Origin of the sequence: Croceibacter atlanticus HTCC2559, from assembly GCF_000196315.1 — a bacterium.
GTDB lineage: Bacteria > Bacteroidota > Bacteroidia > Flavobacteriales > Flavobacteriaceae > Croceibacter > Croceibacter atlanticus.
The window spans coordinates 922,743-1,153,428 of record NC_014230.1 but is presented as its reverse complement, the minus strand read 5'-3'; the positions used below and the strand labels follow the sequence as shown (position 1 = coordinate 1,153,428).

Here is a 230,686-nt window from a genome sequence, read left to right as displayed (position 1 = left end):
AATGATCTTCGAAGAAATAAAACCCTTGTAACACATCTGCTTGCTTAATGTAACACGATCTTAAAATACGATCCCAACTCCATTTTTGATTAATTGGCCGTTGTGTTTTATCAAGCTCTGAAACCGGTATTAACTCTTTATCTAAGAAATTATCTTGCTGCAAATACACATCATACTTACCTGAATAAGGTAAATACACATTGTTTACCAATTCTTGCCATTTGTCTAGCTCCGAGTCATTAAGTTTAGTATGACCTACAATGCGATTATAATCGTCACTATATCCATCCTTAACCTTATCTAAGCATAACATAGTGTACTCTATACACCATTTTGCAAAGTAGTTGGTATACCAATTATTATTTACATTGTTTTCGTACTCATTAGGACCAGTTACGCCTAACATTACGTATTTGTTTTTCTCTTGGCTATAGTTAAAGCGCTGATACCAGAATCTTGATATTGCTATCATAACTTCTAGTCCCATTTCTGGAATATAGCTAAAGTCTCCTGTGTATCTTACATAATTGTAAATGGCATAAACCATAGCACCATTTCTATGTATTTCTTCGAAGGTTATTTCCCATTCGTTATGGCTTTCCTCACCATTCATAGTAACCATTGGGTATAATGCTGCACCGTTAGTAAAGCCTAATTTCTCAGCATTTTCAATAGCTTTATCTAGGTGATTGTAACGGTAAGCCAATAAGCTTCTTGCTACATTTTGGTCTTTGGTTGCCATATAAAATGGTATGCAATACGCTTCTGTATCCCAATATGTGCTACCACCATATTTTTCACCTGTAAAACCTTTAGGCCCAATGTTTAAACGTTCATCTTTTCCTAAATAGGTTTGGTTAAGCTGAAAGATATTGAATCTTATACCTTGTTGTGCTTTTACATCACCATCAATAGTAATGTCTGCCATATCCCAAATTGAAGCCCAAGCATCTTTTTGCTGTTTTAACAACGTTTCATATCCTAAATTGATGCTTTCCTTAAGAACTGTCTTTGCTGCATCAATTAATTGAGATGTTTTGTGATTCATATCTGTCACATATCCCGCAAATTTTTGAATACTAGCTTCTTCGCCTTTATTTACATTTAATGTGTATTTATAATATAATTCTGAATCTGATTGGGTGACAGATGGTTTTAAATTCTGCTTTTGACCATCGACAAAGACTAGAGATTGCATGTAAGTTCCTACATGGAATTCTGTTTTCATAGTTTTAGAGCTAATGAATCCTTGTTGGTCTGCTTCTGTAACAGATAGTATATCCCAAAATTTATCATCCCAATTAGTATCTTCATTAGTAATACCTGCATCTATATAGGGCGAAAATTCAATAACGGCCTTTGTATTAACTGGAGTTACCTTATAGTTAATAACTCCAAGCTCATCATGTGTTAGCGACAAGAAGCGTTTTGCACTTACGTTTACCTCAACATCATTTGGCAAGATTGCAGTAAAAGAACGCTCATACCAACCTTCTTTCATATTAAGTTCACGCTTATAATTAGTAATGCTTTTACAGGTATTTAAATCTAAAGCAACACCATTAACTGTAACATTGATCCCAATCCAGTTTGGAGCATTTAGTACTTTGGCAAAATATTCTGGATATCCGTTTTTCCACCAACCTACACGTGTTTTATCTGGATAATAAACACCAGCAATATAACTACCTTGAAAGGTGTCTCCTGTATAAGTTTCCTCAAAATTAGCACGTTGTCCCATAGCACCGTTTCCTAAACTAAAAAGGCTCTCTGAGGATTTTACGCGGCCTTTGTCAAAATCATCTTCTATAATTGACCAAGCGTTGGCTGTGATATATTCTTGATTCATTGCTTTAAATTTTCAATAGTCATAAACACTACTCTTAGTTTTGTTTTAGAGTTGCGTTTTCATTTTCAATTAATTTATTTATAAATGCTTCAGAAATCTCTGTGAAATCTTTGAATACATAATCTGCTTCGTGAAGCACCTTTGAGTCTCCTATACCAATACTAATCATGTTAGCTTTGTTTGCAGCTTGTATGCCTGAGATTGAATCTTCAAAAACTATACATGCTTCTGGGTTTAAGTCTAAACCTTTTGCTCCTTTTAAAAAGACTTCTGGATTAGGCTTACCTTTAGTAACTGCATTACCATCTACTATAACCTTAAATGTATCTAACAAACCAACGCGTTCTAGAATTGGAGATGCGTTTTTACTTGCAGACCCTAAGGCTATTTTTTGTTGTTTATTTTTTAAGTACTCTAATGTTTTCTCAACATCTGGCAGTATTTCAGAGGCATTCATATCACTTATATGCGCTAAATACTCTTCATTTTTTAATGCCATTTGCTTATTAAACTCTTCTTCAGGCAAAGTGATGTTTCCCCATTCTAGGATCATCTCAAGCGATTTTACTCTACTTATGCCTTTTAGCTTTTCGTTATCGTTTTCAGTAAAGTCGAAACCTAACTGGTTCGCTAAACTGCGCCAAGCCAAGAAATGGTATTTGGCGGTATCGACAATTACACCATCTAAATCGAATATGAATCCTTTAGTTTGTTGCATCACTAATGTTTAATTTTTTATTGGTTTTAACCCTTAATGTTAATAGTCCAGAAAGGATCATCGCAAAACCACCTATGATTAGAGCATAAATTGGTTCGCTATTAAAATATTCTTTAACTAAAAAGCCTAAGATTGTAGCAGCTACTATTTGAGGTATTACTATAAAAAAGTTGAATACACCCATATAATATCCCATTTTAGCTGAAGGCAATGAGCCAGAAAGCAACGCGTAAGGAATTGACAATATACTTGCCCAAGCCACACCAACACCTACCATTGCCAACAATAATCCTACTTTAGTAGTTACAAAGTAGATAGATATTAAACCTAAGCCTCCCATTACTAAAGCTAGCATATGTGTAAATTTGTTGCTTGTACGTTTAGCAAGTACTGGCAGTAAAAATGCAACTGCTGCTGCGACACCATTATAAACTGTAAACATAACAGTAACCCAATCTGCAGAGTCATTATATAATACAGTTGTAGTATCTGTAGTACCAAATACGTGTCCAGTTACTGATGCTGTGGTGTAAATCCACATTGAGAATAATGCAAACCAAGAAAAGAATTGTACCCAAGCCAATTGTTTCATGGTTTCGGGCATATTCAACATATCTGTCATAATAATGGTAAATCCATTTCTTATGTTTTGTTTTCTAAGTTGAGCTACTATAATAAATAAGGTGCCTAATACAATTAAACCGACAAACAAGATATATAGTTCTTTAGTGAGTGAATTTGCGTAGATATAGTAGCTTATAATTGCTCCAATTGCAGTCATCACCAAACCAATAGTTTGCTGGTTTTTAATGTTTTTCTCTCTGTTTTCTATTTTAGGCTGTAAAGATGCTTTAGCGTTAGAAGCGGCTTCAAAAGCCTCTAATTCTTTAGGAGAATATTCTTTAGATTTAAAAACGGTCCACAAGACTGCCAATAAAAACACCACGCCACCTACATAAAAAGACCACTTTACAGATGGTGGTATAACACCTTCTGCCGCTGTATTTTCTAAACCAATCCAATTGGTGAAAATATATGGTAGTAAAGATCCGACAACAGCACCTATACCAATAAAGAAACTTTGCATAGCAAAGCCTAAAGTACGTTGTCTATCTGGAAGGTTATCTCCTACAAAAGCTCTAAAAGGCTCCATTGAAATATTTATGGAGGCATCCATAATCCAAAGTGTACCTGCCGCAATCCATAATGATGGAGAGTTAGGCATCATAAATAAAGCTATAGATGATAAGATTGCGCCAATTAGGAAATAAGGGCGACGCCTACCTAATTTTGTCCAGGTTCTGTCTGAAAAATAACCAATTATAGGTTGTACAACTAATCCTGTAACAGGAGCAGCTATCCAAAGTATAGGAATATCTTCTACTTGAGCACCTAAGGTTTCAAATATTCTTGAGGTGTTTGCGTTTTGCAGAGCAAAACCAAACTGAATACCAAGAAACCCGAAACTCATGTTCCAGATTTCCCAAAAACTTAACTTGGGTTTTTGCATATCGTTTGTATTAATTAAACAAGACGATAAGCCTTAACAAAGAATAATTATCAAGACTTAACAGCGAAAAGTGAATCATTAAGTTTGATAATCGGGTCAAATATAAACTAATTTTTAGAAATGTCTAAAAAAGCAATGTTATCTTATTTTGTAGATTCTCTTTCAATAAGTGATGTTTCGAGTATAACGGTTTGGTAGAGCTCTTTTTCATCTTCTGGACGCTCAAGCTTATCAATAAGTAGTTTTGCTGCAGTTGCACCCATTTCTAAGCCTTTTTGATTAATTGTAGTAAGACTTGGTATGAAATGTTTAGACAATTCGCCATCTGTAAATGCAATTACAGAGACATCTTCTGGTACAGACTTTCCTTGTGTCCTTAAGGCTCTAATAGCCTCTACAGCAAAATGTTCATTAACTGCAAAAATGCTATCACAAGAGGTTTGCTTCAAAAATTCTTCGATTTTTTCAGCATAATGGTCCATATCTTCTATTTTGAGAATTAAGGATTCATCAATAGGTAAATCATTACTTTCTAAGCATTCTAAATATCCTGTAGTTCTTAATTTTCCTACGCTCACATAATCTACTGTAGTTAATAGCGCAACCTTTTTTGCTCCTTTATCAATTAGAAACTGAACCGCTTGCCGTGCGCCTTTCTTATCATCTATAATAACTTTATCGCAGTTAATTTCTGGAATCATCCTATCAAACATAACAACTGGCATACCTTGGTTTATGGTTTCAACCAAATGATGATAATCTTTCTTTTGTTGTGTTTCTTTAGCGACAGACATTATAAAACCATCTGTACTGCCATTAGCAAGTATCTCCATGTTTATAACTTCCTTATCAAATGAGTTATTAGAAAGACATACAATCACATTATAGCCTTCATCATTAGCAACTTGCTCTATACCTTTAATTACGGTAGTAAAAAAATGGTGTACTATTTCTGGAATGATAATGCCCAAAGTTTTAGTTTTTCTGTTCTTTAAACTTAGAGCAATATTATTTGGTTTGTAATTATAAAATTTTGCAAATGCTTTAATTTTCTGCTTTGTATCCTTACTAATTTCTGGACTGTCTTTTAACGCTTTTGAAACTGTTGAAATTGATACATCTAACTCCTTGGCAATTGACTTTAATGTGACTTTTTTATTCATGGGATATTGTATTCGCAATAAAGGTAATGCATAATTATTAACCTTTTATCTCAAACGGATGTTAATGAAATATTGTCATAAATAGAAAGTTGTCAACACGAAAACGTTTTCGCTGAGGATAATTTTTTATTTCTTAAAGTTTACTTAATGATTTATATATTTTTAACAACGAAAAGTGAATCTATTAAGTACAATCATTTACTAACTCATTACTATTTTATATGAAATTACTTACTAAATGTTTATGGCTGTTTGTGCTATTTCCGCTCTCTTTATTTGCGCAGGATATTGTGACAGGAACAGTAACTGAAGCTGCCTCTGGATTACCAATACCTGGAGCAAATATTTTAATTAAGGGTACCGCAAATGGAACCTCCACCGATTTTGATGGAAATTTCTCAATTTCTCTAAATTCTGGTGATGTTGTTGTAGTAACCTATGTTGGGTTTCAAAAACAAGAAATTACCTATACTGGCCAATCTAACCTATCATTTGTAATGAAGGAAGATGCCGCAAAATTAAATGAAGTAATTATTGTGGGATATGGTACTACAACCATGAAAAGCTCCACAGGTGCATTAACTGCGGTTACAGAAAAAGATTTTAATCAAGGTAACATTGCGACTCCAGAAAACTTATTAAGCGGTCGTGTTGCTGGTTTATCTATTAATACTAGTGGTGCACCAGGTTCAGGATCAGACATAAGAATTCGTGGTGGCGCTTCTCTAAGTGCCTCTAACCAACCTCTGATAGTTATAGATGGTTTACCTATAGATAATGATGCCGTAGGCGGTGCAAGATCTATATTATCTACTATAAACCCTTCAGACATTGAGTCTTTTACTGTTCTTAAAGATGCTGCATCTACAGCAGTGTATGGTAGTAGAGCCTCAAATGGTGTAATTATTATCACAACTAAAAAAGGTGGTAAGAAGTTTAAGGCAGAGTTTAATACACAAGTAGGTTATAACACACTTGCTAAAACTATAGATGTTTTTTCTGCAGATGAGTTTAGAGCACTGGTAGCCGAGCAACGTCCTCAAGATGTAGGATTGTTAGGTGATGCAAATACAGATTGGCAAGATGAGATTTATGAAAATCAAGTAACTTTTGATAGTAACCTGTCTTTAAATGGTTCTTTGTTTAAAAACACATTACCAGTAAGGTTTTCTGCGCGTTTTACAGATAGACCTGGATTAAGAAAAACATCGGAGTTTCAAAGTAATGCCTACTCTTTACGTGTTAACCCTAGTTTATTTGATGACCACTTAAAAGTAAGCCTTAATGCTAACCTTACTCTAGAGGATAACAGGTTTAGTCCTGGTGTTGAAGGTGGTGCTTTGCGTTTTGACCCAACACAACCTATTTACCAAGAAGGGTCTGCTTATGGTGGTTTCTTTGAATTTACTGATGCAAATGGAGATCCATTAGCCAATGTTGCTAGGAACCCAGTAGCAGAGCTTATGCAAACTAGAAATGTTAGTGAAGTAACACGTTATTTTGGTAATGTTGTTTTAGATTATAAGTTTCACTTTGCTCCAGAATTTAGTGCATTATTAAACTTAGGATATGATAAGAGTACTGGTAAAGGTACTTTTATGAGACCTGAAGAAAGTGCCTTGGGTGTAAGAATAGTAAACGACGAAGGTGAAACTGTTTTACTAGGAAACAGCAGTGCTTATGAAAACGAAAGAACTAACCAGCAGTTTAACTTTCAATTACGTTACGACAAAACTATAAACGACTTTACTTTAGGGGTACAAGGTGTATATAACTACCAAAAATTTGAATCACAAAGTTTTTCTACTGGAGAACAAAATGACCCAAACACCCTTATAGTTCCTACTACTAATATAGACCCAGAAGTAGTTTTATTAACCTACATAGGTAAAGGTGAGGTGTCTTATAAAGATAAGTACTTCTTATCTGCATCTGTAACAAGAGATGGTACATCTAGATTTAGCCCAGATGAGCGTTTTGGTACATTCCCAAGTGTTTCTGCAGGTTGGACAATTAGTGACGATTTCTTTGCAGAGTCTGAAAAGTTTAACTTCTTAAAATTAAGAGCAAGTTATGGTGTAACTGGGCAACAAAATATTGGTCAGTCTTTATTGTTTACAAGTCGTTTTGCTTTAGGAGAACCTAACTCTCAATATCAATTTGGAGACGGCTCTATTCCTATTGCACAGCCACAATTTAGAAATGAGTTGCTTAAGTGGGAAGAGACTAAACAAACTAACATTGGTTTAGATTACGGTTTCTTTAATAATCGCATTTCTGGTTCTGTTGAAGTTTATAAAAATATTTCAGAAGACTTATTATCTTTTGTACCAATTGCAGATGGTTCTAACTTTAGTAACCAAGGCTTTTTAAATATTGGTAGTTTTAGCTCTAAAGGTTTAGAGTTTACTATAAATTCTGATATCATTCAGCAAGAAGACTTAAACTGGAACGTGAACTTTAATGCTGCTTTCTTAGATAGAGAAATTGAAGATCTTGCTTTTGGTTTAGATATTGAAACTACAGGAATTGCTGGTGGTACTGGTGGTAATATTGGTTTACAGAGAGAAGGCTTTGCTCCAGGTTCTTTTTATGTTTATAAGCAAGTTTATGATGCAAGCGGAAACCCTATTGAAGGTGCATTCGTAGATCTTAATGGTGATGGATTAATAGACAACAATGACCGATTTATTTCTAAAAATCCAGATCCAGACGTGTTATTAGGGTTTTCTTCTACAGTAAACTATAAAGGGTTTGACCTTTCTGTATTTTTAAGAGCTAGCTTAGGAAATTACGTTTATAACAATGTAAGCTCTAACAATGCATACTATAACAATTTAAACAGTAACGGTTTCTTAGCTAACATACCTACATCTGTATTAGAAACTAACTTTACTCAAAGTACAGACGAAATTATAAGATCAGACATTTATCTTGAAGATGCATCATTCTTAAGAATGGATAATGCTACTTTAGGATACACTATCCAATTAGATGATACTAAATGGGGAGATAGTTTAAGAATCTGGACAGGTGTACAAAATGCATTTGTTATTACAGACTATAGTGGCTTAGATCCAGAAGTAGGTGCATCTGGTGTAGATAACACCATTTTCCCTAGAGCTAGAGTGTACCAATTTGGAGCTAATTACAAATTTTAATAACATCTATAAATTAAAGATATAATGAAAATTCAAATCAATATACTATTACTGTTATTAGCAGTCTTCACATTGACCACGTCTTGTGAAGGAGACCTAGATGTAACACCTAACGATCCAGAATTGCTTTTGGAAGACGAGTTTTTTGCAGACTCTAACAGCTATACTAGTTTATTAGCTGGTGTTTATGCTAACCTTTCGCTTTCTGGCTTAAGCGGCGCAGGCAGCTCAAATATTGGAGGCTTAGATGCTGGTACTGGACAATACATTAGAGGGTTATATAACTTACAAAACCTTTCAACAGACGAATCTATTTTCACATTCGAAAATGATCCAGGAATTAGAGGTATACAACGTGGTACTTGGGATGCAGAAAACCCTTTAATATTAGGAGTATTTGCAAGAGCGTCTTTTTCAGTTACATTAGCAAATGAATTCTTAAGACAAACCACAGACGAGCTATTAGACTCAAGAGGTGTTTCTGATGACTTAAGACAAGACATCACTCAATTTAGAGCAGAAGCTAGAGTATTACGAGCATTATCATATTACCATTTATTAGATATGTTTGGAAAAGCTGCTTTTGTTACAGAGAATGATGTTATTGGTTCTGCTACACCTCCACAAGAAATTGTAGGCGAAGAGTTATTTAACTTTATTGAAACGGAGCTGCTAGAAGCACAAACAGACTTAGCACCAGCATTACAAAATGAATATGGTCGTGCAGACCAAGGTGTTGCTAAGATGATTTTAGCTAAACTTTACCTTAATGCAGAAGTGTATACAGGAACTAATCGTTATACAGACTGTTTAAATATTTGTGAAGAGCTTATTGGTAGTGGTTATACACTTACTCCAAACTATTTAGATAATTTCTTGGCAGATAACAATACAAATGGTGCGCAGAATGAGATTATGTTACCATCAGTAAACGATGGTTTATTTGCTCAAAACTTTGGTGGTACTACAATTTTAGTACAAGGTCAAGTTGGTAAAATGGAGCAAAATGGAGAGTCTTTAGGTGTTAGTGCTGGAGGATTTGGAGGTTTGTTTAGACTACGTAGAGAGTTTTCTCAACTATTTGAAGACGGTCTTTACAACAATGACCAAAGAAATTCATTAATTACTAGCGGCAGACCAATAAGCGTACAGCCAGTTTCTGAAGGAAATAATGGTTATATTCTTACAAAATACTCTAACAGAACATCAACAGGAGAACAAGGATCTGACCTAACATTCTCAGATGCTGATTTCCCTATTTTTAGATTTGCAGATGTTTATTTAATGTACGCCGAAGCTCACTTAAGAGGTGGCGGCGGAAGCTTAGATCTAGCTGTTGGTTATATTAATGAATTAAGAGAGCGTGCTTTTGGTAGTACGCAAGGTAACATTACAAATAGCCAATTAACACTAGATTTTATTATTGACGAACGCGCAAGAGAATTACATTGGGAAGGCCACAGAAGACAAGACCTTATTCGTTTTGGCTTATTTACAGGCAACCAGTACGTTTGGGAGTACAAAGGAGACAGCCCAGATGGAGCATCTATCGAAGCTACAAGAACACTTTACCCAATTCCTAGTTCGAGTATAGCAACAAACCCGAACTTAATACAGAATCCAGGTTATTAATTCAATACAATTAAAACAATAATTATGATAAAGAACCTTAAAATTGCGTCGCTTTTCCTACTAGGCCTTTTAGTTAGTGCCTGTAGTGAAGACGATTCAACAGATTTTCAAGCAGAGCTTACTGCACAGCCAGTGGCTTTAGAACTTGACATTACGAGCATCTTATTAGATGCTAGCAATGTAGACAATCCTGCAGTTACCATATCTTGGGAAGAAGCAGATTATAACGTACCTACAGAGATTAAGTATGACGTACAAATGGCTACAAATGCAGAGTTCACAGATGCCTTATCATTAGGTACTGTAACTAAAGGAAGGCCAAATGCAATCACGCTAACTGTTAACGACTTAAATAAAAAAGCAAGCCAAATAGGGTTAGCTCCTTTTAACTGGTCAGATGTTTATGTGAGAGTTAATTCTTCAATAGGAACTACAAATAGCTTAGCAGCAACATCAAACACTGTTGTTTTCGAAATCTATCCATTCTTTACCTATCCTTTTAAAGATTTGTATTTAGTTGGTAACGCAACAGAAGCAGATTGGAATAACAACAACGAAAATCCACTACTTTACAGAGATTCTCAAAACGATAACCTATACACCTATACAGGTCGTTTCTTAAGTGGAGATATGGCATTTAAACTTCTTGAAGTAAGAGGACAATGGCAACCACAATGGGGAACAAACGGTGGTTCTGAAGTAAATGTAAATGATGGTTCTGGAGATGATCCAGGCGTTTTTAGTGTCCCTTCAGAAGGGTATTACTCATTTACAATAGATCTTGCAGAACGTACATTTAGCATAGATCCTTTTGATGAAACTAGCGCAACAGATTACACACAAGTAACAATTACAGGCTCTTCAACTACAGAAGATGTTGCTATGACACAATCTACTTTTGATCCTCATATCTGGTCTGTTCTTTCAACAGATTTAAATACTGGTGGTATTCAATTTAGTTTAGATGGAACTCTTTGGGGTGGCACTAGTGAGTTTTCTGGACAAGCCTCTACAGATGCAGGAGAAATTCCAATTCCAGTAGCAGATGCTTACGAGATTTGGTTTAATGACCTATCTGGAAAATACGGTATGATTCCTATTAACTTATCAAACTAAACATTATGAAATTTATATACAAACTTAGTTTTTTAGCAGCATTCTTTATGTTGTTTACAGCTTGTGAAGATGATGAGTCTTTAGTGGTACAAGATCAAGAATCTGTATTTACAGCAAATAATGGAGATGTCTCTAACTTAAGCCTTAACTTTTCTTACCCAGAAAACCCAGCAACTACAGTAACTTTTACTGGAGATGAAGAAGGCCCTTTTACTATTGTACTTTCTGCAGATCCTGAGTTTACATCTACGGTAACTTTAGGAACAACACAAACCAGTAGCTTTACTGTAAGTGTTGCTAACTTAAATACAACGCTTTTAGAAATAGGCGCAGAACCATTTAAGGAGTTTACATTTTACTTAAGAGGAGAAAGTGCTTCAGGAAACACAGAAGCTTTAATATATACAGCAACAACTTATGTTGAAGCAGATCCAGAATTAAATGCTCCTGTGGAAGGCTCAAGCATAGTTTTAGATAACTCTACATTGGAAGATACAGCTGCAACTATTGCATTTGAAGATTTTGATACAGAAGGCGCAACAGTCTCTGTAAACTATACATTACAAGCTACTTTAGGTGGCACTGAGTTTACAGCACCTCAAGAAATAACAGCAAATTCTAATGACGATAACTTCACGACGTCTTTTGCTTTAACACACCAATCATTAAATACTATTGCTAATTTAAGTGGTATAGAAGCAGGAGAAACAGGAGATTTAGATTTTAGACTATTGGCAACAATCACTACAGAAACTGGTGTGTTAGAAAGAACCTCTAACCTACAAACAGTATCTGTTACCACATATGTTCCATTAAACGGACCTCGATTGGCAGTTCCAGGACCTCACCAAGATGGTGGAGACCCTAGTTTTGGACAGTGGAATCCTGACGAAAATGAAAACGTGGCGTTTGTACCTTATTTAGAAGCTAGTGCAACTGGAGAAACCGATTATGAAGGCTTTGTGTACTTAACTACAGAATACAAATTTGTAACACCAGATGCAGATGGAAATTTTGCGTGGGGAAATGTAGATTATGGTGATGCTTCAGGAAGTTTAGCTTACACACAACAACTTACTGCAGATGGCGAAGGTAATTGTGCCACACCAGATGGAGAAGGCTACTACCTAGTAAATGCTAATACTACAGATCTTACTTACTCTGCACAAAAAACAGATTGGGGTATTATAGGATTTGCTACAACTGGAGATGATTCTGGCTGGAGCCAAGATATGGATCTAACTTTTGACAGAGCTTCAAGAACTTGGTCTATTACGTTAGATTTATCTGTAGGTGAATTTAAGTTTAGAGCTAATGACGATTGGGGCACTAACTTTGGTTTAGCGTCAGACGGTACGTTAGAGTTTAACAGCTCTACCAATATGTCTGTTAGCGAGGCAGGAACCTATGAAGTTATATTAGACTTAAGTAATCCTAGAAATTATCAGTTTTCTTTGAATTTGTTATAATCTGAAACTAATTTTTAAAGGCTGTGGTAATTCACAGCCTTTTTTATCTTAAAACATTTCTATGAAATCAATCTTTACATTTTTAGCAGTTTTAATGGTGATGACGCTTTCAGCACAAAACATCACAATTACACCTGCATCTTTTAACCAAACAGATGAAATTACAATCACATTATCAGGTATAGATGTACAACAACAATGGGGAACCTCAGATGTGTATTTATGGGCTTGGTTTTATGAGCCAAACAGTGATGCTGCAACCAACTCACCAGTAACTGGTAGTGGTGGTTTTGGTAATTCACCAGCTGAAGCACAATTTACAAACAATGGTGATGGTACATATTCTTATGTAATTTCAGACCCTACGCAGTTTTATAATTCTACCAATATAGATCGAATCGGCGTGCTTGCTAAAAGCCAAAATGGAGCTAGCCAAACAGGAGATTTTATATTTAATGTTGGTGTATTTGGATTAAACCTTAACAATCCTACAGAAGCAGTTTCATTTATAGATGCCGGAAACACATTAAGTATTCAAGCTGAAACTGGTGTTACTGCAAATTACGAGCTCTTTGTTAATGGTACTAGTACAGATACTCAAAATGGACTATCTACATATACATATGATGTAGTTATTTCAGAAGATTCAAATTTTGAATTGGTTGCAACAAATCCAGATACTAATGAAACACTTAGTGAAACATTTCAAGTTTTATTAACACCCAACCCTACGTTAGCTGCCGTACCTGCAGGAATGAAAGATGGTATAAATATTTCAGAAGATAACACATCAGTTACATTAGTACTTTATGCACCTAACAAGGACTATGTTCATCTTATTGGTAATTTTAATGGTACAGATTGGGCACTAAGCAATGACTATTTATTAAATTTTGATGAAGCTCAAGACAAACATTGGATTACATTAAACAACCAAACGCCTGGAGAAAATCTTTTGTTTCAATATCTAATTGATACTGAAATTACGATAGCAGACCCTTACTCTACCCTAGTACTTACACCAAACAACGATGTGTTTATTCCAGAAAGCACGTTTCCTAACATTCCTGATTATCCATCAGAAAAAACACAAGATGCAATTAGCTGGGTGATTCCTGGAGCACCAGAATACACGTGGCAAATTGACAATTTCGAAAAGCCTGCAAAAGAAGATTTAGTAGTTTATGAGCTACTTGTAAGAGATTTTGATGACAATAAAAACTTTCAGGATGTTATAGATCGTCTAGATTATCTAGAAACATTAGGGATAAACGCCATTGAATTAATGCCAGTTTCTGAGTTTGATGGAAACATAAGTTGGGGTTACAATCCACAATTTCATATGGCACTAGACAAGGCGTATGGAACACCAGATAAATTTAAAGAACTGGTAGATGAGGCACACGCTAGAGGAATGGCAATTATTCTTGATGTAGTTTACAACCAAGCAACAGGGCAAAACCCATTATACAGAATGTATAACAATTGCAATGGTTGTTATGGTGGTCAAGCAACTGCAGAAAGTCCATATTTTAACCAAGTTGCACAGCACTCTTACAATGTATTTAATGATTTTGACCATAGCAGCAATGCTACAAGACAATATGTAATGCAAACCGCTCAATATTGGATAGAAGAATACAAGATAGATGGTATGCGTTGGGACTTAACTAAAGGGTTTACACAAAATTGCGAAGGTGATGAAGGCTGTACAAACAGCTATAACCAAGACCGCGTAGATGTTTTAAAACTATATGCAGATGCACAATGGGATGTAGATGAAGATTTTCTTATCATTTTTGAACATTTAGGAAATGGAGGTTCAAGACAAGAAGAAATAGAATGGGGTAACTATCGCTTAGATGAAGGAAAAGGTATTATGACGTGGAATAAATTGACAAATCCTTATAACCAAAGTACAATGGGTTATAATACAGAGAATAATATTAGTGGTGTATCTTATATAAATAACAATTTTACCGCACCAACTCAAGTAAGTTATATGGAAAGTCATGACGAAGAACGTCTTAACTATAAAAATTTAGCTTTCGGAAACTCTAATGCGAGTTATGATGCAACAGACTTACCAACGGCATTAGACCGTTTAGAAGCTGCAGGAGCGTTCTTCTTTACGGTTCCAGGTCCTAAGATGATATGGCAATTTGGAGAGCTTGGTTATGAAACAAGTATTTTTACGTGCTCTAACGGTACGTTGCCTACACCTTATGGTAATGACCAATGTAAGCTAGACGAAAAGCCAGACGGTTGGGACTTTCTAAATGATCAAAATAGAGTAGATCTTTATAACACATGGTCTCAATTAATAGCGTTAAAATTAGCAGAGCCAATTTTTAAAACTACAACCTTTACATTAGATGTTGGTAACGCAAATGGTTTAAAGAAAATACAGCTAGAAGATACTAATGCTACAGGAAACTCTATAAGGTATGTCACTGTTTTAGGAAACTTCGGTATTACCACACAAAGTATAAACCCAACATTTCAAGAAACAGGAACTTGGTATAATATGCTAACTAATGAAACTATAGAGGTAACAAACACAGCTAATGAGATAAGTTTAGAACCAGGTCAATTTTACGTGTATGCTAATGAAGCTAATAGCTTGAGTACTCAAGACGTGTCACAACCTTCTTTACTTTCTGTTTACCCTAATCCTGCAACACAAGGATTTAGCGTAACACAGGCATTAGATACTTTAGAGGTTTATGACATGAACGGAAGGTTAATTCTTAAGCAGTCAAACATTTCTACTCAAGACACTATCCAAACAGGTAATTTATCTGAAGGGCTTTATATTGTTAAGGCAACTGCAAAAGGAAATTCTTTTGTAACTAAACTTCAGATTAAAAAATAATCCCAATTCTATTTATTTAAATAGCCTTAAAGCGTTCTTACAATTTGTAGGAACGCTTTTCTATTTTAAAAAACTATAATGCCAAGTTCCTCGTAAGTATCTATAGTTAATAACGATTAATACTTATATTTAGGCAAAAATATAGATCATGAACAAAACATATTACGACCCAGCAGACCTAAGAAAATTTGGAAAAATTACAGAATGGAGCGAAGAGCTAGGTACAAAATTTTTTGATTATTACGGTAAAGTATTTGAGGAAGGCGCATTATCTGCAAGAGAAAAATCTTTAATTGCATTAGCTGTTTCACATGTTGTTAAGTGCCCTTATTGTATAGATGCATATACTAAAGATGGCTTACAGCGTGGTATTACCAAAGAAGAAATGATGGAGTCTGTTCATGTTGGTGCTGCTATTGAGAGTGGCGCGACACTAGTTCATGGTGTACAGATGATGAACAAATATGAGAAACTTTCTCACTAAGATTTTTAATTCTAAAATCTTTTAAAACTGAATTTTTAAATAGCTCTGTGAGTTTAAAACACTAAACTCTCATCTTAAATATTATATTGAATGGCGACTAAGTCTCTAAAGAAACAAGACAGCGAATTAGCAAATGCAAACAGACAGTTAGAAATACTTTCAAACGGAATTTTTCAAAGTGGTGAATTGCCAACTTTTAAAGAAAAAATTTCTGAAATAAACCAATTCCCTTTACGCCCAAAAACCCTTGAGATTTTACAGATGAATTTAGGGTATATGTGTAATCAGGTTTGTGAACACTGTCACGTAGATGCTGGACCAGACCGTAAGGAAATTATGACGGTCGAGACTATGAAACAATGTCTTGAAATTATTAAAACTACAGGAGCACATACGTTAGACCTAACTGGTGGCGCCCCAGAAATGAACCCAAATTTTCGTTGGTTTGTTGAAGAGGCTTCAAAAGCTGGTATTAAAGATTTTATTGTACGTAGTAACCTTACCATTATTCGTGCAAACAAAAAATATTATGACCTTCCAGACTTTTTTAAAGCACACAATGTTCACGTAATATCCTCTATGCCACACTGGACTCGTGGTAAGACAGACAAACAACGTGGTGATGGTGTTTTCGATAAATCTATTAAAGCACTGCAGGAACTAAATGAGCGTGGCTATGGTATGCCAGGAAGCGATTTACGATTAGACCTTGTTTATAACCCTAGTGGAGCCTTTTTACCAGGCGATCAAGCTGCTATGGAGAAAGATTTTAAAAAGGCGTTGCTTGAAGATTTCAACATACAGTTTCACAATCTTTTTGCTATCACTAACTTACCTATTGCGCGTTTCTTAGACTATCTAATAGCTTCAGAAAATTATGAAGATTACATGTATCAATTAGTTGATGCCTATAATCCTGCAGCAGTTGAAAATGTGATGTGTACTAATACAATTTCAATTAGTTGGGATGGTTGGTTGTATGATTGTGATTTTAACCAAATGCTTGGCTTAAAGGTTGCAAGTAAAGTTAAACACGTTTCAGAGTATAATGAAGATTTACTTAATGACAGAAACATAATTATCTCACAACATTGCTATGGCTGTACTGCTGGTGCTGGTAGTAGTTGTCAAGGTACTGTAGCATAAAGGCATTATTTAACTTAGTCGAAAAGCTTTTTTAGGTTAGTCTGGTATTTTCTAAAATTATGAAAACTCTTATTCTGGTTTCGCTATTATTTTTTTCTGCTGGCTCAATGTTGGCCCAAAAAAATATAGATGCACTTTTGGAGCAATATAATACACGTAGTATTCCATACATTTCTGTGCAAGAACTTAAAATGGATGAGGATACTTATACCATTCTCGATACAAGAAAAAAACAGGAGTTTTTAGTTAGCCATTTACCAAATGCCGTTTGGGTTGGTGAACAGCCAAACGACTCTATCTTAAATACATTATCTATTTCAAAATCTAAACCTATTGTAGTGTATTGCTCTGTTGGTATTAGGAGTGAGACTTTTGGCGAAAAGCTAAGCAATAAAGGCTATACCAATATACAGAATTTATATGGTAGTATTTTTGCCTGGAAAGATGCTGGCTTTGCAGTAGTTGATAGTTTAAACAAGAAAACAAATAAGGTTCATGTATTTTCTAAAGTATGGGGAAAGTATTTAAGAACTGGAGATAAAGTATATTAAACATAAACAAGTTATTTTTATAAATAGCGCTCACAAGATTACACACTAATGACCAATACTAAATCTGAAAACCTTCTCTTAATATTTACTAGAAATCCTGAGTTGGGCAAATGTAAAACCCGTTTAGCCAAAACTGTTGGAGATGAGTCTGCCCTCAAAATTTACAAATTCTTATTAGACCATACAGTTTCAATAACTAAACAGTTAGATGTAGATAAAGCTGTATACTATTCTGTAAAAGTGAGAGAAAATGATATTTGGGATGAAACTATATACACCAAATACCAACAGGAAGGTGAAGACCTAGGTATACGTATGCAACATGCATTTGAACAAGGTTTTAAAGATGGCTATAAAAACATTATCATTATAGGAAGTGATATGTATGATATGAGTCAAGAAGATTTAGAAGAGGCGTTTTCTGCATTAAAAAACCATGATGCGGTTGTAGGACCTGCAGAAGATGGCGGATATTATTTATTAGGAATGCGTAGCTTGCAAACTAAAGTCTTCACTAACAAAACTTGGGGTACAGATACTGTACTTGCAAACACTTTAAAAGATTTAGAAGACACCAATGTAAAAGTATTAGCAGAACGAAATGATGTAGATTACTTTAGTGACATTAAACATGTAGACGCGTTTCAGCAATTTTTACCAAATTATTTAGACAAAGATTTTCAATAGATTATGAAAGCATATATAGAAGAAACTTCAGAATATTTAAAAAGTAAAGGATTTACAGCTCCAGATGTGGGTATCATTCTAGGAACTGGTTTAAGTAAAATATTAGAACATATAGACATACAGCACGAAGTTAGTTATAACCACATTCCTAACTTTCCCACTGCTACAGTTGAGTTTCATAAAGGCAAACTTATTTACGGCACTTTAGAAGGTAAGAATGTAATTGTAATGCAAGGTCGTTTTCATTTATATGAAGGTTACACATTAACAGATGTAACCTATCCTGTTCGTGTCATGCACGAGTTGGGCATTAAACACCTTTTGGTAAGTAATGCCTCAGGCGCTATAAACACCAGTTTTAAGAAAGGTGAGATGATGTTGATAGATGATCATATAAACCTACAAGGTGGCTCTCCGCTTGCTTTTAAAGGTGTAGAAAAAATGGGAGAACGTTTTGTAGATATGAGCGCTCCTTATGATAAAGCCATGAGTGCAACAATCGAGAAAATTGCGGCATCTAAAGATATTAATCTACATAAAGGTGTTTACGCTTCTGTATTCGGACCTCAGCTAGAAACTAGAGCAGAATACCGTTACTTAAAGATTATCGGTGCAGATGCAGTAGGAATGAGCACTGTTCCAGAAATTATAGTGGCAAACCACCTAAACTTACCGGTAGCAGCCGTTTCTGTATTAACAGACGAGTGTGACCCAGACAATTTAAAACCTGTAGATATTTCAGAAATCATAGCGATGGCAGAAAAAGCAGAACCACATATGATCACATTATTTACAGAATTAATTAAGACATTATAAGCGTATGGCGTGCCCTAAAGGTCAGGCTTTCGGCAGTCGCTTTTTGCAAAAAAGCAAAAGAGCTTCAACAAAGCCTCAATCCTTCACGCATTAGTCAAACTACAATTTAAAACAAGGTTACAACTATGAGTTATTTAGACACCACACATGATGTTTACAAGGAAGCAGCAATAACACCAGATGTAGGATTATGTTGCACTACAAATCCTATTTGGGAATTACCAGGTTTAAAAATTCCAAAAATCATGCAGGAGATGAACTACGGCTGCGGAAGCACTGTTCACGCTCGCGATTTGTCTAATAACCCTAAAATGCTTTACGTAGGTGTTGGTGGCGGTATGGAGTTATTACAGTTCTCATATTTTAACCGTCAAAAAAATGGTGTCGTTGGTATTGATGTTGTTGATGAAATGCTTGAAGCTTCTCGCAAAAACTTTAAGATTGCCGAAGAACAGAACGATTGGTTTAAAAGTGAGTTTGTAGACCTTAAAAAAGGAGATGCGCTAAACTTACCAGTTGAGGACAACAGTATAGATGTTGCTGCACAAAATTGCTTATTCAATATTTTTAAGGCCGAAGATTTAACACGTGCCATTAAAGAAATGTACCGTGTATTAAAACCACATGGCAAACTTGTAATGAGTGATCCTACTTGCGAGCAAGACATGAATGAAACTCTACGTAATGACGAACGTCTTAGAGCTTTATGCCTTAGTGGTAGTTTACCAATAAAAGAATACGTAAAAGCTTTAACAGATGTAGGTTTTGGCACAATCGAAATTAGAGCAAGAAAACCATACCGCATCTTAAATCCTGGCACATACCCTACAGACGAGTTAATTTACATAGAGTCTATTGAGGTTGCAGCAATTAAAGACCCAATGCCAGAAGATGGCCCTTGTGTATTTACAGGGAAAGCAGCCATTTACTACGGTAAAGACGATTATTTTGATGACAAAAAAGGCCATATTTTATTAAAAAATCAGCCATTGGCAATTTGCGACAAAACAGCTGCTGCATTAAAAGCATTAGGCAGAGATGACATTTACTTTAGCGAGTCTACCTATCATTATGATGGTGGCGGTTGTTGCTAAGTTTTTAATTTTTAAAAAAAGAGTCTCTGTAATGAGGCTCTTTTTAGTTTCCAAAAGATTTAAATACAGCAAATTTATCTATTAGATAAAATTTAATTCCAGAGTCGTTTTCTTCAGAAATTAAGTTTCTCAAATATTGTTCTTCTGCCACATATACAAAGAATGAGGTTGCCTTTGCTTTATCAATTTTAAATTTAGACATCATAAAGAATGAATACTTTTTCTCAAGGTATTCTACATCGGCAGCAACTCTCTCAAAAGCTACCAATTTCTTTAATTTTTTAGTTTTTCCATTTATAGCATTTAGTATAGGGTCTATTTGCAAAGAGCCGCCTAGTAAGCCTAAAAGATGTATTGGTTTAAAATCGCCTGCAGTTAACAACCGTCTTTCAAAAACTGTAGGTTGCATAATACCTGGTTTACTAATTCCTAAAGAGACTGCATTTAAATCTGTCCTATGCGCTAAAACAACCTCATCTAACATATTTATACCTTGTGAAATGTTAATCTCTAACCATTCTTTTTCTATAACCTCTTTTGTTATAATCTGTGTCTTTACAAGTTCATTGGAGTATATGTATTGTAAAGTGTCATTAAGCGCTACAGAAATCTCAAAGAAACCATTGGTGTCAGAATAAACTGTAGTAAAGTTTGCTGTACTGTTTATAATTTTACAGTTAGCAAGTGGTTCGTTATTATGATAAATCAACCCCTTTTTGGAAATTTGGTTTTGTCCAACTATGGTCGTTGTGAGAAATAAAAAGAATAGTATAAAAAGTTTCAATACAAATGTGGTTGTTATTTAAATACGATATTAAAACCATAGCGTTTCAATATCTAACTATTAATAAATCGTATTTACAATTGAAATGATTTAGGTAAGATTTCGACTACTTTTGCAAGGCTTATGAATGATATTTTACAGACCATACAAGACTCCTATTCGGGATATTGGAACTATCTCCTCTCAGAAATCACGAGTTACAACAAATGGGATAACTATTTTTATGGATTAATAATAGTCTCTTTAGTGGTTTGGGGTTTAGAAGTTTTATTTCCTTGGCGTAAGAACCAAAAAATTTTCAGAAAAGACTTCTGGCTAGATACATTTTATATGTTCTTTAATTTCTTTTTATTGAATTTAATTGTGTTCATCGCACTTTCCAACACTGTAGCGTTACTTTTTGATAATTTCTTAAGTCTCTTTGGAGTTAGTTTGGAAAGCGTACAGTTATTTGATGTGGATGCGCTTCCTTATGGCGTAGGATTACTTATTTTCTTTTTAATTTCAGATTTCACACAATGGAATGTGCACCGCCTTTTACACCGAGTTCCTTTTCTATGGAATTTTCATAAACTACACCATTCTGTAAAAGAAATGGGCTTTGCCGCTCATTTACGCTACCATTGGATGGAACCTGTAGTTTATAAATCTGCACTGTATATTCCTATTGCTTTAATTGGTGGTTTTGATGCTGCAGATGTTGCCATTGTGCACTTCTTTGCACTTTCAGTTGGCCATTTAAATCACGCAAATCTTGGTTGGGACTATGGCCCTTTTAAATATATTTTTAATAATCCTAAGATGCACATATGGCATCATGCTAAAGTTTTGCCAAAACATGTAAAGTATGGTGTTAATTACGGACTTACTCTTAGTATATGGGATTACCTTTTTGGTACCAACCATATTCCAGAAGACGGTCGTGATATTGAATTAGGTTTTGATGGTGATGAGCGTTTTCCTAAAGATTTTATTAAACAGGAATTTTATCCTTTAACCAAAACACAAACCAAATGAAGTTAATACTCAAATTCTTAATAATAACCATAACAGTATCTGGATTGCAAAGTTGCGCACTAATTGGTGCTGCAGGTTTAACAAGCCAAGGACAACCAACTAAGAAGGTAGATGGAGATTTAATGTCTACCACTGCAAATTCTCAAGTAAATGTAGACCACAGCGAATGGGATGCCCTTTTAAAGAAACACGTAAACAAAGCAGGTTTTGTAGACTATAAAGGTTTTAAAAACGACAGAGCTGCCTTAGACAGTTATTTAAATACACTGCAATCTTACAAACCTAACAGCAACTGGTCTGTACAAGAACTACTTGCCTATTACATAAATACTTATAATGCCTATACGGTTGATTTAATTTTGAGAAATTATCCAACAAATAGTATACAAGATATAAATGGTGCTTTTACCAATGCATTTATTCCAATTGATGGGAGTATGCTATCCTTGGGATCTCTTGAAAACGGTGTGTTAAGAAAAATGAATGAGCCTAGAATTCATTTTGCTATTAACTGTGCATCATATTCTTGCCCAAAACTTTTAGATGAAGCATATACTGCTGGAAAAATAAACGAACAGTTAGACTTGGTAACTAATGAATTTATAAATTCAGATAAAAATGAGATTTCAGAGAATGCTCCAAAGCTATCTAAGATTTTCAGCTTTTACACCAAAGATTTCGAACCAAACTTGGCAGAATATATTAATAAGTATAGTGATACCAAGATAAATCCTAATGCAGAGATTACGTTTAAGGAATACAATTGGGATCTTAACGAGCAATAAGCACCTTATTTTAAAATAATTGCAAGCCCACTTGGAAACAAGTGGGTTTTTTTAGGTTTTAAAAAACTTTCAAGGTATACTTTCCGTAAGTTTGGTATATGCTTAGTATTATTATTCCAGCGTTAAACGAGGCTGATAACATCACAAATTTACTTCAACATTTAGTTGATAGCTCTACCGCAACTAATATCACAGATATTTCTGTAATAGATGGTGGCAGTACAGATGGCACCCAAGAAGCTGTTTCTAATTTTTTTGCTGATGGCTATAAGATTCAACTTATACCATCTGAAAAAGGGAGAGCTAAACAAATGAATACAGGCGCTAAAAACTCAAAAGGAGACGTGCTTTATTTCTTACACGCAGACTCATTTCCTCCTAAGCATTTTGACACTTACATAATAGAGGAAATACAGAAAGACAATCTTGCTGGTTGTTTTAGAATGCAGTTTGATAACAACCATTGGTGGTTACGTTTAGCAAGTTGGCTAACGCAATTTAGCTGGCGTGCGTGTCGTGGCGGAGATCAAAGTCAATTTATTACAAGAGCTTTATTTAATGAAATTGGAGGTTTTGATGAATCTTTTATCATTTATGAAGACAATATTTTAATTAATGAATTATATGAGCGCAAAGAGTTTGTTGTCATTAATAAAAAGTTAGAATCGTCTGCCAGGTTATATGAAGAACGTGGTGTTTGGTATGTACAATATCACTTCTGGACTATATATGTAAAAAAATGGCTAGGAGCAGATGCTAATGAGCTGTTTGCATATTATTGTAAACATATACGCAGGAAAAATCAAACCGCAATAGCAAAACCACCTGTTAAATGTCCAAAGATTACAGAACCTATAAAGGTATATTCTGATAAATAATTTTAGAGCTGTTAGACTATAGTTCTCTAAAATTAAATCTCTCTTGAATTTTATATCGTTTCGAAATCACATTGATTAATGAGGTTGGGTTACCTTTGCACCATAAATAAACAAAAAATGAGTGTAGAAAGAGTATTACAGCAGCGCAGCAATAACCAATGTGAACTTTGTGGTTCTTCAGAAAAGTTAGGCGTTTACAATGTACCGTCATCTCCTAAAGATGGTGATGAGGCTGCTATTTTGGTTTGTAATACCTGTAACTCTCAAATAAAAAACCCAGACCAAAGAGATCCTAACCATTGGCGCTGTCTTAACGACTCTATGTGGAGTACCGTTCCTGCAGTACAAGTTATGGCCTACAGAATGTTACAACGACTTAAGGCTGAAGGTTGGCCACAAGATTTAATAGATATGATGTATATGGAGGAAGATCAATTAGCTTGGGCAAAAGCTGAAGGTGATGGTGTAGACACTAGCAATCAACTTGTGCATAGGGATAGTAATGGTGTAGTATTGCAAGCAGGCGATAGTGTTGTGCTTATTAAAGATTTAAAGGTAAAAGGAAGTAGTCTTGTAGCCAAGCAAGGTGCTGCAGTAAGGCGAATTTCTTTAGACCACGAAAATGAAAAGTATATTGAAGGCAAGGTTGATGGCCAACAGATAGTAATTATCACAGATTATGTAAAGAAGATTTAACAACCGTATTAGTTTCAGACAACCTGATTAAATACGCTTTTAAAACTTCTGGTTTTTGAGTTCCTATTACAAACTGTTTCTTGTTAATCAAAGTAACTTGTAGCCCTTTTGATCCCTTAATATTATAAACTGTTCCATATTTTGTGGCTAGTCTTATGCCCCAACCTCCTACAAAGCCATAATCTATAACTTTAATAGTTTTAATTTCACTCCAAGTGTACTTACGAGATACCAAAGGTTTGAAGCTAAATGAAATCTCTTCAGAATTTATCTTTGTTTTTAAAGTAAATACTTTTAAAAGCAAACCTAAGCCTCCAAATAAAACTACGATTAAGATTAACACCCAAGTAGGTGCTGGCTTATCTCCAAAAGGCGTTTCAAAAACTTCTTGTTGAATTATAGCATAGCCAAAAACAACAGAAATAACTAATAGTATAGCCCAAAGCCACCATTGGTTAAAATTTTGATGTTCGTTAAAAACCATAATAAAATAAAAAACCGCTTAATCTCTTAAGCGGTTTAAGTTATATAAATTTTAAATTAATTTACAAACGTAGCTCTAGGACCACCACTAGCAAATAATGCTCTCATACGTTCTTTTTGACCTTGTGAAAACATATACATACAATCATCATTAACATAATCCATATAGTTCATAGTCATGTCATTAGACCTACAGTTAACTGTAGGGTATGAAGGGCAACCATAGTTAGGTGCATCAGACGATGGTGTATCTGCAACAAAATCATCTTGTCTACATCTACCATCTCCCCAAATGTGTCTTAAGTTTAACCAATGACCAACTTCATGAGTAGCTGTTCTACCACCATCAAATGGAGAAGAAACAAAACCTGTAGTACCAAAATACTGTGGTGAAACTACAACACCATCTGTATTAGAGTTTCCTCCTGGAAATTGAGCATAACCTAATATTCCTCCACCTATATTACAAACCCAAATATTTAAAGCAGCATTTGGTGTAACAGCATCTGATCCTCCATTAGAAGCATATTTCATAGCATCATTAGTTCCCCAAGATGTTCTTGTGGATGCTACACGTATAACTTGACTTAATGAAAAGTTGATGTTTGAATCTGCCACTAAACCAGCAAATTCTGAAGGCACTTGACTTACGTCTCCATTTGTTGCTCTAAAGTCTTCATTTAAAACAGCAATTTGAGAGTCTATTTGCTGTGCGCTTATATTTTCATTAGCATTATTATAAATAACGTGAACTATAACAGGAATATTTAGTGTCCCTAAGTTATCTTCAGTTGGAGTAGAACCTCCACCATCAGTTCCGCCATTACCGTTTCCGTTTCCATTACCATTTCCTCCACCTGGTTTCTTAGCATTTCTAAGTCTTGTAAACTGCTCTATGGCAAGCATTTTATTATAAAGCGAAGGATTTTCTTTTATTTGTCTTTCTAATACTTCCATCGACTTACATTTTCTAGAGTTCTCTGGTGCATCATAAGCTAAACTTTTATCGCTAGAAGTTGAAAAATCTGAAAGGTCTATAGTTTCAGAAGCAATATTTACTTCATCAGATTGCTGCTCGATAGTATCATTTTCACAGGACACTAAAGCTACACCTAAAGCTAATAGGCAAAATAATTTTTTCATAATAATAAAGGGTTTATTGGTTTGAAAAACGAATGTATTATAAAATACAGTGCAAAAACAATAATCCCGCAAAAATTTACTTTTTTTGCGGGATTATTATCAATTATTAGGTGTTTAGTGTGATATATTGCTATTTCTTTATTTTAGTAAAGAAGTGGTAAAACCAAGGAATAGTTTCAATACCTTTAAAATAATTCCAAACACCAAAATGTTCATTTGGAGAGTGTATGGCATCACTATCTAAACCAAAGCCCATTAAAATTGTCTTACTTTTTAATTCTCTTTCAAAAAGTGATACAATAGGAATACTACCACCACTACGTTGAGGTATAGGCGTTTTCCCGAATGTCTTTTCATAAGCTTTACTTGCAGCTTTATACCCATCACTATCTATTGGCGTAACATATGCTTGACCGCCATGATGAGGCTTAACCTCTACTCTTACACCTTTAGGCGCAAGCTTTTCGAAATGTAGTTTAAACAATGCTGTAATTTCCTGCCAATCTTGATCTGGTACTAAACGCATTGATATTTTCGCAAAAGCTTTACTAGGTATAACCGTTTTTGCTCCTTCTCCTATATAACCACCCCAAATCCCATTAACATCTAGCGTTGGTCGTATAGAATTACGCTCATTAGTGGAGAATCCTTTTTCACCATATACAGCATCTATATCTAAAGCGCTTTTATAGTTTTCTAATGAAAATGGAGCTTCAGCCATTTTTTCACGCTCTTCTACACTTAATTCTTCTACTTTATCATAAAAACCTTCAACAGTAATATGGTTATCATCATCATGTAACGAAGCTATCATCTTCGTTAAGATATTTATAGGATTTGCTACTGCACCGCCATATAAACCACTATGTAAATCTCTATTTGGTCCTGTAACCTCTACCTCAACATAACTTAAACCTCTTAATCCTGTAGTAATGCTTGGCACGTCTTTAGCAATCATTCCCGTATCACTAATTAAAATAACATCATTAGCAAGTTTTTCGCGATTACGCTCTAAAAACCACCCTAAGCTTTCACTACCAACTTCCTCTTCACCTTCAATCATAAACTTAACGTTACACGGCAGCTCATCATTTTTAGTCATGTACTCTAAAGCTTTCACGTGCATATACATTTGGCCTTTATCATCACAAGATCCTCTTGCATAAATAGCACCATCTGGATGCAACTCTGTTTTTTTAATAACAGGCTCAAACGGCGGACTGTCCCATAAATTTACAGGATCTGGCGGTTGCACATCGTAATGACCGTACACAAGTACTGTTGGCAACGATTTATCTTTAATTTTTTCTCCATATACAATAGGATAACCTGGCGTTTCACAAATTTCGACGACATCACATCCTGCTTCTTCTAACCGTTGTTTTACAACATCTGCAGTTTTTATAACATCTGCCTTATATGCTTTATCTGCGCTTATAGATGGAATTTTAAGTAAGTCTACAAGCTCTTGTAGCATACGATCCTTATGTTCTTCTAGGTATTTTTGTATTGTTGCCATAGCATTTTTTTGATGTCTTGTAAAAATACGAAAATCAGTCTCAAATTTCTTATAAAAATTAGGTTTCAATTATAAGAAAATATTTATCTTTGCATTCCTTTTTAGAGGAAGCCTCAATTTATCGAGGAAGTTTTCTAAATAAAATCGCTCGCGGGCGTGGTGGAATTGGTAGACACGCCAGACTTAGGATCTGGTGCCGCAAGGTGTGGAGGTTCGAGTCCTCTCGCCCGCACAAAGAGCTTTAAAATTTATTTTAAAGCTCTTTTTTTTATTAATTATTGAAGCACGTCTTTATTAGACGCCTTAGTAAAACACTGAAAGCTTCAGAATGTATCGAAATAGGTTTTCGGTAGATTCTGAAGCTTTTTTTATATAATTTTAAGTGATGACAACAAACGCCCATAAATTAGAACTTACCAAAGAAGAAATGAGAACACTTGGCTATAAAGCTATAGATGAACTCGTGGAACATTTTGATACTCAAAACTCTAAATTACCAGTAGCCGAAGGCTCAAGAGAAGATATGGACAAGTTGTTTCTTGAAGATGCTCCAGAAGAACCAACAGATGCTATGAGCGTCCTTAATTTTGTGGTAGACAAGGTGATGTCTAACAGTAATATTGTTTCGCATCCAAAATCATACTCTTTTGTTCCAGGACCAAGTAACTATGTAAGCACAATAGCAGATACTTTAGCAACAGGATTTAATGTGTTTTCTGGTGGTTGGGTAGCTTCTCCTGCCGCAGCAGAGTTAGAGATTGTAACAATTAACTGGCTCTTAAAACTGTTTGGTTTTCCCTCTAAACGTGGTGGCGGTATCTTTACTAGTGGCGGCTCTATGGCAAACCTAACAGCAATTGTTACAGCAAGACGTATTAAATGTGGTGAAGACTTTAGTAAAGCTGTTCTTTACCTTAGCGATCAAGCACACTCCTCAAACATTAAAGCTATTACCATTTTAGGGTTTAGAAGAGATCAAATTAGGATCATCCCAACAGATTTAGAGTTTAAAATGTCTCTTAACAAGTTACAGAATGCTATAGCAAAAGATCGTTTACAAGGCTTACAGCCGTTTTGTATTGTAGCGTCTTCTGGAACAACCAATACAGGAACTGTAGATCCATTATTAGAACTTTCTAAAATCTGCAAGAAAGAAAAACTCTGGTTTCATATTGATGGTGCCTATGGCGGTGCAGCAATTTTAGCTAAAAATGGAAAGCAATTGTTAAAAGGAATTGATAAAGCCGATTCCCTAACTGTTGATCCTCACAAATGGTTTTACCAACCTTATGAAATGGGCTGCCTATTAGTAAGAAACAGCAAGTGGTTAAAACATACATTTACAGAAAAACCTGAATATTTAAAAGATGTTGAAGGCAATGATAGTGAGATAAATTTTTACGATCATGGCGTACAACTTACAAGAAGGTTTAGAGCATTAAAATTATATATGTCTGTTAAGACATTTGGGCTAAAAGCTTTTAGAAAAGCAATAGATTATAACTTAAAACTTGCAGAGCAAACAGAGGCTATTTTACGCAAGAGTTCTAAATGGGAAGTAGTATCACCCGCTACACTAGCTGTAATTAATTTTAGATACAACTCAATTAAACTAAACCTTAATGAGGAAGAATTAGATGAGTTGAACCAAAAAATTAGTGAAAAGATAATGGCTTCAAGAGAGGCGCTTCTTGTAACGACAATTCTTCAAAATCAAATTGTGTTGCGCATGTGCTTAATAAACCCGAGAACAACTCTAGAAGATGTAAAAGGGACAATAAATCTGTGTGAGAAATTTGCAGAAGATATACTCAAAAATGCATAAGCCTCTTTGCATAGGGCATCGTGGCGCTAAAAGTCATATTTACGAAAACACACTGCCTTCTATCCAGAAAGCTTTTCAACTTGGCGCAAACGGTGTAGAAATAGATGTACATTGTTGCAAAACTGGAGAAGTTATAGTGTTTCATGACTTAGATTTAAAGCGTTGTTTTAAAGACTCTAGGCTTATAGAAAGTCTCACTTATAATGAATTAAGGACTTTAAGACTAGAAGGTGAATTTATAATTCCTACACTTAACGAAGTACTTGAGATTATCCCTAAAAACGCATATCTAAACATTGAGTTGAAAGGCAGGAACACAGCATTACCGGTTTTTGAACTTCTAAAAACACATACCGCCTTAAACACTAACATTATAATTTCAAGTTTTTACAAACAAGAATTAAAATCATATAGAACATTAGATGCCAATGCAAAACTTGGTGTACTTACTAATTTTAATTTTCAAGAAGCCTTATATTTTTCAGAAACAATAAATGCCTATTCATTTCATCCACATTATAGTTTGTTAAATGAAGATTCTGTTCAATTAATAAAACAAAGAGGCTTAAAAATTTTCACTTGGACGGTAAATACTAATTCTCTTATAAAAACACTTAGCCATCTTCAGGTAGACGCCATCATAACAGATGATCCCTTACTATTTAATTAAGGCTTGCCAACATACATTTACAACTCCTTAATCACTATTTTTACCCTATGAACGTTTATGATGTATTAATAATTGGTGGTGGCGCAGCTGGATTTTTTACCGCTGTAAATACTGCTGAAAAATTACCAAATGCTAAAATTGCAATACTTGAACGCGGTAAAGAAGTTTTAACCAAGGTGAAAATTTCTGGTGGTGGTCGTTGTAACGTAACCCACGCAGAATTTATCCCTAAAGAACTGTCTAAAAACTACCCAAGAGGCGAAAAGGAATTGCTTGGCCCTTTTCATAGATTTATGACAGGAGACACAATGGCGTGGTTTGAAGAACGTGGTGTTGAATTAAAAATTGAAGACGACGGCAGAATTTTTCCTGTTAGCAATGATTCTCAAACAATAATAAATTGCTTCTTAGATCAAGCTGAAGAATTGGGTATTGATATAAAATTAAAAGAATCTGTTACAGATATTTCACCTCATAACGAAAGCTGGATTGTTAATACTACAAATAATAACTATACAACAAAGCATTTAGTAGTTTCGACAGGCAGTAATCCAAAAATGTGGAAGACACTCACTAAATTAAATTACACAGTTAAAGCTGCCGTACCATCATTATTTACATTCAACATAAAAGATTACAGGATAAAAGATTTAATGGGCTTAGCTACAGAGGCATCTGTAAAAGTTTTAGACACTAATAACCTTGAAGCTTCTGGCCCGTTATTAATAACGCATTGGGGTATGAGTGGTCCAGCGATTCTTAAATTATCTGCTTGGGGAGCAAGGATCCTTAACGATAAGAATTATCAATTTAAAATAGCTGTAAACTGGCGTACACATTATTCCACAGAAGAAACATTTCAAGAATTAAATGTATTAAAACAAAATAATTCAAAAAAGTCTCCATACACTCACGCTCAGTTTGAGTTACCAAAACGTTTATGGCACAAACTCTTAGAAGCCTCAAATATATCTGAAAACCAAAACTGGGCAGATCTAAATAACTTACAGCTTCAAAACTTAGCCGAGGAACTAACAAATGGCGTTTATAAAGTTAACGGAAAGAGCACTTTTAAAGAAGAGTTTGTCACTGCTGGCGGTATTAATTTAAAAGATATTAACTTTAAGACTTTTGAAAGTAAGCTTCACAAGAATCTATATTTTTCAGGTGAAGTTTTAAACATTGACGCCATTACAGGAGGTTTTAATTTTCAAAATGCGTGGACTGGCGGTTATTTAATTGCAGAAGATATTTTCAAGAAATCATGAATACATATATAGCACTCTTAAGAGGTATTAATGTAGGCGGACACAAAAAAATACTCATGGCAGATTTAAGGCTGCTATTTGAAAGTTTAGAATTTAAAAACGTAAAAACATACATTCAAAGCGGCAATATTCTTTTTAAAGCACCTATTGAGAATAATGGCCTTCAGGAACTCATAAAGCAAGCTATAAAAAATAAATACGGTTGGGACATACCAGTAATTATATTAACTCCCAATAAACTTGACAAGCTAGTTAAAAGCTCTCCGTTTACGAATGATCAGTTAGAGAAAAGTTATTTTTGTTTTTATCAGAGTAAGCCTAAAAGTGAGAATGTCACTTCCTTAAATAAGCAACAATTTATCGATGAACATTTTGTAGCAACCTCAACTTGTGTTTATATAGTTTACGAAAAAGGAGCAGGACGCGCAAAACTTACAACTAACAAAATGGAGAGTACTCTAAATGTAAGTATTACAGCAAGAAATTATAAAACAGTTTCAAAATTAATCACATTGAGTAAAACATTATAAGCCAGACGTATTGCTCCATAACTAAAACTGATTTTTACACTGTAAGCTTTGGGAAAATATTTGACTACTTTTGTATAACAATTAAAACAAAAAATTATGGCACTCGAAATAACAGATGCAAACTTTGAAGACACAGTATTAAAAAGTGACAAGCCAGTAATGGTAGACTTTTGGGCTGCTTGGTGTGGACCATGTCGTATGGTAGGACCAATTATAGATGATATTAGTAAAGACTACGAAGGTAAAGCTGTAGTAGGAAAATTAGATGTAGATGCAAATCAAGAATTTGCTGCTAAATATGGAGTTCGTAATATTCCAACTGTATTGGTTTTCCAAAATGGTGAAGTAGTAGGTCGTCAAGTTGGTGTAGCTCCAAAAAACACTTATGCTGAAGCATTAGATGCATTATTATAATCTAATCTTCATATTTTAAAAAAAAGGTTTAGCGTTTGCTAAACCTTTTTTTTGTTTCTATATCTAAATACTAAATTGATATCACAGGTTCTTTACTCACCTTCCAAATGTGTATCTTTAATTCTTAATAGCATTTATTTTGTTTTCAAAAAAACATTAAAACTATTGCTAGACTTGACTTTTACAGAAAATAAACAAACTTCTTAATGGCTCACGCGTGAGCTTTAATTTAAAATTTGAATGAATCTTCAAGACCAAGTAAATAAAACAAGTGGTTTTACAAATTTAGAACTCTTAGCAAAGCAGGTTGTCGAAGGCTTTATTAGTGGTATGCATAAAAGTCCGTTTCACGGTTTTTCTGCAGAATTTGCTGAACATAAAGTGTATAATAATGGTGAAAGTACAAAACATATAGACTGGAAATTATTTGCCAAAACAGACAAGCTTTATACAAAGCGGTATGAAGAGGAAACTAACCTTCGTTGTCATATAATTTTAGACAATTCTGCATCTATGCATTATCCAAAAGTCAAAACTCAGACTTTAGACAGCTTGAATAAAATTGGATTTTCGGTATTGGCAAGTGCTTGTTTAATGACAATTTTCAAAAAACAAAGAGACGCAGTAGGATTAAGTATTTATAGTAACACATATGAATATTATGCTCCAGAAAAAGGAAGTGATCGTCACCAAGCAATGTTGCTAGATCAGCTAGAAAAAACAGTGATAACTAATCCACAAGAAGAGGATACTGAGACATACAAATATTTGCATCAAATTGCAGAAAATATTCATCGTCGCTCTATGATTTTCTTATTTACAGATATGTTTCAAAGCAATGAGGATGAAGAAAAGTTATTTGATGCATTACGACATTTAAAGCATAACAAACACGAAGTCATCTTATTTCATACATATGATTCTGAAAAAGAATTCAACTTTAATTTTGACAATCGTCCAAAACGCTATGTAGATGTTGAAACAGGAGAGCATATTAATTTATATGCTGATAGTATTAAAGACAATTACAATGAAGCAATTTCTAAATATTTCAAAAACTTAAGGTTAAAGTGTATTCAATATCAGATTAAATATGTAACCGCAGACACGACTAAAGACTTTAATCGAATCTTAACCACCTATCTTGTAGAACGCCAAAAGTTTATTTAATCAAAAAAAGCCCATCCTAAAGGATAAGCTTCTCATTGGCTCTACTACAAGCCTAGCTGAACACGTTCAGCTCACAACACTGTAAATATATAAAAAAAGCTTCAACAAATGTTGAAGCTTTTTGCTAATTTGCGGTCTGGACGAGACTCGAACTCGCGACCCCCTGCGTGACAGGCAGGTATTCTAACCAACTGAACTACCAGACCGTTTGCTTGTTAGCGAGGGCAAATATACATGTCTTTTTCTTTCCCACAAACATTATTTTTAAATTTTTTGTTTTTTTTCAAGTTATTAAAATTCTGAAAATAGAAAATAGACTTTAAACACTTGATAATTAACCTCTGAAATCACTCATTTGAATCTAAACAAAATTTCAATATTTTTTGTTCAAGCATATTTTAAATTAATACCTTTAAAATAAAAAATGCTTTTCAATATCATTAAAAATAGACGTTCTGTATTTCCCCAACAATATAACACCAAGCCAATTGCTAGAGACACTATACTTCAGGTTTTAGAAGCAGCAAACTGGGCTCCTACTCACAAGAAAACTGAGCCTTGGCGTTTTAAAATTTTTCAAGATGATGCAAAATTAAGATTAGGGGATTTTCTAGCTAGTACCTATTTGAAAGAAATAGAAAAACCTTCTGAGTTCAAAGCAAAGAAAATTTCTCAAAAATTTAAATCCTCTCATACAGTGATTGCAATTTGCATGCAGAGAGATCTGAACGAACGTGTTCCTGAATGGGAAGAGGTTGCCGCTACGGCTATGGCAGTTCAAAACATGTGGTTAATGTGCACAGAGCTTGGAATAGGTTGTTATTGGAGCTCTCCTAGCTTAATTAAGTACACTAATGATTTCTTAAACTTAGAAAAAGGAGAAGCTTGTTTAGGTTTTCTATATATGGGGTATTATGATGAGCCTATTGAAAAAGGCTACAGAGAACCTATTGAAAACAAAGTAAAATGGTTTTCAAAATAAAATATATACACTAAAATCTAAGCGGTGTATTAATTATATGATTCTAAGTGCCTTATTAATACTTTATCAATTTGTATTTTTGAAGCCATGAGAGTCTCGTCGTTATTTTTTCTACTTATAATTTGCTTTGGATGCAATGGCTTTGAGCTAAATAAAATTTCATCAAAAGATGTTGTTGAGGAGGAAATTCATCAAATAAATTGGTCTAAAGTAGATAGCTACCCAACATTTGATCTCTGTGAAAGTTTATCTGAAAGAGAAAAAATAAAAGCATGTTTTGAAAAAACCATAGCTCTTCATTTTTATGAGCAGTTGTCTACCTTCCACCCGTTAGAAAGTAATACAAATAATGATACAATAACATTAAGTCTGAAAATTAACGATAAAGGATTAGTTAAACTACAAAAAATTTGTGGTTATAACCTCTTAAACAAAGACATTCTAGAAATCTGGTGCACTAATGCTATTAATACACTGCCTAAAATTTATCCTGCACAAAAAAGAGGAGTTCCTGTTGGTGTAACTTTTGACCTTCCTATTATAATAGTCTCTAATTAAATTATTTTTCAAAGGCTCTATCTTTCCAAGAAAAACCTCCGAACATTGAGCGTATAGCTATATACACATTTGCAAAAGGATATGCCAAACTCTGTTTTAAGACATTGAAATAATTAAGCTTGTAAATAAAAAATTTGGCTCCAAAAGCCATAATCATAAGATCAATTAAAAATTTCGAGCTAATAGCTATTAATAAAGGGGTGCTCAATTTTAATATAAGAATACTGTGACCTAAAAGTACAAGCAAAAGTAAATTCATACTAAAAATTAGAACTCCACTAATCTTTAACAAAACATTCTTAGATGCACTTGTTTTAGATGCCCAGCGTATTCGTTGCGAGATTAAGTTGTTAAGGTTTATTTGAGGCTTAGTTAATACAATTGCACTATTAGATTTAAGATATTGAACACTCAAGTTATATTTAATAAATTTTTCAAATAAAAACATATCGTCTCCACTGGCAATTTGTTCATTACCTATAAATCCTTTTACATGAAAAAAATCAGATTTTTGGTAAGCCAAATTAGCGCCATTATTCATAATAGGTTTACCAACACCAAATGATCCCATTGTAACAGTCTGCAAGCACAAGGTTTCAAGACATTCTAAAGTTTTTTTATGTCCATTTGTTATAAAGACTGGCATAACTACCATATTAGGCGTTTTGGTTATGATAAAAGCATTTAGTGTCTTTAGCCATAACCTTGGTACTGCACAATCTGCATCTGTGGTTACTATCCAATTATTATTCGATTTGTTTATTCCTTTTAAAAGTGCTTCTTTCTTAGGTGATTTTGTGATTCCATAAGAGTGCATCAACTTAATTTCTAAATTAGTTGTGTAAGTAAACGACTTAACTAAAGAGACAGAGCCATCTTCAGATGAATCATTGATAAGTATGATTTCAAAGTGTGACCTTGGATAATCTAGATTTTCAAATGAGGTTAGCAATTCATTTAAATGCTCGACTTCATTTCTAAAAGGAACTATTATAGAAAATTTAGTAAAATGAGAAGCGTTTGTGGCTTTAAACTCAGGTAACCTTAAGGCACCAACAAGAAAAAGACCAAGCAGCAATACATAGCAACAAGTAACTATTAGTACAATGCTAAACATCCTGCACTAGTTTTGTGGTTAACCTATCATGAGTCTTTAATTTCAGAAAATATATACTTCCTACACCTGCTGGAAACACAAAATTTAGCATCCACATTAACAATGTTGCACAAAATATAGGCATAGCACTTACACCAAATAACGAAAATAATGTTATGGCAATACTCCCTTTTAATGCTGCATCAAAGAGATTAAGAATTGGTATTACTGAAGCAATTAAATACGTTGCAGAAATTACCGACATCCCTAAAACATACCCTATTTGAATATTAAAAATTAGCAATATGAAATAAAATTGATGTGCAAATACAAGATACCTAAGTATAGATAATTTAAGAACTTGAGTAATCAAAATAACATCTAGTTTAAATCGATTAATTAGCTTTCTCACTATTAAAATTATAGATGCTATTAATAGCGTTACACCAAAGATTATGAGAATTGCTTTATCAGGATATTGCGACAAAGCAATACTAATACACCCAATTACACCAAAAAAACCAGTAACTGCCAATTGCATAAAATGCCCTAAGCCGTTTTGTTTAATTATGGCACCTCTCATAAATTTTGGAAAATACACGGCTTTTACACCGTATTCTCCAGTCCTAAAAGGTGTGATTATAGCCAATACGTGAGCAGATAAGCATTGTTTAAATGCATCTTTGAGAGTTATTTTAGAAAATGGATAAACTAATCTTTTCCATTTTTTTAATTCAAGAAACCAATTTAATAGTGTGAAACTCACCAAAACAATCATCACTTTAAGCGTGAAGATTTTACTGTTTATAAGAAACTGCAGCCAATTTTCAATTTTAAACTCCGTTTCATCTAGTAATCGCTTGTAAATAAATATGCACACGCAAATCACCACAGCTACTTTAAAGAAAGCAGTTAAGAATTGTGTAAGTTTGTGAGGCAACTTCGGCATATCCAAAAGTAACGTTTTACACTAAAGTTTTGAGCAAAGAACGCATCATATTAGGCATAGATCCAGGTACCACAATTATGGGTTTTGGAGTAATTAAAGTGGTAAATAAAAAAATGGAGTGTCTTCAGTTAAATGAACTTCAGCTTAAAAAATATACCGATCCTTATATTAAACTTAAACTAATTTTTGAACGTACAATTGAGTTGATAGACACGTTTAATCCAGATGAAATAGCTATTGAAGCGCCTTTTTTTGGAAAGAATGTACAGAGTATGCTTAAACTTGGTCGTGCCCAAGGCGTAGCTATGGCTGCAGGATTAAGCAGAGAAGTTCCTGTAACAGAGTATTTGCCAAAAAAAATAAAGATGGCAATAACAGGAAACGGAAATGCTAGTAAAGAACAGGTTGCCAAAATGCTACAAAGTGTTTTAAAACTTAAGACCTTACCTAAAAACCTAGACAGTACAGATGGCCTTGCAGCAGCAGTTTGCCATTTTTATAACACTGGCCGTATTGAAGTTGGTAAAAGTTACTCTGGCTGGGATGCCTTTGTAAAACAGAATGAAAAGCGAATTGTAAAATAACATCTGAGTTTACATAAAATAGCTAACTAATAACATTAATTACTTTCATTGTCTAGCATATATATACATATTCCATTCTGCAAACAAGCCTGTCATTACTGCGACTTTCATTTTTCTACCTCATTAAAGAAAAAAGATGAGCTTGTAAATACTCTTAAAACAGAATTATCACTTCGTAAAGTTGAGCTTACCAATACTGTGGAGTGCATATATTTTGGCGGCGGCACACCTTCTCTACTTTCTGCTGAAGAGTTAAATAGCCTTATTGAAACTGTTTATACTAATTACAACGTTTCTGAAACTCCTGAAATTACGCTTGAAGCAAATCCAGATGATTTAACCAAAGACAAAATTACAGAGTTAGGAAAATCTAAAATTAATAGGCTTAGTATTGGCATTCAATCTTTTTTTGAAGACGATTTAAAACTGATGAATCGTGCTCATAATGCTAAAGAAGCCTTACAATGTATTGAATTTTCAAAAACTGAATTTGATAACATCTCAATAGATCTCATTTATGGGGTTCCAGGAATGACAACCCAAAAATGGAAAGAGAATCTCAACATTGCTCTACAACTTGATATACCACATATTTCTAGTTATGCGCTTACTGTTGAGCCCAATACTGCACTTAAACGCTTTATAGAAAAAGGTGTTGTGCCTCCAGTTGATGATGATTTAGCAAAACAACATTTTGATATTCTTGTTGAAACACTGCAACAAGCAGGCTATAGTAATTATGAGTTTTCAAACTTTGGAAAACAAGGATATCACTCTAACAACAATACGGCATACTGGACAGGTAAATCTTATCTTGGCATAGGTCCTTCTGCACATAGCTATAATGGCAAACAACGAAGTTGGAATATAAATAACAATCCAAAATACATTAAAAGTATACAACAAGGAATTATCCCTAATGAGGTTGAAACGTTATCTGTTACAGACAGGTACAATGAATATGTCATGACAGGCTTACGCACCATTTGGGGAATTTCACTTAGTAAAATTGAAAAGGAATTTGGCCTAAATTTTAAAACTTACGTCTTACAACAGGCCAAATATTTTATAGAAGATCATCTTTTATTTTTAGACGGAGATACCATTATTGTAACAAAAAAAGGTAAATTTTTAAGTGACGGAATTGCTTCAGAATTATTTATGCTGAATTTAAAATAGCACTTATTAATTCTGCAATCTTAACAATACCTCTTCTTTATAGCTTCTACTTATAGGAATCGCTTTATTTGGCACCTCAACATACTCATTTGTAAAAGACACTATATTTGAGATTGAAACAATAAAAGACCTATGTGTTCTTATAAACTGAAGCTTAGGCAACTTGGCTTCAAAGTTTGAAATTGTCTCTCTAGTAACTACTGTATCTGTATTAGTATGTATTTTTATATAGTCACTCAAACTTTCTACATAGCTAATATCATCAAAATTTACTTTAACCATTTTTCGATCGGCTCTTACAAAAGTAAAATCTGAAGGTGTATCTGTTTTAACCCTAATTTCTTGTTCTGTTTCTTGTACAAACCCTGTTAATTTATCTGTAGCTTTTTTTAAGCGCTCAAAGGAAATTGGTTTTAAAAGGTAATCTACAGCCTGAAGCTCAAAGCCTTCAACAGCATATTCTCTATGTGCCGTTGTAAAAATTATTTTCACATCTTTATTTATGAGTTTCCCAAAAGATAAACCAGACACTTCGGGCATATTAATATCTAAAAAAACAACATCAATATGTTCTGCTTTTAAGACTGCCAAAGCATCGATAGCATTTTTACATTCTGCCATAACTAGTAGTTGTGGTAGCTTTTCTAAATGCGTTCGTATAATGTCTCTAGCAATAGGCTCATCATCTACTATTATAGCATTAAATGTTTTAGACATTGGTGTTTAATTTTAAGTTAACAGTATACCAGTTATTCACTAAGCTAGAGTTTAACTCATAATTATCTTGGTATAACAAGTCTAATCGCTTTCTAATGGTTGGTAATCCTAAGCCATTACCGTTAGCTGGTGTTTTAGATTTTACTGTATTTTTTATCTCAAACTCAATGCTAGCTGTCTGCACATTTACTGTCATCTCTATCTGTAAGAAACCATTGAGGATTGCGCCATGCTTAAATGCATTTTCAACAAATGGTAAAAACAGCATAGGTGGTATTTCAAGATTAGGATTAAAGGTGTTGTAGTTTACCTTAGTTTTTAAGGTATCCTGAAAACGAATTTGCTCAAGACTAATATAATCTTCAATATGTATAATCTCTTGTTTTAAAGCTACCTTAGGTTGTTGTACTTGGTATAAAATATAATCTAGCAAATTAGATAGCTTCAGTATAACATCTGGAGTTTGTTCAGATTTCTTCAGTGAAAATCCATAAATGGTATTTAAAGAATTAAACAGAAAGTGAGGATGAATTTGCTTCTTTAAATAATGTAATTCTTGGTCTTTAATTTTTAGCTGTGCATCTAATATCTTATTCTCTAAGGCTTTATTTTTTGATAGCGTCTTAAAATTATAATTAAGTATGCTTACAAAGCTTACAAGACCTACTATGAGGTATACTAAAATAAGTATAAACACAAAGTTTCTACTCATAGGCGGCATATCCACTACATTAAAATTAGACAAAAGCATAAAGCTGCCAAACATTGTAAGGATAACTATATAAGATGTAAAGATTAATGTGTAGGTAGAGTATAGTACAAATAACCCATAATTTCTAGTTAATAGATATTTAGGAATAAGGTAGTAAACAGTAGTATAGGTTGTTGCCATTGTTAAGGGTAACAAAATACTAGAAAACCAAGTAACGTAAAGTGAGTTTGAAGAGTTGTAACTAAAGAAATACACAAAAAAGAACCAAACACCTACCCATAAAAGAATATGAGATGCTAAAAATTTAGTTTGATTGAATTTTAATATATCCACACTGCAAGATGCTAAAAATTGAGCAATACTTATAACTTTTGAGACGAATGACTGGTTTAACAAGGTTTTCAGTCATAACAAGTTTATTAATAATTAATTTATACAAGATGCTGTAAAAACCACTCATAAATTGGTTGTTGGTCGCAAATAAAAATAATGTAGCTTTATAGTGCCTAGTTTAGACACCTATTAATCATTAAAACACAGTATTATGCTTTTAGATCGTATTAACGAAGGTGGTCCTTTCTTCATGTGGCCAATAGTATTCATTTTCATAATTCTTGTTGCTCTATTTGTTAGGCAACTTGTTACAAAAGCAAATAAGGATCATACTATCACATTGCTTAGTAATATCTCATTATTTATTCTAGCTTGGGGAATTTTAGGTAGTGTTATTGGCCTTATACAAGCTTTTGATGCTATAGAAGGTGCTGGCAGTGTATCGCAAGGCGTAATGGCAGGCGGCTTAAAAATTGCTTTTCTTACAACCGTTTTCGGATTGTTTACTTTTATATTTGGAAGATTGTTTATCATTATACTAAACCTTAAGAAATAAGGTTAGGGTTAAAAATTTAATAAAGCTCGCTATTTCACATAGCGAGCTTATTTTATTTCATGTAACTTTAGCTGAACTCTAAAAAATATACTCGCTGTGCGCGCCACCATAAAACATAAAGAATCACTTTACACTGTCGATTTTAATGCACCTATAGATATTTCTTTACCTCTTAAAGATGGTAATAACAATCCAGAAGCTTGGTATTTAAAAGCCCCAAAAATAGAGCCTGTTTCAGATAAAAAATGGGTTGGTAAAGTTTCTGAGGGCGCAGATGTAAACTTTAACAACATTTGGTTTAATCCTCACGCGCACGGAACACATACAGAATGTGTTGGCCATATTACAGAACAGTTTCATAGCATTAACAACAGCTTAAAAACATATATGTTTAAAGCTAAAGTAATTTCTATAGTTCCAGAACAACGTAACGAAGACTTTGTGTTGTCTAAGAAACAGATAAAAACATTTTTTAAACCACATCAAGCCGAAGCACTTATTATAAGAACGCTGCCCAATACCTCTAAAAAGAAAACACGCCAATACTCCAATACCAATTGGCCGTATCTCACAGAAAAAGCAGCAGCATATATTAGGCGTTGTGGTGTACAGCACTTGCTTATAGATTTACCAAGTGTGGATAAAGAAAAAGATGGTGGAGAGTTATTGGCACATCATGCATTCTGGAATTATCCTAATGACACAAGGTTTAATGCCACTATCACAGAACTAATCTATGTACCAAATGCTGTAAAAGATGGAGACTATATTCTCAATTTACAAATTGCCTCTTTTGAGAATGATGCCTCACCAAGCAAACCTGTTCTTTATAGAATTTTATAAAACAGACTATACCACAAACTCATCCATTTAAATTTTTAGAGATAAGAAGTTATTTTTGCATCTCGTACTTGTTGAAGCTTATAGATACTGCCATGATATTTAAAAAACTACTAACTTTGTAGTCTATGGAGTTACTTTTCCTCGGTTTAGCTGGTGGCGCAATTGTCGCCTATTTTATTTTTAATGCATTTTCTAAACGCAATTCTCGTAAACGTACAGACACACAAAGCGTTGTACTTTTAGAGAAGATGAAGCGTGTTTGTAAATTGGTAACTGTAGAAGGTGATTTTGCCGAAATTTACCATTACAAAAGCCTAAAAGACAAATGGGTAGATTACTTTATTGGCAGAAAAAAAGCAATTATACTTATTAATGCAAAGGCACACGTTGGGTTCGATTTAAATAAGATTGAACTTACAAGCGATCCAGAACAAAAACTGGTTAAAATTTCAAACTTTCCACAACCTGAAATTTTAACTATAGATAGTGATGTGAAATTTTACGACAAGCGTGAAGGTTGGGCAAACCCTTTTACAAGCCACGATCTCACAGAAATGAACCGCGAGGCCAAACAACATATAATTGATAAAGTTCCAGAAAGTGGATTGTTAGAGCAAGCCAAGAAAGAAGCCTTAAATAGCATCTTATTAATGGAAAGCTTAGCTGAAACTATAGGTTGGAAATTAGATTACTCTGCATTAGCTATAGATGGCGAAAAAGGAGACATTAAAAAACTACATTAATGAGCACCATTACACTTACTAAAGCAGAACGTATTTCAATTTATAGAAACAACTATTATAAAGTAGGCAAGCCATACCTTAAGATTATGAGACGTTTTGGTGGTCTCTTTATTATAGCGCTAAGTTTGTACAATTACTATTTTGTAGAGTCTAGCTTCATACAATCGTTATCTGGTTTCACTTTAGTTTTCGGTATTTATTATACCTTAAAACCTATTATAATTCCGTTTTTAAAACCACGTTTGTTTGAAGGGTATACCTTTCAATTTCAAATAACACCAGACAAAATTATTTTACAAGAAGATGATGCTGTTTCAGAATTAGAACACCAATTTTTTAAAAGTGTTCAGCAAAATGAAACACACTATGCATTAAGAACTTCTAAAAATGAAGTCTTGCATTTACCCAAAGCGCAAATTACATCACAAGAAGCCTCTCAATTAAATAACTTAATTACAACCTATTAGTTATGAATATTGAAGCGCTACAAAACTATTGTCTATCTAAAAAAGGAACCACCGCAGAGTTTCCTTTTGATGAGCATACGCTTGTATTTAAAGTGATGAATAAAATGTTTGCGTTAGTAGGTTTAGAAAAATGGGAGTCTGGAAATCAATTTATAAATTTAAAGTGCGAACCAGATAAAGCTTTAGAGTTGAGAGATGAGTTTCCTGATGATATTTACGGAGCTTACCATATGAGCAAAAAGCACTGGAACAGTGTAAATGTTAATAGCAATGTCCCTGCAAAACGTCTCATTACTCTAATAGATTACAGTTACGATTTAGTTGTAGCCAACCTCACAAAAAAACAAAAAGAATCGCTTAACAATCTAGATTCTTAAAACCCTATTCAGCAGATTTAATTAGGTGAGTTTTGAGCTTTCAATTCCTTACTTTTGCAGCTATGCAAGAAGCTAAAAAATTTTACAAAGGTCAATTAGAGACCCATAACTCAGCCTTATCTCAATTAAAGACCAAGCTTTTATGGTCTAGTATGTTAAGACTCGCTGTATTTATAGTTGGCGCCTATGTAGTATATGCGTCTTACCCAAACACTCAAGCTATTTTATTAAGCATTTTTGTGATTATAGCTGTGTTTTTATTTTTGGTGTCGCGTCACTCAAATTTACAGGCAAAACGCGACAAGCTAAGACAATTAGTGGCTTTAAATGAAATTGAATTAGAAGTACTTAACCGTAATTACTCTAAGCTTCCAAACGGTTCAGAATATATAGATCCTGCTCACCATTATAGTCACGATATAGATTTATTTGGACCACAATCGTTTTTTCAATATTTAAACAGAGCTGCGTTAACAGAAGGAGCACGCAAGTTAGCAGAGTATCTTAAAGCTAACGAGACACATAGAATCTCAATAAAACAAGAAGCTATAAAAGAACTTGCTGAAAAACCAGAATGGCGCCAAAACTTTTCTGCAACCGCAAGCTTGGTAAAGACTGAAATTACCACACAAACTGTAAAGACATGGCTTGCAAACTACAAACCCGCAATCCCAAAATTGTTTACTTGGCTACCATTTGTTTTTAGCGGAATCTCAATTACTTTAATTGCGCTTTATTTTTTTGATATTGTTTCAGTTTATCTTGTAGGCTTTTGGTTCTTTGTTGGTTTAGCAATAACAGGATTATTTGTAAAGAAAGTAAACCTGCTTTCTTCTCACACTTCTAAGATACAAGGCTTATTTGAGCAATACTATCAACTTATTCAGCAAATTGAAGCTACAGAATTTTCTTCTGAATTTTTAAAAGAACAAAAAGCTAAAATAGTAACCGAGAAAGAGCAAGCATCACTAGTATTATCTCGTTTCTCAAAACTATTAAGTGCTTTAGACCAACGTAACAATATGCTTTTTGGCATTTTTGGCAACGGCTTTTTACAATGGGATAATTTTCAATCTTACAAAATTGAGCAATGGATAAAAGCCCACAAACACCAAGTTTCAGATTGGTTTGAGGTTGTTGCTGTGTTTGATGCTTACAACAGCCTAGGTAATTTTAGCTTTAACCATAAAGAGTTTACTTTCCCAAAAATAACAGAGCAACCTTCTGTATTTAATGTAGAAGATGCTGCGCACCCATTAATGGCTAGTGAGGTGGCTGTAAAGAATTCGTTTCATATAGAAAACGGTCATTTCTTTATCATTACAGGTGCAAATATGGCCGGAAAAAGTACATTTTTAAGAACCGTATCTCTTATGGTTGTTATGGCTAACTGTGGTTTACCTGTTTGTGCAAAAACCTGCACCTACAATCCTATTAAGCTTATTACGAGTATGAGAACTACAGACTCACTTAGTGATGATGCCTCATACTTCTTTTCAGAATTAAAACGTCTTAAGTTTATTGTAGATGAAATTGCTAAGGATGATTATTTCATAATTTTAGATGAAATCTTAAAAGGAACAAACTCAACAGACAAAGCCATAGGTTCTAAAAAGTTTATTGAAAAATTAAATGGCACAAACTCCACAGGTATAATTGCTACACACGACTTAAGTCTATGTGAGGTTGCCAATAACTTACCCGAAGTACATAATTACTATTTCGACGCAGAAATTAAAGATAACGAGTTGCATTTTGATTACACCTTAAAAAACGGAATTTGTCAAAACATGAATGCCTCGTTCTTATTAAAGAAAATGCAGATTATAGACTCATAAATGGATAGTTTAACCCAAATTGTTTTAGGTGCCGCTGTAGGCGAAGCTGTTCTTGGTAAGAAAGTAGGAAACAAAGCTATGCTTTGGGGTGCTATTGCAGGTACAATTCCAGATTTAGATACATTAGCAGGTAACTTTTTAGATCCTATTACTGCAATTGAAATACATCGTGGTATAAGTCACTCCATATTATTTAGTATTGGTATGGCTCCTTTATTGGGTTGGTTAATTTCAAAACTCTATTACAAAACCAAAGAGGCAACTTGGCAACAATGGTCTTGGTTATTTTTTTGGGGATTAGTTACACACCCACTTTTAGATGCACATACAACTTGGGGAACACAATTATTTTGGCCTTTCGATTTAAGGTTAGCTTATCAGAATATATTTGTGATAGACCCTTTATACACTTTACCCTTTTTAGTCTGTGTAATTTTAGCAATGCGACTGCCAAGAACCTCAGAAAAACGAAAGCGTGTTAACACACTCGGTTTAATATTAAGCTCTAGCTATCTAGTAATTACATTACTTTTAAAAGGTGTTACTTACTTTAAGTTCACCACTGCACTTGACAATCAAAATATTAACTACACTAAGATAGACACTAGGCCAGCACCGTTTAATAGTTTGTTATGGTCTGCTAATATAGATGCCAGCAACCATTATCTATTAGCAGATTATTCAATCTTTGACACTCAGTCTATTTCTTTTATTAAAGTCCCTAAACAGCATCAACTATTAGATAAAGTTGAAGACAAAAAAGCACTGAGTCGTTTAATAACTATTTCTGAAGGTTGGTATGCTGTTTCTAAAAAAGGAGAACAACTCTACTTTAACGATTTGCGTTTTGGTGCTTATGATATTTATGCAGACACTCTTAATTTTGCGTTTTCTTACAAACTCGTAGAAACTAAAAATGGATTAACCATTGAAGAGCCACAACGAAACTCTGAAGAAATGAAGACTGTTTTAGGCAATCTTTGGAATCGAATTTGGGGAAATTAATATAATTAAACCGCACTTTGAGTAGTACTCAAAATCTCACGTAAAACTCTTAAATAATCTGCTCTGTTATTTACAAAGTCAAGCTCTGATATGTCAATTACCTTAACATTCATTTGAGGTTGGCTTTTAATAAAGTTTAAGTAACTCTTATTTATGTTTAATAGATAATTAGCGTCTATACTTTGTTCATACTCACGACCACGTTCCTTTATATTTGCTAATAAACGATCTGTATTTTGGTAAAGGTATATGTAAGCATCTGGCTTTGCCAATTCCTTATACATCATATAAAACAGCTTACTGTATAATTTATACTCATCTTCCTGTAAAGTTACTTGAGCAAAAATTAAAGATTTAAAAACATCATAATCGCTAACTATAAAATCTGTAAACAAATCATATTGAGCAATATCATCTGCTAATTGCTGATATCTATCTGCCAAAAAACTCATCTCTAAAGGAAATGCATAACGTGTTTTATCTTCATAAAACTTTGGTAGAAAAGGGTTGTCCTTAAAGCGTTCTAAAATAAGTTTAGCATTAAAGTCTTCTGAAATTTTTGTTGCTAAACTTGTCTTTCCAGCACCAATATTACCTTCGATAGCAAGATAATTAAATGCCTTGAAGTTAAATTGTAAACTAGGGTTTTTCAACCATTTTGGTTGCTTGTCTAAAACAGAGTCGTCATTACATTCTTGAAACAGTGTAGTAACTGTTTTATTAAGTTTAGGATGTACTTTTTCTGCACCTATATCTAGTAATGGCTGTAACACAAATTTACGATTGGCCATATGAGGATGTGGCACTGTGAGCAATTCTGTTTCTATTACCAAATCTTCGTAAAAGAGGATATCAATATCTATTGGTCTAGATGCAAAACCTTTAGTTTTGGTTCTTATGCGCCCTAAATGTGTTTCAATAGAGAGTATTTCAGCCATTAAATCTTTAGGAGACAATATAGTTTGCAAAGACACCGCAATATTTAAAAAGGCATCTCCTTTAAAACCAAAAGCTGGTGTTTCATATACCGACGAGACTTTTAAAACGTGACCAACAGTTTCAAAAAGAGCATCTAATGCGTATTGCATGTGCTCAAATCTATTGCCCAAATTACTGCCCAAAGACAAGTATACAAGATGTTGTTCTGGTAATGCCATGAAATTGCGAAGATACCAATTACAACCAATGCAAGTTTAGAGAACAAACCTAAAATTACCAGATTTTTTATAACAGTTGCCCTCCATTATTCACACAATTTTAATATAACCTTGAGGTTTTGAAATTTACCTTTGTGGTAATGACAGAATTATCTTTATCACAACGCTTATTAGCTCAGAGAATATATTTTATATTGGCAGCATTATTTATCACTTCTTTGGTGGTTTCTAATCTAATATTTCAGAAGTTTTTCTCTTGGGACTTTTTTGGCATTTATACCTTTAAGATTTCAGTAGGTATATTACCCTATCCTATTACATTTCTTATAACAGATATTGTATCAGAAATTTATGGAAAAAAGCGGGCTAACCAAGTAGTGACCACTGGCATATTTGCTTCTGTATTTTCATTACTCATTATTTGGGTGGCAGCCAGTGTACCAGCACTGACAGATTCGCCTATAAATGATAAATTATTCTTAAAAGTATTCGGAAACTCTGCAATAGCTGTTTTTGCCTCGATGATGGCATACTTATTGGCGCAATATATTGATATACAGATCTTCCATTTTTGGAAGCGCCTTACTAAAGGAAAACACCTTTGGTTGCGAAATAACTTTTCAACGTTCTTATCTCAATTTGTAGATACGTTTAGTGTGCTATTCTTGTTATGTTCTTTCGAGATTTTGCCTTGGGATATTTTCACAGAATTACTAATTAGCGGATTTTTATTTAAAGTATTAATTGCTGCTTTAGATACACCTTTGCTTTATGCAGCCGTCTTTGCAATGCGTAAGTACTTTAACTTAACACCTACAAAAGAGTTAGAAATTTAATTAAAAAAAGCAGTCTAAAATATTAGACCATTTATATGAAAAAAATACTTAAAATATTCGGGATTTTTGTTCTAATCCTAGTCATAGGATTAATTGCAGCACCTTTTCTTTTTAAAGGCACTATAGAAAAACTTATCAAGAAGACTATAAATAATAACGTAAATGCTCAAGTGGAGTGGCGCGACCTAGATTTAACTTTGTTTAGCTCTTTTCCAGATGCTACCGTTGTTATTAAAGACTTTAGCGTAGTAAATAACGATCCTTTTAAAGGCGACACCTTAGCAAGTGGTGAGCGCTTAGAGTTACAAATGGGTATAAAGCAACTTTTAAAAAAGGAGAATGAACAAATTAAAGTAGATGAGCTTAATCTGGAGAAAGCATACATTAATATTAAAGTAGATTCTTTAGGTAATGCCAACTATGATATAGCAAAAGAGCAACCCCAAACTATTGAAACGCCTACAGATACAACAAGTTCAGGTTTTACTTTTGATTTATCTCATTATGAGATAAAAGATTCTCGAATTAATTATTTAGATGAATCTACCAAAACATTTTTCAAGCTAAAAGATGTAAATCACGTAGGTAACGGAGATTTATCTGTGTCTAAATCTACTTTAGAAACACAGACTAATGCTTTGGTCTCTTTAGATTTAGATGGCGTAAACTATCTAGAAGACCATACCATTACATTAGATGCTAATTTTGAGCTAGACCTAGACAAACAGAAGTATACGTTTTTAGAAAATGAAGCAAAAATTAATGAACTCCCATTAACATTTAATGGGTTTGTACAGGTAAATGAAGATAACAATGATATTGACATTACCTTTAAAACACCATCTTCAGACTTTAAAAACTTCTTAGCTATTATACCCAAAACCTATTCTAAAAACTTAGATGGTGTAGATACAACTGGAGATTTTATAGTAGATGGAAAAATTAAAGGTATTGTAGACGATACACACATTCCTACATTAGACATAAAGATACGCTCAAGCAATGCCTCATTTAAATATGCAGAGCTACCTAAACGTGTAAACAACATTACAATAAATGCAGATATTAAAAATGAAACTGGTATTGTTGAAGACACTTATATAAACATAGGTAACCTAACATTTAAGATAGATCAAGATGTGTTTGCCGCAAAAGGAAGCTTTAGAAATTTAACTGAGAATATGTTGGTTAACCTATCGCTTAAAGGTTCTCTAGATTTAGCAAATATTGAGAAAGTTTATCCTCTTAATCTTGAACAAGATTTAAATGGAAGGTTTACTACAGACTTAACCACAATCTTTGATATGAATTCTGTAGAGCGTGAGCAATATCAGAACATTAAAAGTAATGGTACAGCAAGCTTAAAAAACTTCAGCTATAAATCTCCAGACATTCCTAACGAATTGAAAGTTGCTAATGCCGATGTAAGCTTTAAACCTGGAAATATTTCTTTAAACAGCTTTGCTGCAACAAGTGGCCAAACAGATATTTCGGCAACAGGAAGTATTCAAAACCTTATTCCTTTTTTAATGTCTAAGCAAGATCTAAAAGGTAATTTTAATGTAAACTCAAATACGTTTAAGGTTAGTGATTTTATGGTAGCTGAAGACAATACTGCCGCTACCAAGACAACTTCAGAAAATACAGTTACTACTCCTAATAACAATGAAGCAATTAAAATTCCAGATTTCTTAGCTGCAACAATGAATTTTAATGTTAAGAAAGTAATTTATGATGACATTGAGTTATCTAATGCTACAGGAACTATTGCTATTGAAGATGAAAAAGCATCTTTAACCAATGTAAAATCTAGTCTTTTTGGAGGAAACATTGCCTTAAATGGAAATGTAAATACAAAAGGAAACACACCAACATTTACAATGGATTTGGATTTAAACTCCATAGACATAGACCAATCATTTAAAGGTTTAGATTTACTTCAAGGTTTAGCTCCAATTGCAAAAGCTTTACAAGGCGCCTTAAACACAAACATTAAATTAAATGGTAATCTTAATGGTGACCTAACGCCGCAATTACAAACCATTGCCGGAAATGCATTTGCAAAAGTATTAACCGCTAAAGTAAATGCAGAACAATCTCCATTGTTAGCACGGTTGTCTGAAAATGTAGCCTTTTTAAATCTTGACAATCTTAATCTAAACAACTTAGAAACCTACCTTACTTTTGATAATGGAAACATACAAGTAAAACCATTCGATTTTAATATAAAAGGAATTAAAGTAACTGCTGGAGGCACACACGGTTTAGATCAAAATATGAATTATAATGTTACTTTAGATGTCCCTGCTAAGTATATGGGTAGTGAGGTTAGTGGCTTGCTTTCTAAGCTTAGTGCACAGGAACGAGAAACAATGACAGTTGCTTTACCTATAGGACTTACAGGAACATTTAATAGCCCTAAAGTAAACTTAAATACACAAGCTGCAGTAAACAGTTTAACACAACGTATAATAGATAAGCAGAAAGATGATCTTAAGGATAAAGGAAAAGACCTTTTAGGAAATATTTTAGGTGGTAATAAGCCTAAGGATAGTACCACAGTACAACAAGATAGTGTTAAAGCAGGTACACCTAAAACTAATGAGGATGCGATAAAAGATGCAGCAAAAGATATTTTAGGTGGTCTCTTTGGTAAGAAGAAAACAAAAGCCAAAGATTCTGTAAACTAAAGAGTATAAATAACGCACTTAATACTAAGCCAATAACATTTTTTAAAAATGTTATTGGCTTTTTTCATGTAAGTTTGCCATTCGTTTTTCAACGAAACTGTTATGATAATACTTTACCTGTTTGTAGGTGTTCTTGCCACCATACTTTCTGCAATTCCCTTAGGTGCGGTAAATATCTCTGTAATACAGACCACTCTTAAGTCTGGTGAAAAAACAGCATTTAAAATTGCTCTTGGTGCTGGTTTTGGAGAAATTTTATTAGCGTTGCTAGCACTTAATTTTAATATGATGATAGCTTCATTCTTTGAGCGTAATATGTGGCTTCATCTTACTATCATTCTTTTGTTTTTTATAGCTGGTATATATTTCCTGGTTAAAAAGCCTTCAAAAAATGATGACCGCAGCCACTGGTATGACATGGGAACCTCTAAGTACCTTAAAGGTTTTGTACTATCGTTGTTAAATCCGCCAGTGATGATTTATTGGTTGGTAGCATTCAGTATTATAAATAAACATCTTATAATGATTACCTCTAACTCATCTCCATTAGATTTGTTAGTGTTTTTTATTGGCGTTTATTTGGGTAAAGTCTTAACCCTTTATGGTTATTCTAAATGGAGTAATACAGTTAAAGGTGACACCAAAACTGTACAAAAAAAAGTATCTCGATTCTTAGGTGTCGTATTGCTAGGTTTAGCAATTTTTCAAGGCATAAAATTTTTAGTTAACTCTTAACGTCTAACGCATCTCTAAGAGCGTTACCTATTAGCATAAATGCCATTACTAAGCTCATTATACCCAAGCCAGGTATAATTGCCAGGTAAGCTTTACCTAAAATTATATAACTGTAATGGTCTTTTATCATTGCTCCCCAACTTGGCATTGGAGGTTGTGCTCCTATACCTAAAAAACTAAGACCACTTTCAATTAATATTGCAGCAGCAAAATTAGCTGCAGAGATTACAATTACTGGTGCTAAAATATTTGGTAAGATGTGTTTTACAATTATTCTACCATTTGTAAAACCTAAAGCACGTGCTGCAGTTACATATTGCATATTTTTTACGCTCATTACTTGGCCACGAACAACTCTTGCAACCTCTACCCACATAGTTAAACCTACTGCAATAAACACTTGCCAAAATCCCTTACCTAAAGCCAATGTAATGGCTATTACTAATAGTAAAGTAGGTATAGACCACGTTACATTTATAAGCCACATGATAGCTGCATCTATCTTACCACCGTAAAACCCTGCAAGTGCTCCCAAACTTATTCCTATTAACAACGAGATAAATACTGCTACAAAACCAATAGATAGTGAAATACGAATACCTACTAGCATTCTGCTTAGTAAATCTCTACCATACTTATCTGTTCCTAATAAAAATGTTTGTTCATTTATAAATTGAGATTCGATTTCGGTTTTAGTTAAGCCTTTGGGAAAAGATGCAAAAGAATAGGTTTTAGGCAAACCTTTAATGCTTTCATCTGTATAAGGTGTTACAATTATTGATTCTCCCTCAAACTTATAATCTACAATAGGTAACTCTGTAGAATTGTCTTCCTTACCAAATAAGAGTTTATCCAAAAAAGATTGTTCTTGCTCTAATTTTGATGGTATGGTAAGAATAGTAGCCTTAAATCCTGGCTTCTTAGAGTGAATTGAAATATGTTGTTGATTAGCATTTTGAGAATTATCTGGTGCTAATGCATAAGCAAATATTGCAAGTAATACTCCCAAGACAACAAACCAGAAACTCAAAACGCCCCAAAAGTTTTTTTTAAATTTTTGGAGCGCGAGTTGAGATAATGAATTGGCGTTTGCCATTCTATTTATTAGTTCTTAATGTTTGCTACTTTACTGCGCTTAATGTTATTAAGCTTTAAATCTTTAAGAACGCTTATTGCTTCTTCCATATAAACATCCTTGCTTAAGTTTTCGTGCCATCTTGAGCGCTTTTCCTTAAGTATTGTATCATTTACAAATAACTCTTCTTCGTAAGGTAAAGACTTATACGTAAGATCTGATTTGTATTTAGAAATAGCATCGTATTTTTTAGCTTCAGCTTCATCTTTTTCTACCTCAGCTTTATATGTTGAATAATTTAAAGAAAACTCATTGTCTTCACGTTGGGCACTTACCCATTTAGCATTTTCTTCAATTAGCTTTAACTGCTCGTTTGCAGCCATACGATCTTTACTGCTTGAAATTGTTTCTTCAAAATCTATATAACCTTCCCAAGGTGTATAATCTGCAGAGTCTATCTTATCCCAAGGTAGCGGATTTTCTAAATCTTTTTCTCCTATATCTATAAAGCTATAACGATCTACAACTACAACATCACTCTTTACTCCTTCTAATTGTGTTGATCCTCCATTAACTCTATAAAACTTTTGAGTTGTTACTTTTAAAGCACCCATATCTCCATATTCGTTTTGGCGTAACCAACGGTTTAAATCCATTACATTTTGTACTGTACCCTTACCATATGTTTGCTTACTTCCAATAATAATAGCGCGTTTGTAATCTTGCATTGCAGCAGCTAAAATCTCTGATGCAGATGCAGACAACTCATTTACTAAAATTACCAAAGGACCATCCCAAAGAATGCTCTTGTCTTTGTCTTTTAGAACTTCTTGGCCAGCTTCTTTTGTTTTAACTTGTACAACAGGTCCTTCTTCTATAAACATACCTGCAATATCTACAACAGTTTGTAATGAGCCACCACCATTGTTACGTAAGTCTAAAACTAGACCTTCCATACCTTCTTTCTTAAGACGAATAATTTCTTCTTTTACATCTTTAGCAGCATTACGTTCTTTGTAATTTTGCATATCAAAGTAAAACTTTGGAAGGTTAATAACCCCAAATCGTTGTTCATCTTTATCTACAATTGCAGATTTTGCGTAAGTTTCTTCAAGCTCTACAACATCTCTAATAATTGCGATATCTTCAATTGTACCATCAACTTTTTTAACGGTTAATACTACTTTTGTGCCTTTAGGACCTTTAATTAAGCTAACAGCATCATCTAAGCGCATTCCTACAATACTTACAGGTTCTTTTTCATCTTCCTGTTTTACTTTAAGAATTTGGTCACCTACCTCAATCTCTTCACCTCTCCAAGCTGGACCGCCAGATATAATTTCAACAATTTTAATATTATCACTTTTACGTTGTAAACGCGCTCCAATACCTTCTAGCTTTCCAGACATTTGTATATCAAACCTATCTTTATCACTAGGAGCAAAGTAAAACGAGTGAGGATCAAACTCTTCAACAATAGCATTTATGTAGATTGAAAACCAGTCCTTACGCTCTAAATCATCATTAAAATCGAAATATTCTTGGTAAGATGTTCGTGTAACTTCTCTAGCTTCAACTTCTAATTCTTCATCTGTTTTAGCAACTTCATCTTCGCTTCTTTCTTGATCTTCCTGCTTTTCTAAATATGTAGATAATGTAGAAAATTTAAGTTGCTTACGCCATCTATCTTTTAGTTCTTCCTTACTGGTTGCATAAGGTAAGTTATCATAATCTGTATTAATGGTTTCATCTTCATTAAAATTGAATGGCTTCTCTAAAAGTTCTGGATAAAATGCCTTAGCATCTTTCATACGCTCTACCAATCTTTCATGAGTTAATGAAAAAAAGGATACTTCTAAATTATTTACCTGATCGTCAATTTGGTCTTCATAAGCCTTAAACTCTTCAATATCTGAAGCTAAGAAATAACGTTTTAAAGGGTCTAACGCATTTATATAATCATTAAACACTGCTTTAGAAAAATTATCATCTATATCTTTTGCATCATAATGGGCTTTGCTAAGCACATAAGAAATAAGATCTATGAGTAATTTATCTTTATTATCGTTTTCAAAATTTTTAGTTGTGAAACTGCAAGAGGCTATGGCAAAGACCAAGCCTATTATTAATATTTTATAATTCCTTTTCATAATCCTGATTATGGTCATTGTTTCGTTTTCATTTTATATACGGTAAAAACCGTGCCAACATCTGCTAAGCTAGCCAATTATTTGTTAACTAACTCATAAGTTTTAGGTATTATTAATTCAGTAGTTTTGCAGCTTTATAACTTACAACTTATGGCTAACAAAAAACCTTTAATATTAGTTACCAATGATGACGGTATAACAGCACCTGGAATACGAGCTCTTATATCTGTCATGAAAGACATAGGAAACGTAGTGGTTGTTGCACCAGATAGCCCACAAAGTGCTATGGGACACGCAATAACAATTAACGACACCCTATATTGCGACCCCGTTAAAATGACAGAAGATGCTGACCATAAGGAATATAGCTGCTCTGGAACTCCTGCAGACTGTGTTAAATTAGCAACACAAGAAATTTTACACAGAAAGCCAGATTTATGTGTAAGCGGTGTAAATCACGGCTCAAACTCATCAATCAACGTTATTTATAGCGGAACAATGAGTGCTGCTGTTGAAGCTGGTGTAGAAGGTATTCCGGCAATTGGATTTTCTTTATTAGATTATTCGTTAGAAGCAGACTTTGAACCGTGTAAAAAATACATAAAAGCGATTACTGAACATGTCTTAGACAAAGGCCTACCCAAAGGTGTTGTTTTAAATGTAAACCTTCCAAAACTAAAAGAGAAAGAAATTAAGGGCATTAAAGTATGCCGCCAGGCCAAAGCGCATTGGGTAGAAGATTTTGATAAACGAAAAAGCCCTCAAGGCAGAGATTACTATTGGCTTACTGGAGAATTTATTAACGAAGATAAAGGTGAAGATACAGATGAATGGGCACTTAGCAACGGCTACGTGAGCGTAGTACCTGTTCAATTTGATTTAACTGCACATCACTTTATTCAAGATTTAAATAGCTGGGAATTAAATGACTAGTATAGATATTAAAAAAGAATTATTAATTGGTTTTGTAACTGGTTTAATAGCAACTTGTATAGGAACTATCTTATACATCCTTATATTTTCTAATGAGTCTTTAGACAGCACTTTTAATGCTGCTGTAGAAAATGAATTTCTAGGTAGCCTTATTGCACTTGGAGCAGTAGCTAACTTCTTTCCATTTTTTGTATTTCTCAAAAAGAAAAAAGACCATCGTGCTAAAGGCGTTTTAATTGTATCATTAATGACGGCTATTGCTATTGCTATCCTGAAGTTTGGTTAATTAACCATCACTAGTTGTTAATTTTGTAATTTTAAGGTGATTTTCACCATACGACATACCCTATGAAATATTATATAATTGCTGGTGAAGCCAGTGGCGATTTGCACGCTGCTAACCTAATGAAAGCTTTAAAGAAAAAAGATCCTCAAGCCGATTTTAGGTTTTGGGGTGGCGATTTAATGCAAGATGTAGGCGGCACACAGGTAAAGCATTATAAAGAATTGGCTTTTATGGGGTTTATTGAGGTGGTGATGAACTTAAGAACCATTCTTAAAAATATAACGCTTTGTAAAAAAGACATAACAAATTACAACCCAGATGTTATTATTTTTGTAGACTATCCTGGCTTTAATTTACGAATTGCCAAATGGGCTAAAACTGAAGGTTACAAAACACACTATTACATTTCTCCACAAATTTGGGCTTGGAAAGAAGGACGTATTAAAGATATTAAGCGTGATGTAGATGCTATGTACGTTATACTGCCTTTCGAAAAAGAGTTTTATGAAGATAAACATAATTTTCCGGTGCATTTTGTAGGACATCCACTTATTGATGCAATTGCGCAAAAACAACTTATAAACCCATCTGATTTTAAAGCTGAATTCAATTTAGACAACCGCCCTATCATTGCATTATTACCTGGTAGCAGAAAGCAGGAAATATCTAAAATGTTAGAGGTTATGCTTAGCGTTACTAAAGATTTTAAAGACTATCAATTTGTAATTGCTGGAGCACCTAGCCAAGATGCGGCGTTCTACTCTAAATTCACTAAAAAGCAAAATGTAAATTTAGTAATGAACAGGACTTACGATATTTTAAGTCTTGCAACAGCTGCTTTGGTAACATCTGGAACAGCTACTTTAGAAACAGCATTATTTAAAGTACCTGAAGTGGTTTGTTATAAAGGTAGTACCATCTCTTATCAAATTGCTAAGCGTGTTATTAACCTAGAATATATTTCGCTCGTTAATTTAATTATGGATAAATCCGTAGTAAAAGAATTAATACAAGGTGATTTTAATACCAAAACATTAAAAAAAGAGTTGAGTATAATTTTAGACGATACAAACAGACAAAACTTGTTTTTAGACTATTATGATTTGGAAAAGAAATTGGGCGGTGCAGGAGCTAGTGATAAAACGGCACAACTAATTGTTGATGCAATTTCATAATCAATTTATATTTTTATTACATTTCACACTCACTTTACACCACTCTTAATGCGCTTAATTTTAATCTCTGTTTTAGCTCTTGTTTTGTTTTCATCTTGCGGTAGCTCTAAACCTCGAGTTGTAACTACTGTAAAAGAACAAGAAAAGATCAAGCCTGTTATAAGAACCAAAAAGGATGCAAAAAAAAGTGAACACGTTGTGTTTGTCGAAAAAACCGAAGAAGACAAGCGCGCTTCTAAAATCACCAACTACGCATTAGATTTTAAAGGCACGCCATATAAATTTGGTGGCACCACAAAACGCGGAATGGATTGTAGCGGTCTTGTCTATACTTCTTTTAAAACTGAAGATGTAGAGTTGCCGAGAACCTCACGAGCAATGTCTCTACAAGGCACTCGCTTAAAATTAGATGAAGTTAATGAAGGTGATTTATTATTTTTTGAAACAAATAAAAATAGAAAGGTTATAAACCATGTTGGATTAGTTGTAGGGTTTAATGATGAAGATATTTTATTTATACACTCAACAAGTTCAAGAGGTGTAATTGTATCTAATTTTAGCGAAGCTTACTGGCAAAATGCTTTTGTAATGGCTAGACGCGTTTTATAGATAACCTAAATTAAAATAAATTGATTACTTTTCAATATGAAAGTGCTCAATTTCAGTATCATAAAGCTCACCTTAGCTATTATTGCTGGTATTTTAATAGCCTACACGTTTACCATTAGCTTTAAGCCTGTCATTACTTTACTTTGTAGTACTGTCCTATTTTTCACTATTTTATTTATAAAGTCTAAACGAAGCAAGAAACAAGATGCCTTATTTGGTGTAGCTGCACTTTTCTTATTTGTTTGTATAGGAATGTTTTCTTGGGAAATTAACCAACCTAAAAACAACCCGAATCATTTTACAAACTCAATTTCATATGAAAACACATTAACTTTAAAAGGACATGTTTTAGAACAGCTTAAGCCTTATAGTTATTCAGAAAATTATATTTTCAATATTGAGCGTATAAACAATAAGCCCATTACTGGTAAAATTCTACTTAAGGTTCGCATAGAAGACTCTTTAAAACCTACGTATAATATTGGAGAATACTTAGCCTTTAAGAGTACACTATCTAAAGTTACAGAACCCAAAAACCCATATCAATTTAACTATGCTAAATATCTTGAGCATCAAAATATATTAGCACAGGTAAGTATTAGCAACCGAGAGATATTTCAATTTTCAGAGGTTAAAATTTCAATGTATAGTATTGCGAACACGTTGAGAAACAACATAGAAATAGCGTTAATTGACAATGGTTTTAAAGGTGACGAACTTGCTGTTATAAAGGCATTATTATTAGGGCAAAAAAAAGACATTTCAAAAGATATGTATGACGACTACGCATCTGCTGGTGTTATACATATTTTAGCTGTTTCTGGTTTGCATGTTGGTATTATACTAATGCTACTTCAACTTATACTATCACCACTTTTCAGGTTTAAACACGGCAATGTCTTTAAAACTGTTTTAATTGTACTCTTTTTATGGTGTTTTGCAATAATTGCAGGTTTATCTCCATCGGTTATTAGAGCAGTTACAATGTTTTCATTTTTAGCTGTTGCACTAAATCTGAAAAGAAAAACTAGTACTTTGAACACCTTGTTTTTATCTGCACTTGTAATACTATTAGTGGAACCCCAATTTTTATTTTCAGTGGGCTTTCAATTAAGTTATCTGGCTGTATTTTCTATAATACTATTGCAGCCTAAATTATCTAAACTCATTCCTAGACCTAAATATTATATTTCAAGAATCTTATGGGGTGTTTTTACTGTAACTATTGCTGCACAGATTGGCGTATTGCCTTTAAGTTTATTTTATTTCCATCAATTTCCAGGGTTGTTTTTTGTTACAAATCTTATCATAATTCCCTTTTTAGGCATCATTTTAGGGTATGGGCTTCTTTGTATCTCATTAGCCCTTTTGGGTATTCTACCTTCGTTTATAGCTGAAGGCTTCAGGCTAGTAATCGGGTTTATGAATTCTGTTATAAGTTGGGTTGCACAACAAAATTCTTTTGTATTTAAGGAGATCCCATTTTCAGAAATTCAAACTATAGTTACTTATGTTTTAATTGGTACTATTTTAATATCCATACAACGTTTTAAGCCTACAAACTTCATTTATATACTTTGTGCTGTAGTTATTTTTCAACTTGGGTTTATGTATGAGTCCTACACTGCAAAGACTACTGAGGAGTTTGTAGTTTTTCAGCAAACTGCTCAAACCGTTATTGGTTTAAAAAAAGGAGAACATTTTGAAGTGTCGCTTAAAGATTCAAGTAGCACTTCATTTACTCAGCAGTTAGTTTCAAATTATATTGTTGGTAGTCACTTAGATTCAGTTTCTACAGTTCCCTTAAAAAATGTTTATCAATTTAAGGGTAATCGTATTTACGTGATTGATAGTTTAGGTGTTTATAGTTCTGCTTTTAATAACGCTACCATCATACTTAGCAATTCTCCAAAAATTAATTTAAATAGACTTATAGACTCTATTTCTCCAGAACGTATTATAGCAGATGGAAATAATTATAAAAGCTATGTAAAACGTTGGAAAGCTACTGCAAAACATAAAAAACTCCCTTTTCATCCAACTGGAGAAAAAGGAGCTTTCCTAATAAAAGACTGAACATCTTAGCACTATTCAGTCCTACTAACACTTACCGTAAGCTGGTTAGCTTGGGTAATTAATTTTTAAATTTATAGTTGAAATTGTCTTTATAGGCATTCCAAGCTTCAGCAGTATTTAAACGTTTATAGTCGTCATTGTTAATCATTTTAAGGTAAACTTCCAGTTGAGTTGGGCTTTGATAACCAACTACAGGAGCTATAACCTTTCCTGTTTCATCAAAAAACACAATACTTGGGTATCCAGTAATTTTTAAAGCGTGAGCAAATAAATGCTGACTGTTCCTGCCTTTTCTGTCTGGATTATAATTTGGGTTTGTATAAGTAAAGTCGTTATAATTAACCTCTTCTGTACCTTCTGCATTAAATTTTACTGCATAATAGTTATTTGAAATATACTTAGCCACATCTTTATTCTGCAGCGTTTTCTTATCCATTAATTTACAAGGACCACACCAATCTGTATAAACATCAACAAAAATCTTCTTAGGATTTTCTTTTTGTGCTTCTAATGCATCATTCATACTCATCCATTCTACTTCTTGAGCAGATAGCGTTGTAGTAAATATTAAAAGAACTAAGAGTAGTGTGTATTTCATAATATGTAATGTTTATTAAACAAAAATCATTCCGTTATTTAGAATGTTTCCATTTAAAAACTAATCCTATAACGTAAATGTTATAGGATTAGTATAAAATGTTATAATAAGTTTTTAATTATCTAATACCGTGCATCATTCTCTTAATAATAGGAGAAATAAGTACCATAATGATACCAGCTCCAATTGGAATAAGTGTAAAGATTAAAAAGAATGTTGAAAGTCCATGTTCGTCTAATATAGGATCCATAAAACTTGCTGTCCATCCACCTATAACTCCTGCCAAGAAGTTAGAGATAAACCAGATACCAAACATAAGACCTACTAATCTTACAGGCGCTAATTTACTTACATAAGATAAACCTACTGGAGATAAACAAAGCTCGCCTAGTGTATGTAGTAAGAACGCTAATACTAACCATATCATACTTACTGAAGCTGTTTTAGCACCTAATGGTATATCCATAGAGCCATAAGCTAAAGCTGCAAAACCTATACCTACAAGGATTAATCCCATAGCAAACTTAATTGGACCTGTAGGATTAAATCTAGACTGCCAAAATTTTGCAAATAGCGGTGCAAACAAAATGATAAATAATGAGTTTAAAACTGAGAACCAAGATGCTGCTACTTCTGTAGTATCAGATTGAAATTCTCTCACTAACATCCAAATTACGATTCCCCAAATAATAGCAAAACTTAATCCGAGCCAAAAATTAGATAAAGCAAACTTTTTAAATGTCTGTTTGAACAGCATTCCCAATACATATGTAATTACCAACAATGGCACTACTGTTATAATTGTATTAATTATTTTAAATATTAGGGCAGAATCTCCTGTTAATGCGCGGTCTGTATAATCACTTGCAAAAATGGTCATTGAAGATCCAGCTTGCTCAAATGCCCACCAAAAGAATGTAGTAAACAATGCGAATATTGAAATAACAATAATACGGTCACGAGTCACATTTGCCGGAACTTCTTCTGGCTTATTTTCTAATAAATCTTCCTCTGCTTGTATGCCGCGTTCATCAATAAAATCTGTTTCTGCCTTAGCACTTAATCCAATTTTTCCGAAAATCTTTTGACCAAAGTAAAATTGTAACATTCCGAAGAACATAAAAATACCAGCTAAACCAAATCCGTAATGCCATCCTATATTCTCTCCTATGTAACCACATAGTAAAATTCCTAAGAAAGCTCCAGCGTTAATACCCATATAAAATATAGTATATCCTGCATCTTTTTCTTCACCTTGTGATTTGTATAGTTGTCCTACCATTGAAGAAATATTTGGCTTAAACATTCCATTTCCTAAAATCAATAGCACTAGCCCGATGTAGAAAAACCAATCTGCAAAAACCTCGAAAGCCATTGATGCATGTCCTACAGTCATAATTACTGCTCCAATAATAACAGCTTTTCTGTATCCTGTAAACTTATCTGCAATAAGACCACCAATTATAGGTGTTAAGTAAACTAATCCTATATACCATCCATAAAGTATTACTGCATCTGCACGTTCCCAACCCCAACCTGGAGCATAGCCCTTTTCGGCATCTCCTAATACATTTGTTATTAAGAAAAGTACTAATAAAGCACGCATTCCGTAATACGAAAAGCGCTCCCACATTTCAGTGAAAAACAGGACAAATAATCCTGATGGTTGTCCTAAAACAGTTTTCTGGTTGGTTGCTGAACCTCCAAATCTATATTCCATATCTATTTTGTGTTAGTTATAAGTTCTCTTTAATAAAGTTTGTCATCTTAGTATACAAGTGTAACCTGGTATTTCCACCATAAATGCCGTGATTTTTATCTGGATAAATTGCCCAGTCAAATTGTTTGTTGGCTTGTATCAAGGCTTCAATCATTTGCATTGTATTTTGTACGTGTACATTATCATCTGCACTACCGTGTACCAATAAGAAATCTCCTTTTAATTTATCAACATGATTTATTGGTGAGTTATCATCATAACCACTTGCATTTTCTTGTGGTGTTGTCATATAACGTTCTGTATATATACTGTCATAAAATCTCCAGCTTGTTACAGGTGCTACTGCAATAGCCATTGCAAAGGTGTCGTTTCCTTTAAATAAACAGTTAGAAGACATAAAGCCACCATAGCTCCAACCCCAAATACCTATACGTTCAGCATCTATATAAGACTCTGCTCCTAATTGTTTTGCTGCCTGTATTTGATCTTCAACTTCATACTTTCCTAACTCTTTTTGAGTCACTTTCTTAAAATCTGCGCCTTTATAACCTGTACCACGTCCATCTACACAAGCTACTATGTAACCTTGTTGTGCAAGCATTTGGTGCCAATAGTCGTTTGTTCCATAAAATGAATTGGTTACAGATTGAGAACCTGGACCAGAATATTGAAACATTAATAATGGATATGATTTTGTAGGGTCAAAATTTTGTGGTTTTATCATCCACATATTTAAATCATTCCCATTAACATTAAGTGTCGAAAATTCTTTAGAAGACAAGTTGTAAGGTTTCAACTGCTCTAACAAAGCTTTGTTGTCTTTTATATCTCTTACTTTCTTTCCAGTTTTAGAATCTATGAGAGTAAACTCGTAAGGTGTTCTTGCGCTCGTATAAGAATTAATGAAATAGCTAAAATCACTACTAAAGTCTGCACTGTTGGTTCCTCTTTTCTGAGTTAGCTGAGCTTTGTTTTTCCCATTCATCTTAATTGAAAATACATCGCGATTTATGCTACCATTTTCTGTGCTTTGAAAATAGATGCGCCCTGTTCTTTGGTCAAAACCATAGTAATCTGTCACATCCCAATTTCCTTTTGTAACCTGATTAATTAATTTTCCTTCTTTAGAGTAATGGTAAATATGGTTCCAGTTATCTTTTTCTGATGTCCAAATAAAACTGTTATCGTTTAGAAATGTAAGGTTGTCTGTGATATCAATATATGCTTCATCCTTCTCATTAAGAACAACTTTTGAAGTATTTGCAGCGGCATCAACAAAAATTAAATCTAAATCGTTTTGATATCTGTTTAACGCTTGTACACTTAATATGTTTGCTTTCTTTGTCCACTCTAATCTTGGCAGATACTCATATTCTTTCCCAAGATTTACCGGCATACTTTGCTTAGTATTTAGATCATAAATATGTAAACTTACATCTGCATTCTTCTCTCCAGCTTTTGGGTATTTAAATACATCCTGTGTTGGATAAAGGTCTTTCTTAAAAAGATCCATCGAGAATTCTGGAACTTCAGATTCATCAAATTGTAAAAAAGCAATCTTATTACTGTCTGCATTCCAATCAAAAGCTCTTACAAAAGCAAATTCTTCTTCATAAACCCAATCTGTCACACCATTAATAATACTATTAATTTCACCATCTGTAGTAATCTGTTCTGTATCACCAGATTCAAGGTGCTTTATATAAATATTATTTTCAAACACATAGGCTACCATTGTGCCGTCTGGAGATAAAGTTGGTTCTTGTATTTTATTTTCACTAACTTTTACAATTGCCTTATTGTTTAAATCATACACATAATATATTCCTCTTGAGGATCTACGAAAAATCTGTTCGTTATTGGTTGAAAGTAAAGCCTTGGTTTCATTATTAGAAAGTTCATAGCCTTGAAAATACTGTAATCCTTCAATAGCGGCAGAGTTAATAAGCGTTCGTGTTTTTTCACCTGTTTTATAACTGTAAACATCTACCGTCATAGTATTGGCTGCTCTGTCGTAATTCTGTACAACATACTCATCGCCATTATTTAATGATCTTAAAGATTGTAAACGTTCTTGTCTAAACGTACCGTCATAAATAGATTCTAGTGTAATTTCTTTTTGTGCAAATGTTGTAGGACCAACAAATAGCAATAGGGCTAAAAAGCTATATATAATTCTCATATATGGAAAGAAAAATTAAATTGAACGCCAAGTTTAGTGAAAAATAAGCGAATATTCTCAATTTACGACCATAAATACTATGCTAAACACCACACCAAAGGTGCAAGTAACTTTAAATCACTCTCAAACTTAGTTGTTTCATATCTGTTATTCGTAACTCAAATAGCGTATTTTTGCACAAAATTAAACAGATTATGAGTGCTATTGTAGCTATTGTAGGACGACCAAATGTAGGTAAATCGACATTCTTTAACAGGATGATTCAACGCCGAGAAGCCATTACAGACGCCATTAGTGGTGTGACACGTGATCGCCATTACGGAAAGGCAGATTGGAACGGTAAAGAATTTACACTTATTGATACTGGCGGATATGTTGTAGGGTCTGATGATATTTTTGAACAGGAAATAGACAAGCAAGTAGAGCTAGCTATAGATGAAGCAGATGTCATCCTATTTATGGTCGATGTTACATCTGGAATTACTGGAATGGATGAAGATGTTGCTAAACTATTACGCCGTAGCAATAAGCCGATGATGCTTGTTGTAAATAAGGTTGATAATGCAGAGCGTCACGCAGATGCTGTGGAGTTTTACAACCTTGGCTTAGGAGAATATCATGCTATTGGAAGTATGAATGGTGCAGGAACAGGTGATTTATTAGATGAGCTTGTAAAGATTCTTCCAGAGAAAGAAGAACGCGAAGAAGATAGCTTACCTAGGTTTGCTGTTGTAGGAAGACCAAATGCGGGTAAATCTTCATTTATAAATGCATTAATTGGCGAAGACCGTTATATCGTAACAGACATTGCAGGCACTACAAGAGACTCTATTGACACTAAATACAACCGTTTTGGATTTGAGTTTAATTTAGTTGATACTGCAGGAATACGCCGTAAAACCAAAGTTAAAGAAGATTTAGAATTTTACTCTGTAATGCGCAGTGTGCGCGCTATTGAACATGCAGATGTATGTTTATTAGTAATGGATGCTACTCGTGGTTTTGATAACCAAGTACAGAATATTTTCTGGCTAGCAGAACGTAACCGAAAAGGAATAGTGATCTTAGTTAACAAATGGGATTTAGTTGAAAAAGACCACAAAAGCGTAAAGGAGTTTACAAAGCATATTCACGAACAGATTGCACCATTTACAGATGTGCCAATTATCTTTATATCTGCCTTAACAAAACAACGTATTTTCAAAGCTATTGAAACTGCTGTTGAAGTATACGAAGCAAGAAATCAAAAAATTAAGACTAGTAAACTTAATGATTTAATGCTTCCTATTATAGAAAACCAACCACCACCAGCAACTAAAGGAAAGTATATTAAAATTAAGTATTGTATGCAGTTACCAACACCGCAACCACAATTTGCGTTCTTTGCTAACTTACCGCAATACATAAAAGAGCCATATAAGCGCTTTATTGAAAACAAGTTTAGAGAAAACTTTGATTTTTCTGGTGTTCCTATTAGCATTTACTTTAGAAAAAAATAACTAGACTCTGCTGAATGATGGTGACTTTAAAAAGAACAACATCTCAAGATTCAGATTTTAATTATTTAGTAACGCTTTTAAATAAGGATTTAGCTGAAGCAGATGGCGAGATTCTTCATGCTTTCTACAAACAATTTAATCATACAAACAAGTACAACCATATTATTGTAGCCTATAGCGATGAAAAACCTATAGGCTGTGGTGTTATTAAACATTTTGATGACAATACGGTCGAGATTAAACGCATGTTTGTATTACAAGATGAGAGAGGCAAATCTGTTGCTAGTAAACTATTAGATGCTCTTGAAAATTGGGCTAAGGAATTAGGGTATTTTAACTGTGTTTTAGAAACCGGCAAGAAACAAAAAGCAGCTATTTCATTTTACACTTCATATGGTTACCAACGTATTCCTAATTATGGGCAATATAAAAACGTTGAAAACAGCTTATGTTTTAAGCATAATATTAAGTAACACACACTTTATATTTTTGTAGCTTTTATAGCAAAAACCATTGGTATTTTTTCTTCTAATGATTGTATTCTAAATTTACCTGAAACAAACTCCACGGTATTATTAAAACAGTTATAAGGTGAGTAGTCATACTCATTTAAAGTACTTATTTGCAATCCGTTTTTAATTAAACTATTTACAACTTCACTCATACTATGGTTCCAACAAACATAATCGTTTGTAATATCCGCGTCTTTTTGAGCATATGTACCCGTTTCTGTCTCTACAATTTCACCCTTATTAAAATAAGAATAGTTAATATGTTTAAAATCATCATCAAACATCCAGACTACAGGATGAAACTCTACAAAAACTAATTTTCCTGAAGGCTTCAAAAACTTAGATATCACTCTTGCCCAAGCATCTAAATCTGGTAGCCAACCTATAACACCATAACTTGTATAAACAATATCAAATTTCGATTCTAAATTATTTGGCAAATCATAAACATCTGAGCATATAAAAGACGCTTCAATATTAGCTTTATCTGCCAATTGCTCTGCAGCCTCAATTGCTTTGTCAGACAAATCTACACCTGTGCATTCGGCACCTAAACGAGCTAAAGAAATAGTGTCTTGACCAAAGTGGCATTGCAAATGAAGAATAGATTTTCCTTTTACATCTCCTAGCAATTCTAACTCTATAGACTTAAGTGAAGTATTGCCTTCTAAAAACCCTTTAACATCATAAAACTCTGAAGTAATATGATGTGTTGTACGAGCATTCCATGATGTTCTGTTTATTTCTAAATAATTAGTTTTTGAAGACATAAAATAGGGTAATGGATCTTAAAAGGTTCTGGTTAAATATATGCTCTGCAGATTACCAGCCACCACCAGCGCCGCCGCCGCCAAAGCCACCGCCACCAAAGCCACCACCAAAACCGCCACCGCCGAAGCCGCCGCCAGAAGAGCCACCAAAGCCACCGCCGCCGCCAAAACTGCCGCGACCCATACTGCTAAGGATTATAACATCTAACAAGGAGTCTCCAGCACGTCTTGTTCCAGAACCGCCGCCTTTTCCGCCACGTTTGCTAGCAAGTGCAATAAATATAATTATGAAAATAATGAAAAGTATAACACCCATAGGTAAGCCATCATTACTATTAGATTGGCGTGTACCTTTAAAGGTTCCGTCGAGAACTTGAAATATTGCAGTGGTTCCTTTATCTAAACCTCTATAATAGCTACCAGATTTAAATTCTGGTATTATAATTTTATCTATAATCTCTTTTGTTCTATAGTCTGTCATATATTCTTCCAGACCATAACCTGTAGTTATCCAAATTTTGCGATCACTTTCTGAAAGTAAGATAAAGAGACCATTATCTTCTTGAGATTGACCAATACCCCATTCTTGAGCCCATTTAGGCGCATATAAACCAATATATTCTCCTTCTAAAGACTCAATAGTGGCAATTACAATTTGCGTAGATGTAGTGTCTGCATAACTTATTAGCTTAGTATTAAGTTGCGCTTCTTCAGCATCAGATAAAATTTCAGCATAATCAAATACTGGTTTTTGATTATCTGCGCCACTTGGTTTTTCTGGTATATCGCGCTGCGCAACAACCATTTGACCAATAGCTAAGCTTAAAACAAGTAATATGTTTGTTAATTTATGCATTAGCTTTTAGAGATTTCATCAGAAAGCTCATTTACATCATCTGCATCCCAAGGAAAATGGGCTTGCAATTGTTGTCCTGCACTCAATACTCCATTAATTAACCCTTGTTTAAAATCACCTTTTTTAAATTCGGCTTGCATGGCATCTCTAGTGCTTTCCCAAAAATTATTAGGCACAACATCGTTAATACCTTTATCGCCATAAATAACAAAGCTTTTATCCTCTACAGCCACGTATATTAGCACACCATTTTCCTGCTTTGTATTATCCATCTTTAATTGATGAAATAACTCTAACGCACGATCAAAATGATCACCATCATAGGTTTTTTCTAAATGCACGCGTATTTCACCAGACGTTTGTTTTTCTGCTACACGAATAGCTTCAACAATTTCTGCTTCGTCGTTTTTAGTAAGAAAATCTTCAACTTTAGACATAGGCTTAATTAAAATCGAAATCTACATCTGGCGCATTTTCACTACCTGCATCTGCTTCATAACGCGTCATTTCTTCAAAGCCAAACCAACCTGCAAAGATTGAGTTCGGAAATTTGTTGGTGTATTTTTCATATTCACCTACTTGAGCATTGTAACGATCTCTTGCAACATTAATTCTATTCTCTGTGCCTTCTAATTGAGATTGCAGATTTAGGAAATTTTGATTTGCTTTTAGGTCTGGATAACGCTCAACAGTTACTAACAATCTAGATAGTGCCCCAGACAAACCACTTTGAGCTTGTTGGAAGTTAGAGATTGCTTCTGGCGTAAGATTGTTTGCATCTATATTAACAGATGTTGCTTTTGCACGTGCCTCAATAACTTCGGTTAAAGTTGTACGTTCAAAATCTGCTGCACCTTGCACAGTTTTAACTAAATTACCGATAAGGTCATTTCGTCTTTGGTAAGAGCTTTCTACATTACTCCAAGCTGTTTTTGCGTCTTCTCGCATCTCTACAGCATTGTTGTTAAAGCCAACAGTCATATTATAGATTACAAATCCTAATACAACAATAATAATTACGGGTATAAGCCACTTTTTCATGATAGTGAGTTTAGGTTGGTATTTGTTTAAAGGTTGTTTTTTAATTCGTTTAATTCTGCTCTAATAGCCTCCAATTTTCTAATTATCTCAAATGTTTTTAAAGATTGGTGTTTTTGCTCCTTTAAATGAGTTTTTGCGCCCTCTAAAGTAAAGCCTCTTTCTTTAACCAAATGATAGATAAATTGAAGATTCTTAATATCTTCAGGTGTAAACTTCCTGTTTCCCTTTGCATTTTTCTTGGGCTTCAGAACATCAAATTCTTTTTCCCAAAATCGTATTAAAGAGGCATTTACACCAAAGGCTTCTGCCACTTCTCCAATACTGTAATATAATTTCTGTGGAAGCGATATATGCATACTGCTAAATTAGACATTTTTTAAATACCATTATTGCAAAATACACACTCTAAGTGCCTATTAACATAGTATTACAATCTATTAGTATGATTTGCAACTGTTATGTTACATGAGGAAGAATATTAATCCAGAGATTGATTTTCTTGCTGAGATTTTTGTAGAATTTCATTAAACTCTGCTGGAGATAAATTCCCGTAGTAAAAATTAATTGGGTTAATACGTTCTCCATCTTTAAATATCTCGTAGTGCAGGTGTGGTGCTTGAGATCTTCCCGTACTTCCTACAAAGCCAATAACATCGCCACGTTTAACACGTTGGCCTTTTTTTACATTGTATTTATATAAGTGCGCATATAAACTGGTATAACCATAACCGTGATCTATCCTAATATGATTTCCATAACCGGTAGATCTGCTATCGGCGCGCTCAATAACACCATCTCCTGTTGCATAAATTGGTGTACCTCTTGGTGAGGTAAAATCCATACCGTAATGAAATTTTCTAGCCTTAGTAAAAGGATCGCTTCGCCAGCCATATCCAGAAGCAATTCTACTTAAGTCTTTGTTTCTTACAGGTTGTATTGCAGGTATTGCAGCAAGAAGTTTTTCCTTGTCTTCTGCCAACACTGCAATTTCATCAAGAGATCTAGACTGTACTACCAATTGTTTGGTAATAACATCCATACGTTTGTTACTCTTTATAATTAATTCTGAGTTATCGTAACCTTCTAAATCCTTATATCTGTTTATACCTCCAAAACCTGCACGGCGCACCTCTTCAGGAATTGGATTTGCTTCAAAATAAAGCCTGTATATATTGTTGTCTCTATCTTCAATATCTGTAAGTACAGCATTTACTTGATCCATTTTTTTATTAAGGATATCATACTGTATTTCCATATTAGCCAACTCTCGTTTTAAAGCTTTTTCCTTTGGCGTTTCAATCTGAGGAAGGTTTAAATAAAGAATATGAAATAGAAAACCCGCTAGAGCAACACCAATAACTATAAGGAATGTAAACCCAAAACGACGACCCTTCTTTCGTTCTATCTTTCGATAGGAAAGTGTGTCACTGTCATAATAGTATTTTACCTTACTCATTCGTTTAAATATGTTATTTTTGCCGATATATCTGTACGCCCTTAACGACGAAAAAACTAAGCGGAAGTGACAAATATAAAAAAATAAATTTTTCTTAAAGTAATTAACATTTGACTAATGACGTCTCAAGATATTCGTAAAACATTCCTCGAGTTTTTTAAATCTAAAAAACACAGCATTGTCACTTCTGCCCCAATGGTCATTAAAGATGACCCTACGCTAATGTTTACAAATGCTGGGATGAACCAGTTTAAAGAGTTTTTCTTAGGTAATGGAGATCCTAAAAGTAGTAGAGTTACAGACACGCAAAAATGTTTGCGCGTTAGTGGTAAGCACAACGATTTAGAGGAAGTTGGTATAGACACCTATCACCATACAATGTTCGAAATGTTAGGAAACTGGAGTTTTGGAGATTACTTTAAAGAAGAAGCTATTGCTTGGGCTTGGGAGTTGCTTACAGAAGTTTACAAGGTAAATAAAGACAACTTATACGTTACAATTTTTGAAGGTGATGCTTCTGAAAGTTTAGAACGTGATACAGAAGCTTATGATTTTTGGAAGAATCATATTTCTGAAGATCGTATTTTAAATGGAAACAAAAAAGACAACTTCTGGGAAATGGGTGCTCAAGGTCCTTGTGGTCCTTGCTCAGAAATACACGTAGATTTACGTAGCAAAGAAGAAAAAGATAAAGTATCTGGTGCAGAGCTTGTAAATGAAGATCATCCTCAAGTAGTAGAGATTTGGAATTTAGTCTTCATGCAATTCAACAGAAAAGCAGATGGCTCTTTAGAAAAACTACCTGCACAACATGTAGACACAGGTATGGGCTTTGAGCGTTTGTGTATGGTATTACAGGATAAAACCTCTAATTATGATACAGATGCTTTTACGCCACTTATTAAGGAAATAGAAACCATTACAGCTACAACCTATGGATCTTCTGAAAAAACAGACATTGCCATAAGAGTAATATCTGACCACGTACGCGCAGTTGCTTTTTCAATTGCAGATGGCCAACTTCCTAGTAACACTGGAGCAGGTTATGTTATACGCCGTATTTTACGTCGTGGTATACGTTATGGCTTTACATTCTTAAACACTAAAGAACCATTTATTTATAAATTGGTAAAGACGCTTACTAAACAAATGGGAGATGCTTACCCAGAGTTGGTTAAGCAGGAAAACCTTATTTACAATGTTATAAAAGAAGAAGAAAGCTCATTTTTAAGAACATTAGATCAAGGTCTTGTTTTATTAGATAACATTATCGAAAAATCTAAAAGCAAAGAAATTTCTGGCAAGAAAGCTTTTGAGCTTTACGATACTTATGGATTCCCTATAGATTTAACTTCCCTAATTTTAAGAGAACGTGGTTTTTCTTTAAATGAAGCTGAATTTGACGCTGAATTAAAAAAGCAACGTGACCGTTCTCGAGAAGCTACTAAAACAGAAACAGGAGATTGGGTTACATTAATTGATGATGCTGAACAAGAGTTTATTGGTTATGACCATTTAGAAGCTCAGGTTAAACTAACGCGTTACCGTAAAGTAGAAAATAAGAAAGATGGAGAAATGTATCAGCTTGTGTTTAACTTAACTCCGTTTTACGCAGAAGGTGGTGGTCAAGTTGGAGACAAAGGATATTTAGAATCTCCAGACGGCGATGTTGTTTATATTGTAGATACAAAAAAGGAAAACAACTTAGTTGTACATTTTACTAAAAACCTTCCAAAACACCCAGAAGCTACTTTTAAAGCAGTTGTAGACAGCAAGCAACGTATGCGCTCTGCTTCTAACCACACTGCCACACACTTATTACACCAAGCATTAAGATCTGTCTTAGGAACTCACGTTGAGCAAAAAGGATCTATGGTTCATAGTGGAAATTTAAGGTTTGATTTCTCACATTTCTCGAAGGTTTCAGCAGAAGAGCTAACTCAAGTTGAAGATTTTGTAAACGCTCGTATAAGAGAACAACTTCCTCTGGAAGAACAACGAAACATACCTCATCAAAAAGCATTAGACGAAGGCGCAATTGCATTGTTTGGCGAAAAATATGGCGATGCAGTTAGAACAATTCGCTTTGGTAAATCTATGGAGCTTTGTGGCGGTACACACGTTAACAATACCTCTGAAATAAGACACTTTAAAATAATTTCTGAAGGTGCTGTAGCATCTGGCATAAGACGTATTGAAGCTATTAGTAATGATGCTGTTGATACTTACTACGCAAAACAAAATCAGATTTTAGAAGATGTAAAGAGTATTCTTAAAAATCCTCAAGATACTGTAAAAGCAGTAAGCTCATTACAGGAAGAAAACTCTGAGCTTAAAAAGCAGGTAGAGCAATTATTAAAAGATAAAGCAAAACATTTAAAAGCAGAGCTTAAACAAGAACTTGAAACCATAAATGGTATTAATGTTCTTGCTAAAGAAATAGATTTAGATGCTGGCAGTATGAAAGATTTAGCTTTTGAAATTGGCGGTGAGGTAGATAATTTATTTTTAGTATTTGGCTCTAATCATAATGGCAAAGCTTTATTAAGTTGTTATATATCTAAAAATTTAGTAGCCGAAAAAGATTTAAATGCTGGTAAAATTATTAGAGATCTTGGGAAACACATACAAGGTGGCGGTGGCGGTCAACCATTTTTTGCTACTGCAGGTGGCAAAAAGCCAGATGGTATCTCTGCAGCGCTTCAAGCTTCTAAAGATATTATAAAATAATATTGAGTAACTTAATTATCAAGCCTCTACAACTTATCTCTTTTAAGTTATAGAGGCTTTTTTCATGACATACAAAACCACTTGACTAGAATTTATATATTGACACTATTATTTCATAAATTTAAGTTTTACGATTTCGTATTATGAAAAACTTATTTTCTACACTTACAAGTCTATTTTTAATTCTTGCTCTACTATATTTTAGTTTCGCAAGATTGCTGCCAGACGCCAATTACACCACTTCTGGCTTTAGTATGGATAGAGCATTTAGTCATGTAGAGCAGATAGGGCAAAATCCTCATGCTGTTGGCACAACTAAACATGCATTTGTAAGAAACTATATTGTACAGCAGTTGCAAAAAATGGGGTTAGAAGTTCAAACTCAAGAAGGCTATTGCTTATCTGATGATGGCATCTTGGTAAAGCCTATAAATATTTTATCCAGAATACCTGGCACTAATCCAGATGCTAAAGCTCTGGTGCTTATGTCTCACTATGATAGTAATCCTCATTCTGCTAAAGGTGCTAGCGACGCTGGAAGTGGTGTTGCTACAATTCTTGAAAGTATTAGAGCGTTTTTAAGCAACCAAACTTCACATGAAAATGATATCATTATATTATTTACAGATGCTGAAGAGCTAGGATTAAATGGCGCAAAACTTTTTGTTAATGAACATGATTGGGCTAATGATGTAGGTCTCGTTTTAAATTTTGAAGCTCGCGGTAGTGGCGGACCAAGTAATATGATTGTTGAAACAAATGGTGGAAACTCCGGCTTAATAGCTTCGTTTAATCAAGCAAATGTTGAGTTTCCTGTGGCAACATCCTTAATGTATAGTGTTTATAAACTTTTACCTAATGATACAGACTCAACTATATTTAGAGAAGACAAGAATATAAACTCTTTCTTTTTTGCTTTTATTGATGATCATTATGATTACCACACTGCTTTAGACAGCCCACAACGTTTAGATAAAACTTCCTTGGCACATCAAGCCAGTTACTTAATGCCATTGCTTAAACACTTTAGCAACACTAACCTTGATAATTTACACACAGAAAATGACGATGTTTATTTTGATTTACCGTTTTCTACTTTAGTGCATTACCCTTTTGCTTGGGTAACACCTATGTTAATACTTGCTATACTTTTGTTTATTGGGCTTTTGTTATATGGTTTCAAAAAAAGAAGATTAAAAAGTAAAGAGTTGTTTTTAGGGTTTATTCCTTTTTTAGTAGTTCTTATAGGCGCACCATTAATTTCTTTTTTAGGATGGAAAGCCTTGTTGGCTATATATCCTCAATATCAAGAAATTTTACAGGGTTTCACTTACAACGGTCACTTCTATATAGCAGCTTTTGTTTGTCTTACTCTTGGTATTATTTGGTTTGTTTACGCTCGCTTGGCAAAAACACTTACCACAGTTAATCTTTTAATTGCGCCAATTACTATATGGCTCATTGTATGTATAGCAATTGCCATTGGTTTAAAAGGAGTTTCGTTTTTTATAATTCCTGTATTTTTAGGATTATTGTCTTTTTGGCTTTGTATAAGACAACGAAAGCCAATGCCTTTACTTTTAGCTCTTATAAATGGCTTAAGTATTATAATATTAGCGCCACTTATTCAATTTTTTCCAGTAGGTCTAGGTTTAAAAATGCTCATGGTAAGTTCTTTATTTACCGTATTACTTTTTGGTTTATTATTACCTGTATTCGGCTTTTATAAACGCAAATATATATTTGGAAGTGTATTTCTTTTGTTAAGCGCTGTATTCTTTATAAAAGCACATCTTAATGCTCAATTTAGTGAGGAACAACCAAAACCAAATAGTTTGGTTTATAGTTTTAATCAAGACGATTTAAAAGCACATTGGTATACTTATGATTCAATTTTAGATGATTGGACAAAGAGTGTTTTAGGAGATGACCCTATTGAGTATAAGCCTGAGGTAACGTTTAAAAGCAAATACAATACTGGATACACATTTTCTAAAATTGCACCGCCAGTTAGTGTACCAGAACCTAGTATAGAAATTATTAGAAATGATAGCTCTTCTGCCGCCACAACAACCTATCATTTTAAAATAGCTCCTAACAGAAGACTAAATCGTATGGAGCTATATACAAAAGACACCATAAGTTTTAAGTCGTTTTCTGCTAATAATCTTACTGTAGGAAATACAGATAAAGAAAATGAAGGGCCTCATAAATACAAGAAACGCAATAGTAATCATGTACTAACGTATTATGTTACAGATATGGATACACTAAGATTGAGTATTGAATTAGACAAAAATCATAAACCAGAATTTGTGCTTTATGAAGCGTCTAATGATTTATTAACTAATCCTGAAGTGCCATTACAACAACGTAATAACACTATGATACCAAAGCCATTTGTACTTAATGACGCTATAATTTCTAAAAAAACAATTAACTTAAATACTTGGGATTTTACTCCAATACCTAAACCTATAAACGTTTATGAATAAAACAATTTCAATATTAGGCACTGGTTGGCTAGGACTACCTCTAGGAAAAAAACTTTTAGACCAAGGCTACACTGTAAAAGGAAGTACAACAACAAAAGAGAACCTTAAACTGTTGTCTGAAGTTGGTATCGTACCATTTAATATAGAGCTTAATGAACACAATATAGATGGTGATATTTTAGAATTCCTTAAAGATACAGAGACATTAGTTATGGCTTTTCCGCCACGTTTAAGAAAACAGCCAGAGTTAAATTATGCATCTAAAATTGCTCATTTCATGTCTGTATTAAAAGAGTCTGATGTAAAGAACTTACTTTATGTAAGCACCACATCTGTATTTGAGGATGAGGAAGCAGACGAAGATGGTTTTAAAGTTATTACAGAAGAAACTGAACCTAACGGAATCTCAAAAAAAGCCAGAAAACTAATTGAAGGTGAAACTTTAGTAAAACAAGCCAAAGAATTTAATACTACAATAGTAAGATTTGGAGGTTTAATTGGAGGCGACAGACATCCTGCTATTTCATTGTCTGGTAAAACAGACCTTAAAAACCCAGAAGCTCCAGTAAACTTGATTCATCAAGAAGATGCAGTTAACATTTTAAACCTTATAATTAACAAAGGCGTTTTTGGAGAAACATTTCATGCTGTAAACCCTATACACCAAACCCGTAAAAATTACTATCAATTTAAAGCAGAAGCTATGGATTTGGTAAAACCTCAATTTGATGAAGAGTCTGTGTCTAAGGGTAAAGTAATTTACTCTCAAAAATTAAACACTCTATTGGGGTTTGAGTTTAATAAGGAGCTTTAAATTTTAATTGTCTTGTGAAAGGCGTTTTATAAGCGCATTATCAAACTCTTTTTTAAGAGCTGTAACTTCTTTTACATTTTCATTAGGTATCGCTATGGATAATACGTAATGTTTTATTTTCCAATTTAAACTGTCTTTTACCAAAACACCACTACCTCTACAGATGCCCATTTGAGTATCTAAAAGTTCATCAAACCAAGCAACATCTTGGTATTCTCCTAGATAAATATTTCTGTCTAATGCTGTAAAATTCCACGCTTTACCTTTATCAAAATAAGGTTTTGAAAATTCTTTAAAATCAGAGTTTTGCCAATTTTCTGTAGCATCTGTTCCTATAAAAACACCGTCATCTGTCATTATATTAAAATAGATGTCAAAATTGGTTTCAGCAGCAGCCTTATGCCAAGCATCTAATCTGGAGTTAATTTCTTTCTTCACCTCTGTTTTAGGCTGTAAAACAGGTTCTGTTAATGTATCATGATCATGTGGATGGTCATTACAACTTAAAAGTGCAATAGCTATAAGTAAGGTAAATAGTTGTTTCATAATTAATTGTCTGATCCTAAAACTTTAAATTCATTAGGCTCCAACTCTTTTGGAGTTAATTGTAATTGAGAATTTTCTTCATTTGCTTTTTGAATTGAATCTAACCTATCATCTAATTCTATCTCGAATTGATCTGGTGTCTTTAAAAATAATTCATTTAGCTGAAGCTTAAAGTTCTCAAAATCCTGTGGTAATTCTTTAGCTATAACTAAAACCTTGTCTGCATCTAAGGTTTGTCTTCTGGTTAACTGCTCTAAGATTTTTGTTTTTGTCTCTAACACAACAAGCCTAGACATAACTGCCTTAGAGGATAATTGCTCTGGCACAGTACTTCTTAGCTCTGTCATTATTTTAGATAATGGCACTGCTTTTTCTACTACATTTTGCAAGCTTGCATTCTCTAAATTACGTATTTCATCTTGTGCTGTAATATATGCCAACCAATTTACCACAATCTCATTTGGTTCGCTTTGCAAGGTAACTTGTATTGTTTTGCCAGACTTAACTTTTTGATTAAGTACTATAGAGTCTTGCCCAACTGCAGCATTTTCTGTTACAGTGGTATTATCTTCACAAGCAGTAAATACAAATATTGCTATACCTAAAATTCTTAATAACTTCATTTGGTAAAAGTAAATTATCGCTTTTAAACCACAAACCCTTCAATATCATTTAATATAAGCATCGGTTGACACGTTGTGCTCTTAAAAATACTGAGATTATTAAAAAGAGTTCTCTTTCTGTATTAAAATTAAATACCTTTGAAACCTCAAAAAAAATTACAACTATTATGCCTGAAACTATTCTTGTTATTGGTGCCTGCGGACAAATTGGAACTGAACTCACAATGAAGCTGAGAGACCTTTATGGTCCTGATAATGTTATTGCCGGAGATATTAGAGAAGGTAACGAAACTCTTATGGCTTCTGGTCCTTTTGAGCAGTTAGACGCTACAGATTTAAAAGCTATTGAAGAGGTTGTCATGCATTACGAAGTAGACACTGTTTACCTTATGGCTGCTATGCTTAGTGCCACTGCAGAAAAATTCCCTATGCGTGCCTGGAACCTTAACATGAATTCTTTATTCAATGTTTTAAATCTTGCAAAAGAAAAAAAGATAGAGCGCATATTCTGGCCATCTAGTATTGCTGTATTTGGTACTACAACACCACAAAACGACACACCACAAACGACAATAATGGAGCCTAGCACTGTTTATGGTATAAGTAAACAAACAGGAGAACGTTGGTGTGAGTACTACTTTAATAAATATGGGGTAGATGTAAGAAGTATAAGGTATCCTGGTTTAATAAGCTACAAAACTTTACCAGGTGGCGGCACAACAGACTATGCTGTAGATATATATATTGAAGCGCTTAAAGAACAAAAGTATGAGTGTTTCCTATCTGAAAATACAGCGCTACCTATGATGTATATGGATGATGCTATTCGTGCCACATTAGAGTTAATGCAAGCGCCAGCAGAAAACCTTACTATAAGAAGCGCCTATAATCTTGCCGGATTAAGCTTTACGCCTAAAGACATTTCAAAAATTATTAAGTCTCATATCCCAGAATTTGAAATCACCTACAACCCAGATTACCGCCAAGCAATAGCAGACTCTTGGCCTAGCTCGATAGATGACAGCGCCGCTCGAAAAGATTGGAACTGGAAAACAGAATTTGATCTTGAAAAGACAAGTAAGGCTATGCTAAACGGACTTAAAGAATCTTAAAACAAACTGAATAAAAAAGACGAACTAAATAGTTCGTCTTTTTTTAATACTTAAATGTCTTGTTATTATTGAATTGTGATTGGTACAGCTTCAACATTATTTCCTTCGTTGCGCTCTGACACGTAATCGTAAGGATCTATAACTAACAGCACATAATATTGTCCTCTAGGAATATTGTAAGGTAGTGGAACTTGTTCACTTTCATCTTCAACCTCATAAGCTTCAAGGTCTGAACCATCTTCAGATTCTAAGAAATAATCATTGCCTCCTACGATAGGATCTTCAGAAAGGTAAAAGCTTACTACAGGATCTTCAACATCATAATTTCCTAAATTACGCATAACGTACTCTAATGAAACTCTATCTCCTGCATTAGCAACCTCATCGCCAGATTCTAAATAACCATTAATTGTTAAGTCTGCTTGTGCTTGGGTTGTAAAACCAAACAAAGCTAAGGTTACAATAGTTAGTATTTTATAAATGTTCTTGAGTGTATAATTCATAATTGTTTTTTTTTATAAAACTAAAAATGAAATAGGTTATACTATAAGAACAACTATTAAAATACTGTTAGTTAGTTTTAAAGTATGTTAAATACTATTAAGTATGCTGGCTGCTTTTTCTAACGTGTTATCAGTTTTGGCAAAACATACTCTTAACAATTTAAAATCTTCTTTATTTTTATTGAAGACTGAAGTTGGTATTGTTGCCAAACCGTAGTCTTTTGTTAAGCGCTCGGCAAACACAACATCACTTTCAGTTGTTATCTCAGAAAAATCTAATGATTGAAAATACGTGCCTTTAGCAGGTGTAAATTTAAATCGAGATGATTGTATTTGCTTTAAGAAAAAGTCTCTTTTTTGCTGATAAAAGTCACTCAGCTTCAAGTAATGTGATGCATCATTTAAATACGTTGCTAGTGCTTTCTGTATAGGTGCGTTTACTGAAAAAACATTGTACTGGTGTACTTTTTGAAACTCTTTAGTTAACTCTTTAGGCGCTATACAGTAGCCCATTTTCCAGCCAGTGTTATGAAATGTTTTTCCAAAAGAAGCTGTTATAAAACTACGTTGTCTTAAATCTTCAAATTTTGCAGCGCTATAATGTATAGCATTATCATAAATTAAATGCTCATACACCTCATCACTCAATAAAAGTATGTTTGTATTTTTCAGTAATGATTGTAAAGTGAGCATATCTTCTTCACTCCAAATAGTACCAGTAGGATTATGAGGTGTATTTATGATAACCATCTTAGTTTTATCTGTAATGGTATCTTTAACTATATTCCAGTCTGGTGTAAAATGAGGAGCTTTCAACTGTATTGCTTTAACCACACCACCAAACAACTCTACAGATGGTGCGTAACAATCATATGCAGGCGTAAATATAATTACCTCGTCGTTTCTATGTATTGTTGCTGCAATTGCTGTAAAAATAGCTTGGGTTGCACCAGCTGTAACAGTAATGTTTTCTTCTGAAGTATAGTTGCTGTTATGTAACGTATTTGTTTTCTCAATAATACGTTCTCTTAAGAAAATATCGCCTGGCATTGGCGCATATTGGTTATGGCCATTTATCATAGCGCGCTCAACTAATGCAATAAGCTCTGGATCACTTTCGAAATTTGGAAACCCTTGAGAAAGATTTAATGCATTATATTCATTAGCCATCTTACTCATTACTGAGAAGATTGAAGTTTCTGTATTTGGTAGTTTGGTATGAACTAAAGACATTATTGAAATTTTTAAAGTTAGGCTTTATTTACTATGGTACTAGAAGCCTGTGCAGTGCACATTACTGTAAGATCTGCAATATTTACGTGATAAGGTCTTGTTACCATAAACGTTATAATATCTGCAACATCTTCTGGTTTTAATGGCTGAAAACCTTGATATACTTTTTCTGCTCTCTCTACATCATCTTTAAAACGCACTTTACTAAACTCAGTTTCTACCATTCCAGGATTAATGGCACCAACTCTTATACCTTTTCCATTAAGATCAATTCGCATTGCTTGGTTTAGTGCATCTACAGCATGTTTACTGGCACAATACACATTTCCATTGGGGTATACTTCTTTTCCTGCAGTAGATCCTACATTAATAATATGACCTGATTCTCTATGTAGCATTCCTGGTAAAATAGCTTTACTTACATACAACAAGCCTTTTACATTAATATCTAACATGGCATCCCAATCTTCTAAACTTCCTTTTTCAATAGGATCTAGACCGTGCGCATTTCCCGCATTGTTTATAAGCACATCTATAGCTTTAATATCTGAAGGCAAACTATCAATAGCCTTAAAGACGGCTTCTTTATCTCTTATGTCAAAATTAAGCGTATGCATTCTGCCCAATGTGCTCAATTTATTTTTTAATTCATCTAAGCGTTCTTGTCGTCTTCCGCAAAGAATTAAGCTAAATCCTGCTTTTGCCAATGCGATTGCTGTTGCGCGCCCAATACCACTACTTGCGCCTGTTATTAATGCTGTTTTCATAATTATATTAATAGTCCTATACTACGTTAATTAGCCAATGTTATTATAAAAAAATTCTGGTGATGTGTCCTAAAACGCTATCACCAGAATAAATATAATCAACTTAAAAGTATTTTAACTTTATTAGCTATTCATTATCTCTTCAATCTCATCTGCTTCAATAGGAATGTTGCCCATTAAATTAAATGGTTCGCCATTTTCTTGTATAACCAAATCATCTTCTAATCGAATACCAAATCCTTCTTCTGGAATATAAATTCCTGGCTCTACAGTAAATACATTATTTGCCTGCATTGGCTCATGAAGTAAACCATAATCATGCGTATCTAACCCTATGTGGTGAGAGGTACCGTGCATAAAATACTTTTTGTATGCTGGCCAGTCTGGGTTTTCATTTTTCACATCGGCTTTATTTAACAAACCTAAATCAATCAATGCAGATGTCATCATCTTACCAACTTCTACGTGATACTCTTCCCAATATGCTCCTGGCACCAATAGTTTAGTTGCATCATTTTTTACTTTATTTACTGCATTGTAAACTTCTTTTTGGCGCTTGGTAAATTTACCACCTACAGGAATTGTACGAGACATATCACTACTGTAATTAGCATACTCTGCTCCTACATCTAAAAGTATTAAATCGCCATCTTTACACTGTTGGTTATTTTCTATATAATGTAAAACATTAGCATTATTACCACTGGCAACAATTGGTGTGTATGCAAACCCTTTAGAGCGATTGTTTAAGAACTCATGCATAAGCTCTGCCTCTATATTATATTCCCAAACACCAGGCTTCACAAAGTTTAATAACCTACGGAATCCTTTTTCTGTGATATTACATGCCTGTTGCATTATATCTAACTCTATCTGGTCTTTCACAGAGCGTAATCGTTGTAAGATAGGATTACTTTTAGCAACACTATGTGCTGGATATTTTTCTAATAATCCTTTTACAAATCGTGCTTCTCGAGTTTCTGTTTCAATATTTGCGCGGTAATGCTCATTTGTATTTATATATACAGTATCACATTGAGTCATAACTTCAAAAAGAATTTTATCAAACTCTTTAAGCCAATACACCGTTTTTATGCCTGTAGTCTCTAAGGCTTTTTCTTTTGTTAGCTTTTCTCCTTCCCAAACAGCAATGTGCTCGTTAGTTTCTTTTAGAAATAATATTTCTCTATGTTTTTCTTTTGGAGCATCTGGAAATAATACTAAAATACTTTCTTCTTGGTCTACACCACTCAAGTAAAAGATATCTCTTGCTTGGTTAAAGGGCATGGTACTATCTGCACCTACAGGATATATATCATTAGAATTAAAAATTGCAAGGCTAGATGGTTTCATCTGAGCCATAAAATTTTTACGGTTCTTAATAAATAATTTCGGATTAATTGGGTCGTACTTCATACTCATTCTCTGCTATGCAGATCGTTTTAGGTTAAAAAATAAAGATTATCCAGTATGCTAAAAATGCAATAACTGGTACTAATTTGCTAGTCTTTCAAAATTAAGAAATTGACAATCAATGCGTGTTAAACTGAGTGTAAATTTGAAGTTTTTGCAATCTTTTGAAGTTAAAATCTTAATCATGCACCTAAAGACACTTTCAATAGGGTAAAAAATGATAAAAATTAGATTTGTATTTTGTAATTTGAGCCTTCTAAAAACAACCACTATAATGATTAAACCATATCTTACCACGATAGCTTGTATTGGTCTCGCACTTACAAGTTTTGCACAAACCAAAGCAACATCTGCTCAAACAATTAAAGAATCTTTACAGCAAAAAGCAACTATGATGGAAACTTCCATCGTAAAAAATGTTCCTTTTGAAAACATAGGACCAACAGTTATGAGTGGCCGTGTTGTAGATGTAGATGTTAATCCAAATATGCCGTCTGAGTTTTATGTAGCCTATGCTAGTGGCGGTCTTTGGTATACGCATAATAATGGCACCACATTCACGCCAATTATGGATAATAGTGATACTCAAAACCTAGGTGATATTGCAGTAGACTGGAAAAACGGAACAATATGGGTTGGTACAGGAGAAAATAACTCTTCTCGCTCCAGTTATGCTGGTATAGGTATTTTAAAAAGTACAGACAAAGGTGAAACTTGGGTTAACAAAGGCTTATTAGACTCACATCACATAGGCCGAATACGTATAAACCCTAATAATCCAGATGAAGTTGTGGTTGCTGCAGTAGGACATTTATATTCAGAAAATGAAGAGCGTGGTGTATACAAAACAACCGATGGCGGTACAACTTGGAATAAAACCTTATACGTTAATTCTGAAAGTGGCATCATTGACCTGGCTGTATCTCCAGAAAATTTTAATATTCAATTTGCTGCGTCTTGGGATAAAGACAGAAAAGCTTGGAATTTTGACGGAAGCGGTGAAGGTTCTGGAATTTATAAAAGTACCGATGCAGGAAACACTTGGGAGAAGATTTCCCTTAAAGGCTCTGGATTTCCAACAGGACAAGGTGTAGGAAGGATAGGCCTTGCTGTTTACGATGACAATACAGTTTATGCTGTACACGATAGTCAATTCCGAAGAGAAAAGACATCTAAAAATGAAGACAACACTTCTGGGAAACTTAAGAAGGATGACTTTAAAGCAATGACCGCACAAACCTTCTTATCTTTAGAAGACAAGAAACTAAATGCTTACCTTAAAGAAAATGGGTTTCAAGAAAAATACAGAGCAGAAAATGTAAAACAAATGGTACGTACAGGCTCTGTAAAACCTGTAGATCTTGCTAAGTATTTAGAAGATGCAAATTCATTATTATTTGACACACCAGTGGTTGGAGCAGAAGTATACAGAAGCAATGATGGCGGAAAGAGTTGGACTAAAATGAATGAAGATTATATTGATGATCTCTTTTACAGCTATGGTTACTACTTTGCGCAAATACAAGTAAATCCAAAAAACAAAGACCATATTTATATATCTGGCGTACCAATACTAAAATCTAAAGATGGTGGTAAAACATTTATAAGCATAAGTGCAGAAAATGTACACGCAGATCATCATGCACTTTGGATAAACCCAAACAATCCTAACCACCTAATTAATGGTAATGATGGTGGTGTAAACATTACATATGATGATGGTGAAAATTGGATTAAAGCCAACCAACCATCTGTTGGTCAATTTTATGCTATACAGGTAGATAATGAAACACCATACAATGTATATGGTGGCTTACAGGATAATGGTGTATGGGTTGGTGCTCATAATGCTCCAGAAGATAAATCTTGGCACCAAGAAGGACAATATCCTTGGAAGAGTATAATGGGTGGCGATGGTATGCAAATACAAGTAGATAACAGAGATCACAATATAGTTTACACAGGTTTCCAATTTGGAAATTATTTTAGAATAAACAGAGAAACTGGTGAGCAAGCTTATATTCAACCTAAACATGAACTAGGAGAAACACCTTACAGGTTTAATTGGCAAACACCTATTTTGTTAAGTTCCCACAATCAAGATATTTTATATTTAGGAGGCAACAAACTAATGCGCTCTATGAATCAAGGTAAAGATTTTACTGCTATATCTGGAGATCTTACTAATGGCGGCAAGAAAGGTAATGTTGCTTACGGAACATTAACAACTATAGATGAGTCTGAATTTCAATTTGGATTACTTTATACTGGTAGCGATGATGGATTAGTTCATGTTAGCAATAACGCTGGTGGCAACTGGAGAAATATTTCTAAAACTTTACCTCAAGATTTATGGGTTAGCAGAGTTGAAGCTTCTTCACATAAAAAAGAACGTGTTTATGTAACACTTAACGGGTATAGGTTTGATGATTTTGGAGCTTATGTATATATGAGCAATGACTACGGAACTACATGGGAAGACATAAGCAGCAACCTACCTGCATCTCCTATAAATGTCATTGTTGAGGATCCAGAAAATGAAGACGTGTTATATCTAGGAACAGACAATGGTGCTTATGTTAGTTTTAATAATGGCGAAAAGTGGGAAGCTTTTTCAGAAGGTTTACCAAATGTCGCAGTACACGATATTAAAATACAAACCGAAGCTAAAGATTTGCTTTTAGGTACTCACGGTCGTAGTATTTACAAAACAAACATTGAACCTTTACAAAGTTTTGACAGTAATAAAGACAATACTTTAATTGTCTATGAAATAGAAGATATTAGAAAGTCATCACGTTGGGGAAGCTCTTGGAGCTCTTGGTTAGATGCCTATGAGCCTAGCTTACCAATTAAATTTTATACCAATGCTAATGGTGATTATACCTTAAAGGTTCTTTCTAAAGATGATAAGACACTATTCTCTAAAGCTATAAATGCTTCAAAAGGGTTTAACTATGCTAATTATAATCTAACCTTATCAGATTCTGGTGTAAAACATTTACGCAAAGAAGACAAAGATCTAAATCTTGAAAAAGCATCTAATGGAAATTACTATTTACCTAAAGGAACCTATACTATCGAAATTTCTGGGAATGGTAAAACACAAACTAATCTCTTTAAAGTGAAATAGTTTAATAGCTTTAAAGGTTAAACAACTTATAAACAATCTAAATAAGGCGCATTGTAGGTTTCAATATTTGTGAAACAGCTATTTGCGCCGTATTTTTGTGTTCCTAATTTAAAACGTAACCAATGGGAGTTAATTCCTCTTCTATCGCTAGAAAAGTTGCTATGGCACTTTCTGGTTTGTTTCTTGTTTTTTTCCTAGCTCAACATTTTACTATTAATATGATGTCCGTTATAAGTCCAGACTTATTTAACGAAACCTCTCATTTTATGGGTACAAACTTTGTTGTTCAATTTTTACTACAGCCTGTATTAATATTCGGTGTGCTCTTTCATTTTATAATGGGCTTCATTTTAGAATATAGAAACAGAAATGCACGTGGTATTAGTTATGTAAGTTTTAAAGGCAACGAAAATTCTACTTGGGTATCTCGTAATATGATATATTCAGGATTAGTAGTATTAGCTTTTTTAGGCTTGCACTTTTATGATTTTTGGGTTCCAGAGATTATCTATAAATATGTAGATGTGTCTGAAGCTGTAGAGGATCGTTATTTCCCAGAGCTGGTACACAAATTTGAAAGTCCAGTAAGAACAGGACTATATGTTATTTCATTTGTGTTTTTAGCACTTCACCTTTTCCACGGCTTTGCATCTTCTATGCAATCTTTAGGCTGGACAAAAGGATACAGAGGTGCATTTAGCAAATTTGCCAAAGCTTACGCCATTGTAATACCTGCAGGATTTGTGTTTATAGCACTTTACCATCATTTGGTTTCTGTGCCTAACCTACACGACAATGAGGTTGTATTATTAATTCAGCAAGCGTTTCAATCATTAATATAGCAGAAGTATGTCAATATTAGATTCAAAATTACCACAAGGCGAACTTGCCAAAAAGTGGACCAATCATAAGAATAGCATTAACCTAGTTAACCCAGCTAACAAACGTAATATAGATGTTATCATCATAGGTACTGGTTTAGCAGGTGGATCTGCTGCTGCTACTTTAGCTGAATTAGGCTATAATGTAAAAACATTTTGTTACCAGGATTCTCCAAGACGTGCGCACTCTATTGCTGCACAAGGTGGTATTAATGCTGCCAAAAACTATCAAGGAGATGGTGACTCTACCTACCGTTTATTTTATGACACTGTAAAAGGTGGCGATTACCGTTCTCGTGAAGAGAATGTATACCGATTAGCTGAAGTTTCTGCTAATATTATTGACCAATGTGTTGCACAAGGTGTTCCTTTTGCACGTGAGTATGGAGGTCTTTTGGACAACCGTTCTTTTGGTGGTGTATTAGTATCGCGTACGTTTTATGCTAAAGGACAAACAGGACAACAATTGCTTCTTGGTGCATACGCAGCAATGAACAGACAAATAAACCGCGGTAAAATAAAATCTTACACACGTCATGAAATGCTTGACGTTGTAAAAATTGATGGCAAAGCACGTGGTATTATTGCTCGTGATTTAAAGACAGGAAAAATTGAACGCCACTCAGCACATGCTGTAGTAATTGCTTCTGGTGGTTACGGTAACGTATTTTTCCTATCTACAAACGCAATGGGTAGTAACGTAACAGCTGCTTGGAAAGCTCACAAGCGTGGTGCATTCTTTGCAAACCCTTGCTACACACAAATACACCCAACGTGTATTCCTGTTTCTGGAGATCACCAATCAAAATTAACATTAATGTCTGAGTCTCTTAGAAACGATGGTCGTATCTGGGTACCAAAACATATTGAAGATGTTAAGAAGATTAGAGAAGGTAAATTAAAACCAACAGATTTAAAGCAAGAAGATCGTGACTATTACTTAGAGCGTCGTTACCCATCTTTTGGTAACTTAGTTCCTAGAGATGTTGCTTCTCGTGCCGCTAAAGAACGTTGTGATGCTGGTTATGGTGTTAATAAAACTGGACAAGCAGTATACCTAGATTTTGCTTCTGCAATACAACGTTATGGTAAAGAAGCTGCAGCTACTCAAAAAATAAGCAACCCTTCTGAAGCTAAAATAAAAGAATTAGGAAAAGAAGTTATCGAGAACAAGTACGGTAACTTATTCCAAATGTATGAGAAGATTGTAGATGAGAATCCATATGAAACTCCAATGAAAATTTATCCAGCTGTTCATTACACTATGGGTGGTATTTGGGTAGATTATAACTTACAAACTACAGTGCCAGGATTATTTGCTACAGGTGAAGCTAACTTTAGTGATCACGGTGCAAACAGATTAGGTGCAAGTGCCTTAATGCAAGGTTTGGCAGATGGTTATTTTGTATTGCCATATACAATTGGTAATTATTTAGCAGATGATATTCGTACGGGACCAATTCCTACAGACACTAAGGAGTTTGATGAAGCTGAAAAACTACAAGTTGACCGTTTAAATAAATTAGCAAACAACAATGGAACAAAATCTGTAGACCACTTTCATAAAAAGCTTGGGCTTATTATGTGGAACAAGTGTGGGATGAGCAGAAATGCTAAAGATCTTGAGTCTGCAATCTCCGAAATTAAGGAGTTGCGTGAAGAATTTTATAGAGATGTAAAAGTTCCTGGAGATGCAAATGAAATGAATCAAGAGCTTGAAAAAGCTGGAAGAGTAGCAGACTTCTTAGAGCTAGGAGAGCTTTTTGCTAAAGATGCACTACATAGAAATGAATCTTGTGGAGGTCACTTTAGAGAAGAGTACCAAACAGAAGAAGGTGAAGCAATGCGTGATGATGAAAACTTCATGTACGTAGCTGCTTGGGAGTACAAAGGTGAACCAAGCGCCGCAGTACTACATAAAGAGAACTTGGAGTACGAAAATATTGAAGTTAAAACCAGAAGTTACAAATAAGATACTATGAAGTTGACACTTAAAATCTGGAGACAAAAGAATGCTGATACCAAAGGTGGTATACAGACCTATAATATAGACGGTATAGACGGTGATATGTCTTTCCTTGAAATGTTAGATGTTCTTAATGAAGAATTAATAACCAAAGGTGATGAGCCTGTTGAGTTTGATCACGATTGTCGTGAAGGAATTTGCGGTAGTTGCTCTTTACAAATTAATGGTGAGCCTCACGGTCCAGACCGATTAGTTACGACCTGTCAATTACACATGAGAATGTTTAATGATGGTGATACAATTACTATCGAGCCATTTAGAGCAAAGGCATTTCCTGTAATTAAAGATTTAGTAGTAGATCGCACATCTTTTGATCGTATACAGCAAGCAGGTGGTTACGTTTCTGTAAACACATCTGGTAACACTCAAGATGCAAATGCTATTCCTATAGAAAAGCAAAATGCAGATGATGCATTCTATGCAGCTACTTGTATTGGTTGTGGTGCTTGTGTAGCAGCTTGTAAAAATGCAAGTGCTATGTTGTTTACATCTGCTAAAGTAAGCCAGTTTGCATTGTTACCTCAAGGTCAAGTTGAAGCTACTCGCAGAGTTTTAAATATGGTAGAGCAAATGGACAAGGAAGGATTTGGTAACTGTACAAATACTGGAGCTTGTGAAATAGAATGCCCAAAAGGAATTTCTTTAGAAAACATTGCACGTATGAACCGCGAATATCTTAATGCAAGTGTAAAAGAATCTTAAAAACACATTTTACAATATTTAAAACCTCCTACAATTAAGTTGTAGGAGGTTTTTTGTTTTATAATAACTTAACTGTAATAGCTAAAATCTTTGTTATCTTTCTAGAAGAAAATCTTCAGTAGTGATTAATAAACGTCTTCTTATAAAGCACCTACTTGCTCACAATGATGAGAACAGCTTTTATGACAAAAAGCGTAAGATTAGCTTAGGTAGCAAAGAAGGAAAAGCCAAATTTCTTAAACATATTTGTGCACTTTCAAATAGCAACCCAGAAAACAACAGCTATATAGTTATTGGCGTAGAAGATGAAGATAACAGTATTTCAGGTGTCGATTTCTATGACGATGCAAAAATTCAAAATTTAGTAAACGCGTATTTAAGTAATGCTCCAATTGTAGCATATGAAAACATACCTTTTCCACATTTGCCAGATGACAAGGTTGTAGGATTAGTAACAATTAGACCCAATAAAGGAAAAATTTGTTCGCTTAGAAAGAACATATGGAAATACTATGGAGGCTCTGTATTTTTTAGAGACGGTAGCATATCTATGCCAAAGGTTTATGATTTAAAGATTGAAGACAAAAATTCAGAAATAGTAAAAGCAATTGAGGATCACGCTCAAAACAATGTAGAACTAACCTTAGATGGTGTTTTTGATTTTTTGAATAAGCGTAAAGATTTTAATCCCAAATACAAAGTATTTAAGGAGTACTTTGTAGTATGTTGGGCTGGAAAGAAAAAAACAGTGAAAGAAAATGTTTACTATTCCAGAGTAGATATTGCTTTGATTAATGAACAAGTAAAGCTTTTTTATTCTGAATTAGATGAAGTAAGTTTTAGCATTACAGAAGATGAATTTCAAATTATTGAATATGTATATTTAGGACTGCAACATCAAAAAAAATATTACCCACTTGAAGAGGTTTCTATAAAGTTTAAAGATAATGTGAGTTATGACATAGAAACCAAATTGCTATTTAAGCCGCCACAATATGATAAGAAAACCTTGTATCATATTTATAATTCTGCCAATACATTGTTGGAGAAGTTAAAAAACAAAGCACCACTTACTACAGCAGAAAAATTAGATGTTTTTCAACTACCGCAAACCTATCTCATTTGTTATTTTAATGAATTTGAAGATGCCTTGATAAAACTAGAGTCTGCTAAGTATCATTTAAAATCCTATGATACAGATGCATATTCTAACTTTAAAGACAGCGTTAGGATTTTAAGAAAGGTAAAATACAATTAGTGTCTCGTACATAAAAACCCATTTAAAACGTGTTTAAATGGGTTTTGAATGTAATAACTAATTAAATCTTAAAATGTAACAGTAACCTTTCCTCTTAAGAAAAATGGAGTTCCTGGTGTAAAGTGAATCTCCTCTACTGGTTCTACTTCATTTTGCAATCTACTTTCTGTAGCAAATTGAGTTTCATTCCATTCTGTATCAAGTAAATTTTCAATAGCGATACCAAATGTATAATTCTTATAGGTGTAGTTAATATTTGCATCTGTAACAAAATAACCTTCAGCTACAATACTGTCATCTTCATTTGCAGCTCTATCATCTAAATACCTATAATTTAATCCACCTGAAAAGCCATTAAGGTTTTGTATTGTAATTCCTCCTGTAGAAGTAAAATCTGGTGCTAAGGGTATATAATCCTGGCCTTCTGGCTCATTTATAGAACGTGCGTAGGTATAATTAATATCTGAGTACAAATACAACCAGGAAAGTGGCTCATATCGTAATCCAGCATCAATTCCTAAACGTCTAGTTTTTCCGCTTGGCTCAACTATTGCCGCATCTCCTACATAAACAAATTCTTGCTCAAGAAACAGGTACCACAACGCTGTATTAAATACTAAGTTGTCTGTAATTTTAAATATACCTCCTAAATCTGCACCGTATGCTAATGGTAATATATCCTCACCGTTATTTGCAGTTACTACTCTTGTATCATTAGAGTGAAACCCTATACCTGTTTTAGCAAAAAGCTGTACCGTATTAGTAGGTGTATAAATAAGATTAAGTTTAGGGCTCGCGGTTAGTTTAGTTTCTGATGCATTGTCATAAGATTCAGTTAAGTTATTTACGTAATCAAACTTAAAGTAATCTAATCGTAAACCTGGATTAAGCTTAAAGTCTCCAAACTCAAATTCAGTATTTAAAAAACCGTAAATATTTGTTTCGTCTACATCTCCAAAAGCTAAACGCTCCAGCAATTCTTTTCTGTTTTTAGTTCTGCTTAACTGCACATCATCTGCATTATCATAACGTAAACCAAATCCTGCTTGATATTCAAAGTTAGTGGCGGTATCATAAAACTTATCGCTTAACACAGTTTTAAAACCATATAAATTACGGTCTTCAAATTGGCGAATCTGATCTCCATTTTCGGGATCTTCTAAAAAGAATGTAAAGTTGGAGAACAACTCAAAATCGTATTTACTATAAAACGCATTGGTACTTAATGTCTTTGTATCTGTTAAGTACTTAGTGTGTTCAATATTAATATTAGTACGGCTAGTTTGGCCACCTTCTGTGTCATCAATAGCTCCAAATCGACCAATTAGACCTTGGTCAACTGCGCGCTGAGGAATTTGCCCTGAAGCATCCCACTTACTAGTAAAATGAGACATTGTTAATGTTAATTCTTGATCTTGAGGCAACCTGTAATTGTACTTGGCCATTACATTATACCTATTAAAGTTTTGAGAAGACTCAAAAGGACCATCGGTTAAGTTTAATGAACCTGCTACATAAGCACTATGATTATCATCATCTAATACATTAAATACTCCTACTGTTCTTAAAGTTTCAAATTGACCATACTCTAAAGACACACTACTTTCTTCAATACGTTTTTTGGTTTTAAAGTTTAAATAACCTGCTGTATTAAAGTTACCAACACTTGCAGTATATGGCCCTTTCCCAAAATTGATGTTATCTACAGTTTCTGGGATAAGAAAGTGTAAATCTGCATAACCTTGCCCATGTGCATGAGATACCATATTTACAGGCATACCGTCTACACCTATAGCTACATCTGTACCGTGATCTACATCAAAACCACGTAAGAAAATTTGCTCTGCCTTACCACCACCAGCGTGTTGACCAATAATAACACCTGGCACTTTTCTCATTAATTCCTGTGAGGACTTTACAGGATTAGTTTTAATATCTACATCTACAAATTTGTTAAGTGTATTAACTTCTGGTGTAATTTGTACTTGTGTTAATGAAATATTGGCTTGTTCTAATGATATGGTTATGATTCTATTTAAATCTTTTTCTGTTATGGTTAATGTGTAGTTTTTAAATCCTATATAGGATAGCATAATAATATCGCCAACCTCTACATCTTCTAATTTAAAATTACCATTATGGTCTGTATAAACAGCAGTGCTTGTTCTTTGGTTAAACACATAAACATCTTCTAAACGTTCATTGTCTTGGTTTACTACAGTACCGTTTAAATCGTGTGCAAATAGTGATGCTGACACACACAGCATAAAAGTGAAGAAAAGTGTCTTCATAGTTAAATTATATTTTCTAAAGCTTAAGCCAAACAGGCCTGAGCAATACATTAAATGAAAAAAAATAAGGACGTGTTTGGACAATTGAAGTATCACAGAATTATTGCAATACACAGTACAATCACTAGTATTAAGACACTAGTGCCATGTTTAGAAAAAACGTATTTTAATACGCTTGGTTTCTTAACATTATGCCCAAAAATTAACTATGAAAGGTGTTCTGGTGGCGGAGAGTCTAAACCTCTATCTGAAGTTTTCAATATTAGTAGGTAACTAAATTTATGATCTTGAAATAACGTTGGCTTTAAAAATATAGGTGTTTCAATATCTACAACTCGCTTATCTACTTTAACATCTGAGTCTTTTAAATTTTGATCTGGAGAAGTGTCACTATCAAAAAGTGCATTAAAAAACGACAAAACTTTATGTTGATGGGTGTTATGACTGTGATTGTGCGCCATAACACGTCTTCCCATTTTGGAGTTTGCTATGTGTTGGTGTTGGTGCTGCTGCGCCTCAACCTTTGTAATAGCGTGAGATATGTCGTGAATACTGTTTTTTAAGGTTTGATGCAGTGGCGTAAGTAAATAACACACAGCTAATATTAAGACGAAAAATCGTCCTACATATGATAGGTTAGCATTGTGTACATTTTTACTCATCTTAAGTATTAACGATAAAATTAGGTGTAGAGATTTTTAAAATAGGGGTACTCCTATACATTTAGTAAAAGTTTAACGTCCTCAAGTAGCACCCATTTTACTACAGCCTTTAAATATTTTACCTTTGAAAGTAATGGAAAGACCACCTTTAGACATACAAGTAAAGACTTTGCCAAGCAGTCCTGGCGTGTACCAATATTTTGATAAGGATGATAAAATCTTATATGTTGGAAAGGCTAAAAACTTAAAAAAAAGGGTGAATTCCTACTTTACTAAAAAGCACGACAGTCATCGTATTGGTGTGATGGTAAAGAAGATTAAAAACATAAAGCATATAGTAGTTAATTCTGAAACAGATGCACTTCTGCTAGAAAACAACTTAATTAAAAAACTGAAGCCTCGTTTTAATGTCATGCTTCGTGATGACAAAACCTATCCTTGGCTTTGCATTAAAAAAGAACGCTTTCCTAGAGTATTTCCTACGCGACGTGTTATTAAAGATGGCAGCGAATATTATGGTCCTTTTACAAGTATGAAAACGGTACATACCTTGCTTGACCTTATTAAAGGCCTATACCAACTTAGGACTTGTAAATATGATTTAGCTGAAGAAAAGATAGATGCCGGTAAATACAAAGTTTGCTTAGAGTATCATTTAGGAAACTGTCAAGGTCCTTGTGAAGGTTACCAAACAGAAGAGGAATACCATAGCAATATTGATCATATAAGACAGATTGTAAAAGGTAATTTTAAAGATTCGCTCATTAAATTTAAAGACCAGATGAAAGGTCACGCAGAGCGTATGGAGTTTGAAGATGCTCAGCGCATAAAAGAAAAGATACAAGTTTTAGAAAAGTACCAAAGCAAATCTACAGTAGTAAATCCTAAAATTAATAATGTTGATGTATTTTCAATTGTTAGTGATGAAGGCTTTGGGTACGTTAATTTTTTACAGTTATCTCACGGCTCAATAATAAGATCTCACACTATTGAACTTAAAAAGAAGTTAGATGAAGGTGACCAAGAGTTACTAGAGCTTGGTATTATTGAAATACGACAACGCTTTAACTCTCAATCTAAAGAAATTTATGTGCCTATGCATGTTGAGGTAGGTGAAGATTTAAAGGTGACCGTTCCTAAGCTAGGAGACAAGAAAAGTATTGTAGACCTTTCTACCAGAAACGCTAAATATTTTAGGCAAGAGCGTTTTAAACAAATGAAAATTGTAGACCCAGATAGGCACGTTAAGCGTATTATGGCGCAAATGAAAGAAGATTTACGACTTAATGAAGAACCAAGACATATTGAATGTTTTGACAACTCTAACATTCAAGGTACAAATCCTGTAGCAGCATGTGTGGTGTTTAAAGATGGTAAACCTAGCAAAAGCGAGTATAGAAAATTTAATATTAAAACTGTTGAAGGTCCAGATGACTTTGCCAGTATGGAGGAAGTGGTTTTTAGACGTTATAGGCGTCTTTTAAATGAAGACCAACCCTTACCGCAATTAATTATAATTGATGGTGGTAAAGGCCAACTATCTTCTGCCGTAAAAGCATTAGACGACTTAGGTTTACGTGGAAAGATTGCTATTGTAGGTATTGCTAAACGCCTAGAGGAAATATTTTACCCAACAGATAAATACCCTTTGTATCTAGACAAAAAATCTGAGTCTTTAAAAATAATACAACACCTTAGGAATGAAGCACACCGCTTCGGTATTACGTTTCACAGACAAAAACGAAGTAGCGCTGCTTTAGGCACTGAACTTGAAAATATAACTGGAATAGGTGAAAAAACTGCAGTCGAGTTATTAAAACACTTTAGAAGTATTTCAAAAATTAAATCGGCTAAAAGAGAAGACCTTGAACAGGTTGTTGGTGTAGCAAAGGCAAGCTTGGTTTATGAATTTTACAATAAAGAAAACTAGAGCTGCTCTAAGAAACCTTCTAAATCTTCGTGAGAAAAACTAATTGCTCCGTTAACTAAAATTACTGGCGTTTTTACAGAATCTCCTAAATATCCATTAAGCTCTAACAACTCCCACATTAATTGGTTATACATTGGGTTGTCTGTAATATTAAGCTTAGCGTAAGGTTTGTTTTTAGCGTTTAAATAGGCCATTGTTGTTTGGCATCTTCCGCAATCTGTTTTTTCAAAAATCACAATCCCTTTATTTAATAAGATATCATCTCCTACTGTAAACGCTTCATTAATGAGGTGTTCTTTTGGAAACTCATTTAAAAAATCAAAATTATAATTGTAAGGACCTGTAATCTTTAGTTTGTGAAAAATATCTGTTACCTGAGGGTTTAGTCGTTTTAATAAAGGGTTTGTGTTTCCTTCTAATCCTTCAAGATCTTTTACAGTAAAAATCACATCTTGAGTAAAGTCTGTATTATTAGATACAAAGAAAATAAGTGTATCGTTATCTTTAGCAACATCAACACTTATTGCTTCGTTTTGAGACATTCCCAACAAAGACGTAAAAATAAATATTAAGGGTACTAAATATTTCATGTGTTAAGTATTAAGCTGGTACGTGGTGCTCTATTTCTAATTCTATACCATTCCATAAAATTAAACGTTTTTCTAAAGCCTCTTTAGAAACTTGTTCAACTTCTTTCCACTTTTGTTCATCATCTCCACATAGATTTTCAATCATTTTAAGAGCCATTGGTCCATGCTCATCTTCATCTAACTCAATATGACGATCAAAATAATATTTAAACAGCTCTAAATCATCTTTAGGAAACTCCTTTTGTATCTTTTCAATAATACTATTAAACATCATTGGAATAAGATTTTCTCTACCAAATGTAAATGCTGCAGCGGTTTTGTGTGGCTTATCTTCTTCAATCACCTCAAACGTAAATTTCAGGAATTCTTTTACACTCATAGGCAACTCACTTATTGCAATAACTAAGAAGATATCTGTGCCGTGTTCTATATGCTTTAAAAACTCCTCAATAGGTTCTGTTGCTGCACCTGCTTTTTTCATTGCATCTATATACATCTCAAAATGGCTTTGGCGCTCTCCTTTTAAATTTACATCTGTTTCTTCAGCTAAGACTATTTCATTAATTAAGTATCTAATTTCTGGAGACCCAATAGGTATCCAAGGTGTTTTAGTCTTTGTAAGCTTAAATTGTAATGATTTTAGTAAAGACATAAAATCCCACACCGCAAATACGTGATGTTGCATAAAGATCTGCAACTCTTCTGGTGTCTTAATTTTATTATACAACGAATGGTTTTGAAGCTTATCCTGAAGTGGTTGTATTTTTTCTTCGATTGTTGAAATCATGTGAGGCAAAATTTTTGCAAAAGTAAAGGCTTTAGCGTGATTGCTAAAGCCTTACCTCTACTTTATATATTGTTTAACAGCTTTTATTTTATTTAAAAGCTGAAATTCCTGTAATATCCAATCCTGTTATAAGCAAGTGTATATCGTGAGTTCCTTCGTAGGTTATAACACTTTCTAAATTCATGGAGTGTCTCATAATACTATACTCTCCAGTAATACCCATACCACCTAGCATTTGTCTCGCCTCTCTTGCAATATTTATAGCCACCTCTACATTATTACGTTTTGCCATAGATATTTGTGCAGATGTTGCCTTGCCTTCTTCACGAAGTACTCCTAATCGCCACGCTAATAATTGTGCTTTAGTAATTTCGGTTATCATTTCTGCTAATTTCTTTTGCTGAAGTTGGAAACCAGCTATAGGCTTACCAAACTGGATACGTTCTTTAGAGTATCTTAAAGCTGTGTCGTAACAATCCATAGCTGCACCTATTGCACCCCAAGCAATACCAAATCTTGCAGAATCTAAGCAACCAAGAGGAGCTCCTAAACCACTTTTTCCTGGTAATAAATTTTCTTTTGGAACCTTTACGTCTTGAAAAATTAACTCGCCAGTAGCACTAGCACGTAATGACCATTTATTATGTGTTTCTGGAGTAGAAAACCCTTCCATACCACGCTCAACAATTAATCCATGAATTCTGCCTTCTTCGTTTTTAGCCCAAACAACAGCTACATCACAAAATGGCGAGTTACTTATCCAAAGTTTAGCGCCATTTAATAAATAATGGTCTCCATTGTCTTTAAAGTTAGTAGTCATTCCGCCAGGATTAGAGCCGTGATCTGGCTCTGTTAATCCAAATGAACCCATAAACTCACCAGAAGCAAGTTTAGGAAGAAACTTTTTGCGTTGCTCTTCAGAACCATATTTCCAGATAGGATACATAACTAAACTAGATTGTACAGATGCTGTACTACGCACACCACTGTCACCTCGTTCTATTTCTTGCATAATAAGACCATATGAGATTTGGTCTAATCCTGCACCACCATATTCTTCTGGTATGTACGGGCCAAATGCACCAATTTCAGCAAGGCCACCTATAATTTGCTTAGGAAACTCTGCTTTTTGAGCATACTCCTCAATTATAGGAGAAACATCTCGCTTAACCCAATCGCGTGCTGCATTGCGAACAAGTTTGTGTTCCTCTGTTAATAAGTCATCTAGGTTATAATAATCTGGAGCTTCGAATAAATCGGGTTTCATCTCAAACGTTTTAGTAACACAAATGTAATTAATGCTTACTCGTGAGACAACTTAACGTTTCATAATTTTAAATAGAAATCTTTCACTAAGTTTTTATAGGCGTCTGTATAATTGTGCCTTGAAATTTCAATAATTAACTCATCCTCTATTACTTCAACATTTTTAGAGTTTAGTGAAAGTAAGCTTCGTTTTATGGGTGCAGTGGCATGACCTTTTACACGAGTAATATGTTGCGGATACAGGTTATGTTCTTTTGCAATCTCAATAAATTTTTGTTCTTCTGAAAAAGGAATTATAACTGAAAACTGTCCGTTTGGAGACAATAGTTTAGAAACTCCAGAAATTAAGTCTTGAAAAGGTAGTGCGTCTTGAAACCTAGCTTGATCTCTTTGTGATGTATTTGATTTATAATCTTCTGAAAAGAATGGTGGATTACATATAATTAAGTCATAAAACTCATCACCTTCTAATTCTTCCACAAGTTGAATGAAGCTTGCATGATAACAAAAAAGCCTGTCTCCCCAATCACTGTTTTCAAAATTTTCTACAGTTTGCTCATAGGCATCGCCGTCTACCTCAACTGCATCTATCTGTTCTGCATTGCTGCGTTGTGCCATCTGTAATGCAATAACGCCTGTACCTGCGCCAACATCTAAAATAGAGCTACAGGAATCTGAGATTTTAACCCAAGCACCGAGAAGTACAGCGTCTGTACCTACTTTCATTGCGGCATTTTTATCCTCGATATTAAAGTGCTTGAATTTGAACATAGTGTAAAATTAAAAAAGTCTCGAATCTTACGAAACGAGACTACCTTTTAAATATAAAAACATTAAAGTTTTCACAGTTAGCCAGAAGGTGTATTAATTCTTCTTAAACGCCAACACATCAAATTTATGTTAATTTATCTTAATTTAAATATTTTTTAACAAAAAAAAGTCCCGCAATTTGCGGGACTCACCTCTTAAATGAAAACTTAAATGTTCTCGGTTTAGATTAACAAGAAGGTGTATTAATTCTTCTTTTTTTGTTAATCCTCACGAAGATAATAAATTATAATCAGCAAACCTCAGATTCACTAATATTTGTTTAACTTTTGTTTACGGTTGTAGGAAAAAGCCTAAACTTTCCTGAAAAAATGTTAATTACTGCTAAAGGTACATATCTATTAGACCATCTGGAGTATTAAGAATCATGGTCTTGTTTTCCTTATCTACTTTAGTAACAAAATCATCGTTTAAAGGTACAAGAACATCTTTTCCTTCTCTGTCTATTATTAGAATGGTTTGGGAGGTTTGATCATTAATACTTTTAATAACCCCAACATATCCAAAAGATTCATCTGTTACTTTAAATCCTATGATTTCATGAAAGTAAAACTTGTCGTCATCAAGTTTAGGAAGACTAGAAAGCGGCAAATAAAGCTCAGCTCCAATAAGGTCATCTGCATCTGCCTCTTCTTCTACGTCTTCAAATTTTATTCTTAGCAACGTGCTTTTATGAAGTTGTGCACGTTCTAAAAAAAATGGAACCAAGTTTTTGTTGAATTCAACAAAAACTGATTCCATCTCTGTGTAAAGTTCGGGTTCATCGGTATCTAATTTAGCTAGAACCTCACCACGAAAGCTGAATTTACTAACGATTTTCCCCAAATAGAAGCATTCTTCTTTTGTCATCGCTAGTTCTTTAATTACTCAGCTGAGTCTTCTTTTTTCTCTTCAGAAGCGTCTGCATCTTCTGCAGTCTCTTCTTTAGCAGCAGCTTCTGCTTCTGCAGCCGCTTTTGCTTCAGCTTCAGCTTTAGCAGCAGCTTCTTCTGCTTCTTTAGCCTCTGCTTCTTTCTTAGCGTTTAATTCTTTTTCAGCATCTAATGCTTTTTGCTTTTCAGCTTCTGCATCTTTAGATACTTTATCTTTCTTAGCGTTAACTTTAGATTCTTTTTCTTCTAACCAAGCAGCGAATTTCTTCTCAGCTTGCTCTTCAGTTAAAGCACCTTTACGAACACCACCAGCAAGGTGATGTTTAAGCATAACACCTTTGTAAGACAAAATTGCACGAGCAGTATCTGTAGGTTGTGCACCATTGTTTAACCAAGTTACAGAAGTATCTATATCTAAGTCAATAATAGCTGGATTAGTGTTTGGGTTGTAAGTTCCTAATTTCTCTAGGTACCTACCATCACGCTTAGAACGTGAATCTGCAGCAACAATCCAATAAAATGGTTTACCTTTTTTACCGTGTCTTTGTAGTCTGATTTTTACAGGCATAGTGATTAATTTGTGAGGTTCTCGACCTCTATTATTAATTTTTATAAGAGCGCAAAGATACTATATTTTTCTTACTGCAAGTATGTTAGCTCAAATTTTTAATTACATTTGTAGATAAACTTGTCCTATATTTAATTATGAGAAACCTACTCCTACTATTTAGTACCCTTTTATTAGCATCTAGCTGCAGTGAAACCATCGAAACAAATACACCTGCATTGCAAGGTGAAGTTGACAATGTGTTTTTTAGAGCCGTAACAAGCAACGCAACAATTAATACTGATGGTTCTGTTACTATATCTGGCGAAACTGCTCTTGAAACTATTGAAGTAACTGCAGAATCTTTAGAAGTTGGCACCTATTTGTTTGGGTCTGACAGCAATAGTGAAGCTAACTTCACAACATTTGATGATGCTTTTTATACTACAGACAACTCAGGTAACGGTAAAATAGTAATTTCTAATATAGAGGAAGGAAAAATTACAGCTACATTTAATTTTAATGCAAGGCGACCAGGTATAAACGACACCTTAAACTTTCAGGAAGGTATAATTTATGAAGTTCCTATTACAAATGCTGTACCTGGAGATGGCGGCCAAAATAATGACCAATTTACAGCACTAGTTGATGGTGCAAACTATACAGCCGTAACCACTCAAACTAACGTTGCAGGAAATACATTATTTATTATAGCAAACAACCAACAAAACTTTGTTATCAATTTATCGTTTCCTTTAGATACCGCAACAGGTGATTTTGAAATTACTGAAGGTGGAGACTACAGAGCATCTTATGCAATTAGTGGTGGCTCAGAAAATGCTATTAGTGGTATGATAACTATTACAACTAATGATAATGCTGCAGGAACTGCTTCTGGATCATTTCAATTTGAAACAACTAGTGGTATTATGGTAACCAACGGTAACTTTACTATTACTTATTAAAATTATAATTAATCTTAAATTGTAAAAAGCACTCTTAGGAGTGCTTTTTTTGTTAACGGTTTTTACAAATAGATCACAACACCTGTTTATTTATTATTAAAATATGTTAAACAAAAGTGTGTTTGAGTTAAGGTGCGTTAAACAGGCAAATAGGTAGGGTTTAGCTTCTTATCTTTGAAATAGATGACAAACAGACCTCATCTTAAAATAAAGTCTGCTAACCAAAATATTACTATTATGAAGTATACAGAGCAAGTTTCAAATAAATTAAACGAATTACTAAAGAAGAATTATGATGCAGAAGCTGGTTATAAACAAGCAGCTGAAAATGTAAAAAATTCTCAACTAAAATCTTATTTCGAGAATAGAGCTAAAGACAGATATGACTTTGGGCACCAATTAAAGAATGAGATTAAGAGTTTTGGACAAGAGCCAGACAAAGGCACTAGTATTAGTGGAGACGCACATAGATTTTGGATGAATATTAAATCTAAATTTGTCGCTAACGATGAAGAAGCTATGTTAGAGGAAGCTATTAGAGGTGAAAAAGCGTTTGTTGAAAATTATAATGAAATTATAAACGAAACAAACTTACCACCAAGCACATCTTCTGTTTTAAAAACACAGAAAGATAATGTAGAAAGTGCTCTTAAAGACGTAAAATCTTTAGAGATTGTAGCTTAATATAAAGCCTTAAAATTTAAAAAGCCGAATCTCATACGATTCGGCTTTTTTTATTTAATCACGTTCGTTAAGAAAGTAAAATCTTATCCCAAATGACAATGCTATATAAGAAGCTTTATTAAATGCAACTGTACTATTTGGAGCTTTAGTATTAAGAGACTCATACCTATATTCTGCAGTTAAAAATGCACTAAAATGCCTTGAAAACTTATAGTCTGCATCTGCCATAAGTGAATAAGCTTCTCCTGTATCTTCAAATATTTCTCCATCTACATCATTCCGATATTCTATAGCACCTATTCCAGCTAAAAAGGACAAATTAAAGTTCTTTAAAGTTGGAATTCTATAACCTGCTTCTATACCTATTAAATTTACATTTCTAAGATCATAATTACCTACAAGTTCTGGTTTTGTTACCTGTCCTGAAAAAATATTTAACCTTGCACCGATCAAAATATGGTCTGCTATAACAAACCTAGACTCTAATTGCGCACCTAAATTTGTATTTTGGGCTTTGCTTGCAAAATTATCACCAATCGCAATTGGGTAATAGGGAGAAATACTTATAAAACCTACATCATAAAACTCTACAGCCTCTTCACCTTCTCTGGTATCGTTTTGTGAAAACAAACAACTATTTAATACCAAACAAAATACTATACTTAATCTAATACTCAACATTGTATACAGTGTTTGGGTTATTAATTTGTATAAGTTCTGTTATAGGATCAGAACCGTTTACACTATATGTAAATTGAGCTTCAGTATTAAGAACTACAGAATAGGATCTGCTAAAATTTGGTGTATTTTCATTTAATGTCCTAAAAACGGAGGTTTGCGAATAACAGTCCGACTCATCTTCCTGTATTTGGCCTTCTACAAAAAATTGATTACACTGTGTATTTGTATAGTGCAAAGACCAAGAAAAGGTATCAGAAGTATTCTCTGTATTTTGAATATTTAATTCGAGTTGAGCACTTGTCTTAAGTTCAATAGTTTCAAAATCGTAAAACCGATCTCTACTATCAATAAAAACAGAAGTGTACTCAGTAAAAGACTCATTATCTAAAGAGAATTCATTTACAACAACCTCCAAACCATATGTGTTATTAAAAGTTCTTCCAGTAGCGTCTAGAGAAATAAGATCGAAAAAACCATTTGCATCTGTAGTTGTAGAGCCTACAACATATGAGTCTGCTTTAGCAATTACAGAAACCCCAACAATAGGATTATTAGCATCAGACATTACACGACCAACAAACTGCAATCTAGAGTTGTCTTCTACATTTAAATCATCAGCAAAAATACAAGACTGAAAAAGCAGGAATAGCAAGAAGAAAGAGATAAATTTAAAATGTTTCATTTGAGTAGTTTAGTTGTTTTATAGATGAGTGTCATTAAATAAGGTTGCGTGTAAAGAATGTTTTAATTTGATATAATGTGAACAACTCAACAAATAATTCAGCATTTAAAACGTTCATTTTTTATACTTTTAAACACATTTTTTTGTCTGAAATCAAGACACTAAAACCTACCCATATAACTCTAACATTCAAATACATATGTATTTAATATTTGATACTGAAACAACTGGTTTACCTAAAAATTACAACGCTCCAATAACAGATACAGATAATTGGCCACGTTGTATACAGATAGCTTGGCAGCTTCATGATGACATGGGTAAGTTGGTGTCTCACGATGATATGCTTATAAAACCAGACGGTTTTAATATCCCGTATGACTCAGAGCAAATTCACGGTATTTCTACAGAGTTAGCAGATAAAAATGGTGTAGACCTGGTAGACTCACTTCATAAATTTAATGAAGCATTAAAACAGACAAAATTTGTTGTAGGACAAAATGTTGCGTTTGATATTAATATTATGGGTGCCGAGTTTTACAGAAAAGGCATAGACAACCCATTGCAAGAACTACCTGTTTTAGACACTTGTACAGAAACCACAGCAGAACTTTGTAAAATTCCTGGTGGACGTGGCGGAAAATTTAAACTGCCTACCCTTACAGAACTTCACCAATTCTTATTTAACAAAGCTTTTAATGAAGCTCACAATGCCACTGCAGATGTTGAGGCAACAACGCGATGCTTTTTAGAACTTATAAGAAAGCGTATTTATACAGCTGAAGAGTTAGACGTGTCTCCAGATTATTTTGAGAATTTTTCTGAAGAAAACCCACAGACAATTCAACTTATAGGGTTAAAGCATATTAACCTCAAGAAAGCTTCAGAACAAATAAGAAAAGCTCTTGAAAAAGAACAAGGAGTCGATGAGATATCAGAGGAAGAGCTAGAAGAAAACATTGCAGTCTTAGAAGAAGTTACGTTTTCCCACTTACACAATCATAGCCAATTCTCTGTTCTTCAGTCTACAATGAGTATCCAGGATTTAGTAGACAATGCTATAGCTAATAATATGCCTGGTGTAGCACTCACAGACCACGCCAATATGATGGGTGCTTTTCATTTTGTGAGAGCCGTTAATACTTATAACAAATCTTTAGCAGGTAGTGAAGACCTAGACAAAAAGCCTTTAAAAGCCATTGTAGGTTGTGAGTTTCAGGTCTGTGAAGATCACAATGATAAATCCAGACAGGATAACGGTTACCAGATAGTAATGCTTGCAAAAACTAAAAAAGGCTACCATAATTTGGCTAAGATGGCATCTATAGCTTATACAGAAGGGTTTTATTATGTACCAAGAATAGACAGAGCTGTTGTAGAAAAATACAAAGAAGATGTAATTGTTTTAACAGGAAACCTATATGGAGAGGTACCAAGTAAGGTTTTAAATGTAGGAGAAAAGCAAGCCGAAGAATCTTTACTTTGGTGGAAATCTCATTTTGAAGAAGATCTTTACATGGAAATTATGCGCCATGACCAAGAAGACGAGCGTCGTGCTAATGAGGTTTTAATAAAACTAGCCAAAGCGCACGACATAAAAATAGTTGCAAGCAACAATACCTATTACACAGCAAAAGGAGATGCTAATGCTCATGACATTTTACTTTGCGTAAAAGATGGAGAAAAGCAAAGCAAACCTATTGGCCGAGGACGTGGTTATCGTTATGGTTTACCCAACCAAGAATACTATTTTAAGAGTAATGATGAAATGAAGGCTTTATTTAAAGACCTTCCAGAAGCAATTACCAATACGCAAGACGTTGTAAATAAAATTGAAGGGTTTGATCTTGCTAGGGACGTTTTATTACCAGCCTTTGAAATTCCTGAAAAATTTAAAGATTCTAAAGATTTAGATGATGGTGGTAAACGAGGCGAAAATGCATTTTTAAAACACCTTACTTATGAAGGTGCAAAAGAACGTTATGGAGAGATAACTCCAGAGATTAAAGAGCGTTTAGATTTTGAGCTATCTATTATTGAAAAAACAGGGTATCCTGGATATTTTCTAATTGTAGAAGACTTTATTAGAGAAGCAAGAAACATGGACGTTTCTGTTGGTCCAGGTCGTGGTTCTGCTGCTGGTAGTGCCGTAGCTTATTGCTTAAAAATTACCAATATAGACCCTATTAAATACGATCTACTTTTTGAGCGTTTCCTTAATCCGGATCGTGTAAGTATGCCCGATATTGATATTGATTTTGATGACGAAGGTCGAAGCCGTGTCATGGATTACGTAATTAAAAAATATGGTAGTGATCAAGTAGCACAGATTATAACTTACGGTACTATGGCAGCAAAATCTGCCATAAGAGATACCGGTCGTGTTTTAGATTTACCGTTGCACGAAACAGATAAGATTGCCAAACTTATTCCAGATATGACTAAGCTTGGTAAAATATTTGGCGTAGATGAAAAAGAGCTCTCCAGAAAATTTAGAAGTGAAGATTTTGAAGGCGTAAAAGAACTTTTAAGCATTTCAGGCGGAAATGATTTACAGGCTCAAACCGTTAATCAGGCTCGTGTTTTAGAAGGTTCTGTAAGAAATACTGGTGTACACGCTTGTGGCGTTATAATCACACCAGATGATATCTCCAACTTTGTTCCTATTGCAAGGTCTAAGGATGGTGAATTATACATCACACAATTTGACAATTCTGTAGTAGAAGATGCTGGACTACTTAAAATGGATTTCCTTGGTCTAAAAACACTTACTCTTATTAAGGATACCGTAAAGATTGTAAAAGCAAAACACGGCGTACAATTAGACCCAGACAGTTTTCCTTTAGATGATGAAAAAACGTATGAACTATTCCAACGTGGTGAAACCGTAGGTATATTTCAATATGAATCTCCAGGAATGCAGAAACATATGCAGTCTTTAAAACCAACAGTCTTTGATGACCTTATTGCAATGAACGCGCTTTATCGTCCAGGACCAATGGAATATATACCAAGTTTTATTGCCAGAAAACACGGTGATGAAGACATAGAGTATGATTTACCTGCAATGGAAGAATATCTTAAGGAAACTTATGGTATTACGGTTTACCAAGAGCAAGTAATGCTTTTATCTCAAAAGCTTGCAGATTTTACAAAAGGTGAAGCAGATATCCTTCGTAAAGCAATGGGTAAGAAGCAAAAAGCTGTACTCGATAAAATGAAACCTAAATTTATTGAGCAGGCTTCAGCTAAAGGTCATGATGCAGAAAAATTAGAAAAAGTGTGGAAAGACTGGGAAGCCTTTGCAAGTTATGCTTTTAATAAATCTCACTCTACTTGTTATGCCTGGATTGCCTACCAAACAGCCTACCTTAAAGCACACTATCCTGCAGAATATATGGCTGCGGTTTTATCTAACAACATGAGCAACATAAAGCAGGTAACATTCTTTATGGAAGAATGCAGACGTATGAAACTTGATGTGTTAGGTCCAGATGTTAATGAATCTTTCAGAAAATTTTCTGTAAATAAAGAAGGTGCCATTCGTTTTGGTATGGCAGCAATAAAAGGTGTGGGTTCAAGTGCCGTAGAGTCCATTGTAGCAGAGCGAAAAGAAAACGGTCATTTTAAATCGATCTTCGATATGGCTAAACGTATAGATTTACGTGCTGCCAATAAAAAAGCTTTTGAAAATCTCGCTTTAGCTGGTGGTTTTGATAGTTTTCAGGACACTCACAGAGCACAGTATTTTTTAGATGAAGGTGACGGTATCACTTTCTTAGAAAAAGTAATACGATATGCTGCAAAGTACCAGGAAAACAAAAACTCCTCTCAAGTAAGTTTATTTGGTGAAGCTAGTGAAGTACAAATTCCAGAACCTGTAGTGCCTCCTTGTGAAGAATGGGGAACTATGGAAAAATTAAGGAAAGAGCGTGATGTGGTAGGTATGTATATTTCTGGGCATCCGTTAGATGATTATAATATAGAAATGAAGTCTTTCTGTAACGCTAACCTCAATTACCTTGAAGATTTACAACAGGTGCTAAATGCAGAGCTATCATTAGCTTGTATTCTTACAGATATTAGGCACCTTACCACAAAAACCAATAAAGGTTGGGCAATTTTTACTGCAGAAGATTACCATAACACTTATGAGTTTAAAATTTATGGCGAAGATTACCTAAAGTACAGACACTTGCTAATCCCTAATTCATTTCTGTATGTAAAAGCATTTATAAGAGAAGGTTTTACAAATAGGCAAACTGGCAAAAAGAGTGATCCGAGAATACAGTTTAATAATTTTGAAATGCTTCAGGATGTGTTAGAGCGCTATGCAAGAAAACTAACCATTCAAATAAATGTAAATGAATTAAAGGGCGATGACATACAGAGTTTAAAATCTATATTAGATGAGCACAAAGGCGACAAGCTACTCAACTTTGTTGTTTATGAAATGGAAGACAAAGTGAAGCTACACATGCCTAGCAGAAAGCATAAGATTAATATAAATAAAGACTTATTATCAACGCTTCAAAACAAAGCGGTACACTATAAATTAAATTAATTAAGGCGCCAAATCTCAAAATTTAAAACTATTGCAAAGCCTACCCAAAGTAGATAAGGTATCATTAAATATGCTGCAATCGGCTTAACAATTTTAAACCATTTTATAGTTAAAAGTATTAGCACAAATAGAGTTAAAATTACAAAGAGTGCAAACAAAGGAGATTGTAAGCCAAAAAATACGACAGACCAAGCAGAACTTAACAATAACTGAAATCCAAAATGGTATAAAGCAGTCTTTACCCAAAGGTGGTAAAAACCCTTGCTCCAAACTAGGCCTGCAGCAACTCCCATTAACACATATAATGTTGTCCAAATTGGTGTAAACACCCAATTTGGTGGGTTATAGCTTGGTTTTTCTAATGTAGAGTACCACGTAGCAACACTAGCTTGAGTTGCGTAAGCTCCTAAAAAACCAACTATTAGGCAAATTGCAATTGCCAATAGTATTCTTATGAGTTTTTTCTTGGTCATGAGTTGTTAGTTGCTACTAATTTAGGAATTGTTTTTAGTTTTCCAATTGTATTAAAAACTAAAACAGGGTTTACAAATCATAATCAATAGTATCTTTGCGGTATGACAGCATCTAATTTTTTGATGAAAGACTATTCATCACTTCCAGAAAAAGGCAGCATAACTTCAGAAGCGCCAAGCAATATAGCGTTAGTAAAATATTGGGGAAAACGAGATATTCAAATTCCTGAAAACACATCTATTAGTTTTACGCTTAATACCTGTAAGACTATTACAACATTGCATTTTGAGAAAAAGGAAAACTTAACAAATGACTATTCCTTTCAGGTTTATTTAGATGGTGAAAGAACAACATCCTTTGAACCTAAGATTGGGAAATTCTTTGAGCGAATTGAAGAGTATTTACCTTTTTTAAAAAACTATAAGTTTAAAATTGAAACTAGCAACAGTTTTCCGCATAGTTCTGGAATAGCATCATCTGCTAGTGGGATGGCTGCGCTTTCCATGTGTTTAGTTGCATTAGAAAAGCAAATCGATAACTTAAAAGACAATTTATATTTTCAGAATAAAGCATCTTTTTTAGCACGTTTAGGCTCTGGAAGCGCAAGTAGAAGTATAGATGGACCGATGATGATTTGGGGAAAACATGAAGCTATTCCTGAAAGTACAAATAACTATGCCATAAAATATGATAAAATAGATCCTGTATTTAAAGATTACCAAGACACTATTTTACTTGTTGATAAGGGCGAAAAGCAAGTATCTAGTACAGTTGGACATCAACTTATGTACGGTCATCCGTTTTCTGAACAACGGTTTAACCAAGCACAAGACAACATGGTTAGTCTTTTAGAAATATTAGAATCTGGAAATTTAAAAGACTTTATAAACCTAGTAGAGCGTGAGGCATTAACCTTGCACGCTATGATGATGACAAGCAACCCTTATTTTATCTTAATGAAACCGAATACTCTTGAAATAATTAATAGGATTTGGGCGTTTAGAAAAGAAACCAATTTAAATCTTTGCTTTACATTAGATGCTGGTGCAAATGTACACCTTCTCTACCCCAAAAACGAAGCTGATAAAACCTTGGATTTCATTAAAAAAGAGTTAGTTGCATATTGTAAAAATGGTGAGTATCTTTGTGATAATGTAGGAAGCGGCGCTTCTGCTATAATTTAATTTAAGTTTATGAAAGGTCCTTTATTCTATTCTAAAATTTTACTCTTTGGAGAGTATGGTATCATTAAGGACTCTAAAGGTTTATCTATTCCTTATAATTTTTATAATGGCGCTCTTAAAATAGATGAGAATAAAAGTGACAAGACTAAAGATAGCAACAGCAACCTTAAACGCTTTGCAGATTACTTAAACTCCCTACAGATAGAACAACCAGAACTTGTTTCTTTTGATATTGAAAGCTTAAATGCAGATATATCTAAAGGAATGTATTTTGATTCTAGCATTCCTCAAGGTTATGGTGTTGGTAGTAGTGGTGCCTTAGTAGCTGCCATTTATGACCAATACGCGCAAGACAAAATTACTGTACTTGAAAATTTAACTAGAGAAAAATTACTGAAGTTAAAATCTATCTTTGGCGAAATGGAATCGTTTTTCCACGGAAAGTCTTCAGGTTTAGATCCGTTAAACAGCTATTTAAGCATTCCTATTTTAATTAATAGCAAAGATAATATTGAACCAGCAGGCATACCTTCTCAAACAGAAAATGGTAAAGGTGCTGTTTTCTTATTAGATAGCGGCAGCACTGGAGAAACTGCTCCTATGGTACAATTGTTTATGGAAAATATGAAGCAAGAAGGTTTTAGAAAAATGCTAAAAGACAAGTTTGTAAAACATACAGATGCTTGTGTAGATGATTTTCTTAAAGGTGATGTAAAATCTTTATTCGGGAATATTAAACAACTATCTCATGTTGTTTTAGACAACTTTAAACCTATGATTCCTAAGCAGTTTCACAATTTATGGAAACAAGGTATAGACACAAATGACTATTACCTGAAACTTTGTGGTTCTGGTGGCGGTGGTTATATTTTAGGCTTTACAGAAGATATAGACAAAGCTAGAAAATCTTTACAAGGCCATAATCTAGAAGTCGTTTACAACTTTTAAGTTATGTCTTTCCTAAAGCGCACTCATAAGGTCGTGTTGCTAAAAATCTTAAGTTTATTTTCATCAATTAGAGGTTATAACATCTTAGTTATAATCTTAGCACAATACCTTACCTCTATTTATATTTTGGCACCGCAACTGCCATTATCTAAAGTATTGTTTGACCATAACCTTTTTATACTGGTAATAGCATCTGCTTTGGCAATTGCTGGCGGCTACATTATAAATAACTTTTACGATGCCGAGAAAGATGTTATAAACAGACCATTAAAAAGCAAAATAGACGGTTATGTAAAACAACGCACTAAACTAAACACCTATTTTATCTTTAATTTTTTATCGGTTGTTTTGGCCAGTTATATTTCATTTAAAGCTGTGCTTTTTTTTAGTGTCTATATTTTTGCTATTTGGTTTTACTCGCATAAACTTAAGAGGTTTGCATTTGTAGGAAATATAACGGCTTCAGTTTTGGCTGTAGTTCCATTCTTTGCTGTATTTGTATACTATAAAAATTTCGACTTAGTCATATTTGTACATGCGACATTTCTATTTTTAGTAATTGCGATGCGAGAATTGGTAAAAGATTTGGAGAACCTAAAAGGAGATTTAGCACAAGACTATCATACAATTCCAGTTACCTATGGCGTTACATTTAGCAAGAAGATGCTAACAATTTTAGCTATGCTAACTTTAGTACCTATATTCCTGCTCATTACTAAGTTTAAGTTAGGGTATATGGATTTCTATTTCTACGGAAGCATAATTTTACTTATTGTCTTCTGTTTGTTTTTATGGGTTTCTACTTCGAAAATACAATATGTGTTGCTTCACAATTTCCTCAAGTTTATTATAGTTCTTGGTGTTTTGAGTATTGTATTGATTGATGTTCAACTTTTACTAAATAGGATTCTATAAAAAAAACCTGTCTCAGGATTGAAACAGGTTCTTAGCAAAAACTCTTGTTAGTTTTAAGCTTTCTCTATAGTGTACTTTACTTTAAACACTTTTCCGAAGTTTTGTGGTACCATTGTCGTCTTCTTGTAATTTAAGGTCTTAATTACAAACTGTTTTACCTGTGTGTTCTTTGTAGCTACATCTAAAACTACCAACTCTCCATTAGAGTTAATTGTAAAAGTAATTGTACTGCTTATTGAAGCGTTGTCTACTTCAACAGTTGGGTTTTCTAACAATACCATAACTTGCTCTCTAAGCTGTTCTTTGGCATCATCTTCAAGAGGATCTGTGTTTGCAAAAGATGAGGTTAATGTCATCAGGCTTACTGCAATAATTGTAATTAGCGTTTTCATTTTTTTTGATTTTTTTTATTGATTAATAAATGACAATGCTAATATACCAAGGTATGTTAATCCACTCAAAAACATTCAATTAAGCAATCATAACCATAAGGTTGTCACTAAATTAAATCAGCATATAATTTACATTTCGGTTACAATTCATTTATTCTCATTAATTAAATTAAGGGACTATTTTTATAGCAATTAAAAGCATCCTTTTATATGTTATTTGTATATGTATTAAGGGAAACAGTATGTTTAAAATAGGTTTAAAAATTACAAATGTTATCTTATCTTAACCAATAGAAAATAAGTGCATTTTTATGACAACCAATTCATCTACATTACACCTTGCTTTAGCCCAAATTTCTCCAGTATGGCTAAATAAAAAAGCCACTACAGAAAAAATAATAGACACTATAAATAATGCTGGAAAAGAACAGGCAGAGTTAATAGTATTTGGAGAAGGTGTTTTACCTGGCTACCCACATTGGTTAGCTTACACCAATGGCGCTGGTTGGAATTTAGACACTAATAAAACTTTGCACGCACATTATTGTAATAATGCAGTATGTATAGAGGATGGTGACTTAGATGAAATTTGCAGTACGCTAAAATCTCACAGCATGTCATGTTATCTTGGCATTATAGAACGCCCTAAGGATCGTGGTGGTCATAGCCTATATGCGTCTTTAGTGTTTATAAATTCAGATGGAGAGATTAAGTCTGTTCACAGGAAATTACAACCTACTTATGATGAACGCCTAACGTGGTCTCCAGGAGATGGTCATGGCTTACAAGTACACAAGCTTAAGCAATTTACAGTTGGCGGTCTTAATTGCTGGGAAAATTGGATGCCTTTACCTAGAGCTTCTCTTTATGCACAAGGTGAAAATTTACATATTGCTGTTTGGCCTGGCAGTGAGCATAACACAAAAGATATTACGCGTTTTATAGCTAGAGAGTCTCGTTCTTTTGTCGTTTCTGTGTCGAGTGTTATGACCACTAAAGATTTTCCTGAAGACACACCTTTTTTAAATGACATATTAAAAAATGCACCAACACAACTTAGTAATGGTGGTTCTGCAATTGCTGGCCCAGATGGTGAATTTCTTTTAGAGCCAATAATTAATAAAGAAGGTATAATTTATAAAACTATAGATTTTAAGAGCGTATATAAAGAGCGCCAAAATTTTGATCCTGTTGGGCATTACTCAAGACCAGATGTTACACAACTGCACGTTAATAGAGAACGCCAAAGCACAGTGGTTTTTAAAGACTCAAAATAAGCATATAATAGAGATAATGACTTTGCAACTTTTAAAACCGCACTGTTATTAAAAAGCTTTCATCAAGATTTCACTTCTCTTTTTAGTATTTACTAAGTTTGCGTAGACAGCTTTTTTAACCTTAATAAAAGTTAATAGAAAGCGAAACGCCTCGCAAAAGCGAAGCGTTTCATATTTTGGTTTTAGGTTAACCCGTATAGACAAAACTCTAAAAAAGCAATGATGAACAAAATTTATGCTATAAAGGTTACCTCAAATATGACTAAAAAAAGTCAGACATACAACCGCATATTATAGATTTAACATTAGCAACACTTTAACTGCCAAGTAAATGTACTTATTAGACGAGACGTTATGGTTCCCCAATCCGAGTGAAGCTAATCAAGATGGCTTGTTGGCTGTAGGCGGAAATTTATCTCCAGAACGTTTGTCATTAGCCTATAACTCTGGTATTTTTCCTTGGTTTAATGATGACGAAATGATTATGTGGTGGTCACCAAATCCAAGGATGGTGTTATTTCCAAAAGAACTAAAAGTTCATAAAAGTATGCGCCAATTATTTAATCAACAAAAGTTTAAAGTAACATACAACACCCATTTTAAAGATGTTATAACTGCGTGTTCTGAAATTGAGAGACCAGACCAAGACGGTACTTGGATTACATCTCAAATGATTGATGCTTATACAGAATTACACCACCAAGGTGTTGCAACGTCTGTAGAGGTTTGGCAAGACAATTTACTGGTAGGCGGTTTGTATGGCATTTACCTAAAAGACAAACACCTGTTTTGTGGAGAAAGTATGTTTACAAAAGTTAGTAACGCCTCAAAATACGGGTTTATATCATTAGTGAGAAAACTTGAAAGCGAAGGTGTAAAACTTATTGATTGCCAGATGCACACTAATCACTTGGAACGTCTAGGTGCTAAAGAAATTTCAAGGGAATCGTTTTTAGAGTTTCTAAAATAGTCAAGTATTACATTGAGACTATAAGCCCTAAATTTAGAAACATGCGTTGTTCTGTAGTATTAAAATAATTTTCAAACCTATATTCAATATCACCTTGTAACTTCATATTCTTATAAAGCTGATAGCCCAACCCTAAAGTAAAACGTTGGTCTATTTCTGGTTTCGCTTTCTCACTAAAACTTGACAGAGCTTCGGTTGATATTACACCATAAAATTCTTTCGTATCTAATTTTAAACCACTTAGTGGTGCATCTAAAGCAATCCTATATCGAGTTCTAATAACAGTTTCGCTATCATAAATACGCTCATCTACCTTTATGCGATGACCTATCCTAATAGCATTAAAAGGTTTTGCGTAGCTATATTGTTGAGACACTCTAAGCTCATTCCCTTTATTAGCTTCAAAAGGATTTCTAAATCTATACATTACCCCTAAACTTAGAGTTGCATAAAAGCCTACCTCATAACTTGTATTATGAGAAAACTCTACATGTTGACTATCAAACTTTAATGGTGAATTACCAATAGACTCGGTTAATAAGGTTCTATATTCTGTGCCAAAATTATAAGACCAACGCGTTTCTGTTTTTATATTGAGTTTAATTGAAGATTGATTTAATAGCGTTGTACCATCTTGAGCTGTGCCCAAAAAGCCAAGACATAAAAACACACCTAGTAATACTTTAGAAAATAAGGAAATCATAAGAACGTCTTAGTATATCTCTACGGTTTAAAACTTCGCCTCTTGCATTAAAAAGAATCTCCATTTTTTTAAGCTTCCCTTTTTGTTTTATAGCAACTATTAACTCATAGTTTTCTTGTTTAGTTTGAGTTTTATTTAATGCTTTTTCTAAAGTTTCTTTTGGGTTATTTATATGGTTGTACTGGCATTGTAGTTTCTCTAGCTTCCAACGTTCGTAGTTGGAGTCTAAATTTAATTTAATTGCTTCCCAAAGTGCTTTTGGAAGTTTATTTTTTGAGAGCTTAAGCTCAACATCCTCTAATTTACCTTCATTATTAAACTCTGCGCTATAATGACTACTTTCATATTTAAACTTAGCTTCAAAACTTTGGTTGTCGCCATCAAATTCTTTGTAGTATTTAAGTCGATTAAATTCTTTTTTAAATGGTGAGATTAACGACAAAGCTTCAGCAGGAAAGTCAGCATCAGAAATACGTTTCTCGTATTCTTTTTTAACTTGGCTAAATCCTGTAGCCGTTAAAAAGAAAACAACTGTATATAACGCATATTTATACATTGTATTCATTTATAATTTAACTTCGTTATACCTAAAACAATTAACCTCGTGATCATTCACCATTCCTGTGGCTTGCATATGTGCATAAATTACGGTTGAACCTACAAATTTAAATCCGCGTTGTTTTAAATCTTTACTTATAGTATCGCTTAAAGGTGTGTTTGCTGGTGCTTCTTTATAATGCTTAACGGCATTTTGTATTGGCTTATGGTTTACAAAACCCCAAATGTATTTTGAAAAGCTACCAAACTCATCTTGCACCTTCATAAATTGTTGGGCATTAGTTATGGTGGCCTTTATTTTCAATCTGTTTCTTACAATACCAGCATCTGCCATAAGACGCTCAATGTCTGTTGAGTTATATTGCGCTATTTTTTTATAATCAAAGTTTTGAAATGCAGCCCTAAAATTTTCACGCTTTCTAAGGATGGTTATCCAACTTAAACCCGCTTGAAATGTTTCTAGGATAAGAAACTCAAACAACTGGTCTTCGTCATACAAAGGAACACCCCATTCTAAATCGTGATAAGCCTCATACAAAGGATCTCCTATACACCAACCACAGCGATGCTTTTCCATATCTTTATTATAAATTGTGAGTAAGTAAAAATAAGGCTTACCGACAGATTATAAAAATTAGTGATTATGAGTTCAGCAGTGCTTCAAATAGTAAAAGAAAGTTTAAAAACAGGAATGTCTTATGACACTTATAGAACATTGGTGTCTAACTTAATACTTCAAAACAAGTCTACAGGAAATGAACAAACTGAAGCATTGTTAGATTACAGCGTGTTAAATGACAGACGTATGAAGCGTCTTGGTAAGACCATTAAAATTTCTGAAAAGGCACAGCAAAAATTTGAAGCCTTTAAAACACCTATTACGTTTTTAGTTATTACTGAAGGTTGGTGTGGAGATGCTGCTCAAATTTTACCTGTAATTCAAAAAATTGTGGAACTCAATTCTAATTTCAACTTAAAGATTGTACTAAGAGATGAACATCCTGAACTTATGAGCTGTTTCTTAACCAATGGTGGGAAGGCAATTCCAAAGGTTATTTTATATAATGAAGCTACAGATAGTATTGATGCAGATTGGGGACCAAGACCATCTGTTGCCACAAAAATGGTAGCAGACTACAAAGCGTTACACGGTGCTTTAGATCCTGAATTTAAAGAGCACTTACAGGTTTGGTATAATAAAGATAAAGGAGAAACTATAATAAACGACTTCTTAACGCTTTTGGAGCCCAAGATTATTTTAGCTTAATTAATTCTGAAATTGGTACGTAATTGTACCTTTTTGATTGTCTTTTGAAGCGTCTTCACTAAACCGAGCACGTTCTGCATAATATAATGCTTCATCTACCAAACACCCGTTACTAGTCGTTGATTGAGACCTATTATAGTCTGTTTTTGTAACCAACCCGTATTCATTTACAGTAATATTTATAACAACAGTACCTTCTTGATCACACGTGTATATTGGGTTAGGTATCTTAATTTTGTCTCTAGTAGGTAAGTAATAAGAAATATTACTTCTTCTGTTACTTTTATATTTAGAAGTTGTCTGCTTTGCATCTGCTTTAGAGATTGGCTTACTAGTTTCTTTAGCATTGCCTTGACCACTATCTAAATCTGCAGAACCTGAAGAGTTAGAGCTTTCTAAAGCTTCACGTTGTTCTGCATTACGCTCAATAATGTCTTGCATCCTACTTTCAAAATCTTCATCTGTAACTTGCTCGCTTTCGTTAAACGCTTCATTGGTAACAGACTTTGTGATTTTAGTTGTTTGTGGTTTTGGAGGTAGTTCTTCCTGCTCTTTAATTTGAGCTAATTGTTCTTCTATATCTAACTCCATAAGTAATTCTTTTTGCTTTTGTTCCTGGTTCATTTTAAAACTGAACAATGCAATTATTAATACGCCCACAAATGCTATGGACAATAAAAGGGCTTTATGTGAGTTCGTTAAATTCAAGTGTGTAAATATAATTCTTAAAAACACTAATTCTCCTCAAAATCAGGCAATAACCGTGCAAAATCTTCTATTTTTAACGCGTCATTAACGTTAAAGTCCCCTATTTTAGTACGTCTTAACACACTAAGATGTCCTCCAGATTGTAATGCCTTTCCAAAATCATTAGCCAAGCTCCTAATATAAGTCCCTTTACTACACGTTACTCTAAACTCTACATTTGGCATATCGATATTGGTTATTTCGAATGCTGAAATATGTACTTGCCTTTTAGGAATATCCACAGTTTCACCTTTTCTCGCGTGTTCGTAAAGACGAACGCCATCTTTTTTTAATGCTGAAAATATAGGTGGCTGTTGTAAAATATCACCGGTAAATTGGGCTGTAGTGTTGTGTATTAAATCTGCCGTGATGTGAGATATATCAAAGTTTTCATTAACCACTGTTTCAAGATCATAACTAGGAGTGGTTGCACCTAAAGTAATTGTGCCAGTATATTCTTTTTCCTGTCCCATTAACTCATTAATGGTTTTGGTAAACTTTCCAGTACAGATAAGTAGCAATCCCGTTGCTAATGGATCTAACGTTCCTGCATGACCTACTTTTATCTTTTTAATATCGCAGGATTTTCTAATCATCCAACGCACTTTGTTCACCACTTGAAAAGAGGTCCACTCTAAGGGTTTATCAAGTAAAAGAACTTGACCTTCTTTAAATTTTTCTGCAGAAAATTGACTTTGAGACATGTGAAAATTTGAGTTTCAAAGGTAAGAATTCTTAAAAAATACTATTGAAAATAGGCAACGCCAATTGCTATTAAACCTACAACAAGGCAATAGATAGCAAAATAAGACAGTTTACTTTTCTTAACTAATTTTATCATCCAGGTACACGCAACAAGACCTGCTACAAACGCAGATATAAAGCCAATAATTAAGACCAAATTATTTGAAGACGTAGTTGTTATGTCTCCACTCATAATGTCTTTCGCAATTTTACCTAAGATTAATGGCACTACCATTAAGAAAGAAAATCGAGCTGCTTTGGTTTTGTCTATTCCTAGTAGTACCGCTGTTGATATGGTTGCACCACTTCTTGAAATTCCAGGTAAAATAGCTATTGCTTGAGAAATTCCTATAGTTAATGCATTTGGAAAAGAGACATTCTTATTGGTGTCTTTAGCTTTGTCTGCCAACCATAATAACAAGGCTGTTACAATAAGCATAAAGCCTACAAACAAGATATTGCCATTAAATAAAGCTTCAATCTCCTCATCAAAGAGAACACCTACCACAGCAGCAGGTATCATTGATAAAATAATTTTTAAGGAGAACTTTAAATCGTCATTCCATTTAAATTGAAACAAGCCTTTTAAAATATCTAAAATGTCTTTTCTGTAAACAACAATAGTACTTAGTGCAGTTGCAAAATGAACTACTACGGTAAACAACAAAGATTCACTTGGTAAACTTGTGTCACCTAAAATTGCTTTTCCTAATTCTAAATGCCCACTAGAAGATACGGGCAAAAATTCTGTAAGACCTTGTATAATACCAAGTAAGAGTGCGTCTAATTCGCTCATAAGTAAATTTTAACGCTTATTTTTTCTTTTTATTTGGGTTTAAAAGGATTGCATACACCTCAATCCCAAAACCTAATAAGACTAAAAATGGCGCTAAACGTATGCGTCTGAAGTTATAAATTTCTGGGTTAAACACATCTGGATCATCGCTGCCACCACCAGACATTAAGATAAACCCTAAAGCAATAACACCAAGGCCAATAGCCATAACCTGATAGTTTTTCTTTGTAAAGATAAACTTAGGTTCGCGTTGTTCTTTTCGTTTTTGTTCTCCCATAATTATTAAATTTCAGTACTCTTTTAGCGTTTATAACCCTTTGTGTAAAAAAGTATTTATAAGCTGCAAAGTAACATATTTATCTCTTAGAACTATATAAAGCGATATACCAAATTTTAAAAGGTAACTACTTAATAATACAGCTCATCTGTCTTTAAGTTTAAGAAACGCTGTGTTGCAAAAAACGTAGAAATCCAAGTGATTATTATACCTACAACAAACACACCCAAAAATAAAGCGCCAACTAAAATTGGATCGCTCAAAATATTTAATTCTGGAAAGCTCTCGTTTAAGTAATATAAAATTGCCGCCATACCACAAAGTGCCAAAAATGCGCCAAGCATTCCTAATCTTACACTCTTCCATATAAACGGTCTTCGTATAAAACGTTTAGTAGCACCAACCATTTGCATAGTTTTAATAGTAAAACGTTTACTATATACCGAAAGCCTAATAGAGCTATTTATAAGTAATACAGCAATAAAAGTAAATATGCCGCTTATTACCAAAACCCAAAATGTAACTCGTTTTACGTTATCATTTAATAATGAAATTAAAGGCTTGTCATAGGTAACTTCATCAACAAAATCTTTAGCAGTAATCTCTGTTGAAATTTCTTCAATTCTTTCAGACGTTACATAATCGGCATTCATAAAAACATCTATACTATTCTGTAAAGGGTTGTAGCCCAAGAAATCCATAAAATTTTCACCAATATCTTGGCTATGTTGTTGTGCTGCTTCTTCTTTGCTTACAAATGTGGCAGATTTAGTATACTCTGCAAGCGCTAAACTCTTTTGCAGTTGTTTAATCTCTACATCCTTGGCATTATCTTTTAAGTAAATAGTTAATGCAATTTGTTCCTTAAAGTGATCTGCTACCTTTTTAGTGTTTAAAACTAAAAGACCTAGCAATCCTAATAAAAATAGGACAAGAGAGATACTAATTACCACTGAAAAGTAGGACGTAATCAAGCGGCGTTTTTGATAACGTTCAAAAGACGATTTGCGAGCCATTTGTAGGTTTGTTTTGGTAAAAATACTAAAGAAATCGGTTCTGCTTAACTAACAACGTTCAAAGTTTACGTTGTCGTACATTAATGTTATTTTTGCAGCTTCAAAATCTAATTATCAGACATCTATTTATTAAAAATAGGTTTAACAGCATACACATCACAAATGAGCAATTACCACTTTAACGAGATTGAAAAAAAATGGCAACAGTATTGGTCCAAGAACGGTACATTTCACGCTAGTAATACTAGCGAGAAGCCAAAGTACTATGTGCTAGATATGTTTCCTTATCCTAGTGGTGCTGGCTTACACGTAGGGCATCCTCTTGGGTATATTGCAAGTGATATTTATGCGCGATACAAACGTCATAAAGGATTTAATGTATTACACCCACAAGGTTATGATTCATTTGGTTTGCCTGCAGAGCAATATGCTATACAAACAGGACAACACCCAAGAATTACTACAGAAGAAAATATAAAAACCTACCGTCGCCAATTAGACCAGATAGGATTTTCTTTTGACTGGAGTAGAGAGTTAAGAACAAGCGAACCAGAATTCTATAAGTGGACGCAATGGATTTTTACTGAACTGTTTAATCACTATTATGACAATGATTCTGATAAAGCTGAATCTATTGAAAGCCTTATCAAGCGATTTGAAACTGAAGGTAACTCTAATGTAAATGCCGTTTGCGATGCAGACACTGAAACATTTTCTGCTGAAGAATGGAGCAACTATTCTGAAAAAGAACAAGCAGATATTCTACTAAAATATCGCCTTACCTATTTAGCTGAAAGTGAAGTGAACTGGTGTCCAGAATTAGGAACTGTTCTCGCTAACGACGAAATCGTCAATGGTGTTTCAGAACGTGGTGGCTTTCCTGTTGTTCGTAAAAAAATGACACAATGGAGTATGCGAATTTCAGCCTATGCTGAACGTCTATTACAAGATTTAAATGATATAGATTGGCCAGAACCACTTAAGGAGTCACAACGCAATTGGATTGGAAAATCGATTGGTGCCCACGTAGATTTTAAAGTAAAAGGGCACAATGAAAAAATAGGCGTGTTCACAACACGTCCAGATACCATTTTTGGTGTGACGTTTATGACATTAGCTCCAGAACACGAGTTAGTAGCAAAATTAACTACACCAAAACAAAAAGACGCTGTTGAAGCTTATATAGAAAAGACTGCAAAGCGAAGTGAACGTGAGCGTATGGCCGATGTGAAAACCATTAGTGGTGTATTTACAGGAGCTTATGCAGAGCACCCATTCACTAAAGAACCGGTTGCCATCTGGATTGGTGATTACGTTTTAGCAGGTTACGGTACAGGTGCTGTAATGGCGGTACCTTGTGGTGACCAACGTGATTATGATTTTGCCAATCATTTTGCGGGACAAGAAGGTATGACACCAATTGTAAACATTTTTAAGGATGTTGATGTTTCTGAAGAAGCCTTTGCAGATAAAGAAAAAACTATAATTACCAATTCTAACTTTTTAAATGATTTGCCGTACAAAAAGGCAATGAAATTGGCTATTTATAAATTAGAGGAACAAGGATCTGGGCAAGGACAAACCAATTATAGATTACGTGATGCGGTATTTAGCCGTCAACGTTATTGGGGAGAACCATTTCCTGTATATTATAAGAATGGCATTCCTCAAATGATTGAAGAGAAGCATTTGCCTATCACTCTACCTGAAGTAGAAAAATATTTACCTACAGAAGAAGGCGAGCCACCTTTAGGTCGTGCAGATGTTTGGGCTTGGAACACAGAAAATGCCCAAGTTGTAAGTAATGACTTAGTAAATAGTGACACTGTATTTCCATTAGAATTAAATACAATGCCAGGTTGGGCTGGAAGTTCATGGTATTTCTTTAGATATATGGAAAAAGCAATGCGCAACGAAACCTTTGCCAGCAAAGATGCTATGAACTACTGGCAAGAGGTAGATTTATACATTGGTGGTAGCGAACACGCTACAGGTCACCTGCTATATGCACGTTTTTGGACAAAATTCCTGTATGACATCAAAGCAGTTCCTGTAAAAGAATTTGCCAAGAAGTTGATTAATCAAGGAATGATTTTGGGGACAAGTGCTTTTGTTTATAGAAAAGAAGAGACCAATGTATTTATTTCTAAAAATTTAATTGGTGATGAGAACGTTCAGCCAATACATGCAGATGTTAGTATGGTAAACGCTTCAAGCGAATTGGACCTTGAAGCATTTAAAGCTTGGAGACCAGAGTTTAAAGATGCTGAATTTATATTAGAAGACAATAAATATATAGTTGGTCACGAAGTTGAAAAAATGTCTAAATCTAAATACAACGTTGTTAATCCAGATGATATCTGTGCACAATATGGTGCAGATACATTAAGATTATATGAGATGTTTTTAGGTCCGCTTGAGCAAGCCAAGCCTTGGAATACAGCTGGTATAACAGGTGTGCACTCGTTCTTAAAGAAATTATGGAAACTATATCATAACGGCGAGAACTTTGAAGTGACAGATGCAGAACCAAATAAAGAAAGTTTAAAAACTCTTCATAAAACCATCAAAAAAGTTGAAGAGGATATTGAGAATTTCAGCTTTAATACATCGGTTTCTACGTTTATGATTGCTGTAAATGAATTATCATCTCAAAAATGTAATTCGAGAGCTATTCTTGAACCATTGGCAGTTTTAATTTCACCTTATGCACCTCATATTGCAGAAGAGTTGTGGGAAAAACTAGGGCACAGCACTTCTATAGCTACTGCAGAATTTCCAAAATTTGAAGAAAAACATTTGGTAGAAAGTAGCAAAGCCTATCCTATTTCTTTTAATGGAAAAATGAGATTTACTATGGAGTTACCATTAGACCTTAGTAAAGATGACATAGAAAAAGCAGTAATGGCACACGAGAAAACAGCAGGATACCTAGATGGCAGAACCCCTAAAAAAGTTATTGTAGTTCCAGGAAAGATTGTAAACATTGTTGGGTAAGCTAGATATCAGGAATTACGAATAGAAATTAGTCTTTTTTCTTGTCATTCTGAACTTGATTCAGAATCTGCGTCAAGTAAAAAAATCTACTTAAAAGATTCCGTATCGTTGCTTGAAATAATAATAATTAAGCGATAAATTAGTGTCTATGAAATCCGAAATAAAAACATTCAACAGCGCTAAAGAAGCGCCTTACGATGCTATTTGTGACAAGCTTGCTCATATTATTGACATGAATCTTAACTATACCGAATCTAAAATATGGCATGCACATCCGGTTTGGTTTATTAATGGTAACCCTATTGTTGGGTATGGAAAATTGAAGCGTGGTTTGCGTTTAATGTTTTGGAGCGGACAATCTTTTGAAGAACCCAATCTAAAAGCAACTGGCACCTTTAAAGCTTCAGAAATTACCTATAATACTGTTGACCAGATTGATGCTGAAGACATTAAACACTGGCTAAAAAAAGCTGAAGATATTCAATGGGACTATAAAAACATAATAAAACGAAAAGGAAAACTTGAACGTCTCGATTAATTGAAACTGCCATTTTGCCTTAACTTCATATTGGCAAATAATTTGCTATCTATTCTGTATATTTAATCAATTAAAACTTAGAACCTATGATGGGCTATTATATACTCGCGGGACTTATTATGCTAGTAAGCTGGTACGTGAGCAACAAATTAAAGACAAAATTTAAAACCTACTCTAAAGTACATTTACAAAATGGAATGAGTGGTGCAGAGATTGCTGAACGTATGTTAGCAGATCATGGCATAACAGATGTAAAAGTAATTTCGACACCAGGAATGCTAACAGATCATTACAACCCAAGTAATAAAACTGTAAATCTTAGTGAAGGTGTTTACTCTCAACGCAATGCAGCAGCAGCAGCAGTTTCTGCTCACGAAGTAGGACACGCAGTACAACACGCTAAAGCATATTCTTGGTTAACCATGCGTAGTAAGTTGGTGCCAATGGTAAGTATTGCTTCTAAATATTCTCAATGGGTAATTATGGGAGGTTTAGTATTAGCTGCAACAACCGCATTTGGTAATACTTTACTTTTAGTAGGTATTATTATGTTTGCTATGGGAACGTTATTTAGCTTTATTACACTACCAGTAGAGTATGACGCTAGTAACAGAGCATTAGCTTGGCTTGAGCGAGAAAACATTGTAACTCAACAAGAATTATCTGGTAGTAAGGATGCATTAAAATGGGCCGCAAGAACTTATGTAGTTGCTGCAGTAGGATCTTTAGCTACGCTACTATATTTTATTAGTATTTACTTAGGTAGAGACTAGTATATAACGTTATAAATTAAAAAAAGCAGAAGCATTTATTAATGCTTCTGCTTTTTTATTCTGCCTTTCAGCTACAGATTCAGTTTAAGTGCTATTTACTGCTGCTCGTTAAAATCATCATCATATTCTGGGTATAAAAAACTGTTGTAAGGAAAACGAGTAACATGTATTTCTCTAACTGCATTATAAACTGTTTTACGCAGTTCATCAAAGTTATCTTTATTTAATGCAGATATAAAGAGAGAACCATACTCGGTTCTGTTCATCCAAGTTTTCTTCCAATCTTCTAAAGTATTGTGCTTTGTAGTTTTCTCTGTATCTAAATCGTCTTCATCTATGGTTTCTGGCTCATAGGCGTCAATTTTATTAAAGACCATAATAGACGGTTTATCTGCACTATCTATTTCATCTAAAATCTGATTTACAGATGCAATATGCTCTTCAAAATTATGATGAGAAATATCAACAACATGCAACAGCAAGTCTGCCTCTCTAACTTCATCTAATGTAGATTTAAATGACTCGACTAACTGTGTAGGGAGTTTTCTAATAAACCCAACAGTATCTGTTAACAAGAACGGAAGGTTTCTTATTACTACTTTTCGCACAGTGGTATCTAATGTTGCAAAAAGTTTGTTTTCTGCAAACACCTCACTTTTACTAATTGCATTCATTAAGGTAGATTTTCCAACATTTGTATATCCCACCAAAGCAACGCGTACCAATTGGCCGCGATTACCACGTTGAACTTCCATTTGCTTATCTATCTTCTTAATCTTGTTCTTTAAAAGTGAGATCTTATCGCGTACTATACGTCTATCTGTTTCAATCTCTGTTTCACCAGGACCACGCATACCAATACCACCACGTTGTCTTTCAAGGTGTGTCCACAATCCTACTAATCTAGGCAGTAAATATTCATATTGTGCCAACTCTACTTGAGTACGAGCATAACTGGTTGTAGCGCGCTGTGCAAAAATGTCTAAGATGAGATACGTTCTATCTACAACTTTACATTTTAAAATGCGTTCTAAATTTTTTTGCTGTGCAGGAGACAATTCATCATCAAAAATGGCAGAACCTACTTCGTGTTCTTCAATAAACTGTCTTACAGTTTCTAACTTACCACTATTTATAAATGTCTTAGGGTTAGGATGTTCTAATTTCTGAGTAAAACGCTTTAGCACTTCACCTCCAGCCGTATAGGTTAAAAACTCTAACTCGTCAAGATATTCTTTAGATTGCTCTTCGTCCTGCAATTGGGTGATGACACCTATGAGGACAGCACTTTCATATTCTGTTGTATTCTTTTCTAGCATCTTACAAAGATACAAAATATCAGATTTGCTAAATAAAAATGAATATTAACTAGTATTAGATAATCCCATAGGCTTACACAAGATTACTGTTGGGAAATTGTATTTTTAAATTATAAACTGAAACTGCAGATGAAGCTACCTAACTTTTTTAAGAAAAAGAAAAAATCTCTATATACCATTGCCTTTTATAATGTTGAAAATTTATTTGACCACATACAAGACACCAATATTTTAGATACCGATTTTATACCAACCTCAGATAGAAAATGGGATCAAAACAGGTATGAGAAAAAGTTAAATAAAATTGCCAAGGTTATCGCTTCAATTGGCACTTCAGATACACACAAGCATCCGCCATTAATTATTGGCCTAGCTGAAGTTGAAAATAAAAAAGTATTGAAAGACCTTGTTAATACAGAAGCCTTGAGTTCTCTTAAATATGACTTTGTTCATTACAACTCTCCAGACGAACGTGGCATAGACACGGCTTTACTTTATAGGAAAAACTACGTTAACATTACTCAATCTAAATCACACGAGCTGTATATTGAAACTCCTGAGGGCATTAGAGACTTTACAAGAGACATATTACAAGTTTCTTGTACATTACTACAGGAGCAAATTACTTTTTTAGTTAATCATTGGCCCTCAAGGAGAGACGGTTCTGGTCTTACAGAGTATAAAAGAGTAAATGCTGCATCTAAAAATAAGGCTATTTTAAGAGCGCTATCTAAAGAGCAACCCAATCAACGATTTATTGTTATGGGAGATTTTAATGATGACCCACATGATAATTCAATTAAAAGCTTAATTGAGTTTGGTTTGTATAACCCTATGGAAACGCTTCTCACAAAATCTAAAGGAACCACTAAATACAAAGGACATTGGAACTTGTTTGATCAAGTTATTATAAGTCACTCATTTTTAAAATATCAAAAGAAAAAATTAAACTTTAAGAGTGCCTCAATATATGATCCGGAGTTTTTAAAACAACGGCATGGAAAGTATAAAGGAACACCACATAGAACTTTTGGTGGCAGAAACTATACAGGTGGATATAGTGATCATTTTCCGGTTTACGTAACATTAGAAAAATTAGAATAATGCAATAGTATGTAAGAAACACTTAAAATTCACTTACACTTTCAGTATTTCTTTATCGGTTAAAACAGGTTTTTTATAGAAATATGAAAAAAATATTAAACCTAATATTAACTAAATTTTATGATAATATTACGATTTTAAGGTGGTTCAAATTTAACTATTCTCATAAATATTGTTATTTAATTGTCATATTATTATCAAATCATTCAAATTACATAAAATATGTACAGTTAAAATGTTAACAAAGGTTTAGTATTCCTGATGAATTATATATATTCACGACTTCATAACAAATTATAAGATAAATGATGAAAAAATTACCTTTTCTATTGTTTGTATTAGCCATAACATTTCCAGTTATGACCTTTGGACAAACAATTATTGATTGTAGTGCTGGAACGGTTTCCCAAACCTATTGTTACGGAAATAGCGACAACACCCAATTAGTATTTCAAAGCAACGATGGTTTCCCCTTAACACTTACCTTTATAAGTGGAGAAACAGAACAAACTTTTGACGAAGTATTAGTCTTAGATACAGACGGTACAAATCTTAATGAAGACAACCCTTATGGTAACTCAGGAGATTTGTCAGGTTTTACCTGGACTTCTACAGGAGACACTATCACCCTACAAATACAGTCAGACTCGTCTGTAAGTTGTTCAAGTGGTTCTCAAGATGAGTGGAATTTTGAAATTGGCTGTCAAACGTGTATAGCTCCTACTATTGATTTTAATGTTGTTAATGGAAATTGTGACAACTTTGAATATAGTGTAGAGGTAAACGTTTCAGATTTTGGTAGCATAAGCTCTTTAAATATATCTGATAACCTTGGTGGTGCAGGAGAAATTTTAAATGATGTTGGTACTGTGGTTCTTGGACCATTTGCTGCATCAGACGAAGTAATTATAACTGCCGCTAGTGAAGACCCTAATTGTGTTGAAATTAGTGAGCCCTTATCTTTCTTATGTCCACCGCCACCTAACGAGTGTTCTATAGTATACGCTGGTGAAGATTTAGAAGTGGTGTGCCCTAGCCCAGAAGTAACACTTACTGCAAATGTTCATGCTAACGGTATAGACCTTCAAAACTATGATATTAATGAACTAGACGGATGTATTTTACCTCCAACTGGTGGAGATGGTACACCAACTAACTTAACAATTGATGACCGTTGGTCTGAAGTAATCGATCTTGGTTTCGATTTCTGTTTCTTTGGTGAAACTTATAGTCAAATACTTATTGGTGCAAATGGTCTTGTAACTTTCGATTTAGATGAAGCAGGCGCATTTTGCCCTTGGAACATAGATGCTGGAGACGCAATACCAAGTCCAGACATTCCTGTAAACTCTATTATGGGTGCTTGGCACGATATTAATCCAGCAATTTCTGGAGATCCTACACAAATACAGTATACTATTTTAGGATCTGCTCCTTCTAGACAATTTGTAATTAACTATACAGATGTTGTTCACTTCAGTGGTTCTTGTAGCAACTTTGAAACAACGCAACAAATTATACTTTATGAATCTTCCAATGTTATAGATATTAACCTTGTAGACAAGCCAGTTTGTACAGCTTGGAATGATGGGTTTGCTATTGCGGGTATTCAAAATGCAGATGGTACTATCGGTTTTGCTCCAGCTGACAGAAATGGTGGTGCTTGGGAAGCTCAAAACGAACTGTACAGATTTAGCTACGCTGGAGACAGTGCTTATATCTTTGAGTGGCAAGATGAAGACGGAAACGTTGTTGGTACAGATTTAGAATTAACTGTAACACCAACACAAACTACTACATATACTGCCTCTACAACTTACTTTAATTGTGATGGTACACCAAATGTGGTTACAGATGACGTTACTGTAACATTAAATGCAGATTTTGATTTAGAAGTTACAAGTGATGCTACAGATGGTTGTTTTGTTGGCAGTACAGATTTAACCGCTACTGTTTCTAACAACAGTTCAATGAGCACACCTACTTATGAATGGAGTACATCTGAAACTACACCTACAATTACCGTGACAGATCCCGGAACTTACACAGTAACAGTTACTGTAGATTCTTGTTCTCTTACAGAAAGTATTACAGTGGCAACAACTCCATTGTTTGATCTTGGAGCAGACATAAGCTCTTGTTTAGAAACTCCAGCAATATTAGATGCTACGCCAAGTAACTATCCACTTACAGATGTGACTTTCCAGTGGTTTTTAGATGGTAATGAATTATTAACTGAAACAGATGCTACTCTTTCTGCAACACAACTAGGTACATATACCGTAACAGTTACAGCATTAGGAGCTTGTTCTGAATCTGATACACTTACTATTACGCCTGGTGATCTACCTATGATCGATCTTGGTGAAGATTTTGCATCTTGTTTAGTAGACCCTGTTGTTTTAGATGCAACACCTTCTAATTATGATCCTGCAGATGCAACATATGAATGGTCTTTAGATGGTACTGTTTTAACAGCAGAAACTAACCCTACACTTTCAGCTACTCAAAATGGTATATATTCTGTTTTAGTTACTGTTGGTGCTTGTGAATCTACAGATGAAATTACTATCGCAGATGGTGAAGCTCCTATAGTAGATTTAGGTGAAGATTTTGCATCTTGTCTTGTAGATCCATTTGTTTTAGATGCAACACCTTCTAATTATGCTCCAGCAGATGTAACTTTTGCTTGGTCTTTAAATGGCACATTACTTACAGATGAAACAGATGCTACTCTTTCTGCTACAGAAAATGGTACTTACTCTGTAATTGTAAGTTTAGGAACTTGTTCAACTACAGATACTATTACTATTAATGATGGTGAATCTCCAGTTTTTGATTTAGGAGATGATTACTCAACTTGTTTTATTACTCCAGAAATGTTAGATGCTACACCTTCTAATCACGATGTTGCAGACGCAACTTTTGAGTGGACATTAGATGGAAGTGTATTAACAGGAGAAACTAACGCAACTTTAGATATAACCTCTGTAGGAGTTTACGCAGTTACAGTTACAGTTGGAAATTGTGTAGACACAGATTCTATTACTATAACAAATGGAGTTGCTCCAGATGTAGATTTAGGAGTAGATTTTAACAGCTGTTTTGTAGACACTGCTGTTTTAGATGCTACACCTTCAAATTATGATGTAGCAGACACAACGTTCGAGTGGTCTTTAGATGGCAATGTATTAGCTGCAGAAACAGATGCTACTCTTACGATATCTCAAACAGGAGTTTACAGTGTTGTTGTTACTACAGGAACTTGTACAGCAACAGACTCTATTACTATTCAACAAGGAGATGCTCCTGCTGTTGACCTTGGTGCAGACTTCACATCTTGTTTCCTAACACCAGAAATTTTAGACGCTACACCAAGTAATTATGATGTAGCAGACTCGACATTCGAGTGGTCTTTAGATGGTACAGTATTAACTGGAGAAACAGATGCTACACTATCAACTACAGACTTAGGTACGTATAGCGTTACTGTTACTTCTGGAGAATGTACATCTACAGATTCTGTTACAATTACAGAAGGTGAGGCACCAGCAATTGAATTAGGAGAGAATTTTGAAACTTGTTTTGAAACTCCTGAGGTTTTAGATGCAACACCTAGTAACTATAATGTTGCAGATGTAACTTTTGAGTGGTCTTTAAATGGTACTGTTATTTTTGGAGAAACCAACGCAACTCTAGAAGCTATAGAAGATGGTAACTATACAGTTGTAGTTACTGCAGGAGCTTGTAGCAGTTCAGATAATGTAACATTAAACTTAAGAGATGATATAACTGTTCAAATAAACAGTGGAGAAGACACTGTATTTGGTTGCGGCGGAGACAACATTACTCTTACTGCAGTTGCAAGTGAGTCTGGCGTAACTTACCAATGGTTTGAGGAAGATGGTACACCATTAACTGGAGAAACTAATGATACTCTAACTATTGAAATACCATCAGACCCGCAATCTCCTAGAGGAGTTTACGTAGTCGTTTCAAAAGGATCTTGTACAGGTAGCAACGCTATAGATGTACAGCGTTATGAAATAGATAACTGTAGAATCTCTCAAGGAATTTCACCAGACACTACTCCAGGATTTAATGACTGTTTAGATTTAGAATTCTTATCTGAAAGAACAGGAATTACATCATTAGAGTTGTTTAACCGTCACGGAAGATCTGTGTTCAAGAAAAACAATTACGTTGCAGACTGGTGTGGCCAATCTGATAATGGGGACAAGTTACCAACAGGAACATACTATTATGTAATTAAGCTTAATGGTGCAGACCCTGTATTTGGAGATATGCAAACGGGATGGATTTACCTAAACCGTAACGCTAACTAAACTAACTAGAACCAAAAATTTTATATTATTTCACTATGAAAAAACTACTGGTAATTTCGAGTTTTGTTCTGCTGTTTGCAAGTCAGTTTGCAACAGCTCAACAAGACCCACAATACACCCAATACATGTACAACATGAGTGTTGTAAACCCAGCATATGCTGGTATAAAAGAAAACTTAAATGTTGGTGTTTTATATAGAGACCAATGGAGTGGCTTTAGAGGCGCACCAAAAACATTTACTTTCTTTGCACACTCACCTGTTGGAGAAAAAACAGGATTAGGTCTTTCTGCAATTGCAGATGAAAATGGTCCTGTAAAAGAAACTAACGTTTATGCAGACTTTTCTTATCGCTTAGATTTAGGAGCAACTACCAAATTAGCATTTGGTGTTAAAGCAGGTGCTACATTTCACGATGTAGGACTTATAGATGTTGGTAACAACTCTCAAGACAATAACGATCAAGCATTTTCACAAAACTCAAATGAAACATTTGCTAATTTTGGTGCTGGTTTCTTATTATATGGAGACAATTGGTATGTAGGTGCTTCCATCCCTAACTTTTTAAATGCTACTCATTTAGAAATTAATGAAAATGGAAACGACCTAGAATTAGGTAATGAGGTTGAGCACTTATTTGCAACTGCAGGATATGTGTTTCAAGTTTCTGAAAACCTAAAATTTAAACCATCTGCTTTAGTAAAAACAGCATTTGATGCTCCTGTGTCTTTTGATGTAAATGCAAACTTTTTAATGTACGACAGATTAGAAATTGGAGCTTCATACCGTTTAGAAGATGCCGTTAGTGGTCTTATTAACATAAGAGCTACAGATTGGGTTCAATTAGGATTTGCCTATGACTACGTATTGTCAGACATAGGTGACTATGCACCTTCATCTTTTGAAGCTATGGTAATTTTTGATGTATTCTTTAACAAGAAAACATTCCGTTCTCCACGTTATTTCTAAACCCTCAAGACACTACTATGAAATATATTTATACACTATTAGTTGCGCTTAGTTTTAGTTATATGCAAGCGCAGAATGCAGACACCAAAAAAGCAGACAAACATTTTGACCGCTATGAGTTTTTAGAAGCCATAGAGGATTACGAAAAGTTGATTGAAAAAGGTAAAGCAGACACATATGTTTATGCACAATTGGCAGAAGCTAATTATAACATTTACGATACAAAAGCTGCAGAAACCTATTATGCTAAAGTTGTAAAAGACGGTAATGCTACAAATGAGCAATTATTTAGATATGCTCAAATGTTAAAAGCCAACAACAAGTACGAAAAGAGTAATGAAGTTATGATGCAGTTTGCAAAAAATGCACCTAACGATGATCGCGCTATTACATTTTTAGAAAACCCTAACTATGTTCCTAAACTATTAGGTAGCGAAGAGAAATTTACTTTAGAAGCTATTGAAATGCTAAATTCTGAGTATTCAGATTTTGGTGGTGCTGTAAGCGGAAATACTTTATACTTTGTATCTGCTAGAAATAAAAGTAGAAAAAAGTATGGGTGGAATGAACAACCTACTTTAGATATTTATAAAGCAGTTATTATTGAAGGTACTTACAAAGAACCAGAACTTGTAAAAGGTGAAGTAAACACAAAATACAATGAAGGTTCTGTCGCAATTTCTTCAGATGGAAATCGTATGTACTTTACTCGAAACCAATACTTAGATGGTAAGTATGGTAAAGATGAAAATGGCGTAGGACAATTACAGCTTTATTTTGCTGAAAATGTAAACGGCACTTGGAAAGATGTTAAGTCTGTACCATTCAACAATTCTGAATATTCTATAGGTCATCCTGCTTTAAGTAAAGACGGTAAAACACTCTATTTTGTTAGCGATATGCCTGGAGGACAAGGCCAATCTGATATTTATATGGTAGAGGTTACCTCTAGCGGTTTCGGAACTCCTAAAAATTTAGGCGCTAATATTAATACTGCTGGAAGAGAAAACTTTCCTCACGTAGATGAAGATGGAACTCTTTATTTTTCAAGTGATGGTCATTTAGGTCTTGGAGGTTTAGATGTATTTTATGCTTCAAACAACAATGGTCAATATGGAAAAGCTAAAAACATAGGTACTCCTGTTAATAGTAAAGGAGATGATTTTGCATTTACTCTAAACCTTGAATCTGGGAACGGCTACGTGTCTTCTAACAGAGGAAAAGCATTAGTAGACAATATATATGGTGTCACTTTAATTGAGCCGTTATGTGAAGTTCAATTAGCTGTTAAAGTTGTAGATGACAAAACCAATAATGCAATCTCTAATGCAAATGTAGATTTGTATGATGACAAAGAGAATAAAATAACAACTGTTGTGACAGACGCTAATGGTATGACAAACTTTACTGTACAATGTGAGCAGGCATATCAAGCGCAAGTAAACATAGATGATTACGAAAGTAATTCGGTTACTATGGCAGCAACAAAAGACGCAACAAAAGAATTAACTGTTAGGTTAAAACCAATTGAAGCTATAGTTACTGAAGATCGCGTTATTCTTAACCCAATACTATTTGACTATGATAAATCTAACATTAAGCCTCAAGCTGCTTTTGAATTAGATAAGCTTGTACAGGTTATGAATAAATATCCAGAAATGGAGATTTTTGTAGAAAGTCATACAGACAACAAAGGTCCTAATGACTATAACATGAGTTTATCTGAACGTCGTGCTAAGAGTACAGTTCAATATGTAGTATCAAAAGGTATTGCAAAAGAAAGAATCTCTGGTAAAGGTTTTGGTGAAAGCAAACCAGCAGTTGAATGTGGTGAAAATTGTTCTGATGAACAACGACAAACTAATAGACGCTCTGAGTTTGTAATCATTAAAAAATAAAAATTTAATTGTCTTAATTTTTAAACCCAATGCTATTGCATTGGGTTTTTTTTATCTGTAAGTTTTAAATAACGTACAACAACTCATTAAATTGATGCTTTAAGAACTATTAAGAAACTATCTCAGGTTTAAATAAACGCATAAAAAAAGGCCAACCTAAATTAATAGGTTGACCATGTAGATTTGGGGCTGTAAGAGATATTAAAATCCGTAGTTGAATCCTACACCAAGTACTTCTCTAATTTGAAATGCTCCAACAGCATTATCATCATAAATAGCTTGGAATATTACATTAGCAGACAAGTATTTGTTTACTTTCATATTAAGATTCATTGTATAATCTAAATCAACATTTTGAGGGTCTTCTAAATAGTTAGAATATAGATTTAAGATATTTTCCATAGATACATTTTCTAACAACTGCACCTTAGCGTATGCCGAAACTGCTGCACCAAATTCAAAGCGAGTTGACTCTCCAGCATCAACTCCAAAATAATCACCATCTACGTATCCAGGTATAGATGTAAAATCACTATCAACAAAAATAAGTCTTGCTGTTGCTGGTGCTATATTAACGTATAGGTTTTCACTTTTCTTCCAAAGCATGCCAGGACCAAATTGTAAATAACCTGGAGATAAGAAGTGTGTATACTCAGTTCTTATAGTACGAGTCTCTAAAACACCATCTGTATTTGTAAACTCCTCTTCACTAAACTCATAACCTTTAGCAAATTGAGTTTTAAAGTTTAAAAAGAAAGATAAGTACCAGTTACTTTCTTCTAATTGTCTACCTAATATTGAATTGTACTCTAGGCGGTCATTTGTTTTACGCGTAAACTCATCGTCTTTAATCTTTGTAAGACCATACTCTCCAATAATTTTATTATCCCAAGAAAGCTTTCCTTTTCTGTAATTAAAATCATACGTAATACCAATGTTTCCAGCGTAGTTAGATGTACCACCACCTTGCCACTCTGCGTTAAAAGCAGCTTGGTTAAATAGTAATGAAAATTGTCCTGCGCGTGTCCATCCTTCTTTAGGTTGTTCTTTTTCATCTTGAGCAAATCCAGAAGATACTCCTGCAAATACTGCTAATGCAATAATTAGTTTTTTCATGGTAGGTTGTTTATTGTTTAATTTTTTTCAAAAATAATACTTATAGGGTCTTTAACAAAAATCGATTAAGAACGGTTGTCCTTAATCGATTAAGTGTAAATTTTATCGGTGTAATACTTTACTTCTTATAAAGCGGAACAGATGAGCAAGCTTCTCCAAACATTAAGCTCTTTACTACTGGCTGTAATTTTTGAATAAGTAAAACATATGCATTTTGAGGTACTGGCTTATTAGAGCACCCTTTTACTATTACAGGTGCATCTTTATAGGAAGATACATCTAAATTTGAAATGGCTTCATTAAAAAACAATGTATTAAGTGTATCTAAGGTACCTACAATAGTGAGTTTAGTGAATTCTGAAGCATATGTTGTTAGTAACATATACGCCCAAGCAGGTATTATTGCTTCAGAAGAACAATGTAAACACAAATTAGCATCTTTGTATTTACTCCAATCATGAGCTTTTGCATGTTCTCTAAACTTATTTTCCTGCAATACCAACTCTTCCAGTAACCAATCTTTTATATCGAGTTGAAAAGTTGGCTCTTTGGGGTATAAAGTTTCTAAATCGAACGTTTTGAGTTTGCTATTTGCAACTCTATTTTTAATCTCGTATCCAAATTCTTCAGTTGCCATATTATAGCATTCCTAATTCAAGCTTTGCTTCTTCACTCATTAAATCTTGACTCCAAGGCGGATCAAAAGTAATTTCGACCTCTGCATCTTTAACCATTTTTAAAGACTTCACCTTATCTTCTACCTCTTTTGGTAATGTTTCTGCAACTGGGCAGTTTGGTGTAGTTAATGTCATTAAGATTTTAACCTCATCATCTTCATTTACAAAAACATCATAAATAAGACCAAGTTCATATATATCTACAGGGATTTCTGGGTCAAAAATTGTTTTAAGTACGCGTACAATCTTTTCTCCTAACTCTTCTGTATTTAAAGTTTCTTCTGCCATGTTAATTTAGTTGTGTTTGGTATGCTATGGCATACATCTTTAATTGTTTTATCATACTTACAAGGCCATTAGCTCGTGTAGGAGATAAATGTTCTTTAAGGCCAATTTCATCTATAAATTGGGTGTCTGCATCTAAAATATCTTTAGGATGTTGATTGCTAAAAGCTCTAATTAATATTGCAACAATACCTTTGGTTATTATTGCATCACTATCTGCGGTAAAGCTTATTTTCTCATCATTCATCTCGGCGTGAACCCAAACTTTACTTTGGCATCCTTTTATAAGATTTTCTTCAACTTTATATTTCTCATCAATAAGTGGTAAAGATTTACCTAGCTCTATCATATATTCATAGCGGTCCATCCAGTCGTCAAACATGGCAAACTCTTCTATAATTTCTTCTTGTATGTCTTTAATATTACTCAAACCTCTTAGTTTTCTGTTGCTTCAATTAAAACATCATTATTGTCCTTAGAATATAGGGTTAAACTTTTGCCTACAGAGTTATAGCTACCAACATTTGCTAATGCCTCAAAAAGTTCAGTTTCATTATCTAAATTAGGACAAGCTTTTTTTGTTGCGCCTATATCACCTATACTTAGTGTAAGGTTGTTTAATGTATAATCTGCAAAATACTGGTTACAACCACCGTTACCAGAAACTCGTTTTGTGATCCCACTAAAATTTATGGTCATTCCATTAACTGAATCTCCATTTAAGGTAGTGATTGTATACGTTCCATCTAATTGCACACGTCCTGTAGTTTCTAACACTTGTTGTGTTTCTGCACAAGAATACAAACAGAATATAGTAAGTATTAGGCTTATTTTTAATATTGCTTTCATAATTCTTTTTTTAGGATAACATCATTTTAGCACGTTTTACGGCTTTTATAAAGATATCGATTTCTTCTTTGGTATTATAGAACATAAGTGATGCTCGTATAGTTCCCGGAATTTTAAAAAAGTCCATTATTGGTTGCGCACAGTGGTGACCTGTTCTTACCGCTACACCAAGTTTATCAACTATAGTACCAATATCATAAGGATGCAATCCTTCTATATTAAACGATATAACAGCAGTTTTATCTTTAGTGTCTGCATATATTTTTACATCGCCCAATGCCTTAAGTTGCTCTGTAGCATATTCTAGTAGCTCATTTTCATATGTTGCTATAGTTGTAAACCCAATGGCATTCATATAATTTATAGCGGCACCAAAAGCAATACCACCACATATATTAGGTGTTCCTGCTTCAAATTTATGTGGTAAACCTGCGTAGGTTGTTTTTTCAAACGTTACTTGGTCTATCATTTCGCCACCACCTTGATAAGGCGGCAATGCATTTAAAAGCTCTTCTTTTCCGTATAACATTCCTACTCCTGTAGGACCACACATTTTATGTGCAGAGGCTACATAAAAATCTACATCTAATTCTTGTACATCTGGCTTAATATGAGGACAAGCTTGTGCGCCATCTATCAACACTTTTGCACCAACTTTATGTGCTTCTTTTATAATAGTCTCAATAGGGTTTATGACACCTAAGGCATTAGATACATGATTACAAAATACAAGTTTCGTGTTTTCATTTATTAACGCTTTGTAGGCAGTTATATCTAATATACCGTCTTGCGTCATAGGAATGACCTTTAAGGTTGCTCCACTAACTTCACATGCCATTTGCCAAGGCACAATATTACTGTGGTGCTCTAAAGCAGAGACAATAACTTCATCTCCTTTTTTAAGTAAAGATTTGTAGCCACTAGCTACTAGGTTTATACTTTGCGTGGTACCAGACGTAAGAATAATTTCATAGGCATGTTTTGCATTAAAATGTGCCTGAATAATTTTACGTGCTTCCTCATATTTATCTGTTGCTTCTTGAGATAACGTATGTACACCTCTATGTATGTTAGCGTTGTAATTACTGTAGTAATCTACAATAACATCTATAACAGCTTGAGGTGTTTGGCTTGTTGCGCCATTATCAAGGTAAACCAATGGCTTACCATTAACGCTTCTGTTTAAAATTGGGAAGTCTTTTCTTATAGCTTCCACATTAAACGTATTGTTTTTTGCTACACTATTCATTGTGGACTATTTTAGACTGTTATTACAAATCGAATCCTAAACTTACATTTAGCTTGTTTGCTATAATTTTATTGATTCTCTTTTTAACCTCTGGAATTTTCACACTTTCAAGAACGTTGTTTGCAAATGCATACATTAATAAGGCTCTTGCTTCTTTGTGAGGAATTCCTCTAGATTTCATGTAGAATAAGGCGTCTTCATCTAATTGACCAATTGTACAACCGTGCGTACAGCGTACATCATCTGCAAAAATCTCTAATTGAGGTTTAGAGTTTATTGTTGCTTTATCACTTACCAAAATGTTGTTATTACTTTGGTAGGCGTTAGTCTTTTGAGCTTCTTTATTTACAACAACTTTACCGTTAAAAACACCTACAGCTTTATCATCAAAAATACCTTTGTAATCTTGGTGACTCTCACAATTTGGCTCTATGTGATGCACTAATGTATTGTGATCTACGTGTTGTTTGTCTTCTATAATTGTCACACCATTAAGAACAGAGTTTATACGCTCTCCATTTTGATAAAAGTTAAGGTTATTACGCGTTAACTTTCCTCCAAAAGAAAAGGTATGTACGCTACATAAGCTTTCTCCTTTTTGGTCTATATAGGTATTATCGATTAAAGAGGCAGATTGCCTATCGTTCTGTATTTTATAATAATCTACTATTGCACGTTTATCTGCAAAGATCTCTGTAACAGCATTAGTGAATACAGGATTGTCATTTAAACTTTGATGACGCTCAATAATCTGAACGTGAGAATTTTCTCCTACAACCACTAAGTTTCTTGGTTGCAATAGTAATGAAGCCTCATTGCCTGTAGCAAAATTTACAATTTGTATAGGCTTATCTACAAGCTTATTTTTAGGAATATGGATATATGCACCTTCGTGAGAAAATGCTGTATTTAAAGAATTTAAACCATCTTTAGGAGCTATTTTATTAAAATAATTCTCTATTACTGGTTTGTATTTTTCGTGATTTAAAGCTGAAGACATTAAGCACACATCAAACTTATCGTGTGTTGTTTGTGACAAATGTGAACTGTAAATACCATCTATAAACACAATGTTATACGTGTCTATATCATGAATAAAATACTTCTTTACATCACGATAATCTATAGCGTCTTCTTTTTTAGGGAATATGCTATAATCTTGCTTAAGCACGCTATTGAGAGAGGTGTATTTCCAAGCTTCCTGCTTTTTGGTAGGAAAGCCTTGCTCTTCAAAAGCTTTAATAGCTTCAGATCTTATATCATGAACGTAGTTGTTTACATCTCGACCATCTTCAAAAGCCAAGAAAGACGACAACAATTTATCTTTTAAATCCATATCTATATCCTGATAAACAGGAAGTTTTTTGTGGCATTTTAATTTTGCCACCTTCAATTCAACATTTTACATCTATATATAAGATGCTTTGCAACTTCTAGCAGATTCTAACTTTCTTAGTGTACTGCTTCTTTTTTAATCCAGTCGTAACCTTTTTCTTCTAGCTCATAAGCCAGTTCTTTGGTGCCAGATTTTACAATTTTACCATTAAGCAAAACGTGTACATAATCTGGTACGATATAATCTAATAAGCGTTGGTAGTGAGTAATTACGATTACAGCATTATCTTTACTACGTAGCTTATTAACACCGTTTGCTACAATTTTAAGTGCATCTATATCAAGACCAGAATCAGTTTCATCTAGGATTGCTAATTTTGGTTCTAGCATTGCCATTTGAAAAATCTCATTTCTCTTTTTCTCACCACCAGAAAACCCTTCATTTAAACTTCTAGATAAAAACTTACGGTCTATCTCTAAAAGCTCAGATTTTTCTCTAATAAGCTTAAGCATATCTTTAGCTGGCATGTCTTCTAAGCCTCTTGCTTTACGAGATTCGTTTATAGCAGTCTTCATAAAGTTAGTTACAGACACGCCAGGAATCTCAACAGGATATTGAAACGACAAGAATACACCTTTGTGTGCACGCTCATCTGCTTCCATTTCAGAAATTTCTTCATCATGAAGTATGATTTCACCTTCTGTCATCTCATACTCTTCCTTCCCAGAAATCACAGATGCCAATGTACTTTTACCTGAACCGTTAGGGCCCATTATAGCGTGAATTTCTCCAGCTTTAATATCTAGGTTTATCCCTTTTAAAATTTCTTTTCCGTCTACACTTGCATGCAGGTTCTTAATTTTTAACATATCTTAAAATTCAAAATAGGTGTTACCTATTTATTATCGTTTGATTTTACTTTTACTGCAGGTTCTGATGTAGGTGCAGATACTTTTATTATTTCTCTAATTTCAACAATTTCGTCCCAACCTTCTGTTTCTTTATTAGGCATAATTTTACCCTTTACCTCAACAGGAACCATATCGAAATCTTCTCTTTTTAGCGGCTTTACTCGCTCTGCTAATTCTTGTGCCTTGGCGTCTATTTTTACACCATATATAAAATTATCTCCTTTTAATACCGCAGCATCTGCTATATAGATAAACTCTCCTTTTATAGTTGGAATACTATCTACTACCGTTTCTTCTGTATTATCTTGAGTTGTCTCTACATCGTTCTTACAAGAACTTAAACCAATTAGTAACAGACAAGCAATAAAAAGATGTTTCATAGTTATATTATTAGTTTAATACTGCTGGCATTTCACTAAAGTCTTTAGCGTCGTGCTGTATAATTACTTTAGCATTGTTTTGTTTAGCAAATTCTTCAAACTCTGCTATAGATTTCTTTGACTGTGGAATACTGTAGTTAAACTGTGGCACTACAGATTCTTCTCTATTTTGTTCAAAGTGATACATATCTCCAGATAACAATACATTACCAGTTTCTGGTAAACTTACCATTAACACCTGATGACCTATTGTATGACCTGGCATATTTTTAATAATTACTGTGCCGTCTCCAAACACGTCATGATCTCCAGATAATTGAACTACTTTTTTTAATTCTGAAAAACTTGCTGGTGCGTAAAATGAATTTCCTTTTATTGAATCTCCATTTGCAAATTTATACTCAGAATCTTGAACCAACCATTCTGAATTTTTAAAATGGTTTGCAGCTCCTGTATGATCAAAATGAATATGTGAAAATGCAATATAATTTACGTCTTCTGGAGTAACATTTACTGTAGCTAATTGGTTTACTATTGAATCTTTTCTAGTTATTGTAAAACCGCCATCTGGAGTTGTATATGGCTCATTTCCCACTAAATTTTCTGGCAATCCTGTATCCCATAATAATATTCCCTTAGGGTGCTTAATTAGGTAGAAACCATCTGCCAATGTTTTAGACTCTCCTTTATATTTATCACCTTCAGAAAACAAACTTAGCTTGTTAGCAGTTACTTGACCACCATCAAACTTATACAGCTCTACTTTTACAGACTCTTGTTCTGTTTCAGCTTCAGAAGGCTTAACTTCTTTTGTTTCTGCATCTTTACAAGCTACAAAGCAAAGTAAGGTTGCTATGATAAATAATTGTTTCATTGTTTGTGTTTTTAGTTTAAAGCTTTAAATTTCTTATCCTACTGAGCCTTCTAACGAAATCTCTAATAATTTCTGAGCTTCAACAGCAAACTCCATAGGCAGCTTGTTTAATACATCTTTACTAAAGCCATTTACAATTAATGCAATTGCTTTTTCTGTATCTATACCACGTTGGTTACAATAGAATATTTGGTCTTCTCCAATTTTACTTGTTGTAGCCTCGTGCTCTACCTGTGCTGTTTTATTCTTTGTTTCTATATATGGAAATGTGTGAGCACCACACTTATTACCCATTAACAAACTATCACACTGCGAAAAGTTTCTCGCATTTGTAGCTCTAGAGTTTATTTGAACTAAACCTCTATAACTGTTTTGAGAATGTCCTGCAGAAATACCTTTAGATATAATGGTGCTCTTGGTGTTTTTACCCAAGTGTATCATCTTAGTTCCAGTATCTGCTTGCTGGTAATTATTTGTTACTGCAATAGAGTAAAACTCTCCAACAGAATTATCTCCTTTTAAAATACAGCTAGGGTATTTCCAAGTTACAGCACTTCCGGTTTCTACTTGAGTCCAAGAAATTTTTGCGTTTTTCTCACAAATTCCTCTTTTAGTCACAAAGTTAAAAACACCACCTTTTCCTTCTGCGTTACCAGGATACCAGTTTTGTACTGTAGAGTATTTAATCTCAGCATCATCTAGAGCAATAAGCTCTACAACAGCTGCGTGTAATTGGTTCTCATCTCTAGATGGCGCAGTACAACCTTCTAAGTAACTTACATAACTACCTTCATCTGCAACAACTAAAGTTCTCTCAAACTGTCCTGTTCCCGCTTGGTTAATTCTAAAATAAGTACTTAACTCCATAGGGCAACGTACTCCTTTTGGAATGTAGCAAAAAGAACCATCACTAAATACAGCAGAGTTTAATGCTGCATAAAAGTTATCTTTTTGAGGCACCACACTACCAATATGCTTTCTTACAAGTTCTGGGTGTTCTTTTATAGCCTCAGAAATTGAGCAGAATATAATTCCTTTTTCTGCCAATGTCTTCTTAAATGTTGTTGCTACAGAAACTGAATCCATAACAATATCTACCGCTACTCCAGCAAGCTTCTTTTGCTCATCTATAGATATACCAAGCTTTTTAAACGTGTCCAATAATTCTGGATCTACCTCATCTAAGCTTTCGTACTTTGGTTTTTTATTAGGAGCAGAGTAATAAGAAATGTTTTGGAAGTCTGGTTTTGGGTAATTTACATTTGCCCAATCTGGCTCTTCCATTTTTTCCCATTCTCTAAATGCCTCAAGACGCCACTCTGTCATCCATTCTGGCTCTTCCTTCTTTAAGGAAATTGCTCTTACAATATCTTCATTTAGACCAACAGGAAAAGTGTCTGATTCTATATCTGTATAAAATCCGTACTTATACTCTTTAGTTTCGAGCTCTTTCTGTAAATCGTCTTCTGTATATGCCATTAAATATAATTCTAATTGTTTAGTGAATTAAGCTACCTCTTTATAACGAGAAGCTTTCTCCACAGCCGCAAGTTCTTTGTGCATTTGGATTATTAAAAACAAAACCTTTACCATTAAGACCACCGCTATATTCTAAGGTTGTTCCTACTAGGTATAAAAAGCTTCGTTTATCTACTACAATTTTAATTGAGTTGTCTTCAAAAACCTTATCGGTTTCTTCTGTCTTATTATCAAAATCTAAGTCATAAGACAACCCGCTGCAACCGCCACTTTTTACGCCTACTCGAACGTAATCTTTTAATGCATCATAACCACTCTCTGCCATGAGAGATGAGATTCTATTTTTTGCGCCTTCGCTTACTTTAATCATCGTTTTGAAAATATGTGCAAATATACTGAAAATGGCTTGTTTTACCATAATTAGTCTCTGCGTTAATGTAATGTAGTTATTGAAAAAACTTATAGTGTGTTTGTCCCTTATAATATGGGATTCTTACACGCTATGTTTAAAAAGAATTAAAATTCTGAAAAGCGATCATCAAAGATAAAACTGTTATCTGTAAGTGTTTTTAAAAAAGCCACCAATTGATCTTTTTCTAAATTTGAAAGTGGAATTCCTCTAGAACCATTTTCCTGAACAAAAACTGGGTCTAATGTAACATCTTCCTGAACACCATCTGAATAATGGTCTAGCACATCTGTAAGGGTTTGAAACCTGCCGTCGTGCATATACGGAAAGGTAACCTCTATATTTCTTAATGTAGGAACTCTAAACTTACGCAGGTCTTCATCTAGTCCTGTTACACGTTTTCTTCCTATGTCATTATATTGCGCATCAATAGGCAATCCATTATTTCTAAAAGATTGGTCTGTAAATAGCGGACCTGCATGGCAAGAGGCACATTTTTGTTCGAATATAGCCAAGCCTGCTTCTTCTGCTTCTGTAAAGACTGAACCTTCATTTCTTACAACTTGATCGTATTTTGAATTTGAAGATACCATCATAACCATAAACTGAGATAATGCCTTTAAAATGTTTTCCGAGCTAATTTCACCATTATCAAACGCATCTTTAAACATGTTTTGATAGGTTTGGTCTTCACTTAATTTTGAGATTATCTCATTAAAGCTTGAGTTCATCTCTACATCTGTAGTGATTGGTATAATAGGTTGTGTGTCTAAATGTTGTGCTGCACCATCCCAAGTAAACTCATCTAAGAACGCTAAATTGAATAAAGGTTGTGCGTTTCTTGTGCCTAAAGCTCCATCTACACCATGACTTACAATATGTGTGTGGTGTGTAAATGCAAAATCTTGAATATGGCAAAACCCACAAGACACAACATTATCTGAGGCTAATTTTCCGTCATAAAATAACTTTTTCCCTAACTCAAAACCATTTTGAGTAGGTTGATTGTTACTTATATCATAAGTAGCATCTGGAAAATTAGATGGTACCTGAAAATTTAAATTAGAATCTGGTACAGGAATATATTCGTCATCCTGTGGTGTTTCAGTAATTGTTTCTTCACCACTTGAATCTGAACTGCACGCTAAACAGAGTGCAAAAATGCTTATGAACCAGAAATTCTTCAAATATGTATTAGTTTATTGTAAATACTGTTTTCATATTATCTGATATGATTGGAGCATTTACGGGATCAATAGTTACTTCATTATTAGTTTCGAAATAGTAATTGTTATTACCATCAAAAATATTACTGATGTCTGCTTTTATTCCAAATGCAGACGTTTCAGAATCTCTTACAGTAAAGTTAGAAAGCGGCATTATAATTTCCTGATAGTTGTCTAACGTGCTACCGTGACTTCCTACGTGTACAATAAACGGTGTAGGCTCTGCATTTTCTTCAGTAGTATAATCGCCTTCAAACTTTAAGAAACGGTATCCTGCAGACCAGCTCCAAAGCATTCCTGCCTCATCTGCTCTTGGCACAAAATTCATTACACCATTTAATGGGTATTTAAATTGATCTACACCAAACCCAAATGAAATGCCAGAATAGTCTCTAGACGGTACATCTTGCAAGGTTATGGTTAAAGAGCTAGACAGTTGCTGATCTATAATAAAATAACTGTCTTCTTCAGGTACCACATAGTCTAAGCCATTATCATTTATTAAAACAATATTGCTAATTATGTATTTTAAATCTGAGACAGAATACGTTTCATTGTTAGAATTTACATAGGTTGTAGACCCTAATTGTAGAGGCTCACCATCTACTTCATTTGCAAATGTAAAAGTTACGTTTCCAAAAGTAGGATTCCCTAATTCTGAGTTTCTATTTGCATCTTCATCTGTATTACAAGAGGCAAAAAGCAGAGCAATTATTGCAAGAATACTTAATTTTTTCATTCTGAAATTTAATTGATTTTTATAAAAACAACGTCTGAACTTCCTCTGTTTGGAACAATATCTTGGTCATTACTTGAAGAAGAACCCACTGCTATAAGTTCATTATTTTGGGTCTGGTAAATATCATATAAAAAGTCTAAATCACTACCACCAACGCTAAAAGTTTGGTCGATATTTCCTGAAGAACTTACAATTGCTATCCAACAGTCGTTTTGACCATTATTTGTTGCAACATCTATATCATTACTTCTTGAGCTGCCTGCAATAGCTAAGCGACCATCAGACATTTGCACAACTGTTCTAGCAGCATCAAATTGAGTTCCGCCAAATGTGTTTTCCCAAATTATATCTCCAGAGCCATTAATTTTTACGGCCCAAAAGTCTGCATTTCCTTTTAGGTTAGACACGTCTTGATCACTACTTCTTGTATCTCCAGTTATTAAGTAATTTCCGTCTAAAGTTTCTGTAAAGCCAAAGCCCATATCAATCTCAGAGCCTCCATAAGAACGTTGCCATTCTAGCTCTCTATCTGCATTAACTTTAACTACCCAAAAGTCATAACTCCCTTTATTGTTTGAAATATCAAAATCTGTACTTTCTGAAGCGCCAGCCATTAAATAGCCACCATCTGCAGTATCAATTACTCCATAACACCTATCGTTGCTTGAACCCCCAAAATATCTTCTAAACTGAAGTGTCCCAGAAGCATCTACCTTGGTGCCCCAAAATTCTCCAACACCATGCAATGCTGCACTATTGGTAAAGTTGTTTGAAGACTCTTGTTGGCTTGTTGCCGTAAAACCATCATTACCATTACCATTACTCGCAGAAACATCAAAATAGCCACCAAAGAAAAAGCCGCCATCATCTGTTTGAAGTAATGAAAATGCTTGGTCTTGACCTTCATAACCATAGCTTTGTTGCCATTCTAAATTTCCTGAAGCATCTAATTTTAATAACCAATGGTCAAAAAAACCAGCATTTGAAGAGGTGTCTCCGTCTGAACTCGAATTATAGCCTATAACAGCTAGACCGCCATCATTTGTAACTATAACATCTTCACCAAATTCATCATTTGTACCTCCATAGGTTTTAGACCACAATATGGTTCCTTGTGGGTTTACTTTAAATAACCAAACATCAAAATTTGGTGCTTCTTTATCTACAATGTCACCATCTGTACTTCTTGTTGTCCCTACTATTACAAAATTTCCGTCTGGCGTTTCAACTACAGCTTTTGCTTCATCTTGATTACTCCCACCATAAGTCATTACAACATCTAGCTCTCCGGCAAATTCAGGTACTTCCTCTACGGGTTCTACTGGTTCGCCTGGAACATCTGGATTGCTGTTTACATTTACATTATCATCTTGAGAGCACGAAAAGCTAATTGCTATTATTAGTGCAGATAATATTGCGCCTAAAAAACGGTTTGGGGTAATTATAAAATTCATTGTTATTGTTTCTTTAAGAGGAATAAACCTCTATCTATATCACTTACAAGTATTGTACCACTTGAAAAATAAGGGTACACATTCCAAACGCCATTAAAGTTTGCAGAATTTGAAGATGGATATGTATCAAAATAAGCTGTTTCTTGCATTTGTGAAGATGCTACTGAAGATACATCTATAATTCTTAAACCTGCTGTATAATTAGCTAGGTAAAACTCATTTCCTTTTACATAACCATTATGATCTATTGCAGCTTCTGGACCGTAATATTCAAATTTAAATTGTGGGTTATCTAAATCACTAAAGTCGAAAATTATTGTTCTTGTATTAAAGCCTATTTGCGCCTCATCTAGCTCATCTCCTAAAATGAAATGACTTTGATCTTCTGTAAACCAACCTTGGTGCGTGTATGCTCTTTGCTCATAAGAAATAGTAGACAATCCTATTGGGTTAGATTTATCTGTAATATCTACTATTGAAATTATAGTTTCATTACTTCCTATTAAAATTTCTTTACCTAAGTGTTCTGTATCTGGACCTGTATAAGTTACAACTTGAGCATCGTGACTATAATCATCCATAGCAAAGCCGCCTTCACCAATTGGGTTAAGTGGGTTTTGAATATTAATAAAGTGTGGACCTCCATTAAACAATTGTGTTCCTACTGCGTAAGCATAACCAGTATCCTCGTTAATTACAATATTATGAGCATCGCCAAAACCATCATAATGTGCATCTTCTGTAAACTGTACTGGAGGATTTTGTACATTTCTTAATCTTGTTAAATCAAACACTTGCATTCCATGACCATTAGCTTCACTAACAATAAATGCATGATTGTTATAGGTCTTTACATCTCTCCATATACTTGATGTAGTATGGGTTGGTAGTTTCCCTAAATACACAGGGTTTAAAGGGTCTGTAATATCTAAGAAAGCAGTACCATTATTTAATCCCATTAATGCATACTCGTTTCCTGAGTCTGGATCTGTCCATCCCCAAGAATCATTACCATCATTTGCATTCATCTCAAGTAAAGATACATTTGCTAAAAGGTCTATCCCATTACAAGGATATCCTGCTGCAGTGCCATCTTCGCAAGGAGTAACAGCATTTTCATTACCGCCATTGTCTCCACCATCATCACCGCCATCATCTCCAGGATCTTCTTCTGTAGGAGTTTCTGTAACAGGCACTCCATCATCATCACTACAAGAAAATGGGGTTATTAAAAATGTAAAAAGTACAATTAAGCAGGTAATGTGTTTTATTTTCATTTATTCTATTATTAGTTTCTTTGTGACGTTATCATTAATAGTTATAAGATATACGCCAGTTTGAAAATTACTTGTATTAAGCGTAAAAGTATCACTATTTAATGAAGAGACCATAAAAATCTCTTTACCAAGAACGTCTGAAACTTTAATAGATTGTATTACATTACCATCTACAGTTATATTTGTAGTGTTTTTTGCAGGGTTGGGGAACATGGTAACATTTGTTTTATTTATATCTTCTACGGAAAGATTTTCTGTTTTTTTAACTATGAATAATCCTTCAGCTACATCACTAATAATTAAATTCCCGCTTGGGAAATAAGGATATACATTCCAAGCTGAAGCTGTTCCAGCTACATCATTACCTGGCAACGTATCAAAAAAGCCGATTTCAACAAAATTCATATTGTCAATATCACTTATATCCAGAACACGCATACCTGCTGCATAATTTGCTAAGTATAGGGTATCATCTATAATATACATATTATGATCTGTAGCGGTAGTTGGACCTTCCCAAATAAAATGCACAAAAGGATTGTCTAAATCTTCTACATTATAAACTGCTATTCGAGTTGGCAAACCATTCATAATTTCATCTAACTCATCACCCATTAAAAAATAACGCTTGTCTTTACTAAACCAACCTTGATGTGTGTAAGTTGCAGACGCATATGAAATATCACTAATATATTGCGGATTGGACTTGTCTGTAATATCTGCAATTATCATTGTAGACTCATTAGCTCCCATATAAATTTCTTGTCCTGTATAATCTGTATCTGGACCATCATATATTACAACCTGTGCATCGTGAGTATAGGAGTTTACCATATCGTCTGTTGAATCGTAACCGCCTTCAATAACTGGATTTACTGGGTCTTGAATGTTTATAAAGATTGGGCCGCCACCATTGACTTGGCCACTACCTCCAAATTCTCTTGCGCCTATAGGGTAAGCATATCCAGAATCTTCATTTATCGCTATGTTGTGAGCACTACCAAACCCTTGAAAAAATGTATCTGGTTCAAAAATTTCTGGTGGATTAGTAACCGTAAGTAATCTATTAAGGTTAAACACCTTCATACCTTGATCTGCATCTTCTCCAACCATGAATGCATGATTGTTGTATACTTTTACATCTCTCCAAAGTCTTTGTACGTCTGTAGATGTAATTGGAACAGAAGCTGTTATTACTGGATTCTCTGGATCTGTAATCTCAACAAAGGCAAAGCCTTCAGTAAATGACATTATTGCAAATTCTCTTCCAGAAGCTGGATCTGTCCATCCCCAAGAATCACTACCTGTTGATGGTGGTGTTGCTGGACCTAAGTCTAAAGCAGCATCAAATTCTGTTAAGGTAATTTGTGCCATAAGATCATAACCATTACATAAATAAGGTCCTGCTGTTCCTATACCAGCAGTTTCATCACCAATACATTCAAATAGTTGAGCATTCAGGTTACAAATAGTTAATAAGGCAATAAAAAGTAGAGATTTTTTCATGGGAATTAAGATTTTCAATTATCACCTTGCAATTTAACTCAAGAGATAGTTTTACGATATAAATCGCTGTTAATTAAGGCATAAAAAAAAGCCGCAGATAGCGGCTTCACTTAGTATTGTCGATAAAAAACTCAGTTAATCGAATTTTACAGTGCGTGCATTGTAATTTTAATATTAGCTCTTTATAAATTTAGTTGCTTTTCCATTTATATTAAGAACATACACACCTTGGCTCAGGTGCTCTACATTTAGTGTATATTCTTTTAAACTTGTTGTTTCTTGTAACACCATTTCTCCTAAAACGTTATAAACTTCAATTGAGCTTAATGCATTGTTAGATGATATTTTTAAGTAATTGGTAGTTGGGTTAGGATAAATATTAAATGTCTCCTCATTATCAACTTCAGAAACATTTAATACTTCCTCACTCTTTTTTATTAAAACAAAGCCACGTTCTATATCACTTATTAAGATATTGCCGCTCTCAAAATAAGGATAAACATTCCAAGCACCATTAAAGTTAGCACTGTCATTAGCCAAATAAGTATCAAAAAAACCAATCTCTGTCATTTCGCCAGCTGCAATATTCGAGACATCTAAAACTCTTACACCAGCTCTGTAGTTAGCAAGGTAAAAATTATCCCCATTTACATAACCATTATGGTCTATGGCAGACGTTGGTCCAAAGTATTCAAAGTGAATAACTGGATTATCTAAATCGTTTAAATCATACACTATTGTTCTTGTATTGAATCCAACTTCTGTTTCATCAAGCTCATCACCAAGTATAAAATAGCGTTGATCTTCTGTAAACCAACCTTGGTGCGTGTAACCTACTTGACCATAGGATGTTGTAGAGATAGAAACCGGATTAGATTTATCTGAAATATCTACTATGGAAACAATACTGGCATTACTACCAATAAGTATCTCTTTCCCTACGTGCTCTGTATCTGGCCCATTATATGTTACTACTTGAGCATCGTGACTATAGTCATCCATAGCGAAACCACCAGCTGCTACAGGGTTTTGAGGATCTTGTATATTAATAAAGTGAGGACCGCCATTAAATGTATTGGTCCCTACAGCATAAGCATAACCAGAGTCTTCATTTATAACAATGTTGTGCGCATTCCCAAACTCACTATACACAGCGTCTGCAAATAAAAAAGTAGATATGTTTACATTTCTTAATTTGGTTAAGTCGAATACCTGCATTCCATGATTAGCAGCTTCGCTCACAATAAATGCGTGGTTATTGTAAACTTTCACATCTCTCCATGAACTATTAAATGTTTGTGTAGGTAGCGTGCCCAAGTGTTCTGGATTTACTGGATCTGAAATATCTATAAAAGCAGTACCGTTACTCAAGCCTACAATTGCATATTCATTACCAGTATCTGGATCTGTCCATCCCCAAGAATCATTTGCTAAACTAGCAGTTGCAGAAAGCGTTGATAAGCTAATTTCAGAGACTAAATCGTAACCGCTGCAAGGGTATATTCCTGCAAAGCCATTTTCGCAAGGTGTTTGTGAAAATGAGAGGCATGAAATAAAAAATAAAGAAAGTAATAGGTGCTTCATGGTTTTGTGGTTTAATACTTTAATTTTGTGGCTCGTAAATATATGATAATGTTTGACAATAAAGATATTAGCAAAACCAGCCTGTCCTCACTAGGAGAATTTGGACTTATAGATCACTTAATGGACAATGTTGAATTAAAAAACACGTCTTCTAAAAAAGGTGTTGGAGATGATGCTGCAGTTTTAGATTTTAACGGTGAACAAACACTAGTGTCTACAGATTTCTTAATTGAAGGTGTACATTTTGACTTGTCTTATATGCCTTTAAAGCATTTAGGCTATAAAGCAGTAATGGTAAACTTATCGGATATTTATGCTATGAATGCTAAGGCTACTCAGGTTACAGTATCAATAGCAGTTTCAAACAGATTTCCTTTAGAAGCATTAGAAGAGCTTTATTCTGGTATTCACTTAGCTTGTAAAATTTATGATGTAGATTTAGTAGGTGGAGACACTACGTCTTCAACATCTGGATTAATAATTTCTGTTACTGCTGTAGGTCACGCCAAAGAAGAAGAGGTAACTTACAGAAGTGGTGCCAAGCCAAATGATTTATTGGTAGTAAGTGGCGACTTAGGCGCAGCTTATATGGGCTTTCAAATTTTAGAAAGAGAAAAGGAAGTTTTCAAGGTAAATCCTAATAACCAACCAGACCTATCTCCTTATACCTATTTGTTAGAGCGACAAATGAAACCTGAAGCCCGCAAGGACATCAAGGAACTTTTAAATGTGTTAGAAGTTAAGCCAACATCTATGATAGATATAAGCGATGGTTTGTCTTCTGAAACTTTACACTTATGCAAACACTCTAACGTTGGTGTTAACTTATTTGAGGATAAGATACCATTAGACCCTAGCATGATAACTGTTTGTGAGGAGTTTAATTTAGATAGCACAACAATAGCATTAAGTGGTGGCGAAGATTACGAACTCTTATTTACAGTAGACCAAAAAGATTTTGAAAAAATTAAAGGCAACCCTAATTTTTCAATCATAGGCCATATGAAACCAGAATCTGAAGGAAAGCATCTTATTACTAGAGGCAATCAGCAAATAGAACTTACTGCACGTGGCTGGAATGCGCTTCAAGACGAAGAATAATATCTAAGACTTCATTTTTAGCTTCAATATGACTCATATGTCCTCCAGAAAGTGAATATAGTTTACTATCTGTTACTTTTGCTATGTTTTTAATTTCATTAAATAAAACAATAGGATCTTCTTTTCCTGTAATAATATTTTTTTGGCCTTTATAGTTACGTAGCAACTCTCGTGTATCTTCTCGTGTCTTCATTCCTTTTATATTTGCTATAATACCATCAATAGGATATGTATTTGCCTCAGCTTTCATGGCTTTGATTGTTTCCTCATATATTGATGCTTTTTCATTGGCAAACAAATTAGTAACACCCATACTAATAAATGCTTGAGGATATTTTTTTATGAGTTGTACAGCTCGCTCTCTGTTTTTCTTTCTAGATATAGAATCTTCTGAAGGAGTTGAGTTTAATAATGTTATTGAAGTTACCTGCTCTAAGTTATTTTTTAAATATGCCAATGCAACATATCCGCCCATAGAGTGCCCTACAAAATGAGCATTTTTTACATCTTCAGTTCTAAGAATTTCTAAAATACAATCTGCCATTAATTGCATTGAATGTATGTCTCCAAAAACCCCACTTTTTCCATGACCTGGCAAATCAACAGCTATAATCTTAAACCTCTTAGAAAGTACAGGCATTAATGAGTTCCACATTGTACTACTTTCTAAAAAGCCATGAAGCAAAACAAGAGCATCTCCTTTTCCTTCTACATTATAATGTATTTGCGTTCCTCTAAAATTTATAATCATCCAAAAAGTATATATTGCACAAAGTTTCGATTTTAAATGGGATTACGCAAAGATGATTTTATAGTAGGTTTTGCATTATTTGCACTGTTCTTTGGTGTAGGTAATATTGTACTACCACCTATGTTAGGTTTTTTAGCAGGCCAAGAATGGTATTTAGTAGCAATCGGGTTTATAATCACAGCTATAGGAATACCTTTACTAGGTATTTTTGCTCATGCAAGAATACAAGGTACAATGTATGATTTTGGAAAACCTGTCTCTAAAGTCTTTAGTCTTATTTTCTGCATTTTTATATATAGCATTTCTGCTGCAATACCTTCGCCGAGAACTGCAGCATTTACTTATGAGATGGCTTTTGAACCATTCTTTAACATCTCACCGTTAGCCGTTAGCATTTTATATTTTGGACTGGTCTTCATATTTGTTGCCAAAAGATCTACTGTATTAAATAACATTGGAAAGTACATAACTCCTGCTATTCTTATTTTAATATTAGGAATGATTTTCTTCGGAATTTTTGAGGATACTGAAACTATGAAAGTATCTTCACTCAAAACTCCAATACTTGACGGTTTTTTTGAAGGCTACCAAACTTTTGATGCTATTGGCGCATTGGTTGTTGGCGGTGTGATAATTATCTCGGTAAAACTTAAAGGCTACAACAATCAAGTTGAAGCTAAAAAATTAATAACAAAAGCCGCAATAATATCTGCATTAGGATTACTCATAATTTATTGCGGATTAATTTATGAAGGTGCATTATTTGGACATCTTTTTAGTGAAGACGTTACAAGAACACAATTATTATCTGGCATAAGCAGTTTAACACTTGGGCCTTATGCAAGTATTTGCCTTGCAATTCTGGTATCTTTAGCTTGCTTTACTACTGCTGTAGGTATAGTAACAGGTACTGCAGATTTTTTCTCAGACCAATTTAAATATAAGTACTCCTATATTACAAGTGTTACTACTGCGTGTTTGTTTGGTATTGTAGTCGGCGCATTTTCAGTAGATTTTATTATTACTCTTGCATTACCAATCCTTATGCTAGTTTATCCACTAACCATAGTATTAATAATTCTTAATATACTTTCAGATAAACTAAGGCATCAACTAATCATGAAGTTAGTTGTTATTTTCACTTCTATATTTAGTATACCAGACGCTTTAAAAGTTATAGCTCCAGATTCTCAGGTAATATCTACAATTTCTAACAGCATACCTTTATCTAATTTTGGTCTCGGATGGCTTATTCCTGCTGCCTTTGCTTTTGGTATTGGGTACTTAATAACACTAAGAAAACCAATCACTTAAGAGCTCTTGTATATATCACATGTTAATTATAACTTTAACGTCTTATTAACATCCGTTTATATGAAGGTATTTTACGCATTGGTATTAGTTATCGTTTTGTCATCCTGCCAAACAGAAAACGCTAATTATGAAAGCTATACAAGCGATTTAGATGATGAGCTCATCACTAATCTTATTAATGCTTCTAACGGCGTTGGCACATCATATTACCTTCTTCCAGATAGTGATGATTTTTCCCGAATACCTCAAGATCCACTAAATCCAATTACGGCAGAAAAAGTAGCTTTAGGGAAACTATTACTTCATGAAACTGCTCTAGGCGGCAATCCCAAAATGGATGAAATGAACGGGCAATACACCTGTGCAACTTGCCATCCTGTAGCTTCTGGATTTTTCTCAGGAAGACGACAAGGTATTGGAGAAGGCGGCATTGGTTTTGGAGTTAATGGCGAAGGAAGAACATTTAATACTGAAATGCCACTAGACTCAGTAGATATACAAGCAGTAAGGCCACCAACACTTTTAAACTTAGCTTATCAAGATGTTATGTTATGGAATGGGCAATTTGGCGGCACCGGAACAAATGCAGGTACCGAAGCTCAATGGGATCATATTCCAGAAAATGCTGAAGGTTTTCAAGGCGTAGAGGTACAAGCTATGCAAGGCCAGCTAGAACACCGTTTAAAAGTTAATGAAGAGTTTGTAGATTCCTATAACTACAGAACGATGTTTGATGCTGCATTTTATAACATTCCACAATCTGAACGTTATACTAGAAAAACAGCTGCTTTAGCAATTGCAGCTTTTAATAGAACAATTCTTGCAAACCAAGCGCCTTGGCAAGAGTATTTAAAAGGAGATTTAGAAGCATTAAATGATCAACAGAAAAGAGGTGCAAATCTATTTTTCGATAAAGGTTTATGCTACCAATGTCACAATGGTCCTGCACTAAAAGACCAAGAGTTTCACGCGTTTGGTTTTGGAGATTTTGACGGTTCTCTAGAAGCCATGGTTTTACCATCTATTGATTTTGAAAGCGTTAAAAAAGGCCGTGGTGGTTTTACACAAAACCCAGATGATGATTATAAATTTAAAACACCTACGCTATATAACTTAGCAGATGCTGGTGCATTTGGTCATGGCGGAACGTTTTCAACCATTAGAGAGGTTGTAGAGTACAAGAACAATGGTGTAGCACAAAGCGCTGAAGTTCCTTCTACGCAACTAGCTTCGCAATTTGGTTCTTCAAATTTAACGAGTGATGAAATAACAGACCTAACAGCTTTCCTAAAAGACGCTTTAAGAGACCCAGATTTATTACGCTATGTTCCCAACACAGTTAACTCTGGTAATTGTTTTCCTAACAATGATGAGCAATCTAGAATTGATTTAGGTTGCAATTAAAAATCTAAATAGTGTATAGAATAACGCTTTTCATCTGTATTTACAATTTGTCTTAAGGGTTCTAAATTGTCAGAATTAGTATAAAATATTGGTGCTGGCTGTGGAGAAATAGCAGATAAATTATAATGTTCTAAAACTGCTTTTGTTTGCCTTGCAACTGCCAAGCCAGAATCTATTATTGTTACTGTTTTAGGAAGCAATTCTTTAAGCTTAGGAATTAAATACGGGTAATGGCTGCAACCCAAAACCAAGTAATCAATATTTTTATCCAGCATTGGTTTTAGATATAATTTAAGCAAACGCTCAACCTCTTTTCCATCCTGTCGGCCAGCTTCAATTTCAGGTACAAGACCTTTACCAAAGACTTCAATAATATCTATATCTCTCGCATATAGCTCTGATGTTTGTGTAAATAACTCACTGTTTAAAGTGCCTTGAGTAGCAAGTATTCCTACTGCTTTGGTTTTAGTATTTAATGCTGCAGGTTTTATAGCAGGCTCTATAGCTATTATTGGTAATGTGTAATTTGCTCTTAAATGCTTTATGGCATTAGTAGTTGCTGTATTGCAAGCCACAATAATTACTTTAGCACCTAAGCTAATTAGCTTTTCTGTATTCTTAATACTAAGTTCAACAATCTCATCTTTAGTTTTTTCACCATAAGGAGCATATTTACTGTCTGCAAGATAGATTGTCTGCTCTAAAGGCAGTAATTGATGAATTTCTCTCCATATTGAGGTACCTCCAACTCCCGAATCAAAAATACCTATAGGTGCATTGTTTTGCATATCCTAAAAATAAAAACTGCGCTTTAAAAAAGCGCAGTTTTATGAAATAATATTATACAATTTTAAACTTATGATACAGCTTTCAATTTTTTAATAATAGATTTATTTAATTTCTCCTCAGCATAAGCTTTAGTTACTTTAAATTCTTTTTCATCACTATCTGGAAGGTCAAACATTGCATCTGTAAATATTTCTTCACAAAGCGATCGTAAACCTCTGGCACCTAATTGATATTCAATAGCTTTTTCAACAATATAATCTAAGGCTCCATCTGTAATATGAAAATCTACCTCATCCATCTCAAACAACTTTTTATATTGCTTAATAATGGCATTTTTAGGCTCTGTAAGTATTGCTCTTAAAGTACCTTTATCTAAAGGATTCATATAAGTTAGTACTGGCAAGCGTCCTATAATTTCTGGTATTAAACCAAAATCTTTTAAATCTTTAGGTATAATATACTTTAATAAATTATCTCTCTCAATTTGATCTTCACTAAGAGATGCGCTAAAGCCAACTGCCTGCATATTTAAACGCTTAGTAATCTTTCTATCTATACCATCAAAAGCTCCACCAGCTATAAAAAGAATGTTCTCGGTATCTACCTCAATAAACTTTTGGTCTGGATGTTTTCTTCCTCCTTTAGGTGGTACATTTACCGTTGTACCTTCTAAAAGTTTTAATAATGCTTGCTGCACACCTTCTCCAGAAACATCTCTAGTAATAGATGGATTATCACTCTTTCTAGCAATTTTATCTATTTCATCTATAAAGACAATACCTTGCTGTGCTTTTTCCAGATTATAATCTGCTGCCTGTAATAAGCGCGTTAATATACTCTCTACATCTTCTCCTACATAACCAGCTTCAGTTAAAACAGTAGCATCAACTATTGCAAGAGGTACGTTTAACATCTTTGCAATGGTTTTAGCAATAAGCGTCTTTCCTGTACCTGTTTGACCAACCATAATGATATTACTTTTTTGTATCTCAATATCATCATCACTTGGTTGTTGCAACAAACGCTTATAGTGGTTATATACCGCTACAGACATAACACGCTTAGTGTGTTCCTGCCCAATAACATACCCATCTAAAAAGGCCTTTATTGCATGAGGCTTTCTTAATTTTAACTCTGTAGTAAGCTCTCCTGTAGCATCTTGTTTAGATTCTTCTAAAACTATACCATGTGCCTGTTCAATACACCTATCACAAATATGTGCATCTAACCCAGCAATTAATAAATTGGTTTCAGGTTTTTTTCTCCCGCAAAACGAGCATTCTAAGGTTTCCTTAGCCATAACTTTTTTTTAGTTTCTGCTTATTCTCTTTTAAGCACTTCATCAATCATACCATATTCCTTGGCTTTATCTGCTTTCATCCAATAGTCACGATCACTATCCTCATAAACTTTATCATAAGGTTGACCACTATGCTTAGAGATAATTTTATAAAGCTCTTCTTTTAACGTAAGAATCTCTCTTGCTGTAATTTCTATATCACTTGCTTGTCCTTGTGCACCTCCTAAAGGTTGGTGTATCATAACTCTTGAATGAGGCAAACCACTACGCTTACCTTCTGCGCCTGCACATAAAAGCACAGCACCCATAGAAGCTGCCATACCAGTACAGATAGTTGCAACATCTGGCTTTATAAACTGCATAGTATCATAAATACCAAGACCTGCATAAACGCTTCCGCCTGGTGAGTTTATGTAAATTTGAATATCCTTATTTGCATCTGTACTTTCTAAAAATAATAGTTGTGCTTGTACAATGTTAGCAACTTGGTCGTTAATTCCTGTACCTAGAAATATAATACGATCCATCATTAGCCTAGAAAACACATCAAAAATTGCTATGTTCATCTGGCGTTCTTCAATAATATTTGGAGTTAGCCCTACTGGAATCATGCTACTAACAATATCATTATAATAATTGCTATTTATACCGTGATGTTTCGTTGCGTATTTTTCAAATTCTTTTCCGTAATCCATAGATAATTTCTTTTTCTTTTTTGACAAAAAAAGCGTTAAACCTATAACAGACTTAACGCTTTAAAGATACTATTAATTCTGCTAAACGACTATTCGTAAACTTCCTTTACGAAATCTTCGTAGCTCATTTCTTTTTCTTTAAGTTTCACGTTTTCTTTGTAGAATCCTAAAAGACGTTCATTCATTAACTGCTCTGTCATACGCTTAACCTCATCTTGGTTACCTAGTACACGTGCAGCAATATCTTCTAACTCTTTATCTGAAGGATTCATCTGACCAAATTGTGCCATCTGCATCTTAATACGATCTTTAGCAAAAGCTTTAAGATCTTCAAAGTTAACGTTAAGGTTGTTGTCCTTTATTAGCTTTGCTTCAATTAACTGAAAACGTAGCCCTTTTTCACTTTTTTCATATTCTTCTTTAGATTGCTCTAAAGTGATTTCTTCTTCTGATGTTGCTTTTATCCAACGCTGAAGAAATTCTGCTGGCAAATCGAATTTTGTGTTCTCAATAAGATACTCAGAAACATCAGTTAATAATTGCTGATCGCTCTGTTGCTTAAACTGCCCTTCTGCATCTTCCTTGATTTTTTCTTTCATCTCAGTCACAGTTTTCACTGTATCCTTACCAAAAAGCTTGTCAAATAATTCTTGATCAAGTTCTGCAGGAATTTGCTTGTTTGCTTCTGTGATTTCAAATGTTACTGGAATATCTAGACCATGTGCTTTGTCATGTTCAACTTTAAGGAATTCCATTAGGTCATGATCATCTTCAAAAAGACCTTTTGTTTTAAGGCTAATAGTATCTCCAACTTTAGCTCCCACAAACTTTTTAAGGTTTGCTTTGCCTTTTAGCTTTTCTAAAGGAAGCGTAGTTGTGTTTTCTATACCTTCTTCTTCATTTTTAAAAGTACCAGCAACAAGATCACCTTCAGCAACTGTATCTTTAGCTTCAAGTTTACCGTATTGCTTTTGTATACGCTCTATCTGGCTATCAATCATCTTATCATCTGCAATGATTTTATAAGATGTTATTGCCTTTTTTGGCTGAAGATCTAATTCAAACTCTGGAGTTAAACCAAGTTCGAATTCAAATTTATAGTCATCTGCATCCCAATCAAAGTTTGCTTGTTCTTTTGGAAGTGGATTTCCTAAAACATCTAACTTTTCTTCGGTTAAATATTTGTTTAAGGCTTGATCTAGTAATTTGTTTACTTCATCTACCAATACAGCTTTACCATATTGCTTTTTTACCATTCCCATAGGAACTTGGCCTTTTCTAAAACCAGGTATATTAGCAGTCTTACGGTAGTTCTTTAGTATTTTCTCTACGTTTTCGCTGTAATCTTCTTTAGCAATATCAACTGTTACTATTGCATTTAACGAGTCGATGTCTTCTCTTTTGATATTCATTCTGTAAAACCTCTTAAAAATTGGAGTGCAAAAATACGGCTTTTCTTGAGACCCTACAACTCCTAAAATGCTGTGCCTTAATTAGTCGTTGTCTGTATCTAATACAGAGAACAATATAGATTGAATAATAGATAATAAGATACTAAACACTAATGCTATCCAAAAACCACTTACCGCAAAACCATCAATAAAAGCATCTGCAAGTAAAATAATTACTGCATTTATAATCAATAGGAAAAGCCCTAATGTTAACACAGTAATTGGTAGTGTTAGTATAACTAAAACAGGTCTTACAATTAATTTAAGTAATGCCAACACCACTGCAACGATAATTGCACTTAAGTATCCCGTAACTGTTATACCTGGAAGGAGTTTTGCTAATAAAACAACTGCTAATGCAGTTAGTAAAAGTCTTAATATAAATTTCATAGTATCATTAAAAAAAGCGCTTCATTAATTTGAAGCGCTTTTATAAATTTAATAAATTTTATCTAATTAGTTTCCACCAACACTATTACTTAAGTTAACAGTGCTATAAGAACCAATATTAACTTTTGGCACAGTAGCATTATAAGTAGAGTTAATCGCATCTATAATAGCGTTAGCTGTAAATGCATATCCTCTTGGCGTTGGGTGTACACCATCTAAAGAAAATGCACCTCCTGTTGCAAATACAGATGTAATTGTACCGCCATCAAAACTAATGCCTCCATTTGCTACTGCATTTAATTCTGCTCTAGCATCAACATAAGCCAAGCCGTTAGCTTCTGCTAAACCTTGAATCGTTGCATTGTAAGCTGCAGATGCATTTGAAATTGAAGTTTGCTCTTCTGGAATTAAAACAAATTGATCTTGTAAAGGAACTGCTACACCAATTACAGATGTTTGATCATCTGGGTTAGCTAATGTTCCTAATACAGATGCTGCTGGTAATGTAATTAAATCACCTGACGCAGATTGACGTAATGGTGGAATTTGAGATCCATCTGTTGGGTTTACCAATGGCGTTAATGTTTCGTCTAAGATTACAGCTCCATTTTGACCTGCCTGAAAACTAATATTGCGTCGCGCTGCTTCTTCTTGCGATATTACTCCAAATGATGCATAAAGTGCAATTGCGTTATTATAATCTGTGTAAGCGTTGTTAGCAAATGCAGCCGTAGGCGCATCTAAAGGTATTGGGTTTGTAGGTACAGTTGTAAAATATGGAATAGAAGTTACATCTGGAATATTAACTAAAACTCCTTTTGCTCCATTAGAAGCTAAAGCTGATACATAACCGCTATAAACCTGTGCAAATACATTTGGGTCTGTAATATCATTAGATCCATAAGTTGTAGGATCAAAATTTCCTGTTTGATCAACACCTATACCACCAGTTGTAGCATAGCTTAATACATCATTATTACCTATCCAAAGCGCAAAGAATGTTGGGTTTTGAGAGACAGCATCTCCTATAACAGTAGCGTTTGGAGAAGATGCCATTCTTATAAAGTAAGGGTTAGCAGCAGCAGGAAAGTTTGCTACATTACCATATCCTTCTAATCCTAAATGAAAACTCTTAGCACCTGGTACACCCATATTATTAAATGGTCCACTTAGGACGTTTGAGATATCTGTTGTAGGAGTTTGTCCTGTATAAACAGCAGGACCAGGATTACCAGCAGCATCAAAAGCTAACACAAAACGATTGTCTGTAATTTGAGTACCGCTTAATAGTAAACCTCCAGCATTATCATTTACTAATGGTTGCGTAAACTCGCCGCCACCTAAAAGTGAAAATTGATTTGCAAGAATGTTTGGATAAGAACTTTGTTGTGCTTGAAGGTATAATGCATTATCTGCAAAACCTGCAGTTAAAGAGTTACCAACTGCAACAAAGTTAGAGAAGTCTGCATCACCAGAGTCATACACGCCTCCATCTTCAATAGGATTGTCTAATTCTGGCTCACAAGCTACAAAGCCTAAGGCAAGAATTGCAAAGTATTTTATATAGTTTTTCATATGCTAATTTATATAATGTGTTATTATAGTTTGTATGTTACACCTAAACCTGGTGAGAACGCGCTAGATTTATATGTTCCTTCAAATGGCACATTCTGTCCATTTTCTTGATAAAAATCGTAAGAAGCATCTACCTCTTCAAATCGTACATATAAGAAAGAAGCATCTATTGCTAAGCTAGGCGTTACCTGGAAAGATAAACCACCAGTAAATCCGTGAGAGTCGTTTCTTGGCGTCTCTGGAGCAAAATAGCCTTCTTGAACAGGAGACTCATCAAAATAGTAACCACCTCTTAAAGTGATTTTCTCAGTAGCATCATACTGAAGACCAAATCTCCAAATATTTGCGTTTTCGTAGTTTCTTGGGTTTAAAGATTCGTTACCATCTTCAAATTGAATATCTAAATTATTGTATACATCCCAGAAAGCTCTGTTATAATCAAAAGCAAAAGTAAATTTATCACAGAATTCATAAGATACACCTACAGTTAATTCTGCTGGCAAAGGAAGACTTGCAGAAAAGCCTTGGTCACCATTTGCTGGTACTGCTGGAGAGTTAGGGAAGTTTGAGAACGTTGCTGTTCCTTCTGTAGAATCAAGAATTATCTCACTTCTATAGTTAAAACCTACTCTTAATTTTTCTGTTGGAGTAAACATAGCACTTACACTATATCCCCATTCTGAAACTCCAGAATCTTCTATCGTAACATTAGATCTTACACCTTGTTCGTCTGTAAGAGTTCTGTTAATGTTTCTATTAAACTCAACTGCACCAGTTACATAAATTGGACCACCACCAATACTCAAGATATCATTAATCTTAAATGATGCTAAAGGCTGAATGTAAATAGCCTGAAGGTCTATTCTGTTTACCAGATGAGATCCAGACCAATCTGTTGGCCACTCTACAGTACTACCATAAGGTGTATAAACAGCTAAACCGGCTGTAAACCAATCTGTCACTTTATAAGAAGCATAAAGATAAAGAGGTGTTCCTACTGGACTGTCTGTTTGAGAAGACGTTCCAAATTCTGTGTTTTGATAAGTTACATCTGAAAAGACACCAAAACCACCGACAGATACGTTTAGCTTATTTTCTAAATAAACTAAACCTGCAGGATTAAAAAATGCCAATTCTGCTGAGTTTACAACAGCGACACCTGTGTGTCCCATAGCCAAGGCACGTTGTCCCTGTAAGCTTACTCGATAACCACCTGCATATACAGATGCCATTGCCAAGGTAAATACAGCAAGCGTTAATAATTTTTTCATATTATATGTTTTTTAAGGTTTTGTTAACGTCGTAAATTTAAAATAAAATATGAACTCTACAACAGATTAGGCAAAATTATTATGCATACATAATATAGACAGTGCATTTATATGAATTTCATAATTTTAGCGTAAAAAGCGTCAGGATTCTCAGCGTGAACCCAATGTCCTGAGTTGTTAATTATTTCAATTTTAGCCTCTGGAAAATGATTCAAAATTAAAGATTCGTCTTCAGTTGTAATATAATCTGAACGTTCTCCCTTAATAAATAATGTTGGTTTACTATATGTTTTGCCATTAGGTAGAGGCTTTCCTACTTCTTCAATATTTTCAATTAAAGATTTTAAATTCATCCTTAAGGCCAACTGCCCCTTTTTAATCCAGTATAAGTTTTTTAACAAAAATTGCCTTACACCTAGTTCTGATACATATTCTGAAAGTTTTTTGTCTGCACCACCTCGACTTTTAATGGTGTTAAAATCTAATGACGACAATCCTTTAAGAATAGATTGATGGTGCTGCGGATAAGATTTGGGTGCAATATCTACAATAATTAGTTTTTCAAACAACTCTGGTGCATTAGTAGCTGCCAGCATTGCTGTTTTTCCTCCCATAGAATGACCGAGTAAAATACAGGACTCAAGATTATGAAGTTTACAATAGTCTTTTAAATCTTCAGCTAACAACTCGTAAGAAAAGTCATCAGAGTGTGGACTCCTACCGTGATTTCTCTGATCTATTAGATGAACCTGATAACCATCTTCAGAAAATTGCTTTGCAAGTGTTTTCCAATTATCTCCCATTCCCAGAAAACCATGTAATATTAACAATGGCTTTCCTTCTCCTATTATATTAGAATGCAACTTCATATTATTTTAATGCTTTTAAATAATTAGAAATAACAGTTTCAAGACCCAAGTAAAGACTTTCTCCTATTAATGCATGCCCTATTGACACCTCTAATAAATATGGCACCTTTTCTTTAAAATAAGCAATGTTTTTAAGAGACAGATCATGCCCTGCATTTATGCCCAAATTTAAAGAATGTGCCAACATTGCACTTTCTGTATATGGTCTTACAGCTTCTTCTGGGCTAATAGTAAATTTATCTGCAAAAGCTTCTGTATAAAGCTCAATGCGATCTGCTCCAATTTTTGAAGCACCTTCAATCATTGCCGCAACAGGATCTACAAATACAGATGTACGGATACCGTTGTTTTTAAACTCTGAAATAATTTCAGTTAAAAAGTCTTTATGCTTTACAGTATCCCAACCAGCATTAGATGTAATAGCATCAACAGCATCGGGCACTAAAGTAACTTGTGTCGGTTTGTTTTGCAACACCAAATCTATAAACTTAGGATTTGGATTTCCCTCTATATTAAACTCAGTAGTCACAATAGGTGCCAAATCTCTAACATCTTGATAACGTATATGGCGCTCATCTGGCCTAGGATGCACAGTAATACCTTGACCACCAAAACGCTCCACATCTTTAGCTACTTGAACTACATTTGGATAATTGCCACCTCTCGAGTTTCTAAGAGTAGCTATCTTATTAATATTTACACTTAATTTTGTCATAACTTATTATTGAATTACAAAAATACAAAGTTGCACCATGGTGGTGTCTTTAAAATTGATTAATTTGCAAGTAAAATTTGCATATGCTTTTTGAAGATTATATCATTAATGATATAGACATACAAGATATTAATCAGGACATAGCCTTAGTTAAAGATGTTTTTGACCAACTTACTTATACACATATTCCTGTTGCTAGAAATGGTGTTTATATTGGCTGTATTTCTGAAAATGATGTACGTTGTTTTGAATCTGGAAAGACATTGCAAGATTGCCAGTATGCATTTGAAACTTTTTTCTGCAGAATTACAGATAACTGGCTAGATGTGTTAGAGAACTTTGCTCAAAACCATACCAATTTAATGCCTGTATTGGATGAAAATCAAAAATATCTTGGCTACGTTGAGTTAAATGATATTCTAAGCTTATTTAATGAAACACCTTTCTTAAATGAAGCTGGTGGTATTTTAGTTGTAGAAAAAGGTATAAACGATTACTCATTTAGTGAAATTTCACAGATAGTTGAATCTAACGAGGCAAATGTGCTTGGTGCGTTTATTTCAAAAATGGAGAAAGATATGGTTCAGCTTACAATAAAGATTGGGCAATCTGCCATAAATGAAGTCTTACAATCTTTTAGAAGATATGGTTATAGTATAGTTTCTTCCCATCAAGAAGATACCTTTTACAAGAATTTAAAAGACCGTTCAAAATATCTTGACAAATACCTAAATATATAAGTTATGAAAGTAGGTATATATGGTCAATTTTACCATCAAGACGCTGGTAAGTACATACAAGAATTACTAGATGAGTTAGATAGAGCTCAAATTGATGTAATTATAGAGGAAAACTTCCTAGATATAATTAATCATCACGAGACTATAAAGAAAGAGTACAATCACTTTTCTACTTTTGAAGAGTTGGATGACAGTTATGATCTTTTTTTTAGCATAGGTGGCGATGGTACAATCTTAAAAACCATTTACTATGTAAGACACCACAACATTCCCATTGTAGGAATTAATACTGGCCGCTTAGGTTTTCTAGCTACAATACAAAAAGAAGAGATAAAAGAAAGTATTAGTCATATTTTATCTGGAGATTACTCTATTTCTAAACGAAGTGTTTTACAAATCAACTCAGAACAAGAGCCTGCTACTATAAACGATTTTAACTTTGCATTAAACGAAATTGCTGTAAGTAGGAGAAACACTACTTCTATGATTACTGTGGAAACCTGGTTGAATGACAATTATCTTAATGCTTATTGGGCAGATGGTTTAATTGTATCTACTCCAACTGGATCTACAGGATATTCTTTAAGTTGTGGTGGTCCAGTTATAATGCCAGACACTCAAAATTTTGTATTAACTCCAATTGCTCCACATAACCTTAACGCCAGACCTTTAATCATAAAGGATGACACCAAGATTAAATTAAAAGTTTCTACCCGAGAAGATACTTTTTTAGTAAGTATGGACTCAAGAATTGCAACACTTCAAAAAAACAGCGTCCTTACAGTACAAAAGGCGCCGTTTCAAATTCATTTAGTAGAACTAAACGGCTCAAGCTTTCCTAAGACTTTAAGGAAAAAGTTACTTTGGGGTCAGGACAAGCGCAATTAAAGCAATAAATATCTAATAGATGTGTTTTAAGAATACGACAAAATCGTCGAAAATTCAACGCACGAGAACTTTATTGTTATATTTGCAAACTTTTGAAAATCTATGAGGCATTTAACCGCATTTATCATCATGATTTTTTGTACAACTTACACGTATTCACAAACCTATGAGATAGGTGGCTTTGTTGGTGGCGCCAATTATATTGGAGACGTCGGCAACTCTAGCTTCATAAACCCTAACTCGTTGGCTGGCGGCTTGTTGTTCAAATGGAATCGCAGTGACAGGCACTCTTTTAGGTTTTCATTATTGCACGCAGAAATTAATGCAGATGATGCTAACTCAGACGAGCCAAGAAGGCAACAAAGAGGTTATGAGTTTACTAACAATATTACAGAAGCTTCTTTGGGTATAGAGTATACATTTTGGGAATGGAATCTGCATAACGGCAAAAGACAAGCCGTACCTTACCTATACACAGGATTAACTGGCTTTTATGCTAATCAAATTTTTAGAGATGGTATAGAGCTAAAGCGTGGTGGCGACAATATAAATATAGCAATACCTGCAGTTGTGGGCTTTAAAGCAACCATTGGCAGGCATTTAATTGCTGGTTTTGAAGTAGGCGCACGCTATACATTTACAGACAATTTAGATGGCAGCAATCCTGAAGAACTAGGTTCTGATGGCGGCGCACAACCATTTGGAAATATAAACACTAATGATTGGTATGTCTTTACAGGCATTACACTAACCTACTCTTTTGGTAGAAAACCTTGTTATTGCAACTTCTAATAATATGGGCAAAGACTATACTATAAATAAAGACGCTTTACCAAAACACATTGCCATAATTATGGATGGTAATGGAAGATGGGCAAAGAAGCAAGGCTTGTTAAGAGTAGCTGGTCATGAAAAGGGCACAAAAGCAGTTAGAGAAGCTGTTGAGGGTTGTGCAGAATTAGGAGTTAAGAATTTAACACTCTATGCATTTTCAACAGAAAATTGGAATCGTCCTAAATTTGAGGTGGATAAGCTTATGAATCTTTTAGTGTCTTCTCTAAAAAAAGAGATTAAAACACTGCAGGATAACAAAATCAAACTTTCTACAATAGGTACAATTTCAAGTCTTCCTAAAAAAGCCCAAAAGGAACTGGCAGAAGTAAAAGAGAAAACAAAAGACAATACTCATATGAACCTAACACTTGCATTAAGTTATGGTTCTAGAGAAGAAATACTTCAAATGGTTAAAGGTATTGGAGAGCAAGTTGCTTCTAATCAAATTACACCAGAAGATATTACCACCAAATTAATAGAAGAGCATTTATACACAAATTTTTTACCAGATGTAGATCTTCTTATTCGCACAAGCGGAGAACAACGTATTAGCAATTTTCTTTTATGGCAAATTGCATATGCAGAATTATTTTTTACCGAGGTATTATGGCCAGATTTCAGAAAGAAGGACCTATTAAATGCCATTCACAATTATCAAAATAGAGAACGCCGATTTGGAAAAACGAGTGAACAACTTAGTTAAAGCAGGAATGACACAAAAACTATTTACCCTTCTATTTTTTATAGGAGTAACTTTTGCAACCCAAGCTCAAGATAAAGAACTTCCACCTAACAGTACTAAGTATACTATTGGTGAAATTAATGTAACTGGAACAACGAGTTATAACGAGCAAACAGTAATTGCATTTACAAACCTTAAAACTGGTGAACAAATTTTCATTCCAGGTACTAAGATTAGTAAAGTACTTAATAAGCTATGGGATTTAGGTTTGTTTTCAGACATTAATATATATGTAACTAAGATAACAGGAGATGTAGTTGATCTTGAGATAGAAATTCAAGAACTTCCTGAACTTGCCGAAACAAAAATTAGAGGTCTTAAACGCAAAAAGAAAAAAGAAGAGCTTATTAAAGAAAATAAGTTAACTGCAGGAAAAAGAGTTACAGAAAACCTCATTACAACAACACAAAACCGTATTGCCAATTCTTATAAAGAAGAAGGTTACTTAAACGCTAAAGTTAAGATTAACACCGTAAAAGTTGAAGATACCTTACCTAACTCCAATAAGGTGCTAATGGTTGTTGATGTAGATAAAGGTGAAAAAGTAAAAATTGATGACATTCAATTTAATGGCAATGAAGCACTTTCAGACGCTAAGCTTAGTAAACAACTGAAAAAAACTAAGGAGAAGAAATTCTGGAGATTCTGGAAAAGATCTAAGTTTATTGCAGAAGAGTATAAAAGTGACAAGGCTAGCCTTATTAAAAAGTACAAAGAAAAAGGTTATAGAGATGCAAGGATTACTAATGACACTATTATAAAGAAAGATGATAATAGTATTGTTTTAGAGTTAGATGTAGAAGAAGGAAACCGTTACTACTTTGGTAACATCTCATTCTTAGGAAACAGCGTTTATTCAGATGAGCAGTTAAAACAAATTGTTAATGTTCAGAAAGGTGACGTTTACAATGGTACATTATTAGAAAAGCAAGTTGCAGACCCTACAAAACCAGATGCTGTAGATCTTACCAACCTTTATCAAAATAATGGTTATTTATTTTCAACCATTAACCCTGTTGAAACTAGAGTTTATAATGACACCATAGATTTTGAAATTAGAATTTCAGAAAACAAGATAGCTTATTTTGATCACGTTACCGTAACTGGTAACGACAAGACTAATGACAATGTAATATATAGAGAATTACGCGTTAAACCTGGTCAAAAATACAGCAAGAGTAATGTAGTAAGAACCATTAGAGAATTAGGACAACTTGGGTTTTTTGATCCAGAAGTTTTAGAACCACAGTTTAAAAACGTAGATCCTAACTCAGGAACCTTAGATATGGTTTTCCCTGTTGTAGAAAAAGGATCAAGCCAAATTGAACTACAAGGTGGTTATGGTGGCGGTGGCTTTGTAGGTACACTAGGGCTATCTTTTAACAACTTTTCAATAAGAAATATATTTAACAAAGAAGCCTACAAACCATTACCTATGGGAGATGGCCAACAACTATCTGTAAGAGCACAAGCTAGTAGCTTTTACGAAACGTATAGTTTAAGCTTCTCAGAACCTTGGTTAGGCGGCAAGAAACCTGTAAGACTTTCTGCGTCACTTTCTCATACTGTACAGTATTTTTATAACGCACAACAAAGAGACACAGACAGAAATAGAAGGTTTTTAATTACTGGTGGTTCTTTAGGTCTTGCTAAAAGACTTAGAGTACCAGATGACTTCTTTACATTATCTGGAGCAATTAGCTTTCAGCACTTTAACCTTCAAAACTACAATACTGGCTTATTTACTTTTGGAGACGGATACTCAAACAACCTTGCTTTAACTGTTGGATTGAGCAGAGATAACACTGCAACAAATCCTGTGTTCCCAACATCTGGTTCTCAGTTTTCTGTAACTGCAAAATTGTCACCACCATATTCATTATGGAATGGTACAGATTACGAAGCGCTTAATCAACAACAGGAAGACGGTACATTAACAGCTGCCGAAGTAGATCAAGAAAAATTTAAGTGGCTAGAGTACTACAAGATTAAATTTAACGGTACTTGGTATAATCGTTTAGTTGGAAAATTTGTATTAAAAACAAGTGCAGAGTATGGTTTCTTAGGCGCCTACAATTCAGATAGAGGTGTTCCTCCATTCGAAAGATTTTTCTTAGGTGGAGACGGTCTTGGAGGATTTAGCTTAGATGGTAGAGAAACAATAGCATTAAGAGGTTACCCTAACCAATCCCTTGTACCAATTGACAGAAGTTCTTTAAGTCAAGCCACTCAAAATGATGGTGCAACAATTTATAACAAATACTCGTTAGAGTTACGTCACCCAATTACACTTAAACCTGCAGCTTCAATTTATATGTTAGCATTTGCAGAAGGTGGAGCTTCTTATGATGGATTTAGAGATTTTAATCCATTTCAATTAAATAGGTCTGCTGGTATAGGATTACGTATATTTATGCCTGCATTTGGATTATTAGGTATAGATTTCGGATACGGATTTGATCCTATTCCAGGTACAACAGGGTCTAATGGTTGGGAAACACATTTCATTATTGGACAACAGTTTTAATTTGGCACGATTATTTCTATAAACATAATACGTATGAAAACAAGAGTTCTTTTAGTAGTAACAGCATTGTTGTTTTTTGGTCTTCATCAATCTCAAGCTCAAGGCAGAAGCCTTAGAGTAGGTTATATTGATATGGATTACATTTTAGAGAATGTACCTGAGTATAAAGAAGCCGAAACGCAACTAAACGGTAGAGTACAAAAGTGGAAATCTGAAATTGAACAGAAAATGGCTGCAATTGAAGATATGCAGAGAAACCTTGACAATGAAAGAGCCCTACTTACTAAAGAACTTATTGAAGAGCGCGAGGAAGACATTAAATATGAACGTGAAGCAATATATAGCTACCAACAAGACAGATTTGGTCCAGAAGGAGATTTAATGATACAAAAGCGAAGACTTGTACAACCGGTACAAGACCAAGTTTTTGCAGCAGTTCAAGAAATATCTGAAGCAAAAAAGTACGATTTTGTTTTTGAAAAAAGCAATGACTTAGTTATGTTATTTGCTGCAGAGCGTCACGATATTAGTGACCAAATTTTAAGAAGCATTAATAGAGCTGCTAAGAGAAAGCAAGTCTCTAGCAAAAAGGAAAAAGAAGAAGTACTTGAAGAAGAATACAAAAGTGTAGAAGAAGCTGCTGCAGATGAAGCTAAAGAACAAGAAATTCAAGAAAAGAAAAACGAGCGCGAAACTTTAATTGAAGAACGTAAAAGACAACGTGACAGTATAAGAGATGCTAGAAAAACAGAATATGAAGCTCGAAGAGCTAAGCTTTTAGAAGAGCGCCAAAGACGCAAAGACTCTATACTCGAAGCAAGAGAAAAAGCAAAAGAAGAACGAGAAAACGGAGGTCAATAGACCAAAAAATCAACATAATAATAAATACAAAAATTAACACTTAATTATTTTTAAAATGAAACAGTACAAAAATCTCATTATAGCATTCGCTTTAACTATTGGAGCAGTTGCATTTACACAGGCACAAAGCAAAGTAGCCCACATTGCATCTCAAGAGCTAATAGAAGCTATGCCAGGCTATAAAACAGCGATGAGCGATTTGGAGAAGCTTCAAAACACGTATGATGCAGAGATCAAAACAATGATGACAGAGTTCTCTAATACATACAAGCAATACTCACAAGAAGCAGAAAGTAAAACTGCTGAAGAAAATGCAAAGCGTAGCCAAGAAATGCAAACTACAGAGCAAACAATTGCACAGTACCGTCAGAACGCATTACAAGATCTTCAAAAGAAAGAAGTTGAGCTATTAAAGCCAGTTTACGAGAAAGCTCGTGTTGCTGTTCAAAAAGTAGCTAGAGCTAAAGGTTTTGATTATGTTATAGACTCTACAACTGGAACTGGAGTAATCCTTGCAGATGGTTATGATCTTATGGCAGACGTAAAGAAAGACTTAGGTATCTAATCTTTTTCTTTTAAGAACTTAAAAAGCGCTTCAAATTTTGAAGCGCTTTTTTTATATAGAATGCTCAAGATTAAAAAACAAAAAACCCCAAAACAAATGTTTCAGGGTTTTTGTGGTACCTCCAGAACTACAATTTTATATTCCAATTCTGACCAATACTTTTCAAACCCTTTCAAAACAAACTGTTATAAAAGGTATTACAACTGTTCTAAGTTTCAATACTTTTCAAATATTTCCATCTAACAACACAAAATTCCGCTGTAAATTCCGCTGAAATATTATCTTTACGGTGATGGAAGAGCCGAAAATAAGATATTTTTTAGAATCCAACCGAGGTAAAGTCAAGACTAAGCGAACTATAATGGCAGAGGTGAGTTACCGATATGCTGTAATTTCCAGTAACGGCAGGAAGTCTTACAAACCATTTCGCATATCACTCAAAAAGTCAATTAAACCAGAACAATTCGGAAACAAGGACGACAACTTCAAACACGATGAAGCGATATTTTCAAAATCCCAAAAAAATAATAGCACCATAAGACGTGCAATGAATAAACTAGAAGATGCGATTGATGAGGTTTATAAAGAGTATGATAGGAAAGGTGAAATACCTAATCCAAAAGAGTTTAAAGAGCAAGTAGAAATATATTTAGGAAGGAAGGCAAATATAATTCAAGAGCAACCCACCATTTTAGAGTATTTGAATTCTAGAATTGCTAAGGATAAAGATAACCTTCGCAGAGGTGTTCAAAAGGGAAGAAAAAACAGCACCATCAAAACATACAATACACTAGCTCGTGATTTAGAGAACTATAATTTAGCAACTGGAAATTCTTTAAGATTTGAAACCTTTACAGATGATAATTACTGGAATTTCTTCGACACACTTGATGCCATTCTAAAAGGCAAATACTCAATTGACAATCCAAATCAGCCGAAAAAACAAATAATAAAGGAGTACGGCTTTTTAAAAAACTCTTTACGTAAAAAGCAAACGTCCTTCCTTAGTTTGTTTAAAGAAGCCTTAGAAAAAGGCTTCACATCAGACTTCAATCCTAGTCAAAAAAATTTATTGGTTGAACGTTCTGAAAGCTCTAAAGACCTTTATATTAGAGAAGATGAGCTTCAATCTATCATAGACGCTAACGTTTCTCATGATACAGCATTGCAAAATGCAAAGGAGTATATTTTGATTGCTTCACTTACTGCATCCAGAAATGAAACGATGAATGTATTGTATAAAGAGCCAATACAAACCTATAATTCTGAGGGAATTACATTTGATTATTTTCATAGCAAACATAACAAAACTGGCACTGAATGTTTTATCCCAATTCTAAAGCCAGTTTCAGAGATTATAAAAAATTACAATGGCACTTTTCCCAAATTTTATGCAAACTCAAAAACCAATTCTAATCTTAAAGACTTATTTGAAGTTATAGGCTTGGAACGTGAAGTAAATGTAAAGCTAGATACATATAAAAGTGGTTTATTCGAGTTTAAAAAGCCACTTTTTGAAGCAATCTCAACCCACGATGCAAAAAAGACGTTTACATCAATACTAGCGAATTATCAAATTCCAGAAAATATTGTCTCAAACGTTACCCATCCAGACAAACCATCTAAAAACAGAATGTTTGACACTTATAACAAACAGTCTATGCTTGATAAGGCGAAACAATTTGCAATGGAGATAAACAAAATAAATTCTAATATCTTTAAACTTTAAAATGGCTTCAAGCCCATACTATATGAATGATAATTATTTAGAAGCCTATAAAAAAGTTTCCGATTTAGTTGATGATTTTGAAACAGGATATAACCATTATAAAAACCCTAGTTACTCTGAAACTCGTGTACGTGAGGATTTTATAAATAAGTTCTTTAGTGCTTTAGGGTGGGATGTTACCCACGATTTTCAAAAGAACCCCTATAAACAGGAAGTCAAGTTAGAACTGACCCAAAAACAGGAAGGAAGCAAAAATAAAAAGTTTGCAGACTATGCCTTTTACCTTGAACCAGATTTTAAAAATCCAGTCTTTTTTGTTGAAGCAAAAAAACCTGCTGTACTTCTGGAAGACAATACAGGTTACTACCTTCAAACACACAAATACGGGTGGAACTCACAAACACCACTATCAATCCTCACAGATTTTGAAGAGTTTATAGTAATAGATTGCAGAACTAAACCTCATCCTAAATTTTCAGTAAGCACAGCAGTCAGAAAATATAATTTTAGACAGTATAAGGACGAAACAATATTTAGGGAGCTTTACTATTTATTCAGCCGTGAAGCGGTTGCAGATGGCTCTCTTATACATTTTGTGGAAACACAAATCCCCAAAACCAAAACGAAAGAGAGACAACTAAAAATGTTTGGTGGTGGTTACAAATCTGTTGATGATGATTTTTTAGAATATATTGATTCTTTAAGGCTTGACCTAGCAAGGGGATTCTATGCAAAAGATAATTCGCTGACACCTCAACAGCTTACAGAAGCTACTCAAAAAACAATTGACAGGCTTGTTTTTGTACGATTTTTAGAGGACAAACAAATTGAATTTGAGGAATACATAAATGAGCTAAAAGATTGGAAAGAGTTTGTTCAGCTCTCTAAAATGTTTGATGGGAAATACAACGGAATAGTATTTAAAGAAAGTTTTATAGATAAACCTTCATTCGGTGGAATAGACAAAGGTCTATTTCAAGATTTATGTTATGATATATCTTCAAAAGAATCACCTTATAATTTTAATTCCATCCCAGTACACATTTTAGGAAGTATTTACGAGCGTTTCTTAGGCAAGGTGGTTAGTATTGAAGGTGGTAAGGTAGATATTATACAAAAGCCAGAAGTAAGGAAAGCAGGTGGCGTATTCTACACACCCAAGTATATTGTAGATTACATAATTGATAAGAGTGTAGGTAAATTAATCAAAGGAAAAACACCAAAAGAAATTGATAAACTATCATTTGCCGACATTTCTTGTGGTAGTGGTAGTTTCCTTATTGGGGTATATGAATACCTTATCGACTATCACAAAAATTATTATGTCGATAAGTTAGAAGGAAAAACCGAAATAGACGGTAGAAGTGAGGATTTAGGGAACGCAATGTTTAGCGAAGGGGTTTGGGTATTAACTTTAAAAAGAAAGCAGGAAATTCTTTTAAATTGTGTGTATGGAGTTGATATAGACAATCAAGCGGTTGAGGTATCTCAATTATCTTTATTTCTCAAACTTTTAGAAGATGAAAGTTTTGGTAGCACAACAAAATCTGGACAGGTAACAGCTTTTAGTAAAGTATTACCAGACCTTACCCAAAACATACAATCTGGAAACTCTCTAGTAGGGTGGGATATTCTTAACGTGGACGACTATACCATTGATGAGCAAAAACGTATAAACCCTTTTAGCTATAAAGAATCTTTTCTCAATGTTTTTAAAAATGGTGGCTTTGATGCCATAGTGGGAAATCCACCATATTTAAAAGAGCGAGGTAATCAAGAGGTGTTTGACCCAGTAAATAAAACTTCTTTAGGGGTTAAATATCACGTTGGTAAAATGGATTTTTGGTACTATTTTGTGCATCGTGGTTATGAAATCCTCAAAACAAATGGAATACTTGCATTTATCACTAATAGTTATTGGACAAAGAATGATGGGGCAAAACTTCTAAGAAGTCACATAAACACGGATTTTCAAGTTGTAGAAATAGTAGATTATAAAAGTGCAAAAGTTTTCAAAGATGTAAGCGGAAAGCATAATACGTTTATTTTCAAAAAGGGTAGGCAGAAAAATTATAAAGCAAAAATTCGGGAAATTATTGATATCCAACTGCCAGAGATAGAACAGAGTTACACAACTAAAGACATTCCATTAAATAAACTTTTTGATAACAATGGTAAAATTAACTACAGCCTAAATAAGGTTGAGTTTAAAGGTTGTGGTTCACTAGATGATTACTATGATTCTTCCGTTGGGGTTCAGGAGTCCGTAGATAAAGTTTCTAAAAAACAGTATGATAATTTCGGTGATACATTTCCAATAGGTACAGGTGTATTTGTTTTAAATAAGAAAGAAATTGACCAGTTAGGTTTGACCAAAAATGAAAATGAGATTGTTAAACCTTACGTAAATACTAATGATGTTTTAAAGTACGGTATTAGAGAACCTCAACAATACCTAATATACTCTGATAAAAATATAAAGAAACTCATTGAAGATGGGGAATACCCTAACGTTAGAAATCATCTTCAAAAAATGAAGCAATATATTACCTCATCTAATAAGCCTTTTGGAATACATAGACCTAGGAATGTAAAGTATTTTGAAAATCACAAAATACTTTGCAAAGGAATGTTTGCACAGCCAGAATTTTACCTCGATAAGAATAAAATGTATTGTGGCTTCTCTTTTTCGGTTGTTATCCAAAAGAATAAAAAATATTCCTTAGAATTTTTACTTGGCTGTCTAAATTCAGAACTTGGAACGTATTGGTTTCTTACGAACGGAAAAAAAAGGGGTATTGGTGTTGATATAGGCGTAAAGGTTTTTCGTCAATTTCCAGTACCTAAATTGAAAGCAAAAGATAGTCAAGTTAAAGAAATTGAATCGCTAGTTGAAAGCATCACCGAAACTGTCAAATTAAAAACCAATTCTCTTTCATCTTCTGACATAGATTTTTACGATAGAAAAATCAAAAATCTAGAAAACCAGTTAGACAAATTAATATATGATTTATATGGCATAGAGCCAGACGATATCGCAATCATTCAAAAGAACTTAATCTAAAATATAAACTATATGATGACACAAAAGAAAATGGATAATGACCTAAAGAAATTCCTTTGGGGTCAATTTATTAATGGGAATACGAGACTAGAAAACCTAAACCCAAAAGATGTTCTAAAAAGGTACAATTTTAATATTAGTCAAGAGGACTTAGATGAACGTGCTACCCACCTGTTACAACTATTCGTAACTCTCTATTCAAGTAGCCAACTACCAGATTCTGATAAAGAGATGTGGGAAGAATTTAAAAAAGCTGAGGACAAGATTAAGTGTGGTTATGACTTTAGCAAATATACCAATATGACTAAAGCGGAATTAGGGTCTTATATATATACTTATGAAGGTGTTGAGGGAACTGAACAAATAATTGGGCAAAATCTTATTTCAGACAATACGGAAAGATTACTCGCTTCGTTTTATTACGAATCAAAATTTGTGACCATTTAGAGCCAAAAACTCTACTATTCAGAAAAAAGAAAAAAATTGCTAACATCCACTTCAAGAGCGTTAGCAATTTTTTTTAAAGTTAGTATGGTTGCATTTTGTCTTCCATTTTCAATCGCAGATAAATTAGGTTTATCCATATCAATAATGGCACAAACATCCATTTGAGACATTTCTTTTTCTCGTCTTAATTTGGCAATATTCTCACCTACCTTTTCTAAATAGTTTTTATCGGAAGTTTTCACCGTTGTAAAGTGCGGAATACATCTTTACACAGGGTTATGATTTATAATAACCATTGTCTAAATTTGAAAAAAAGATTTTAAATGAATTTTATACAAAAATTTGGACATGGTAAAAATTACAAGCTTCATCCTGCACCAGAAGTAGGTGAAATAGATGCTTTAACCGAAGAAGAAATCATAAAAATCAAAGAATATTTGCGCTTAAAAAGACAAGTGGGTGCAAATAAGTATCAATATACCCAAGACGAAAATGACTTCATCAATAAGTATATGATGAACGAAAAATCCAAATTTGAAAAATCAAAATCTAAAGGCAAAGGCACATCCATATTACTTATTGCGGTCGTTGTGATTGGTGGACTGTTTTTAGTTGCACAATACTTTGACAGGACTATGTATGACGATGAGGTTTTTAGCAATGGAAAAGAAAAATCTGAATGGACTTTTTCTGACTGGAAAAACAAAGCAGACTTTGAAGCTGAAAAATTTTACAAGTGTGCTAAGGATTACGATTACTCTCAAAATTCTGGATATGAATACTGCTCTAGAGATTATCAAAGAGCGTGGATTTTTTATAAGGATTACCTAAACAACCTTGCTAATTTACCTACTAGCCAAATTTCCCAGTTAAAGGACTATTGGAATACTGTGAGTGAACAAACGGTTGCGAAAATTTCCTCTCAAATTGACCGCAATGAAAACTCTAGAAGGAATAAGAAATACTAATCCGTATTGGTCATATCAATCATAACAAAAATTGCTTTTCCCGTATCCCATAAAATCTGAACAGAGTTTATAAATACACCAATAAGAAACACCTCTAAACCAAAGTCAAAATATTTTGTGTACTCTAGTTTTTCGGTTATTTGGCTGTCAATAATTATTAGTAAGGCGATTGCAACGATTATCAAAATAATTTGCTCTTTCAATGAATCCAGAAGTGATTTAGAAATAGGTTTTAAGTCCAGATGAGGGTTTTCTTTTTTAATATCTTGCATTTTGGACACTACCAAACCAGAGGTAGCAGTATTGATAGCTAAAAGAGTTAATTGAATGGTTATAAGATTGTCTAAGAGATAATTAACTAGATAGTCATTAGCTAAGAAAAACGATAGCAGATTTATTATCAGACCTAAGACTAGGTATAGGGCAATATCTTTTATTTGGTCTAACATTCTCTATTCTACAATATCTTTCCAAACCTTGATGATTTGTTCTGGTGAGCCTTTAAGTTGGAGTTCATTGATTTTTTTGGTTTTAGCCATATTCTTTGTTTTGATTCTACTTTTTAAGCCTAATACCTTCATGGTGATGTTGCCACCACCTTCACTAGAATAGCTCACCAATCCCTCAACTTGCTTATTCTCTTTATCAATATTTTCTAGTACTCCCTGTTCAGGTGCGGAAAGTTTTACGTGCGTTTTATGGCTATTAGTATTTTGAATCAAGGGCTTTAAGGTAGCTTTAATGGATTGTGAAATCCTCGACATATTGGGTTTAATGATTTCAAAATCAATCAGTTTTATCCGCCCTTGATATTTATTGGCTACACTCCAAAACTTATTCTCCTCAAAAATCTGTTCTAGCTCAATACTTAGACTGTTTTGGTTCAAATACTTATTAAAAATCTTTAAAACTGCATTTTTAGTTACAGTCGTGGTACTGAATGCTTCTGGATTATGGCTAATACCAATTTTTTGAACATCATCATTCGTATTGATGGCTAGAAAAACGTATGGTTCTGTTTTCTCTACAATTTCTTTAAAGTCTTTATAGATTATAGTTTTTTTGGGGTTTGCGATTCTAAACAGAAAACTATCATCCTCATAGCTGAACAGCTCTAAAGGCAGTCCAGTATTTATATTTTGCAAATCCTCAACAAATTTATTAAACACTTCATTCTTTTTCTGCACCAACTCTTCATAGGTGATATTTTCACCGAAAAGAGATGTTTGTTTAGTTGTGATGGGAAGTAAATGAAATCTGAAAATATCAAACTTTAAAGTTTTGTCCATAGGTCTAATTTATTTTCTAAAGATAGCAGAATTAAAATAAGATGGGCTTGTGTGATTTTTACACTAAACATAACATTTGGTATTTATTCAGGCATATTGTTTTTAGGTTATCAATGACAACTCACTCACAGATTTCTAGATAAATCAACCTTAATCCTAATTCTTGATAACCATTTAAAGGTTGAATATCGTTCGGTTTTAGACTAAAACGATTTTGCACAAAAATAGAAAAGGACTTCTTTTTAAATTTTTATCCTTAATGAATCATTTATTTGTTCTCACAATGAAATAGTTTGTGCGCTCTTTACGATTTTTATTCTGTCGTAAAAATCTATGTTTGATATTTGTGATATCATACTTCTTTGCGAAAGGTCGAATAGATGAATAGAGATAATTTATGGTAGCACCTGTATTTTCATAATTCGCTATTTCTACGATGATTGGGTCATTATACTTTGATATTTTTTTGAATGTAGCATCCAGACTTTGCTTCGTTTGTGAATCTAAAGTATGATACTTTCCGTAAGAGAATCTGAAATAAATGTTTCCGTTATAAGTTCTATCAAAGTGCTTATCGTAAGCGATATCACTCTGCCTTACATAACCGACATTTCTTTGACCGCCTTTAATATAATCAACATAAACCCAATTCGTTCCAAGGATTGAATACTTTGCTGTAACTTGATTTTTGTAGTTCAGTTTATCAATGACCTGAGTATTTAATAAACTATTCGGTGTACGTGTTCCAGAATAAATATTGATATTGTTTTTATTAACATAGACCTGCCGATTTATATTATTCTGCCCTTGTTGAAGCTCTTGATAGTGTCTTTTCCTTTCATTTTTTTGTGATACATTGTCGTATAGATACCATCCACCATAGCATAAAACACACAATATAATAATCGGAATTATATATCCACTTTGTGAGCTACTTGTTTTTCTTCTTGGAGAGGAATAAGTGCTACTACTGGTTGTTGAGCCATAGTCATAATCGCTGTAATCATAGTCATCCGAACTGTACGAATCATAATTCGTTGCGATGTTGGAATCAACCTCAATATCATCTTCATCAGGCATGTCCTTAACGTAACCTGTTCCTCCACAAGTTTGACATTGCCCAGTACCAGAACAAACCTCGCAATCTGCTTTTTCATGGTCAAGACCTGTAACTGCACTTATTGCTCCATCCACTAAAGATTTAATACCATCTTCTCCGCTACCCCAACATGCTTCACATCTACCATCGCTTCCGAATATATCTGGATGTCTGCAATCTCTACAATGTGCCATTTTTTTTAAAATTAGGTGTCTAAATTAACTCTTTCTCAGAATACTTCAAATGATTGATAATGAATCATGTTGCATGGGATACAAACCACTTTACCAAAATCTTCTCTGTTTGTTTAAACTTAATAAAATTTTACCCTAATTGACTTAAATGTCAAGCCTATTAGAAACTAATTGTTTTGGTTTTGATGTCTTAGATTCCATTTGTGCGTTGCGGTGTCTATTGAAACATTATTTGTTTCAACTAAATCTCCTAAATATGCTACTGCTTCTATTCTATTATCAATCATAGTCTGTCTGAACGTTGATACAGTTTGATTTTCAAAAAAGAAATCTTGAAGCTCCTCTGCAATTTCCATCGCATAAATAAACATATTACCTTGATTGATTGTGAAGCCTTTATCTCTTGCTTCTAAAGAATTATTGCAATAATGTGTAAGAACCATTAAAAAGTTAGTGATTCTTATTGCAGGATGTGGGTGTGTTGATTCACGCAAATAAAATTGCTCTGAATTTCCCGAAAATGAAAGGAGATATAGAAAAATACCTATTGAAAACATTACGACTAGAGCTTCCAAATTTTCTCGATTGTAGTTTTGACCGAAAATCCTTTCGCAATATTGTATTATGTGAGTTCCTAAACATAATGCGCTGAAAGTGTCTGCATCTATCTCTAATAAATGACGGTCTATATTAAAATCCTCAACTCCTTCTGGATTCTCGCTTAGAGTTTCTTGTAATAAATCAGAGTCTTGAACAAGATGGGCCATCTCATGATAAAATGTATAATGACAGCAAGATTGGTATAGTAGGCGATTAATTGGTATGTCAAGATACGGAGTTAAAATATTAAATAAGTTAACATCTGTACTTGTAACTAAATCCGTATTGTTCTTTAATCTTGTAATAAGCCAGTTAATTGTTCCCATATTAATGGAAACTAAAAATATGTTATCATCTGTTTTCGTAGCTCCTGCATTTAAACTGAAATCGTTTCTAAAAAACAAGTAGGCAGGTTCAATACCGAAATCCGCATGTTGTCTCAAAGCTTCTTGATAAAATTCAAACGTATTTAAATAGTCGTCTATATCTGGTGTAAACTCAGGGTCAAAAACATCTCCTGATACCACAGGTGTGTTTTGAATAAGGTTAGCAATATGTTGTTGGTATTTTTCAATTGTCATGACCTCAAAATAATGTATTAAATTTAGATTACAATTTAAACGTAGTACAGTTTTAAACACCCAAATTAGTAATTATAATATATTTTAATGTACTAAATAAAACCACCCTAAATTTGATACATCAAAATAAACCTGGTATCTTTGATTTATAATATTTCAGATATGAAGGCACGATACAACAGAATAAGTACAGCAAATCAGAACATCGAACGTCAATTAGCCAAACAAGCTAAAGGTGAAATCATTTACAACGATGTAATTAGTGGGTCAGTACTTTTTACTACAAGACCAAAAGGTCAGGAACTAACGGAAGATATCAAATCTGGAAAAATTACTTACGTGTCTGTTTCTAGTATTGACCGACTTGGTAGAAACCTCATCGACATACTCCAAACAGTTCAATTCTTTACAGACAATGGCGTTAATCTAATGGTTGACAATCTCGGCATTACGAGCCTTGTTGATGGAAAACCTAATAGCACCTTCAATCTCATAATAAGTGTTATGGGTAATGTAGCGCAAATGGAACGTGAGACTTTACTTGAACGTCAGCGTGAAGGTATTGCTATTGCAAAGGCAAAAGGCACTTACAAAGGTCGTGTTCGTGGTTCTGTTGAAGCTAAAGAAGAATTTTTATCTAAATATCCAAATGTAATTAAATCATTAAAAAAGGGCAATTCTCTTAGAGACACGGCTAAAATTGCCGAATGCTCTTTAGGTACAGTTCAGAAAGTTAAAGCTATTTTAGCTGTATGATTACACTAAATGATGTTGACAATAGTTTAAAAGCTCACGCAAAGCAAATAACAACAATAGCAGAATCTTTAGTATTCAAGCCTATTTGCGAATTTACCCCTAGAACAGCCAAAGACGATATTCCTTGGAATGATATTGTTTATTCGGGAGTTTATCTTTTTGAAGTAAAAACAGATTTTGAAAATCTTGATTACAACCATTGGTTAACCTCTTTTAAGGAAGGATGGGAAGCCGAACGTTATAAAAGAAAGTTTACACCAAATTTTACTAAGAAAAGAATCAAGGCACATAATGAGTTGTTGGAATGGATGCCTATTTACATAGGTAAATCAAAACAAATAGGTGGAAGGGTTCATAATCACCTTTATAAAGAGTTGCATAAACCTACATTCGCAATGAAGCTACATTCTAGAGAAAATTTGTTGGATGCAGAGTTTAGACTTAGTACCGTTAAAATTGAAGTAGTCAATTACAATATGATTTTACCAAAAGTCGAATCATATCTTAGAAATAAAATTAACCCATTAATTGGAAGACAATAGTTATGGAAAATGATAATATAATTTGCACCGTTCATATCGGTGACGGAATGAAGGATAATGATTTTACATTTTACGAAGATGGCAGAATTAAACGATTTTGGGATGAAAATCAATGGAGCTATAACAATGAAGCCTTTGTAGAACACAATCAAATTCGAGAATCCTACAAAACAAAGATTTTAGCAAAACTACAAGGTGAGATGAAAGATAGAGTATCTTCCATCCTTTACCCTTCTAGTTAATCTGCTCTATACGCCTTTTAATAGCTTCAATCTCTTTACGCAGTTGGAGCTTTTTTAATTCCTGTTGTATTTGGCTTTTTTTCTCTGGACTATCCGATAGGGATAGTTCCTTTTGCTTTAGCTGTATTTTCTCATCTAAATCCATTTTTCAGTAATATTATCTTTAGCTGTCTGACTACATTGCTGTTAACACTATTAAAATCAAACATTTATTAAATTATAGCCTGTCTTAAACCCGTACGCTTGGTGCATTTTGGTACAAAAATTTCAGAAATTTTTTTTGCGCCATATTGATTGTGATATATCGAAAACCATTGACGGCTATAATAAGAGAGGTTATCTCTGGTGCAATGGTAGGTTGAAGTATGCAGTCCTCACCTCATCATAACTTTTATCCTTATCCCATTGGGTTAATAATGTTTCAAGCTCGAACAATAGGTTTAGTTGATTGGTATCATTTAAAAAGTTGTATTCTCTTAAAAGAACATTTTCCGAAGTGTCAGCATCGGATTCGTAATTGATTAGTACAAATTCTTTAAGCAGAAAATGCAATCTTGGGTTATTTTCTAGTGTTTCCATAGTTTTTAGTTTTTAATTTCTATTATTTTATTTCCCTCTTTGGTAATGTAATTTTTCCACCCTTCAAGGTCATATACAGGCACTTCTTTGTACCCTACTTTAGAGAATCCTAGTCTTAAATTCTCAATTAGTTTTCTTTTTGTCTTACAGTTAGTAAAGGAATGTACGTGGGTCTTATCTGTCTTCAAACCTTTTTCAATAGTGTAGTAAAACTCCAAATCGTTCAACCCTGTCCTGTTGCATACCCAATTCATAACAGTTTCAACATCTTCATTGGTGTAATCATTATTGAAGGTTACTGTTAAAGCATAATAAGATTGTTTCTGTTTTCTTTGTCTTTTAAATAGCGGTAAGGCTAAATGATGGACGAGCCATTGACCTTCACTATCCTTTTCTATTCTATTATTGAATTTACCAGAATCATTTAACTGTTTAATCTTAGTTCTTACATACCTAGAAGTAATTTTATACATTTTACTTATCTCATATACTCTATAATATTCTTTTTCCATTTCTCTTTGCTATATAGTGAAACCATAAGCCAGTAAGTCTAAAACCCTGCTTCTGATTCCTTATTCGTAAATAAATAGTTAGACGGAACTTAAAAGACCGTCAGGAACTATATTATTTTCAAACAATGGACATTTTTTTTCGATAAGTCAATAGGTAAGTTTCAAATCACTTCAAAGAATTACAGAAATCTACTTGCACTTTATAGTAAATTCTTACTATTATCGTAGTAAGTGGTAAAATAGCGGGCAGATATACTCAGAGCAAATAACCCTATGCGTTCCCACTTGGGGTATATCGAAAAGTAATTTTAAACAATATGAAAAGGTTGCTAACCTCGAAAGAGGTGAAGGAGCTTTTTGGGATTAAAAGCGATACAACCCTAATTAAAATGGAGAATGAAGGGTATTTAAAGTATAAGCTAAGAATAGGAAACAAAAAAATGTACTGTCCTGTTTATATCGCAAAAAAGCTAGGTCAATAAAGTCAGGGAGCAAGATGCTCCTTTTCTTTTAAGCTCATAATCCGCTGTAAAAAACGCTGTTAAAAAATAAAACCCTTGCAATCTATTGACTACAAGGGAATTACATTTTTAAAAGTGGTACCTCCAGGAATCGAACCAGGGACACACGGATTTTCAGTCCGTTGCTCTACCAACTGAGCTAAGGTACCTATTATTAAGGAGCGCAAATATAAAATCAATTTTGAAACCCTACAACATAAAGACTAAAAAATTCGTTTGTAATTTTACAAAACCATAAATAAAAAGATGAATTTGATAATAGACATAGGTAACTCGAGAACTAAACTTGCAGTTTTTGAGGACGTTACCCTTAAGGAAAGAACAATTTGTTCATCTAATGAAATTGAAAAAAAAATTAAAGAAATATTAGAAAACTGGTCTAATATCACACATTCTATAATATCTAACACGTCTACTTACCCAACAGAACACTTAAATTTCTTAGAAAAGTATACTATTGTTTTGCAACTTAATCAATTTACCAGCGTCCCTTATACAAACAATTACAATACGCCAGAAACTTTAGGTTTAGATCGTATAGGTTTAGTAGCTGGATCTGCTAAGGCATATTCAAATGAAAATGTCTTAATTATAGATGCAGGTACTTGTATAACTTATGATTTTATTGATAGTACAAATAAATATCATGGAGGTTCTATTTCACCTGGATTACAAATGCGCTTTAAGGCTATGCATGAATTTACAGCAAAACTTCCATTACTTAAGGCTACAGATAATGTAAACTTAATAGGGAAAAGTACATCTGAGAGTATGCAAAGTGGTGCCATTTTGGGCACTTGTAATGAAATAGATGGTTTTATAAACCGTTATAAAGAAAAATATCCTGATTTAACAGTTATTTTTACTGGTGGAGACGCTGATTTTTTGTCTAAACGTATAAAAAATAGCATCTTTGCCAACTCTAATTTTTTGTTGGAAGGATTAAACCATATTTTAGAATTTAACAAAGACACATGATTAAACGATTTGTAGTAATCGTAGCGCTCTTAGGTATAGTGTTGACGGCAAATGCACAGGAAGGAACCTCATCTCCATATTCATTTTATGGTATTGGTTTAACTAAATTTAGAGGAACTGCAGAACAGCGAGGAATGGCTGGTTTGGGTGCCTATAGTGATAGTATTCACATAAATTTACAAAACCCAGCAAGTTTCGCGAAATTACGCCTTACTGCTTACTCAGTTGGAGCTAGTCACCAATCTTTAAGTTTAGAAAACGCAAATGCTTCTGAGTCTGCTTCACACACCACCTTTGATTATTTAGCATTAGGATTTCCAGCAGGTAGACTAGGATTTGGACTTTCAGTTTATCCTAGCACAACAGTTGGCTATAACATAAAACCTGATAATGGAGAGTCATTAAGCTCATCAGACCAATTTACTGGTAGAGGTGGCTTAAATAAAGTAGCGCTTTCTACCGCTTATAAAGTTACAGACAACTTTAACATTGGTGTAGATTTTCAATATAACTTTGGAAATATTCAAAACAAAAGCATTCGCTTTCAAGACGACATACAGTTTGGAACTAGAGAAATTAACCGATCAGATTTCTTAGGCTTCAGTTTTAAGGTTGGTGCTATTTACGACACTAAGTTAACTGAGAATTTAGACTTAACTGCTACAGCAACCTATATGCCTTCAACAACTATAAATGTTGAAAACTTCAGGGAATTGGCTACAGTAATTGTGGGTAACTCAGGACAAGAATTAGTAGCAGACAGACAAGATATTGAGTTAGAAGATTCAGATTTTAAAAACCCTTCAGAAATTAGTTTAGGATTAGGGATAGGAAAAGCGAATAAGTGGTATGCAGGCCTTGAGTATGTAAATTCACAAAAAAGTAACTTCAATAATCGTTCTTTTAATAATGAAGACGTTATTTTTGACGACGCCTCTAAATTTAAAGTTGGAGGTTTTTATATTCCAAAATATAATGACCTTACAAGTTACTTAAACAGAATTGTTTATAGGCTTGGAGCACGATATGAAGAAACCGGTCTAAACCTAAGAGGAGAAGACATTAACGAGTTTGGCATATCTTTTGGAGTAGGTATACCAGCAGGACGATTATTTACAAATGCTAACCTATCTTTTGAATACGGACAACGTGGTACAACAGATGCAGGCTTAATAAAAGAATCGTTTTACAATATTATAATCGGCTTGTCTTTAAATGACAAGTGGTTTGAAAAAACTAAGTTTAATTAACCATTTTAAATACTATGAAAACTAAAGCAACTTTATTAATAACAGCTTTATTTCTAGGCATACAGTTCACTAATGCACAAGCTGCAGACTGTGCAACACAATTGTCGCTTTTTGCAACAAGTGCTAAGAATAAGCAATACGACGCAGCAAAACCTCACTATGAAACATTAGTGAAAGACTGCCCTTCATACTCATTAGCAACATACCAATATGGTGTGCGTATGTACAAGCATTTTTTAGATAAAAGCACAGAAGCTAATAAAAAGCAAAATGCAGAAAATTTAATTGCTGCACATCAAGCAAAACTTAAATATTTTGAGAATGACCCTAAAGTAGATAAGGGAGATGTTCTTGCAGATATAGCACAAGTAATGTACGATAACAAATTAGGTACTACAGAAGAGCAATATGCTGCTTTTGATAAAGCTTGGACTACAGATAAGGCATCTTTTAAAAGTCCTAAAGGTTTACTTACTTACTTTTCTTTATTAATAGACCTTCAAGAAGCTGGTAAAAAAGATCTTCAAGAAGTGTTTGATAAATATGATGAGGTAATCACTAAAATTGAAAAAGAAAATGATGAGTTAGCTGTTAAAGTAACTCCTCTTATTGAAAAGCAAGATAACCAAGAGTCTCTTAACAGATCTGAAAAGATTAGTCTTAAGAATGGAGAAATTTATCTTAAAAACTACAGTGTAGTAGCTGGAAGTATTAACGGTAAGTTTGGAAAAATTGCAGATTGTGAAAACCTTATCCCTTTATACCAAGGACAGTTTGAAGAAAAGAAAACTGATAGCAACTGGTTAAAAAGTGCTGCTGGTCGTTTAAGTGGTAAAGATTGTACAGATGATCCTTTATTTAAGAAACTAGTTGAAGCATTACACACCAATGAGCCTTCTGCAGATTCTGCGTTCTACTTAGGTAGATTAGAAGAGCAAGCTGGAAATATGACTAAAGCGCTTAAATATTACAACGAGTCTGCCGAGTTACAGACAGACCCAACTAAGAGAGCTAAAGTATACTACAGATTGGCAGAAAGCGCTAAAGCTAAAGGTAGCTACAGTACTGCAAGGAGCTTTTACAACAAAGCGTTACAAAACAAGCCTTCATTAGGTGTTGCATACTTAAAAATTGCAGATATGTACGCTAAAAGTGTAAACAACTGTGGTGGTACTTCTTTTGAAAAGAGATCTGTATATTGGTTAGCTGCAGATATGGCGTCTAAAGCTGGTCGTGTAGATCCTTCAATTAAGAGTAATGCAGATCAAGCTGCTGCAGCTTACAGAGGTAGAGCTCCACAAAAATCTGATATCTTCTCAGCAAACATGGCTGGAAAGACAGTAAATATAGGATGCTGGATTGGATCTTCTGTGAAGGTTCCTAACTTGTAAAATGCAAAACACATATAATATATATATAAAGAGCATTGCTGTAACTTTTGTTATAGCAATGCTTTTTTCTTGTAAAGGAAAATTAAACGAGGTTCGTAGCTTTGAGTTATTACAGGATGGCCCACAGGCAATTGGACAAGAGATAAATCTTTTTTATACAGATTCTGGCAAAGTGGTAGCCAACCTTAAAAGTGCTAAACTTAAGGATTACTCAAATCAAGAATTTCCATATCGGGAATTTCCAGATGGATTAACAGTAGATTTTTTTGATGACAGTAACAAAAAGAATACAGTTTATGCAGATTATGGAATAATCTATGAACCAACGGGCTTAATAGATTTACAAGGAAATGTAAAAATTGTTACTAGCGATAGTACAATTGTCTACGCAGAACAATTATATTATGACCAACAAAAGCAATGGGTCTTTACAGACCAACCTTATACTGCATTGTTTCCTAGTGGCTCTACCACAAATGGTGAAGGATTTGACAGCAATAAGGATTTCACCAAATTTCTATCCAGATCAGACGTTGGTGTCATGTATTTAGAAGAAGAAGAAAAATAGCTGTACTTTTACAACCTTATTGTACAGTATTATGAAACTCTATAAATTTTTTGAATACGCTTATATTGCCATAGCCGTTTGGTTTATTGGTGAAGCTATAAGCATATGGGCAACAGACAGAGGCAGATCTTATATGCTTCTTGCTTTTGCTGCAGTTGCGCTATTTTTATTCTTTTTTAAAAGAAAATTTAGGCGTAAAATTGAAGATAACAATCGCCAAGAATAATGCATTCTGAAATCATTATCATTGTTTTATCTCTTATCCTTTCTGCTTTCTTCTCAGGAATGGAAATAGCTTATGTATCTTCTAACAAAATACATATTGAAATAGAGAAGATGCAAGCAGGCTTCTTGGCCAATATCCTAAGACGTCTTACCAAAAAACCTTCAAAATTTATTGCAACCATGTTGGTTGGCAATAACATTGCCCTAGTTATCTATGGATTTTTTATGGGCGATTTACTCTTGGCATTGTTTCAAAACATGCTTCCTGTAGAAAATGAGATACTTCGATATATTTTTGTAGACCTTAGTTTACTCACCCAAACTATAATTTCTACACTCGTAATTTTACTTACTGCAGAGTTTTTACCAAAAGTCTTCTTTCAAATTTATGCCAATTCTTTACTTAAGATATTTGCTGCACCAGCATATGTATTTTATATCTTATTTGGCTTTATTTCATCGTTTGTAATATGGGTCTCAGACCTTGTATTAAAAAAATTCTTTAAAACAGATGGAGATGAAGTACAACTAGCCTTTAGTAAAGTAGAGCTCGGCAACTACATTACAGAACAAATGGAGGCTATCGAGGAACATGAAGAAGTAGATAGTGAAATACAGATTTTTCAAAATGCTTTGGAGTTTTCAGAAGTAAAATCTAGAGAAGTAATGATTCCTCGTACAGAGATTGTTGCTGTTGATATTACAACAGAACCTAAAGATCTAATTAAATTATTTACAGACACAGGCCTATCTAAAATACTAGTGTACAAAGACACAAATGACGATATTATAGGTTACGTACATTCATTCGAACTTTTTAAGCAACCTAAAACGGTAAAAGAAATTCTAATGCCAGTAGTTTTCGTACCTGAAACTATGCTAATAAAGGATATTCTTAATACACTTATAAAAAAGAGAAAAAGTATTGCTGTAGTTATAGATGAGTATGGTGGTACAAGCGGTATGATTACCGTTGAAGATATTGTAGAAGAATTATTTGGCGAGATAGAAGATGAACATGATTCTGTAATACTTACTGAAGAAGTACTTAACGATAATGTGTATAAATTTTCTGCTCGATTAGAAGTAGATTATATTAATGAAGCCTATAAGCTAGAGTTACCTGAAAGTGAAAATTATGAAACCCTAGGTGGTATGATTGTTCACTTTACAGAAGACATTCCAGAACAAGGCGGAATTGTAGAAATTGAAAACTTTAAACTACACATTCTTGAAGTTTCTAACACAAAAATAGAACTAGTAGAGCTACATAACCTCCAAGAAAACTAGGTCTTTACACTGTGTAACTTTTACACACATTTTCTTTCATGTTATGTGCTAAAACCTTATTTTCGCCCACTATTCAAGACAAAAGAATAAATTACAATGGCAGTATTAAACAAAATTAGAGAACGCTCAATCTTCTTGATCATCATTATAGCATTGGCGTTATTTTCATTTGTATTAGCAGATGTTATCAGAAACGGCGGCTTTTCATCAAGTAAAGGTGAAAATACAGTAGCTACAGTTGGCGGTGAAAATATAGACCGTACAGAATTTGCTAAACAAGTTGACTTATATTCTAAGCAACTAGGACCAAATGCATCTACTATGCAAGCAGTAAACAGAGTTTACGATGCAAAAGTTAGAGAAGTAGTATTGGCACAGCAATTTGAAAAGCTAGGTATAGAGGTTAGCCCAGAACAATTAAAAGCAACAATGGCTTTACAATTAGAAGGTAACCCTACATTTTCTGATGAGAATGGTACGTTTAGCGAGCAAAAACTTCAAGAATATTTAGCTAACATTAAAGCGAGTTCTCCTCAAGCTTACGAACAGTGGAAAAACTACGAAGACCAAGTTGCTTTAGCAGCTAAAGAAACTCAGTACTTTAATATGATTAAAGCTGGTGTTGGTGCAACATTATTAGAAGGTAAGCAAGCATACTTACTAGAAAACAATACTGTTGATGTAGAATATGTAAAAATACCTTGGACAGCTGTTGATGAAAGTGAAGCACAAGTAAGCAAAGATGAAATTAAAGCATATATAAAAGCTCACCCAGATAAGTATACTGTCGAAGCTGGTAGAGATTTACAATATGTTTTATTTGAAGAAAAAGCTTCAGATGCAGATGTAGAAGACATGAAAGCTGAAGTTGCTGCAATGGCAGAAAACAGAGTAGAGTCTGGTGACACACTTTTAGGATTAAAAAACTCTAAAAACTTAGAGACTTTTGTTAATGCAAACTCAGATGTGCGTTACGATGGTAACTACAAGTTTAAAAAAAACCTTCCTAAAGATTTTGCAGATGAATTATTCAACTTAAATAAAGGTGAGGTTTATGGCCCATACAGAGATGGTAACACTTTAAAGCTTTCTAGACTAGAAGACACTAAGTCTATGCCAGATTCTGCTAAGGCAAGACACATACTAATATCTTATACAGGTTTACAAACTGCTACAGATGTTGAACGTACAGAAGAAGAAGCTAAGCAACTTGCAGATAGCCTTGCATCTGTATTAAGAAGAGATCGTAATAAGTTTACAGATTTTGCAACTACCTATTCAGCAGATAAGGTTTCAGGTGCAAAAGGTGGAGATTTAGGCTTCTTTACACCAGGTCGTATGGTTCCTGTATTTAATGATTATGTTTTTCAAAATAATGAAGGAGATCTTGGAGTTGTAAAATCTCAATTCGGATTTCATATTATAGACATACAAGAACAAACAGATAAAGAAAAAGCTGTTAAACTTGCAACAATTGTAAGAGAGATTGAAGCTTCAGAAAAAACTACTAACGATTTATTTGCTGAAACAACTAAGTTTGAAATCGCAGCTAGTAAAGGTGATTTTGCAGAGTTAGCTAAATCTAGTGATCTTACTGCTAGACCAGTAAAAGGTGTTAAAGCTTTAGATGAAAATATTCCTGGAGTTGGTAGACAACGTTCTATTGTAAGCTGGGCATTTAATGAAGAAACTAATGTTGGAGATGTTAAGCGTTTTGACGTTCCTCAAGGATATGTTGTAGTGCAAGTAACTGGAGAGAATGAAAAAGGGTTAATGAATGTTGAAGATGCATCAATCACTGCTACTCCAATTATCAAGAATAATAAGAAAGCAGAGATTCTTAAATCTCGTATTAAAGGAAATACTTTAGCAGAAATTGCTCAAAACCAAGGCGTGCAAATTCAAACTTCTAACGCTCTAAACCTTAAAAGTCCAACATTAACAGGTGCTGGTAATGAGCCAGAAGTTGTTGGCGCAGCGTTTAGCCTTAAAGAAGGTGCTACAAGTGCTCCATTACAAGGTAAAAATGGAGTGTATGTTGTTAAAGTTGTAAAGCGTAACGAAGCTACACCATTAGACAACTACAAAGCGTTTTCATTTCAGGAATCTAATAAAAGAACATCTGGAGTAAACACTAAAGCTTACAATGCTTTAAAAGAAGCTACAGAGATTGAAGATAATAGATCTAGATTTTACTAGTAGAATCTTAATTCATAAAAAAAACCTCCAATTTAAAGTTGGAGGTTTTTTTATGCAATCATTTCAGCGAAAGATAAAATAGTATGGTATCCTTTTTCCTTAAAATAGATTTTATCTTCTGGGTTTCCTACTACTAAGACAAAGTCGCCACCCCAACCTCCTAAACTTTTAATAGTTTTAGGATAGTCTGAAAATAGCTGTTCCTTAATTGTAGGTGTTTTAATAAGTTGCGAAATTATAGTTTCGTGCTTATTTAAAGTATCTGAAAACTCCTGAACTGAATTAGCAGTTAAAACTCGTTCTGTTAATTTAGAAATTTTCGACAATACATTACGTAAGGTATCTTTAGGAACACTTCTATAATGCTTTATTGAGTCTCTACTGTTTTGCTTTTTATTAAGATGTACAAAGAACAGCTCTTTATGAAAGGATGGCTTAAAAGAAACCTCTGTACTAATGTTTAAGCCTTCATTTAGTTGATACAAAACTGGTGTTCTATGTTGTGCACAAGCAATATCGTAACCGCTGCCTCCAAAGGTTTGCTTAAGTAACTTAAAGGCATCAACCTGTGCCCAGTTGGCTAAGTTATTAATTAACGTAGAAGAACTACCTAAACCCCAATTATTTGGAAATTCAAGCTCTGTAATTGCAAGTGTTCCTTTAAAGTTATCTTTAAAGCCATCATTTAAATCACAAACAACTTGTAAGACTTGTGTAAGCCGTTGGGCAACTTCAAGAGTTGAGTTAGTGACTACTTTTGAGGTTGTATCTAATTCAAAATCTGCTTGAAACCAAATATTATTATTTACATCTACACTTTGCCAACGCAAAACCTGTTCTGGAATAGAAGTTATTTTAAGTGTTTGACCAAATGTTGTAGGGATTGCTAAAGATTTAGCACCATCTAAAACCACATATTCTCCAGTAAGTAATAATTTACCTGGACTGTAAAAATATTTAGGGTTTTCTACTACCATAGTTAAGACCTATAAGTTTCCAGTGCATCAACCACTGCACTATGGCTAACAGTATTTGTAGTAAAGTGTTTTACCATTGCTGTTTTTTCATCTGCAGTAGCATTAAACTGATTTAAAATATTCATTAAATGCATTTTCATGTGGCCTTGCTGTATTCCTGTTGTAGTTAAAGATTTTATAGCAGCAAAGTTTTGAGCCAATCCAGCAACTGCAACAATCTTCATTAATTCTTTTGCATTAGGACTTCCTAATAATTGCAATGCTAACTTTACTAAAGGATGTAAACTTGTTAAGCCACCTACGGTTCCTAAGGCTAAAGGTACTTCCATCCAGAATTTAAATATACCATTATCTATACTTGCGTGTGTAAGGCTAGAATATTGTCCATCTTTAGAAGCATAGGCGTGTATGCCTGCTTCAACAGCTCTAAAGTCATTTCCTGTTGCGAGCACAACTGCATCTATTCCGTTCATTATTCCCTTATTATGAGTAACGGCTCTAAAAGGTTCAATTTCTGCAATATTAATGGCTTGTATAAATTTTTCAGCAAACTCTTTTCCGTCAGGAATTTTAGAATCTGAAAGCTCTTCAACAGGACAAGAGACTTCTGCTCTAACAATACAATTAGGGACATAGTTAGAAAGAATACTCATTACGATATGTGGTAACTCCTCATTAAATGCTGCATATGAAGACGCTTCAGTCTTAAAAGTTTCAGCAAATTGCTCTAAACAACTGTTTATAAAGTTCGCGCCCATAGAGTCAACCGTCTCAAATGTGCAATGTAATTGGTAATACCCTTGTAAAGCTTCAGTTTTATTAACTAATGAAATATCTAAAACGCCACCTCCGCGCTTTTTCATATTCTTAGTGAGTGCTGCTACAGAGGCCAGTAATTTAGGTTTAACTTCAGAGAAAAAAGACTTTAATATTTCTGCACTTCCTTGAAATGTAAAATGAACCTGCCCTACTTTTTGAGTATCTAAAACTTCTGCTTTAAAGCCACCTCTATTTAACCAATATTTTGCGGCATTACTTGCTGCTGCTATAACAGAGCTTTCTTCTATTGCCATTGGTATAGCATAGTTTTTTCCGTTTATTGAAAAGTTTGGTGCTACACCAAAAGGTAAATAGTAATTTGAAATTGTGTTTTCTGTAAACTCGTCATGCAGTTGTTGTAACTGTTGATTGGTGTTCCAGTATTGTTTAAGTATATGTACAGCGCTTGAACTTTTTTCGAAAAACGTAGTAACTAGCCAGTCAATTTTTTCTTCTTTGCTTAGCTTAGAAAACCCAGTAATGGTTTTACTCATAGTAATAGTTTAAGACTGCAAAGATAATTGTTTTGGTTAGTTTCTTTTGCACTAACCTCTTTAAAGCACAATACCAAACCCTTGCAGGCCACTTTCATAAGCAGGTAGTATTTCTGTGTTATCCCAAATGCCTGTAATTATGGTTCTGGCATACTCTTCTGGCAACAATCCATTTTGCATTAAAGAGCTTGTTAATTTATAATTGTACTTAAGGGTATGATGGTTGTATTTAAATAAGCCATCGTCATTAAAAGTCATATACCAAACGTGTGGCTCACCATCATTTGCAGGCATACCAATAACGCCAGGATTTAACCAGTACTTTTCATTTTCCAAATGCTGAAAAGGCAAGCCACAATGGCCACCAACAATTATATCTGCATTTAATTTTGAAAAGTTTGGTGCTTTAACTTCCCAGTTAGTTGATTTGTATATAAACTCTGATACATTAAAATATGACCCATGTAAAATGCCCACTTGGTTTCCAGCGTAGTTAAATGTTATATGGTCTGGAAGCGATGCTATATAATCTAAAGAGGATTTGCTGAGTTTGCTTTGCGCATATGGAAACCAAAGTTGAGAAAAGCCATCGCATCTAGAACCTTCTCTAAAATCACAACCGCAATCTTCTGCACCATCACGAAGCTGTATCTCTACATTACCTAATATACTCCTAGCGCCCCATTTTTTAAATGTCTGAACAACCTCTTCTGGTTGCGCACAATACCCAACGATATCTCCAGTACAAATACAATTTTCTGGCGGTATACCTTGTTTATCTGCAATTCTTATAAGTTCTTCAAGAGCTTGTAAATTGCTGTAAACGCCTCCAAACAAAAGCATTTTACCTTTTACAGTCCCTAAATCTGTTAATTTTTTATCCATTTTGGTAACATATATAACATCATACAACATAGTATTCCCCAGACATTAATCCAGAGTAAATCTGCATATTTTCCGGTTGAAAATTTAAGAGCTTCAGGAAACCAGCCAAAAACAAGTAAAAAGCCAAATACTAATCCGCAACACACACTTAGGTAAAAGCTTAGTTTAGGAACCTTTATATTCCAGAATAAGAAAACAGGTGTAAGCCCAATAACCATAGTTCCAGAAATTGTGGTAGCAGATAATATTTCAGCATCTAAAAAAACTGGTATGGTTCCTAAGATAGCAACTGCTATCATTGCCAAACGACCAAATTTTAATGTGTTTCCTAAATTAAGATCTACAGCCAATAATTTAGAAAATGATGAAAACGTAGAGTCTAATGTTGACGCTGCAGAAGTAATCATAATAAAATTAATAACCAATAATATAACCACACCAAATGCCTTACCAACCTCAACTGCTGCTTGACCCTTAAAACCTTCACTTTGTGCATACACCCCAATAATGCTAAACATTATAATGCATATAGCGCCCAATATACTTGCCATTATAAAACTACGCCGTGTAACTTTTGGTGAACTCAAAAAACCACGATCTGTAAGAACAGGGTCGTGAAACGGGTAACTAAACGACTGTATGAGTGCTGCAAAAAATAAATTAAGACCTAAGTCTAACGACCAAGTTCCAGAAGTAGCGGCATCTTTTATGGTAAAATCTTCTGCTGTAAATATTACGCCTAAAATAACTGAGAGTAAAATGGCAAAAAGCCCCATTTGTATAACATCTGTAAAAATAGAACTACTTAAACCGCCTTTTAATGCATAGGCTAATGTAAGCGCTGTGAATATTAAGATTGACCAATAATAAGCTTGTGTACCTTGATCTCCAAAATAAGTTCCTATAACTATGGTGTTGCTCCACACCTCATTAAATAAACGTATACATATAAGTATAGAGAAAAGTGCAACAGCACCTTTTCCAAATTTTGTAGTTAAAAACTCGTGTATGCTGCTAAAGCCACCTTTTACTCTAATCTTATATATTATTAAACCAGCAACAGCAAAACTTAAGTAATAACCAGCATATGCAACACCACCAACAATACCATAATCTAATCCTAAGTTTGCAGCATTGGTAATGCTTTTAGCAAAAATCCAAGAGATTATAAGGCTTCCTGTTAGCATTAATGCGTTAGGAGCCTTTTTGCGGTGAGTTGCTTTAAAAAACTCTGATGCATTTTTTGCTAATGGTGATAAGAAAAATAATAACAGACTTGAGCCTATTACTAAAATCCATTGCCAGTACTCTACACTCATACGTTTTAATTTTTAGGCAAAGCCAATAATTACTCGTTCCACCAAACTTCTGCATTAATACTGTTCCCATTTGTAGCAGTTGCAGCTTCATTATAATTATCTGCATTTAGAGCTTCTTCCTCAGATGGATAGGGCATTCTTACAGGAATAAGCCCATCATTTAAGCTAGCATCTACAGGCATAAATTCTGGGAAACCTGTTCGGCGCCATTCTGTCCAACCTTCATAACCGTTTATGATATTAGCTATCCATTTTTGGGTTAGAATCTGCGATAAGTTGTTTCCTGTGTTGTAAGCAGCATTTCCAGTAGTTAAATATGTTTCTGGAAGATCTGTAAGCCAAAACTCAAAAGCTTGCTGTACACCTATTTCGTATAGTTGTTGAGCGTTAGCTGTTATTATTCCACGTTCTGCAGCTTCTGCTAAGAAAAAATTTGTTTCCCAAGCTGTTGAAAAGTTAGCATCTAAGCCAGACGTGTCTTCTCTAAATAATGTGCCAGCTCTTGAATAATCTGCTAGTGCAATACTTGTTTGAGAAGCATCTATCCCATTAATTAAGCCGTTAAATCCTCCAGAATCTGAATTATCGAACGGTCTAAAAAATGTTCCTAATCTTGGGTCTTCTAGATCTTGAAGTACATTTTCCATAGTTTCAGATAAAACAAAATTGTTAAAATCTCCTATTCTAAGTTGTGCTAGCCTAAAACTGTTTGGTTCTGTTGCTGTAAAATTGAATATTGCATTTTCTGAGTTTAAAGAAATATAATTGCCTTCATTAAAAATTGCTTGTAACTCTGAAGACACATCCATTTTATTAGACACTCTCATTAAGTGTTTAATTTTTAATGAATTTGCAAATTTTATCCAAGCCTGAAGATTTCCGTTAAAAAGAATGTCTCCTTCTAAAGGTATTGCGCCTTGGTATGCATTAATTGCTGCAACTCCTTTTTCTAGATTATCAAATATGCCATCTTCTGCATTGTATATATTTTCCTGTAAGTCATAACTAGGTTTTACTGTACCATCTATACCATTAAATGCTTCTGAATAAGGAACGTCTCCAAATAAATCTGTTAGGATACCTGCCATATAAGCTTTCATTATTAGCGCAGGACCTTCATATACTGCAAACGTTTCAACATTCTGAGATTGGTTTATAATAATTTCGTTATCTCTTAAGTTTGTATAAAAAATTGGCCAAGGATTTCCTCCTAGTTGTGGCGATTTTAATGCGTGCCTGTCAAACAAATTAAAGTCTAGTGCTGTACGATGTTGTGATAGTAAATCTCCAGCTACAAAGCCCTCATAACTCATCTGCTCACCAAAATCATAAATTACTTGACGTAGTAATAAACTTGGTTGGACTGAATTAGGTGCATTCGGGTTAGTGTTTATATCTTCGAAATCTTTGGTGCAACTGCTTAATCCTAATAGACAAAACAGGCTTAATATGTATACTAAATGTTTCATTGTGTATGTGTTTAACACTCTAACGAGTGTGTTTATTAGAAATTAAATCCGGCTTTAAAACCTATACTTCTTGTTGTGGCATAACTCATATCTTCTACACCACTTACAAAACTTTGTCCTTGTACGGCTAATTGCTCTGGATCAAAATGCGGGTTTTCTGTAATAGCAAATAAGTTTCTTCCAACTAAAGAAAGGTTTACATCTACACCTTCCTTAAGTCCTATAAATCCATCATTTAATTTAAAGGTATAACCCACAGAAAACTGTCTTAGCTTTAAATAAGAGGCATCGTATATATTATTTTCTTCGTGGTTTCTATCATAAAATTGACGGTAGTAGCTTTCTGCAGTTACTGCAGTTGTATTAGGAATATAGTTAGGATTTTCTGCAGTACCCGTATTTACAACACCTTGAGCTATAATGCCGCCTTCAGGTCTAAAAGCAGTTTCTGCCAATTGTCCACCTACATTACCTAAAGCTCTAGTTCTAGATACAATTTCGCCACCTTGTCTCCAATCAAAAAGGAAGCTCAAATTCCAGTTACCGTAGGAGAATTGGTTGTTCCATCCTAGCATAAAATCTGGATTATAGTTTCCAAATTTCTGTAAATTATTATCTGCAATATATCTTCCGTCATCGGTTAGGATAAAATCGCCGTTTTCGTTTTTAAGATAGCCTGTTCCATAAAAATCACCTACGCGACCACCTTCTTCAACTTGAAAGAAAACCGTTTGGTTAGCACTGTCATAAATTCTACTTAAGCCTAAAGTTAGGCGACCATCATCTTGTGGTAAGTCTTCAACAGTTGCAACACTTTTACTAAAATTAAATGTGGTTGTCCACCTAAATTTATCTGTTATGATTGGTATTAAGCCTGCAATAATTTCAACACCTTCTGTTCGAACTTTTCCTCCGTTAACTACCTGTTGGTTATATCCTGAGGATATACCAATTGGTAATGATATTATTTGATCTTTAGTTAATGCATTATAATACGTAAAATCTAAATTAAGACGATCTCTCCAAAAACGAACATCAAAACCTGCCTCATAAGATGTGGTGCTTTCTGGCTTTAGGTTTGCATTTGGAATTAAATCCTGATTGCTAAATGTAGGTTGACTATTAAATGGGGTTTGAGAGACAAACGTTCCTGAGGTTTGGTATGGGTTAGTATCATTACCTACTTGTGCTATGCTTGCTCTTAGCTGAGCGTAAGAAAATATGCTTGGAAGCGTTGCTACCTCAGACAATATAAAACTTGCTGAAGCTGAAGGGTAAAAGAAAGATGTACCATCTACCGAAAAAGGAGTTGCTAATGCGCTAGACCAATCGTTTCTTCCTGTAATGTCTAAAAATAGGTAGTCTTTATACCCAAATTTTGCCAAGCCATAAATAGAATTGATTCGCTTTTGAGACTCAAACTGAAATACTTCAATAGGAGAAGCTGCATTGTTAAGACTAAATATACCAGGTTGTGCTAAATTAGTTGCTTGAGATTGTTTGGTAGATGCATTTTGATCTAATCTGTTTCCTCCTAAAGACACATCAAAAGAAAGGTCTCCAACAATATCTTGATAGTTTACTAAGATATCTGTATTTATTTCTCTAAAAAAAACATCGTGCTCTGCGTACGCACCATTTTTAAATCTATTTGAACTAAAATTTCTTAAGAATTGACGTTTTTCATTACTGTAATCCATTCCAGACCTTACTGCAACACTTAGCTTTTCTGTAAAATTATGTTTGATAGAAACATTTCCAAAAACACGATCTCTATTAAAACTATTTCTATTTTCAAAAAGGATAAAATATGGATTGTCAAAAAAGGTGTAGTTAAAAGAGTATTGTTGTACTCCTTCTAAACCAGGTTGCCAGTAATCTCTTAAGCTATCTATATTTAAAGATCTTGGTCCCCAAGCTACTAAAGAGTAATTTACATTTTCACTACCATATCCATTTGATGGTCTATTATCACTTTGAGAGTTTACATAACTTATGTTAGACGTGATTTTTGTTTTTTGAGTTGGTGTAAAATTTAGCTTTGTAGATATGGTTTGTCTGTCTAAGTTAACGCCAGGAATAATACCATCACTTCTTAAGTCTGTAAGAGATAACCTAAAATCTCCAGTATTAAAACCAGTAGCTATTGATAGGTTGTTAATAGTTGTTACACCTGTCTCATAAAAATCCTTAAGGTTATCAGGATTTGAATTAAATGCTGTAGGAGTTATTGGTTGGCCATCATAAACAGAAGTATCGCCACCTCTTACAATTGTGCCATTAGCAAGTACAACAGGACTGTCAAACTGTGGTATGAGTAAGCCTTGGTCTAACCTTGGCCCCCAAGAATATGTTATATTATCGTTTATACCGCCACCTAAGCCATCTACATATTCAAACTCTCCAGAATTTCCTTGGCCGTACTCATTTTGAAAATCTGGCAACCTAAATGCAGTATCTATAAAAAGGCTGGTATTATAACTTACTCCTAAGCCTTTTTTGTTTGCTCCATTCTTAGTTTCTATAACAATAACGCCGTTAGATGCTCTAGTACCATAAAGTGCTGCTGCACTTGGTCCTTTTAATACTGAAACCGAAGCGATATCATCTGGATTAACCTCCATAGCACCATTACCAAAATCTACTTCTTGAAAACCTGCTGCTGCTTCATTTGTGAAATTAAAAACCGTATTATTATTAATAGGTGTACCGTCTACAACAAATAAGGGATTGTTATTAGAAAATGAAGCCTCACCTCGTATTGTTATTTTTGAAGTAGAACCAACACCTGTTGCTCCTTGACTTATAGTAACACCTGCTAATTTTCCGCTTAAATTATCTAGAAAATTTACAGCTTTAACTTCTTGAATATCATCACTACCTAAACTTTGTACGGCATATCCTAACTCTTTGGTTTCTCGTTTAAATCCTAAAGCCGTAATTACAATTTCATTTAGGTCTGTTGTAGATTCTTCTAATGCTACATTTATTATGGTCTTGTTACCAACTGTTATAGATTGAGAAATAAAGCCTAAAGCAGAAAATTTAAGGACATCTAATTCTGAATTTATGTCGATACTGTAGCGGCCATTATCATCTGTAGTTGTAGCTGTCGTGCTATTATTTAAAATAACATTTACAAATGGCACTGTTTCTCCAGAAGCTGTGGTTGTAACAGTTCCGGTAATAGTAGTTTGGGCAAAGCTCATTGCAGAAAGCAATAACGCAAAGCCAATGAAAAGTTGTTTCATTGTTTTTGGATTCTAAAAAGATTGGTTTATTTAATGGTGCTCCAACAAAATTGAAGGCTTTACTAAATTGACAATCCAAATGGTGAACCCTTATTGTAAAATGAGTACGAGTGAAAATGACTTATTTGCAAATTTTTCGCGCTGAAAATTTGCGTAACATAAGGTATAAGTGACCTTAATAAATTTAATATGTGCTTGTTTAAACTTTTGCTAAAACGTAAGACATTTTTTATGTCCTCTTCAGCATCTATATCCTGCAAAGTTTCTAGTCTTATAACCTCAACTTTAAATGCAGACAGCAGTAACGTTATGCTTTTTGATAGCTTTCTACTTTGCCACGGTAGTTTTGTAAACAGGCCTTCATTAAATTGAGATTTATGAAGTCCCATTAAATAAAAACCACCATCTGTTGATGGCCCTAGAACACAAGTGTTGTTTTCTAAAAGTCTGTGAGTATTTAAAAGTGTTTTAGCAGTTAAATGTGGTGTGTCATTCCCAATTGTAATAACATTGTCAAACCCTTTAGCATATACCCACTTTATAGCATTAGTAAATCGCTCACCGAAAGAGTTTCCAACTTGTTCATGTTCTGTAAACTGAAAATACGGAAGCTTTGTAGACTTTACAATTGATAGTGTATGTGCATTTAAGGTGTTAAATAAACCCTTATCACCTAACATACCTTTTCTTCCCAAATCTACCTGAGATGAGTTTGCGAAGATTAAAATTGCTGTTTGTCCCTGCATTATTAACTATAGTTACTATAAAACGTAAACTGTAGTTGTTAAAGATACGTTAATAAAATTAGAGTTGTACTAATTTAAATTTCTACGCTCAATAAAAAAACGCTTGAGAAGTAATGATGCATCTTCTGCTAAAACTCCGGATACTACTTTGGTTTTTGGGTGTAACTTTGTGCCCATAACTCTGTACCCACGCTGAGTATCTTCTGCGCCAAACACAATTTTTGAAATTTGTGACCAATACAACGCTCCTGCACACATTTGGCAAGGCTCTAAAGTAACATACAAAGTACAATCTGTAAGGTATTTACCACCAATATGATTTGCTGCAGATGTTATTACTTGCATTTCGGCATGTGCAGTTACATCATTTAAAAGCTCTGTAAGATTGTGGCTTCTTGCTATAATTGTATTATTTGCAACCACAATTGCGCCAACAGGTATTTCACCTTTTTCATAAGCCTCTTCTGCTTCAAGAAGGGCTTTTTTCATAAAATACGTATCATCAAAAGGCTGTAACATATATCAAAAATAGGATTTTAAATTTGGACAGCTACGCTGCTTAACTGTGTTTATATATCTTAAATTTGCACCTATGTCTAAGTTTTTAAACACCATAAATTTACCTGAAGATCTTCGTAAACTTCAGCCTAATGAGTTACCACAAGTAGCTAAGGAGTTACGTGAATTTATAATAGAAATTATAGCCACCAAAGAAGGGCATTTAGGAGCTAGCCTTGGTGTTGTAGAGCTTACAATTGCATTACATTATTCATTTAACACCCCAAAAGATTTACTTGTTTGGGATGTTGGCCACCAAGCTTATGGTCATAAAATACTTACTGGCAGAAAAAATGTATTTCACACTAATAGACAAATAGATGGTATTAGTGGGTTTCCTAAGCGTAGTGAAAGTTCTTACGACACATTTGGTGTAGGTCACAGTTCAACTTCAATTTCTGCTGCTTTGGGAATGGCAATAGCTTCTAACTTAAACGGTGATTTTAAAAAGCAACATATTGCTGTTATAGGAGATGCATCAATTGCAAGTGGGATGGCATTTGAAGGCTTAAATCACGCAGGCGTAACAGACGCAAATTTACTCGTTATCTTAAATGATAATGCTATTGGAATTGACCCTAGTGTTGGCGCATTAAAAAACTATTTAACACGAGCAAAAGTTGGTCAAAAGCCAAAACAAGACAATATTATTGAAGCTTTAAACTTTAATTATCACGGTCCTATTGATGGTCATGATATTAATGCATTATTAAATGCTTTTGAAATTTTAAAAAATAAAAAAGGGCCAAAGTTTTTACACGTTATTACTACCAAAGGTAAAGGCTTAAGGCAAGCTGAAGAAAACCAAGTTAAGTATCACGCACCTGGAAAATTTGATAAGCTTACTGGAGATTTGCTACCTAAAGACGACGCTATTTTACCACCTAAATTCCAAGATGTTTTTGGTCTCACATTAGTTGAGTTGGCAAAGAAAAACAAAAAATTAATAGGGATAACACCAGCAATGCCAACCGGCAGTTCCTTAAAAAATATGATGAAAGCTTTTCCAGATCGGGCTTTTGATGTTGGGATTGCAGAACAACACGCTGTAACCCTTTCTGCTGGTATGGCAACTCAAGGTTTTACTGTCTTTTGTAATATATATTCAACATTTTTACAAAGAGCTTATGACCAAGTTATACACGACGTTGCTTTACAAAAACTACCAGTTGTATTTTGTTTAGATAGATCTGGTCTAGTTGGTGAAGATGGTGCTACACATCATGGTGTTTTTGATTTGGCGTACTTAAGAGCTATACCTAACCTAATAATATTTGCTCCTAGAAACGAAATTGAACTTAGGCAAATATTATATACTGCATCATTAGGGCTAAGCTTACCAATTGCTATTAGATATCCTAGAGGAAGAGGAAATATTCTTAATTGGAAAACAGATTTTAAAAAATTACAAATAGGTAAAGGTGTAGAGCTTAAAAGAGGTAACACTATAGCCATACTTTCAATTGGTGCTATTGCCTCTCAAGTTACCGAAGCTATTTCTAATTTAAAAGATGAACATATGGCTGCAATTGGTCATTATGATTTGCGATTTGTAAAGCCGTTAGATGAGCAGTTGCTACATAACATCTTTAAAAATTACAATACTATAATAACTATCGAAGATGGTACCATTTCTGGTGGTTTTGGTTCTGCAATACTAGAGTTTGCAAATATGCATTCTTATAAAGCCACTATTAAAATTCTTGGAGTGCCAGATAGTTTTATACATCATGGTAAAATTGAAGAGCTATATGATCGTTGTGAGTTATCTTCTAGTAAAATTAAAGACTGCTTACTTTCACTTTTATAAATACAAAAAGAGGAAAGCATTACACTTTCCCGTTTTAGAACTAAACTATCAAACTACTTACTTAATTACTAATTTTTGAGTGTGTACAGAAGTATCTGTACTAACTTTAATTACATAAATACCAGTTGTTAATTGCGTAGCATTAACATTACCTGTATTTGTAAGGTCTATCTGAGTACTTAAAACTCTACGACCATTAATATCAAACATCTCAACTTTTGCTAAGCCATTATTTTTGTTTGAATTAATATTTATGTTTCCGTTAGAAGGATTAGGGTATATTGCAAAAATTGTAGTATCAACATCATTAGTAGCTAATACCGCATCACAATCTGTTCCTAGCGGATCACTTATTGTAAAGTCTTCAATTTGATCCATTCTACTATTTGCTAGTCCTTGTATTGCTAATGCACCAACACCACGATCTGCAAATGCTTTTCTAATTAAACATTCGTTTGCACCATCATATAACAAGTCATCTGCCTCTAAAATAGCATCTCTGCCTGTAACGAAACCTGGTTGTGCACAAGGCAGTAATTTAAGACCATCTATTACTAATTGCATAGCCATATTGTTACCACCAGTACCATTATAGATATCTGCATCAAAACCATACTCGTCTATAAATGCCCAATACATATCCCAAAGAATTGTAGACCAAACAAAACCAACACCGTGCGGTACTGTAATTTCATCGTTTGGAAGGTCTCCATATGTATAGTCATTTACAGCAAAATCTGTAGAGTAACGTGCCGGCCTAATTCCAGAACCTAATTGATCTTGTCCTAAAACATAAGTACCAATACCTCTTGGCTGTACTGCTGTATCATCTAATTCTTGTGTCATAACCAACGCAAACCAGTCACTCCAACCTTCACCCATTTGCTCTTCTACAACTAAGCTTAAAAGACATAATGATTGATCTCTACCTCCAACTAAACGAGTAGAAATACCATGACCATATTCGTGAGCTATAATACCTTGATCTACATCACCATCTTTCATAACTGTTGCAGATAATGGTCCTCTATCTATAACACGACCGTCTACAGTACCACCGCCATCTACAATAGCAATAATAGCATCTCCTTGAACTTGTCCCACTGAAATTGCAGGAATAGTGATAGGCTCATCTGGTGTACCACCACCGTTAACAGGACCTTCACCTTCAACATTATTTACAATAATACACGCAATAGCTCCAGCATTTTGAGCGCGTCTAATCTTTGTAGCAAATGCACAAACTCCTCTTCTAACAATTGCAATATTCCCTTCAATATCTGCAGCATTTAAGTATGCAGTACAACCATCATTAGACTCTGTACTAAGGCCTGGTGTACCACCATCATCTCCTAAATAAGGTGTACCATCATCTTCTACTACAATAATATTAGCTCTAATCTGGTCCTCACCATCTTCTATTCTTGGAATATCAACAAAAGGAAAACGAGATGCGAAATAAGAACCTTCTACATCTGATGGAGAAATTACTTCTAAGAAATCGCCAAATGGTGCCGCTCCCCATAAAAACATTTGCATTCTAGGATTAGAACCATCCATAGAGGTTGCCATGTTTGCATTGTTAAGTGTTGGCGCTGCAAGTTCACTACCATCTTGTGCTTCAGCATTAACTGAATCACCATCTGGTCCAAACAAACTACCATCATCTACAAAACGTCCGTAATTAGCTTCTTGAAAATTTCCGCTAGTTTCATCAAAACCGTAGTTGTACCAAACATCATGCATATAGTTGTTCCACACAAATAAGTTTGTAATAACAGCAGGTCTGTATTCTGACGGTTCTAAACTAAAATCAATTTCATCATCAAATAATAAGTTTGCTCCACCATCTACAAATACTTCTGGGCCAGTAGGCGCATCATTATCCATTGTATCTAAGTAAGCTGAAACGTTGTTTCCTTGTGTAGTTGTAAATTCTGCACCTGCCATACCATCAACATCATGCCATCCAAAAGGAGAAGGCACTAAACCATCTAAATCTGGGGTTACAGCTGAAGGGTCATTTAATATTACGCGATCACCATGTAATGGAGACTCTACACGTAGTGGATAGGCATTATAAATTGCACCGTCTGAAACTAATGCAGATGAAGCAGAAGCACTAAATGGTGAAATCTTAGAGTAAGAATCTACCAAATTAGATTGTCCATTTTTCTCTACTGTATGAGAATGAGATTTATGGTTGTTTATTACAGCATCTGTTTCGTAAGGAAGGTCGAAATTACAAGTAATAGTCATATTCACTTTATTTAAAAGTTGACCATTGCTCGCGTTTACCTTTGCATTCCACCAAGCACCTTTAGGATCTTTTACTATAACCTCATAGGTTAGTATATACCTGTCATTATCTGAAATTTCGTAATAAAGTGGTGCTTCATAGTTAGTATCTGTAGCATTTTCTATTAATAAATCTTCACGAGATTTATAGTCTGTTACCATTACATTTGATTCACCTTGAAGGCCTAAATGATTTGCAGCAGAATTTACTGCTTGTACCGGAGAAAGGCTTGCTGAAGAAATATCTGTTTTTGCTGATAGGTCTGAAACAAAACCGTGCTTAAAGCTAAGCACTTCGCCATTTTTAATAACAACTGTTGCACTAGCACCAGAAACATTTACATTATTTATACGTTGTAATAAGTAAACAACTTTTACTTCTTTGTTTGAAAGAGTTGTTGCACTAGTAATTGTAAATTCTGAAACATCTGACGAATTTAATCCTAGTGAAGGAGCATTTTTAGCTAAATAAGAGCTAATGATACTTTGATTATCCTGAGCAGTACCTATAAAGGATACTAAGGCTAAAAAAAGCACCATAAAACTTGATGTGTACTTGTTTTTCATATTATGTATTTTTTAAGTAAAATAGTTTCTAAATCATGACAAATTGCATGATATTAGATAGCGAACATAATAAATGAGTCGTAAAGTTTAATTTATCCTTATTCTTTTGTTACTACTTTAACTTTATGAAAATCAACAATGTAATTTTAGCTATAATTTTTGCATTTCAACCTTTTAAGTCCTACACAGAATTTCGCAATTCTCTACCATAGCTGTCTTTTGTTAGGCAATAAACACCTAGACTAGCTCAACAACAAACTATTAGTAACGTCACCTTAAAATACTTGTAGTATTAATAAAAAAAAGCAGAGCTATTATAAAATAGCTCTGCTTTAATATGAATATGAATTTTGGTTAAACCTTTACGGCTTACTCAATAATTACTTTCTGAGAATATGTTTTGTTATTAGACTCTAAAGAAAGAATATAAACCCCATTAGAAATAGAAGATACATCTATAGAAGTTGTACTTGCTGTTCCTATTTTAGTTTTAAGAACTTGTCTTCCTTGAAGGTCTGTTAAACTAACATTTACATCATTAGCTAACGTTTTGTTTAGGCTAATGTTTATAACATTTGTTGCTGGATTAGGATATACTTTAAATTGACTAAGTGTATTCTCTGCAACAGAAAGGTTAGAACAATCTAAAACATTAGTAGGAGGCATATCAAATGCTTCAACTTGGTCTGTTCTACTAAAGTTACTTCCCTGTTCTGCACTAAATCCTAAACCTCTTTGTGCAAATGCAGTATAAATTAAACATTGGTTTGCACCTCCATTTACAGCCATATCTGCAGCTAATATTGCATCTCTACCATCTATAAATCCAGGATTACAAGATTGCATCTTAAGACCATCTATAACTAATTGCATCGCAATATTGTTACCACCAGTACCATTATACAGGTCTGCATCATAACCATACTCATCGATTAATGCCCAAGTCATATCCCAAAGCATTGTTGCCCATACGAAACCTACACCGTGTGGCACAGAAACTTGAGCTTCATTATTTGTATCTGCATAAGTAAAGTCGTTTATAGCAAAGCTTGTAGAATAAGGTGCATTTCTAATACCAACACCATCTATTTCCTGTCCTGTTACATATGTACCAATACCTCTAATATCTTCTGGTTGATCTCCAGGCTTAAGTGTTAACATAAGACCGAAGAAATCACTCCAACCTTCACCCATTTGTTCTGGGTTACCTAAACAAGATGCTGCACTTGGACCACCAGTTAATCTGTTAGAAATTCCGTGACCGTACTCGTGTGCTACAACACCATTGTCAAAATCTCCATCTATACGTTGAGATGGTTGCGATAATAATTGACCATCAACTGCATTAGATGTTTGCAACTGTGTAAATATTGGATCTCCATTTTCTTTAGAGATAAATACAGAAGGAATGTTAATAGTATTATCTGTACCAGCCATGTTAACTAAAGGATCATTTGCAACGTTATTAACTATAATAACAGCAATTGCTCCAGCATCTTGAGCGTTTTTAACCTTAGATACAAAAGGACAAGTTCCTCTTCTAATAATAGCAATATTACCATTAACCTCAGCAACATTTGTTATTACTCCACAACCGTCATTTGCATCTGTGTTAGATGTTTCTAATGGATTACCAAAATTATCTGTTTCAGTTGATGTCATATCTGTAGTAAATACGATATCTGAAATTATTGGAGTATCTGATAAACCAGAACCAAAATATAATGGCTCTGTAGCTTCGTAAGCTCCAGCAATACTACTTGGATTGTTTATTGTTAAAGGTGCTCCAACTGGGCCAGTTGCAGACCATAAAAACATTTGCATTCTTGGGTTTCCGCCATCTGGTGGTGTTCCAAAGTTTGCATTGTTTAATGAAAAGCCATCTTGTGCATCTGCATTTACATAATCTGATCCTGAACCTCCATTACCATAATTATTTTCTTGGAAGTTACCACTCGCTTCATCAAAACCGTATTGGTACCAAATGTCATGCATTAAGTTATTCCAAAAGAAAAGGTTTGTTATTGCAAAATCTGTAGTAGCTAAAGGGTTAAGGTCTGTGTTCGTATTGTAACCAGAAAAATCTAAAGTTGCACCACCGTCTGGAGAATATCCGTTTGGAGCATCATCTGCATCTTTATCATCTTGTGCCCAAACATTGTTTCCTCTTGTAATAGTATATTCTGGACCAGCAACACCATTAATGTCATGCCATCCAAAAGGAGAAGCATTAGCAGCAGCAGGTTCAGATACTATTTGAGAAGCACCGTGGTTAGGAGATTCTATTAACAACGGAAACACCTCATATTGAGAACCATCTACCATCATTGTGTTTTCAGCATAACCAAATGCATTTGTGTGATTGTGAGCCTTATGAGAAATTGGCGCGTCTGATGTTTTTGCATCACTTTCAAAATTACAAGACACAATCCAATCATTCTTAGAAATAACTTCTCCTGTTTGAGCGTCTACTCTTACGTTCCACCAGTGGTCGCCTTTAACAGTTAAGATTGTTACCTCATAAGCTAACCTAAGATCATTATTAGCTGTTGGTTGGTATACTAGTTTTACAGGGATGTCTTCTTGAGAAATACTTCCTGAATTAAAAAGTACGCCACCATCTATACTACCTATTATTTCTAAGCCAGAAGGTACATTGATTTCTAAACCTTGTGCAGCTTTAGAAATTGAAGCCTCTGTATTAAAACTAGGAGCACTAGTATTTGTTAATGAGTTAATATTTGCAATAAGACTATTACCAACAAAAATTACAGAGCTGTCTTTAATAGTTACTGTTGCAAAAGCATTAAAAACAGGAATTTCATTTACGGTTTGTTGTACAACAACGTGTTGTAAACCTGTTTTCTGTGTTTCATAATCAGAAACAATCTTAATGTTTTGAACGTCTTCTAGAGTGACCCCTAAAGATTCATGTGTTCTTTCTAGATAGTTTTGAATAAGTGTTTCTGTGGTTTGTGCATTTAAGCCTACAAAGCTTAAACAGCATAAAAATAATAGTAGTTTCAATTTCATATTGGGTGTTTTAAACTTAAAAAATAGCGAGTTGTCGAAAATAGTAATTTTTTCTTAATAAATAATTAACTAAATAACTAATATTTAGATTATTCGATATCTATAACATGCCCTTAATTTTCTGGTAAATTCTAAGGGCTTCACTGTCTGAATAAGAGGCTACAAGTGAAGAAATTTCAATTAAAATAGAATAATCATCTTGATTTAAGTCGAATTCTTTAAGAAAACCTTTCAAAATCAATGAATTAAAATTTGTATTTGTGTTGTTTTTCTTACTAAACACGGCATCTGTATAAACTTCCAATAATGTTCCGATTACTTGGTAGCCCAATATCTCCTTCTCTAAGACGTCTTGAGATTGATATACATTGTTAATGCTAATTTTTATAATATCATCTATTTGTGCCGTGTACTGTGACTTATCTAATAATGCAGAACTAAAGTCACCTTTAAGTATAGCTTCTTCATTTGCAATAAAAATTGAAGCTGCCTCTTCAATAAGCACTCCAATAGCTAATGCTCTTAAATAACTTACTCTATTAGATTTGGTAACGAGTTGATGATATTTTTTTGTGTCTATCTTATCCTTAACCAAATTAATTAGATATTCTAAAGCAAACTCCTCATCTATTAAACCTAAATTTATACCATCTTCAAAGTCTATAATTGTATAGCAGATATCATCTGCGGCTTCAACTAAAAACGTTAACGGATGTCTTTTGTAAGTTTCTGAATCTTTTACAGTTTCAGAAATTAATCCTAAATCCTTAACTACATCATTAAAGACTTCCTGCTCACTTTGGAAGTAACCATATTTTTTATGGTGAATTTGAGTTGTTGGTTTATAAGGTAACGAAGCTTTTGGGTATTTCATAAAAGCACCCAAGGTTGAGTAAGATAACCTTAAACCGCCAGTTACTCCGTTTTTTGTTTCAGTTAAAAGCTTAAATCCGTTAGCGTTTCCTTCAAAGGTACAAAGGTCTTGATATTGAACGTTTGTAAGAGAGTCTTTAAATCTATTTCCTTTTCCAGATTTAAAAAAGTCTCCTATAGCCTTTTCGCCAGAGTGACCAAACGGCGGATTTCCAATATCGTGTGCTAAAGATGCTGCAGCAACAATAGCCCCGAAATCATTAAAATGATGCCCATACGTCTCAGAAAGATGTGGGTGTTTTTCTAAAAGCTTCTTACCAACAACTCGTCCTAAACTTCGCCCCACAACACTTACCTCTAAACTGTGTGTTAATCTTGTGTGCACAAAATCTGTTTTAGACAATGGGATAACTTGAGTTTTATCCTGCAAACTCCTAAAAGAGCTGGAAAATATAATACGATCGTAATCTACCTCAAAGCCCAATCGTGTATCGTCTTGTTCTTTTCTTAAACGCTTATTTGTATCTCCAAAACGCTTAAGAGATAATAGTTGTTCCCAATTCATCATAGTTGGTTAAGTATTTTTGTGATTAGAGGTTAGTTATGTAACAACAAAGTGCTAAAATCACAATGTATAATTTTAAGCTTCGGTTTTTAAAACCACATTATCTTTTGTGACGATTAATTCTGTTTCTGCTCCAAATATTAACGCACGATTATCTTTACTATGTCCAGCAGGAAAATTAAAACACACAGGAAAATTAAATTCTTTTACAGCATTTGCAATTATCTCTTCTGCAGATTGACCAAAAGGGCTTGTATTATCATGCATATCTGTTAAGCCACCAATGACCAATCCTGCTAGGTTTTTAAAAAAGCCGTTACGTTTTATGTTATGTACCATACGGTCTATGTGGTATAAATACTCATCTAAATCTTCAAGAAATAGAATTTTACCTTCTGTTTTTATTGTTGATTTACTACCTAAAATACTAGATAGCACAGATAAATTTCCTCCTATTAGTTGTCCTTTAGCATGACCTGTTCTATTTAATTTAAAGTCTGAAGCAAATTTAATAGCATCATAATTTCCAAATAATATATTTTTTAATGTGTCTCTTGTAGCTTCAGTTTTGTTTTCAATTTCTAAACACATTTGACCATGTATGGTTGCAACTCCTAAATTATGTATATGGCAATGTAATACAGTAGGGTCACTATACCCAATAATCCATTTTGGGTTTGTTTCAATACTAGAGAAATTAACCTCATCTATCATTCTTACAGTACCATATCCGCCACGGGCACACCAAATGGCTTGCACTTCTTTATCATCTAACATCTCTTGAAAATCTTCTGCACGTTGTACATCTGTACCTCCAAACTGATGATATTCTTTCCCTACAGTATCTCCTAGCTTAACTTTTAATCCCCAATGCGTTAATAACTTTATAGCTGGATCTAGCTCTTTTTTTGAGATTTTTCGAGCTGTACACACAATTGCAACAGTATCTCCTTCTTTTAAATATGGCGGAATTATCATGCCTCAAATATAAAGATTTTATGAGGGAAACATAGGTATTACAAGCGGTTGAGATTTGTTATCTTTGCATCTTCAAAAATAGACTATGACCACTCCAAAGAGATATACCATTACAGCGGCTTTACCTTATACAAACGGGCCAATACATATAGGACACTTAGCAGGTGTTTATGTTCCTGCAGATATTTATGCACGCTACCAACGTATGCAAGGTGAAGATGTGTTGTTTGTTTGTGGTAGTGATGAGCACGGTGTGCCAATTACTATAAAAGCGAAAAAAGAAGGTGTGACCCCACAAGATGTGGTTGATAAGTATCACACCATCATCAAAAAAAGCTTTGAAGACTTTGGAATTTCTTTTGATAATTACTCAAGAACGTCAGCTAAAATACATCACGATACTGCATCGGAGTTTTTTGAGAACCTTTATAAAAATGATAAGTTTATTGAAGAGGTTACAGAACAATTATACGATCCAGGAGCCAATCAATTTCTCGCAGACCGCTTTGTTGTAGGAACTTGCCCAAAATGTGGTAATGAAGAAAGTTATGGCGACCAATGTGAAAGCTGCGGAACTTCTCATAACGCAACAGATTTAATTAACCCTAAATCTGCTATTTCTGGAGCTAAGCCTATTTTAAAAGAAACAAAACACTGGTTTTTACCATTAGACCAATATGAAGATTATTTAAAAGATTGGATCCTTAAAGACCATAAAAAAGACTGGAAAACTAATGTGTATGGACAATGCAAATCTTGGATAGATGATGGCCTAAGACCTAGAGCTGTAACACGAGATTTAGATTGGGGCATACCTGTTCCTGTAAAAGGTGCAGATGGCAAAGTACTATACGTTTGGTTTGATGCTCCTATAGGCTACATCTCTGCAACAAAAGAATGGGCACAAGCAAAAGGAAAAGACTGGGAACCATATTGGAAAAATGAAGACACCAAATTACTTCACTTTATAGGGAAAGATAATATTGTATTTCACTGTATAATTTTCCCGAGTATGCTTAAAGCAGAAGGCTCTTACATTATGCCAGATAATGTGCCAGCAAATGAATTTCTAAATTTAGAAGGCAACAAGTTGTCTACCTCTAAAAATTGGGCAGTTTGGCTTCATGAATATTTAGAAGATTTTCCAGGGCAACAAGATGTTTTGCGCTATGCTTTAACAGCAAATGCTCCAGAAACAAAAGACAATGATTTTACGTGGGCAGATTTTCAAGCCCGCAATAATAATGAACTAGTTGCTGTCTTTGGCAACTTTATTAATCGTGTTGTTGTACTTACCAATAAGTATTATGGCGGCGATGTTCCAGAACCATCCACGTATAGTGAAATAGATGAACAAACATTAACCGAACTTAAGACATATCCAGATGTTATTGCAAGTTCTTTAGAACGCTACCGTTTTAGAGAAGCTCAAAAGCTTTTAATGGATGTTGCAAGACTCGGTAATAAATACTTAGCAGATGAAGAACCTTGGAAAACTGCTAAAACAGATGCGGAGCGCACAAAAACTGTAATGTACGTAGCATTACAAATCGCAGCTGCTTTAGCTACATTAAGTGAGCCGTTTTTACCGTTTACTTCAAATAAACTTAAAGACATTCTTAATTTAACTTCCCAAGATTCTGCAGAGAAAAATAGCTGGAATGACATCTCGAGTAAAAATGCATTATTGCCAGCTGGTCATCAAATTAATAAAGCTGAATTATTATTTAGTAAGATTGAAGATGAACACATACAAAAACAATTAGACAAGCTAGAAGCAAGCAAAAAGGCTAATGAAGTTGAAAATGCTGTTGTAGATCCAGAAAAAGAGACCGTGCAGTTTGAAGATTTTACTTCTATGGATCTTCGTGTAGGTACTATCTTAGAAGCTGAAAAAATGCCAAAAACTAAAAAGCTTTTAGTTCTTAAGGTAGATACAGGAATAGATGTAAGAACAATTGTATCTGGTATTGCAGAAAGCTTTAAACCAGAAGATATAATAGGCAAGCAAGTTACTGTATTAGTTAATTTGGCACCACGTAAACTAAGAGGTGTAGAAAGTCAAGGAATGATTTTAATGACAGAAGATGCCAACGGGAATTTAGTTTTTGTAAACCCAGATGTTACAGGCATCCCTAACGGTAAATCTATTAGCTAAATAGAAGCCTAACAGCTTATGCTTAAAATAGCATATCATCCTATTTATAAAGTTCCGCTTCCAGAAGGACATAGATTTCCTATGGAAAAATATGAGCTTTTACCTAAGCAATTAATATACGAAGGCACTTGTGATCCTGATAACTTTTTTGAGCCCGTTTATTCTGAAACCTTTGTAGACCTGGTACATACCACAAATTATATTTCAGATTTAAAAAACTTAACGCTAGACGCACGAGCTGCTCGAAAAATTGGATTTCCTCTTAACAGTGCTTTGGTAGAGCGTGAATTTATTATTGCAGACGGCACTATTAAAGCTTGTGATTTTGCATTAGAGTATGGCATTGCTATGAATATTGCTGGAGGCACTCATCATGCTTATACCAACAGAGGTGAAGGCTTTTGTATGTTTAACGATCAAGCTATCGGTGCTCGGTATTTACAGCACACAAACAAAGCAAAGCAAGTTTTAATTATAGATTTAGATGTGCATCAAGGCAATGGTACAGCAGAGATTTTTAAAGATGACACCTCTGTTTTTACATTCTCTATGCACGGTGAAAAAAATTACCCTTTTAAAAAAGAATCATCAGATTTAGATATTGCATTACCATCTCACACCACTGATGATAATTATCTTAAACTACTAAAGGAAACACTACCTAAGCTAATTTCTGATGTTAACCCAGATTTCATTTTTTATTTAAGTGGCGTAGATATTCTAGAAACCGATAAACTCGGCAAATTAAGCTGTAGTATCTTAGGTTGTAAAGAACGTGACAGGTTTGTGCTTCAACTTTGTAAAGATTTAAATATTCCTGTTGAAGTTAGTATGGGTGGCGGCTATTCCAAAGACATAAAAAAAATTATTGAAGCTCACGCGAACACTTATAGGTTGGCTCAAGATATATTCTTTTAAATTTTTCTGGCACAGTCTATTTTCCAAGTAGGGTATTCAATACTTTCATCCTTACTAACCCATTCACCTATCCATTTATAACCTGTTTTAGTCATATCATAAAATGTAAGCCTATAAAAACCGTCTATGCCATTAGGCGATTTTTGATTTCTATATAACACTATTGCACCATCTTTCTTTTTGCCTTCCCAAGTAGGAAGCACTAAGCTTGGCGCATTGCTTGAATAATAGTGCACATACCATTTGCTACTATCTGCTATAAACTGTCTTATACTACCAGAGTGTTTGCCGTCTGCCTTTAAAGTTTCGTCTTGCACTGCCATACCATTCATAATATACTTAAATGTCCATTGCATATCAACAGCATCACTCCAAGAACCATCAGGCATTCTGCTCATCGACTTGCAATCACAAATACCTATCATAGGCTCAAAATCTTTTAGTTGTTGTGGAGCATCTGGATGAGGTTGCCCAAAGGGATTTTCTGTGGTAGGCTCAAAATTATATTGAGCAACTGCTAAAGATGTAGTAAGAATAGAAAGGATTAACGTGACTAATATTTTCATAATTGGAAGTTTTAAAGAACAAACCTATAAGTTGCTTTTAATAGAAATGTATTACTATGTCTAGATTCTGTTACAAAATCTGTTAATGTAGATGCTATGTGGTTGTCGGGTTGCTCAAAAGCATTACCATTTAATGACCACACTAAAAATAACTCGCTACCAGGTATATATTCCCAACGCAACACCAAATTTGTGTTCAATTGAGAAAATGCAAAGTCTGGGTTTGAGAAGCTATAATCTGTAGTTCCATTTTCTGTATCGTCTATATTATAGGTTCCATTTTCTAAGCTTATTTGGTTGTCATTATACAGCTGAAATCTATCTTCTAAATTATCTGCAGTTGCATCTGTAATATAGTTAAAATTAGAATAACGTCCTGTTGATACAAATGGCTGTGCATAAAACTGAAGCGAAAAGTTAGGAGTAAATGTATAATTTAATCTAAACTGTGCACTTAACGTTTGCTGTTCAATATTTGCAGTAATATACCTAGATGTACCATTTACTTCTCGTGTTGCAACATATTGTGTTTGGTTAGGGTTTTTAGAATATACAGGCCTTATAGAAAGGTTTAAGGCATCTGTAGGTTGGTAAGACATCCTTGCACTTAACTCTAAATAGGTAAATTGCTTATCTACAGCTTCAGAAATAACATAACCACCACTGTACACAAATTTTTTACGAGAGTCTGACCCTATAAAAAAGTAGTTAATATTCTCTTTAGAGAATCTAAACCTTGGTCCTCCACGTAATGTACTCACATTATAGTTTCTTGGTTTATGAATAAAACCAGTTTCAATTCCCCAGTTATTTTTAAACTGTGCAAAACCATCTAAGCGATGTTCTGCTACATTATAATTTCCATCAAAATCAAATGAATTGTAATGTCTGTATTGTGCATTTATTCTTCTAAAATTTCCAAAGGGTTTTAATGTTTGGTAGCTTAATCTTGCATACTGTCTAATCTCATCTGCACGCCTTAAAAAGCCTATATCATTAAGCTCCAACTCTGGAGAGCGCCAGGTTCCACCTAGGTGTGCTCTAAAATTTCCTCCAGAAGCTTTTCCTATTTCTAAACGGCCACCTGTTCCTGATAGGGATGTTCTAGTTGTGTCTATTTCAACATGACCTGCATCTACTCTTCCAAATAAATGTGTTAATGATTGTTGTGTTCGTGCAATTGCTTCTTTACTTCCTTTAACATGACTACCGTAAGCCATTCCTTCTAAATAATACTTTCTATCTTTCCAGTTGTGTTTAAAATCAATACCTGCTGAATAAGCATCACGTCTAAGAAAATTTAAAAATTGACCATCTTCTAAATCTCTGTTAGTAGCAGTAAACATGGTTCCTATATAAGAATTTCTGTCATTAAAATCTTTTTGGGCTCTACCCACAAAGTAATTAGTGAGCGGCTCTACAATTTGCTCTGTGGTTTGGTTATCAAAATCTATAATTTCTACAAATTCTTTAGCCGTCACACTTTCAATAACTCCTAAACTCCATCCATTTTTAGTTTTACCACTAAACTTAGCAGCACCATAAATAGTAGTATTGTTTGGTTGATTAGTATATTGAATATTATCACTTTGCGCAAAACCTTGAGGGCTTCGCCCTATTCGTCTTGAGTAAAACAAGTTGCCCGGCGAAAAATTATCTAAGGAATAGTTGAAAATGTTAGAGTTGGCCACAAAAAAAGGACGTTGTTCTTGAAAAAACAACTGAAAACCATCCAGTGCAATGGCCGCAGGATCTGCCTCTACTTGACCAAAATCTGGATTAATAGTTAGGTCTAGAGTAAGGTCATTAGTAATACCTATCTTAGCATCTAATCCTGTATTTAACTTAGTGTCGGCACCATCTCTAAAAGGGTTGCCGCGTTCTTCCTCGTACACATCTTGTTGCCCCAAAATAAAGGGCTGAATTTCTAATTGTTTTTGTGGTTTTAAGCCAACCAAACCTCTTAGCTCACCAAACTCACTTACAAAACCTGGAGCATCTGCAGGAAGTCTTTGCCACAATGAGCGTTCTTCTGCTCTAAAATACCTACGTGTACTTTGCAAACCCCAAACTTGGTCTTGATCTGCACTAAACCTAAGTTGACTTAATGGTATACGCATTTCTGCTGTCCAACCTTCTGTGTCTATATTTGTTTTTACATACCATATTGGGTTGTAGCTACCATCAAAGTTTCCGTTGTTAGAGATAAATTCATCTCCTTTAACGCCAGCTGCAGTTACTGTAAATGAAAACCCTGTGCGATCATCATTAAAACTATCAAAGTTTACTTCTACCCAATCGCCTTCAAAGCCATCTCTTCTAGACAAGCGCTTTACAATGTTTTCTGGCTCTGCATCATAACATCTAAATGCCACGTAAATATTCTTATCGTCATAAGCAATCTTCATTTTAGTTTGCTCGGTTGGCGGTGTGTTTTCATCTGGTTGATTTTCTATATAATCTGTAGTCCATTCTACAGCATTCCAAGCATCATCATTTAAGATACCATCTATTTCTGGTGTACTATAACTCGAGATACTAGCTGTTGTATAAATACGCTTAGGAACTTCAACTTTTGTAGAATCTTGAGAGAATATAGATGAGGATAATAAAAGGGCTAAAAGACTTAAGGATAGTGTCTTCATGGATTGGTTGGTTTTTGATTTCTAAGCAGTTAGAAACTTAGAATTGATTGATGATTATTTTGATTGATGTACTTTAAAGACTCATCACTTTATCATCTTGTTACAGCGTACCATGTATTTTAGGAAAACCTTAACTTTTTAAGTTTCCCTTAGAAGACATATCATTAATAAATATTAGATAGGGTTTACTAAGATTTAGTTAGTTAACAATTAACTTAGTAGCACCTAATTTGGTGTTTAAAAAATACATTCCAGGTGTTAATGAAGAAATATTTACCTGGTGATTTTTAGAACCTGCAAACCCTTGCATTACTAATTTTCCAGAAATGTTATATAATTTGAATTCAAGATTTGGAACTTCTGTATTTAAAGAAAAATGAGATGTTGCTGGGTTTGGGTAAACAGAAAAATTTGTTGTTTTATCAATAGTTTCTTCTACACTTAAAACTGGAAATATAAAATCTACGTCATCTACAAAAGACCTAGAGCCTACAATAGCTACAGGATTAGGACTTATAAATTCTGGAGAAGAAGACATTACAAACACAATTTTATCTGGAATTATACCAGGTTGCACAACTGTTACAGGCGCAGAAAAAGCCGTATAATCTGTAGCATTAGGAAACTCTGAGTTTACGGTGGCTACTATTTCATCTTCATCGGTGGTTTCGTTATACTTAGTCATAACTGCATATACTTTAAAAGCGCCAGTGTATGTCCTTGTTTCTTCTAACTGCCCATCGCTTGTGCAAGTTCCTGGAGGAAATGATCTTGGCACGCCACTCATATGTCTATAAAATCCATCTATAGATGTTGGTACTGCAGTAAATGGGTAAGCAACAGGTATTAATTCTTGCCTAAGGACTTCTGGCTCAAATAAACCTACCAAACCAATAACATCAAAACCGTTTGTTGTTAATTGTATTGCAGAAGCGCCAGAATTGGCGTCTGTAGTTTGCTCTACTGTACTAGGTGATTGCTCAAAAGCATCATCTGTAGTTGTAAATCCTATTGGTCTTCCAACGCCTTCATAAGTACCAGCTTCCTGAATAGTACCACCATCTATCATACAGGTTTCTCCATTATAGGCGCCACCATCTCGTGTATAAAGTTGTGTAGTTTGAACTCCAAACGTTTCAAAATCTCCGTTAGATAAAGTTTGGGCTTGCAAATAGCCAACAGCTAAAAGCAATATGTAGGTTATGTAAAATGTAGGTTTCATATTATTCTTCAACTTGGTAAAATCCATAAATTATTCCGCCAGCGGTAACATTAAATACTCTTGTACCTAGCGTGCTAGAAGGATCTGTTTCGTAAATAGCACTTTCTCCTGATTCTGGGTCATAAACAGGAAGCTGTACTTTATTATTAAAATTATAAGCCATTCCGGTTGTAAGGCCTGCATTTCTAGGTATGCCTTCTATTAATTGAGCTGTTTGCGATATTAGATCTACCCTTACCCAACGCATTAATGCTTTGTTTACCAAATCTGATGAAGTTTCTGGATCTTCCATTAACACATTAGTATAGGCTATACCGTTACCTACATATAAAAACCCTGCATTTATTACGGTTTCGGCATTAGATGAAGGTATGCTTAACTGAGGAATAAACTCAAAATCATCAAAATTTGAGGTCTCATTAGATATTCGTGTAAGTTTTGCAAAAACAGGAATTTCTGGGTCTTCCTCTAAACCAAATCCACCTTGGGTTGGTAAATATAAATTACCTTGCTCATCTACAGTGCTGTTTTTAAATCTTAAAAAGGGTTGTCCAGGATACTTAGTCTCTTCCCTAAAAATGTTAGACTGGTATGTATCTGTAGCAGTATCTATAATAGCAACTATACTTCCTACATTACTTTCGTATATAAATGGCGGAAAGGAACGACCAGTATACAAACACGCATAAAGTGTATTGCCAACAACATATAGTGAATTGTAATAATTAGCATCGTTTTCTGGAATACTATAAGCTTGACTCATATCTATCTCACCTATTCTTTGAAAAGTTTGAGGATTAAATATCTGAATATTTAGCGTATTAAAATCTGTGTAGTATCCTTTGGTGTCATTAAGAATAACTACACTTGAGCCTCCGCCTAAAGTTTCAATTATCTCGCCTTCATTTGGCACTTTATTTTCATCTAAGATAACTCTTTGGTAGCCAGCTCCACCAAACAATTTTTGTTGATTAACTGTGTAACGGTTGTAAGACACACCTCCAGATATAGAAGGATAGGCCAATGTTGTTGGTAAATTTGGGATATCTAAATCGCCTTCCGGGAAATTGTCAAATCCTGTTATAAACCCATTAGAAGATGAGCCACTTCTTGTATAAAGCATATAATCATATTGCTGTTGTGGGTCTTCGGTAGGATCTTCTGTGGGATTTGGTGTTGTAGTGTTCTCTGCAACAGGTATAGCATCATCTGTTGCACAACTAAGAACAATAGTTAAAAAAGAAACGATAATAAGATTTGGTAAAATGTTCTTCATAATCAATCTATCACATACCTTAATTTAATAGAGTAACTACGACCAGGTCGTTGTACTCTAAAATTGTCATAAGCATCATCATCAAACATATTATTAATTCTCAATGCTATTGAATATTTTTCGTGCTTTCCAGAATAAATACATTCTAGACTGCTAATATGTTGAGTAGGAACAAAGTTAGCAATGTTTTGCAAAGCATTGGCTTCGCGTATGGAAGAAAATTTTTCTACGTAATTATAGTAATAGTTTAATTTAAACTGGTCTTCTTCGTGTATTAGTTTTTCCCAAGTATAACCTACATCTACGTTAGCAAAAAATGATGGTAAATTAGGCACTCGTGTACCTATAAGATTATTATCTGCTGCTACCAAAGCACTCTGTATGCGTACATCTTGATATGTAGCAGACATATTTAATTGAAAGTTTTTAAATGGTTTAAAAGTTACAAACCCATCAATTCCTTTTATTTCTACTTCTTCTTCATTAAAATATTGCGCCAAATCGAATCCTGAAGCCAATAAGATTATTCTGTCTTTCTGTTTTCTGTAAAATCCATTTAGTTCAGCAGAAAATGGTATTTTAAATAATGAGGACTTAAATGATGTTCCAAAATTATAATTGTTACTTTGTTCTGGTTCTAAGTTTAGATTGGCACGTATGGTAGTGTTATTTCCAAACACCTCTGTATCTTCAGGCAACCTATATGCTGTTTCATAAGACACTCTAAAAAACAATTTTGGTGACACCGTATATTTTAGGGCAAGATTTCCTCCACTATAGTTTTTTGATACATCTTGCTCCACAAACTCATTAGTTATTGCATTTTCATTACTAGTACCACGTATTGCATAATGGTAGTTTTTATATGTAGCAACTGTTTCAATATGATTTTTAAAAAAGCTTCCTTTCCATTCAATTCCTGCAAAATTCTGGTTTAATCTAGAAGGAAACTGTAACACATCATTTTCAGCAGCTATAAGTGCATTTTTTCCTGTTCTGAATTGATGAATATATAGGTTACTTGCCGTTAGACTATGCTTATCATTTATGGTATAGATTCCTGTAAGTCGCTGTAAAAAAATAGTTTTGTCTATCTCTATTAAGGATGGCTCACTAAATAATTCGGCACCAATAGTATTTGTGATTGTTAATGGCTCTCCATACCAGTTGTAAAAATTAGAAGTAGAGTCTGTCACTTTTTCTTTATAAACACCCAAATTAGATTTACTAACAATCGTCAATTTATCATTTAAAAGGTTAACATTATAGCTTAAAGTTGCGCTAACACCTTCATCTTCAGTAAACACATCTCCCAAAGGTCTTACAGGGTTAAACAAAACTCCAGTTTGTATTTCTTTAAATGTATTGGTGTAAGCTAGGTTTAATTTAAGTGCATCTGCCCAATGTTTATCACGTAATCCAACAGAAACATCTGCATAATAGGATCTGTATAAATTATTAAAACGCTCTACTTCTATAACATGTTCTGCTTGTCTAGTCTCTTCATTAAAATCTTGCGCATCAATCCTATATGTATTGTCTGAATAATTAAGGAACAAGTTAGACCCTAAAAACATATTGTTTTCATTAAGTGTGAACAAATTAACTGAAGCTTTGTGAGTATTAAAACTTCCCATTTGATAATTGGCTTCTATATAAGAGGTATAAAATGTCTTTGGAATTATATGTATACCTCCACCTAAAGCGTCTGTACCAACCTGTAATGGTGTTACACCTTTATAAATGTCAATTCTGCTTATTTGGTTTACGGGAAAATTATTAATATCTATTCCAGACGCTAGATATTTTAAAGGTAGCCCATCATAATAACGTCTTATGGCATTTCCCTGAGCTCCTTGTATAGAAATATTAATATCACTTCCTGTACCTCCAGTTTGTCTTACCCGAATGCCATTTGCTCTATTTAAAATATCTAAAGCATCTTGGGAGCTATTTTGACTTAATGAAAAGTCTAAAGTTGAAATAGCTAAAGCCTGCTGGTTTAATAAGCTAATTTTAGATGGCGATTTTACAATGACCTCCGATAACTGCTCTGTATCTTTTTGCAAATTAATCCTTACAGTTTTGGAACCCGTTGTTACATCCAGAGTCTCATAAAAAGTTTTAAATCCAGCTGCTGCAACTTCTAATTTGTATACAGCTGGCTCATCTAGTTGAAGTGAAAAAGTACCTTCTAAGGATGTCGTCGTTGCTAGTGAAGTATTTAAACATTTTATGGTGGCAAAAGGTATAGGACTACCTTCAGAATCTATAACATTACCACGTATTGTAATATCTTGTGCCATCACTTGAATAAATGATGTGCATAAAAAAAGAAACAACGCAATATGTTTCATTTAGTTTAGAAAGATTACTGTTTAGTGTATTCTAAAAACAATTCTGTTATACTACTAGAAGAGCTTTCTGAAGTGTCTTCAACATAAGCATCTATTTCACTTTCTGTAACATTAAATGAAAATGTAGTATCTGTAAGTGAAATTTCTTTAGTCTCTGTAATTGTAGAGCCTGCAATAATTACAGATAATGTAAGTGCATTTTCGGTTAAAGACCAAGTACCGCTATCTGTTCTCGTTGTACAAGTAACCTCATTACCACTTGCACCACCATTAAAATCAAGTTTAGAGTTTATAGCACTAAAAGAGCCATCAGTATTAAAGTTGACTTCCATAATATCAAAACAAGAGGTCTCTTCTAATAAGTCTGTGTTAGTAATATCATCGTTATTTAAATCAACTGGAACATCTGCGTTTAATGTTGTAAGTATGTAGGTGCCATTTAGAATTGGAGTAGGCTCAATTAAATTTGAAGAACTGTCATCATTATCACAGCTAAAAAACAGAAATAGAACACCTATATATAAAGTAGATTTCAGGATGTATTTATTGAAGTGCATAACGTATTGTTTTAAAGATTAAGCTTGCCAAATATAAACCATTAAAATTAAGGAGTTAAGCACTTCAGAATTAATTCAAAATCAGGTGTTGCCGAATAAATAAATAGTTGTACATTTGCACTCCGTTTTTTTAGACGGAAATAAACTATTTGTATAATTAAAATTTATTAGTGTGAACACATTAAGCTACAAAACAGTGTCTGCCAATAAAGCAACAGTTACAAAAAACTGGGTGCTTGTGGATGCTGAGGGACAGAGCCTTGGACGGCTGTCTTCTGTTGTTGCCAGAATGTTACGTGGTAAACACAAAGTAGACTTTACACCTCACGTTGACTGTGGAGATAACGTAATTGTTATTAATGCAGAAAAAATCAACCTTACAGGTAAAAAGTGGACTAGCAAAGAATACCAACGTTACACCGGTTATCCAGGAGGACAACGCAGTCTTACGGCTACGCAATTATTCGAAAAAGACCCAACGCGTCTTGTCGAGAATGCAGTAAAAGGAATGCTACCTAAGAACAAATTAGGCGCAGCGTTGTTTAGAAACATGAGAGTTTTTGTTGGTGGAGAGCATTCGCTTGACGCTCAAAAACCAGAAGTAATTAACATTAACGACTTGGTGTAAATGGAAACAATTCACAAAATTGGTAGAAGAAAAACAGCTGTTGCCAGAGTTTACCTTAAAGACGGTAGCGGTAACATTACTGTAAATAAAAAAGACGTTAACGACTATTTTACAACCGGAACACTTCAGTATAAAGTAGCACAACCATTAATGCTTACAGAGAACGAAGGCAAGTATGACCTAAGTATCAATGTATTTGGTGGTGGTATTACTGGACAAGCAGAAGCTATCCGTTTGGCTATCTCAAGAATTATGTGTGAGCTAGATGCTGAGAACCGTTTGGTTCTTAAACCAGAAGGTTTACTTACTAGAGACCCAAGAATGGTTGAGCGTAAGAAATTCGGTCAGAAGAAAGCCCGTAAAAAATTCCAATTCTCGAAACGTTAATATTTCTGCTAACCTTTGGTTGGCGAAGTTTCTTGAGGAATTTCATAAAATTATAAACATTATAGTGCTGTACTTCGATCTGGTATCGAAAGTTAGTTTAGCATCTAAATACTCTCGGCGAACGCAAGTGACCACCTGAGTATTGCTAAGTCCAAACAGAACGTAAACTATTTAATAAAATGGCAAATAACATAGAAGTTAAAGAACTCCTTGATGCTGGTGTCCACTTTGGTCACCTCACAAGACGTTGGAACCCAAATATGGCTCCGTATATCTATATGGAACGTAACGGGATTCACATTATAAACCTTTACAAAAGTGCTGCTAAAATGCAAGAGGCTGCAGATGCACTTAGTAAAATTGCTGCTAGTGGTCGTAAGATCCTTTTTGTAGCAACTAAAAAACAAGCTAAAGAAATTGTAGCTGAAGAAGCAGAGAAGGCTAACATGCCTTATATCACTGAGCGCTGGCCTGGTGGTATGCTTACCAACTTCGTAACTATCCGTAAGGCAGTTAAGAAGATGACTTCTGTAGACCGTATGAAAAAAGATGGTCGCTTTGATACATTATCAAAGAAAGAGAAGTTACAGGTAGAGCGTATGCGTGCAAAACTTGAGAAAAACTTAGGTTCAATCGCAGATATGACGCGTCTTCCAGGTGCATTATTCGTAGTGGATATTACTCGTGAGCACATTGCTGTAAAAGAAGCTCAGAAATTAAACATTCCTATTTTCGCTATGGTAGATACCAACAGTGATCCTAGAGAAGTAGATTTCGCAATCCCTGCAAATGATGATGCATCTAAATCTGTTAAGAAAGTAATTTCTTACGTAACAGATGCTATCGTAGATGGATTAAACGAGCGTAAGGCAGACAAAGAGCAATCTAAAGCAGAAAAAGACGCTAAAAAAGCGACTAAACCTGCAGCAAAGAAAGCTCCTGCTAAAAAAGCTGTAGCATCTAGCGAAGAAGAATAAATAACAATTAGGTAATACAATTTAAAGTCGTTGAGTTTTTCTTTGCATTCTGCTGGCTGAGTAGTAGCAAAAATTAGCTTGACGACTTTTTTTAAATTATAAAATATAAATACAATGGCAAAAATAACTGCTGCAGACGTAAATAAATTGAGAAAAGCTACCGGTGCCGGTATGATGGACTGTAAGAAAGCTTTAGTTGAAGCAGAAGGTGACTTCGACGCTGCAATTAGCATCTTACGTAAAAAAGGACAGAAAATTGCTGAAAAGAGAGCAGACAGAGACTCTAGTGAAGGTGCTGTTGTTGCTAAAATAAACGACGACAACACTAAAGGTGTGGTTGTTTCTCTTAACTGTGAAACAGATTTTGTTGCTAAGAACGATTCTTACGTAGAAATGGCTAACAAAATGGGAGATATTGCAATAAACACAAATTCTAAAGAAGAGTTTCTTGCTGCAGATTTTGATGGTATGACTGTTGCCGAAAAACTTATTGAGCAAACAGGTGTTATTGGTGAGAAGATTGAAATTGGTGGTTTTGAAGTTTTAGAAGCACCATTTGTAGGCTCTTATGTTCACGGTAACAAAATTGGAGCATTAGTTGGTTTGTCTAAAGAAATAGACAATGCTGCTGAGGTTGCTAAAAACGTATCTATGCAAGTAGCATCTATGGGTGCAACTACATTATCTTATAAAGATTTTGATGCAGATTTCGTTGCTTCTGAAACAGATGCTCGTATTGCTGCTATTGAAAAGGAAAACATTGAGTTGGGCCGTTTAGGAAAAACTCAAAAGAATGTTCCTCAATACATCTCTATGTCTCAGTTAACTCCAGAAGTTATGGCTAAGGCAGAAGAAGATATTAAAGCAGAATTAAAAGCTGAAGGAAAGCCAGAAAAAATTTGGGACAAAATTGTACCAGGTAAGGTTGAGCGTTTTGTTGCAGACAACACAACTTTAGACCACGAAAAAGCATTGCTAGACCAACGCTTTATTATGGATGACAGCAAAAACGTAGCACAATATGTAGCTAGCCAAGGCGATGCAGATGTTGTAGCGTTTAAACGTGTTACTTTAGGATAATATCTTAAAACACTTTACTATATAAAGGCTTCTCAGAAATGAGAGGCCTTTTTTTGTTTTTAAAAAGTTAATTTTATACAGAGCAAATCTCTAACTGGACTAAATTAGGCTTAGGCGAAAATGATACACTGGACACCTCAAACACCTGTAATTAATGATGATGACTAGAATATATTTGATAGCTATAATACTGTTAACAGCAATATCCTGCAAGGCGCAATTTGTACAGGAGACCAAACCACTTTACAGTAACGACAACTGGCGTGAAATAGCACAAGAGAATACCTACTACAAGGACTTTAACAATGATTTGGGCAGGTTGGTTGGCACTTGGAAGGTTACCAGTGGCTTGGAAACATTTGAACTATCTCTGGTTTTTAACGAGAAATATCTTACCACATCATATACTAATGCTGAATATGAAGAAGACATGCTTTATGGTGAATATAAATACATCAATAGTGAAGGTATAGAGCTTGTCAACTCTTTAGGAGAGCTACAATCTTCGACAGATCCTTATGAACACCTCATTAAGGGAAATTACATAACAAACATAAATAATACCGAGTTGTGTGAGACCTGCACAGACGAGTTGGCAGTCAAATTACATATAGATGATCCGCAGCGGGATTACATACCCTATAGAATGTACATCCAGCACATCCCTGCCAACAGCCAAGGTAATCCTGTGGAGCAAATTAAGCTTGTTATGCGGGTTTCTGGCACATTCACGTACCCATTAGGCGAGCTTGGCGATGATCGTATTCGCCTTGGCTTTTATACTTTAAATAAAGTGGAGTAAGCGTTCAAAATAAAAATGCAAGTTTTTACTCCTGTAACGTTATTCTTAAATAACCTAAACGTGGTGATACTGTTGTTCCATCTCCTAATGGTGCGTCAGATATTTGGGTAATTGGTTGTTGCGGTATTGTTTCAGCATTATCATAGCTAAATGTATTTCCGTTTTCTGTACCAGCATCATAGGCCTTTACATCAATTTCAACAGTGTTTACCCAAGAATCATTTTCAAATAATGATACAGATGATACTCCAGAAAACCAATCTGGGCTTGGCGCTATCATAGCTACATAACTTAACTTAGAGAAATTTTGAGTAGCTTCAACAGTAAGTAAATCTGTGCCATTACCTGGTATACTTGCTGGTCCAATTTTATATTGGTTTGCCTCTCCAGCAGATATTAACGTTTGCATTTCAACTTCTAAATTGTCATTGTCGCCTATTTCAGACATATCTTCAATACCTGTACTAGCCAATTCGCCTTCAGTAAATAAAGTCACATTAGCATTATGCGTAAGTAGTATGGTTTTAGAAAAATGGTCATCATTAGGAAACATATTAGGATGACTTTCTGCGGTCCACTCACCAATAAACTCAACAGTATAGGTTGCCGTTAAGGGTGTGTTATCATTAGGTTCTTCTGGCACCTCATTAACTGTATTAAAATTATTGTCTTCGTTATTTTTGTTGGCATCTTCATCTACATTACAAGATATAAACGCACAAAATAACACTAATAAAAAAGGTTTATAGGAATAGGTCATAACTACTGAAT

At 34.1% G+C, this 230,686-nt stretch carries 206 protein-coding genes and 3 tRNA genes (1 of these 209 running past the window's edge); 102 read left to right on the top strand and 107 right to left on the bottom strand.

The features are described from left to right. From CA2559_RS05115 to CA2559_RS05100, 4 genes are all read right to left on the bottom strand, one after another. On the bottom strand, window positions 1-1,849 hold the 5' portion of the coding sequence (locus tag CA2559_RS05115) for a glycoside hydrolase family 65 protein (protein ID WP_013186782.1). The gene continues 458 nt to the left of window position 1, outside the view; only the first 1,849 of its 2,307 coding nucleotides appear in the window; the start codon lies at window positions 1,847-1,849; the stop codon falls past the left edge of the window. A gap of 34 nt (window positions 1,850-1,883) precedes the next feature. Further along, on the bottom strand, window positions 1,884-2,567 hold the full coding sequence (pgmB, locus tag CA2559_RS05110; protein ID WP_013186781.1) for a beta-phosphoglucomutase: 684 nt from the start codon (window positions 2,565-2,567) through the stop codon (window positions 1,884-1,886). Continuing rightward, window positions 2,554-4,077 (bottom strand): MFS transporter, encoded by a 1,524-nt coding sequence (locus CA2559_RS05105; protein ID WP_013186780.1) that lies wholly within the window; start codon window positions 4,075-4,077, stop codon window positions 2,554-2,556. Before CA2559_RS05105 ends, pgmB begins: the two co-directional genes overlap by 14 nt. Window positions 4,078-4,220: 143 nt before the next feature. Next, entirely contained in the window at window positions 4,221-5,240 is a 1,020-nt protein-coding gene (locus CA2559_RS05100) for a LacI family DNA-binding transcriptional regulator (protein WP_013186779.1), read from the bottom strand. Between the two features lie 221 nt (window positions 5,241-5,461). Between CA2559_RS05100 and CA2559_RS05095 the strand changes: the two genes are divergently transcribed. The 11 genes from CA2559_RS05095 to arsM all read left to right on the top strand — a co-directional run bounded on the left by CA2559_RS05095 (window position 5,462) and on the right by arsM (window position 20,271). Continuing rightward, window positions 5,462-8,401: a SusC/RagA family TonB-linked outer membrane protein gene (locus CA2559_RS05095; RefSeq protein ID WP_013186778.1), complete on the top strand. Its 2,940-nt coding sequence runs from the start codon at window positions 5,462-5,464 to the stop codon at window positions 8,399-8,401. 24 nt (window positions 8,402-8,425) lie between these two features. Further along, complete coding sequence (locus CA2559_RS05090; protein WP_041240920.1) at window positions 8,426-10,033, top strand: RagB/SusD family nutrient uptake outer membrane protein; 1,608 nt, start codon at window positions 8,426-8,428, stop codon at window positions 10,031-10,033. 24 nt (window positions 10,034-10,057) lie between these two features. Beyond that, window positions 10,058-11,149, top strand: a complete 1,092-nt coding sequence (locus CA2559_RS05085; RefSeq protein ID WP_013186776.1) for a SusF/SusE family outer membrane protein — start codon at window positions 10,058-10,060, stop codon at window positions 11,147-11,149. Window positions 11,150-11,154: 5 nt separating this feature from the next. Beyond that, the gene (locus tag CA2559_RS05080) at window positions 11,155-12,618 is read left to right on the top strand and encodes a SusE domain-containing protein (protein ID WP_013186775.1); all 1,464 of its coding nucleotides are present in this window, start codon (window positions 11,155-11,157) and stop codon (window positions 12,616-12,618) included. A 61-nt stretch (window positions 12,619-12,679) separates the two neighbouring features. Then, complete coding sequence (locus CA2559_RS05075) at window positions 12,680-15,493, top strand: alpha-amylase family glycosyl hydrolase (RefSeq protein ID WP_013186774.1); 2,814 nt, start codon at window positions 12,680-12,682, stop codon at window positions 15,491-15,493. Between the two features lie 148 nt (window positions 15,494-15,641). Then, the gene (locus CA2559_RS05070; RefSeq protein WP_013186773.1) at window positions 15,642-15,977 is read left to right on the top strand and encodes an arsenosugar biosynthesis-associated peroxidase-like protein; all 336 of its coding nucleotides are present in this window, start codon (window positions 15,642-15,644) and stop codon (window positions 15,975-15,977) included. A gap of 90 nt (window positions 15,978-16,067) precedes the next feature. Further along, window positions 16,068-17,123, top strand: a complete 1,056-nt coding sequence (gene arsS / locus CA2559_RS05065) for an arsenosugar biosynthesis radical SAM (seleno)protein ArsS (protein ID WP_013186772.1) — start codon at window positions 16,068-16,070, stop codon at window positions 17,121-17,123. A 59-nt stretch (window positions 17,124-17,182) separates the two neighbouring features. After that, window positions 17,183-17,674, top strand: a complete 492-nt coding sequence (locus CA2559_RS05060) for a rhodanese-like domain-containing protein (RefSeq protein WP_013186771.1) — start codon at window positions 17,183-17,185, stop codon at window positions 17,672-17,674. Window positions 17,675-17,722: 48 nt separating this feature from the next. Continuing rightward, a complete protein-coding gene (locus tag CA2559_RS05055; RefSeq protein WP_013186770.1) occupies window positions 17,723-18,361 on the top strand; it encodes a TIGR04282 family arsenosugar biosynthesis glycosyltransferase in 639 nt (212 codons plus the stop codon). A 3-nt stretch (window positions 18,362-18,364) separates the two neighbouring features. Further along, window positions 18,365-19,177 carry a purine-nucleoside phosphorylase gene (locus CA2559_RS05050; protein ID WP_013186769.1) on the top strand — a complete coding sequence of 271 codons (813 nt, stop codon included), beginning with the start codon at window positions 18,365-18,367 and terminating at the stop codon, window positions 19,175-19,177. A 125-nt stretch (window positions 19,178-19,302) separates the two neighbouring features. Next, the gene (arsM, locus tag CA2559_RS05045) at window positions 19,303-20,271 is read left to right on the top strand and encodes an arsenosugar biosynthesis arsenite methyltransferase ArsM (protein ID WP_013186768.1); all 969 of its coding nucleotides are present in this window, start codon (window positions 19,303-19,305) and stop codon (window positions 20,269-20,271) included. Between the two features lie 43 nt (window positions 20,272-20,314). Here arsM and CA2559_RS05040 read toward each other — a convergent pair whose 3' ends face one another. Next, a complete protein-coding gene (locus CA2559_RS05040) occupies window positions 20,315-21,055 on the bottom strand; it encodes a hypothetical protein (protein ID WP_148232777.1) in 741 nt (246 codons plus the stop codon). A 123-nt stretch (window positions 21,056-21,178) separates the two neighbouring features. Here CA2559_RS05040 and CA2559_RS05035 point away from each other — a divergent pair, with 123 nt between their 5' ends. From CA2559_RS05035 to CA2559_RS05020, 4 genes are all read left to right on the top strand, one after another. Continuing rightward, a complete protein-coding gene (locus CA2559_RS05035; protein WP_041240919.1) occupies window positions 21,179-22,072 on the top strand; it encodes a sterol desaturase family protein in 894 nt (297 codons plus the stop codon). Next, window positions 22,069-22,857 carry a DUF547 domain-containing protein gene (locus CA2559_RS05030; protein WP_013186765.1) on the top strand — a complete coding sequence of 263 codons (789 nt, stop codon included), beginning with the start codon at window positions 22,069-22,071 and terminating at the stop codon, window positions 22,855-22,857. Before CA2559_RS05035 ends, CA2559_RS05030 begins: the two co-directional genes overlap by 4 nt. A gap of 98 nt (window positions 22,858-22,955) precedes the next feature. Next, window positions 22,956-23,735, top strand: coding sequence for a TIGR04283 family arsenosugar biosynthesis glycosyltransferase (locus CA2559_RS05025; RefSeq protein ID WP_013186764.1), 780 nt, complete (start codon window positions 22,956-22,958; stop codon window positions 23,733-23,735). A gap of 117 nt (window positions 23,736-23,852) precedes the next feature. Then, window positions 23,853-24,431: a PhnA domain-containing protein gene (locus CA2559_RS05020; protein ID WP_013186763.1), complete on the top strand. Its 579-nt coding sequence runs from the start codon at window positions 23,853-23,855 to the stop codon at window positions 24,429-24,431. Here CA2559_RS05020 and CA2559_RS05015 read toward each other — a convergent pair. The 3 genes from CA2559_RS05015 to CA2559_RS05005 form a co-directional block, all read right to left on the bottom strand. Further along, the gene (locus CA2559_RS05015; RefSeq protein WP_013186762.1) at window positions 24,406-24,915 is read right to left on the bottom strand and encodes a hypothetical protein; all 510 of its coding nucleotides are present in this window, start codon (window positions 24,913-24,915) and stop codon (window positions 24,406-24,408) included. The genes CA2559_RS05020 and CA2559_RS05015 overlap by 26 nt on opposite strands. A gap of 56 nt (window positions 24,916-24,971) precedes the next feature. After that, window positions 24,972-26,057, bottom strand: a complete 1,086-nt coding sequence (locus CA2559_RS05010) for a zinc metalloprotease (protein WP_013186761.1) — start codon at window positions 26,055-26,057, stop codon at window positions 24,972-24,974. 130 nt (window positions 26,058-26,187) lie between these two features. Further along, window positions 26,188-27,576, bottom strand: a complete 1,389-nt coding sequence (locus CA2559_RS05005; RefSeq protein WP_041240918.1) for a dipeptidase — start codon at window positions 27,574-27,576, stop codon at window positions 26,188-26,190. Window positions 27,577-27,726: 150 nt separating this feature from the next. On the opposite strand from CA2559_RS05005, the gene CA2559_RS05000 reads away from it, so the two are divergent. The 7 genes from CA2559_RS05000 to CA2559_RS04970 all read left to right on the top strand — a co-directional run bounded on the left by CA2559_RS05000 (window position 27,727) and on the right by CA2559_RS04970 (window position 33,453). After that, a tRNA-Leu gene (locus CA2559_RS05000) sits at window positions 27,727-27,808 on the top strand. A gap of 153 nt (window positions 27,809-27,961) precedes the next feature. Continuing rightward, window positions 27,962-29,401, top strand: coding sequence for a pyridoxal phosphate-dependent decarboxylase family protein (locus CA2559_RS04995; RefSeq protein ID WP_013186759.1), 1,440 nt, complete (start codon window positions 27,962-27,964; stop codon window positions 29,399-29,401). Continuing rightward, window positions 29,394-30,071: a glycerophosphodiester phosphodiesterase gene (locus tag CA2559_RS04990; RefSeq protein WP_013186758.1), complete on the top strand. Its 678-nt coding sequence runs from the start codon at window positions 29,394-29,396 to the stop codon at window positions 30,069-30,071. Before CA2559_RS04995 ends, CA2559_RS04990 begins: the two co-directional genes overlap by 8 nt. A gap of 47 nt (window positions 30,072-30,118) precedes the next feature. Then, entirely contained in the window at window positions 30,119-31,339 is a 1,221-nt protein-coding gene (locus CA2559_RS04985; protein WP_013186757.1) for a BaiN/RdsA family NAD(P)/FAD-dependent oxidoreductase, read from the top strand. Beyond that, a complete protein-coding gene (locus CA2559_RS04980; RefSeq protein ID WP_013186756.1) occupies window positions 31,336-31,869 on the top strand; it encodes a DUF1697 domain-containing protein in 534 nt (177 codons plus the stop codon). Before CA2559_RS04985 ends, CA2559_RS04980 begins: the two co-directional genes overlap by 4 nt. A gap of 96 nt (window positions 31,870-31,965) precedes the next feature. After that, window positions 31,966-32,283, top strand: coding sequence for a thioredoxin (gene trxA, locus CA2559_RS04975; protein WP_013186755.1), 318 nt, complete (start codon window positions 31,966-31,968; stop codon window positions 32,281-32,283). 240 nt (window positions 32,284-32,523) lie between these two features. Beyond that, the gene (locus tag CA2559_RS04970) at window positions 32,524-33,453 is read left to right on the top strand and encodes a DUF58 domain-containing protein (RefSeq protein WP_013186754.1); all 930 of its coding nucleotides are present in this window, start codon (window positions 32,524-32,526) and stop codon (window positions 33,451-33,453) included. Between the two features lie 132 nt (window positions 33,454-33,585). On the opposite strand, the gene CA2559_RS04965 is transcribed toward CA2559_RS04970, so the two are convergent. Next, window positions 33,586-33,659, bottom strand: a tRNA-Asp gene (locus CA2559_RS04965). Between the two features lie 218 nt (window positions 33,660-33,877). Here CA2559_RS04965 and CA2559_RS04960 point away from each other — a divergent pair. Both CA2559_RS04960 and CA2559_RS04955 read left to right on the top strand, forming a co-directional pair. Then, complete coding sequence (locus CA2559_RS04960; RefSeq protein WP_013186753.1) at window positions 33,878-34,435, top strand: nitroreductase family protein; 558 nt, start codon at window positions 33,878-33,880, stop codon at window positions 34,433-34,435. 87 nt (window positions 34,436-34,522) lie between these two features. Then, the gene (locus CA2559_RS04955) at window positions 34,523-34,993 is read left to right on the top strand and encodes a hypothetical protein (RefSeq protein ID WP_013186752.1); all 471 of its coding nucleotides are present in this window, start codon (window positions 34,523-34,525) and stop codon (window positions 34,991-34,993) included. A gap of 1 nt (window position 34,994) precedes the next feature. Here the strand turns inward: CA2559_RS04955 and CA2559_RS04950 are convergent, their stop codons facing one another. Both CA2559_RS04950 and CA2559_RS04945 read right to left on the bottom strand, forming a co-directional pair. Beyond that, complete coding sequence (locus CA2559_RS04950; protein ID WP_013186751.1) at window positions 34,995-36,110, bottom strand: glycosyltransferase; 1,116 nt, start codon at window positions 36,108-36,110, stop codon at window positions 34,995-34,997. After that, entirely contained in the window at window positions 36,103-37,038 is a 936-nt protein-coding gene (locus CA2559_RS04945; RefSeq protein WP_013186750.1) for a hypothetical protein, read from the bottom strand. Before CA2559_RS04945 ends, CA2559_RS04950 begins: the two co-directional genes overlap by 8 nt. 29 nt (window positions 37,039-37,067) lie before the next feature. On the opposite strand from CA2559_RS04945, the gene ruvC reads away from it, so the two are divergent. Next, window positions 37,068-37,622 (top strand): crossover junction endodeoxyribonuclease RuvC, encoded by a 555-nt coding sequence (gene ruvC, locus CA2559_RS04940; RefSeq protein WP_013186749.1) that lies wholly within the window; start codon window positions 37,068-37,070, stop codon window positions 37,620-37,622. A 48-nt stretch (window positions 37,623-37,670) separates the two neighbouring features. Next, window positions 37,671-38,801 carry a radical SAM family heme chaperone HemW gene (gene hemW / locus CA2559_RS04935; protein WP_013186748.1) on the top strand — a complete coding sequence of 377 codons (1,131 nt, stop codon included), beginning with the start codon at window positions 37,671-37,673 and terminating at the stop codon, window positions 38,799-38,801. Window positions 38,802-38,807: 6 nt separating this feature from the next. Here the strand turns inward: hemW and CA2559_RS04930 are convergent, their stop codons facing one another. Next, the gene (locus CA2559_RS04930; protein ID WP_013186747.1) at window positions 38,808-39,518 is read right to left on the bottom strand and encodes a LytR/AlgR family response regulator transcription factor; all 711 of its coding nucleotides are present in this window, start codon (window positions 39,516-39,518) and stop codon (window positions 38,808-38,810) included. Then, window positions 39,511-40,563 carry a sensor histidine kinase gene (locus tag CA2559_RS04925; protein ID WP_041240917.1) on the bottom strand — a complete coding sequence of 351 codons (1,053 nt, stop codon included), beginning with the start codon at window positions 40,561-40,563 and terminating at the stop codon, window positions 39,511-39,513. Before CA2559_RS04925 ends, CA2559_RS04930 begins: the two co-directional genes overlap by 8 nt. Before the next feature lie 211 nt (window positions 40,564-40,774). Here CA2559_RS04925 and CA2559_RS04920 point away from each other — a divergent pair, with 211 nt between their 5' ends. The 7 genes from CA2559_RS04920 (at window position 40,775) to CA2559_RS04890 (ending at window position 46,392) form a co-directional block, all read left to right on the top strand. Further along, on the top strand, window positions 40,775-41,119 hold the full coding sequence (locus CA2559_RS04920) for a MotA/TolQ/ExbB proton channel family protein (RefSeq protein ID WP_013186745.1): 345 nt from the start codon (window positions 40,775-40,777) through the stop codon (window positions 41,117-41,119). Between the two features lie 96 nt (window positions 41,120-41,215). Continuing rightward, the gene (locus CA2559_RS04915) at window positions 41,216-41,962 is read left to right on the top strand and encodes a cyclase family protein (RefSeq protein WP_013186744.1); all 747 of its coding nucleotides are present in this window, start codon (window positions 41,216-41,218) and stop codon (window positions 41,960-41,962) included. 125 nt (window positions 41,963-42,087) lie between these two features. Next, window positions 42,088-42,705, top strand: a complete 618-nt coding sequence (locus CA2559_RS04910) for a DUF4230 domain-containing protein (protein ID WP_013186743.1) — start codon at window positions 42,088-42,090, stop codon at window positions 42,703-42,705. Then, on the top strand, window positions 42,705-43,172 hold the full coding sequence (locus CA2559_RS04905; RefSeq protein WP_013186742.1) for a YcxB family protein: 468 nt from the start codon (window positions 42,705-42,707) through the stop codon (window positions 43,170-43,172). Before CA2559_RS04910 ends, CA2559_RS04905 begins: the two co-directional genes overlap by 1 nt. Before the next feature lie 2 nt (window positions 43,173-43,174). Continuing rightward, on the top strand, window positions 43,175-43,549 hold the full coding sequence (locus CA2559_RS04900) for an MmcQ/YjbR family DNA-binding protein (protein WP_013186741.1): 375 nt from the start codon (window positions 43,175-43,177) through the stop codon (window positions 43,547-43,549). Between the two features lie 62 nt (window positions 43,550-43,611). Beyond that, window positions 43,612-45,387, top strand: a complete 1,776-nt coding sequence (locus CA2559_RS04895; RefSeq protein ID WP_041240916.1) for a MutS-related protein — start codon at window positions 43,612-43,614, stop codon at window positions 45,385-45,387. Then, entirely contained in the window at window positions 45,388-46,392 is a 1,005-nt protein-coding gene (locus CA2559_RS04890; RefSeq protein WP_013186739.1) for a metal-dependent hydrolase, read from the top strand. A 5-nt stretch (window positions 46,393-46,397) separates the two neighbouring features. Here CA2559_RS04890 and folK read toward each other — a convergent pair whose 3' ends face one another. Then, window positions 46,398-47,549: a 2-amino-4-hydroxy-6-hydroxymethyldihydropteridine diphosphokinase gene (gene folK, locus CA2559_RS04885; protein ID WP_013186738.1), complete on the bottom strand. Its 1,152-nt coding sequence runs from the start codon at window positions 47,547-47,549 to the stop codon at window positions 46,398-46,400. A gap of 140 nt (window positions 47,550-47,689) precedes the next feature. Here folK and CA2559_RS04880 point away from each other — a divergent pair, with 140 nt between their 5' ends. The 3 genes from CA2559_RS04880 to CA2559_RS04870 all read left to right on the top strand — a co-directional run bounded on the left by CA2559_RS04880 (window position 47,690) and on the right by CA2559_RS04870 (window position 51,810). After that, window positions 47,690-48,385, top strand: a complete 696-nt coding sequence (locus CA2559_RS04880) for a queuosine precursor transporter (protein WP_013186737.1) — start codon at window positions 47,690-47,692, stop codon at window positions 48,383-48,385. A gap of 35 nt (window positions 48,386-48,420) precedes the next feature. Beyond that, on the top strand, window positions 48,421-51,075 hold the full coding sequence (locus CA2559_RS04875) for an AsmA family protein (RefSeq protein WP_013186736.1): 2,655 nt from the start codon (window positions 48,421-48,423) through the stop codon (window positions 51,073-51,075). Between the two features lie 102 nt (window positions 51,076-51,177). Further along, window positions 51,178-51,810 carry a LysE family transporter gene (locus tag CA2559_RS04870; protein WP_013186735.1) on the top strand — a complete coding sequence of 211 codons (633 nt, stop codon included), beginning with the start codon at window positions 51,178-51,180 and terminating at the stop codon, window positions 51,808-51,810. Here the strand turns inward: CA2559_RS04870 and CA2559_RS04865 are convergent. Together CA2559_RS04865 and CA2559_RS04860 are read right to left on the bottom strand one after the other, a co-directional pair. Further along, on the bottom strand, window positions 51,800-52,906 hold the full coding sequence (locus CA2559_RS04865; protein WP_013186734.1) for an ABC transporter permease: 1,107 nt from the start codon (window positions 52,904-52,906) through the stop codon (window positions 51,800-51,802). The genes CA2559_RS04870 and CA2559_RS04865 overlap by 11 nt on opposite strands. Window positions 52,907-52,914: 8 nt before the next feature. Beyond that, on the bottom strand, window positions 52,915-55,035 hold the full coding sequence (locus tag CA2559_RS04860; RefSeq protein ID WP_013186733.1) for a carboxy terminal-processing peptidase: 2,121 nt from the start codon (window positions 55,033-55,035) through the stop codon (window positions 52,915-52,917). Window positions 55,036-55,185: 150 nt separating this feature from the next. Here CA2559_RS04860 and surE point away from each other — a divergent pair, with 150 nt between their 5' ends. The 5 genes from surE (at window position 55,186) to CA2559_RS04835 (ending at window position 60,114) form a co-directional block, all read left to right on the top strand. Further along, the gene (gene surE / locus CA2559_RS04855; protein WP_013186732.1) at window positions 55,186-55,968 is read left to right on the top strand and encodes a 5'/3'-nucleotidase SurE; all 783 of its coding nucleotides are present in this window, start codon (window positions 55,186-55,188) and stop codon (window positions 55,966-55,968) included. Beyond that, entirely contained in the window at window positions 55,961-56,254 is a 294-nt protein-coding gene (locus tag CA2559_RS04850; RefSeq protein ID WP_013186731.1) for a hypothetical protein, read from the top strand. The genes surE and CA2559_RS04850 overlap by 8 nt, the downstream gene beginning before the upstream one ends. A 62-nt stretch (window positions 56,255-56,316) precedes the next feature. Continuing rightward, entirely contained in the window at window positions 56,317-57,429 is a 1,113-nt protein-coding gene (lpxB, locus tag CA2559_RS04845) for a lipid-A-disaccharide synthase (RefSeq protein WP_013186730.1), read from the top strand. A gap of 48 nt (window positions 57,430-57,477) precedes the next feature. Next, the gene (locus tag CA2559_RS04840; protein WP_013186729.1) at window positions 57,478-58,038 is read left to right on the top strand and encodes a C40 family peptidase; all 561 of its coding nucleotides are present in this window, start codon (window positions 57,478-57,480) and stop codon (window positions 58,036-58,038) included. Window positions 58,039-58,074: 36 nt separating this feature from the next. Then, window positions 58,075-60,114: a ComEC/Rec2 family competence protein gene (locus tag CA2559_RS04835; protein WP_013186728.1), complete on the top strand. Its 2,040-nt coding sequence runs from the start codon at window positions 58,075-58,077 to the stop codon at window positions 60,112-60,114. A 58-nt stretch (window positions 60,115-60,172) separates the two neighbouring features. Here the strand turns inward: CA2559_RS04835 and CA2559_RS04830 are convergent, their stop codons facing one another. The 3 genes from CA2559_RS04830 to CA2559_RS04820 all read right to left on the bottom strand — a co-directional run bounded on the left by CA2559_RS04830 (window position 60,173) and on the right by CA2559_RS04820 (window position 64,614). After that, window positions 60,173-60,712 (bottom strand): thioredoxin family protein, encoded by a 540-nt coding sequence (locus tag CA2559_RS04830; RefSeq protein WP_013186727.1) that lies wholly within the window; start codon window positions 60,710-60,712, stop codon window positions 60,173-60,175. A gap of 118 nt (window positions 60,713-60,830) precedes the next feature. Then, window positions 60,831-62,432 carry a peptide MFS transporter gene (locus tag CA2559_RS04825; protein WP_013186726.1) on the bottom strand — a complete coding sequence of 534 codons (1,602 nt, stop codon included), beginning with the start codon at window positions 62,430-62,432 and terminating at the stop codon, window positions 60,831-60,833. A gap of 16 nt (window positions 62,433-62,448) precedes the next feature. Next, window positions 62,449-64,614: a S9 family peptidase gene (locus CA2559_RS04820; protein ID WP_013186725.1), complete on the bottom strand. Its 2,166-nt coding sequence runs from the start codon at window positions 64,612-64,614 to the stop codon at window positions 62,449-62,451. A gap of 194 nt (window positions 64,615-64,808) precedes the next feature. Between CA2559_RS04820 and der the strand changes: the two genes are divergently transcribed. Both der and CA2559_RS04810 read left to right on the top strand, forming a co-directional pair. Then, window positions 64,809-66,113 (top strand): ribosome biogenesis GTPase Der, encoded by a 1,305-nt coding sequence (gene der / locus CA2559_RS04815; protein ID WP_013186724.1) that lies wholly within the window; start codon window positions 64,809-64,811, stop codon window positions 66,111-66,113. Window positions 66,114-66,127: 14 nt separating this feature from the next. Next, window positions 66,128-66,586 carry a GNAT family N-acetyltransferase gene (locus tag CA2559_RS04810; protein ID WP_013186723.1) on the top strand — a complete coding sequence of 153 codons (459 nt, stop codon included), beginning with the start codon at window positions 66,128-66,130 and terminating at the stop codon, window positions 66,584-66,586. 8 nt (window positions 66,587-66,594) lie between these two features. Here CA2559_RS04810 and CA2559_RS04805 read toward each other — a convergent pair whose 3' ends face one another. From CA2559_RS04805 to CA2559_RS04780, 6 genes are all read right to left on the bottom strand, one after another. Further along, a complete protein-coding gene (locus tag CA2559_RS04805; RefSeq protein WP_013186722.1) occupies window positions 66,595-67,395 on the bottom strand; it encodes a class I SAM-dependent methyltransferase in 801 nt (266 codons plus the stop codon). A 52-nt stretch (window positions 67,396-67,447) separates the two neighbouring features. Then, window positions 67,448-68,251 carry a TPM domain-containing protein gene (locus CA2559_RS04800; RefSeq protein WP_013186721.1) on the bottom strand — a complete coding sequence of 268 codons (804 nt, stop codon included), beginning with the start codon at window positions 68,249-68,251 and terminating at the stop codon, window positions 67,448-67,450. Continuing rightward, window positions 68,251-68,688: a TPM domain-containing protein gene (locus CA2559_RS04795; RefSeq protein WP_013186720.1), complete on the bottom strand. Its 438-nt coding sequence runs from the start codon at window positions 68,686-68,688 to the stop codon at window positions 68,251-68,253. Before CA2559_RS04795 ends, CA2559_RS04800 begins: the two co-directional genes overlap by 1 nt. 4 nt (window positions 68,689-68,692) lie before the next feature. Continuing rightward, window positions 68,693-69,292 (bottom strand): LemA family protein, encoded by a 600-nt coding sequence (locus tag CA2559_RS04790; RefSeq protein ID WP_013186719.1) that lies wholly within the window; start codon window positions 69,290-69,292, stop codon window positions 68,693-68,695. Window positions 69,293-69,318: 26 nt separating this feature from the next. Then, window positions 69,319-69,648 carry a MerR family transcriptional regulator gene (locus tag CA2559_RS04785; protein ID WP_013186718.1) on the bottom strand — a complete coding sequence of 110 codons (330 nt, stop codon included), beginning with the start codon at window positions 69,646-69,648 and terminating at the stop codon, window positions 69,319-69,321. Between the two features lie 122 nt (window positions 69,649-69,770). After that, a complete protein-coding gene (locus CA2559_RS04780; protein WP_013186717.1) occupies window positions 69,771-70,748 on the bottom strand; it encodes a M23 family metallopeptidase in 978 nt (325 codons plus the stop codon). A gap of 117 nt (window positions 70,749-70,865) precedes the next feature. On the opposite strand from CA2559_RS04780, the gene alaS reads away from it, so the two are divergent. From alaS to CA2559_RS04765, 3 genes are all read left to right on the top strand, one after another. Beyond that, entirely contained in the window at window positions 70,866-73,478 is a 2,613-nt protein-coding gene (gene alaS, locus CA2559_RS04775; protein WP_013186716.1) for an alanine--tRNA ligase, read from the top strand. A gap of 143 nt (window positions 73,479-73,621) precedes the next feature. Then, window positions 73,622-75,973 (top strand): M20/M25/M40 family metallo-hydrolase, encoded by a 2,352-nt coding sequence (locus tag CA2559_RS04770; protein ID WP_013186715.1) that lies wholly within the window; start codon window positions 73,622-73,624, stop codon window positions 75,971-75,973. Then, the gene (locus tag CA2559_RS04765; protein WP_013186714.1) at window positions 75,966-76,787 is read left to right on the top strand and encodes an NAD(P)H-binding protein; all 822 of its coding nucleotides are present in this window, start codon (window positions 75,966-75,968) and stop codon (window positions 76,785-76,787) included. Before CA2559_RS04770 ends, CA2559_RS04765 begins: the two co-directional genes overlap by 8 nt. 3 nt (window positions 76,788-76,790) lie before the next feature. On the opposite strand, the gene CA2559_RS04760 is transcribed toward CA2559_RS04765, so the two are convergent. Further along, complete coding sequence (locus CA2559_RS04760) at window positions 76,791-77,333, bottom strand: nuclear transport factor 2 family protein (RefSeq protein ID WP_013186713.1); 543 nt, start codon at window positions 77,331-77,333, stop codon at window positions 76,791-76,793. 2 nt (window positions 77,334-77,335) lie between these two features. Then, window positions 77,336-77,956 carry a hypothetical protein gene (locus CA2559_RS04755; RefSeq protein ID WP_013186712.1) on the bottom strand — a complete coding sequence of 207 codons (621 nt, stop codon included), beginning with the start codon at window positions 77,954-77,956 and terminating at the stop codon, window positions 77,336-77,338. A 167-nt stretch (window positions 77,957-78,123) separates the two neighbouring features. Here CA2559_RS04755 and CA2559_RS04750 point away from each other — a divergent pair, with 167 nt between their 5' ends. Further along, the gene (locus CA2559_RS04750) at window positions 78,124-79,068 is read left to right on the top strand and encodes an NAD-dependent epimerase/dehydratase family protein (protein ID WP_041241117.1); all 945 of its coding nucleotides are present in this window, start codon (window positions 78,124-78,126) and stop codon (window positions 79,066-79,068) included. A 65-nt stretch (window positions 79,069-79,133) separates the two neighbouring features. Here CA2559_RS04750 and CA2559_RS04745 read toward each other — a convergent pair whose 3' ends face one another. The 4 genes from CA2559_RS04745 to CA2559_RS04730 all read right to left on the bottom strand — a co-directional run bounded on the left by CA2559_RS04745 (window position 79,134) and on the right by CA2559_RS04730 (window position 82,987). After that, on the bottom strand, window positions 79,134-79,571 hold the full coding sequence (locus CA2559_RS04745; RefSeq protein ID WP_013186710.1) for a CARDB domain-containing protein: 438 nt from the start codon (window positions 79,569-79,571) through the stop codon (window positions 79,134-79,136). 87 nt (window positions 79,572-79,658) lie between these two features. After that, window positions 79,659-80,804, bottom strand: coding sequence for a methionine aminotransferase (locus CA2559_RS04740; RefSeq protein WP_013186709.1), 1,146 nt, complete (start codon window positions 80,802-80,804; stop codon window positions 79,659-79,661). A 17-nt stretch (window positions 80,805-80,821) separates the two neighbouring features. After that, window positions 80,822-81,571, bottom strand: a complete 750-nt coding sequence (locus CA2559_RS04735) for an SDR family NAD(P)-dependent oxidoreductase (protein ID WP_013186708.1) — start codon at window positions 81,569-81,571, stop codon at window positions 80,822-80,824. Window positions 81,572-81,694: 123 nt separating this feature from the next. Continuing rightward, a complete protein-coding gene (locus CA2559_RS04730; protein WP_013186707.1) occupies window positions 81,695-82,987 on the bottom strand; it encodes an aminopeptidase P family protein in 1,293 nt (430 codons plus the stop codon). 271 nt (window positions 82,988-83,258) lie between these two features. Between CA2559_RS04730 and CA2559_RS04725 the strand changes: the two genes are divergently transcribed. The 5 genes from CA2559_RS04725 to CA2559_RS04705 all read left to right on the top strand — a co-directional run bounded on the left by CA2559_RS04725 (window position 83,259) and on the right by CA2559_RS04705 (window position 90,984). Further along, complete coding sequence (locus CA2559_RS04725) at window positions 83,259-86,117, top strand: WD40/YVTN/BNR-like repeat-containing protein (RefSeq protein WP_013186706.1); 2,859 nt, start codon at window positions 83,259-83,261, stop codon at window positions 86,115-86,117. A 122-nt stretch (window positions 86,118-86,239) separates the two neighbouring features. Beyond that, the gene (locus tag CA2559_RS04720; RefSeq protein WP_013186705.1) at window positions 86,240-86,959 is read left to right on the top strand and encodes a succinate dehydrogenase cytochrome b subunit; all 720 of its coding nucleotides are present in this window, start codon (window positions 86,240-86,242) and stop codon (window positions 86,957-86,959) included. A 7-nt stretch (window positions 86,960-86,966) separates the two neighbouring features. Beyond that, the gene (locus tag CA2559_RS04715; protein WP_013186704.1) at window positions 86,967-88,970 is read left to right on the top strand and encodes a fumarate reductase/succinate dehydrogenase flavoprotein subunit; all 2,004 of its coding nucleotides are present in this window, start codon (window positions 86,967-86,969) and stop codon (window positions 88,968-88,970) included. Window positions 88,971-88,976: 6 nt separating this feature from the next. Next, complete coding sequence (locus CA2559_RS04710) at window positions 88,977-89,726, top strand: succinate dehydrogenase/fumarate reductase iron-sulfur subunit (protein WP_013186703.1); 750 nt, start codon at window positions 88,977-88,979, stop codon at window positions 89,724-89,726. A 121-nt stretch (window positions 89,727-89,847) separates the two neighbouring features. Next, complete coding sequence (locus CA2559_RS04705; protein ID WP_013186702.1) at window positions 89,848-90,984, top strand: ATP-binding protein; 1,137 nt, start codon at window positions 89,848-89,850, stop codon at window positions 90,982-90,984. Window positions 90,985-91,052: 68 nt separating this feature from the next. Here the strand turns inward: CA2559_RS04705 and CA2559_RS04700 are convergent, their stop codons facing one another. Together CA2559_RS04700 and CA2559_RS04695 are read right to left on the bottom strand one after the other, a co-directional pair. Then, a complete protein-coding gene (locus tag CA2559_RS04700; RefSeq protein WP_049787216.1) occupies window positions 91,053-93,275 on the bottom strand; it encodes a TonB-dependent receptor in 2,223 nt (740 codons plus the stop codon). 206 nt (window positions 93,276-93,481) lie between these two features. After that, the gene (locus CA2559_RS04695; protein ID WP_013186700.1) at window positions 93,482-93,937 is read right to left on the bottom strand and encodes a hypothetical protein; all 456 of its coding nucleotides are present in this window, start codon (window positions 93,935-93,937) and stop codon (window positions 93,482-93,484) included. Between the two features lie 133 nt (window positions 93,938-94,070). Here CA2559_RS04695 and uvrC point away from each other — a divergent pair, with 133 nt between their 5' ends. Beyond that, window positions 94,071-95,867 carry an excinuclease ABC subunit UvrC gene (gene uvrC, locus CA2559_RS04690; protein ID WP_013186699.1) on the top strand — a complete coding sequence of 599 codons (1,797 nt, stop codon included), beginning with the start codon at window positions 94,071-94,073 and terminating at the stop codon, window positions 95,865-95,867. Here the strand turns inward: uvrC and CA2559_RS04685 are convergent. From CA2559_RS04685 to CA2559_RS04660, 6 genes are all read right to left on the bottom strand, one after another. After that, complete coding sequence (locus CA2559_RS04685) at window positions 95,864-96,457, bottom strand: glutaredoxin family protein (protein ID WP_083798858.1); 594 nt, start codon at window positions 96,455-96,457, stop codon at window positions 95,864-95,866. The genes uvrC and CA2559_RS04685 overlap by 4 nt on opposite strands. 10 nt (window positions 96,458-96,467) lie before the next feature. Next, the gene (locus CA2559_RS04680) at window positions 96,468-97,244 is read right to left on the bottom strand and encodes a DUF3050 domain-containing protein (RefSeq protein ID WP_013186697.1); all 777 of its coding nucleotides are present in this window, start codon (window positions 97,242-97,244) and stop codon (window positions 96,468-96,470) included. Between the two features lie 88 nt (window positions 97,245-97,332). After that, window positions 97,333-98,511 carry an acyl-CoA dehydrogenase family protein gene (locus CA2559_RS04675; RefSeq protein WP_013186696.1) on the bottom strand — a complete coding sequence of 393 codons (1,179 nt, stop codon included), beginning with the start codon at window positions 98,509-98,511 and terminating at the stop codon, window positions 97,333-97,335. 59 nt (window positions 98,512-98,570) lie between these two features. Next, window positions 98,571-99,281: a tRNA1(Val) (adenine(37)-N6)-methyltransferase gene (locus CA2559_RS04670; RefSeq protein WP_013186695.1), complete on the bottom strand. Its 711-nt coding sequence runs from the start codon at window positions 99,279-99,281 to the stop codon at window positions 98,571-98,573. Between the two features lie 381 nt (window positions 99,282-99,662). Continuing rightward, window positions 99,663-100,187: a ribosome maturation factor RimM gene (gene rimM, locus CA2559_RS04665; protein ID WP_013186694.1), complete on the bottom strand. Its 525-nt coding sequence runs from the start codon at window positions 100,185-100,187 to the stop codon at window positions 99,663-99,665. Between the two features lie 14 nt (window positions 100,188-100,201). After that, a complete protein-coding gene (locus CA2559_RS04660) occupies window positions 100,202-100,777 on the bottom strand; it encodes a 30S ribosomal protein S16 (RefSeq protein WP_013186693.1) in 576 nt (191 codons plus the stop codon). A 137-nt stretch (window positions 100,778-100,914) separates the two neighbouring features. On the opposite strand from CA2559_RS04660, the gene CA2559_RS04655 reads away from it, so the two are divergent. After that, window positions 100,915-101,721: a DUF6252 family protein gene (locus CA2559_RS04655; RefSeq protein WP_013186692.1), complete on the top strand. Its 807-nt coding sequence runs from the start codon at window positions 100,915-100,917 to the stop codon at window positions 101,719-101,721. Between the two features lie 237 nt (window positions 101,722-101,958). Further along, window positions 101,959-102,405, top strand: coding sequence for a ferritin-like domain-containing protein (locus CA2559_RS04650; protein ID WP_041241114.1), 447 nt, complete (start codon window positions 101,959-101,961; stop codon window positions 102,403-102,405). Between the two features lie 54 nt (window positions 102,406-102,459). On the opposite strand, the gene CA2559_RS04645 is transcribed toward CA2559_RS04650, so the two are convergent. After that, window positions 102,460-103,035, bottom strand: a complete 576-nt coding sequence (locus CA2559_RS04645; protein ID WP_041240915.1) for an outer membrane beta-barrel protein — start codon at window positions 103,033-103,035, stop codon at window positions 102,460-102,462. A 37-nt stretch (window positions 103,036-103,072) separates the two neighbouring features. Further along, window positions 103,073-103,768: a carboxypeptidase-like regulatory domain-containing protein gene (locus tag CA2559_RS04640; RefSeq protein WP_013186689.1), complete on the bottom strand. Its 696-nt coding sequence runs from the start codon at window positions 103,766-103,768 to the stop codon at window positions 103,073-103,075. Between the two features lie 199 nt (window positions 103,769-103,967). Here CA2559_RS04640 and dnaE point away from each other — a divergent pair, with 199 nt between their 5' ends. Further along, window positions 103,968-108,332: a DNA polymerase III subunit alpha gene (gene dnaE / locus CA2559_RS04635; RefSeq protein WP_013186688.1), complete on the top strand. Its 4,365-nt coding sequence runs from the start codon at window positions 103,968-103,970 to the stop codon at window positions 108,330-108,332. Here the strand turns inward: dnaE and CA2559_RS04630 are convergent. Beyond that, entirely contained in the window at window positions 108,329-108,805 is a 477-nt protein-coding gene (locus CA2559_RS04630) for a TspO/MBR family protein (RefSeq protein ID WP_013186687.1), read from the bottom strand. The genes dnaE and CA2559_RS04630 overlap by 4 nt on opposite strands. A 102-nt stretch (window positions 108,806-108,907) precedes the next feature. Here CA2559_RS04630 and CA2559_RS04625 point away from each other — a divergent pair, with 102 nt between their 5' ends. Genes CA2559_RS04625 through CA2559_RS04615 form a run of 3 tightly spaced genes read left to right on the top strand, consistent with a single transcriptional unit; the run spans window position 108,908 to window position 111,853 of the window. Further along, window positions 108,908-109,990 carry a diphosphomevalonate/mevalonate 3,5-bisphosphate decarboxylase family protein gene (locus CA2559_RS04625; RefSeq protein WP_013186686.1) on the top strand — a complete coding sequence of 361 codons (1,083 nt, stop codon included), beginning with the start codon at window positions 108,908-108,910 and terminating at the stop codon, window positions 109,988-109,990. Window positions 109,991-109,999: 9 nt separating this feature from the next. After that, entirely contained in the window at window positions 110,000-110,938 is a 939-nt protein-coding gene (locus CA2559_RS04620) for a mevalonate kinase family protein (protein WP_013186685.1), read from the top strand. A gap of 3 nt (window positions 110,939-110,941) precedes the next feature. Continuing rightward, the gene (locus CA2559_RS04615) at window positions 110,942-111,853 is read left to right on the top strand and encodes a geranylgeranylglycerol-phosphate geranylgeranyltransferase (RefSeq protein WP_013186684.1); all 912 of its coding nucleotides are present in this window, start codon (window positions 110,942-110,944) and stop codon (window positions 111,851-111,853) included. A gap of 53 nt (window positions 111,854-111,906) precedes the next feature. On the opposite strand, the gene CA2559_RS04610 is transcribed toward CA2559_RS04615, so the two are convergent. Continuing rightward, window positions 111,907-112,245 carry a hypothetical protein gene (locus tag CA2559_RS04610; protein WP_013186683.1) on the bottom strand — a complete coding sequence of 113 codons (339 nt, stop codon included), beginning with the start codon at window positions 112,243-112,245 and terminating at the stop codon, window positions 111,907-111,909. Window positions 112,246-112,556: 311 nt separating this feature from the next. Between CA2559_RS04610 and CA2559_RS04605 the strand changes: the two genes are divergently transcribed. After that, complete coding sequence (locus tag CA2559_RS04605; protein WP_013186682.1) at window positions 112,557-113,522, top strand: carbon-nitrogen hydrolase family protein; 966 nt, start codon at window positions 112,557-112,559, stop codon at window positions 113,520-113,522. Window positions 113,523-113,853: 331 nt separating this feature from the next. Continuing rightward, window positions 113,854-114,492, top strand: coding sequence for a leucyl/phenylalanyl-tRNA--protein transferase (gene aat, locus CA2559_RS04600; protein ID WP_013186681.1), 639 nt, complete (start codon window positions 113,854-113,856; stop codon window positions 114,490-114,492). Between the two features lie 7 nt (window positions 114,493-114,499). Here the strand turns inward: aat and CA2559_RS13535 are convergent, their stop codons facing one another. Genes CA2559_RS13535 through CA2559_RS04585 form a run of 3 tightly spaced genes read right to left on the bottom strand, consistent with a single transcriptional unit; the run spans window position 114,500 to window position 116,330 of the window. Next, window positions 114,500-115,195 carry a DUF2490 domain-containing protein gene (locus CA2559_RS13535; RefSeq protein ID WP_013186680.1) on the bottom strand — a complete coding sequence of 232 codons (696 nt, stop codon included), beginning with the start codon at window positions 115,193-115,195 and terminating at the stop codon, window positions 114,500-114,502. Then, entirely contained in the window at window positions 115,176-115,760 is a 585-nt protein-coding gene (locus CA2559_RS04590; protein ID WP_013186679.1) for a hypothetical protein, read from the bottom strand. The genes CA2559_RS13535 and CA2559_RS04590 overlap by 20 nt, the downstream gene beginning before the upstream one ends. Further along, window positions 115,761-116,330 carry a DNA-3-methyladenine glycosylase I gene (locus CA2559_RS04585; RefSeq protein WP_013186678.1) on the bottom strand — a complete coding sequence of 190 codons (570 nt, stop codon included), beginning with the start codon at window positions 116,328-116,330 and terminating at the stop codon, window positions 115,761-115,763. It lies immediately after the preceding gene. Between the two features lie 66 nt (window positions 116,331-116,396). On the opposite strand from CA2559_RS04585, the gene CA2559_RS04580 reads away from it, so the two are divergent. Next, complete coding sequence (locus CA2559_RS04580; protein WP_013186677.1) at window positions 116,397-117,020, top strand: thioredoxin family protein; 624 nt, start codon at window positions 116,397-116,399, stop codon at window positions 117,018-117,020. On the opposite strand, the gene CA2559_RS04575 is transcribed toward CA2559_RS04580, so the two are convergent. From CA2559_RS04575 to CA2559_RS04555, 5 genes are all read right to left on the bottom strand, one after another. After that, entirely contained in the window at window positions 117,021-117,644 is a 624-nt protein-coding gene (locus CA2559_RS04575) for a hypothetical protein (RefSeq protein WP_013186676.1), read from the bottom strand. It abuts the gene before it with no gap. Window positions 117,645-117,754: 110 nt separating this feature from the next. Next, window positions 117,755-118,471: a tRNA pseudouridine(55) synthase TruB gene (gene truB, locus CA2559_RS04570; protein ID WP_013186675.1), complete on the bottom strand. Its 717-nt coding sequence runs from the start codon at window positions 118,469-118,471 to the stop codon at window positions 117,755-117,757. A gap of 41 nt (window positions 118,472-118,512) precedes the next feature. Next, a complete protein-coding gene (locus CA2559_RS04565) occupies window positions 118,513-119,307 on the bottom strand; it encodes an undecaprenyl-diphosphate phosphatase (protein WP_013186674.1) in 795 nt (264 codons plus the stop codon). A gap of 16 nt (window positions 119,308-119,323) precedes the next feature. After that, entirely contained in the window at window positions 119,324-119,584 is a 261-nt protein-coding gene (locus tag CA2559_RS04560; protein WP_013186673.1) for a DUF3098 domain-containing protein, read from the bottom strand. A gap of 131 nt (window positions 119,585-119,715) precedes the next feature. Next, on the bottom strand, window positions 119,716-120,600 hold the full coding sequence (locus CA2559_RS04555; protein WP_013186672.1) for a cell division protein FtsX: 885 nt from the start codon (window positions 120,598-120,600) through the stop codon (window positions 119,716-119,718). 162 nt (window positions 120,601-120,762) lie between these two features. Between CA2559_RS04555 and leuS the strand changes: the two genes are divergently transcribed. The 3 genes from leuS to CA2559_RS04540 all read left to right on the top strand — a co-directional run bounded on the left by leuS (window position 120,763) and on the right by CA2559_RS04540 (window position 124,908). After that, window positions 120,763-123,597: a leucine--tRNA ligase gene (gene leuS, locus CA2559_RS04550; protein ID WP_013186671.1), complete on the top strand. Its 2,835-nt coding sequence runs from the start codon at window positions 120,763-120,765 to the stop codon at window positions 123,595-123,597. Window positions 123,598-123,745: 148 nt separating this feature from the next. Next, a complete protein-coding gene (locus tag CA2559_RS04545; protein WP_013186670.1) occupies window positions 123,746-124,135 on the top strand; it encodes a DUF1801 domain-containing protein in 390 nt (129 codons plus the stop codon). Window positions 124,136-124,221: 86 nt separating this feature from the next. Beyond that, entirely contained in the window at window positions 124,222-124,908 is a 687-nt protein-coding gene (locus CA2559_RS04540) for a zinc metallopeptidase (RefSeq protein WP_041240914.1), read from the top strand. A 95-nt stretch (window positions 124,909-125,003) separates the two neighbouring features. Here the strand turns inward: CA2559_RS04540 and hflX are convergent, their stop codons facing one another. Next, a complete protein-coding gene (hflX, locus tag CA2559_RS04535; protein WP_013186668.1) occupies window positions 125,004-126,227 on the bottom strand; it encodes a GTPase HflX in 1,224 nt (407 codons plus the stop codon). Between the two features lie 129 nt (window positions 126,228-126,356). Between hflX and CA2559_RS04530 the strand changes: the two genes are divergently transcribed. The 4 genes from CA2559_RS04530 (at window position 126,357) to CA2559_RS04515 (ending at window position 134,543) form a co-directional block, all read left to right on the top strand. Continuing rightward, window positions 126,357-127,331: an endonuclease/exonuclease/phosphatase family protein gene (locus CA2559_RS04530; RefSeq protein ID WP_013186667.1), complete on the top strand. Its 975-nt coding sequence runs from the start codon at window positions 126,357-126,359 to the stop codon at window positions 127,329-127,331. Between the two features lie 305 nt (window positions 127,332-127,636). Continuing rightward, window positions 127,637-131,677, top strand: a complete 4,041-nt coding sequence (locus tag CA2559_RS04525; RefSeq protein ID WP_083798857.1) for a gliding motility-associated C-terminal domain-containing protein — start codon at window positions 127,637-127,639, stop codon at window positions 131,675-131,677. Between the two features lie 35 nt (window positions 131,678-131,712). Beyond that, complete coding sequence (locus CA2559_RS04520) at window positions 131,713-132,645, top strand: PorP/SprF family type IX secretion system membrane protein (RefSeq protein ID WP_013186665.1); 933 nt, start codon at window positions 131,713-131,715, stop codon at window positions 132,643-132,645. Between the two features lie 17 nt (window positions 132,646-132,662). Then, window positions 132,663-134,543, top strand: a complete 1,881-nt coding sequence (locus CA2559_RS04515; protein ID WP_013186664.1) for an OmpA family protein — start codon at window positions 132,663-132,665, stop codon at window positions 134,541-134,543. A gap of 201 nt (window positions 134,544-134,744) precedes the next feature. Here CA2559_RS04515 and CA2559_RS04510 read toward each other — a convergent pair whose 3' ends face one another. From CA2559_RS04510 to CA2559_RS04425, 18 genes are all read right to left on the bottom strand, one after another. Beyond that, the gene (locus CA2559_RS04510) at window positions 134,745-135,659 is read right to left on the bottom strand and encodes a DUF3078 domain-containing protein (protein ID WP_013186663.1); all 915 of its coding nucleotides are present in this window, start codon (window positions 135,657-135,659) and stop codon (window positions 134,745-134,747) included. Between the two features lie 118 nt (window positions 135,660-135,777). After that, window positions 135,778-136,296 carry a DUF2480 family protein gene (locus CA2559_RS04505; RefSeq protein WP_013186662.1) on the bottom strand — a complete coding sequence of 173 codons (519 nt, stop codon included), beginning with the start codon at window positions 136,294-136,296 and terminating at the stop codon, window positions 135,778-135,780. Between the two features lies 1 nt (window position 136,297). Further along, a complete protein-coding gene (locus CA2559_RS04500; protein ID WP_013186661.1) occupies window positions 136,298-136,624 on the bottom strand; it encodes an SUF system Fe-S cluster assembly protein in 327 nt (108 codons plus the stop codon). 1 nt (window position 136,625) lies between these two features. Beyond that, entirely contained in the window at window positions 136,626-137,051 is a 426-nt protein-coding gene (locus CA2559_RS04495) for a SufE family protein (RefSeq protein WP_013186660.1), read from the bottom strand. A gap of 5 nt (window positions 137,052-137,056) precedes the next feature. Beyond that, entirely contained in the window at window positions 137,057-137,470 is a 414-nt protein-coding gene (locus tag CA2559_RS13530) for an META domain-containing protein (protein WP_013186659.1), read from the bottom strand. 10 nt (window positions 137,471-137,480) lie between these two features. Continuing rightward, the gene (locus tag CA2559_RS04485) at window positions 137,481-138,719 is read right to left on the bottom strand and encodes an aminotransferase class V-fold PLP-dependent enzyme (protein WP_013186658.1); all 1,239 of its coding nucleotides are present in this window, start codon (window positions 138,717-138,719) and stop codon (window positions 137,481-137,483) included. A 22-nt stretch (window positions 138,720-138,741) separates the two neighbouring features. Further along, window positions 138,742-140,055: a Fe-S cluster assembly protein SufD gene (gene sufD, locus CA2559_RS04480; protein WP_013186657.1), complete on the bottom strand. Its 1,314-nt coding sequence runs from the start codon at window positions 140,053-140,055 to the stop codon at window positions 138,742-138,744. 116 nt (window positions 140,056-140,171) lie between these two features. Beyond that, window positions 140,172-140,924 carry a Fe-S cluster assembly ATPase SufC gene (gene sufC / locus CA2559_RS04475; RefSeq protein ID WP_013186656.1) on the bottom strand — a complete coding sequence of 251 codons (753 nt, stop codon included), beginning with the start codon at window positions 140,922-140,924 and terminating at the stop codon, window positions 140,172-140,174. A 26-nt stretch (window positions 140,925-140,950) separates the two neighbouring features. After that, window positions 140,951-141,346, bottom strand: coding sequence for a hypothetical protein (locus CA2559_RS04470; protein ID WP_013186655.1), 396 nt, complete (start codon window positions 141,344-141,346; stop codon window positions 140,951-140,953). Between the two features lie 10 nt (window positions 141,347-141,356). Further along, the gene (locus CA2559_RS04465; RefSeq protein ID WP_013186654.1) at window positions 141,357-142,220 is read right to left on the bottom strand and encodes an N-acyl homoserine lactonase family protein; all 864 of its coding nucleotides are present in this window, start codon (window positions 142,218-142,220) and stop codon (window positions 141,357-141,359) included. Window positions 142,221-142,253: 33 nt separating this feature from the next. Next, window positions 142,254-143,699 carry a Fe-S cluster assembly protein SufB gene (gene sufB, locus CA2559_RS04460; protein WP_013186653.1) on the bottom strand — a complete coding sequence of 482 codons (1,446 nt, stop codon included), beginning with the start codon at window positions 143,697-143,699 and terminating at the stop codon, window positions 142,254-142,256. 40 nt (window positions 143,700-143,739) lie between these two features. Next, on the bottom strand, window positions 143,740-144,069 hold the full coding sequence (locus CA2559_RS04455; RefSeq protein WP_041240912.1) for a HesB/IscA family protein: 330 nt from the start codon (window positions 144,067-144,069) through the stop codon (window positions 143,740-143,742). Window positions 144,070-144,215: 146 nt separating this feature from the next. Further along, window positions 144,216-145,295 carry a cytochrome-c peroxidase gene (locus tag CA2559_RS04450; protein WP_013186651.1) on the bottom strand — a complete coding sequence of 360 codons (1,080 nt, stop codon included), beginning with the start codon at window positions 145,293-145,295 and terminating at the stop codon, window positions 144,216-144,218. 7 nt (window positions 145,296-145,302) lie between these two features. Then, window positions 145,303-146,073, bottom strand: a complete 771-nt coding sequence (locus CA2559_RS04445) for an MbnP family protein (protein ID WP_013186650.1) — start codon at window positions 146,071-146,073, stop codon at window positions 145,303-145,305. 8 nt (window positions 146,074-146,081) lie between these two features. Next, window positions 146,082-147,527 carry a hypothetical protein gene (locus CA2559_RS04440; RefSeq protein WP_013186649.1) on the bottom strand — a complete coding sequence of 482 codons (1,446 nt, stop codon included), beginning with the start codon at window positions 147,525-147,527 and terminating at the stop codon, window positions 146,082-146,084. Window positions 147,528-147,529: 2 nt separating this feature from the next. Beyond that, entirely contained in the window at window positions 147,530-148,804 is a 1,275-nt protein-coding gene (locus CA2559_RS04435) for a choice-of-anchor B family protein (RefSeq protein WP_013186648.1), read from the bottom strand. Continuing rightward, window positions 148,805-150,310 (bottom strand): choice-of-anchor B family protein, encoded by a 1,506-nt coding sequence (locus tag CA2559_RS04430; protein WP_013186647.1) that lies wholly within the window; start codon window positions 150,308-150,310, stop codon window positions 148,805-148,807. Between the two features lie 174 nt (window positions 150,311-150,484). Then, entirely contained in the window at window positions 150,485-151,894 is a 1,410-nt protein-coding gene (locus tag CA2559_RS04425; RefSeq protein WP_013186646.1) for a choice-of-anchor B family protein, read from the bottom strand. A gap of 48 nt (window positions 151,895-151,942) precedes the next feature. On the opposite strand from CA2559_RS04425, the gene thiL reads away from it, so the two are divergent. Further along, entirely contained in the window at window positions 151,943-152,995 is a 1,053-nt protein-coding gene (thiL, locus tag CA2559_RS04420) for a thiamine-phosphate kinase (protein WP_041240911.1), read from the top strand. On the opposite strand, the gene CA2559_RS04415 is transcribed toward thiL, so the two are convergent. Then, window positions 152,955-153,746, bottom strand: coding sequence for an alpha/beta fold hydrolase (locus tag CA2559_RS04415; RefSeq protein ID WP_013186644.1), 792 nt, complete (start codon window positions 153,744-153,746; stop codon window positions 152,955-152,957). The genes thiL and CA2559_RS04415 overlap by 41 nt on opposite strands. Before the next feature lie 36 nt (window positions 153,747-153,782). Here CA2559_RS04415 and brnQ point away from each other — a divergent pair, with 36 nt between their 5' ends. Beyond that, window positions 153,783-155,060 (top strand): branched-chain amino acid transport system II carrier protein, encoded by a 1,278-nt coding sequence (gene brnQ, locus CA2559_RS04410; protein WP_013186643.1) that lies wholly within the window; start codon window positions 153,783-153,785, stop codon window positions 155,058-155,060. Window positions 155,061-155,120: 60 nt separating this feature from the next. Beyond that, the gene (locus CA2559_RS04405) at window positions 155,121-156,464 is read left to right on the top strand and encodes a cytochrome-c peroxidase (RefSeq protein WP_013186642.1); all 1,344 of its coding nucleotides are present in this window, start codon (window positions 155,121-155,123) and stop codon (window positions 156,462-156,464) included. Here the strand turns inward: CA2559_RS04405 and murI are convergent. The 9 genes from murI to CA2559_RS04360 all read right to left on the bottom strand — a co-directional run bounded on the left by murI (window position 156,461) and on the right by CA2559_RS04360 (window position 165,519). Then, window positions 156,461-157,252, bottom strand: a complete 792-nt coding sequence (murI, locus tag CA2559_RS04400) for a glutamate racemase (protein WP_013186641.1) — start codon at window positions 157,250-157,252, stop codon at window positions 156,461-156,463. The two genes, CA2559_RS04405 and murI, sit on opposite strands and share 4 nt — an antisense overlap. Window positions 157,253-157,320: 68 nt before the next feature. Next, complete coding sequence (gene clpX, locus CA2559_RS04395; RefSeq protein WP_013186640.1) at window positions 157,321-158,553, bottom strand: ATP-dependent Clp protease ATP-binding subunit ClpX; 1,233 nt, start codon at window positions 158,551-158,553, stop codon at window positions 157,321-157,323. A gap of 20 nt (window positions 158,554-158,573) precedes the next feature. Next, a complete protein-coding gene (gene clpP / locus CA2559_RS04390) occupies window positions 158,574-159,248 on the bottom strand; it encodes an ATP-dependent Clp endopeptidase proteolytic subunit ClpP (RefSeq protein WP_013186639.1) in 675 nt (224 codons plus the stop codon). 89 nt (window positions 159,249-159,337) lie between these two features. After that, window positions 159,338-160,660, bottom strand: coding sequence for a trigger factor (gene tig / locus CA2559_RS04385; protein ID WP_013186638.1), 1,323 nt, complete (start codon window positions 160,658-160,660; stop codon window positions 159,338-159,340). Between the two features lie 81 nt (window positions 160,661-160,741). Beyond that, a complete protein-coding gene (locus tag CA2559_RS04380; RefSeq protein WP_013186637.1) occupies window positions 160,742-161,089 on the bottom strand; it encodes a phage holin family protein in 348 nt (115 codons plus the stop codon). A 66-nt stretch (window positions 161,090-161,155) separates the two neighbouring features. Continuing rightward, the gene (locus tag CA2559_RS04375) at window positions 161,156-162,664 is read right to left on the bottom strand and encodes an SGNH/GDSL hydrolase family protein (RefSeq protein WP_013186636.1); all 1,509 of its coding nucleotides are present in this window, start codon (window positions 162,662-162,664) and stop codon (window positions 161,156-161,158) included. 23 nt (window positions 162,665-162,687) lie between these two features. Next, window positions 162,688-163,935: an OmpP1/FadL family transporter gene (locus tag CA2559_RS04370; RefSeq protein ID WP_013186635.1), complete on the bottom strand. Its 1,248-nt coding sequence runs from the start codon at window positions 163,933-163,935 to the stop codon at window positions 162,688-162,690. A gap of 107 nt (window positions 163,936-164,042) precedes the next feature. Beyond that, window positions 164,043-164,804, bottom strand: a complete 762-nt coding sequence (locus CA2559_RS04365) for an alpha/beta fold hydrolase (protein ID WP_013186634.1) — start codon at window positions 164,802-164,804, stop codon at window positions 164,043-164,045. A gap of 1 nt (window position 164,805) precedes the next feature. Further along, the gene (locus CA2559_RS04360) at window positions 164,806-165,519 is read right to left on the bottom strand and encodes a pyridoxine 5'-phosphate synthase (RefSeq protein ID WP_013186633.1); all 714 of its coding nucleotides are present in this window, start codon (window positions 165,517-165,519) and stop codon (window positions 164,806-164,808) included. Window positions 165,520-165,602: 83 nt separating this feature from the next. Here CA2559_RS04360 and CA2559_RS04355 point away from each other — a divergent pair, with 83 nt between their 5' ends. The 10 genes from CA2559_RS04355 (at window position 165,603) to CA2559_RS04310 (ending at window position 177,916) form a co-directional block, all read left to right on the top strand. Beyond that, window positions 165,603-166,259: a CBS domain-containing protein gene (locus tag CA2559_RS04355; RefSeq protein ID WP_013186632.1), complete on the top strand. Its 657-nt coding sequence runs from the start codon at window positions 165,603-165,605 to the stop codon at window positions 166,257-166,259. 3 nt (window positions 166,260-166,262) lie between these two features. Next, on the top strand, window positions 166,263-167,147 hold the full coding sequence (locus tag CA2559_RS04350; protein WP_013186631.1) for an NAD kinase: 885 nt from the start codon (window positions 166,263-166,265) through the stop codon (window positions 167,145-167,147). Between the two features lie 102 nt (window positions 167,148-167,249). After that, a complete protein-coding gene (gene porG, locus CA2559_RS04345; RefSeq protein WP_041240910.1) occupies window positions 167,250-167,939 on the top strand; it encodes a type IX secretion system protein PorG in 690 nt (229 codons plus the stop codon). 4 nt (window positions 167,940-167,943) lie between these two features. Continuing rightward, window positions 167,944-168,684, top strand: a complete 741-nt coding sequence (locus tag CA2559_RS04340) for an isoprenyl transferase (protein ID WP_041241111.1) — start codon at window positions 167,944-167,946, stop codon at window positions 168,682-168,684. Between the two features lie 7 nt (window positions 168,685-168,691). After that, entirely contained in the window at window positions 168,692-171,250 is a 2,559-nt protein-coding gene (bamA, locus tag CA2559_RS04335; protein ID WP_281778157.1) for an outer membrane protein assembly factor BamA, read from the top strand. Between the two features lie 33 nt (window positions 171,251-171,283). Then, entirely contained in the window at window positions 171,284-172,111 is an 828-nt protein-coding gene (locus CA2559_RS04330) for an OmpH family outer membrane protein (RefSeq protein ID WP_013186627.1), read from the top strand. A gap of 55 nt (window positions 172,112-172,166) precedes the next feature. Continuing rightward, window positions 172,167-172,676 (top strand): OmpH family outer membrane protein, encoded by a 510-nt coding sequence (locus CA2559_RS04325; protein ID WP_013186626.1) that lies wholly within the window; start codon window positions 172,167-172,169, stop codon window positions 172,674-172,676. Window positions 172,677-173,037: 361 nt separating this feature from the next. Next, window positions 173,038-174,405, top strand: coding sequence for a site-specific integrase (locus tag CA2559_RS04320; RefSeq protein WP_148232776.1), 1,368 nt, complete (start codon window positions 173,038-173,040; stop codon window positions 174,403-174,405). 1 nt (window position 174,406) lies between these two features. After that, window positions 174,407-177,469 (top strand): Eco57I restriction-modification methylase domain-containing protein, encoded by a 3,063-nt coding sequence (locus CA2559_RS04315; protein ID WP_013186624.1) that lies wholly within the window; start codon window positions 174,407-174,409, stop codon window positions 177,467-177,469. Window positions 177,470-177,481: 12 nt separating this feature from the next. Beyond that, on the top strand, window positions 177,482-177,916 hold the full coding sequence (locus CA2559_RS04310; protein WP_013186623.1) for a hypothetical protein: 435 nt from the start codon (window positions 177,482-177,484) through the stop codon (window positions 177,914-177,916). 14 nt (window positions 177,917-177,930) lie between these two features. Here the strand turns inward: CA2559_RS04310 and CA2559_RS04305 are convergent, their stop codons facing one another. Beyond that, window positions 177,931-178,158 (bottom strand): helix-turn-helix domain-containing protein, encoded by a 228-nt coding sequence (locus CA2559_RS04305; RefSeq protein WP_013186622.1) that lies wholly within the window; start codon window positions 178,156-178,158, stop codon window positions 177,931-177,933. Between the two features lie 81 nt (window positions 178,159-178,239). Between CA2559_RS04305 and CA2559_RS04300 the strand changes: the two genes are divergently transcribed. Continuing rightward, window positions 178,240-178,884 carry a hypothetical protein gene (locus CA2559_RS04300; RefSeq protein WP_013186621.1) on the top strand — a complete coding sequence of 215 codons (645 nt, stop codon included), beginning with the start codon at window positions 178,240-178,242 and terminating at the stop codon, window positions 178,882-178,884. Here the strand turns inward: CA2559_RS04300 and CA2559_RS04295 are convergent. From CA2559_RS04295 to CA2559_RS04280, 4 genes are all read right to left on the bottom strand, one after another. Beyond that, window positions 178,881-179,333 (bottom strand): hypothetical protein, encoded by a 453-nt coding sequence (locus CA2559_RS04295; protein WP_013186620.1) that lies wholly within the window; start codon window positions 179,331-179,333, stop codon window positions 178,881-178,883. The genes CA2559_RS04300 and CA2559_RS04295 overlap by 4 nt on opposite strands. Before the next feature lie 3 nt (window positions 179,334-179,336). Continuing rightward, window positions 179,337-180,173, bottom strand: a complete 837-nt coding sequence (locus tag CA2559_RS04290; protein WP_013186619.1) for a hypothetical protein — start codon at window positions 180,171-180,173, stop codon at window positions 179,337-179,339. A 264-nt stretch (window positions 180,174-180,437) separates the two neighbouring features. Beyond that, entirely contained in the window at window positions 180,438-181,466 is a 1,029-nt protein-coding gene (locus CA2559_RS04285) for a hypothetical protein (RefSeq protein WP_041240907.1), read from the bottom strand. Window positions 181,467-181,633: 167 nt separating this feature from the next. Then, the gene (locus CA2559_RS04280) at window positions 181,634-182,647 is read right to left on the bottom strand and encodes a hypothetical protein (protein ID WP_013186618.1); all 1,014 of its coding nucleotides are present in this window, start codon (window positions 182,645-182,647) and stop codon (window positions 181,634-181,636) included. Window positions 182,648-182,809: 162 nt separating this feature from the next. On the opposite strand from CA2559_RS04280, the gene CA2559_RS04275 reads away from it, so the two are divergent. The 3 genes from CA2559_RS04275 to CA2559_RS04265 are packed head-to-tail and all read left to right on the top strand — an operon-like array spanning window position 182,810 to window position 184,187. After that, complete coding sequence (locus CA2559_RS04275; protein ID WP_013186617.1) at window positions 182,810-183,403, top strand: recombinase family protein; 594 nt, start codon at window positions 182,810-182,812, stop codon at window positions 183,401-183,403. Then, window positions 183,400-183,945, top strand: coding sequence for a hypothetical protein (locus CA2559_RS04270; RefSeq protein ID WP_013186616.1), 546 nt, complete (start codon window positions 183,400-183,402; stop codon window positions 183,943-183,945). The genes CA2559_RS04275 and CA2559_RS04270 overlap by 4 nt, the downstream gene beginning before the upstream one ends. 2 nt (window positions 183,946-183,947) lie before the next feature. Continuing rightward, the gene (locus CA2559_RS04265; protein WP_013186615.1) at window positions 183,948-184,187 is read left to right on the top strand and encodes a hypothetical protein; all 240 of its coding nucleotides are present in this window, start codon (window positions 183,948-183,950) and stop codon (window positions 184,185-184,187) included. Window positions 184,188-184,523: 336 nt separating this feature from the next. Here CA2559_RS04265 and CA2559_RS04260 read toward each other — a convergent pair whose 3' ends face one another. Both CA2559_RS04260 and CA2559_RS04255 read right to left on the bottom strand, forming a co-directional pair. Then, on the bottom strand, window positions 184,524-184,766 hold the full coding sequence (locus CA2559_RS04260) for a hypothetical protein (RefSeq protein ID WP_013186613.1): 243 nt from the start codon (window positions 184,764-184,766) through the stop codon (window positions 184,524-184,526). A gap of 5 nt (window positions 184,767-184,771) precedes the next feature. Continuing rightward, window positions 184,772-185,278, bottom strand: a complete 507-nt coding sequence (locus CA2559_RS04255) for a hypothetical protein (RefSeq protein WP_013186612.1) — start codon at window positions 185,276-185,278, stop codon at window positions 184,772-184,774. 317 nt (window positions 185,279-185,595) lie between these two features. Here CA2559_RS04255 and CA2559_RS13805 point away from each other — a divergent pair, with 317 nt between their 5' ends. Then, on the top strand, window positions 185,596-185,760 hold the full coding sequence (locus CA2559_RS13805) for a hypothetical protein (protein ID WP_013186611.1): 165 nt from the start codon (window positions 185,596-185,598) through the stop codon (window positions 185,758-185,760). A gap of 115 nt (window positions 185,761-185,875) precedes the next feature. Here CA2559_RS13805 and CA2559_RS04250 read toward each other — a convergent pair. Then, window positions 185,876-185,948 (bottom strand) — tRNA-Phe (locus tag CA2559_RS04250). A gap of 97 nt (window positions 185,949-186,045) precedes the next feature. Here CA2559_RS04250 and CA2559_RS04245 point away from each other — a divergent pair. From CA2559_RS04245 to CA2559_RS04215, 7 genes are all read left to right on the top strand, one after another. Then, the gene (locus tag CA2559_RS04245; protein ID WP_013186610.1) at window positions 186,046-186,777 is read left to right on the top strand and encodes a type III pantothenate kinase; all 732 of its coding nucleotides are present in this window, start codon (window positions 186,046-186,048) and stop codon (window positions 186,775-186,777) included. Next, window positions 186,774-188,027 carry a membrane protein gene (locus tag CA2559_RS04240; protein WP_013186609.1) on the top strand — a complete coding sequence of 418 codons (1,254 nt, stop codon included), beginning with the start codon at window positions 186,774-186,776 and terminating at the stop codon, window positions 188,025-188,027. Before CA2559_RS04245 ends, CA2559_RS04240 begins: the two co-directional genes overlap by 4 nt. A gap of 14 nt (window positions 188,028-188,041) precedes the next feature. Beyond that, window positions 188,042-189,418, top strand: coding sequence for a tetratricopeptide repeat protein (locus tag CA2559_RS04235; protein ID WP_013186608.1), 1,377 nt, complete (start codon window positions 188,042-188,044; stop codon window positions 189,416-189,418). Window position 189,419: 1 nt separating this feature from the next. Then, window positions 189,420-189,986: an LPS export ABC transporter periplasmic protein LptC gene (gene lptC / locus CA2559_RS04230; protein ID WP_013186607.1), complete on the top strand. Its 567-nt coding sequence runs from the start codon at window positions 189,420-189,422 to the stop codon at window positions 189,984-189,986. A gap of 31 nt (window positions 189,987-190,017) precedes the next feature. Continuing rightward, a complete protein-coding gene (locus tag CA2559_RS04225) occupies window positions 190,018-190,212 on the top strand; it encodes a hypothetical protein (RefSeq protein WP_013186606.1) in 195 nt (64 codons plus the stop codon). After that, the gene (locus CA2559_RS04220; protein WP_013186605.1) at window positions 190,212-191,501 is read left to right on the top strand and encodes a hemolysin family protein; all 1,290 of its coding nucleotides are present in this window, start codon (window positions 190,212-190,214) and stop codon (window positions 191,499-191,501) included. Before CA2559_RS04225 ends, CA2559_RS04220 begins: the two co-directional genes overlap by 1 nt. A 96-nt stretch (window positions 191,502-191,597) precedes the next feature. Then, complete coding sequence (locus CA2559_RS04215; RefSeq protein WP_013186604.1) at window positions 191,598-193,700, top strand: peptidylprolyl isomerase; 2,103 nt, start codon at window positions 191,598-191,600, stop codon at window positions 193,698-193,700. Window positions 193,701-193,750: 50 nt separating this feature from the next. Here the strand turns inward: CA2559_RS04215 and CA2559_RS04210 are convergent, their stop codons facing one another. The 8 genes from CA2559_RS04210 to CA2559_RS04175 form a co-directional block, all read right to left on the bottom strand. Beyond that, window positions 193,751-194,677 (bottom strand): GYDIA family GHMP kinase, encoded by a 927-nt coding sequence (locus CA2559_RS04210; protein ID WP_013186603.1) that lies wholly within the window; start codon window positions 194,675-194,677, stop codon window positions 193,751-193,753. A 2-nt stretch (window positions 194,678-194,679) separates the two neighbouring features. Next, complete coding sequence (locus CA2559_RS04205) at window positions 194,680-195,990, bottom strand: hydroxymethylglutaryl-CoA reductase, degradative (protein WP_013186602.1); 1,311 nt, start codon at window positions 195,988-195,990, stop codon at window positions 194,680-194,682. 60 nt (window positions 195,991-196,050) lie between these two features. Continuing rightward, window positions 196,051-196,875, bottom strand: a complete 825-nt coding sequence (locus tag CA2559_RS04200) for a metallophosphoesterase family protein (protein ID WP_013186601.1) — start codon at window positions 196,873-196,875, stop codon at window positions 196,051-196,053. Continuing rightward, window positions 196,860-198,194 (bottom strand): SLC5/6 family protein, encoded by a 1,335-nt coding sequence (locus tag CA2559_RS04195; protein ID WP_013186600.1) that lies wholly within the window; start codon window positions 198,192-198,194, stop codon window positions 196,860-196,862. Before CA2559_RS04195 ends, CA2559_RS04200 begins: the two co-directional genes overlap by 16 nt. 29 nt (window positions 198,195-198,223) lie before the next feature. Then, window positions 198,224-199,663: a SusD/RagB family nutrient-binding outer membrane lipoprotein gene (locus CA2559_RS04190; protein ID WP_013186599.1), complete on the bottom strand. Its 1,440-nt coding sequence runs from the start codon at window positions 199,661-199,663 to the stop codon at window positions 198,224-198,226. A 35-nt stretch (window positions 199,664-199,698) separates the two neighbouring features. Beyond that, window positions 199,699-202,914: a SusC/RagA family TonB-linked outer membrane protein gene (locus CA2559_RS04185; RefSeq protein ID WP_013186598.1), complete on the bottom strand. Its 3,216-nt coding sequence runs from the start codon at window positions 202,912-202,914 to the stop codon at window positions 199,699-199,701. Window positions 202,915-202,976: 62 nt separating this feature from the next. Beyond that, the gene (locus CA2559_RS04180; protein WP_013186597.1) at window positions 202,977-203,660 is read right to left on the bottom strand and encodes a TIGR04282 family arsenosugar biosynthesis glycosyltransferase; all 684 of its coding nucleotides are present in this window, start codon (window positions 203,658-203,660) and stop codon (window positions 202,977-202,979) included. A 69-nt stretch (window positions 203,661-203,729) separates the two neighbouring features. Next, window positions 203,730-204,179, bottom strand: coding sequence for a nucleoside deaminase (locus CA2559_RS04175; RefSeq protein WP_013186596.1), 450 nt, complete (start codon window positions 204,177-204,179; stop codon window positions 203,730-203,732). Window positions 204,180-204,252: 73 nt separating this feature from the next. Here CA2559_RS04175 and CA2559_RS04170 point away from each other — a divergent pair, with 73 nt between their 5' ends. Beyond that, entirely contained in the window at window positions 204,253-206,028 is a 1,776-nt protein-coding gene (locus CA2559_RS04170; RefSeq protein WP_013186595.1) for a 1-deoxy-D-xylulose-5-phosphate synthase, read from the top strand. A 57-nt stretch (window positions 206,029-206,085) separates the two neighbouring features. Here the strand turns inward: CA2559_RS04170 and CA2559_RS04165 are convergent, their stop codons facing one another. The 4 genes from CA2559_RS04165 to CA2559_RS04150 all read right to left on the bottom strand — a co-directional run bounded on the left by CA2559_RS04165 (window position 206,086) and on the right by CA2559_RS04150 (window position 214,342). Continuing rightward, the gene (locus tag CA2559_RS04165; protein ID WP_013186594.1) at window positions 206,086-208,893 is read right to left on the bottom strand and encodes a T9SS-dependent M36 family metallopeptidase; all 2,808 of its coding nucleotides are present in this window, start codon (window positions 208,891-208,893) and stop codon (window positions 206,086-206,088) included. Window positions 208,894-209,262: 369 nt separating this feature from the next. After that, complete coding sequence (locus CA2559_RS04160; RefSeq protein ID WP_013186593.1) at window positions 209,263-211,926, bottom strand: T9SS-dependent M36 family metallopeptidase; 2,664 nt, start codon at window positions 211,924-211,926, stop codon at window positions 209,263-209,265. A 100-nt stretch (window positions 211,927-212,026) separates the two neighbouring features. Then, window positions 212,027-213,364, bottom strand: a complete 1,338-nt coding sequence (gene dgt / locus CA2559_RS04155; RefSeq protein ID WP_013186592.1) for a dGTP triphosphohydrolase — start codon at window positions 213,362-213,364, stop codon at window positions 212,027-212,029. Window positions 213,365-213,439: 75 nt separating this feature from the next. After that, window positions 213,440-214,342, bottom strand: coding sequence for a S66 peptidase family protein (locus CA2559_RS04150; RefSeq protein WP_013186591.1), 903 nt, complete (start codon window positions 214,340-214,342; stop codon window positions 213,440-213,442). An 85-nt stretch (window positions 214,343-214,427) separates the two neighbouring features. On the opposite strand from CA2559_RS04150, the gene metG reads away from it, so the two are divergent. Next, window positions 214,428-216,500: a methionine--tRNA ligase gene (metG, locus tag CA2559_RS04145; RefSeq protein ID WP_013186590.1), complete on the top strand. Its 2,073-nt coding sequence runs from the start codon at window positions 214,428-214,430 to the stop codon at window positions 216,498-216,500. Between the two features lie 18 nt (window positions 216,501-216,518). Next, window positions 216,519-217,418, top strand: coding sequence for a histone deacetylase family protein (locus tag CA2559_RS04140; protein ID WP_013186589.1), 900 nt, complete (start codon window positions 216,519-216,521; stop codon window positions 217,416-217,418). On the opposite strand, the gene CA2559_RS04135 is transcribed toward CA2559_RS04140, so the two are convergent. The 6 genes from CA2559_RS04135 to CA2559_RS04110 all read right to left on the bottom strand — a co-directional run bounded on the left by CA2559_RS04135 (window position 217,415) and on the right by CA2559_RS04110 (window position 226,041). Beyond that, entirely contained in the window at window positions 217,415-217,984 is a 570-nt protein-coding gene (locus CA2559_RS04135) for a hypothetical protein (protein WP_013186588.1), read from the bottom strand. The two genes, CA2559_RS04140 and CA2559_RS04135, sit on opposite strands and share 4 nt — an antisense overlap. An 11-nt stretch (window positions 217,985-217,995) precedes the next feature. Then, window positions 217,996-220,629 carry a DUF5916 domain-containing protein gene (locus CA2559_RS04130; protein WP_013186587.1) on the bottom strand — a complete coding sequence of 878 codons (2,634 nt, stop codon included), beginning with the start codon at window positions 220,627-220,629 and terminating at the stop codon, window positions 217,996-217,998. A 199-nt stretch (window positions 220,630-220,828) separates the two neighbouring features. Next, a complete protein-coding gene (locus tag CA2559_RS04125) occupies window positions 220,829-221,851 on the bottom strand; it encodes a T9SS type A sorting domain-containing protein (protein ID WP_041240904.1) in 1,023 nt (340 codons plus the stop codon). A gap of 1 nt (window position 221,852) precedes the next feature. Beyond that, on the bottom strand, window positions 221,853-223,127 hold the full coding sequence (locus CA2559_RS04120; RefSeq protein WP_013186585.1) for a hypothetical protein: 1,275 nt from the start codon (window positions 223,125-223,127) through the stop codon (window positions 221,853-221,855). Between the two features lie 2 nt (window positions 223,128-223,129). After that, window positions 223,130-225,484 carry a TonB-dependent receptor gene (locus tag CA2559_RS04115; RefSeq protein WP_083798856.1) on the bottom strand — a complete coding sequence of 785 codons (2,355 nt, stop codon included), beginning with the start codon at window positions 225,482-225,484 and terminating at the stop codon, window positions 223,130-223,132. Between the two features lie 14 nt (window positions 225,485-225,498). Next, window positions 225,499-226,041 (bottom strand): DUF5004 domain-containing protein, encoded by a 543-nt coding sequence (locus CA2559_RS04110; protein ID WP_013186583.1) that lies wholly within the window; start codon window positions 226,039-226,041, stop codon window positions 225,499-225,501. Between the two features lie 172 nt (window positions 226,042-226,213). Here CA2559_RS04110 and rplM point away from each other — a divergent pair, with 172 nt between their 5' ends. The 5 genes from rplM (at window position 226,214) to CA2559_RS04085 (ending at window position 229,915) form a co-directional block, all read left to right on the top strand. After that, a complete protein-coding gene (gene rplM / locus CA2559_RS04105) occupies window positions 226,214-226,669 on the top strand; it encodes a 50S ribosomal protein L13 (protein WP_013186582.1) in 456 nt (151 codons plus the stop codon). Then, on the top strand, window positions 226,670-227,056 hold the full coding sequence (rpsI, locus tag CA2559_RS04100) for a 30S ribosomal protein S9 (RefSeq protein WP_013186581.1): 387 nt from the start codon (window positions 226,670-226,672) through the stop codon (window positions 227,054-227,056). Window positions 227,057-227,235: 179 nt separating this feature from the next. Then, entirely contained in the window at window positions 227,236-228,033 is a 798-nt protein-coding gene (gene rpsB, locus CA2559_RS04095; protein WP_013186580.1) for a 30S ribosomal protein S2, read from the top strand. Window positions 228,034-228,147: 114 nt separating this feature from the next. Continuing rightward, the gene (gene tsf / locus CA2559_RS04090) at window positions 228,148-229,113 is read left to right on the top strand and encodes a translation elongation factor Ts (protein WP_013186579.1); all 966 of its coding nucleotides are present in this window, start codon (window positions 228,148-228,150) and stop codon (window positions 229,111-229,113) included. Window positions 229,114-229,267: 154 nt separating this feature from the next. Then, window positions 229,268-229,915: a DUF6705 family protein gene (locus tag CA2559_RS04085; RefSeq protein WP_013186578.1), complete on the top strand. Its 648-nt coding sequence runs from the start codon at window positions 229,268-229,270 to the stop codon at window positions 229,913-229,915. Between the two features lie 25 nt (window positions 229,916-229,940). Here the strand turns inward: CA2559_RS04085 and CA2559_RS04080 are convergent, their stop codons facing one another. Continuing rightward, window positions 229,941-230,675 (bottom strand): spondin domain-containing protein, encoded by a 735-nt coding sequence (locus tag CA2559_RS04080; RefSeq protein ID WP_013186577.1) that lies wholly within the window; start codon window positions 230,673-230,675, stop codon window positions 229,941-229,943. Window positions 230,676-230,686 lie beyond the last annotated feature (11 nt).

What these genes read in the sequence shown, in the direction of transcription:
- pgmB (WP_013186781.1), bottom strand. Translation starts at nt 2,567, where the DNA reads ATGCAACAAACTAAAGGATTCATATTCGATTTAGATGGTGTAATTGTC.
- CA2559_RS05105 (WP_013186780.1), bottom strand. Translation starts at nt 4,077, where the DNA reads ATGCAAAAACCCAAGTTAAGTTTTTGGGAAATCTGGAACATGAGTTTC.
- CA2559_RS05100 (WP_013186779.1), bottom strand. Translation starts at nt 5,240, where the DNA reads ATGAATAAAAAAGTCACATTAAAGTCAATTGCCAAGGAGTTAGATGTA.
- CA2559_RS05095 (WP_013186778.1), top strand. Translation starts at nt 5,462, where the DNA reads ATGAAATTACTTACTAAATGTTTATGGCTGTTTGTGCTATTTCCGCTC.
- CA2559_RS05090 (WP_041240920.1), top strand. Translation starts at nt 8,426, where the DNA reads ATGAAAATTCAAATCAATATACTATTACTGTTATTAGCAGTCTTCACA.
- CA2559_RS05085 (WP_013186776.1), top strand. Translation starts at nt 10,058, where the DNA reads ATGATAAAGAACCTTAAAATTGCGTCGCTTTTCCTACTAGGCCTTTTA.
- CA2559_RS05080 (WP_013186775.1), top strand. Translation starts at nt 11,155, where the DNA reads ATGAAATTTATATACAAACTTAGTTTTTTAGCAGCATTCTTTATGTTG.
- CA2559_RS05075 (WP_013186774.1), top strand. Translation starts at nt 12,680, where the DNA reads ATGAAATCAATCTTTACATTTTTAGCAGTTTTAATGGTGATGACGCTT.
- CA2559_RS05070 (WP_013186773.1), top strand. Translation starts at nt 15,642, where the DNA reads ATGAACAAAACATATTACGACCCAGCAGACCTAAGAAAATTTGGAAAA.
- arsS (WP_013186772.1), top strand. Translation starts at nt 16,068, where the DNA reads ATGGCGACTAAGTCTCTAAAGAAACAAGACAGCGAATTAGCAAATGCA.
- CA2559_RS05060 (WP_013186771.1), top strand. Translation starts at nt 17,183, where the DNA reads ATGAAAACTCTTATTCTGGTTTCGCTATTATTTTTTTCTGCTGGCTCA.
- CA2559_RS05055 (WP_013186770.1), top strand. Translation starts at nt 17,723, where the DNA reads ATGACCAATACTAAATCTGAAAACCTTCTCTTAATATTTACTAGAAAT.
- CA2559_RS05050 (WP_013186769.1), top strand. Translation starts at nt 18,365, where the DNA reads ATGAAAGCATATATAGAAGAAACTTCAGAATATTTAAAAAGTAAAGGA.
- arsM (WP_013186768.1), top strand. Translation starts at nt 19,303, where the DNA reads ATGAGTTATTTAGACACCACACATGATGTTTACAAGGAAGCAGCAATA.
- CA2559_RS05035 (WP_041240919.1), top strand. Translation starts at nt 21,179, where the DNA reads ATGAATGATATTTTACAGACCATACAAGACTCCTATTCGGGATATTGG.
- CA2559_RS05030 (WP_013186765.1), top strand. Translation starts at nt 22,069, where the DNA reads ATGAAGTTAATACTCAAATTCTTAATAATAACCATAACAGTATCTGGA.
- CA2559_RS05025 (WP_013186764.1), top strand. Translation starts at nt 22,956, where the DNA reads ATGCTTAGTATTATTATTCCAGCGTTAAACGAGGCTGATAACATCACA.
- CA2559_RS05020 (WP_013186763.1), top strand. Translation starts at nt 23,853, where the DNA reads ATGAGTGTAGAAAGAGTATTACAGCAGCGCAGCAATAACCAATGTGAA.
- CA2559_RS05015 (WP_013186762.1), bottom strand. Translation starts at nt 24,915, where the DNA reads ATGGTTTTTAACGAACATCAAAATTTTAACCAATGGTGGCTTTGGGCT.
- CA2559_RS05010 (WP_013186761.1), bottom strand. Translation starts at nt 26,057, where the DNA reads ATGAAAAAATTATTTTGCCTATTAGCTTTAGGTGTAGCTTTAGTGTCC.
- CA2559_RS05005 (WP_041240918.1), bottom strand. Translation starts at nt 27,576, where the DNA reads ATGGCAACAATACAAAAATACCTAGAAGAACATAAGGATCGTATGCTA.
- CA2559_RS04995 (WP_013186759.1), top strand. Translation starts at nt 27,962, where the DNA reads ATGACAACAAACGCCCATAAATTAGAACTTACCAAAGAAGAAATGAGA.
- CA2559_RS04990 (WP_013186758.1), top strand. Translation starts at nt 29,394, where the DNA reads ATGCATAAGCCTCTTTGCATAGGGCATCGTGGCGCTAAAAGTCATATT.
- CA2559_RS04985 (WP_013186757.1), top strand. Translation starts at nt 30,119, where the DNA reads ATGAACGTTTATGATGTATTAATAATTGGTGGTGGCGCAGCTGGATTT.
- CA2559_RS04980 (WP_013186756.1), top strand. Translation starts at nt 31,336, where the DNA reads ATGAATACATATATAGCACTCTTAAGAGGTATTAATGTAGGCGGACAC.
- trxA (WP_013186755.1), top strand. Translation starts at nt 31,966, where the DNA reads ATGGCACTCGAAATAACAGATGCAAACTTTGAAGACACAGTATTAAAA.
- CA2559_RS04970 (WP_013186754.1), top strand. Translation starts at nt 32,524, where the DNA reads ATGAATCTTCAAGACCAAGTAAATAAAACAAGTGGTTTTACAAATTTA.
- CA2559_RS04960 (WP_013186753.1), top strand. Translation starts at nt 33,878, where the DNA reads ATGCTTTTCAATATCATTAAAAATAGACGTTCTGTATTTCCCCAACAA.
- CA2559_RS04955 (WP_013186752.1), top strand. Translation starts at nt 34,523, where the DNA reads ATGAGAGTCTCGTCGTTATTTTTTCTACTTATAATTTGCTTTGGATGC.
- CA2559_RS04950 (WP_013186751.1), bottom strand. Translation starts at nt 36,110, where the DNA reads ATGTTTAGCATTGTACTAATAGTTACTTGTTGCTATGTATTGCTGCTT.
- CA2559_RS04945 (WP_013186750.1), bottom strand. Translation starts at nt 37,038, where the DNA reads ATGCCGAAGTTGCCTCACAAACTTACACAATTCTTAACTGCTTTCTTT.
- CA2559_RS04930 (WP_013186747.1), bottom strand. Translation starts at nt 39,518, where the DNA reads ATGTCTAAAACATTTAATGCTATAATAGTAGATGATGAGCCTATTGCT.
- CA2559_RS04920 (WP_013186745.1), top strand. Translation starts at nt 40,775, where the DNA reads ATGCTTTTAGATCGTATTAACGAAGGTGGTCCTTTCTTCATGTGGCCA.
- CA2559_RS04910 (WP_013186743.1), top strand. Translation starts at nt 42,088, where the DNA reads ATGGAGTTACTTTTCCTCGGTTTAGCTGGTGGCGCAATTGTCGCCTAT.
- CA2559_RS04905 (WP_013186742.1), top strand. Translation starts at nt 42,705, where the DNA reads ATGAGCACCATTACACTTACTAAAGCAGAACGTATTTCAATTTATAGA.
- CA2559_RS04900 (WP_013186741.1), top strand. Translation starts at nt 43,175, where the DNA reads ATGAATATTGAAGCGCTACAAAACTATTGTCTATCTAAAAAAGGAACC.
- CA2559_RS04895 (WP_041240916.1), top strand. Translation starts at nt 43,612, where the DNA reads ATGCAAGAAGCTAAAAAATTTTACAAAGGTCAATTAGAGACCCATAAC.
- CA2559_RS04890 (WP_013186739.1), top strand. Translation starts at nt 45,388, where the DNA reads ATGGATAGTTTAACCCAAATTGTTTTAGGTGCCGCTGTAGGCGAAGCT.
- folK (WP_013186738.1), bottom strand. Translation starts at nt 47,549, where the DNA reads ATGGCATTACCAGAACAACATCTTGTATACTTGTCTTTGGGCAGTAAT.
- CA2559_RS04880 (WP_013186737.1), top strand. Translation starts at nt 47,690, where the DNA reads ATGACAGAATTATCTTTATCACAACGCTTATTAGCTCAGAGAATATAT.
- CA2559_RS04875 (WP_013186736.1), top strand. Translation starts at nt 48,421, where the DNA reads ATGAAAAAAATACTTAAAATATTCGGGATTTTTGTTCTAATCCTAGTC.
- CA2559_RS04870 (WP_013186735.1), top strand. Translation starts at nt 51,178, where the DNA reads ATGATAATACTTTACCTGTTTGTAGGTGTTCTTGCCACCATACTTTCT.
- CA2559_RS04865 (WP_013186734.1), bottom strand. Translation starts at nt 52,906, where the DNA reads ATGGCAAACGCCAATTCATTATCTCAACTCGCGCTCCAAAAATTTAAA.
- CA2559_RS04860 (WP_013186733.1), bottom strand. Translation starts at nt 55,035, where the DNA reads ATGAAAAGGAATTATAAAATATTAATAATAGGCTTGGTCTTTGCCATA.
- surE (WP_013186732.1), top strand. Translation starts at nt 55,186, where the DNA reads ATGGCTAACAAAAAACCTTTAATATTAGTTACCAATGATGACGGTATA.
- CA2559_RS04850 (WP_013186731.1), top strand. Translation starts at nt 55,961, where the DNA reads ATGACTAGTATAGATATTAAAAAAGAATTATTAATTGGTTTTGTAACT.
- lpxB (WP_013186730.1), top strand. Translation starts at nt 56,317, where the DNA reads ATGAAATATTATATAATTGCTGGTGAAGCCAGTGGCGATTTGCACGCT.
- CA2559_RS04840 (WP_013186729.1), top strand. Translation starts at nt 57,478, where the DNA reads ATGCGCTTAATTTTAATCTCTGTTTTAGCTCTTGTTTTGTTTTCATCT.
- CA2559_RS04835 (WP_013186728.1), top strand. Translation starts at nt 58,075, where the DNA reads ATGAAAGTGCTCAATTTCAGTATCATAAAGCTCACCTTAGCTATTATT.
- CA2559_RS04830 (WP_013186727.1), bottom strand. Translation starts at nt 60,712, where the DNA reads ATGAAATACACACTACTCTTAGTTCTTTTAATATTTACTACAACGCTA.
- CA2559_RS04825 (WP_013186726.1), bottom strand. Translation starts at nt 62,432, where the DNA reads ATGGAATATAGATTTGGAGGTTCAGCAACCAACCAGAAAACTGTTTTA.
- CA2559_RS04820 (WP_013186725.1), bottom strand. Translation starts at nt 64,614, where the DNA reads ATGAGAATTATATATAGCTTTTTAGCCCTATTGCTATTTGTTGGTCCT.
- der (WP_013186724.1), top strand. Translation starts at nt 64,809, where the DNA reads ATGAGTGCTATTGTAGCTATTGTAGGACGACCAAATGTAGGTAAATCG.
- CA2559_RS04810 (WP_013186723.1), top strand. Translation starts at nt 66,128, where the DNA reads ATGATGGTGACTTTAAAAAGAACAACATCTCAAGATTCAGATTTTAAT.
- CA2559_RS04805 (WP_013186722.1), bottom strand. Translation starts at nt 67,395, where the DNA reads ATGTCTTCAAAAACTAATTATTTAGAAATAAACAGAACATCATGGAAT.
- CA2559_RS04800 (WP_013186721.1), bottom strand. Translation starts at nt 68,251, where the DNA reads ATGCATAAATTAACAAACATATTACTTGTTTTAAGCTTAGCTATTGGT.
- CA2559_RS04795 (WP_013186720.1), bottom strand. Translation starts at nt 68,688, where the DNA reads ATGTCTAAAGTTGAAGATTTTCTTACTAAAAACGACGAAGCAGAAATT.
- CA2559_RS04790 (WP_013186719.1), bottom strand. Translation starts at nt 69,292, where the DNA reads ATGAAAAAGTGGCTTATACCCGTAATTATTATTGTTGTATTAGGATTT.
- CA2559_RS04785 (WP_013186718.1), bottom strand. Translation starts at nt 69,648, where the DNA reads ATGCATATATCGCTTCCACAGAAATTATATTACAGTATTGGAGAAGTG.
- CA2559_RS04780 (WP_013186717.1), bottom strand. Translation starts at nt 70,748, where the DNA reads ATGAGTAAGGTAAAATACTATTATGACAGTGACACACTTTCCTATCGA.
- alaS (WP_013186716.1), top strand. Translation starts at nt 70,866, where the DNA reads ATGACGTCTCAAGATATTCGTAAAACATTCCTCGAGTTTTTTAAATCT.
- CA2559_RS04770 (WP_013186715.1), top strand. Translation starts at nt 73,622, where the DNA reads ATGAAAAACTTATTTTCTACACTTACAAGTCTATTTTTAATTCTTGCT.
- CA2559_RS04765 (WP_013186714.1), top strand. Translation starts at nt 75,966, where the DNA reads ATGAATAAAACAATTTCAATATTAGGCACTGGTTGGCTAGGACTACCT.
- CA2559_RS04760 (WP_013186713.1), bottom strand. Translation starts at nt 77,333, where the DNA reads ATGAAACAACTATTTACCTTACTTATAGCTATTGCACTTTTAAGTTGT.
- CA2559_RS04755 (WP_013186712.1), bottom strand. Translation starts at nt 77,956, where the DNA reads ATGAAGTTATTAAGAATTTTAGGTATAGCAATATTTGTATTTACTGCT.
- CA2559_RS04750 (WP_041241117.1), top strand. Translation starts at nt 78,124, where the DNA reads ATGCCTGAAACTATTCTTGTTATTGGTGCCTGCGGACAAATTGGAACT.
- CA2559_RS04745 (WP_013186710.1), bottom strand. Translation starts at nt 79,571, where the DNA reads ATGAATTATACACTCAAGAACATTTATAAAATACTAACTATTGTAACC.
- CA2559_RS04740 (WP_013186709.1), bottom strand. Translation starts at nt 80,804, where the DNA reads ATGTCTTTAGTTCATACCAAACTACCAAATACAGAAACTTCAATCTTC.
- CA2559_RS04735 (WP_013186708.1), bottom strand. Translation starts at nt 81,571, where the DNA reads ATGAAAACAGCATTAATAACAGGCGCAAGTAGTGGTATTGGGCGCGCA.
- CA2559_RS04730 (WP_013186707.1), bottom strand. Translation starts at nt 82,987, where the DNA reads ATGAAGTACGACCCAATTAATCCGAAATTATTTATTAAGAACCGTAAA.
- CA2559_RS04725 (WP_013186706.1), top strand. Translation starts at nt 83,259, where the DNA reads ATGATTAAACCATATCTTACCACGATAGCTTGTATTGGTCTCGCACTT.
- CA2559_RS04720 (WP_013186705.1), top strand. Translation starts at nt 86,240, where the DNA reads ATGGGAGTTAATTCCTCTTCTATCGCTAGAAAAGTTGCTATGGCACTT.
- CA2559_RS04715 (WP_013186704.1), top strand. Translation starts at nt 86,967, where the DNA reads ATGTCAATATTAGATTCAAAATTACCACAAGGCGAACTTGCCAAAAAG.
- CA2559_RS04710 (WP_013186703.1), top strand. Translation starts at nt 88,977, where the DNA reads ATGAAGTTGACACTTAAAATCTGGAGACAAAAGAATGCTGATACCAAA.
- CA2559_RS04700 (WP_049787216.1), bottom strand. Translation starts at nt 93,275, where the DNA reads ATGAAGACACTTTTCTTCACTTTTATGCTGTGTGTGTCAGCATCACTA.
- CA2559_RS04695 (WP_013186700.1), bottom strand. Translation starts at nt 93,937, where the DNA reads ATGAGTAAAAATGTACACAATGCTAACCTATCATATGTAGGACGATTT.
- uvrC (WP_013186699.1), top strand. Translation starts at nt 94,071, where the DNA reads ATGGAAAGACCACCTTTAGACATACAAGTAAAGACTTTGCCAAGCAGT.
- CA2559_RS04685 (WP_083798858.1), bottom strand. Translation starts at nt 96,457, where the DNA reads ATGAAATATTTAGTACCCTTAATATTTATTTTTACGTCTTTGTTGGGA.
- CA2559_RS04680 (WP_013186697.1), bottom strand. Translation starts at nt 97,244, where the DNA reads ATGATTTCAACAATCGAAGAAAAAATACAACCACTTCAGGATAAGCTT.
- CA2559_RS04675 (WP_013186696.1), bottom strand. Translation starts at nt 98,511, where the DNA reads ATGAAACCCGATTTATTCGAAGCTCCAGATTATTATAACCTAGATGAC.
- CA2559_RS04670 (WP_013186695.1), bottom strand. Translation starts at nt 99,281, where the DNA reads ATGTTCAAATTCAAGCACTTTAATATCGAGGATAAAAATGCCGCAATG.
- rimM (WP_013186694.1), bottom strand. Translation starts at nt 100,187, where the DNA reads ATGACAAAAGAAGAATGCTTCTATTTGGGGAAAATCGTTAGTAAATTC.
- CA2559_RS04660 (WP_013186693.1), bottom strand. Translation starts at nt 100,777, where the DNA reads ATGCCTGTAAAAATCAGACTACAAAGACACGGTAAAAAAGGTAAACCA.
- CA2559_RS04655 (WP_013186692.1), top strand. Translation starts at nt 100,915, where the DNA reads ATGAGAAACCTACTCCTACTATTTAGTACCCTTTTATTAGCATCTAGC.
- CA2559_RS04650 (WP_041241114.1), top strand. Translation starts at nt 101,959, where the DNA reads ATGAAGTATACAGAGCAAGTTTCAAATAAATTAAACGAATTACTAAAG.
- CA2559_RS04640 (WP_013186689.1), bottom strand. Translation starts at nt 103,768, where the DNA reads ATGAAACATTTTAAATTTATCTCTTTCTTCTTGCTATTCCTGCTTTTT.
- dnaE (WP_013186688.1), top strand. Translation starts at nt 103,968, where the DNA reads ATGTATTTAATATTTGATACTGAAACAACTGGTTTACCTAAAAATTAC.
- CA2559_RS04630 (WP_013186687.1), bottom strand. Translation starts at nt 108,805, where the DNA reads ATGACCAAGAAAAAACTCATAAGAATACTATTGGCAATTGCAATTTGC.
- CA2559_RS04625 (WP_013186686.1), top strand. Translation starts at nt 108,908, where the DNA reads ATGACAGCATCTAATTTTTTGATGAAAGACTATTCATCACTTCCAGAA.
- CA2559_RS04620 (WP_013186685.1), top strand. Translation starts at nt 110,000, where the DNA reads ATGAAAGGTCCTTTATTCTATTCTAAAATTTTACTCTTTGGAGAGTAT.
- CA2559_RS04615 (WP_013186684.1), top strand. Translation starts at nt 110,942, where the DNA reads ATGTCTTTCCTAAAGCGCACTCATAAGGTCGTGTTGCTAAAAATCTTA.
- CA2559_RS04610 (WP_013186683.1), bottom strand. Translation starts at nt 112,245, where the DNA reads ATGAAAACGCTAATTACAATTATTGCAGTAAGCCTGATGACATTAACC.
- CA2559_RS04605 (WP_013186682.1), top strand. Translation starts at nt 112,557, where the DNA reads ATGACAACCAATTCATCTACATTACACCTTGCTTTAGCCCAAATTTCT.
- aat (WP_013186681.1), top strand. Translation starts at nt 113,854, where the DNA reads ATGTACTTATTAGACGAGACGTTATGGTTCCCCAATCCGAGTGAAGCT.
- CA2559_RS13535 (WP_013186680.1), bottom strand. Translation starts at nt 115,195, where the DNA reads ATGATTTCCTTATTTTCTAAAGTATTACTAGGTGTGTTTTTATGTCTT.
- CA2559_RS04590 (WP_013186679.1), bottom strand. Translation starts at nt 115,760, where the DNA reads ATGAATACAATGTATAAATATGCGTTATATACAGTTGTTTTCTTTTTA.
- CA2559_RS04585 (WP_013186678.1), bottom strand. Translation starts at nt 116,330, where the DNA reads ATGGAAAAGCATCGCTGTGGTTGGTGTATAGGAGATCCTTTGTATGAG.
- CA2559_RS04580 (WP_013186677.1), top strand. Translation starts at nt 116,397, where the DNA reads ATGAGTTCAGCAGTGCTTCAAATAGTAAAAGAAAGTTTAAAAACAGGA.
- CA2559_RS04575 (WP_013186676.1), bottom strand. Translation starts at nt 117,644, where the DNA reads ATGAACCAGGAACAAAAGCAAAAAGAATTACTTATGGAGTTAGATATA.
- truB (WP_013186675.1), bottom strand. Translation starts at nt 118,471, where the DNA reads ATGTCTCAAAGTCAATTTTCTGCAGAAAAATTTAAAGAAGGTCAAGTT.
- CA2559_RS04565 (WP_013186674.1), bottom strand. Translation starts at nt 119,307, where the DNA reads ATGAGCGAATTAGACGCACTCTTACTTGGTATTATACAAGGTCTTACA.
- CA2559_RS04560 (WP_013186673.1), bottom strand. Translation starts at nt 119,584, where the DNA reads ATGGGAGAACAAAAACGAAAAGAACAACGCGAACCTAAGTTTATCTTT.
- CA2559_RS04555 (WP_013186672.1), bottom strand. Translation starts at nt 120,600, where the DNA reads ATGGCTCGCAAATCGTCTTTTGAACGTTATCAAAAACGCCGCTTGATT.
- leuS (WP_013186671.1), top strand. Translation starts at nt 120,763, where the DNA reads ATGAGCAATTACCACTTTAACGAGATTGAAAAAAAATGGCAACAGTAT.
- CA2559_RS04545 (WP_013186670.1), top strand. Translation starts at nt 123,746, where the DNA reads ATGAAATCCGAAATAAAAACATTCAACAGCGCTAAAGAAGCGCCTTAC.
- CA2559_RS04540 (WP_041240914.1), top strand. Translation starts at nt 124,222, where the DNA reads ATGATGGGCTATTATATACTCGCGGGACTTATTATGCTAGTAAGCTGG.
- hflX (WP_013186668.1), bottom strand. Translation starts at nt 126,227, where the DNA reads ATGCTAGAAAAGAATACAACAGAATATGAAAGTGCTGTCCTCATAGGT.
- CA2559_RS04530 (WP_013186667.1), top strand. Translation starts at nt 126,357, where the DNA reads ATGAAGCTACCTAACTTTTTTAAGAAAAAGAAAAAATCTCTATATACC.
- CA2559_RS04525 (WP_083798857.1), top strand. Translation starts at nt 127,637, where the DNA reads ATGATGAAAAAATTACCTTTTCTATTGTTTGTATTAGCCATAACATTT.
- CA2559_RS04520 (WP_013186665.1), top strand. Translation starts at nt 131,713, where the DNA reads ATGAAAAAACTACTGGTAATTTCGAGTTTTGTTCTGCTGTTTGCAAGT.
- CA2559_RS04515 (WP_013186664.1), top strand. Translation starts at nt 132,663, where the DNA reads ATGAAATATATTTATACACTATTAGTTGCGCTTAGTTTTAGTTATATG.
- CA2559_RS04510 (WP_013186663.1), bottom strand. Translation starts at nt 135,659, where the DNA reads ATGAAAAAACTAATTATTGCATTAGCAGTATTTGCAGGAGTATCTTCT.
- CA2559_RS04505 (WP_013186662.1), bottom strand. Translation starts at nt 136,296, where the DNA reads ATGGCAACTGAAGAATTTGGATACGAGATTAAAAATAGAGTTGCAAAT.
- CA2559_RS04500 (WP_013186661.1), bottom strand. Translation starts at nt 136,624, where the DNA reads ATGGCAGAAGAAACTTTAAATACAGAAGAGTTAGGAGAAAAGATTGTA.
- CA2559_RS13530 (WP_013186659.1), bottom strand. Translation starts at nt 137,470, where the DNA reads ATGAAAGCAATATTAAAAATAAGCCTAATACTTACTATATTCTGTTTG.
- CA2559_RS04485 (WP_013186658.1), bottom strand. Translation starts at nt 138,719, where the DNA reads ATGAATAGTGTAGCAAAAAACAATACGTTTAATGTGGAAGCTATAAGA.
- sufD (WP_013186657.1), bottom strand. Translation starts at nt 140,055, where the DNA reads ATGGATTTAAAAGATAAATTGTTGTCGTCTTTCTTGGCTTTTGAAGAT.
- sufC (WP_013186656.1), bottom strand. Translation starts at nt 140,924, where the DNA reads ATGTTAAAAATTAAGAACCTGCATGCAAGTGTAGACGGAAAAGAAATT.
- CA2559_RS04470 (WP_013186655.1), bottom strand. Translation starts at nt 141,346, where the DNA reads ATGAAACATCTTTTTATTGCTTGTCTGTTACTAATTGGTTTAAGTTCT.
- CA2559_RS04465 (WP_013186654.1), bottom strand. Translation starts at nt 142,220, where the DNA reads ATGAAACAATTATTTATCATAGCAACCTTACTTTGCTTTGTAGCTTGT.
- sufB (WP_013186653.1), bottom strand. Translation starts at nt 143,699, where the DNA reads ATGGCATATACAGAAGACGATTTACAGAAAGAGCTCGAAACTAAAGAG.
- CA2559_RS04455 (WP_041240912.1), bottom strand. Translation starts at nt 144,069, where the DNA reads ATGATTAAAGTAAGCGAAGGCGCAAAAAATAGAATCTCATCTCTCATG.
- CA2559_RS04445 (WP_013186650.1), bottom strand. Translation starts at nt 146,073, where the DNA reads ATGAAAAAATTAAGTATTCTTGCAATAATTGCTCTGCTTTTTGCCTCT.
- CA2559_RS04440 (WP_013186649.1), bottom strand. Translation starts at nt 147,527, where the DNA reads ATGAATTTTATAATTACCCCAAACCGTTTTTTAGGCGCAATATTATCT.
- CA2559_RS04435 (WP_013186648.1), bottom strand. Translation starts at nt 148,804, where the DNA reads ATGAAAATAAAACACATTACCTGCTTAATTGTACTTTTTACATTTTTA.
- CA2559_RS04430 (WP_013186647.1), bottom strand. Translation starts at nt 150,310, where the DNA reads ATGAAAAAATCTCTACTTTTTATTGCCTTATTAACTATTTGTAACCTG.
- CA2559_RS04425 (WP_013186646.1), bottom strand. Translation starts at nt 151,894, where the DNA reads ATGAAGCACCTATTACTTTCTTTATTTTTTATTTCATGCCTCTCATTT.
- thiL (WP_041240911.1), top strand. Translation starts at nt 151,943, where the DNA reads ATGTTTGACAATAAAGATATTAGCAAAACCAGCCTGTCCTCACTAGGA.
- CA2559_RS04415 (WP_013186644.1), bottom strand. Translation starts at nt 153,746, where the DNA reads ATGATTATAAATTTTAGAGGAACGCAAATACATTATAATGTAGAAGGA.
- brnQ (WP_013186643.1), top strand. Translation starts at nt 153,783, where the DNA reads ATGGGATTACGCAAAGATGATTTTATAGTAGGTTTTGCATTATTTGCA.
- CA2559_RS04405 (WP_013186642.1), top strand. Translation starts at nt 155,121, where the DNA reads ATGAAGGTATTTTACGCATTGGTATTAGTTATCGTTTTGTCATCCTGC.
- murI (WP_013186641.1), bottom strand. Translation starts at nt 157,252, where the DNA reads ATGCAAAACAATGCACCTATAGGTATTTTTGATTCGGGAGTTGGAGGT.
- clpX (WP_013186640.1), bottom strand. Translation starts at nt 158,553, where the DNA reads ATGGCTAAGGAAACCTTAGAATGCTCGTTTTGCGGGAGAAAAAAACCT.
- clpP (WP_013186639.1), bottom strand. Translation starts at nt 159,248, where the DNA reads ATGGATTACGGAAAAGAATTTGAAAAATACGCAACGAAACATCACGGT.
- tig (WP_013186638.1), bottom strand. Translation starts at nt 160,660, where the DNA reads ATGAATATCAAAAGAGAAGACATCGACTCGTTAAATGCAATAGTAACA.
- CA2559_RS04380 (WP_013186637.1), bottom strand. Translation starts at nt 161,089, where the DNA reads ATGAAATTTATATTAAGACTTTTACTAACTGCATTAGCAGTTGTTTTA.
- CA2559_RS04375 (WP_013186636.1), bottom strand. Translation starts at nt 162,664, where the DNA reads ATGAAAAACTATATAAAATACTTTGCAATTCTTGCCTTAGGCTTTGTA.
- CA2559_RS04370 (WP_013186635.1), bottom strand. Translation starts at nt 163,935, where the DNA reads ATGAAAAAATTATTAACGCTTGCTGTATTTACCTTGGCAATGGCATCT.
- CA2559_RS04365 (WP_013186634.1), bottom strand. Translation starts at nt 164,804, where the DNA reads ATGAAGTTGCATTCTAATATAATAGGAGAAGGAAAGCCATTGTTAATA.
- CA2559_RS04360 (WP_013186633.1), bottom strand. Translation starts at nt 165,519, where the DNA reads ATGACAAAATTAAGTGTAAATATTAATAAGATAGCTACTCTTAGAAAC.
- CA2559_RS04355 (WP_013186632.1), top strand. Translation starts at nt 165,603, where the DNA reads ATGCTTTTTGAAGATTATATCATTAATGATATAGACATACAAGATATT.
- CA2559_RS04350 (WP_013186631.1), top strand. Translation starts at nt 166,263, where the DNA reads ATGAAAGTAGGTATATATGGTCAATTTTACCATCAAGACGCTGGTAAG.
- porG (WP_041240910.1), top strand. Translation starts at nt 167,250, where the DNA reads ATGAGGCATTTAACCGCATTTATCATCATGATTTTTTGTACAACTTAC.
- CA2559_RS04340 (WP_041241111.1), top strand. Translation starts at nt 167,944, where the DNA reads ATGGGCAAAGACTATACTATAAATAAAGACGCTTTACCAAAACACATT.
- bamA (WP_281778157.1), top strand. Translation starts at nt 168,692, where the DNA reads ATGACACAAAAACTATTTACCCTTCTATTTTTTATAGGAGTAACTTTT.
- CA2559_RS04330 (WP_013186627.1), top strand. Translation starts at nt 171,284, where the DNA reads ATGAAAACAAGAGTTCTTTTAGTAGTAACAGCATTGTTGTTTTTTGGT.
- CA2559_RS04325 (WP_013186626.1), top strand. Translation starts at nt 172,167, where the DNA reads ATGAAACAGTACAAAAATCTCATTATAGCATTCGCTTTAACTATTGGA.
- CA2559_RS04320 (WP_148232776.1), top strand. Translation starts at nt 173,038, where the DNA reads ATGGCAGAGGTGAGTTACCGATATGCTGTAATTTCCAGTAACGGCAGG.
- CA2559_RS04315 (WP_013186624.1), top strand. Translation starts at nt 174,407, where the DNA reads ATGGCTTCAAGCCCATACTATATGAATGATAATTATTTAGAAGCCTAT.
- CA2559_RS04310 (WP_013186623.1), top strand. Translation starts at nt 177,482, where the DNA reads ATGATGACACAAAAGAAAATGGATAATGACCTAAAGAAATTCCTTTGG.
- CA2559_RS04300 (WP_013186621.1), top strand. Translation starts at nt 178,240, where the DNA reads ATGAATTTTATACAAAAATTTGGACATGGTAAAAATTACAAGCTTCAT.
- CA2559_RS04295 (WP_013186620.1), bottom strand. Translation starts at nt 179,333, where the DNA reads ATGTTAGACCAAATAAAAGATATTGCCCTATACCTAGTCTTAGGTCTG.
- CA2559_RS04290 (WP_013186619.1), bottom strand. Translation starts at nt 180,173, where the DNA reads ATGGACAAAACTTTAAAGTTTGATATTTTCAGATTTCATTTACTTCCC.
- CA2559_RS04285 (WP_041240907.1), bottom strand. Translation starts at nt 181,466, where the DNA reads ATGGCACATTGTAGAGATTGCAGACATCCAGATATATTCGGAAGCGAT.
- CA2559_RS04280 (WP_013186618.1), bottom strand. Translation starts at nt 182,647, where the DNA reads ATGACAATTGAAAAATACCAACAACATATTGCTAACCTTATTCAAAAC.
- CA2559_RS04275 (WP_013186617.1), top strand. Translation starts at nt 182,810, where the DNA reads ATGAAGGCACGATACAACAGAATAAGTACAGCAAATCAGAACATCGAA.
- CA2559_RS04270 (WP_013186616.1), top strand. Translation starts at nt 183,400, where the DNA reads ATGATTACACTAAATGATGTTGACAATAGTTTAAAAGCTCACGCAAAG.
- CA2559_RS04265 (WP_013186615.1), top strand. Translation starts at nt 183,948, where the DNA reads ATGGAAAATGATAATATAATTTGCACCGTTCATATCGGTGACGGAATG.
- CA2559_RS04260 (WP_013186613.1), bottom strand. Translation starts at nt 184,766, where the DNA reads ATGGAAACACTAGAAAATAACCCAAGATTGCATTTTCTGCTTAAAGAA.
- CA2559_RS04255 (WP_013186612.1), bottom strand. Translation starts at nt 185,278, where the DNA reads ATGGAAAAAGAATATTATAGAGTATATGAGATAAGTAAAATGTATAAA.
- CA2559_RS13805 (WP_013186611.1), top strand. Translation starts at nt 185,596, where the DNA reads ATGAAAAGGTTGCTAACCTCGAAAGAGGTGAAGGAGCTTTTTGGGATT.
- CA2559_RS04245 (WP_013186610.1), top strand. Translation starts at nt 186,046, where the DNA reads ATGAATTTGATAATAGACATAGGTAACTCGAGAACTAAACTTGCAGTT.
- CA2559_RS04240 (WP_013186609.1), top strand. Translation starts at nt 186,774, where the DNA reads ATGATTAAACGATTTGTAGTAATCGTAGCGCTCTTAGGTATAGTGTTG.
- CA2559_RS04235 (WP_013186608.1), top strand. Translation starts at nt 188,042, where the DNA reads ATGAAAACTAAAGCAACTTTATTAATAACAGCTTTATTTCTAGGCATA.
- lptC (WP_013186607.1), top strand. Translation starts at nt 189,420, where the DNA reads ATGCAAAACACATATAATATATATATAAAGAGCATTGCTGTAACTTTT.
- CA2559_RS04225 (WP_013186606.1), top strand. Translation starts at nt 190,018, where the DNA reads ATGAAACTCTATAAATTTTTTGAATACGCTTATATTGCCATAGCCGTT.
- CA2559_RS04220 (WP_013186605.1), top strand. Translation starts at nt 190,212, where the DNA reads ATGCATTCTGAAATCATTATCATTGTTTTATCTCTTATCCTTTCTGCT.
- CA2559_RS04215 (WP_013186604.1), top strand. Translation starts at nt 191,598, where the DNA reads ATGGCAGTATTAAACAAAATTAGAGAACGCTCAATCTTCTTGATCATC.
- CA2559_RS04210 (WP_013186603.1), bottom strand. Translation starts at nt 194,677, where the DNA reads ATGGTAGTAGAAAACCCTAAATATTTTTACAGTCCAGGTAAATTATTA.
- CA2559_RS04205 (WP_013186602.1), bottom strand. Translation starts at nt 195,990, where the DNA reads ATGAGTAAAACCATTACTGGGTTTTCTAAGCTAAGCAAAGAAGAAAAA.
- CA2559_RS04200 (WP_013186601.1), bottom strand. Translation starts at nt 196,875, where the DNA reads ATGGATAAAAAATTAACAGATTTAGGGACTGTAAAAGGTAAAATGCTT.
- CA2559_RS04195 (WP_013186600.1), bottom strand. Translation starts at nt 198,194, where the DNA reads ATGAGTGTAGAGTACTGGCAATGGATTTTAGTAATAGGCTCAAGTCTG.
- CA2559_RS04190 (WP_013186599.1), bottom strand. Translation starts at nt 199,663, where the DNA reads ATGAAACATTTAGTATACATATTAAGCCTGTTTTGTCTATTAGGATTA.
- CA2559_RS04185 (WP_013186598.1), bottom strand. Translation starts at nt 202,914, where the DNA reads ATGAAACAACTTTTCATTGGCTTTGCGTTATTGCTTTCTGCAATGAGC.
- CA2559_RS04180 (WP_013186597.1), bottom strand. Translation starts at nt 203,660, where the DNA reads ATGCAGGGACAAACAGCAATTTTAATCTTCGCAAACTCATCTCAGGTA.
- CA2559_RS04175 (WP_013186596.1), bottom strand. Translation starts at nt 204,179, where the DNA reads ATGTTACAGCCTTTTGATGATACGTATTTTATGAAAAAAGCCCTTCTT.
- CA2559_RS04170 (WP_013186595.1), top strand. Translation starts at nt 204,253, where the DNA reads ATGTCTAAGTTTTTAAACACCATAAATTTACCTGAAGATCTTCGTAAA.
- CA2559_RS04165 (WP_013186594.1), bottom strand. Translation starts at nt 208,893, where the DNA reads ATGAAAAACAAGTACACATCAAGTTTTATGGTGCTTTTTTTAGCCTTA.
- CA2559_RS04160 (WP_013186593.1), bottom strand. Translation starts at nt 211,926, where the DNA reads ATGAAATTGAAACTACTATTATTTTTATGCTGTTTAAGCTTTGTAGGC.
- dgt (WP_013186592.1), bottom strand. Translation starts at nt 213,364, where the DNA reads ATGAATTGGGAACAACTATTATCTCTTAAGCGTTTTGGAGATACAAAT.
- CA2559_RS04150 (WP_013186591.1), bottom strand. Translation starts at nt 214,342, where the DNA reads ATGATAATTCCGCCATATTTAAAAGAAGGAGATACTGTTGCAATTGTG.
- metG (WP_013186590.1), top strand. Translation starts at nt 214,428, where the DNA reads ATGACCACTCCAAAGAGATATACCATTACAGCGGCTTTACCTTATACA.
- CA2559_RS04140 (WP_013186589.1), top strand. Translation starts at nt 216,519, where the DNA reads ATGCTTAAAATAGCATATCATCCTATTTATAAAGTTCCGCTTCCAGAA.
- CA2559_RS04135 (WP_013186588.1), bottom strand. Translation starts at nt 217,984, where the DNA reads ATGAAAATATTAGTCACGTTAATCCTTTCTATTCTTACTACATCTTTA.
- CA2559_RS04130 (WP_013186587.1), bottom strand. Translation starts at nt 220,629, where the DNA reads ATGAAGACACTATCCTTAAGTCTTTTAGCCCTTTTATTATCCTCATCT.
- CA2559_RS04125 (WP_041240904.1), bottom strand. Translation starts at nt 221,851, where the DNA reads ATGAAACCTACATTTTACATAACCTACATATTGCTTTTAGCTGTTGGC.
- CA2559_RS04120 (WP_013186585.1), bottom strand. Translation starts at nt 223,127, where the DNA reads ATGAAGAACATTTTACCAAATCTTATTATCGTTTCTTTTTTAACTATT.
- CA2559_RS04115 (WP_083798856.1), bottom strand. Translation starts at nt 225,484, where the DNA reads ATGAAACATATTGCGTTGTTTCTTTTTTTATGCACATCATTTATTCAA.
- CA2559_RS04110 (WP_013186583.1), bottom strand. Translation starts at nt 226,041, where the DNA reads ATGCACTTCAATAAATACATCCTGAAATCTACTTTATATATAGGTGTT.
- rpsI (WP_013186581.1), top strand. Translation starts at nt 226,670, where the DNA reads ATGGAAACAATTCACAAAATTGGTAGAAGAAAAACAGCTGTTGCCAGA.
- rpsB (WP_013186580.1), top strand. Translation starts at nt 227,236, where the DNA reads ATGGCAAATAACATAGAAGTTAAAGAACTCCTTGATGCTGGTGTCCAC.
- tsf (WP_013186579.1), top strand. Translation starts at nt 228,148, where the DNA reads ATGGCAAAAATAACTGCTGCAGACGTAAATAAATTGAGAAAAGCTACC.
- CA2559_RS04085 (WP_013186578.1), top strand. Translation starts at nt 229,268, where the DNA reads ATGATGATGACTAGAATATATTTGATAGCTATAATACTGTTAACAGCA.
- CA2559_RS04080 (WP_013186577.1), bottom strand. Translation starts at nt 230,675, where the DNA reads ATGACCTATTCCTATAAACCTTTTTTATTAGTGTTATTTTGTGCGTTT.